Origin of the sequence: Texcoconibacillus texcoconensis, assembly GCF_014202575.1 — a bacterium.
Taxonomy (GTDB): Bacteria; Bacillota; Bacilli; order Bacillales; family Salisediminibacteriaceae; genus Texcoconibacillus; species Texcoconibacillus texcoconensis.
This window is the reverse complement of the sequence record NZ_JACHHB010000002.1, coordinates 1-191,123: the sequence shown is the minus strand read 5'-3', so window position 1 is coordinate 191,123 and position 191,123 is coordinate 1. Positions and strand designations below refer to the sequence as shown.

Annotated in this window: 167 protein-coding genes, 3 pseudogenes and 2 riboswitches; of the genes and pseudogenes, 117 read left to right on the top strand and 53 right to left on the bottom strand. The window is 39.6% G+C overall.

Features of this window, described 5'->3' with window-relative positions:
• The 13 genes from HNQ41_RS02950 to HNQ41_RS02890 form a co-directional block, all read left to right on the top strand.
• Positions 1 to 405 (top strand): hypothetical protein (locus HNQ41_RS02950; RefSeq protein ID WP_221301828.1); only part of this gene is annotated, 405 nt, incomplete at its 5' end.
• Positions 406 to 434: 29 nt separating this feature from the next.
• Positions 435 to 1,079 (top strand): hypothetical protein, encoded by a 645-nt coding sequence (locus HNQ41_RS02945; protein ID WP_184662929.1) that lies wholly within the window; start codon positions 435 to 437, stop codon positions 1,077 to 1,079.
• Between the two features lie 365 nt (positions 1,080 to 1,444).
• A complete protein-coding gene (locus HNQ41_RS02940; RefSeq protein ID WP_184662928.1) occupies positions 1,445 to 2,152 on the top strand; it encodes a Crp/Fnr family transcriptional regulator in 708 nt (235 codons plus the stop codon).
• A gap of 15 nt (positions 2,153 to 2,167) precedes the next feature.
• Positions 2,168 to 3,664 (top strand): YjjI family glycine radical enzyme, encoded by a 1,497-nt coding sequence (locus HNQ41_RS02935; RefSeq protein WP_184662927.1) that lies wholly within the window; start codon positions 2,168 to 2,170, stop codon positions 3,662 to 3,664.
• On the top strand, positions 3,661 to 4,503 hold the full coding sequence (locus tag HNQ41_RS02930) for a YjjW family glycine radical enzyme activase (protein WP_184662926.1): 843 nt from the start codon (positions 3,661 to 3,663) through the stop codon (positions 4,501 to 4,503). Before HNQ41_RS02935 ends, HNQ41_RS02930 begins: the two co-directional genes overlap by 4 nt.
• Before the next feature lie 151 nt (positions 4,504 to 4,654).
• A complete protein-coding gene (locus tag HNQ41_RS02925) occupies positions 4,655 to 5,602 on the top strand; it encodes a nucleoside hydrolase (protein ID WP_184662925.1) in 948 nt (315 codons plus the stop codon).
• A gap of 153 nt (positions 5,603 to 5,755) precedes the next feature.
• Positions 5,756 to 6,637 (top strand): ribokinase, encoded by an 882-nt coding sequence (gene rbsK, locus HNQ41_RS02920; RefSeq protein WP_184662924.1) that lies wholly within the window; start codon positions 5,756 to 5,758, stop codon positions 6,635 to 6,637.
• Between the two features lie 72 nt (positions 6,638 to 6,709).
• Positions 6,710 to 7,624 (top strand): ribonucleoside hydrolase RihC, encoded by a 915-nt coding sequence (rihC, locus tag HNQ41_RS02915; RefSeq protein WP_184662923.1) that lies wholly within the window; start codon positions 6,710 to 6,712, stop codon positions 7,622 to 7,624.
• A gap of 268 nt (positions 7,625 to 7,892) precedes the next feature.
• A complete protein-coding gene (locus tag HNQ41_RS02910) occupies positions 7,893 to 9,221 on the top strand; it encodes a hypothetical protein (RefSeq protein ID WP_184662922.1) in 1,329 nt (442 codons plus the stop codon).
• 372 nt (positions 9,222 to 9,593) lie between these two features.
• On the top strand, positions 9,594 to 10,319 hold the full coding sequence (locus HNQ41_RS02905; protein WP_184662921.1) for a hypothetical protein: 726 nt from the start codon (positions 9,594 to 9,596) through the stop codon (positions 10,317 to 10,319).
• A gap of 537 nt (positions 10,320 to 10,856) precedes the next feature.
• Entirely contained in the window at positions 10,857 to 11,456 is a 600-nt protein-coding gene (locus HNQ41_RS02900; protein WP_184662920.1) for a hypothetical protein, read from the top strand.
• Positions 11,457 to 11,525: 69 nt separating this feature from the next.
• The gene (locus HNQ41_RS02895; protein WP_184662919.1) at positions 11,526 to 12,623 is read left to right on the top strand and encodes a hypothetical protein; all 1,098 of its coding nucleotides are present in this window, start codon (positions 11,526 to 11,528) and stop codon (positions 12,621 to 12,623) included.
• 639 nt (positions 12,624 to 13,262) lie between these two features.
• A complete protein-coding gene (locus tag HNQ41_RS02890; RefSeq protein WP_184663086.1) occupies positions 13,263 to 16,418 on the top strand; it encodes a DUF3427 domain-containing protein in 3,156 nt (1,051 codons plus the stop codon).
• 69 nt (positions 16,419 to 16,487) lie between these two features.
• Here the strand turns inward: HNQ41_RS02890 and HNQ41_RS02885 are convergent, their stop codons facing one another.
• Positions 16,488 to 16,883: a (deoxy)nucleoside triphosphate pyrophosphohydrolase gene (locus HNQ41_RS02885; RefSeq protein ID WP_184662918.1), complete on the bottom strand. Its 396-nt coding sequence runs from the start codon at positions 16,881 to 16,883 to the stop codon at positions 16,488 to 16,490.
• Between the two features lie 98 nt (positions 16,884 to 16,981).
• A complete protein-coding gene (locus tag HNQ41_RS02880; RefSeq protein ID WP_184662917.1) occupies positions 16,982 to 18,967 on the bottom strand; it encodes a methyl-accepting chemotaxis protein in 1,986 nt (661 codons plus the stop codon).
• 568 nt (positions 18,968 to 19,535) lie between these two features.
• On the opposite strand from HNQ41_RS02880, the gene HNQ41_RS02875 reads away from it, so the two are divergent.
• The 6 genes from HNQ41_RS02875 (at position 19,536) to dptH (ending at position 32,422) form a co-directional block, all read left to right on the top strand.
• Positions 19,536 to 21,107: an McrB family protein gene (locus tag HNQ41_RS02875; protein WP_221301827.1), complete on the top strand. Its 1,572-nt coding sequence runs from the start codon at positions 19,536 to 19,538 to the stop codon at positions 21,105 to 21,107.
• Positions 21,108 to 21,110: 3 nt separating this feature from the next.
• Positions 21,111 to 22,319: an McrC family protein gene (locus HNQ41_RS02870; RefSeq protein ID WP_221301826.1), complete on the top strand. Its 1,209-nt coding sequence runs from the start codon at positions 21,111 to 21,113 to the stop codon at positions 22,317 to 22,319.
• A gap of 351 nt (positions 22,320 to 22,670) precedes the next feature.
• A complete protein-coding gene (locus tag HNQ41_RS02865; protein WP_184662916.1) occupies positions 22,671 to 23,840 on the top strand; it encodes an IS256 family transposase in 1,170 nt (389 codons plus the stop codon).
• A gap of 218 nt (positions 23,841 to 24,058) precedes the next feature.
• Positions 24,059 to 25,840: a DNA phosphorothioation-dependent restriction protein DptF gene (gene dptF / locus HNQ41_RS02860; protein WP_184662915.1), complete on the top strand. Its 1,782-nt coding sequence runs from the start codon at positions 24,059 to 24,061 to the stop codon at positions 25,838 to 25,840.
• Positions 25,840 to 27,258: a DNA phosphorothioation-dependent restriction protein DptG gene (gene dptG, locus HNQ41_RS02855; RefSeq protein ID WP_184662914.1), complete on the top strand. Its 1,419-nt coding sequence runs from the start codon at positions 25,840 to 25,842 to the stop codon at positions 27,256 to 27,258. Before dptF ends, dptG begins: the two co-directional genes overlap by 1 nt.
• On the top strand, positions 27,239 to 32,422 hold the full coding sequence (gene dptH, locus HNQ41_RS02850) for a DNA phosphorothioation-dependent restriction protein DptH (protein WP_184662913.1): 5,184 nt from the start codon (positions 27,239 to 27,241) through the stop codon (positions 32,420 to 32,422). The genes dptG and dptH overlap by 20 nt, the downstream gene beginning before the upstream one ends.
• Before the next feature lie 266 nt (positions 32,423 to 32,688).
• Here dptH and HNQ41_RS02845 read toward each other — a convergent pair whose 3' ends face one another.
• Genes HNQ41_RS02845 through dndB form a run of 5 tightly spaced genes read right to left on the bottom strand, consistent with a single transcriptional unit; the run spans position 32,689 to position 38,825 of the window.
• A complete protein-coding gene (locus HNQ41_RS02845) occupies positions 32,689 to 33,813 on the bottom strand; it encodes a cysteine desulfurase family protein (RefSeq protein WP_184662912.1) in 1,125 nt (374 codons plus the stop codon).
• A gap of 34 nt (positions 33,814 to 33,847) precedes the next feature.
• Complete coding sequence (gene dndE, locus HNQ41_RS02840; RefSeq protein ID WP_184662911.1) at positions 33,848 to 34,216, bottom strand: DNA sulfur modification protein DndE; 369 nt, start codon at positions 34,214 to 34,216, stop codon at positions 33,848 to 33,850.
• Complete coding sequence (gene dndD, locus HNQ41_RS02835) at positions 34,213 to 36,222, bottom strand: DNA sulfur modification protein DndD (protein WP_184662910.1); 2,010 nt, start codon at positions 36,220 to 36,222, stop codon at positions 34,213 to 34,215. The genes dndE and dndD overlap by 4 nt, the downstream gene beginning before the upstream one ends.
• 16 nt (positions 36,223 to 36,238) lie before the next feature.
• Positions 36,239 to 37,729, bottom strand: a complete 1,491-nt coding sequence (dndC, locus tag HNQ41_RS02830; RefSeq protein ID WP_184662909.1) for a DNA phosphorothioation system sulfurtransferase DndC — start codon at positions 37,727 to 37,729, stop codon at positions 36,239 to 36,241.
• Position 37,730: 1 nt separating this feature from the next.
• A complete protein-coding gene (gene dndB, locus HNQ41_RS02825) occupies positions 37,731 to 38,825 on the bottom strand; it encodes a DNA sulfur modification protein DndB (RefSeq protein ID WP_184662908.1) in 1,095 nt (364 codons plus the stop codon).
• Between the two features lie 497 nt (positions 38,826 to 39,322).
• Between dndB and HNQ41_RS02820 the strand changes: the two genes are divergently transcribed.
• On the top strand, positions 39,323 to 40,066 hold the full coding sequence (locus HNQ41_RS02820) for an HIRAN domain-containing protein (RefSeq protein WP_184662907.1): 744 nt from the start codon (positions 39,323 to 39,325) through the stop codon (positions 40,064 to 40,066).
• A 494-nt stretch (positions 40,067 to 40,560) separates the two neighbouring features.
• Here the strand turns inward: HNQ41_RS02820 and HNQ41_RS02815 are convergent, their stop codons facing one another.
• From HNQ41_RS02815 to HNQ41_RS02805, 3 genes are all read right to left on the bottom strand, one after another.
• Positions 40,561 to 41,046, bottom strand: a complete 486-nt coding sequence (locus tag HNQ41_RS02815; RefSeq protein ID WP_184662906.1) for a hypothetical protein — start codon at positions 41,044 to 41,046, stop codon at positions 40,561 to 40,563.
• A gap of 153 nt (positions 41,047 to 41,199) precedes the next feature.
• Positions 41,200 to 41,577, bottom strand: coding sequence for an aspartyl protease family protein (locus HNQ41_RS02810; protein WP_184662905.1), 378 nt, complete (start codon positions 41,575 to 41,577; stop codon positions 41,200 to 41,202).
• Positions 41,574 to 41,822, bottom strand: a complete 249-nt coding sequence (locus tag HNQ41_RS02805; protein WP_184662904.1) for a hypothetical protein — start codon at positions 41,820 to 41,822, stop codon at positions 41,574 to 41,576. Before HNQ41_RS02805 ends, HNQ41_RS02810 begins: the two co-directional genes overlap by 4 nt.
• Positions 41,823 to 42,050: 228 nt before the next feature.
• Here HNQ41_RS02805 and HNQ41_RS02800 point away from each other — a divergent pair, with 228 nt between their 5' ends.
• The 9 genes from HNQ41_RS02800 to HNQ41_RS02760 all read left to right on the top strand — a co-directional run bounded on the left by HNQ41_RS02800 (position 42,051) and on the right by HNQ41_RS02760 (position 47,435).
• Positions 42,051 to 42,890 (top strand): RpnC/YadD family protein, encoded by an 840-nt coding sequence (locus tag HNQ41_RS02800; RefSeq protein WP_184662903.1) that lies wholly within the window; start codon positions 42,051 to 42,053, stop codon positions 42,888 to 42,890.
• Positions 42,891 to 42,935: 45 nt separating this feature from the next.
• A complete protein-coding gene (locus HNQ41_RS02795; RefSeq protein WP_184662902.1) occupies positions 42,936 to 43,091 on the top strand; it encodes a hypothetical protein in 156 nt (51 codons plus the stop codon).
• Positions 43,081 to 43,305, top strand: coding sequence for an RpnC/YadD family protein (locus HNQ41_RS02790; RefSeq protein WP_184662901.1), 225 nt, complete (start codon positions 43,081 to 43,083; stop codon positions 43,303 to 43,305). Before HNQ41_RS02795 ends, HNQ41_RS02790 begins: the two co-directional genes overlap by 11 nt.
• Positions 43,295 to 43,528: a hypothetical protein gene (locus HNQ41_RS02785; RefSeq protein WP_184662900.1), complete on the top strand. Its 234-nt coding sequence runs from the start codon at positions 43,295 to 43,297 to the stop codon at positions 43,526 to 43,528. Before HNQ41_RS02790 ends, HNQ41_RS02785 begins: the two co-directional genes overlap by 11 nt.
• 501 nt (positions 43,529 to 44,029) lie before the next feature.
• Positions 44,030 to 44,911 (top strand): Abi family protein, encoded by an 882-nt coding sequence (locus HNQ41_RS02780; protein WP_184662899.1) that lies wholly within the window; start codon positions 44,030 to 44,032, stop codon positions 44,909 to 44,911.
• A gap of 261 nt (positions 44,912 to 45,172) precedes the next feature.
• Positions 45,173 to 45,448 (top strand): RpnC/YadD family protein, encoded by a 276-nt coding sequence (locus tag HNQ41_RS02775; RefSeq protein WP_184662898.1) that lies wholly within the window; start codon positions 45,173 to 45,175, stop codon positions 45,446 to 45,448.
• A gap of 45 nt (positions 45,449 to 45,493) precedes the next feature.
• A complete protein-coding gene (locus HNQ41_RS02770; protein ID WP_184662897.1) occupies positions 45,494 to 45,718 on the top strand; it encodes a hypothetical protein in 225 nt (74 codons plus the stop codon).
• 387 nt (positions 45,719 to 46,105) lie between these two features.
• Entirely contained in the window at positions 46,106 to 46,540 is a 435-nt protein-coding gene (locus HNQ41_RS16910) for an SEC-C metal-binding domain-containing protein (RefSeq protein ID WP_425506947.1), read from the top strand.
• A gap of 148 nt (positions 46,541 to 46,688) precedes the next feature.
• The gene (locus tag HNQ41_RS02760) at positions 46,689 to 47,435 is read left to right on the top strand and encodes an SDR family NAD(P)-dependent oxidoreductase (protein WP_184662896.1); all 747 of its coding nucleotides are present in this window, start codon (positions 46,689 to 46,691) and stop codon (positions 47,433 to 47,435) included.
• Between the two features lie 53 nt (positions 47,436 to 47,488).
• Here the strand turns inward: HNQ41_RS02760 and yidD are convergent, their stop codons facing one another.
• The gene (gene yidD, locus HNQ41_RS02755) at positions 47,489 to 47,707 is read right to left on the bottom strand and encodes a membrane protein insertion efficiency factor YidD (RefSeq protein ID WP_184662895.1); all 219 of its coding nucleotides are present in this window, start codon (positions 47,705 to 47,707) and stop codon (positions 47,489 to 47,491) included.
• Positions 47,700 to 47,978 carry a hypothetical protein gene (locus HNQ41_RS02750; RefSeq protein ID WP_184662894.1) on the bottom strand — a complete coding sequence of 93 codons (279 nt, stop codon included), beginning with the start codon at positions 47,976 to 47,978 and terminating at the stop codon, positions 47,700 to 47,702. Before HNQ41_RS02750 ends, yidD begins: the two co-directional genes overlap by 8 nt.
• A gap of 105 nt (positions 47,979 to 48,083) precedes the next feature.
• On the opposite strand from HNQ41_RS02750, the pseudogene HNQ41_RS16585 reads away from it, so the two are divergent.
• Positions 48,084 to 48,278 (top strand): annotated as a pseudogene (locus HNQ41_RS16585) (DUF4351 domain-containing protein); the annotation flags it as partial.
• Positions 48,279 to 48,426: 148 nt separating this feature from the next.
• Positions 48,427 to 48,624 (top strand): annotated as a pseudogene (locus HNQ41_RS02745) (SDR family oxidoreductase); the annotation flags it as partial.
• 288 nt (positions 48,625 to 48,912) lie between these two features.
• Here HNQ41_RS02745 and HNQ41_RS02740 read toward each other — a convergent pair.
• Complete coding sequence (locus HNQ41_RS02740) at positions 48,913 to 49,899, bottom strand: YheC/YheD family endospore coat-associated protein (RefSeq protein ID WP_184662893.1); 987 nt, start codon at positions 49,897 to 49,899, stop codon at positions 48,913 to 48,915.
• Between the two features lie 14 nt (positions 49,900 to 49,913).
• Entirely contained in the window at positions 49,914 to 50,042 is a 129-nt protein-coding gene (locus tag HNQ41_RS16740; protein WP_281393959.1) for a hypothetical protein, read from the bottom strand.
• A gap of 520 nt (positions 50,043 to 50,562) precedes the next feature.
• Here HNQ41_RS16740 and HNQ41_RS02735 point away from each other — a divergent pair.
• The 11 genes from HNQ41_RS02735 (at position 50,563) to sdhB (ending at position 63,323) form a co-directional block, all read left to right on the top strand.
• Positions 50,563 to 51,876, top strand: a complete 1,314-nt coding sequence (locus HNQ41_RS02735) for a 2-hydroxycarboxylate transporter family protein (protein ID WP_281393958.1) — start codon at positions 50,563 to 50,565, stop codon at positions 51,874 to 51,876.
• 323 nt (positions 51,877 to 52,199) lie between these two features.
• Entirely contained in the window at positions 52,200 to 53,804 is a 1,605-nt protein-coding gene (gene dcuS, locus HNQ41_RS02730) for a DcuS/MalK family sensor histidine kinase (protein WP_184662892.1), read from the top strand.
• Between the two features lie 5 nt (positions 53,805 to 53,809).
• On the top strand, positions 53,810 to 54,532 hold the full coding sequence (locus HNQ41_RS02725) for a response regulator (protein WP_184662891.1): 723 nt from the start codon (positions 53,810 to 53,812) through the stop codon (positions 54,530 to 54,532).
• An 844-nt stretch (positions 54,533 to 55,376) separates the two neighbouring features.
• The gene (locus HNQ41_RS16905; protein ID WP_425506946.1) at positions 55,377 to 55,520 is read left to right on the top strand and encodes a hypothetical protein; all 144 of its coding nucleotides are present in this window, start codon (positions 55,377 to 55,379) and stop codon (positions 55,518 to 55,520) included.
• A gap of 40 nt (positions 55,521 to 55,560) precedes the next feature.
• Entirely contained in the window at positions 55,561 to 55,845 is a 285-nt protein-coding gene (locus HNQ41_RS02720) for a nickel-dependent lactate racemase family protein (RefSeq protein ID WP_425506945.1), read from the top strand.
• A gap of 300 nt (positions 55,846 to 56,145) precedes the next feature.
• Positions 56,146 to 57,600, top strand: coding sequence for an anion permease (locus HNQ41_RS02715; RefSeq protein ID WP_184662889.1), 1,455 nt, complete (start codon positions 56,146 to 56,148; stop codon positions 57,598 to 57,600).
• A gap of 293 nt (positions 57,601 to 57,893) precedes the next feature.
• Entirely contained in the window at positions 57,894 to 58,766 is an 873-nt protein-coding gene (locus tag HNQ41_RS02710) for a fumarate hydratase (protein ID WP_184662888.1), read from the top strand.
• Positions 58,759 to 59,319 carry a Fe-S-containing hydro-lyase gene (locus HNQ41_RS02705; protein ID WP_184662887.1) on the top strand — a complete coding sequence of 187 codons (561 nt, stop codon included), beginning with the start codon at positions 58,759 to 58,761 and terminating at the stop codon, positions 59,317 to 59,319. The genes HNQ41_RS02710 and HNQ41_RS02705 overlap by 8 nt, the downstream gene beginning before the upstream one ends.
• Positions 59,320 to 60,157: 838 nt before the next feature.
• Complete coding sequence (locus tag HNQ41_RS02700; protein WP_221301825.1) at positions 60,158 to 60,772, top strand: succinate dehydrogenase/fumarate reductase transmembrane subunit; 615 nt, start codon at positions 60,158 to 60,160, stop codon at positions 60,770 to 60,772.
• Positions 60,773 to 60,801: 29 nt separating this feature from the next.
• The gene (gene sdhA / locus HNQ41_RS02695) at positions 60,802 to 62,565 is read left to right on the top strand and encodes a succinate dehydrogenase flavoprotein subunit (protein WP_184662885.1); all 1,764 of its coding nucleotides are present in this window, start codon (positions 60,802 to 60,804) and stop codon (positions 62,563 to 62,565) included.
• Positions 62,565 to 63,323 (top strand): succinate dehydrogenase iron-sulfur subunit, encoded by a 759-nt coding sequence (gene sdhB / locus HNQ41_RS02690; protein ID WP_184662884.1) that lies wholly within the window; start codon positions 62,565 to 62,567, stop codon positions 63,321 to 63,323. Before sdhA ends, sdhB begins: the two co-directional genes overlap by 1 nt.
• A gap of 139 nt (positions 63,324 to 63,462) precedes the next feature.
• On the opposite strand, the pseudogene HNQ41_RS02685 reads toward sdhB, so the two are convergent.
• The 3 genes and pseudogenes from HNQ41_RS02685 to bioD form a co-directional block, all read right to left on the bottom strand.
• A pseudogene (locus HNQ41_RS02685) lies at positions 63,463 to 63,870 on the bottom strand (IS3 family transposase); the annotation flags it as partial.
• A gap of 297 nt (positions 63,871 to 64,167) precedes the next feature.
• A complete protein-coding gene (bioA, locus tag HNQ41_RS02680; RefSeq protein WP_184662883.1) occupies positions 64,168 to 65,514 on the bottom strand; it encodes an adenosylmethionine--8-amino-7-oxononanoate transaminase in 1,347 nt (448 codons plus the stop codon).
• A gap of 12 nt (positions 65,515 to 65,526) precedes the next feature.
• Positions 65,527 to 66,225 (bottom strand): dethiobiotin synthase, encoded by a 699-nt coding sequence (bioD, locus tag HNQ41_RS02675; protein WP_184662882.1) that lies wholly within the window; start codon positions 66,223 to 66,225, stop codon positions 65,527 to 65,529.
• 135 nt (positions 66,226 to 66,360) lie between these two features.
• Between bioD and HNQ41_RS02670 the strand changes: the two genes are divergently transcribed.
• On the top strand, positions 66,361 to 66,954 hold the full coding sequence (locus HNQ41_RS02670; RefSeq protein WP_184662881.1) for a biotin transporter BioY: 594 nt from the start codon (positions 66,361 to 66,363) through the stop codon (positions 66,952 to 66,954).
• 216 nt (positions 66,955 to 67,170) lie between these two features.
• Here the strand turns inward: HNQ41_RS02670 and HNQ41_RS02665 are convergent, their stop codons facing one another.
• Positions 67,171 to 67,641: a hypothetical protein gene (locus HNQ41_RS02665; protein WP_184662880.1), complete on the bottom strand. Its 471-nt coding sequence runs from the start codon at positions 67,639 to 67,641 to the stop codon at positions 67,171 to 67,173.
• Between the two features lie 243 nt (positions 67,642 to 67,884).
• Between HNQ41_RS02665 and HNQ41_RS02660 the strand changes: the two genes are divergently transcribed.
• The gene (locus HNQ41_RS02660) at positions 67,885 to 68,436 is read left to right on the top strand and encodes a manganese efflux pump MntP (protein ID WP_184662879.1); all 552 of its coding nucleotides are present in this window, start codon (positions 67,885 to 67,887) and stop codon (positions 68,434 to 68,436) included.
• A 129-nt stretch (positions 68,437 to 68,565) separates the two neighbouring features.
• Here the strand turns inward: HNQ41_RS02660 and HNQ41_RS02655 are convergent, their stop codons facing one another.
• The gene (locus HNQ41_RS02655) at positions 68,566 to 70,575 is read right to left on the bottom strand and encodes a methyl-accepting chemotaxis protein (protein ID WP_184662878.1); all 2,010 of its coding nucleotides are present in this window, start codon (positions 70,573 to 70,575) and stop codon (positions 68,566 to 68,568) included.
• A gap of 502 nt (positions 70,576 to 71,077) precedes the next feature.
• Positions 71,078 to 71,163, top strand: a riboswitch (cyclic di-GMP riboswitch).
• A 75-nt stretch (positions 71,164 to 71,238) separates the two neighbouring features.
• On the opposite strand from HNQ41_RS02655, the gene HNQ41_RS02650 reads away from it, so the two are divergent.
• Both HNQ41_RS02650 and HNQ41_RS02645 read left to right on the top strand, forming a co-directional pair.
• Entirely contained in the window at positions 71,239 to 71,445 is a 207-nt protein-coding gene (locus HNQ41_RS02650; protein WP_184662877.1) for a hypothetical protein, read from the top strand.
• Positions 71,446 to 71,464: 19 nt separating this feature from the next.
• The gene (locus tag HNQ41_RS02645; protein WP_184662876.1) at positions 71,465 to 71,722 is read left to right on the top strand and encodes a hypothetical protein; all 258 of its coding nucleotides are present in this window, start codon (positions 71,465 to 71,467) and stop codon (positions 71,720 to 71,722) included.
• A gap of 266 nt (positions 71,723 to 71,988) precedes the next feature.
• Here the strand turns inward: HNQ41_RS02645 and HNQ41_RS02640 are convergent, their stop codons facing one another.
• From HNQ41_RS02640 to HNQ41_RS02610, 7 genes are all read right to left on the bottom strand, one after another.
• Positions 71,989 to 72,243, bottom strand: coding sequence for a hypothetical protein (locus HNQ41_RS02640; protein WP_184662875.1), 255 nt, complete (start codon positions 72,241 to 72,243; stop codon positions 71,989 to 71,991).
• A 122-nt stretch (positions 72,244 to 72,365) separates the two neighbouring features.
• A complete protein-coding gene (rbsB, locus tag HNQ41_RS02635; RefSeq protein WP_184662874.1) occupies positions 72,366 to 73,319 on the bottom strand; it encodes a ribose ABC transporter substrate-binding protein RbsB in 954 nt (317 codons plus the stop codon).
• Between the two features lie 16 nt (positions 73,320 to 73,335).
• Complete coding sequence (locus tag HNQ41_RS02630) at positions 73,336 to 74,262, bottom strand: ABC transporter permease subunit (protein WP_425506951.1); 927 nt, start codon at positions 74,260 to 74,262, stop codon at positions 73,336 to 73,338.
• The gene (locus HNQ41_RS02625; RefSeq protein WP_184662872.1) at positions 74,255 to 75,763 is read right to left on the bottom strand and encodes a sugar ABC transporter ATP-binding protein; all 1,509 of its coding nucleotides are present in this window, start codon (positions 75,761 to 75,763) and stop codon (positions 74,255 to 74,257) included. The genes HNQ41_RS02630 and HNQ41_RS02625 overlap by 8 nt, the downstream gene beginning before the upstream one ends.
• A gap of 26 nt (positions 75,764 to 75,789) precedes the next feature.
• A complete protein-coding gene (gene rbsD / locus HNQ41_RS02620; RefSeq protein ID WP_184662871.1) occupies positions 75,790 to 76,179 on the bottom strand; it encodes a D-ribose pyranase in 390 nt (129 codons plus the stop codon).
• Between the two features lie 15 nt (positions 76,180 to 76,194).
• Complete coding sequence (rbsK, locus tag HNQ41_RS02615) at positions 76,195 to 77,064, bottom strand: ribokinase (protein WP_184662870.1); 870 nt, start codon at positions 77,062 to 77,064, stop codon at positions 76,195 to 76,197.
• 11 nt (positions 77,065 to 77,075) lie between these two features.
• Positions 77,076 to 78,044 carry a LacI family DNA-binding transcriptional regulator gene (locus tag HNQ41_RS02610; protein WP_184662869.1) on the bottom strand — a complete coding sequence of 323 codons (969 nt, stop codon included), beginning with the start codon at positions 78,042 to 78,044 and terminating at the stop codon, positions 77,076 to 77,078.
• 229 nt (positions 78,045 to 78,273) lie between these two features.
• On the opposite strand from HNQ41_RS02610, the gene HNQ41_RS02605 reads away from it, so the two are divergent.
• A complete protein-coding gene (locus HNQ41_RS02605; RefSeq protein ID WP_184662868.1) occupies positions 78,274 to 78,819 on the top strand; it encodes a SurA N-terminal domain-containing protein in 546 nt (181 codons plus the stop codon).
• 253 nt (positions 78,820 to 79,072) lie between these two features.
• On the opposite strand, the gene HNQ41_RS02600 is transcribed toward HNQ41_RS02605, so the two are convergent.
• Positions 79,073 to 79,603, bottom strand: coding sequence for a methyltransferase family protein (locus tag HNQ41_RS02600; RefSeq protein WP_184662867.1), 531 nt, complete (start codon positions 79,601 to 79,603; stop codon positions 79,073 to 79,075).
• Positions 79,604 to 79,761: 158 nt separating this feature from the next.
• Here HNQ41_RS02600 and HNQ41_RS02595 point away from each other — a divergent pair, with 158 nt between their 5' ends.
• The 5 genes from HNQ41_RS02595 to HNQ41_RS02575 all read left to right on the top strand — a co-directional run bounded on the left by HNQ41_RS02595 (position 79,762) and on the right by HNQ41_RS02575 (position 82,988).
• Positions 79,762 to 80,370 (top strand): TetR/AcrR family transcriptional regulator, encoded by a 609-nt coding sequence (locus HNQ41_RS02595; protein WP_184662866.1) that lies wholly within the window; start codon positions 79,762 to 79,764, stop codon positions 80,368 to 80,370.
• Positions 80,371 to 80,509: 139 nt separating this feature from the next.
• Entirely contained in the window at positions 80,510 to 81,793 is a 1,284-nt protein-coding gene (locus tag HNQ41_RS02590; RefSeq protein WP_184662865.1) for a hypothetical protein, read from the top strand.
• Between the two features lie 177 nt (positions 81,794 to 81,970).
• Positions 81,971 to 82,126, top strand: a complete 156-nt coding sequence (locus HNQ41_RS02585) for a spore coat associated protein CotJA (RefSeq protein WP_184663082.1) — start codon at positions 81,971 to 81,973, stop codon at positions 82,124 to 82,126.
• A 5-nt stretch (positions 82,127 to 82,131) separates the two neighbouring features.
• Positions 82,132 to 82,398 carry a spore coat protein CotJB gene (locus HNQ41_RS02580; RefSeq protein WP_184662864.1) on the top strand — a complete coding sequence of 89 codons (267 nt, stop codon included), beginning with the start codon at positions 82,132 to 82,134 and terminating at the stop codon, positions 82,396 to 82,398.
• A gap of 20 nt (positions 82,399 to 82,418) precedes the next feature.
• Positions 82,419 to 82,988, top strand: a complete 570-nt coding sequence (locus HNQ41_RS02575) for a manganese catalase family protein (RefSeq protein ID WP_184662863.1) — start codon at positions 82,419 to 82,421, stop codon at positions 82,986 to 82,988.
• Between the two features lie 287 nt (positions 82,989 to 83,275).
• Here HNQ41_RS02575 and HNQ41_RS02570 read toward each other — a convergent pair whose 3' ends face one another.
• The 5 genes from HNQ41_RS02570 to HNQ41_RS02550 all read right to left on the bottom strand — a co-directional run bounded on the left by HNQ41_RS02570 (position 83,276) and on the right by HNQ41_RS02550 (position 87,215).
• Positions 83,276 to 84,937, bottom strand: coding sequence for a sodium:solute symporter family protein (locus tag HNQ41_RS02570; RefSeq protein WP_184662862.1), 1,662 nt, complete (start codon positions 84,935 to 84,937; stop codon positions 83,276 to 83,278).
• 118 nt (positions 84,938 to 85,055) lie between these two features.
• Positions 85,056 to 85,361, bottom strand: coding sequence for a DUF4212 domain-containing protein (locus HNQ41_RS02565; protein WP_184662861.1), 306 nt, complete (start codon positions 85,359 to 85,361; stop codon positions 85,056 to 85,058).
• Between the two features lie 189 nt (positions 85,362 to 85,550).
• Positions 85,551 to 85,829, bottom strand: a complete 279-nt coding sequence (locus HNQ41_RS02560) for a hypothetical protein (protein ID WP_184662860.1) — start codon at positions 85,827 to 85,829, stop codon at positions 85,551 to 85,553.
• A gap of 17 nt (positions 85,830 to 85,846) precedes the next feature.
• Positions 85,847 to 86,029 (bottom strand): hypothetical protein, encoded by a 183-nt coding sequence (locus HNQ41_RS02555; protein ID WP_184662859.1) that lies wholly within the window; start codon positions 86,027 to 86,029, stop codon positions 85,847 to 85,849.
• Between the two features lie 622 nt (positions 86,030 to 86,651).
• Positions 86,652 to 87,215 (bottom strand): FAD-dependent oxidoreductase, encoded by a 564-nt coding sequence (locus HNQ41_RS02550; protein ID WP_184662858.1) that lies wholly within the window; start codon positions 87,213 to 87,215, stop codon positions 86,652 to 86,654.
• A gap of 270 nt (positions 87,216 to 87,485) precedes the next feature.
• On the opposite strand from HNQ41_RS02550, the gene HNQ41_RS02545 reads away from it, so the two are divergent.
• From HNQ41_RS02545 to hcp, 7 genes are all read left to right on the top strand, one after another.
• The gene (locus HNQ41_RS02545; RefSeq protein ID WP_221301824.1) at positions 87,486 to 88,838 is read left to right on the top strand and encodes a sodium/glutamate symporter; all 1,353 of its coding nucleotides are present in this window, start codon (positions 87,486 to 87,488) and stop codon (positions 88,836 to 88,838) included.
• Between the two features lie 315 nt (positions 88,839 to 89,153).
• Complete coding sequence (locus HNQ41_RS02540) at positions 89,154 to 90,074, top strand: alpha/beta hydrolase (protein ID WP_246421462.1); 921 nt, start codon at positions 89,154 to 89,156, stop codon at positions 90,072 to 90,074.
• 12 nt (positions 90,075 to 90,086) lie between these two features.
• Positions 90,087 to 91,013: a DUF6282 family protein gene (locus tag HNQ41_RS02535; protein WP_184662857.1), complete on the top strand. Its 927-nt coding sequence runs from the start codon at positions 90,087 to 90,089 to the stop codon at positions 91,011 to 91,013.
• Positions 90,986 to 92,392: an FAD-binding oxidoreductase gene (locus HNQ41_RS02530; protein WP_184662856.1), complete on the top strand. Its 1,407-nt coding sequence runs from the start codon at positions 90,986 to 90,988 to the stop codon at positions 92,390 to 92,392. Before HNQ41_RS02535 ends, HNQ41_RS02530 begins: the two co-directional genes overlap by 28 nt.
• On the top strand, positions 92,385 to 93,689 hold the full coding sequence (locus tag HNQ41_RS02525) for a (Fe-S)-binding protein (protein ID WP_184662855.1): 1,305 nt from the start codon (positions 92,385 to 92,387) through the stop codon (positions 93,687 to 93,689). The genes HNQ41_RS02530 and HNQ41_RS02525 overlap by 8 nt, the downstream gene beginning before the upstream one ends.
• Before the next feature lie 224 nt (positions 93,690 to 93,913).
• The gene (locus HNQ41_RS02520) at positions 93,914 to 94,204 is read left to right on the top strand and encodes a DUF4870 domain-containing protein (RefSeq protein WP_184663079.1); all 291 of its coding nucleotides are present in this window, start codon (positions 93,914 to 93,916) and stop codon (positions 94,202 to 94,204) included.
• Between the two features lie 189 nt (positions 94,205 to 94,393).
• Positions 94,394 to 96,046: a hydroxylamine reductase gene (gene hcp, locus HNQ41_RS02515; RefSeq protein WP_184662854.1), complete on the top strand. Its 1,653-nt coding sequence runs from the start codon at positions 94,394 to 94,396 to the stop codon at positions 96,044 to 96,046.
• Between the two features lie 820 nt (positions 96,047 to 96,866).
• On the opposite strand, the gene HNQ41_RS02510 is transcribed toward hcp, so the two are convergent.
• Positions 96,867 to 98,378: a BCCT family transporter gene (locus HNQ41_RS02510; protein WP_184663078.1), complete on the bottom strand. Its 1,512-nt coding sequence runs from the start codon at positions 98,376 to 98,378 to the stop codon at positions 96,867 to 96,869.
• A 373-nt stretch (positions 98,379 to 98,751) separates the two neighbouring features.
• On the opposite strand from HNQ41_RS02510, the gene HNQ41_RS02505 reads away from it, so the two are divergent.
• Positions 98,752 to 100,350: a M20/M25/M40 family metallo-hydrolase gene (locus HNQ41_RS02505; protein ID WP_184662853.1), complete on the top strand. Its 1,599-nt coding sequence runs from the start codon at positions 98,752 to 98,754 to the stop codon at positions 100,348 to 100,350.
• Positions 100,351 to 100,902: 552 nt separating this feature from the next.
• On the opposite strand, the gene HNQ41_RS02500 is transcribed toward HNQ41_RS02505, so the two are convergent.
• Complete coding sequence (locus HNQ41_RS02500) at positions 100,903 to 103,038, bottom strand: BMQ_0737 family morphogenetic spore coat protein (RefSeq protein WP_184662852.1); 2,136 nt, start codon at positions 103,036 to 103,038, stop codon at positions 100,903 to 100,905.
• Between the two features lie 555 nt (positions 103,039 to 103,593).
• Here HNQ41_RS02500 and HNQ41_RS02495 point away from each other — a divergent pair.
• The 10 genes from HNQ41_RS02495 (at position 103,594) to HNQ41_RS02455 (ending at position 118,654) form a co-directional block, all read left to right on the top strand.
• The gene (locus HNQ41_RS02495) at positions 103,594 to 104,613 is read left to right on the top strand and encodes a Wadjet anti-phage system protein JetD domain-containing protein (protein ID WP_184662851.1); all 1,020 of its coding nucleotides are present in this window, start codon (positions 103,594 to 103,596) and stop codon (positions 104,611 to 104,613) included.
• Positions 104,598 to 106,115 (top strand): replicative DNA helicase, encoded by a 1,518-nt coding sequence (locus tag HNQ41_RS02490; RefSeq protein ID WP_184662850.1) that lies wholly within the window; start codon positions 104,598 to 104,600, stop codon positions 106,113 to 106,115. Before HNQ41_RS02495 ends, HNQ41_RS02490 begins: the two co-directional genes overlap by 16 nt.
• Entirely contained in the window at positions 106,105 to 106,839 is a 735-nt protein-coding gene (locus HNQ41_RS02485; protein WP_184662849.1) for a DUF6063 family protein, read from the top strand. Before HNQ41_RS02490 ends, HNQ41_RS02485 begins: the two co-directional genes overlap by 11 nt.
• Positions 106,839 to 111,308 (top strand): coiled-coil domain-containing protein, encoded by a 4,470-nt coding sequence (locus tag HNQ41_RS02480; protein ID WP_184662848.1) that lies wholly within the window; start codon positions 106,839 to 106,841, stop codon positions 111,306 to 111,308. Before HNQ41_RS02485 ends, HNQ41_RS02480 begins: the two co-directional genes overlap by 1 nt.
• A gap of 372 nt (positions 111,309 to 111,680) precedes the next feature.
• Positions 111,681 to 112,298 carry a hypothetical protein gene (locus HNQ41_RS02475; RefSeq protein ID WP_184662847.1) on the top strand — a complete coding sequence of 206 codons (618 nt, stop codon included), beginning with the start codon at positions 111,681 to 111,683 and terminating at the stop codon, positions 112,296 to 112,298.
• Positions 112,299 to 112,321: 23 nt separating this feature from the next.
• A complete protein-coding gene (locus tag HNQ41_RS02470; RefSeq protein ID WP_184662846.1) occupies positions 112,322 to 112,978 on the top strand; it encodes a hypothetical protein in 657 nt (218 codons plus the stop codon).
• A gap of 232 nt (positions 112,979 to 113,210) precedes the next feature.
• Positions 113,211 to 115,046 (top strand): UbiD family decarboxylase, encoded by a 1,836-nt coding sequence (locus HNQ41_RS02465; RefSeq protein ID WP_184662845.1) that lies wholly within the window; start codon positions 113,211 to 113,213, stop codon positions 115,044 to 115,046.
• 97 nt (positions 115,047 to 115,143) lie between these two features.
• Entirely contained in the window at positions 115,144 to 115,278 is a 135-nt protein-coding gene (locus HNQ41_RS16735; RefSeq protein WP_281393956.1) for a hypothetical protein, read from the top strand.
• Between the two features lie 171 nt (positions 115,279 to 115,449).
• Positions 115,450 to 116,454, top strand: a complete 1,005-nt coding sequence (locus HNQ41_RS02460) for a zinc-binding dehydrogenase (RefSeq protein ID WP_184662844.1) — start codon at positions 115,450 to 115,452, stop codon at positions 116,452 to 116,454.
• Positions 116,455 to 116,614: 160 nt separating this feature from the next.
• Positions 116,615 to 118,654, top strand: coding sequence for a methyl-accepting chemotaxis protein (locus HNQ41_RS02455; protein ID WP_184662843.1), 2,040 nt, complete (start codon positions 116,615 to 116,617; stop codon positions 118,652 to 118,654).
• A gap of 71 nt (positions 118,655 to 118,725) precedes the next feature.
• Here the strand turns inward: HNQ41_RS02455 and HNQ41_RS02450 are convergent, their stop codons facing one another.
• From HNQ41_RS02450 to HNQ41_RS02440, 3 genes are all read right to left on the bottom strand, one after another.
• Positions 118,726 to 120,252, bottom strand: coding sequence for a glycine betaine uptake BCCT transporter (locus HNQ41_RS02450; protein ID WP_425506950.1), 1,527 nt, complete (start codon positions 120,250 to 120,252; stop codon positions 118,726 to 118,728).
• 211 nt (positions 120,253 to 120,463) lie between these two features.
• A complete protein-coding gene (locus HNQ41_RS02445; RefSeq protein ID WP_184662841.1) occupies positions 120,464 to 120,871 on the bottom strand; it encodes a cupredoxin domain-containing protein in 408 nt (135 codons plus the stop codon).
• 187 nt (positions 120,872 to 121,058) lie between these two features.
• Complete coding sequence (locus HNQ41_RS02440; protein ID WP_184662840.1) at positions 121,059 to 122,720, bottom strand: glycoside hydrolase family 13 protein; 1,662 nt, start codon at positions 122,718 to 122,720, stop codon at positions 121,059 to 121,061.
• 970 nt (positions 122,721 to 123,690) lie between these two features.
• Between HNQ41_RS02440 and HNQ41_RS02435 the strand changes: the two genes are divergently transcribed.
• Positions 123,691 to 124,818: an SEC-C domain-containing protein gene (locus tag HNQ41_RS02435; RefSeq protein WP_184662839.1), complete on the top strand. Its 1,128-nt coding sequence runs from the start codon at positions 123,691 to 123,693 to the stop codon at positions 124,816 to 124,818.
• A 239-nt stretch (positions 124,819 to 125,057) separates the two neighbouring features.
• On the opposite strand, the gene HNQ41_RS02430 is transcribed toward HNQ41_RS02435, so the two are convergent.
• The 7 genes from HNQ41_RS02430 to HNQ41_RS02400 form a co-directional block, all read right to left on the bottom strand.
• Positions 125,058 to 126,143, bottom strand: a complete 1,086-nt coding sequence (locus tag HNQ41_RS02430) for a DUF871 domain-containing protein (RefSeq protein WP_184662838.1) — start codon at positions 126,141 to 126,143, stop codon at positions 125,058 to 125,060.
• An 81-nt stretch (positions 126,144 to 126,224) separates the two neighbouring features.
• A complete protein-coding gene (locus HNQ41_RS02425; protein ID WP_184662837.1) occupies positions 126,225 to 127,589 on the bottom strand; it encodes a PTS transporter subunit EIIC in 1,365 nt (454 codons plus the stop codon).
• Positions 127,590 to 127,618: 29 nt separating this feature from the next.
• The gene (gene murQ, locus HNQ41_RS02420; RefSeq protein ID WP_184662836.1) at positions 127,619 to 128,506 is read right to left on the bottom strand and encodes an N-acetylmuramic acid 6-phosphate etherase; all 888 of its coding nucleotides are present in this window, start codon (positions 128,504 to 128,506) and stop codon (positions 127,619 to 127,621) included.
• A 212-nt stretch (positions 128,507 to 128,718) separates the two neighbouring features.
• On the bottom strand, positions 128,719 to 129,573 hold the full coding sequence (locus tag HNQ41_RS02415) for a MurR/RpiR family transcriptional regulator (protein ID WP_184662835.1): 855 nt from the start codon (positions 129,571 to 129,573) through the stop codon (positions 128,719 to 128,721).
• 312 nt (positions 129,574 to 129,885) lie between these two features.
• The gene (ptsG, locus tag HNQ41_RS02410) at positions 129,886 to 131,871 is read right to left on the bottom strand and encodes a glucose-specific PTS transporter subunit IIBC (RefSeq protein WP_221301823.1); all 1,986 of its coding nucleotides are present in this window, start codon (positions 131,869 to 131,871) and stop codon (positions 129,886 to 129,888) included.
• Positions 131,872 to 131,938: 67 nt separating this feature from the next.
• Positions 131,939 to 132,829, bottom strand: a complete 891-nt coding sequence (locus HNQ41_RS02405; protein WP_184662834.1) for a dimethylarginine dimethylaminohydrolase family protein — start codon at positions 132,827 to 132,829, stop codon at positions 131,939 to 131,941.
• Between the two features lie 152 nt (positions 132,830 to 132,981).
• Positions 132,982 to 133,716 carry a sulfite exporter TauE/SafE family protein gene (locus HNQ41_RS02400; RefSeq protein ID WP_184662833.1) on the bottom strand — a complete coding sequence of 245 codons (735 nt, stop codon included), beginning with the start codon at positions 133,714 to 133,716 and terminating at the stop codon, positions 132,982 to 132,984.
• Positions 133,717 to 133,943: 227 nt separating this feature from the next.
• Here HNQ41_RS02400 and HNQ41_RS02395 point away from each other — a divergent pair, with 227 nt between their 5' ends.
• The 26 genes from HNQ41_RS02395 (at position 133,944) to HNQ41_RS02270 (ending at position 159,529) form a co-directional block, all read left to right on the top strand.
• On the top strand, positions 133,944 to 135,539 hold the full coding sequence (locus tag HNQ41_RS02395; protein WP_184662832.1) for an aspartate:alanine exchanger family transporter: 1,596 nt from the start codon (positions 133,944 to 133,946) through the stop codon (positions 135,537 to 135,539).
• 333 nt (positions 135,540 to 135,872) lie between these two features.
• A complete protein-coding gene (cysP, locus tag HNQ41_RS02390; RefSeq protein WP_184662831.1) occupies positions 135,873 to 136,955 on the top strand; it encodes a sulfate permease in 1,083 nt (360 codons plus the stop codon).
• Between the two features lie 3 nt (positions 136,956 to 136,958).
• The gene (locus HNQ41_RS02385; protein ID WP_184662830.1) at positions 136,959 to 137,687 is read left to right on the top strand and encodes a phosphoadenylyl-sulfate reductase; all 729 of its coding nucleotides are present in this window, start codon (positions 136,959 to 136,961) and stop codon (positions 137,685 to 137,687) included.
• Positions 137,688 to 137,783: 96 nt separating this feature from the next.
• Positions 137,784 to 138,923, top strand: coding sequence for a sulfate adenylyltransferase (sat, locus tag HNQ41_RS02380; protein WP_184662829.1), 1,140 nt, complete (start codon positions 137,784 to 137,786; stop codon positions 138,921 to 138,923).
• The gene (cysC, locus tag HNQ41_RS02375; RefSeq protein ID WP_343043313.1) at positions 138,920 to 139,531 is read left to right on the top strand and encodes an adenylyl-sulfate kinase; all 612 of its coding nucleotides are present in this window, start codon (positions 138,920 to 138,922) and stop codon (positions 139,529 to 139,531) included. Before sat ends, cysC begins: the two co-directional genes overlap by 4 nt.
• A 49-nt stretch (positions 139,532 to 139,580) precedes the next feature.
• Positions 139,581 to 141,203: a nitrite/sulfite reductase gene (locus HNQ41_RS02370; RefSeq protein ID WP_184662828.1), complete on the top strand. Its 1,623-nt coding sequence runs from the start codon at positions 139,581 to 139,583 to the stop codon at positions 141,201 to 141,203.
• A 34-nt stretch (positions 141,204 to 141,237) separates the two neighbouring features.
• Positions 141,238 to 141,441 (top strand): DUF3906 family protein, encoded by a 204-nt coding sequence (locus HNQ41_RS02365; RefSeq protein ID WP_184662827.1) that lies wholly within the window; start codon positions 141,238 to 141,240, stop codon positions 141,439 to 141,441.
• 61 nt (positions 141,442 to 141,502) lie between these two features.
• Positions 141,503 to 142,306: a uroporphyrinogen-III C-methyltransferase gene (gene cobA, locus HNQ41_RS02360; protein ID WP_184662826.1), complete on the top strand. Its 804-nt coding sequence runs from the start codon at positions 141,503 to 141,505 to the stop codon at positions 142,304 to 142,306.
• Positions 142,299 to 143,060: a sirohydrochlorin chelatase gene (locus HNQ41_RS02355; protein ID WP_184662825.1), complete on the top strand. Its 762-nt coding sequence runs from the start codon at positions 142,299 to 142,301 to the stop codon at positions 143,058 to 143,060. Before cobA ends, HNQ41_RS02355 begins: the two co-directional genes overlap by 8 nt.
• 101 nt (positions 143,061 to 143,161) lie before the next feature.
• Positions 143,162 to 144,112: a cysteine synthase A gene (cysK, locus tag HNQ41_RS02350; protein WP_184662824.1), complete on the top strand. Its 951-nt coding sequence runs from the start codon at positions 143,162 to 143,164 to the stop codon at positions 144,110 to 144,112.
• Between the two features lie 466 nt (positions 144,113 to 144,578).
• Positions 144,579 to 145,478 carry a glycine betaine ABC transporter substrate-binding protein gene (locus HNQ41_RS02345; RefSeq protein ID WP_184662823.1) on the top strand — a complete coding sequence of 300 codons (900 nt, stop codon included), beginning with the start codon at positions 144,579 to 144,581 and terminating at the stop codon, positions 145,476 to 145,478.
• 456 nt (positions 145,479 to 145,934) lie between these two features.
• On the top strand, positions 145,935 to 146,486 hold the full coding sequence (locus HNQ41_RS02340) for a TetR/AcrR family transcriptional regulator (RefSeq protein ID WP_184662822.1): 552 nt from the start codon (positions 145,935 to 145,937) through the stop codon (positions 146,484 to 146,486).
• A complete protein-coding gene (locus HNQ41_RS02335) occupies positions 146,483 to 147,364 on the top strand; it encodes a beta-keto acid cleavage family enzyme (RefSeq protein ID WP_184662821.1) in 882 nt (293 codons plus the stop codon). Before HNQ41_RS02340 ends, HNQ41_RS02335 begins: the two co-directional genes overlap by 4 nt.
• Positions 147,365 to 147,378: 14 nt before the next feature.
• Positions 147,379 to 148,350 carry an L-carnitine dehydrogenase gene (locus HNQ41_RS02330; protein WP_184662820.1) on the top strand — a complete coding sequence of 324 codons (972 nt, stop codon included), beginning with the start codon at positions 147,379 to 147,381 and terminating at the stop codon, positions 148,348 to 148,350.
• Positions 148,351 to 148,396: 46 nt separating this feature from the next.
• Positions 148,397 to 148,870 (top strand): thioesterase family protein, encoded by a 474-nt coding sequence (locus HNQ41_RS02325; protein ID WP_343043312.1) that lies wholly within the window; start codon positions 148,397 to 148,399, stop codon positions 148,868 to 148,870.
• A 45-nt stretch (positions 148,871 to 148,915) separates the two neighbouring features.
• Positions 148,916 to 150,127 (top strand): quaternary amine ABC transporter ATP-binding protein, encoded by a 1,212-nt coding sequence (locus tag HNQ41_RS02320; RefSeq protein WP_184662818.1) that lies wholly within the window; start codon positions 148,916 to 148,918, stop codon positions 150,125 to 150,127.
• Complete coding sequence (locus HNQ41_RS02315) at positions 150,124 to 150,954, top strand: ABC transporter permease (RefSeq protein WP_184662817.1); 831 nt, start codon at positions 150,124 to 150,126, stop codon at positions 150,952 to 150,954. Before HNQ41_RS02320 ends, HNQ41_RS02315 begins: the two co-directional genes overlap by 4 nt.
• Before the next feature lie 26 nt (positions 150,955 to 150,980).
• Positions 150,981 to 151,868 (top strand): glycine betaine ABC transporter substrate-binding protein, encoded by an 888-nt coding sequence (locus HNQ41_RS02310; protein WP_184662816.1) that lies wholly within the window; start codon positions 150,981 to 150,983, stop codon positions 151,866 to 151,868.
• Between the two features lie 441 nt (positions 151,869 to 152,309).
• Positions 152,310 to 152,861, top strand: coding sequence for a TetR/AcrR family transcriptional regulator (locus HNQ41_RS02305; protein ID WP_184662815.1), 552 nt, complete (start codon positions 152,310 to 152,312; stop codon positions 152,859 to 152,861).
• Positions 152,862 to 152,920: 59 nt separating this feature from the next.
• Positions 152,921 to 154,126, top strand: coding sequence for a quaternary amine ABC transporter ATP-binding protein (locus tag HNQ41_RS02300; protein ID WP_184662814.1), 1,206 nt, complete (start codon positions 152,921 to 152,923; stop codon positions 154,124 to 154,126).
• Positions 154,123 to 154,953 (top strand): ABC transporter permease, encoded by an 831-nt coding sequence (locus tag HNQ41_RS02295; RefSeq protein ID WP_184662813.1) that lies wholly within the window; start codon positions 154,123 to 154,125, stop codon positions 154,951 to 154,953. Before HNQ41_RS02300 ends, HNQ41_RS02295 begins: the two co-directional genes overlap by 4 nt.
• A gap of 26 nt (positions 154,954 to 154,979) precedes the next feature.
• Entirely contained in the window at positions 154,980 to 155,867 is an 888-nt protein-coding gene (locus HNQ41_RS02290) for a glycine betaine ABC transporter substrate-binding protein (protein ID WP_184662812.1), read from the top strand.
• 134 nt (positions 155,868 to 156,001) lie between these two features.
• A complete protein-coding gene (locus tag HNQ41_RS02285; RefSeq protein ID WP_184662811.1) occupies positions 156,002 to 156,889 on the top strand; it encodes a glycine betaine ABC transporter substrate-binding protein in 888 nt (295 codons plus the stop codon).
• A 451-nt stretch (positions 156,890 to 157,340) separates the two neighbouring features.
• Positions 157,341 to 158,117 carry a transporter substrate-binding domain-containing protein gene (locus HNQ41_RS02280; protein WP_184662810.1) on the top strand — a complete coding sequence of 259 codons (777 nt, stop codon included), beginning with the start codon at positions 157,341 to 157,343 and terminating at the stop codon, positions 158,115 to 158,117.
• Positions 158,118 to 158,148: 31 nt separating this feature from the next.
• On the top strand, positions 158,149 to 158,814 hold the full coding sequence (locus HNQ41_RS02275; protein ID WP_184662809.1) for an amino acid ABC transporter permease: 666 nt from the start codon (positions 158,149 to 158,151) through the stop codon (positions 158,812 to 158,814).
• Positions 158,807 to 159,529: an ATP-binding cassette domain-containing protein gene (locus HNQ41_RS02270; RefSeq protein WP_184662808.1), complete on the top strand. Its 723-nt coding sequence runs from the start codon at positions 158,807 to 158,809 to the stop codon at positions 159,527 to 159,529. The genes HNQ41_RS02275 and HNQ41_RS02270 overlap by 8 nt, the downstream gene beginning before the upstream one ends.
• Before the next feature lie 41 nt (positions 159,530 to 159,570).
• On the opposite strand, the gene HNQ41_RS02265 is transcribed toward HNQ41_RS02270, so the two are convergent.
• Entirely contained in the window at positions 159,571 to 160,485 is a 915-nt protein-coding gene (locus HNQ41_RS02265; protein ID WP_246421461.1) for a DMT family transporter, read from the bottom strand.
• A 180-nt stretch (positions 160,486 to 160,665) separates the two neighbouring features.
• Between HNQ41_RS02265 and HNQ41_RS02260 the strand changes: the two genes are divergently transcribed.
• Together HNQ41_RS02260 and HNQ41_RS02255 are read left to right on the top strand one after the other, a co-directional pair.
• Positions 160,666 to 161,256 (top strand): class I SAM-dependent methyltransferase, encoded by a 591-nt coding sequence (locus HNQ41_RS02260; protein WP_184662807.1) that lies wholly within the window; start codon positions 160,666 to 160,668, stop codon positions 161,254 to 161,256.
• 93 nt (positions 161,257 to 161,349) lie between these two features.
• On the top strand, positions 161,350 to 162,222 hold the full coding sequence (locus HNQ41_RS02255) for a gamma-glutamylcyclotransferase family protein (protein ID WP_184662806.1): 873 nt from the start codon (positions 161,350 to 161,352) through the stop codon (positions 162,220 to 162,222).
• Between the two features lie 208 nt (positions 162,223 to 162,430).
• On the opposite strand, the gene HNQ41_RS02250 is transcribed toward HNQ41_RS02255, so the two are convergent.
• Entirely contained in the window at positions 162,431 to 163,162 is a 732-nt protein-coding gene (locus HNQ41_RS02250; protein ID WP_184662805.1) for a MurR/RpiR family transcriptional regulator, read from the bottom strand.
• Positions 163,163 to 163,293: 131 nt separating this feature from the next.
• Here HNQ41_RS02250 and HNQ41_RS02245 point away from each other — a divergent pair, with 131 nt between their 5' ends.
• From HNQ41_RS02245 to HNQ41_RS02235, 3 genes are all read left to right on the top strand, one after another.
• On the top strand, positions 163,294 to 164,631 hold the full coding sequence (locus HNQ41_RS02245; RefSeq protein ID WP_184662804.1) for a 6-phospho-beta-glucosidase: 1,338 nt from the start codon (positions 163,294 to 163,296) through the stop codon (positions 164,629 to 164,631).
• 202 nt (positions 164,632 to 164,833) lie between these two features.
• Complete coding sequence (locus tag HNQ41_RS02240) at positions 164,834 to 165,604, top strand: SIMPL domain-containing protein (RefSeq protein ID WP_184662803.1); 771 nt, start codon at positions 164,834 to 164,836, stop codon at positions 165,602 to 165,604.
• Positions 165,605 to 165,810: 206 nt separating this feature from the next.
• On the top strand, positions 165,811 to 166,980 hold the full coding sequence (locus tag HNQ41_RS02235; RefSeq protein ID WP_184662802.1) for an MBL fold metallo-hydrolase: 1,170 nt from the start codon (positions 165,811 to 165,813) through the stop codon (positions 166,978 to 166,980).
• A gap of 294 nt (positions 166,981 to 167,274) precedes the next feature.
• On the opposite strand, the gene HNQ41_RS02230 is transcribed toward HNQ41_RS02235, so the two are convergent.
• A complete protein-coding gene (locus tag HNQ41_RS02230; RefSeq protein WP_184662801.1) occupies positions 167,275 to 167,871 on the bottom strand; it encodes a hypothetical protein in 597 nt (198 codons plus the stop codon).
• Positions 167,872 to 167,963: 92 nt separating this feature from the next.
• Entirely contained in the window at positions 167,964 to 168,839 is an 876-nt protein-coding gene (locus tag HNQ41_RS02225; protein ID WP_184662800.1) for a LysR family transcriptional regulator, read from the bottom strand.
• Between the two features lie 120 nt (positions 168,840 to 168,959).
• On the opposite strand from HNQ41_RS02225, the gene HNQ41_RS02220 reads away from it, so the two are divergent.
• The 7 genes from HNQ41_RS02220 to HNQ41_RS02190 all read left to right on the top strand — a co-directional run bounded on the left by HNQ41_RS02220 (position 168,960) and on the right by HNQ41_RS02190 (position 175,592).
• Positions 168,960 to 170,162 carry an MFS transporter gene (locus HNQ41_RS02220; protein WP_184662799.1) on the top strand — a complete coding sequence of 401 codons (1,203 nt, stop codon included), beginning with the start codon at positions 168,960 to 168,962 and terminating at the stop codon, positions 170,160 to 170,162.
• 405 nt (positions 170,163 to 170,567) lie between these two features.
• Positions 170,568 to 171,701: an MBL fold metallo-hydrolase gene (locus HNQ41_RS02215; protein ID WP_184662798.1), complete on the top strand. Its 1,134-nt coding sequence runs from the start codon at positions 170,568 to 170,570 to the stop codon at positions 171,699 to 171,701.
• A 108-nt stretch (positions 171,702 to 171,809) separates the two neighbouring features.
• On the top strand, positions 171,810 to 172,193 hold the full coding sequence (locus tag HNQ41_RS02210; RefSeq protein WP_184662797.1) for a DUF302 domain-containing protein: 384 nt from the start codon (positions 171,810 to 171,812) through the stop codon (positions 172,191 to 172,193).
• Positions 172,194 to 172,364: 171 nt separating this feature from the next.
• Complete coding sequence (locus HNQ41_RS02205) at positions 172,365 to 172,697, top strand: rhodanese-like domain-containing protein (protein ID WP_184662796.1); 333 nt, start codon at positions 172,365 to 172,367, stop codon at positions 172,695 to 172,697.
• 33 nt (positions 172,698 to 172,730) lie between these two features.
• Positions 172,731 to 173,093, top strand: coding sequence for a rhodanese-like domain-containing protein (locus HNQ41_RS02200; RefSeq protein ID WP_184662795.1), 363 nt, complete (start codon positions 172,731 to 172,733; stop codon positions 173,091 to 173,093).
• 177 nt (positions 173,094 to 173,270) lie between these two features.
• Positions 173,271 to 173,984, top strand: coding sequence for a hypothetical protein (locus HNQ41_RS02195; RefSeq protein WP_184662794.1), 714 nt, complete (start codon positions 173,271 to 173,273; stop codon positions 173,982 to 173,984).
• A gap of 135 nt (positions 173,985 to 174,119) precedes the next feature.
• The gene (locus tag HNQ41_RS02190) at positions 174,120 to 175,592 is read left to right on the top strand and encodes an amidase family protein (RefSeq protein WP_184662793.1); all 1,473 of its coding nucleotides are present in this window, start codon (positions 174,120 to 174,122) and stop codon (positions 175,590 to 175,592) included.
• Between the two features lie 167 nt (positions 175,593 to 175,759).
• Here HNQ41_RS02190 and HNQ41_RS02185 read toward each other — a convergent pair whose 3' ends face one another.
• The 3 genes from HNQ41_RS02185 to recQ form a co-directional block, all read right to left on the bottom strand.
• A complete protein-coding gene (locus HNQ41_RS02185) occupies positions 175,760 to 176,314 on the bottom strand; it encodes a glutathione peroxidase (RefSeq protein WP_184662792.1) in 555 nt (184 codons plus the stop codon).
• Between the two features lie 101 nt (positions 176,315 to 176,415).
• Positions 176,416 to 177,546, bottom strand: a complete 1,131-nt coding sequence (locus HNQ41_RS02180) for a glycosyltransferase family 2 protein (RefSeq protein ID WP_184662791.1) — start codon at positions 177,544 to 177,546, stop codon at positions 176,416 to 176,418.
• Between the two features lie 33 nt (positions 177,547 to 177,579).
• A complete protein-coding gene (gene recQ / locus HNQ41_RS02175) occupies positions 177,580 to 179,352 on the bottom strand; it encodes a DNA helicase RecQ (RefSeq protein ID WP_184662790.1) in 1,773 nt (590 codons plus the stop codon).
• Between the two features lie 229 nt (positions 179,353 to 179,581).
• Here recQ and HNQ41_RS02170 point away from each other — a divergent pair, with 229 nt between their 5' ends.
• The 3 genes from HNQ41_RS02170 to ytvI all read left to right on the top strand — a co-directional run bounded on the left by HNQ41_RS02170 (position 179,582) and on the right by ytvI (position 184,846).
• Positions 179,582 to 181,498, top strand: a complete 1,917-nt coding sequence (locus HNQ41_RS02170) for an ABC-F family ATP-binding cassette domain-containing protein (RefSeq protein ID WP_184662789.1) — start codon at positions 179,582 to 179,584, stop codon at positions 181,496 to 181,498.
• Between the two features lie 412 nt (positions 181,499 to 181,910).
• Positions 181,911 to 183,533: a glutathione ABC transporter substrate-binding protein gene (locus HNQ41_RS02165; RefSeq protein ID WP_184662788.1), complete on the top strand. Its 1,623-nt coding sequence runs from the start codon at positions 181,911 to 181,913 to the stop codon at positions 183,531 to 183,533.
• 206 nt (positions 183,534 to 183,739) lie between these two features.
• On the top strand, positions 183,740 to 184,846 hold the full coding sequence (gene ytvI / locus HNQ41_RS02160; RefSeq protein ID WP_184662787.1) for a sporulation integral membrane protein YtvI: 1,107 nt from the start codon (positions 183,740 to 183,742) through the stop codon (positions 184,844 to 184,846).
• A 125-nt stretch (positions 184,847 to 184,971) separates the two neighbouring features.
• On the opposite strand, the gene HNQ41_RS02155 is transcribed toward ytvI, so the two are convergent.
• Together HNQ41_RS02155 and HNQ41_RS02150 are read right to left on the bottom strand one after the other, a co-directional pair.
• The gene (locus HNQ41_RS02155) at positions 184,972 to 185,922 is read right to left on the bottom strand and encodes an ATP-grasp domain-containing protein (protein ID WP_184662786.1); all 951 of its coding nucleotides are present in this window, start codon (positions 185,920 to 185,922) and stop codon (positions 184,972 to 184,974) included.
• A 32-nt stretch (positions 185,923 to 185,954) separates the two neighbouring features.
• Positions 185,955 to 186,776 (bottom strand): DUF368 domain-containing protein, encoded by an 822-nt coding sequence (locus tag HNQ41_RS02150; protein WP_184662785.1) that lies wholly within the window; start codon positions 186,774 to 186,776, stop codon positions 185,955 to 185,957.
• A gap of 208 nt (positions 186,777 to 186,984) precedes the next feature.
• Positions 186,985 to 187,086, top strand: a riboswitch (TPP riboswitch).
• Positions 187,087 to 187,205: 119 nt separating this feature from the next.
• On the opposite strand from HNQ41_RS02150, the gene HNQ41_RS02145 reads away from it, so the two are divergent.
• The 5 genes from HNQ41_RS02145 to HNQ41_RS02125 are packed head-to-tail and all read left to right on the top strand — an operon-like array spanning position 187,206 to position 190,987.
• Positions 187,206 to 187,985, top strand: coding sequence for a thiazole synthase (locus HNQ41_RS02145; protein ID WP_184662784.1), 780 nt, complete (start codon positions 187,206 to 187,208; stop codon positions 187,983 to 187,985).
• 7 nt (positions 187,986 to 187,992) lie between these two features.
• Positions 187,993 to 189,096: a 2-iminoacetate synthase ThiH gene (gene thiH, locus HNQ41_RS02140; RefSeq protein ID WP_184662783.1), complete on the top strand. Its 1,104-nt coding sequence runs from the start codon at positions 187,993 to 187,995 to the stop codon at positions 189,094 to 189,096.
• A gap of 29 nt (positions 189,097 to 189,125) precedes the next feature.
• Positions 189,126 to 189,728, top strand: a complete 603-nt coding sequence (locus HNQ41_RS02135; protein WP_184662782.1) for a thiamine phosphate synthase — start codon at positions 189,126 to 189,128, stop codon at positions 189,726 to 189,728.
• On the top strand, positions 189,729 to 189,932 hold the full coding sequence (thiS, locus tag HNQ41_RS02130; RefSeq protein WP_184662781.1) for a sulfur carrier protein ThiS: 204 nt from the start codon (positions 189,729 to 189,731) through the stop codon (positions 189,930 to 189,932). It abuts the gene before it with no gap.
• Complete coding sequence (locus tag HNQ41_RS02125) at positions 189,932 to 190,987, top strand: MoeB/ThiF family adenylyltransferase (protein WP_184662780.1); 1,056 nt, start codon at positions 189,932 to 189,934, stop codon at positions 190,985 to 190,987. Before thiS ends, HNQ41_RS02125 begins: the two co-directional genes overlap by 1 nt.
• Positions 190,988 to 191,123: the final 136 nt, after the last annotated feature.

The window sequence follows — 191,123 nt, the reverse complement described above, 5'->3', positions numbered from 1 at the left end:
CCTGAAGGAAAAAATGCCGCACCTGAAGGAAAAACGGGTTCACCTGAAGGAAAAATTGACTTACATGAAGGGAAAACCGGTTCACCTGAAGGAAAAGTTACCGCACCAGAACGGAAAATCGGTTCGCCTGAAGGAAAAATGACTCACCTGAACGGAAAATCGGTTCACCTGAAGGAAAAAATGCCGCACCTGAAGGAAAAACGGGTTCACCTGAAGGAAAAATTGACTTACATGAAGGGAAAACCGGTTCACCTGAAGGAAAAAATGCCGCACCTGAAGGAAAAACCGGTTCACCTGAAGGAAAAAATGATTCACCTGCCCGAAAAACCTCCCCCCTCCCCCGCCGACAAATCTCAAAGCCGTGTGTATAGTGAAAATGAGGCTCATTCAAACAATGGAGCTTGATCCATAGAGAAATGAGGAGGATGATGACAATGACGATAAATGTTTGGCTGAAACAGGTGATGAAAAAGCAACAAAAGATGAATACACACCAACTATGGGAAAAGATGCAACAAGAAGAACCAACATTAGCGAAAAAAGTGAAAAAGCAATCTGGTAAGAGTTCTCCAATTGCTTATCTCGGCCGACATATTCTAAAACCACTTTCAGAGGAGCACTGGCTTACACGTGACGGTAAAGACTGGGTTATTTGTCTTCCAGAAAATCATTGCGCTTATTGCTTACGCTCGGTTGATGACGTGTATGTGATCGATGCAAATGATCATCTTTACTGCGGGCTCGATTGCTTAGATGACGATGAGGAAGCTGACCCAATCGAAGACGGCTACTGGGATGATTACGCCATGCTCGTAATGGATTTTGAACATTACTATCCCGAAGCACAAAGGTTGTTGAAAACAGCAGACTTCGAAGACGAAGAAGACCGTGCCCTCGCACGCGAACTGTACGATGATTTAGACGAGTACCTAGGATCCGGAGACTTCACGACGATCTATATGAACGGCGGCGACGACGGCCCACTAGCAGCTGAAATGTACCGCATGCTCATGTGCCTTGAAGAAGTGCATGAACAACTTCTCAAGACAATCTCCAAGGACTTCGAAAAACAAACCTAACTTTCACGATGCAGATTTCAAACCACTGCGAACACCTCTTAATACCCTCTTTATGAATAAGTGAAGTCTGGAAGAGGAAGGAAGTTTGAGAGGTTAGCAAGTGGTCTTTTTTGTTTTACCAGGTTTCCGTTTTCACTTTTCCATAAATTAATTTTCAGAAGCACATGAAGTATTCTTATGAAACGCAGTACGCGTAACATGCGGTCAAGTCAACGAGGGTGTGTCACTTTGTCACCAATAACACCTTGCAAATACACTTATGAAAGAAATGTGAAAAGCACTCTCATCTGCAAACATAAAAAGGACATATGTCCTTTTTATGAGCGCGTTCGGTCGATATAATGACACTAAAGGAGGAGGTCATTATGGAGGATATCATCGAAGCAATAAGTAAAGCACCCCAACCTCAACGCCAATACCTACAAACATTATTTGAGGATTACCCTTCAACGAGCCACTCCTTTCGTACTGAAGAAATGAAAACGGATACAAAGTTCATATCAGCAAATGACGCCTGCAATGAACTTTGGATTTTAATTGACGGACAAGTAAGAGCCATTGAAGAGCAAATTTCAGGTGATGTCTATGTATTTTCCGAGTTTCAAGCACCCGCCTTGTTTGGCGAAATGGAAGGGTTGGCGGGTAACACAACGTATAAAGCCACATTAGTCACTTCGACAGCGTGTCAGTTTATCGTCTTACCGATGGAGAACTATATCAACTGGATCAGAAATGACCCAGAGGCATTGTTTTTTCGAACACGTGAAATTATGAGCAGTATTTTGGAGCAGACGACAAATGAACGGACTTACTTGTTTCTAAACGCCGCCGATCGTCTCATGCTTTACATGACCAACTATTATCGAAAGCACGCAAAAGATAAAACGTGCACGATTCAGATCAAACGACAAGAAATTGCCGATCAGACCGGCTACAGCTTAAAAACCGTTAATCGATCCATCAAAAAGCTCTCAGACAACGGCCTGATTACAAACGATAGGGGGAAAATCGTCATTTCTGAGAGACAATACGAAAGACTAGTCGCATTAATAGAGGAAAAGTTTAGTCAATAAAAGGGGCGTGTAAGAATGAGTCAAGTTTTAGACATGGTGACTTCCCAAAAGCTTACTTATGAACAAAAGGTCATGTCACTTGCACATGCCGCAGAAGATACGCTGTCGGTTTTAAATATTCCAGAGAAAACGAGATATTATTTTGAGATCAATGCCATCGATGATTTGTATGAAGGAAGTGCACCTTATCGACCGCGCTATATCATGCCGGATTATGAGCACCTTCTCACAAACGGAAGTGAATTTTTACGGATTGAACCACCGGAAGATATAGATGAATTATTGAATTCTTTGATGATTTTCTATAAGCATGTTCCGTCGATCACAGGATTCCCTGTTTATCTAGGTAACATTGATAAACTCATTGAGCCATTTTTGGATGGCGTTAGCGATAAAAAGGCAAAGAAAAAACTTCGCCTTTTTCTCAATTATCTTGATCGCACGATTACGGATTCTTTCTGTCACGCCAATATTGGACCAGAAGCAACACGTGCAGGAAAGTTGATTCTCGAGTTGGAAAAGGAATTACAGAATGCGGTTCCGAATTTCACGCTTAAATATGACCCGGCTATTACACCCGATGACTATGCTGAATTAGCGGTTCACGCGAGCTTGTACTGTGCGAATCCTGCTTTTTGCAATCACCACATTCATCAGAAGACGTATCCGACTGATTACGGGATTTCAAGTTGCTACAATATTTTGCCAATCGGCGGTGGCGCCCATACGCTTTCTAGAATCACGCTTCCTGGACTTGCGAACGTTGCCACATCCACAGAGCAGTTTTTATACGAACTGCTTCCTGATTGTCTAGAGGCACTGGGCGGTTATATGAACGAACGGATCCGTTTTTTAGTCGAACAATCTGGCTTTTTTGAGTCGTCTTTCCTTGTGAAGGAAGGTTTCATCGACGCTAACAACTTTATCGGCATGTTAGGAATTACAGGATTGGCTGAGTGTACGAATATCCTGATGGGCGAAAATGAGAAACGTTATGGACACGATAGTGAGGCAGACGATCTCGCAGAGCAAATCATGAAGGTGATTTCAAACTTTGCGGCCCAGTTCCCAGCCAAATATTCTAATATTTCTGGTGGACAACTGATGCTCCATGCACAGGTTGGCATGGATTACGATATCGGCATCACTTCAGGCGTGCGCATCCCTGTCAGTGATGAACTGGAGAATATTTATGATCATCTAAGACATAGTGCCAGGTTCCATCGCGAAATTACGACAGGCTGTGGAGATATCTTCCCAATTGAAACGACCGGACGAAATAACCCTAGTGCGATTCTTGATATTGTAAAAGGGGCGTTTTCATTAGGTTCAAAATATATGAGTTTTTACGAAGAGAATAGTGATTTAGTGCGTATTACCGGTTATTTAGTTAAACGTAGCGAAATGGAAAAATACCGCGATGAGCAAGTCGTCCTGCAAAATACGACCCAGCTTGGCACGTCCAACTATGATCATAATCATCTTAAAGATAGAAAGGTGCGGGGAGTATGACGACGGCACCAATCAATAAGGTGATGCCTTTAAGCCTCGTAGACGGACCTGGGAACCGGTCGACGATTTTCTTTCAAGGATGTAACTTAGCATGTGCTTATTGCCATAATCCAGAAACGCAAAATCAATGCCATCACTGCGGAATATGTGTTAGTGGTTGTCCATCGGGGGCTCTGACGAAGGCTGATGGCCGTGTGAACTGGGATCCTGAAGTATGTGTGCAGTGCGATCAGTGTATTCACGTTTGTTCATCAAATGCTTCACCCAAAGTAAGACATCTAACCCCTGAAGAGATTTTCGAGGAGATTCAAAAGAACTTACCATTTATCCGAGGCATTACCGTGTCAGGTGGTGAAAGCACCCTTTATCCTCATTTTATAAAAGAACTGTTCACAATCGCACGAGCACACGGACTTACATGCTTAATTGACAGTAACGGTACCACAGACTTGACTAGCTACCCTGCTTTATTGGCATTATGCGAAGGGGTCATGCTCGATGTGAAAGCCTGGGATCAACAAACATACCAAAAAATCACAGGCGGACTTACGAACGCTGTCGTCAAAAAGAATCTACATCACCTTGCCTGTTGCAATAAATTGGAGGAAATCCGCATCGTCTGTTTACCAGGTGAGGTCGATGCGGAAGCTGTCATCAGTGGCATCGCTGAAACGATTGGCGAAAACGTAACTGACGTCAAGTTAAAGCTTATTACATTTAGGAGCAATGGTGTGAACGGACGTTTGCAAAACACCCCTTCTCCGGATGATACGTATATGCAACAATTGCTGCAGCAAGCCTACGAATTGGGCTTTGAGAAGGCTGTCATTGTTTCATAGTTTAGGTTAACGTCCGTTCATTGGCGAAATATTACTTTGGATTCATCGCGACGCAAGTTTCTCTACGTAAAATCAATACGACGTGCACGAATAAAAATGTAAACGCTTGATTCTCAGCAAGAAGCAACTCTGACTAAGGGAGGTAGAGGCAATGACGAAAAAAGTAATCTTAGACTGCGACCCAGGACATGATGACGCGATCTCAATCATCCTAGCTGCTTCGAATATCAGCGATTTAAAAATTGAGGCGATAACAACGGTTGCCGGTAATGTTGAAGTAGAAAAAAATACACAAAACACACTAAAAGTATGCGACATGATTGGCCTGACAGATGTCCCCGTCGCCCAAGGGGTAGAAAGACCGTTAGTAAAGGAAAGAGAAATTGCCGAAGAAATTCACGGGGATACAGGCTTGGATGGCCCGGATTTACCGGAAATTCCAACCAAGCAAGCGATTGATCAACACGGTGTTGACTTAATCATCGAAAAGGTATTAAACGCCGGTGATGACATCACATTAGTCCCGACCGGTCCACTTACAAACATTGCTTTAGCGATGATTAAAGAACCGAAAATCATTCCTAAGATCAAAGAAATTGTCCTGATGGGCGGAGGAACTTTCGGCAATTGGACACCGGCAGCAGAGTTTAACATCTACGTCGACGCCGAAGCCGCAAACGTCGTGTTCAATAGCGGTGTTCCGATTTCGATGTTTGCCTTAGACGTCACGCACCAAGCGATCGCAACAGATGAAATCATCGAGCAGCTATCGAATATCGACAATGCGACCGCTCATTTCGTTGTTGAGCTATTGGTGTTTTTTAAGAAAACGTACAAGGAAGTCTTCGGGTTCTCAGGTCCACCGATTCACGATGCCTGTACGGTTGCCTACTTACTCGATCCTTCGATTTTCAAATGTCAACATGTCCGTGTTGATGTTGAAACAAAGGGTGAGTTCTCATACGGAATGACCGTTGTAGATAAACTTAAGACAACGGGCAAGGACCCAAATGTCCACTTTGCCTACGAATTGAACTTTGATAAGTTTTGGGATCTCATGACAAAGGCGTTACAATCTTATCAAACACAACCTAACTAAAGGTTCGGCCCTTGTGATATAAGCGTGAAGGCTACAGAATAAAAACAGTAACATGTAGAAAACGAAAGTTTGTCCCCGACTAAGACCGATCGTTTTCTGAGGTGGACACATCCTAGAGAAACGAAAACTGACTAACTAAAGGAGGGAGAACGATTGAGCAAGCCGACAATGACAGTGATTGGGAGTATAAATACAGACATGGTAACCATCACCGATCATTTACCAAATCAAGGTGAAACGCTGGTCGGTAAGGAATTTCATATCAAACCAGGAGGAAAGGGTGCCAACCAAGCGATCGCCGCAGCACGATTAGGCGCCAACGTGAACATGATCGGCAAGGTAGGCCGAGATCAACATGGGGCAGACATGCTCGACGTGTTACAGAAAGAAAATATCGCAACAAGCATGGTGAAAAAGGACGATCAAGCTCCTACAGGTGTTGCAAACATTCTACTATCGGATCAAGATAACCGAATCATTATCGTTCCAGGTGCGAATAACGAAGTCACCCCAGATTATCTGAAATCATTCGAAAAGGTGATCCTTAAAAGTGACCTTGTGTTAATCCAATTTGAAATTCCTGCTGAGACGATCTTATATTGCCTTGATCTCTGTTATGAACATAACGTGCCCATTGTCGTCAATCCCGCACCATCAAAGGAACTCCCTGATGATTATTGGCTTAAAGCCACTTATATTACGCCAAACGAAACTGAGGCAGAACAACTATTCAATATCAGCACGGAAGATTCCCGCCTCAAAGACAAATTGATCGTTACAAAAGGCAAAGAGGGGGTTTCTTATCATGGAAACAATGAATCATTGCTCGTCCCTGCGTATTCGGTAACACCTGTAGATACAACAGGTGCAGGCGATACGTTTAACGGCGCCTTAAGTGTAGCTCTTTCTGAACAGCGACCTTTATCCGACGCAATTCATTTTGCCAATGCCGCCGCAGCCCTATCCATTCAAAAACTTGGTGCCCAGGGCGGAATGCCGACGAGGGCAGAAGTGAATGCCTTTCTTGAGCGATAGTTTTTGAATCAAAATACTTTAAAATCATAGAAATTCATTTATAAGCTTTTAAACTGAAAAGGAGAAAACATAATGACAAAAACACCGATTATTATTGATACGGACCCAGGAATTGATGACGCAGCGGCCATAACCGTTGCTTTGAATGACCCGAAGATCGATGTTCAGCTGATAACAACCATGGCTGGTAATGTACCGGTCGAAAAAACGACGAAAAACGCGCTAAACCTTGTAGAATTCTATAGAAAGGATGTTGAAGTCGCAAGAGGAGCCGCTCAACCCCTTCTTCGTAACTATGAAGATGCAAGTTATTATCACGGGGAATCAGGGATGGATGGATATGAATTTCCCCATCACGAAAGAAAAGAAAGCGACCTTCACGCAGTCCAAGCGATGAAAAAGGTGTTCGATAAAAGTGAGGAGCCAATAACGCTCGTAGCGATTGGCGCATTGACGAATGTCGCCCTTCTACTGATGGAATATCCTGAAGTGAAAAAGAAAATCAAAGAAATGGTGATCATGGGAGGTTCACTATCTTCTGGTAACGTGAACAGTGCAGCAGAGTTTAACATCTATGCCGACCCACATGCTGCAAAAATCGCCTTTCAATCAGAAATTCCGATTGTGATGGCTGGATTAGATGTCACATTGAAGGCCTTATTATATCCTACATCCTTCGAGCAATTACCGAGCCTTGGACGAACGGGGAACATGCTGCACGGGTTGTTTTACCATTACCGAGGCGGATCACCAGAAACAGGCTTACAGCTGCATGACGTTTGCACCTTGTTTTATATCCTTTATCCAGAGAAAGTAGAAACGAAAGACTTATTTGTAGAAGTAGCCACAGAAGGCCCAGCGATTGGAGCGACAATCGCAGACCTCCACCAAAGACAGCAAAATCAAACGAATACAAAAGTGTGCGTAGATATCGACGTCGACTTTTTTAACGAGTGGTTTTTAGATTCGATTAGAACAATCGGTTAAATCGGAAAACATTTAGACAAGCAATGCTAGTCGGTGTTCAAGACAGGGACACATCCTGTTCACCTCATAGTGGATGTGTCCTGTATAGAAACAAGCCCAGCAATGATCATGTTGACCTCACAGTCCCTACGCTCACCTCTTCCTTCACAAAACAAGTTAAATCCCAGAAATAAACGGGAATATGAAGATAAACGGCATAATAGGGAAGTTGCCCCCTATGAAACTTAAAGGAACCACCGAATGACCATAAACGTGAGGAGGAGAACAAATGAAAATGATCGCCCTCATAGCCATGTTTCTTGTCACCGCCTGTTCAGCCGCTAACCAATCGGTCAACAAGATCGAAGACCACCTACAAAAAGGAGACATCCAAGCCGCCGTCACAACCTACGAAGAAGCCACCAACAACGACGACTACGACGACGAAACCCAAGCAGACATCCAACAACAAACCGAGTCCACCGTCAAAAACTTCACCCAAGAACAAACAACCGCATTTAAAGAAGGCACCCTCACCCACGAAGATATCACAACAATATTAGACGACCTACACAACTTTGACACCCCAGCCATCCACACAATCATCGATGAAGAAAGAGACGAGGTCGAAACCTACCAAACCTCTATCGATCATTTCCACACCGCCAAAGACCACTCTAACCAAGGAAACTACCTCGACGCACTCGAACATTACGAACAAGTGACCGAAGAAACCGAAACCGAATACACCCAAGCACAAGAACAAATCGAAGCCACCAAAGAACACCTATACAACCAACAAACCACCCAAGCCAATGAATCCTACGAAAACCACCAATACCAAGAAGCCTACGAACACATCACCACCCTAGAAGACCACTTCCAAGGAGAAGCACAATACGAAGAACAAAAAGACCAATACCTTAACGCCATGATTGATGACGGTTTAGAACGAGCCGTAGAGCATACAGATAACGAAAGTTTCCGTGAAGCCATTCTTCTCTTAGAGGACTTGCAGGCCCACGGCGAACGAGAAGATGAAATCGCCGAACAATTAACAGAAACAGAAGCGGCTTACGAAGCATATCAAGATGATCGAAAAGACGAACTGTTGGCCCAAACGAATGAAGTGTATGACGACATGACCGGTGTGACATACATTGCACCACAAGGATACGCGGCACAATATATCGAGATTGACCGCTACGAAGTATCATTTTACCCACGAATTATTGAAATCGATGGAGACGCCCTTTTTGGCGTTGTGACAGGGTTTCATCAAGACAGTTGGCTATTCTATGAAAGCATCATGTTCAACGTCGACGGCGACCGCTTCGAATGGATGTTTAACTCATACGACCGCAACACCGATATCGGTCGTGGAATCTACGAGTGGTATGTTTTTGATGATATTGCTATGCCAGATTTACTGGAAGACGTCGAAAAAATCGCCAATGGTGAACAAGTCGACATTCGTTTCGTCGGAGAAGGGTTCCGAGACTACACGTTAACAGACGCAGAAAAAGAGCAGTTCACTTTGTTTTTGGAATTATACGAGTATTACGATGGTGGGAGAAGCGATGCGAGTTGGGGTGAAGGAGATTTGGATGCGTTGTGACAGTGTATTTATGTGAAGGTGAACAATTCCCTCTGCAACCAAGGTGTTTTAAGAGGGGATTGTTTTTAATAATATTGATTTGAAGTTATTGGAAGATTGTTAGATAATAAAGGGAGAGTATGTCGTGATGCAAGTGATGGATCGAGTTAGAAAGAGTCATTAGCGAGAGATATGGAAAATTAGAAACTATGGCTCTTAATGTTTTAGTAGAAAATCCTGTTGCTTGTTCTAGCATAAATATCCTTCTTTTTTTAAGTTTTTTCCGAATTAAATAATCCAGAATATATTCTTTAAAAAATGCAACCCATTGTTTTTTATTAGTAAAAGAGGAAATTGGAATCCCTTTTCGAATTCTTGTCAGGAGTTGATAAGATGACAAGTGCTTTTGAAAATTTTTTCAAGTATCAAAGGCAATTGAACGAGTTAACTAAATCACCAGCACAAGATATGATTGATCTTCATAAAGAATTAACTGCTTCTCCGATTCGAGACATAATCGATGAACATAATATATTATTCGAATCATCAGTTATTACAGGGCCAATGTGTCAAGATGTTATTGACAAACAAAACTATATTAACGAAGCACTAAAAAGCCCGACACAAGAAATATTTGAACATAGCCCGATTTTTAATGATTATTTAAACATTCACAAGAATATGCTAAGCATGCCTGAAAATATAGGTGTTAATTCTGTTGTAGATCCTTTTAGGGAACTACAAAGTTTTATAAACAATTTCGGAAGGTACGAAAGTCATGACGATTTAGAATCTTTCGTTGTTATTTCTGGGAATGAAGAAGATAAGTTCACCTTAGAGGAAATTGAAGGGTTCGTACAAGAGCGGGTTGAATTGGTAAAAAAAGAGGTTGGTAATGTTCCGAACATTGATAAAGTTTTAGAGGAGAACCAACGCCATAAAGAAATAATTATTTCTTGGCTTGAAGAAATAATGAAATCCATCAAAGAAAGTAAAGAAAAAGATGACCCTTCTGTATATAGAAAGACTATGGAGAATTTAAAACTCTTAAAAGAAGATGTTGGAGTTTTTTTTGATCTATACCTCTTAGGTCTAGTGATTTATATAATTTTTACATGAATGCTACTAAGGTATTGATTTTCTTCAAAATTTCCGGTTATTGGCTTTCTTTTTTCGAGTTTGATCTATATCTTTTATCTATTTTATGTTTTGTACTACCAGACGTTACAACGGTATAAGAGAACAAAGGCTGTACATTTACGACCATTTTGGCCATTTAGCTCCTTCAAATAATAAGGGGGATATCTGGGTTACTGATAAAAAAATAGGAGCTAGCTAGAGGGCTTTCAGCTAATAAACCACCTAATCCACACAGCGGTTTAGGGGCTTGTACCTCTTGTTAACTGATTTTTTCGTGAGGGTAAGCCAAACCTCATGTTTTTGATCTTTATATAGTTATATTTTAACTTTTAAAAGTCTAAATATTAAGAAAATAATTACTGATTGGTGAAAAGAATATAGAATGCAAATTGAAAATAATTAGTAAAGGGAGAATTAATGAATGAAATCGATAGAATATAAACGGAGATTCATTGGTTTAAAACAGGAACCTGTCTTAAATTATGTTGTAAGATTACCAGGAGGAGAAGTGGAGAAGTGGGTGAAGCAAAAACCCCTTTTTATTTATGTGATCTAATATTTCATGAGGATTTTACAGATTGTGAAGATCCTGTAACATGGTATGTATTAATGATTAACCGGTTAAGAGACTTTGCGGCAACAGCATCTATGAACCAAGAAAGAGTTTTGATATATGATGCTAAAGGGTTGGTTTATGATACTGCCACTCCATATAGTGATGAAGATAGAGATGATGATGAGCTGAGTATCGTGAATTATAATAATCCTAAAGTTATTGATGCTTATGACCCTTGGACAGCAATTGCAAGCTTAATAAAAGAAAGGTTCATTCATATATGGGGAAAATACCCTACATTTTCCGAGGAAAACAAAACTCATGGTTGCAAAAACTGCATCTTTAATACTCAGAAAAAAGGAGAGCCCTTTTGCATTGCATGGGATTATAAAAATGCTCAAAGGGAATGGGAAAAACCATGCTTTTGGTTAACCAATGGAGAAAAAATGAAAGCTCACCATTATGTTTATTCAGATGAAGTAATGCGGGATATGTCACATCGAGTAACCTATAGGTCGGTTAGTTTGAGAACTGATAAGTATAAGGGTTTGGAGAAGTAAATTTGTCGCTTTTTATGATCGTATTAGACTTTAATTCATATCACTTTGTTTAGGTTTGGGGGAGTAAAAATGGATGGTGTCATTTATTATCCAACAATAAATATTCCACAAGGTACATGGTTAAAAAGTGCACTTTTTTATTGGGATCGTATTCAAACAATTGCTCCTATAGAATATGTAGACAGGCCTGAAATGTTTAAGAAAAAATATATGAGAGATTTGATAGATTACGAATTGGTGACTCCGACAGCACCAGAATACTATATCATGAGCATGGATGGATTTGAGCAAAACTTTTTAAATTATGTTGAAAAACATATTGAACCAAAAAATTTTGAGGGACTAAGAAATTGGAAAGATAACAAAAATAGAAAAGGAAAGTTAACTCCATTTACTATACATAGTGGTAAGATAATGGATTTAGGAGCAGAATTAGAACATAGAGGTTACGTAAGAAGAATTGATGGTGGTTGGTATGAGGCACCTGATATTATTGCCAAACCATTTATGGCTTATTTAGCAAGTTGTTTGAGTGTTAAAAACGATTTGACGCCTTTTACTGATAATAAAAAACACCTGCATGATTTTTTAAAGAAAACATCCGAGAATAGGGTGAAAATTGATGGTCTTCAACATAATTCAATGCAAAGAGTAAATGTAACCAATAGTGATAGTTTGAGAACGAAAATTTTAAGTAATTTACTTGTTTTCCCTGATGGGAATATCACACCTGCCCAAATTAGGCGTTTTAAGGATAAGTATTATCATCAACTAAATAATTTGAAGTCTGAAGTAGAAAAATTTTTAATATCCATTCAGACTAAAAATGTAAGTAAGCAGGAAAAAGAAACGAAGGAGTTTATATATATAGCAACTGAAATGCGTGATGAAATTGCATCTAATATGAAATCTTTCAAGTGGGAGTACTTGAGGGTATCAAATTTATGGATGGTTGTTAAACCTAGTGTTGATTTTGCTTCTGATTTTGGAACTGATGATTACAATTCTGCATTGTTGGACTTTGCACAGGTAGTAAAAAGTGCGATGTCAGTTCACAATGGTATAGCAGAAGAAAGAAAAAACGAATTGTCCAAGCCTTTTGCTTATGCTGCTACATTTAATAAACATTTTTCACGATACAGCTTTCCTAGACAACGTATCTTTTAAAACAAGAAATGTAAACGCTCCATCATAAAAAGTAGGGTGACTGTTTCTAGAGAGAAATTGAGGCAAATACTTAAAGAAAATAGGCATTTTATAGTAAGTTATTTGTATGGAAAGGAGCTTTCACCATTGTTTCTCATTCTCAAGATGGACATTTTGTATCACGTGAATTCCCGTTAGTTTACGTGGATAAATCCAAAGCTACCTTTTACTATATATACTTGTTTTCACCCTTCTAGAAACACCGAAACTTGAAAAAAATCCTGAAGATTCAGCAGCTTTATTAGAAACAGTATGAAAAATATGGTTTTTAGCATTAGAAATACCTTTAACACCTACTAAAATACAAAGTGAAATGTTTAATGTATGGAAAGTTGATAGAGAAAAATAAATTAGAAGCACTAATCTCACAGGAAAGTCCATTTATTTGTATATTTACCGACACCCTCTGGTGATATAAGGGGGTTATCCTTGGAGATGAAAAAGTCTGTTCAACCGATTGGGTCATGGGTGACTGTGTAAAACTAAAACTATGCTAGAAAAAGTGTTTTGATAAAATGGAAGTTTTGACTGTTAAAGAATGAGAGTAAGCAACAGTTGAAATAAATTGAAGGGGTAGTTTCTGAAAAGGAGGGGATCTCCATTCCACATCAAGGTATTTATGAGGAAATTATTTCAAAGCAATTACATGATCAACTGGATTTACTGGATAATGAGAAGTTTGAAATAAATAAAGAGTCACTAGACGTTGAAGAAGCGAGAAAAATGTTGTCCTCTTACATATCGACTATTACTAGGAGAGCATTGAAATATGTGAGAGATCATGTAACAGATGATAAAGAAGCATTACTCGAACAAATTGAAACTTGTAATAGTATTATTGAAACATTGAGTAACCGCCTAAGTGATGAAGAGTTAAAAAGGTTACAAATTAAAGAAGAAGGAGAAGTGCTTACTTCTGTTTATTCTACGATTAATAGTGTACGAAGTGTGAGGAAAGAAAAAGAAGTTCGACCTGTCACATCAATTGCTGAAAGCTCACTGTTTACTGGGTCTAATTCTGAACCTGATATGCTTAGTGAACTGAAAAAGGAAATTTTATCAGCGGATGAAATCGGTTTTTTAGTTTCCTTCGTCAAATGGAGTGGCATTCGAATCATTATCGATGAGCTTAAATCGTTTGCTGAAAGCGGTGGGAAGTTACGGATTATTACTACTTCTTACATGGAAGCGACGGATTATAAGGCGATTATGGAATTGAGTAAGCTGCCAAATACAGAAATTAAAATTTCGTATGATGTGGATCGGACTCGTCTTCATGCAAAAGCCTATATGTTTAAACGTGCTACAGGTTTTACAACTGCATATATCGGATCTTCAAACTTATCCAATCCTGCGCTAACGTCGGGATTAGAATGGAATTTAAAAGTTACAGAAAAAGATTCGTTTGATATCATTCGACAGTTTGATGCAACTTTTGAAAGTTATTGGAACGACGGGGAATTCAAGAAGTTTAACAGCGAAATGGAAAAAGATCAAGAACGCTTAAAATTAGCACTAACCAAAAAAGAAAAGAAGGAGAATACTGACTTTCACTTTAGCTTTGACATTCAGCCTTATCATTATCAAAAAGAGATGTTAGAAAACTTGGAAGTCGAGCGTGAAGTGTTTGATAGACATAAGAATTTATTAGTTGCCGCTACAGGTGTCGGCAAGACGGTTATTTCTGCTTTTGATTATCGTAGGTTTATGAAAAAGAATGGAAATCGTGCAAAACTTTTATTTGTAGCTCATCGAGAAGAAATCTTAAAACAAAGTAGAGATACGTTTCGAGCGATCCTAAAAGATTTTAATTTTGGGGATTTACTAGTTGGTGGAAGTGAACCTAGCTCCTTGGATCATTTATTTGTTAGTATTCAAAGTTTTAATAGTATGAAATTGTACGAGAAAGTAACAAGTGATTTTTATGACTTTATTATTGTTGATGAATTTCATCATGCTGCGGCAAATTCCTATCAAAAATTACTGAACCATTTCCAACCGAAAGTGTTGTTGGGCTTAACTGCAACACCAGAGCGTATGGATGGCAAAGATGTTTTATCATATTTTGATGGGCGAATTGCTTCAGAAATGCGCTTAACAGAAGCAATAAATAAAAAACTGCTAAGTCCATTTCAGTATTTCTGTGTTAGTGATACGGTGGATTTATCAAAACTGAAGTGGCGAGGAAATGGGTATGACTTAAAAGAACTAGAGAATGTATATACTAATGACAAAATACGTAGTAATCAAATCGTGAATAGTTTGTACAAATATGTAACCGACATTGCCGAAGTAAAGGGGTTAGGATTTTGTGCTGGCGTTGAACATGCGAAGTATATGGCAAATTATTTTAATGAAAGAGGCATCCCATCAATTGCTTTACATGGTGAATCGGAAAAAGTGGAGAGAGAGTCAGCAAGAAATGACTTGGTAAACGGAGACATAACATTTATTTTTGTTGCAGACCTCTACAATGAAGGGGTCGATATTCCTGATGTAAATACGATTTTATTTTTGCGTCCAACAGAGAGTCTAACTGTGTTTTTACAGCAGTTGGGTAGAGGGTTACGCTTGGTGGAAGGAAAAGAATGTTTAACGGTTTTAGATTTTATAGGACAAGCCCATAAAAATTATAGTTTTGAGGAAAAATTCCGTGCATTGATAGGAAAAACTAAGTACTCTATTAAACATTATGTAGACAAAGGGTTCTCTAATTTACCAAAGGGAAGTTTCATTCAATTAGAGAAGCAAGCAAAGGAATATATTCTAAGCAATATAAAAGCAACGGATAACACGAAACGAAACTTGTTACAAAAATTAAAAGCATTCCATAGGAATAGTGATCAAGAATTAAACTTAGTAAACTTTCTAAATTATTATCAATTATCTCTTTATGATTTTTACGGGAAGAGCGGGAATCGATCTTTTCAACGAATGTTGGTTGAAGCGGAACTTGCTCCTGATTTTAAACTTGAAAAGGAAGTAGAGATTACGAAGCGATTACCGAAGTTATTTCATTTAAACTCAAAAAAATTACTTGAGTTTTTTATCGGGTATGTTCGTGGGAACCGAGAGATTACTAAAGATGACGAGAGACTAATGCGTAACATGCTCTATTATTCTTTTTACAGATATGAACCAGAAAAAGAAGGTTTCGGAAGTGTTGAAGAGGGATTAATGAGAATCTTAGAAAACGAGCAAATGCGATTTGAGATTGAGGGGATTTTGCAGTATAATCACCAATCAATTAAAACGCTGGAAATAGCACATGATTTTGATTTTAGTACGCCGTTAACGGTACATTCAACGTATTCTAAGGAACAAATTATGGCAGCGTTCGATTACTTTAATGAAGAGGAATGTCCAGCATTTAGAGAAGGTGTAAAACATTTTAAAGATAAGAAAATCGATACGTTTTTTATCACACTAAATAAATCCGAAAAGGACTTCTCGCCATCAACACGTTATGAAGATTATGCGATTAATGAGCGGTTATTTCATTGGCAATCACAAAGTACACTGACAGAATCAAGCCCAACTGCACAGCGGTACATTCACCATAAGGAAAATGACCACAAAATTGCACTTTTTGTTCGTGAATATAAAAAAGAAAATGGATATACTGCGCCATTTACTTTCTTGGGTACGTGTGAGTACGTAAGACATTATGGTGAAAAGCCGATAAGCTTTGAGTGGAAATTAAATGAAGAAATGCCACCGAGTCTATTACCGAAAGCAAACAAGAATATCATTTGATTGCTTAAGTCTGAGTCTTCTCATAAAAGCGGGAAGGCTCTTTTTTGGTACGCATATAGAGTTTAAGACTTATAGCTCATTCACCAATTGTTCCACTGCTGGAATATCAGCCGGTGCCCATTTCAATGAGTTGAGATTTTCTCTTTTTAACCAAATGAGTTTAGAATGCTCACTATTTACAGGGGTTCCTTCCACCACTTTACACTTTATGGCGATCAGGTTGATGATAAACGCCTCATATTCATGTACATTTTCATTGAATAATTCTTCCGTTTCAATTTTACAATGCATTTCCTCTTCAATTTCACGAGCTAAGGCTGCATAGATGTCTTCACCTTCTTCAACCTTACCACCTGGAAATTCCCACAAGTTAGGAAGAGACATTTCTGGCGATCGTAATGCACATAAAATTTCTTCGTTCTCATTTTCGATGATAGCTGCCACAACTTTCGCTGTTTTCTTCATATGTATTCCCTCCGTTCTTTTTAAGGTATATTAAAAATCAAGGCACTTTACAACTTTCTAGAAAGTGCCTTGATGTTTTGGGTTTTATGTTTCGATGGTTATTTGTGTAATTTAAATTGAGAAAGGGATTCATTAAGGTCTTCGGCATATTTTGCTAAGCCTTCTGCCATACTGTTAATTTCCTGCATGGAGACATTTTGTTCTTCCATTGTAGCTGATAGTTGTTCTGAGGCTGCGGAACTTTCTTCTGTAATACTTGCGATGTTCTCAATGGCTGATACACTTTCTGCTATACGCTCGGTAATTTGAGTGGCTGCTGATGAAACTTGACCAACTGTTTCTGTCATCTCTCTTACTACTTGGTCGATTTCTTTAAAAGAATCAACATTTTCATCAATGACTTTTCCGCCTGTTTGAACTTGATTTACGACTTCTTTCATTGATTGTCCTGATTGAGAGACCTCTGTTTGGATTGCGCTAATGATGGAAGAAATTTGGTCTATTTCATTACCGGTTTGCTCGGCTAATTTTCTTACTTCTTCAGCTACTACTGCGAATCCTTTTCCGTGTTCGCCTGCTCTTGCGGCTTCAATTGAAGCATTTAATGCTAGAAGGTTTGTTTGGTCAGAAATTCCTTCAATGACATTTAAAATGCTAGATATTTCTTTTGATTTTTCACTTAAAATCATGATCTCATTTGATGTTTCTGACACTTTAGACTCAATAAGGTTCATTTGCTCTTTGGCTTTACTAGAGCTTTCAATTCCTTTATTGCTTGTTTGTAATCCGTTAGTTGAATGATGATCTAACTGTTTTAAATTTGCATTTATATTCTGAATATCTTCATTTATTGTTTGTATAAATACTAAAGCATTATTTGTTTCTTCTGCTTGTGATGTAGCCCCTGTGGCTAATTCTTCTGTTGTTGAAGATACTTGCTCGATACTGTCTTTAATTTGGGTTGATGAAGAAGAAAGTTCTTCACTTGATGCTGCAGTCTGTTCTGAAATTGTATTGGCACTACCGATCAAATCTCGGATACTTTCTACCATTTTGTTTACAGATATGGCTAACGTTCCAATTTCATCTTTATTTTTAACAGTTAATGATGGAACGCTCAAGTCGCCATTTGCAATTTGTTCGAAATGGTTGGACATGTCTGTTAATGGCTTTAAAAAAGAACGTAACAGAATAATAATAAATCCAATGCCGATCATAGAAATGAATGTTCCTAATAAAAAGTTATTTAGGTTCTGTCTGTTGACTTGCGCGATTTGTTCTGTTTGGTCTTCTACTCGTTGTATATACCATTTGACATCTTCATTAAAATCTTTGAGAGGAATGATATTAACCTGGTGGGAGTCTATATTTTCACTGATCATTTTGTTCTGGTTGATATCTTCCATCATCGGATTTGTGATAGAGACAGGACTTTCTTCTTCGGTCCCTAGTAAATATCTTGCTTGATCATCCTCAATCCCATAAAAAAACCATTCTCCATCGTAGTTTGTTTTCAGTTGGTCTAATATGCCTTTGTGCAAACCTAATCCAATTTCAACTGTACCTATATGTGAGTTATCATGTGAGATAGGAATAACATGTCTAAATCCTGCTCCTGCTACGCCACCTTCTAGGGCTGTGATTACCTCTTCTCTTTGGTTGGCTTCCACAACAGTTTGGCGAAAGCTAGTCAAATCGTCCCCGTAGTCTTCAGGCTGATGCGCACGGAAGAAACTCGTTCCATTTGGTAAATGAAATTGGAACTGTTCAATTCCGTGATCGCTTAAATTTTCCATGATTGGAAGCGTTAAATCATTTAATCGATCTCTATCTCGATCTGCAAATGCATTGATAATGTCTTCGTTCTCTTCAATTGCAGCAATTCCTATTTCTATTTGCCTAAACTGGTTTGTAATCGTATTATTCACTGCATTAGAAATTAGGTCTGATTCTCGTTCTGCATTATGTTCTCTAAGTGATGACTGATCTGTAAATCCCTTGTACAAGAAAAAAATGACTAACAAAGCAACAATAAACAGCGTCACTGATGCTACTTTTGTTATAAGACTTTTGTTGCTAAACACAATACTTCCTCCTTTAAAGCACTCGGGTTTTTGAATTTAACTAAAAATAATAGCATTAATATCTTCTATTAAATCATCTATAACAAAACTATAGACCTAAAAATATATATCTTCTCTAATTCTTCACATTTATCGGACATATTTTGGTCACACGAATACGCCTTTGTCATGTATGATCAGTGTCTTGTAATGAGGGACGCACTTGTGATCTTGAAGCGGTATATTGCGAATGTTGTTGGTACGATGGCTGAAGAAAAAGAACGATGCGCCAACTCGCGGACGCAGTTCAGGAGCGTCGGCAAGAGGGGCTATCATTGGGCTGGAAGGGTTGTTTTACCAATAGTGTGTGAAGGACAGCGTGACATGTATGTTGCTTGATTAGAAGCGGAATTCCGTCTCTTCCCTTCCATTGGCAATCATGTCGCTTGAATAGTAAAATATTAGTAATATCAATGTTCGGGCAAGTAAATGAATAAAGTGAAATGCACTGTTTTTTTATAGTGTATTTGATCCATCATATAACGCATTAAAGGAGAAATATAAACATTAATATGTGGGGTGTGAAATCTTGAGTATAAGTGGCGACATTACACTTGAAAAACTGAAAACTGAGTTATATACGTTTTATGAAAAGCCGTTAAATCAACTCATTGTAAGAATTCGCCGATTTCGTGCAGAACAAATCCGTCAATTACTGTCTCGTCCGGAGAATGTTGATTTGGATACATTTAATAAAGAGATATGGTCGATTGGATATGGGATGATAAATAATAAAAGAGTTAATATTTTTGAAATGAGTGAAAAGGATACATCTAGTATTGAAGCGTTGAAGCAAGCTATAGAAAAGGGGGAATTTCAATACTATGGGAATTCAATATGGGGATCAGGGTCACGACAGTTTGGCCCTCAACTAACACATGAAACCGACCTAGACAAACAGGAACTGATTCATCATGCTATAAAAATATTGAATGATGAGAAAAAATCACCCATTGAAAAAGCGAGAGAAATATATCAGATTCGAGGTTTTGGATACAATACTGCAACAGGCCAAGTCATGGTTTTTCATCCTGATCAATTTGCACTCTATAATAAAGAGTCAAAAAGTGCGTTAAAAGGATTAGGTTATACATTTGAAAGTATTGACGAGTTTCAGCAGCAAATGACTGAACTATATACTGAACTGGGTGTTAAAGATTATCTTGAGCTAGATTTCTTTTTGTTCCAACTTAATCAAAATCAGTTGTCGAAGAGCATTCATGTTGAACCAACAGAAATACCTCAGGATCCGATAGAAAATACAGAGTTGAATCAAACCTATTCTATTTCTGATTTAAGTAATGATATTGGTGAATCGACAGAAGCCATCAATCGATGGATTCGTGCCATTGAAAGGAAAGGACAAGGCATATTATATGGCCCACCAGGAACAGGTAAAACATACATAGCAGAGTGGTTGGCTAAATATTTCATAGGTGGTGGCGAGGGCTTTTCTGATCTCGTGCAATTTCATCCTAGTTATGCTTATGAAGACTTTATTCAAGGTTTAAGACCTGTGACGAATGAAAATCAAGTACTTCAATATGATGTTGTTCCTGGTCGCTTTCTTGAATTTTGTGAAAAAGCTCGTACAAAAACTGGAGATTGTGTTTTGATTATCGATGAGATTAACCGTGCGAATCTATCTAGAGTGTTCGGGGAGTTGATGTATTTATTAGAATACAGAGACCGGAGTATTCCACTTGCCGGAGGAGGTAACTTCAGCATTCCAACAAATGTCAAGGTGATCGGAACGATGAACACCGCTGATCGTTCGATTGCGTTAATGGATAATGCTTTGCGTAGAAGGTTTGCTTTTATTTCCTTATATCCTAATTATGATATTTTACGTCAATACCACCAACAAACAGAAACCAATGTTGAGCCACTAATAGAAGTATTACACGACTTGAATGAACAAATTGGGGACCCTCATTATGAAATAGGTATATCTTTTTTCTTGATTGAAAACCTTCACCAACATTTGGGAGATATTTGGTGTATGGAAATTGAACCATATTTAGAAGAGTATTTTTTCGATCAGCCAAACAAAATTCAACAATTTCGTTGGCAAAGTGTGAACGAACGATTAAGGGTGTAATTCATGGAATGGCTAACGTTAAAAGAATATGAAGCACAGTTTTTTTCGATAAACACGATTACTACTGAAATGGGAGAACGGATTTGGGAGAATTACGGAAGTAAAGTAACGGTTGAATTTCCTTCGCCAAAGACTAATGAGCATTGGCTGTTAAAATCTCAAGGGTGGGTTGGATATATACCAATAAATCCAGATATGGGCCTATACCTTGCCCCAAAAGTTTCACTGTCAAATATTTTTCGTATGCTGGAATATGCTTATGAGTTAAAATCTTTTCAGTTTCTAGAAGGATGGATGGAGTGTGAGACGTTACAAGAATTCTATGATCGACTTGCCTATTTGTTAAGTCAGAAAATCCAACAAAGGTTAAAAAAAGGGATATATCATGAGTACCAACAGCAAGTAGATCGACTTCCTTATGTTCGTGGAAAATGGAATGTGCATGATATGTTAAGAAGGCCTTTGGATACAGGGGTGGTGTGTGAATTTGATGAGCATCTTTCAGATATAGAGGATAATCAAATCCTTTTATGGTCGTTGAAGAAGATACGTCAAAGTGAACTGTGTAGTGAACATGTCCAAAAGCATATTGGTAGAGCTTATCGTGCTCTACAAAGCCAAGTATCACTTGTTCCACTTGCTGCAAATAAATGTCGCAATCGTTCATATAACAGAATGAATGTAGACTATCAGCCATTACATGTCTTGTGTCAATTATTTTTGGAACATATGGGCCCACACCATCAAACTGGAGAACAGAGGATGCTTCCATTTATTGTGAATATGGCACAGTTGTTCGAACGTTTTGTTGCTCAATTCTTAAGTGAATATTTACCTGAAAAGTATGAATTGAAAGTGCAAGAACGTGTTCCAATAGGAGAACGAAGTTCATTGTATATGGACATTGATTTAGTCATTTATGATGTAGCAACAGGCGAAGTGAAGTGGGTCATAGACACGAAATACAAAACTGCAAAACTACCTAGTCAACAAGATATTTACCAAGCTGTTTCCTATGCCACTTCAAAGCATTGTGCAGAAGCAATTCTAGTTTATCCGACAAAACATATACAATCATTTGATGAACAAATCGGTGATATTAGAGTAAGAAGTGTATGTTTTGACTTAGAAGGTATTCTTGAGGAAACAGGTCAACAACTGTTAAGAATGATTTTCGACTCACACGAAAATGAACAACCTATGACGTTTTGAGAAAAGTGATGAATGAGCCGGGGGTCCGGGTTTGTAGATAAAAATGTCCAAAGTAAAATTTTGATGTTTAATATAGATATAAATGTTGTTGGCAGTTGGTGATGAGGCCATGACACTATATGCGGCGCGTGAAAAAACAAAGCTGAAAGAGTGTTGGTCTTTTTAAGAGTTAACTGTAGCTAAAACATTAATGTTTAGTTTGATTAAATACCAGCTAATAGTGAAATGAGGGAAGTGCAGTGTCAAAGTGGGATGACGTAAAATAGTTTGTGTAATAGATTGAGATAAAAAAAGAGGTAGGGTATCCTCAGAGTTAACGACCAAATCAACTTGAGAGGAGATGCCCTACCTATGAGTACAAGTATAGGACAAAAATCACTAGAAAATCAACTAGATGAAATGGTTCGTGAATTCGTTGAAGAAAAGTTAGAGCTTATCATGAAGGAAGAAATGGAGAATTTCTTCGAAAATGAACATCCTGAGCTAAAAAATGCGAAAAATGGTCATTACCAACGTCAGCTTGATACCAAATACGGACGCATTGATGATCTACAGGTTCCGCGAGATCGCGATAATCACTTTCAGACTGAGCTTTTTAACCCATATGAACGCCAACAAGCTTGGCTAGGCGAAACCATTATTCAAATGTATCAAAAAGGCATGAGCACTCGAGAAATCGGTCACTTTCTCGATCGTATCTTAGGTCATTCCTATTCTCCAGCAACGATTAGTAATATTACCGATCTTGTGGAGGAGGATATTGAAGCTTGGCAACAGAGAGAACTTCAAGCTCGGTATTCCGTCGTTTATCTAGACGGCACATACATTAAACTTCGACGCGATGATGTAGCCAATGAAGTCGTATACCTTGTTGTTGGTGTCACTGAAGATGGCTACCGTGAAATTCTCGGCTTCTATGTAGGTGGTCAAGAAAGCTCTTTGGGTTGGCGAAATATTCTGTTGGACCTCTACAATCGAGGTGTTCAGGAAATTCTGCTTGGCGTCTTTGATGGATTGCCAGGGCTAGAAGACGCAATGAAAGAAGTCTATCCAAAGGCGGATGTGCAGCGTTGCGTTGTACATAAAGTGAGAAACACCCTAAATAGTGCTCGGAAAAAAGACCAATCAGCATTAGCCGAGGATCTAAAGCCCATTTATGAAGCAAACACAAAAGATGAAGCTTATGAATGTTTTCAAACATTTCGTGAGAAATGGTATAAAAAATACCCAAAATCCGTTAAGTCATGGGAACAGGACCTTAATGTCCTTTTAACGTTTCTTGATTATCCTTCCTCTATTCAACCAATGATTTATACAACCAACATTATTGAACGGACAATAAAGGAAATTAAGAAGCGCACTAAAACAATGAATAGTTTGCCAACAGAAATGGCGGCAGAAAAAGTTGTCTATCTCCAGTCTGTTGAATATAACGAGAAGTGGACTCAGCGCAAACTGAGAGGGTTTAGCGCAGCTCATGCCGAGCTGCAAGACATGTTTAAAAGTCGCTATGGCAATTAAGCGCAGGGTTTGGAAAATTTTCACTTCGGAGCCCCTTGGGGCTCCGAAGTGCCACCCATTATTAAATGCCTGAGTGATACCCTATGAAAATTACACAAACTTATTGACGCTACCGTTTGATTAGGATACATTAGTTTAAATTTGGTAAAAATAATTATTAAATAATCGAAATGTGTTAAAATTTAGGTGTGAATTTTATTTGGGATTAGGTGATAGGTGTGTCAAATAATCAATCGTGTTTAATTTTAGAATTTAGTAGGTTTAAACAGTCATCCAAAGAAGCAGTTGAACATATTGAAAAATTTAATACGTTTAAGCAATATATGCATGTTCAACGGTCATTTGAAAAACAACTAATAGATATATTAAAGGATGTTCAACAATCGAAGCGTCCGCACCTCACTTTAGTTTGTGGGAGTGTGGGTGATGGTAAATCTCATTTGCTCTCACATATAAATTCGAATTATGCAGAGTTGTTCGATAATATGGATATACATAATGATGCAACGGAAAGCTTTTCGCCAACAAAAACTTCCGTTGATACATTGCGAGAGGAATTAGCTAGTTTTAGTGATCAAGCCCTTGATTCAAATGAAGGTAGTAAACATCTAATTGTTGCCATTAACTTAGGGACGTTAAGTAATTTTTTATACTCTGAATATGGTAATGAGTTCAAGCGGCTAAAGTCATTTGTAGAAGAAAGAAATATTATTGAAGATGAGCACTCCTCATATGACATAGATCCAGAGCTACCTTTTCGCTTTGTGAATTTAAGTGATTATCACTTATTTGAGTTAGCAGAAGGTGGTGTGAAATCGGATTTTCAAAAAAAAGTGTTTGAAAAAATAACCTCCGAAGATGAACGTAATCCATTCAATAAAGTATATCAATCAGCTTGTCAATCAACCTGCCCAATAAAGCAAAAATGTCCTGTGGTAAAAAATTATGAATTATTAAGAAGAGAGTCAGTACAAATGACGATTATCCAGCAGCTTTCGGAGTTGATGATAAAGTATAAAGTTATAGTTTCTCCTCGAGCATATCTGGATTTACTTTATCATGTACTAGTAGATGAAAGTTTTCAGCATTTAACAAATTTTTCGTCCATTGAATCAGCTATTAATAAAATGAATGATGAACAATATATCTTAGCCTTTTTGCCAAACCTATTTTATGAATTTAGCAAAAGGTCTGATCTGTTTTATGGTCTTAAATACATACAACCTGGTACAAATCGTAGCAGGGATATTGATAATTTAATTATTCGTTTTTTTAATACAGCAGATGTACAGAATATATTTCAGTCATATTTAAATAAAGAAATAATTCAAGAATTAAATATAGAAAATATTTTAAGAAAAGTAGATGGAGTAAATTCAAAGCTTAAGCAACTTTTATTTCAAACATTGCTAAGACTGAATAAGTTTACCACTGAATCACAAGAAAAAGCGATTGCCACTCATGATGAACTCTATAACCAATATATAAATATCCTTTTCAAATGGAATAGGAAAGACGTTAAAGGATTAAGGGAATTTTACAAAGAAACAATATCTGCAATATACAACTGGAATGGTAATACCGAAGAAGGAAAAATAAACTTATTGGTGGGACGTAATCAGCAAAAGTATATAGTTAGTCAACAATTAGTAATTGAGCCTTACGTTGAACATAATCAACTGATAGAAAAAAGTGAATTAACGCGCTTTTTAAATCATATGGTACTTTCATTTAATGTAAAAGACTCAAATAAAGTACATACTGTAGGGGTTGACTATAATTTGTTTAAGTTGATTAAACAAATGAAAGATGGGTATCGACCAAATAATCAAGATAAAAATAATTTTATAAACTTCGTTGATGTAGTTCAGGGGTTAATAAAAGATGGTTCTAGCACTAGCAGTTTAGAGGTTAAACAAAAAGTTGGTAACCATTTAAAGTCTTTTTCATTAACTTTAGATCAACAATTTGGATGTTATGAGTTTAAGGAGAATGAGTAATGAGCAGAGAAGTCAGGTTAAACATAGAAAGTTTAAAAAAGGAATACAAAGTCTCTCTAGATTTAGATAAACAGGTTCGTTTAACACATTCGTCTGGAAGTACAAAAAGTAAACTTAGGTTACTTCCGTATTCGACTTCGACTAAAGGAAACGAGTTAAAAGATGACCAAGCGATTGTGGGGAATTTAGTAAGAAATATAAGTGACTTAAATTATAAGGAGTTCAAAAAGGAAGAGTTGTTCGAGAATGTTAAAGAAAATGTTATTTCTGATCAAAAAGAAAAACTTGTTGACATTATAAAAGAATTTTTCTTTGATGATAATGGACAACTTGTTTTATCACACCCGATGTTTTTTAAATATTTAAATCAAGCTGGAAATAATGAAAAAAAAGTAGCAGAGTTTTTAGCGGGTGTTCTTGTGGATGAAAATATACAGGATAAGGTACTCGAATCGTTTGAAAAAAAGCCTAAACAAGTTTTACTTGCACTTCTATATGATAGTATGCCTGATTTAATGGCATCTAACAAAAGTAATAAGAGCAATTACTTTTGTATGAATTCACACATAAAAAATCTATTTACTGAAGACCTATTGTTTTTATTAGAAGATGAAAATTTATTAGTACGGTATTTTTATATGATGATTATATACTATTATTTCTTTTATACAACCCAGATTGTATTAGATTTAGATCGGATGTTTGACAACAAAACTGAAGCAATTTACCCAGTATACTTTAATGTTAATTGGGAAAAGAGGTCGAGTTCCCGTGATAGTTATAAGCAAGGATGGAAGATGATTCAATCGAAGTTGCCAAAATTATTCTCTCATATTAATTGTATAAATATGATTAATCACGTCGAAAATGACACTTATAAACAGTTGAATTATGATAGGTTAAAGGAGGTAGTAGGAAAATTATCTTCTAAAGATCATCTAGATTTAGCGAATGAATTTGAAAATTGGAAGAATGAATACGAAAATTGTTTAAATGATGTGAATTGGGAAGCGAAGAAACCCGTACCGCAAAATGCAGATGAAAATGTTGTTTTAAAAGAAGTAAGGTCACTGTTTCATAGTATCAATTATCAGTTCCAGCATTCCGGTAGAAAAAAGGCTTCTGTACAATATTATGATGGGATTTTTGCATTGGCCAAAGAACACTTTTTAAAACAAAGTGGGCCACTAGGCTATACACTAAACTTAACTCAAGAATATTTAATACTTTTAACAAAGTTATGTATTAAAGACCGAGAAAAAATTTTATTAAAGGAGTTATTTCAACAATTAGAACTTCGTGGTGTGTATTTTGATAGGACTTCCAAAAAACATGTGATTGAATTGTATGAAAGGTTAAATATCTTAGAGAAAAAATCTGATAGTGGTGATGCTCAATATGTCAAATATGTTTTATAAGTTTATTGCAGATCAAATCATTGATTACTTTACTGAATATGAAGTGCAAGCCGGTGATCGGTTTCACGTACAGTTTGAACATTTAAATGAAGTAGAGTCACTTGTTTTGGCCTTAGATGGATGTGCAAAGGACAGTGGTTTATATTTAGACTTTAAGTGGTCAAATCAAGGGGAATACGAAAGCTTTAGTTTAAAGTGCGGGGATTGCGAAGTTCTTATTGCTAGTACAATGGATGGAGTGACTGCAGATTTTCTAACTACATTGAGAAACAAAGTAGGGACAGATGATCCATTGTTTGAAAATAAAGCTATTCTATTTATACACCATACAACTTTAGATAGTATAATTGGCGGCACAGTAAATATGCAACAGAGTGGCATGCCTTTGTCATTTGATATTATTCAAAATCACATAGAAGAAAGGTTAAGAGTATCTGATCTTTCAAGTGAAACAAAGGTTGTGATTTCATTTGCGTTAGAGCAATTGAATGATCTTAATCAGGTTCATTCGATCTTTGATTATCAAGAGCTGTTAGAAGCTTTACATAAGGATATTTCCAAAAATGATTATAAAAAGTTAGGTCTTTTTTATGATACTGCATTGATGAGCTATGATGAAAAAACGCAGATAGAACGATTAAAAACAAATCAGGAGCTTTTCCAATTCGTTTTAGAGACTGAAAATTATGGAGACTTTACAAATGACCTCGAAAAGATGTTTGATGAAAACGGTGTAAATATTTTTTTAGAAAGTGACGATTGGAGATTACTGGAATTTAGTTTTGTACAAAAGTCCCACCAAAACAAGGAAGATATGACTCCCCCCTCCTACGTTGAAGATAATATCAAAGAAACAAACGAAGGTTTAATTTATTGGGAATGTGCTGAAGGAGATACAAAGGCTAAAAGTCGTAGGAGACACATCATTATTTTTAACCCTAGTCAAACACAAGATGTTTCCCTTGAATTTAAATTTGATCAGTACTTAAATAAATCAGGGTTAAGTAATATGGTTGGTGACGCAGCTAAGATTAATAGGAAAAAAATCAATTTTGTTCACAAATTTATACATTCTGAAGTGAATTTTCTACGATTTCGTTATAAGGAACAAGGAGCGATTTTTGATTTTAAAATAGCCATTGTGCCATTCGAAGAATCTTTTTTTGAATGTATAAAAACAACCTATTTTGTGTCATTTTTGAAAAAAAACGGTTTTATTGAAGTGGCTTCATCAAATGATTCATTAATCATAAATGAAGCTAAGGGTGATGAAATTCAAGAGATTCATCTAAGTGAAGACCGTGAACAAGCAAATGTTGAAAGTTCGGAAAAGATTAAATTTATAAAGGAAAACGAATACATTCAAAATCAAGGGGGAGAAGTTTATTTTGACCTCATAGTAAATGATATATGTATTCCACTTAAGTTTGTTGCTGAGCTTCTACCACTAAAGTATATTGATGGAATAATGATCTACAGGATGAAACGTAAAAAACAAAAAGATTTTATATTTACAAACGAAAATCGTGCTGTATTGGGTAATCAAGAGTTTATTATTAAGGATCATGATTTACTACAAAGTTTACGTTGGGAAAAAGCATTTATTGATCAAAATGCAATTGCTTTAATAGAAGCCGGTGGACAAATGAATCTAAGTCCATTGTCTATTCCGGCCAATGTTTCGCAAGCTTACTATGAATATTTAGATTATTTCCGGACCAGAGATATTTTACCAAGTATGGCACATTGGGATCAAACATTATGTGATTTGGCAAAAAATTATATAGAGGCTTACAAAGAGAGTGTGTTAAATATAGAAGAAGGGGCTACGTTAACCGAGATAGAAAAAAATTTATCTTTAATAGGGACTGTCAATACAACAGATGATATTAAGTCCTTGAAGTATTCCCCCCTTCACCCAGTGAATGTAATGTACCAATACTCATTGTTACAACAATCGAATAATAATGAAGACATCCCAGAAGAAATTTTAAAGCGACTAGATCCTAAGTATTTAACACCATATATCTTTTTTGAGAATGAAATTTATAAGCCAGTTGAACAAATACATTCACCTGAATGGACATATTTTAATCATTATAAAAAAGCACGATACCAATCATCAACAAGTTTTGTTTCTAAGGTAGTATCAGATAAGATTAAAGAGTTTACAAGGCACTACAAATATTTATTCCAAATGGTAGAAACTTCACCTATGAAAATTAGCCTAATTAACTTAGGAGATGCAAAAGAAGTTCTACAAGGAATTTTTGAATACTATAGAAGTCAAATTAACAACAAAGTGAATATTGATGATTTAATGCCTATTGAAATAACGATTTATCAAGACCAAAATACTTATTCAGCAATGGAGGAAATTTCGTTTTACAATAATGTGGAAGAAGTTGAAAGGCATTTTCATCTGAACTTAAATAATAAGCATTTGAGTAAATCTGATTTGCTAAATATAGTTCGAGAAAAAGTGAATTTTTACAAACGGAATATTACGGAGAATAGGTTAGAATATGCACATATTACTTTTTATGAGCTTGAACAATATGTTGATGAAACCACTGATCAGATGGACCGTTTAGAGACAGGTGCAACTTTAAATGGTTTATTTTCTTCTATTAATTCAACTTTTGTAGGTGATTCTTACCGAACAGGGTTTGGAACTAAATACACAAATGATAATTCATTAGTTTATTTTATGAAATTATATAATAGCCTTGCATTAGCATCAGGGAGACAAAATACGTTTGAATTCGGTAAAACAATTGTTACTGCGTTTTCTACTAAAGATATGGGGCAATTGAAAAAGATTTATGAAGCTTCACATTGGGTAACATTTATTGAACCCAAAGTGGATCTAAGTTTTTTTACAGAAAAGCATATTGAGGAAGACTTATTAATTCTTCATTATAGTGATCAATATAGCACTTCTAATCATTATGATGCTATTACTGTTACAGAAAAAACAAAACAATTTGAAGTAGTTATTGAAGAGTTTCTTTCAAAACATGTTACTGATATCTCGGAAGGTACTACAAACGAAATTATTAATTTATTTAATAGTTTAAATGGTGATTGGTTACTGAAAATGATTGGGCAAAATACACATTCTCCTAGAGAAAAAATGAGTATATTGTCTGCAGTTAAATTTAGTTTGGCATTCTTTGCTCACTCTGATATTGTTTGGGTACCATTATCATTAGAAGAAGTATTACGTGTATCAGGAGCAGTTGGACTAGAACAAAGAGGAGGTCTTTTTTCTGCCAAAAATCTTGGGTTAAGTGGCCCAAAAAGCGATGATATATTGTTAGTTGGTATTGATACTAGCAACGAAAAGCTGAAAGTATTTTTCTATCCTATAGAAGTGAAAATTGGCAATATAACTGGAAATGTTATAGGTAAAGCTAAAACTCAAGTTCAATCAACAGCTGAAACTATTTACCAACAATTAAACCAAAATTGTTTTCCGAGTAAAGTATATAGAGACTTTCTTATGCACTTAACAATAGTAAGTGCAAAAAAACTTAAGTTATATAATATTTGGGAAGATAATGATTGGGATGTTATTTTAAATGAATCTGTTCGCACAAAAATTTTTAATGATGATTACGAAATAAGTAAAGACCATAGTTTTATTATGGGAAGTAGTGGCATTATTATATTTGAAAAAGAAAATATTTTTCGTGATGTAAAAAAGGATGACGATGATATTCTACAGGTCTCTTTAACTGAGAAAGACGGTTATCAATATCTTGCATTGGCACAGAAATCATTATTTGAACGTCTGCATCAAAATGAGGATGACTTCCCAAAAGAAAAACTTTTTTGGTATCAATATAAGAAAAGTAATAACAATGTTAATAATGTTGCAAAAGATGGACTTGTGAATTACGAAACTCGAGAAAAAGATAATAAAAATCAAGGTCATCCCCATGAACCTGACTGTGAAGAGGTTCAATTTAAGGATTCTAAAGATAATGAACAGTCAATATCAGTTCAACAACCTAAAGAGCCTATGCATATTTTATTCGGACATAAAACTGACTCTAAAGACCCGTTGATTTGGTATCCAACGACAACGAGTAAAACAATGCATACAAACACAGGAATTATTGGAACAATGGGTACTGGAAAAACACAATTTACAAAGTCCTTGATTAAACAGTTACACGGTCAGGCTGTATATAATGTAAATGGGACAGAGTTAGGAATGCTGATCTTTGATTATAAAGGAGACTATATTAAGGATGACTTTGTGCAAGCAACAAATGCAACGGTTTATTATCCTTACCATTTACCTTTTAATCCATTAGCCCTTTATGAAGGACAAAGTTTCAAACCACTACTTCCAGTTCACACAGCAAGTACTATTAAAGAAACGATATCAACGGCATTTGGTTTAGGGGTGAAGCAGCAGCAAACTATTAATGATATTATTTTGGAATCGTATGAGGTTAGAGGAATAGACCGTGGGGACCCATCTACATGGAAAAAAACGCCTCCAACTTTTAAAGAAGTGTGTAACCGCTTCTTTAATCGAGAAGAAACAAAAGAAGACAGTTTATATGCAGCTCTAAAGCAAATAGATAACTTTCAATTATTTTCCGATCAAAATGATAAAACAATGCCTTTGTTTGAAATGATTGATGGTGTTACAGTTATTAACCTATCAGGATATGACCGTAGTATACAGAACTTAATTGTCGGCATGACGCTAGATAGTTTTTACTCTCAAATGGCAGCCAAAGGGCATAGTGAAATTCAAGGTGATTACCGTGAGTTAACGAAGATGATACTTGTAGATGAAGCGGATAACTTCATTAGCCAAGGGTTTAAATCATTGAAAAACATAATGAAAGAAGGTCGTGAATACGGGGTGGGAACTATTCTTTCAACACAGTTCTTGAGCCATTTTGCAACTAGTGACAGTGACTATGCTGATTATATATTAACTTGGATTGTTCACCGTGTACCGACAATTAAGAAAAAAGAAGTGCAAAATGTATTTAATCCAGAAACTCAAACTGAAACAGAACAATTAATGAATAAAATAAGGGAACTACAAAAACACAAAAGTATAGTTACAAATGTATCTAATAATAAATATGAACTAATGGAAGACATGGCATTTTGGAAATTGCTTGATCAATAAAATTTCGATGTTACTTTAGAGGTTTGACTGTGCATATGCAATCAAGTAAATTAACTAGTCGATTATTCGAAAAGGCATTGATGATAGTTCATCAATGCCTTTTACAGTTTGATTAACAATGGTGTAAGGAGTGCAATCATCTGAAAAACAGGTGCATATGGGGTGAGAGGTAATAAGGTAATTTAAATGTGTAAGAAATATACCATTAATAAATAAAGGCCAATCAAACCAATCTACACAAGCAGGTTAGTCTTTAACAATAAGTTTTATTTTAAAGATTTGAAGAAATCTAAATCATCTACATTAATGTATTTTGACATACTAATACGCACAGTTTGTTGTATTTCATTTTGAGTAAAACCAGCTGCACTTAACACATGACTTGGTTTACCCGAACTACATGCAGATCCTGTAGATAAAGCCATATGATTAGATAACTTTTTGAGAAGAAGTTCATTATTGACTCCTTTAAACTGTAAGCTTAAAAGGCCAGGAATTTTAAACTGTTGATCATTGTTGAAGGATATCTTGTCCTTAAATTGGTTAATCAGGATGTCGGTGAGTGATTTTTCTAATTGTTCAAGGTGTTCTTTTGTTGTAGAAAGGTTCAGGTGAGCCAGTTCTGCTGCTTTACCAAAACCAACAATATTATGAACAGCTAAGGTTCCGCTACGATACTCAAATTCTTGCCCCCCGCCATGGATTAGGGGGGTGATTTTTGTTTGTAGCGTTTCATTCTCTTTCCGAATAATACATGCGCCAATGCCTTTGGGTCCATGTATCTTATGGGATGAAAGTGATAAGAAACGAATACCAGGGTGTTCACTAATGTCTACATGGATTTTCCCAATCACTTGTGTTGCATCTGTGTGAAAGAATACATTGTTAATTGCACAATAATGTGCAATTTTTTCAATGTCATTTAATGAACCTAGTTCATTGTTTCCCCAAATAATACTAACTAATAAAGGGTGATAATTTTCAATGGCTTCTTTAACCTTATTTGGGTTAACTCGTCCGAATTTGTCAACATCCAAGTAGATAATATGAAATCCTTTTGACTCTAAATATTCACAAGTATCTATGATCGAGGGATGTTCTGTTTTAGTAGTGATGATGGTTTGGTTTTGATTCTCATAGTAGTCAGCAATACCTTTTAGAACCATGTTATTACTTTCTGTTGCACCACTTGTGAAGATGACTTCGTCAGGGTCACAACCTACTATTGCAGCTACTTGATTACGTGCTTGTTTAACAGCATTTTTTGAGTTTTCGGCAAGTGTGTAATATTTACTTGCAGGGTTGCCGTATTCTTCTTGTAAATACGGCAACATGGCGTCGAGTGCTTCAGGGGCAACTTTTGTTGTTGCGCTATTGTCCAAATAAAGCATGGTATACGCTCCTATAATATAGAATCTATTAGAATTATTCGCTTAGGATATACTTAAGAAATTTTTCGGAATTTCCAGCATACTGATATTCATTTGCCAAATACCTTATTCCACGTTCTAAATGTGCATTAAATAATCCAGGGAAATATTCATCGTCACTAATTTCACGTTGACAATGTTGAGCAATAAGAGCCTTGAAAACATAATCATATTTCCCTGTTAATGTGTTTCGATTAAATTCAATGCCATTTGTGTCCATCTCTTGGGTTGAGACAGGGTGTTCTTCTTTAAGAGATAAAGAAACGGCAAGGCGTGCTAAAATATTTGGCGTTAAATTCGTCGACGTATGAAGTTGTTTTAACTTTTCGGCGGTATATTGAGTTGTTTTTAATCGAAAATTCATGTCGCCATCTCCATTCCTGTCATATCAAAATATTGCCCTTGCATTACTTCTGCTTGTTTCTTCTCATTATTAAAAGTTAAAGTGTATTGTTTCGAAACGACAGGTTGTAACATTTTAAAGTGTTCAAGGTCAATTTCAGTATCAGTTGATAATATCATCACTTGTTCACCACAGGAAGGAATAAAGTGCTGAATCATTTTTTCTTTGTGTGTCTTATCAAGACGTCCTAATAACGTATCAAATATAAATGGAACACGGAACCCAGAACATTTAAACATAGCCCAGATAATTGAAAGCATGAGCAACTCTTTTTCACCTGCTGATAATCTTTCTTTTGAAATCGTTTCTCCGTCATTATCAAATAGTGTAACTTCCAATGTTTCTGCATCGATATGGAGAGATGATATATATTGCTCTTTTTGAAAAAGAGTTCGAATCATTTTACCGGCTTCGATGGAAACTTGTTTTAATTTTTTCTGAAGTTGTAACTGACGAAACTTTTTACTGACTTCCATAACATTAGAAGAGATCGCTAACGTACTTTCAGATTTGTGTGAAGCGGCTAACTTTTGTTTTACTTGAGCCAATTGACGATCAATTTCTAGAACTTCATCACTATATTGTTGGAGTTGTTCATGGTGTTCAGATAATATTTGTTTCTTTTGTTCAATTTGTTGATTAAGAGATTCAATTTGATCTAGTAATGATGAAAAGTCGTTAAATTGATCATTCTGTTCAATCTGTTTACGTAACTTTTGTGATTCGGTCAATAAAGTTTGGTTTTTATCAAGTAAATTCAAATAATACTTTGTATCTGTACCTTTAATATCGTTGACGACAGATTGAACTTGAGTTCTTTGTTCAAACGATGCACGGTGAATAATTTTTTCATCGGCTGGTTTTAAAAGGTTCATTATTTGATCGTGAATCATATTTTGCAATTCACTTTGGTCTTTGTGTTCAGTAGAAACGCCATGGGACTCTAATTCATCTAACACAATCTGTAGTTGAGAAGGAGGGAGTGTGCTCTTAATGTTGTCATAAGTCTCAATTGACTTTTCATTCTCCATCTGTTCGTTTACTTGATATAGAAGGTCTTTAACTAAATAGAATGGACTTAAGTTTGCAATAAAATCCTTTACTTCTTCAGTGTTAGATTCTCGAATGTGCTCGATTTCTTTTACGCGAGAGAGTAGTTGGTCTCGTTCGTCTTTTACTAGTCCCCCATGTATTTCAAAGTCCTTTTTTAGGTTGTCTCTTTCATGTTCTTTGGCTGAAATCGTTTCTTGTAGCTGTTCAATGGACGCTTCTGTTGTGCTGACTAATGTCTCGTATTCATTATGCTTCATTTCTAACTCATGTAATTCAGCTTCTTCTTTAGAGGTGTTTGTTTTTTCAAATTGTTGTTGTTTAAAATTATTTAAATCTAGTTCAAGGTTCTCGAATAAATCTAGATTAAATAAAATTTTACTAGAATGTTTTAAATAATCCGCAATTTTGCCATCAGAGACGATGCGAGAAATTTCTTCACCATCAAATAAACATAGCTCAAATAACTGTGGAGGCATTTCTTCTCTTAATTTAGATTGAAATAATTCTGTTTCACGTTCAGATAGGTGGATACCATTTTTAAGAATTTGGACGTATTCTTTAATTTTTTCATTTTTAACTGTCCATCTTCTAGTGAGTACATAATTGTAACGTTCATAATTCTCAACAGTATTAAAATCTAATATCATCTGGTAAGAGCTTTCTCCAGTTTGCATTGCTGCTTTATTCAAAAGGGATTGAATTCGTTGTAAATATTGATCATTTTCAGTTTTATAGCCATATGCTAACGGTCCGAATAAGACAATTCTGAAAGACTCTAAAAGTGTAGTTTTTCCTGCGCCATTTTTACCACCGATCAAAACAGTATTTTGTGTGGGAGAATGAGTTGAAAAATCAAATTGATGGTCACCGTAATAAGCACCTATATTTTTTAAAGTTAATGTATTAATTTTCATAATGGGGCTCCTTTAGTTACAGATGTAAATATTGTTGCTTAAGGATTTTTTCAAAATCATCATGGAGTCCTCGACGAATTTTGTAACCCGAATAACCTCTTTCAACAGAAATTAGTTTTTTCATTAGTGATAAACTGACGTTGTTTTCTTGGCATAAACGTTCTAGGTCAGTAATTTGCTCTTCTTCAAATAATGGGCGGTCATTGTATTCCCAATCGACGGAATCTCCAGAGAGTTCTTCAACGATTTTAGGTACTCGGTCTTCCCAATCCCCATCATTTAACCAGATTTTCCGAATCATTTTCAGTTCTTCCTCTGATATAAGTTCAAGAGATGGATCATGTAACTCACGTACTTTTTGTTGCGTTTCTAGTAATCGGCGCAGAATCATTTCCCGAGCATTTAAAGTAAAAGGTCCTAAACCTAATTGTTTGTAGTTTCCTTCTTCATCAATAACAATGAGGTTCAATTCCTTGACTTTCGCTAAGTCAATATTATTTTTCTTAATATAGTCACCTAGTTCAGATTCAGGAATTTTTTCACACTGATCAGGGTCAATATTTTCGAGGTTTGAGGTAAGGTAGACTTGCCCATTCATCCGGTGTTTTTGTCGATATTCTCTTACATCACGAATATCTGCGAGCCAATTTCTAAATTCTAGTAGTGGCCTCAGCCATTCTTCACCACTATTGATAAACCCACTAAGGGCTTTGTCCTCTGTTACGACGGTACAAGTCCAACAACCAAAGCGGCTATTACCACATGAACCAGCACTTTCTTTTACATCTTGGTCAACAACAAGCGGACACTCACTGTTAGAGTCTTGGTATAACTTAAGAAGTTCGTTGTTGTCATCTCCCCAAGGGCTTTTATAGGTCAATAAATATTCCCACACATCATCTAAAACAAAATCGCGTATAGGAGCATAAACATACGCATTAGGTAAACTCGAGTGACGCATAAGTAATTTACCTTCAGTTGTATGAGACTTCATGACACCAGCTCTCGTGCTACTTTCATTGTCTCTAATGCCTAAAATCATCACGACTTCTCCGAATTTCGATACTTTGTCCATAATGAATCTATTGGCTGGATCGATTTTCATTCGATCTGTACACCATCTGAATTTTTGCCTTGGTGATGGATAACCTTTACCGATAATAGAAGACCAGAATGTTTTATCAGTTTCTGGGCGAACTTTATGGGTTTCAATGGGTAAATCCTGTTCGAGAGCTTGATCTTGAATGCGTCCCAATGTTCTAGTAATGGAGGAAATAATCAAAGGTGTTTCAACGAGTGTGTCAGATGAAATCACATATACTTTTTTGTGTAATTGTGTTGGATCTAATTCTGATAAAGCATCAAATACTAATTGAGTCACAGTGGTTGAATCTTTTCCGCCACTATAACCTAAGACCCATGGACGGTCATCAGAAAGGTATACTTCCTTAATTTGTTGTTTTGCTTTTTCAAATTTATCATTCTGAGAAAAGATATTAATATCCATTTTATTCACCTGACTTTAGTTTTTCTTCTATTTCTAGCTCATTTTCCAATAATGGAAGGTTGAGTTTTTGTTTAATCAAATTTGCGGTGAGCTGGATCGTTTGTCCATTTTTGTTAATTCTTCCAGTTGATCCAAATGCTCGTCCCATCCAATCTTTCTTGTTGCTCCGGTTCCAGTCAATACTAGATAGTTGCTTAATATATGAATGCCAATCAGAAGGATGGTTTTGATATAAATAATTGCCTATAAGTCCAATGGCTTCTAAGAATACCCCGTGTCCTACAATGTAGGTAGAACGTAACTCAGAAGGTGAGATTTCCTTATTAAGGACACTTTTCCATTCGATAATAGAGTCACATAATATATGCCAAAATTCTTTTAAAAACGTCTTTTCTTGTTCGGAGATAAATTCACCTTTTTTCTTTTGTAATAAGCGACGGTTTGTATTAAAAATGTGGTTTAAGGCAAATAATCGAGGTGAATGCTTAGCTAAAGAAACTTTCTCTTTATCAGTATAACGTTCTAGGAGGGAGATATCAGCTATTATTTCTTTCGTGATCGTTGCCAATTCATCCCGATGATCATATAAAATTCCAAGAGACGAAGTCGTGTTGACCGCATGTCGGTTGAGGTCGGCAAAAATCTGCTGTGATTTCTCCAACCCAGTGTCGTGATAGAAAACAACGGAGATTGTTTCATCCCCTAATTCGGGAGAAATTTTTAGCGCTTCTTCGATAGCAGCCCTGCGGTGTTGTCCATCATTTATCAAGAATCTAGCTTCTAGTGATATAGATAATTGTCCTAAATCTTTGAAGTTAGCTTCTTCGGAATAAGGGTGAAATTCCATATCTCCATCAACTGAAGCAGTTAAAGAAGAAAATACGTAATCCTTGGAGTTTTCGAGCATATAGTTTGTGATTTCAGGAACGCGACTTTTGTTTAGAATTCGTTGTGAACGGTGTTCGGGCGGGATTTCTTCTTCATTAAATAAGAAGATCTTTGGGATTAATCTTAAAGGGCACATGACAACATAATACTCTCGACTAGCTTGCATCCCGCGGAGAGCAGGAAATGAATAGGAAAAACTAGCTTCCATGTGTAAACACCTCTTTTTACGTACGTAATATTTGTTATCTATATAATAAAAAAAACAATAATATAAAACAAGTAAAATGAATTAGAGATTAATAAAGAAAGTATGCATAACTAACATTTTAATTAGTGGGATAGTACTGTGTTATAGGTGGTATTGATTGAAGAATATTAAAGAGAGTTGGTGTGAAAGTTTGTTTCAGATTATTAAAGAGGTAAAATGTTGAATAGTGGAAGAATTATGAAGGATTCTTAACGAAGACTCTTAAAAAATTATAACTAAGGCCAATAAAATAAGCAATCATATTAAAGGTTAAGCAAGCAGAAATGAGCATGTTTATCAATTGATGATTTCTATGAGAGTCCGAAGCGAAAAGACATTAATATCTATTTAAACAATTGAATCCAAAATGCAAAATACTTAAGTTTAGCTGTTACAACGTTGTAAACGTGAAAAATAAGAAATAATACAATTTATTTAGAAAGGAAGTAAGAATATGAATGACGTCAAATTCACTGCTCGTTGTATGGAAAAATAAAAAGGATAGCCTTTCTTATCATATTGGTACGTTAAGTTATGGTAGCGAAAAGTATACTTTTGAATACACACACTATCAAGGTGGGCTGCGCAAGGTACGAGAAGCATTACGTAATGGTTATCATCTGCACCCAGCGTTTCCATATTTAGAAAAAACATATGAATCAGCTGATTTGTTCTCCGCGTTTGACCGAAGAATTCCGGATGAAAGTCGTATAGGTTATGAAGATATATTAATAGAACTAGGGTTATCAAATGAGGCAGATCGAATGGATTTGTTAAGTGAGACAAGAGGTCAGATATCAGCTGATAGTTATTCCTTTGAAGAACCTTTACGCTTAGAAGGAAATCAATTACATTCTCATTTTTATGTGAATGGCATGCGCCATCAAGGTTTACCTTCGAATTGGACTGAACTGGTAAGTGTGGGAGATGATGTGGAAACTGAATTAGAAGAAGATAACGTATATGACCCTTATGCAGTAAAAGTTAAGACAAATGAAGGGGTGCAGCTGGGATACGTTCCTAGCATCTATGCTCAAGCCGTCCATGCATTACTTAAAAGAAATGTTCCAGTTCATTTGAAAGTTAAACAAATTAAATCCCATCTAGCACCGCAATGGTGGTTACGGGTAGAATTAAATTGTCGTCTCGATATTAATGAAAGTGACGATTTATACCAGATGAATTTACAAGGTTTTGTTTAAAAATGAGTGCTTGAGTTCGCGTTCTTAAGGAACGCAATTGTTATCCTGAGGGAATAAAGAGGGACAGTCCCGCTTTTGCGCTTTAACTCAAGGAAGTGGGACTGTCCCTCTTTCATCCTGCAACGTAAGGGGGCGTTGTGCCGGGTTTGGTCATAAAAAAAAGACGCCTTCCCTAAGGGAGACGTCCTTTTGTCTAGTCGTTTGGATGAACTAAATTCCTAGTCGTAAACATGAAGACAAACGAGATTAAAAAAGAAATAAGCAGCGTTTTTAATGTTATGAACACCATACCCCATATAAAAATTTGCGTTTCCGTCATATAATAACCCGAACTATAAGGATGTTGTTCGTTATAGACAGTACCCGATAACGGAATCCAAATAACTATCCATATACCGATCATGATTATAAAAGAATAGAGAAAACATTTTTTGAACAGTTTACGATAAAGGTCGTTATGCGATACAAAAATCATAGTTACCCCACCCTTTATTTTAGTTATTTTCTTTCGGTTTCGTTCTTGTATGAATGAAGTAAGTTACGATAGAAGAAGCCAATACGACCCAAAACAATATTGTTAACGTTTGATACGTTTCAAAATACAGTTGCCAAAACGGTTGCTGATTTACTGATGCTCCTGCAGGGGAGTTTCCTCTCGAAAAATACGTCGCCCATATGTTAAACAATAATACCGCCACTATGACCGTCGGCGCAATCATGTAATGCGCCTTTCGTTTAAACTTCCTTATCAACACTTTTGCTACATACGAAAATAAAAGGATCGCAACAACAAGTGCCGGTATCGTTAGGAAACCTGTAAGTAAATAGGTGTTCGTAAATGAATCATGACCAAGATTCCAAGATTCCACGACCTTCCTATACTGAACGTTCATGACCAAATTGGTGTATAAGATCGAAACAATGACGCCTATAACCATTGCATAGTATGTTAGTCGTACATAATGAATGTTGAAAACCATGAGAAAACCCCTTTATTACTAATTTTCCACATATGAGATTTAATTTTCTACGTTTGCTTAAGATGTAAAAATAATCATTTCAACAACAAAAAGCCGCCTTTTAAGGCGACAGAAGTAAATTTATTAGAAGGAACACCTTAAGCCAAGTAAACCTTATTTATATAACTTAAGGCTTTGTAGGTCGATAATGAATTTTCCTTGTTTAAGTATATCCAAACCGATTAACCCATTTATCCCAAATTCATTATCAAGTGTGCCGAAATCAATATTAATGTTATCAAATTTAACTGAACCTAATTCGGCGCTTTCTAACTCTTTTCGAAAGGAATATTCTTCTCCGCCAACACCAACCATGGTTATTAATCGATCACCTGGTTCGAAGAAAACACCGATGTCATCAACCACATCTGAAGAAATCAATGAATGAGCTGCACCTGTATCAATAACCATTCGGTCAATGACTTTGGTCTTTCCTTGATAATGAATGGTTAACGAGGTTTGCAAAAGATCGTCAACAAAATCTATCTTCACGTTAGGATCCCTCGAAATGCTGCTCGTCGTCTAATCTCAATGATGATTTCTTCGTTTTTCGTATGGTAGACAAGTGTGCCTGGCTTTGCATGGAGTAATTCATATGTGGCTTCTTTGGCATCTGATATAGGCTTAATTAAAGCTACGTCCTCAACATACTTTTTATCGCCGACAATATGCGATTCTAAAATGTTTAGTAATACATATTGATCAGGATATATTTTTCGAACTTCTTCCCATTTCATCATGCCACCTCCATATGCTTGTTTACTTTATTTTACCATAAGTTAGCATGGTAATTTGGGTCATAGCCTTTCAAGGAGTAAAGAGGGACAGTCCCACTTTGACACTTTAATTTAGGGAAGTGGGACTGTCCCTCATTAGCGAAGGATAAGTACGTTTTTCTTTGAATTGTTCGTCGTTTCGTGTATACTTAAATCGAACGTAAGTTCCTATTTTAAGGAGGGGTTGCTATGGCTGTGGACCATGACCGTTTGTTTAAGGAGCTGCTAACAACGTATTTCGAGGAATTCATGCTTCTTTTCTTTCCAAATGCTTATGAAGAGATTGATTTTCAGAAATGCCGTTTTTTACCGGAAGAGGTTTACACCGATGTCACGGTGGGGGAAAAATACCGCGTCGATTTACTGGCCGAGACGAAATTGAAAGGGCAAGACAGCCTCATTATCATCCACGTTGAACCGCAAAGCTACGTACAAGAGCACTTTTCAGAACGAATGTTTATCTACTTTAGCCGCTTATACGAAACATACCGCCGAAACATTCTCCCGATTGCCATTTTTAGCTACGATACAATACGAGAAGAACCTGCCACTTTTGAAATGAAATTTCCTTTTACTGATGTTCTCCAATTTGACTTCCTTACGTTACAGCTGAAAAAGAAAAACTGGCGCGATTTCATTCGGTCAGATAATCCCGTTGCCGCTGCTTTACTTTCTAAAATGGGGTATACTAAAAGTGAGAAAATTGAAGTGAAAAAAGAGTTTTTACGTATGCTTGCAAGGATGAATGTTGATATGGCAAGGCAAACACTGCTTTCTGGATTTTTTGAAACCTATCTGAAACTCTCACCGGAAGAAGAAGAACAATTGATTAGCGAGGTGAAAAAAATGGATAATCAGGAAGGAGAGAAAGTGATGGAATTGATGGTGTCTTATGAACGAAGAGGAATAGTCAATGTCGCTAGGAACATGTTGAAAAAAGAAGCGGATGAAGACTTCATTGTCGAAGTGACGGGATTAAGTCATGAAGAAGTTCGTTCACTGAAAGAAGAGATAGATAGTGAAACATGAGCGTGGTTATACTGAATCATTCTTAAGCAGGAAGGAGAGAAAGTGATGGACTTGATGGTCTCTTATGAACGAAAGGGAATAGTCAATGTCGCTAAGAACATGTTGAAAATGGATATGGACGATGAAGTTATCGTTGAGGCAACTGGATTAAGTCATGAGGAAGTCCATTCACTGAAAGAAGAACTGGACGATGAAGTTTGATCGCATTTATACGGAATCAATTCTTAAACAGGAAGGAGAGAAAGTGATGGAATTGATGGTGTCTTATGAACGAAGAGGAATGGAAAAAGAAAAAGTCAATGTTGCTAAGAACATGCTGAAAATGGATATGGAAGATGAAGTCATCGTTGAGGCAACGGGGTTAAGTCATGAAGAAGTCCGTTCACTGAAAGAAGAACTGGAAGATGAAGCTTGATCGCATTTATACGGAATCAATTCTTAAACAGGAAGGAGAGAAAGTGATGGAATTGATGACTTCCTATGAGCGCAAAGGATACGAAATCGGAATAAAAAAAGCAAAAATCGAAGTTGCTAAGAACATGTTGAAAATGGATATAAATCAAGACTTTATCGTCGAAGTGACAGAATTAAGCCAATCAGAAGTTCGACAACTAAGAGAGGAGCAGGATCGCGATTAAGAAGTCGTTATTTCACCACCGACATACAAAAGAAATTCATCATTAACATCCCCAGACAGCGAAATGGTGCTAATCTGGGGATGTTTTTTTAGATTAAAGAGCGATAGTGCGACTTTTCTGAATTAAAGTAGGTTGTCCTCCTATGGGAGACAGGAGATTTTTCATGGTTTAAGGATGAAAAGGGGGCGTCCCCAATCAAGGTGAAGCAAAAGGTCCGTCCCTGTGGTTTCTCGCGCTTTGAACGACATATAGCGACGCATTCCCCTTCTATCTGAGATTTAGGAGGGATTAGTCGCTAGGTTTTTTATTCTCCTTTACACTGCAAGATATAGACCGTATTTAAGATAAGGGATGCTCCGTCTATAATCTTCGATTTAGAGGGAGAGGTTCACGCGATACTATACAAAACAAGGGGAAATAATGTATAATATCATTAACAGAACTCACCACGCCTCTTAGCAATGCGTACCAAGGTGAGTCTTTTTTTTAGGAGGGATTTTTGTGACGACAAATAAATCTCACATCAAGAATCCTACAACTATAGAAGAGCAAATAAAAATTTTTAAATCCCGTCATTTAATCATTAAAGATGAAGAAGCAGCCATTTCTTTTTTAAAACGTGTTAATTACTACCGATTATCTGCCTACGGATTAACTTTAAAAAGGTCAGACAACACAGAAAAATTTTTACCGGGCACTTCTTTTAGCCATTTGGTCTCGCTTTACCAATTTGACCGAAAGCTCCGTGAACTGTTGATCGGGAAATTAGAAGTTATTGAAATTGCTTTCCGTGCTCAAATCTCCTATCACCACGCCCATAAATACGGTTCCCTTGGATATAAAACTCCTTCTAACTTTTCCATATTAAAATACCATACAACCTTTTTAGAAAACCTAGATCGCTTGATCCATGAAAATAGACATGAGTTATTCGTACATCATCATCAATCCAAATATAATGGAGAGTTCCCTTTTTGGGTAGCTATTGAGGTTATTTCTTTTGGTAGTTTATCTAAGCTGTTTCGTAACTTGAAAAATATAGATAAATCAGCAATTGCCAAAGAGCATTATGACCGTATTCCTTACAAGTATATAGAGAGTTGGTTACATGCACTTTCTTATTTAAGAAATATATGTGCTCATCATGGAAGGCTATACGGTAAAAAATTGGTTATTAAACCGAGGTTATTTAATAATATCGATTCTTCTATTCGAAATTCCGACCTTTTTTCTGCAGTTTATATCCTCATCCATCTATTACCCCATAATGAAAAAGTTAGTTTTGTAATCGATTTGCGAGTGCTTATTGAGCAGTATTCAGACTATATACATTTACCCTCCTTAGGTTTTCCAGAAAAATGGGACAAGCTGCTTCGTCTATAAAAGACATTCTCCCAATTGCCATTTTTAGCTACGATACAATACGAGAAGAACCTGCCACTTTCGAAATGAAAATTCCCTTTTACTGATTTTCTCCAATTTGACTTCCTTACGCTACAGCTGAAAAAGAAAAACTGGCACGATTTCATTCGGTCAAATAATCCCGTTGCCGCTGCTTTGCTTTCTAAAGTGGGGTATACTAAAAGTGAGAAAATTGAAGTGAAAATGGAATTCTTGCGTATGCTGGCAAGGATGAACGTTGATATGGCAAGACAAACACTGCTTTCTGGATTTTTCGAAACCTATCTACAACTCTCACCGGAAGAAGAAGAACAATTGATTAGCGAGGTGAAAAAAATGGATAATCAGGAAGGAGAGAAAGTGATGGAATTGATGGTGTCTTATGAGCGAAAAGGAATAGTCAATGTCGCTAAGAACATGTTGAAAATGGATATGGAAGATGAAGTCATCGTTGAGGCAACGGGATTAAGTCATGAAGAAGTTCGTTCACTGAAAGAAGAACTGGACGAAGAAGTTTGATCGCATTAATACTGAACCACTTCTAAACAGAAAGGAGAAATAATTTTGGAAAAAGAGATGTCATATGAGCATATAGGATACAAAGCAGCTTACGAAAAAGCTTACGAAGAAGGATATAAAAAAGGGTACAAAATCGGAATAAAAAAGGCAAAAATCGAAGTTGCTAAGAACATGTTGAAAATGGATATCAACCAAGATTTCATCGTCGAAGTGACAGAATTAAGCCAATCAGAAGTTCGACAACTAAGAGAGGAGCAGGATCGCGATTAAGAAGTTGTTTTTTCACTACCGTCATACAAATGAAATTCGTCATTAACATCCCCAGACAGCTAAACGGTGCTGATCTGGGGATGTTTTTTATTTGTTAAAGAGGGACAGTCCCGCTTCTTTGAATTAAAGCATGAAGGTCAGGCGATGCTCAAGCTGTCCGTGCTTTACCTAAAAGAAATGTTCCAATTCAGTTGAAAGTGAAACTAATTCGATCACAGCTAGCTTCACAATGGTGGTTGCGGATACGATTAAATTGTCGTTTGATTCGTAATGAAAGTGACGATGTTTCTAAAATGAGTTTACAAGGGTTGGTTGTTAAACGTAGTATTTGTGAGTGAAGAAAAAGACCTCAGGAATCACGGATGTGTTGCAAAGGAGAGATGGAAAATGGTTAATAAAAAACTGCAGGAAAATATATTTAATGCTGTTGATGAACAATTGAGTAACGGGAATCCTATAGAAGTTGGCGAGACGTACAATCGGTTGCAAAGAGAAGGATATTCAAAGCTTGAGGCAAAAAAAATGATCGGCTCATGCCTGCTTACAGGTATCGCAAATGTGATGCAGGGGAAAGAAGTTTTTGATAATGACGCCTACATTGCAAAACTGAAGAAGCTGCCCGATTATTACTATGAATTAATGGAAGATACGGATGAGGATGAGAGTGACGTTTTATATGAGAATGATGACATTTATGTTAATGACGACGAGTTTTTGGCAGATAAGGTCAGACAGGAGCCTGTAAGAAGTGAAAAAATCGGCAGAAATGAGCCTTGTCTGTGCGGGAGCGGGAAGAAGTATAAAAAATGCTGCGGCGCATGACTCGATTCAGTACAGGAGATAGAAGTGCCAGAGGTTGCAAGTTTAATCCTAATGAACGTTAATACGTGAAAGAGGGACAGTCCCGCTTTCATAATTTAATACAATGAAGGGGGACTGTCCCCCTTTCGTCATTTAAAGGAGTGTGTTTATGCCGGATTTAAATGGTCAAGTCGTTCTTGTTACGGGGGCGAATCGGGGACAGGGAAGGGCGATTGTTGAACATATTGCTTCGTTAGGGGCGAAGGTGGGGGTAGGTGCCAGGAATTATCAGGATGCTGAAGAGGTGACAAAGGGGATTGGTGAGGGTCATGCTTTTCCGATTCAGTTGGATGTGACGAAAGAGTCGGAGTGGAAGTCGGCGGTTGATATGATCATCAATCAGTTTGGTAAGGTTGATGTGTTGGTGAATAATGCGGGGGTTTTGAAGCGGAAGCCGTTTACGGAGATCACGTTGGATGATTATGAGCAGTTAATTCATGTGAATCAATTGGGTGTGTTTATGGGGATGCAAGCGGTGATTCCGCAAATGGAAAGGCAGGAGAAGGGTTCTATTATCAATAATGTATCGATTTCTGCCTTTGCGCCGATTAGTAAGTCTTCTGCTTATGCTGCGACCAAGGCGTCTGTGGTGGCGATGTCAAAAGCGGCGGCTATTGAATTAGGTCCGAAAGGGATTCGGGTGAATATGGTTCATCCGGGTGGGGTCGAAACGGATATGGCTACAGAAGGGAAGGGGGTTCCGCCTTTCTACGATTCTGTACCTTTAAGGCGGATTGGGCAAGCGATTGAGATTGCTCGGGCTGTTGCGTTTCTTTCTTCTGATGAAAGTTCTTATTGCACGGGGACGGAGATCGTCGTTGATGGTGGTATGACGTTGGGTAGTGCGGATGAGTGAGACTGCGGGATGGAGGGAGCCCTCTGCTACGGAATGAGGGCAGGCCCCGCGGTTCAAGGGTAATCGATGCAGCTCTCTCTGTTATATGGGTTGCAGCGTTTTAGGCGGTTGATAGTTTTCTTGGCGCCTTTGAGGGGGCCGTATTTTTCAATGGATTGGATGGCATAGGTTGAGCAAGTGGGGTGGAACCTGCATTTGATTCGTTTTGGTTTGATGGGTGAGAGCCATCGTTGGTAGGTTTTAATCAAGAGAATGAGGGTGGACTTACACATCGTGTACCACCTTTTCTTTTGTTACTGCTTTAGATCTGCAATTTGGGCAGGTGTCTAAGTCTGTGATGTTGTTGTTCTTTTGTTTTTCTGGGATGAATAATGCTGGTAAACATCCGGTGCAGCACATCATATCTTTGCCGGTGTTGCTCATGTCGCTGCCGAGGTTTTGTAATTTTTCTCCGAAGTTTTTCTGCACTTCATCTTTTCCGTAATACCACACGTTTCCGCATGCTTGGCAAGTACATTTTGTTTCTTCGATTTTTTTACCCATTGTTGTGTCACGTTCCTTTCGTGGGGTGGTGTTAGCTTTTACATATGTTGTGCTTATTGGCGGTGAAATATAAGGGGTTTAAGTACAGGCATGGTCAAATATTAACTGAAAAAGAAAAACTGGCGCGATTTCATTCGGTCAGATCATCCTGTTGCCGCTGTTTTGCCTTCTAAAATGGGGGATACTAAAAGTGAGAAAATTGAAGTGAAAAAAGAATTCTTGCGTATGCTGGCAAGGGTGAACGTTGATATGGCAAGGCAAACACTGCTTTCTGGATTTTTCGAAACCTATCTGCAACTCTGGGGATGTTTTTTATTTGTTAAAGGGGGACAGTCCCGCTTCTCTAAATTAAAGCGCGAAAGTGGGACTGTCCCTCTCCGAAAATGTATATGGGTGATCGTGGGAAATCAGGATACAGGAAATGAAAACTTGGATGTTATCTGTTTCAGGTGGCATCGAAACGGATATGGCAACGGAAGGAAAGGGTGTCCCTGACTTTTACGAATCGGTACCCTTAAGGCGGATTGGACAACCGGTTGAAATTGCTCGGGGTGTGGCGTTTCTTGCTTCTGATGAAAGTTCCTATTGCACGGGTACAGAGCTCATCGTTGATGGAGGCATGACGTTGGGGAGCGCAGATGAGTGAGACGAGTAGGGGCAGACCACACTAGAGGAAGGAATGTGACCAGTGAAAGTGAAATGCTTTTACGCGATGAACAATGATAAGTTGATGAGAAAGTGAACGACTTAATCGGGAACAATTACATTGAAGTTGTGGACGTTAAATTTTCAAGTACGGTATTTTACTTCTCAGCGATGGTGATTTATCAGGAGAAATAACATTGTGTTGATACGAGTCTAATGGGTGCCTCCCTAAATGTGGTGACTGATTTTAACGCTCACTATAAAATGATCCTTTATTATGCCATAAATACTAGGTATAGGATAATGGATTGTAAAATGCTCGGTTAATGGTCTTTTCATCATAAACCCACATGGAATTTTTTCCTGGTTTGACGTTACATTCGATGAGCCATAACTGTTTTTGTTGATCGATGCCAATGTCAATGCCCATGCCCATTTCTCCGAAGGGTCCGTAACAGTCTTCGACGCGCTGATAAACGAGAAAAAGAAAGGTTTCCAAACGTTGTTTTAATTGATTGAATTGCTCGTTTGAATATCCCATATGATTTTTGAAAAAGTCTTCAAAACGATAAATGTTAGGGTTTGACTTCGTGTTTGTGATATGCGCGTTTTTTGAACCAACGCGAACAGAGTGAGCAACGAATTCTAAACTGCCTTTGCCGTTACGTTGTACGTCGCATCGTAAGTCCAAAGGGCGTTTTTGATATGTTAAAAGGTCGATTGCCTTTTGGACGATAAATGGTTTGTTTTGAAAGAAAGAACGGATGACTTTCATGAGGCGGTTTAGATTTTTAACTGTTTGTTTGTGTAGTTTAGTTTTTCGATAATATTTGTAAGTGTATCCTTTCTTTGTTTTGCTTACAGACATAACACCGACGCCATTATTTTGTTTTAACGATTTTAAATATACACGTGAAGTGGTTTTAAACATGTCCTTTAAGTCTTGTTTTGATTGGAATAATGTTGTATGAGGGAGATGAGGCTTTAATTCAGGGTATTGTTTCAGTTTGACATAGGAAAACCATTTATCATAAAAGTGTTGTGCATTGATTTTGGAGATATTCAATTGATCGAAAGTTTTTCTCACATTTTGTACACGTTTATTTCTTTTTAATTCTCCGCCCCTGCGGTTGTAATAGACATCAGGAAAAGGGAAAGAATCTTTTCTCCATTTTTTCTTTTTTGGATCATAGAACGTTCCAAAAACAATGTTGTTTTTCAGGTCGACATCTTTTTCTGAAAAGAAATACAAGTTTATTTTTGCAAATGTATTCATTTCTTGAAGCTTTCTTAGTTTTTTGCATCCGTTCCCCGAAAGTAACTGTCTGCCCCTTGGATTTTCGATTCCATAATTAAGCCGGCAATTTCCTCATGGTGTTTGTCCAATGTCTCCTTCAAAGCGCTCAATGATTCTCGCATGACCTCTTGTGGATCATCACTTGGATGGCGGTACGCATCTGGGAATGGGACTTTAAAGCTATTAAACATGAGAGGGTTGTAGATTTTGTGGAATAAATCTACTGCTCCGAGGCTGATAGCGCACCTTACTTCAAACGATTTCCTTATTTTTAAAGTATCCAAATGTAAGAAATAAATACACTTCACTTGATTAAAGAGGGACTGTCCCTCTTTAGCTACTATTTATTTTCGCTGCTTTTATTTAGTTTCAAAACCTTTTCTTATGTTTCAAAAACTTTCACCCAACTGCCAAATTCCTTAATATCTAATTACATCGATTGGGTAACATGTATGGTTTCAAACGATTTCGTTGTGAAAAGATGATCAAAATGATTATATATAAATGTGAAAGCACAGTTGCTGTTGTCACGGATCGGACACTTTTAGGTTTAGCGAAAGCATATTTCATAGTTCCAAACAGTTTCTTCCATAAAAAAGACAGATTTAAATGAAGAACAAATGATGAAAGGCAGGGATTAAATTGGCGAACACTGAAAGGGATTTTAAGAATAGAGTGGCCGTAGAGATCGTACATAATGACAAAAAACCAAAAATAATGGGAATACCGATATTTTGGTTTGCGATATTTCTTTTAATAACAATTGTGAGCGTTTATACAGGAACTCTTCCAACAGGGATGATAGGTAGTTTACTCGTTATGGTCGTGTTTGGTGAAGCGTTAGGTTGGATCGGGGATCGTCTACCTATTGTTAAAACATTCTTAGGTGGAGGAGCCATTGTTGCAATTTTTGGTTCCGCATACATGGTGTATAGTGGAATATTACCTGAATCTGTCGTTACGAGTGTAGATGAATTTATGACAGATGGTGGTTTTCTTGATTTTTATATTGCTGCTTTAATTACAGGTAGTATTTTAGGAATGAATTCGAAAGTTCTTATGAAGGTTGGCGTGCGTTATATCATACCAATCTTAGGTGCAGTATTTGGAGCGATGGCGATTGCTGCATTGATTGGTTTACTTATAGGATTTTCGATACAGGATGCTGTCTTAGTCATTGCACTTCCAATCTTGGGTGGTGGAATGGGGGCAGGTGCTGTACCAATGGCTCAAGTTTTTTCAGATTTCCTTGGCAACCCACCAAGTTATTATATCTCGATTCTTGTACCCGCTTTAGCGTTAGGTAATGTCTTTGCGATTGTCTTTGCTAGTCTATTGAACAATCTAGGTAATAAATTCCCTTCATTAACGGGAAATGGGAAGCTGATCCCAGGTTTTAAAATAGAAAAGGATAATTCAACATTCGACATTTCCAAAATGGGGATGGGATTACTAGCGGCATTAGTATTTTTTGCTTGTGGTCACATACTCGGAGCTATTATTCCACTTCATCCATATGCATTAATGATTATTTTAGTGGCCATTGCAAAACTTGCCAATATTATTCCTGACATCGTTGTTGAGGGAGCAAGTCAATGGTATCAGTTTGTAGCGAAAACATGGACACTAGCTTTACTGTTCGGAATTGGGGTAGCCTATACTGACTTAGAAGCTGTTCTTGCTGCTTTAACGTTACAATACATTTTACTTGTAGCTGGTGTTGTATTAGGTGCAGTGATTGGGGCAGGACTTCTTGGAAGATTCGTAGGTTTTTATCCAGTTGAATCTGCAATTTCTGCTGGATTATGTATGGCAAATATGGGGGGAACAGGCGATGTTGCCGTGTTATCCGCATCAAAGCGTATGGAATTAATGCCGTTTGCACAAATTGCTTCAAGATTAGGTGGCGCATTGATATTACTCTTAGCAGGGCTAATTATACCATTTTTTGTATAATTAGTAAGAGAATACAAAGTGGCGTTAAAGAGGGACAGTCCCACTTCTATGATTTAATTTGATGAAGTGGGACTGTCCCTCTTTACTGCAATACAGTGTCGACTGCGTGTCATAGTAAACGGAAGAAATTAAAAAAACGGTAATAATAGCCAATTTAATCTACAGTTAACAAATACATTACTAAATATTCATCTTTTATACATGGAAATGCCTAACCACAACAGATAGGATAAAAATAATTAGTTTTTGTTAAATTCGCCATACATTATTTATAGCTGTGATACGTCAGAGGTTACAATAAAGAGAACAAGGAGATATAACATATGAGATTAAAGAGACCAAATATATCCCTACAGAATAGAATCATTTTTCTTGTTTGTTCCGTTGCAGCTTTAATATTGTTAGTAACTAGCTATTTGTCTAGTACTAGCATTGAAGATACAACCCTTAGTATGGTAGAAGAAAAAACTAAAAGTATCTCAAGAATGGTTGCGCTTAATGAAGATGTGATCGGTGCATTAAATGGCGAAGTGGAACAAGAGACGCTTCAAAAGGAAATAGAAAAAATTAGAGAAACAACGGATGTATTATTTGTTGTAATTTTAAACATGGATCGAGAAAGGCTCACACACCCTAACCCACAAGAAGTTGGTAAGAAATTTGTTGGAGATGATGAAGGTCCTGTTTTTGTGAAAGGTAATGAATATACTTCAATCAGCGAAGGAACTTTAGGTTATTCATTTCGGTATTTCACACCTGTTTATGATGATAATGATTCGCAAATAGGTGTCGTGACGGTTGGGGTGCATTTAGATAAAGTCGAAAATGCGGTATCTTCGAATCAAGATCATATCATTATAGGAACAATTTTAAGTTCAATTATTGGAATAAGCGCCTCCATATTTTTGTCCACTATGATTAAAGGTACCTTATTCGAAATGGAGCCTTGGCAAATTTCTAAAGTACTAGAAGAGAGAAGTGCGATGCTAAAATATGCCAAAGAAGGAGTAATAGCTGTTGACACTAACTGCATGATTACCTTTATAAACAATGAAGGAATTAACTATATTAAAAAAATAGGTCATGATCATGACAATTTAAATGGAAAAAATATTGAGGAAGTTATTCCTAATTCTCAATTATCGAAAGTGTTGCAAACAGGAAAAAGTGAAGTTGATAAAGAGCTTACTTATAATGATACAACGATCGTTACGAACCGAGTGCCCATTTATGTTGGTAATAAGATAGTGGGTGCAATAGCGACATTCAGAGACAAAACTGAAGTAAAACATTTAGCTGAGAACCTTACAGGTGTAAAACAATATGCAGAAGCATTACGGGCACAAACCCATGAATTTATGAATAGAATGCATGTAATTTTAGGAATGGTAGAATTAAAATCTTATGATAAATTAGCACAATATATTAAATATTCTTCGTCTAATTCTCAAAATGAAACAGATTTTATCATTAAGCATATTAAGGATCCTGTTCTTGCTGGCTTTATTCTGGGGAAACGTAGTTACGCTAGAGAGTCGGGCGTTGAGTTAGAATTTTCAGACGACTGCTATGTTCCCGAACCAAACGACCCTGAATTAACTCATGACCTGGTAACTATTATCGGTAACTTAATTGATAATTCAATAGATGCGGTACAAGAATGTAGTAAAAAAAGAGTTTCAGTAGATATAAGGTACCAAGAAGAATTTATATATATAAAAGTATCAGATACTGGTAGTGGCATGTCAGAGAGGGAGATCGAACTATCAACGAAAGAAAAGCACTCTACAAAAGGGGAAGATCGTGGGTGGGGGTTATATCTTATTTCAAAAATAATTGAAGATAGAAAAGGCGATATTTCCTTCCATTCGATTGTTAACTCAGGCACAGATATTTCCTTGAAATTACCGTATGAAAGTAAGGAGTGAGGTAAATGATAAATGTTTTAATTGTTGAAGACGATCCAATGGTAGCCGAATTAAATAGCCAATATTTGGAGAAGGTTGAAGGGTATCATTTAACTTCGGTAGCTCATGAAGTAAGTTCGGCATTACAAATATTAAAAGAGGAAAACATTGATTTAATTTTACTTGATATATATTTGCCTAATAAAAATGGTTGGGAAGTATTATCTAGTATAAGAAGTGCGGAACGGGAAGTAGATATTATTATTATATCAGCAGCTTCGGATAATGAGAGCATAAAAAAAGCCCTACGTTTTGGTGTAGTTGATTACTTAATAAAGCCTTTTGAATTTGAAAGGTTTAATTCAGCTTTAGAAAATTATAAACAAGAACAATTATATATATATAGTAAGCAAGTATTAAAACAAGATGATATAGATTCGAACTTTTTTCAAAAATCGGAATCAGAAACTTTTAACGAAAAGCTCCCAAAAGGTCTTACAAAAAATACATTGAAGTTAGTGTGGGGATATATGGAGGAAATGGAGGGCGTCCATTTCTCTTCTGAGGAATTAGCAAATGAAATTGGTTTATCTAGGGTTTCCATAAGAAAATACTTGAAATTTTTAGCTGATTTAGAAGTGATTGAGGAAAATGTTATTTATGGAACGATTGGGAGACCTGTAAGCAAATATAAGATCGTGAATAGAGATAAAAAAAGTTTAAGAAAATATTTAAATGTTGCTCAATAACTGATATACCATACCACACTCATAGAATTGGAAATAGGCAAGTTCGAGTCCTTGTCAACTAATGAACCATTCGTTCTTTAGGTTGTTGAAAGAAAGTAAGGGGGTCCTTTAGTTTTTTAGCAACAGAAATTTTATGTGGCCATCACTTTGTATATAGAATAACATGCAGTGTTATCCACACTCAAATTGTAACGGTCTGTGAAAATATTATATTCTCATCACAGACCGTTACAATTTGAGTCTCTAAAGAAAGGTCATGACTGGACTCCCTTCCTAAAATAAGAAATTTTCGCCTCTGTTATATGATTATTTATCGTTTAAGTAATTATGTACAATTCCATTTTTTCCTTCGCTAAAATGCTCACCATTGCCCTTCCATCTATATTTCAAACCATTTTCACTCGACAACTATAATCTATAATCCTTCTTTTACCTTATGTGATAGTAAAATGCCCTTATTTTCAGACGCTATATATTGACTCTTTTGTATATACAGTAAACCTGGGTGGTATGTCCATATTCGAATCACAAAACGACCATAACTGTGGCATATCTCATGAATGATCGTCCCTTTTGTAATTAATGAAAGCGAAGTATCTCCTAAATCATTTTCTTTAATTTAATTACAGTTAATTAACTTTCAATAACTACTCATAATCAAAAGATTAAGATACATTTGAGTCAACAAAAAATTGATTGATCAATCAATGGAAAATTTTCTGTTTTTTTGTGATTGACGTAACAAAATATTCAATGAATAAAGGAGGAAATTATCAAAGCAGTTGCGGGACATTATATAGAATCTCATATATAAGGAACGAAACATGCCCAAGATGAATAACAAGTGAAGGTGGATCATGCAGCAGATTTAGTTATTGCTGGCTCGGGTGGCTATCCTAAGGATCTAAACTTATACCAAGCTCAAAAGGCTCTTCTTCATTCTACACTTGCAGTGAAAGAAAGGGGGGACGATTATCTTAGCGGCTGAGTGTCGAGAAGGGGTAGGCTCTGATAAATTTAAAAATACGATGCTAATTGGAGAAACACCTCAAGAAATGGTAAATGAATTCGAAAAACTAGAGTTCTTTGATGGCGGACACAAAGCGTATTTATGGAGTAAGTCATTATTAAAGGCAAGGGTTATCTTAGTCTCGGAAGGTATAAGTGATGGAGAAGCGCAAATTATGAAAGTCGAAAAAGCCTCGACATTAGAAGAAGCGTTAGAAATGTATAAAACAGCTTTTCCTAAAAATCCAGTTGTTTTATTTATTCCGAAAGGGTCTTCCACGATCCCATTAATGAGTGAAAATTAAAGTTGCTAATGTATCTCAATTATTTTAAGTTGATGCAAGCTTTTTACTAGGGAAGGTATTTAATTTTTTTGGCATATTTGTGAATTGCTGAACATTTTGTGAACACACAGAACTAAAAGTTCTAAATTGACGATTAAATTAACCTTACTAAGTTATCTGAATATAGAGAGGAGGGGTTCTCATTTTTTGAAAAAATCGTCTTTAGGAATCATTCAATATTTTTGAGTGACAGATTTTATAAAAGCTTCGGGAAAAGAAATAGTTAATAATTATTCATTAATAAAAATTGAGGTGTAATTTATGAGTAATAAGAAAAATGATTCTACGACACCTGAAAACCAGCAAAATGACAATACTCAAATAAGAAATTTGATCATTACGTTTGCAGTCGGTTTAATTCTATGGTTTATTCCAACCCCTGCAGGGTTAGAAAGTGAAGCTTGGCAATTATTTGCGATATTCGTAGCTACAATTATTGGTTTTATTTTAAAGCCTTTGCCGATGGGTGCTATAGCGATTATTGCGATTACGATGACAGCAATTACAAATACACTTTCGATTGAAGAATCGTTAAGTGGGTTTGGTAATACGACGATATGGTTGATTGTGAGTGCGTTCTTTATAGCAAGAGGTTTTATCAAAACTGGTTTAGGCGTTCGTATTTCTTATTTCTTTGTTAAGAAATTCGGTAAGAAAACACTAGGATTATCTTACGCTCTGTTAGTAAGTGATTTAATACTAGCTCCCGCAACACCGAGTAATACAGCTCGTACAGGGGGCATTCTGTTTCCGATCATCAAATCATTATGTATCACATACGATTCGGATCCAGCAAAAGGAACAGAAAACAAAATTGGAAACTTTTTAATGAAAACGGCATTCCAAGGAAACTTAGTTACTTCCGCAATGTTTATGACATCAATGGCTGCCAACCCATTAATCGTTTCAATTGCTTATGATGTTGCTGGTCTTGAACTTACTTGGACGACTTGGGCAGTAGCAGCAATTGTTCCAGGTCTTGTCAGCTTAGCTGTTATACCATTTGTCATTTACAAAATCACAAACCCTGTCGTAAAAGAAACACCAGGTGCTTCAGAGTGGGCAGGTAAAAAGCTTAGTGAACTAGGCCCTATACAAAAAAGTGAAAAGTATATGATGTCAGTATTTTTCTTAATTCTTATCATGTGGATTTTCGGTAGTGATTTTGATATTAGTGCAACTACGACGGCTTTTGTTGGTCTCTCCGTTCTATTAATCACAAAAGTTCTTACTTTCGAAGATATTAAAAGTGAGAAAGGTGCATGGGATACATTATGCTGGTTTGCTGCATTAGTCATGATGGCCAGCTACTTAAACGAATTAGGCATGGTCGGCTGGTTTACTGAAATCATGGAAGGGTCTGTAGCTGGAATGAACTGGATTACTGCAGTTTTAGTTATGGCTATTGCTTACTATTATTCTCACTATTTCTTTGCAAGTATGACAGCACATATAAGCGCAATGTATGGAGCATTTTTAGCGGTAATGATGACAGTTGGAGCTCCGGGCTACTTATCAGCGTTAATTTTAGCTTTCTTTAGTAGTTTAATGGCTTCAACAACACACTATGGTACTGGGCCAGCACCTATCTATTATGGTTCAGGATACTTGTCACAAAATAAATGGTGGGGAATAGGTTTTGTCATCTCTCTTGTTCACATCATCATTTGGGTCGTTATAGGTGGACTATGGTGGAAGTTCCTCGGCTATTGGTAAAATTAAGCTATTTTTACTCACCTCTTGGTGATATTTGCTAAAACGTTTTAAAGAGAGCTATTTCTTTTAACTGAATGTATGGTGCGGGCATGGTTAATGAGGGAGGTCAGATTGCTTGAGAAATTTTCCAGACTCTTATCTCTTCATTCATGCCTAGCACCATCAAATACACAATTAATAACTAGAAGAGAAGGGTTTTATCAACATCTTACTCGAATTGAAAAAAACCTTTTATTCATACAAAGGTAAGCGAACTTCAAAAATGCTTGATGACTAAACGGAGGTGTTTTTAAGTGAAACAAGTAACGACAGAAAAAATTACAGAAGCAGTTAGAGAATTATGTATTGATGCAGCGAATGATTTACCACATGAAGTTGAAGGTTTAATTCAACAAGCTGCAAAAGAGGAAGAATCAGAGTTTGGAAAGTACAGCTTAGAAAAAATCGAGAAAAATATTAAAGTTGCTCGAGATGAGAATGTACCGATGTGTCAAGACACAGGGGTAGCGGTCGTTTTTGTTGAAGTTGGACAAGATGTACACATTGTTGGTGGTGCATTAACAGATGCGATCAATGAAGGTGTGAGACAAGGTTATACAGATGGATATTTAAGAAAATCAGTCGTAAAAGATCCTGTATTTGAAAGAGTAAATACAGGTGATAATACACCAGCATTGATTCATACAGACATTGTTCCTGGTGACAATGTAAAGATTCAAATACTACCAAAAGGTGCTGGTAGTGAAAATATGGGATTCTTAAAAATGTTAAAGCCTGCTGACGGCCTTGAAGGGATAAAAGGATTTGTAGTTGATTCTCTAGCTAAAGCAGGTGGAAACCCTTGTCCACCAGTTATTGTGGGTGTTGGTATTGGAGGAACGATGGATAAGTCCGCTTTCTTATCGAAGAAGGCATTATCTAGAACTGCAGGAGAACCACATCCGGATCCAAGATATAGACAGTTAGAAGAAGAATTACTTGAGGAAATTAACAAGCTTGGTATTGGCCCACAAGGGTTTGGAGGGAAAGTAACAGCATTGGCAGTGCATATTGAAGCATATCCAACACACATAGCAACATTACCTGTATCTGTTAATTTGAATTGTCATGCAGCACGACATAAAGAAATAACACTAACTGGTGAAGGAGGTACTATCAATGTCTAATGTTAAATCTATTACTTTACCTTTAACAAAAGAAAAATTAAAAGATTTAAAATGTGGTGATCGCGTCTCTTTATCTGGTGTGATTTACACTGCGCGGGATGCTGCTCATAAAAACATTGTGACAGATCTAGTTGAAGGTAATGAACCACCAATTAGTTTAGAGAATCAAATTGTTTATTATGCAGGTCCAACACCGCCTAAGCCTGGAAAAGTTATTGGTTCATGTGGTCCAACGACTAGTAGTCGAATGGATTCATATTCACCAAGGCTAATCGAAAAAGGGCTAACTGGGATGATTGGTAAAGGGCCACGTAGTAAGGAAGTTATTGATGCAATGGTAGAACATAGCGCAGTTTATTTCGCGGCAATTGGTGGTGCAGCAGCTTTAATTGCAGATTCAGTTAAAAGTGCAGAAGTTGTCGCTTATGATGATCTAGGGCCTGAAGCGATTCGAAAATTAGAAGTAGAAGATTATCCGTGTATTGTTGCTATAGATAGCGAAGGAAATAACCTTTATGAGCTAGGTGTAGAACAATATAAGGTAGTAGATTGAGTCTAATTAATGTTGTAACAGGTTGATACATTTTAAAACTGCCTTGCTAATTGGTAGTTAAAGTAACTGTAAAATCATCATGCGAATTTGAAAAACAAATGAAAAGTTCTTTCCGTTTGGGTTGTACGAGAGTGCCTAAGGTAGATGAAGACGATCATTGAACACCAAACCTTATCATGTAATATTTACGAACACTGCTGAATAGAAATTCTGCGTAAAGACATTCCTCCTCTTAAAATTACACGATAAAAAAGGGTTTAACCAATGAACAATCTTCTAACCTTAGGCGTTTTTGATTTGATGAAAGGGTCTAGGGATTTCAGTGCAAGCCAGAAAAGAAAGGGAAAATGAAGAGGGAAAACTGTGATCTTCACTGAGTTATTAGTAATTTCTGGTTTACTTTACTTCATTTATGAGATCTATCATTTTGTCAGTGCCCTGGTTGCAAGAATAACCATTAATACTCAGTTTTCCTCGAATTACCCTTTTGTAACTAATGAAAGCGAAAGGATACTAGAATCAATTTCTTTAATTAATTTACACTTAATTAATTTTCAATAACTGTTCAGAACCAATAGATTGAGATAAATTTAAATCAAGAAATGATTGGTCAATCAAATTTTTTTACTCTGATTTGTGATTGGATTCACAAAATGTACAAAAAATAAAGGAGATGATTTATAAGAAAAGTATATAAAGGGATGGTTAGAAAAGAATCACGAAATAAAGAGGTCATCAAGTTATTGAAAGAAAACAAAGTACTATAACAGGAAACAAATAAGGAGAACGGTGAGAATCAACTAATAAATTTATTTGCTAGTTAATAGAAGATGAGGTGATGATTGTGAAACAAGACCGAACATATTTCTGGAGAAAGGTGCACTCTTTGTCAGGATTAATCCCAATTGGTGTTTTTTTAATCATTCATTTAAGTGTTAATTTTACTGCCATCTTAGGAGAGGAAGCTTATAATGAAGCGGCTGCTTTTATGGGGAGTTTACCTTTCAATACCATTCTAGCAATATTTGTGATTTATATACCGATTTTATTTCATGGAATATATGGCATTTTTATAAGTCGTGAAGCAAAAAATAATATTTCGTCTTATCGTTATGAAAGAAATTGGTATTTCTATTTACAAAGATTATCTGGAATTATTGCGCTATTGTTCATCATATGGCATGTGGCGACAACGAGGGTTCCTGCGACTTTTGGTGCAGAAGTTAATTTCGATATGATAGCCAACCTTGTTAAAAATCCAATTTATTTGGTGTTTTTTATTGTAGGTACGTTAATGACAATTTTCCACTTTGCTAATGGTGTACGAACAATGCTAATAACTTGGGGAATTACAGTAAGTGAAAAATCACAAAGATTAGGTAAGTTTATAGCGGTGACCTTATTTATATTATTATCTGCAATTGGTATCGTAGCAATCTTTGCATTTGTCTAAAAAGAAATTCTTTAGAAGGAGGATATCAAATGGCGCAACAGAAAATTGTCGTTGTAGGTGGCGGATTAGCGGGCCTAATGGCAACAATTAAAGTAGTTGAAATGGGAATGGATGTGGATCTATTATCCCTTGTACCAGTGAAAAGGTCCCATTCTGCTTGTGCACAAGGCGGAATCAATGGAGCTTTAAATACAAAAGGTGAAGATGATTCGCCGGAACGACATTTCCAAGATACGATCTATGGTGGAGACTTTCTTGCCAATCAAAAACAAGTTTGGGGAATGTGTGAAACTGCTCCGCACATTATCAATATGTTTGATCGTATGGGTGTTATGTTTAACCGGACGCCGGAAGGTCTTTTAGATTTAAGAAGGTTTGGTGGAACACAGCATCGTAGAACTGCATTTTCAGGTGCAACAACAGGTCAGCAACTTCTTTATGCTCTAGATGAGCAAGTGAGGAAATATGAAGCAGAAGGTAAAGTTCAGAAATTTGAAGGGTGGGACTTCGTATCTGCCATTTTAGATGAAGATGGTGTGTGTCGTGGAGTTACAGGGCAAGAGCTTCTTTCCATGAATATGCGTGCGTTTAAAGGAGACGCTGTGATCATGGCAAGTGGTGGTCCTGGTATGATATTTGGAAGGTCCACTAATTCATTAATTAATACTGGAGCAGCTGTTGGTAAACTATATCGTCAAGGTGCATCTTATGCAAATGGTGAATTTATTCAAATTCATCCAACAGCCGTTCCAGGAGATGACAAATTGCGTCTTATGAGTGAATCAGCTCGTGGTGAAGGGGCAAGAGTATGGACATATAAGGACGGCAAACCTTGGTATTTTTTAGAAGAAAAATATCCGGCATTCGGAAATCTTGTTCCACGAGATATAGCCACCCGTGAAATATTTGATGTATGTGTTAATCAGAAATTAGGTGTTAACAATGAAAATATGGTGTATTTAGATGTTTCGCATATTGACACCGACTATTTAAATGTAAGATTAGGTGGAATTTTAGAAATCTATCAGAAGTTCATGGGAGATGACCCAAGAAAAGTACCAATGAAGATTTTCCCAGGAGTTCATTATTCTATGGGTGGAATCTGGGTTGATAATCAGCAACACACATCGATCCCAGGTTTATTTGCCGCAGGTGAATGTGATTATTCTCAACACGGGGCTAATCGTCTAGGAGCTAACTCATTACTTTCTGCTGTCTATGGTGGAATGGTAGCTGGACCTGAAGCTGTACGGTATGCAAAAGGATTAACAGAATCGACCAATGGATTATCAGAAAAGATCTTTGACGACCAGTTAAAGGTTGATGAAGAGGAGATTTCCGGGATTCTCAGTATGAATGGAGAGGAAAATGCATATAAACTCCATCAGGAAATGGGTCAAGTTATGACGGAGAATGTTACGGTTGTCCGTGAAAATAACAATCTAAAGCGAACGGATGAAGTTCTCAATGATTTCATGGAACGATACAAACAAATTAATATTCAGGATTCTTTGAAGTGGCACAATCATGCGGTTTCGTTTGTTCGAGGGTTAGAAGGTATGATGGATCTTGCAAAGGCTATTACCCAAGGTGCTTATTTAAGGAACGAAAGTCGCGGAGCTCATTATAAGCCTGAATTTCCGGACCGTAACGATGAAGATTGGTTAAAAACAACAATGGCAAGCTTTGATGCAAGTTCTAGAGAGCCTCAATTTTCATATGAAGATGTAGATACATCTATGATTACACCACGTAAACGGGATTATACGGGTGGAAAGGCAGGTGCTAAGTAATGACTGAAAATGGAAAGACAGTGCACCTTATTATTAAACGACAGGACGGACCTAATTCAGAATCTTATGTAGAAGAGTTTGAGGTTAATTACCGTCCTAGTATGAACATTGTATCAGCACTAATGGAAATTCGTAAAAACCCAGTTAATAAAAAAGGTGTAGAAACTTTACCAGTTCAATGGGAGTCAATTTGTTTAGAAGAAGTTTGTGGTGCTTGTTCTTTGCTTGTGAATGGAGAACCTCGGCAAGCATGTTCAACATTGGTTGATCAACTCGAACAACCTATTCATTTAGCTCCTTTAAATACATTTGAAGTTGAAAGAGATTTGATTGTTGATCGTAAAAGGATGTTCGAGGCACTAATGAAAGTTAAGGCTTGGGTTGAAATTGACGGGACCCAGGATCTTGGTCCAGGCCCTAGATTGAATGAAAGAGAAAGACAGTTTGCCTATGAACTCAGTAAATGTATGACCTGTGGTCTTTGTTTTGAAGCTTGTCCTAACGTAAATGATAAATCAACGTTCATGGGCCCTGCCCCAATAGCTCAAGTTAAACTTTTTAACACTCATTCTACAGGAAAAATGCAGGAACCTATGAGGTTAGATGAAATAATGAAAGAAGGAGGAATTACTTCTTGTGGGAATTCAGGAAATTGTGTTGAAGTTTGCCCGAAAGAAGTTCCTTTGACAAAAACTTTAGGGTACTTAAATCGTGATACGACACTCTATTCATTTAAACGTTTCTTCTACGATGGATAAGTTGAATCATTATATTGTTTTAGTCTATCTTTTTAGATTAAGAGGGCGTTATAGAAATAAATTTGAGAAATAGAAATAACGAAAAAAAGGACGGCTTTATAAACTGGTACCCGTGTCAAGGACACGATAAAAAAAGAGATTAAGCTACTTGAAGATGATTCCTATATTGGATAGGGGTCATCTTTTTTAAGTTCCATTGATATCAATAATTGTTATAGTAAACCATATAGTGATTTATTTTTGACTTTAATTCTTTTAGAGTTCTGACTGATTGGTAGTCGACTTCATCTTTTAAATGACCAAAGAAAGATTCTTGCGGTGCATTATCCCAACAGTTCCCTCTCCGAGACATGGATTGACCTAAACCGTATTTTTTTAATAACTTTTGATATCTTGGGCTCGTGTAATGGCTTCCCTGATCTGAATGGATAAAGGCATCCTTATGTAGTGTAACTTTTTTGTTGTTCATTAATTTATGGATTGTACTGGTTGCGATGTCTAACGTGATACGATCAGAAACATGATAAGCTAGAATTTCATTTCTTGAAGCTTTCTTAGTTTTTTGCATCCGTTCCCCGAAAGTAACTGTTTGATTTCTTTTTTTCTTACATGCACACCAGTGTAAGGTTTGCGTTTTGTTGATGCTTCCATGTTATCACCTGAATCTGTCAGTTTGTTCTAGTATATGGATGAAAAAATGAGCAAGAAACGGCAGACAGTTAAATCCTGCAAATCTGTGTTAAAGAGGGACAGTCCCGCTTTAGTGCTTTAACTCACGTAAGAGGGACAGTCCCACTTCACAGTCCCACTTCAACGCTTTAACTCGCGTAAGTGGGACTGTCCCTCAGTCTGTGATTGTTTCTTCTATTGATTTTTCGATAATGCCAACCATTGCTTTTAGGTCTGATTCTTCTGCGGCTAATGGTGGCATAAAGATGACCGTATCACCGAGGGGGCGTGTCAACATTCCGTTTTTTCTCATGGTTAAAGTGGTATGGTAAGCCATTCTTTCTTCAAATGGAAAAGGTTCTTTTGTTATTTTGTCTTTAGAGAGTTCGATTCCGCACATGAGTCCTAACTGACGTACATCGCCAACACCTGCTTGTTCAGCTACGGGCTTCAATGCTTCCTGAACAACACTTGCTTTTTGTTCTACGCTCGCTACAATATTTTCTTTTTCGAAAAGGTCAAGATTGGCTAATGCAGCGGCGCAGCCCAACTGGTTTCCTGTATAAGAATGCCCATGAAAAAGGGTTTTTAGCTTTGTGTAATCGTCATAAAAGGCTTGGTGTACTTCCTCGGATGTGATTGTAGCGGCAATCGGTAAATACCCGCCTGTGATTCCTTTTGCCACGGTCATGATATCTGGGCGGATTTCTTCATGCTCGACGGCAAACATCTTTCCTGTTCTCCCGAAGCCTGTGGCTACTTCATCTACAATAAGCAGTATTCCGTAAGTACGACATAGATTTTCTACCTCTTTAAAAAATCCATCAGTCATAATTTTCATTCCGCCTGCCCCTTGGATTTTCGACTCCATAATTAAGCCGGCAATTTCCTCATGGTGTTTGTCCAATGTCTCCTTCAAAGCACTTAATGATTCTCGCATGACCTCTTGTGGATCATCACTTGGATGGCGGTACGTATCCGGGAATGGGACTTTAAAGCTATTAAACATGAGAGGGTTGTAGATTTTGTGGAATAAATCTACTGCTCCGACGCTGATCGCGCCCACCGTATCTCCATGATAGCCGTCTGAAAACGTAACAAATTTTGTTTTTTTCTCATTGCCGTTGTTATACCAATATTGGAAAGCCATTTTCAGTGCGATTTCAATCGCTTCGGCTCCGCTGTCTGAGTAAAATACTCGCTGTAAGTTAGGCGGTGAAATCTGGATAAGTCGCTCTGCCAAAAGGGTTGCAGGGACGTTTGTAGCTCCTAGCAATGTAGAATGAGCAATACGATCAAGCTGCTCTTTTACTGCATCATCAATTTCTTGTTTTCTGTGACCATGTACGTTTACCCACAAAGAAGAATAGCCATCATAATATTCTTTCCCGTAAATATCTTTTAGTTTGATCCCTTCGCCTTCTTCAATGATAAGTGGATCCTTTTCGTAGTCTTTCATTTGCGTAAAAGGAAGCCATAAGTATTCTTTACTTAATTCCATTACTTTGTTTGCATCAGTCATGATTTTTCACCTCTACAAATGGTTTTGAAGTTTGTCGATATTCAAATGAGCCGTTAGTTCCAGGGCAATGTTTTCATCAGCAAGTTTTTCGTCTATGTTTTTGACATCGGGTATACACCCTAGCACTGGCATTCTTTCTTCAATAAATCGAATGTTTTCTTCTTCTATGTCAGTTCGTTGGCGAGAAACCTTTGAAAAAATGACACCAGCAACTTCTAGTCCTTTACTCTGTGCGTAATAAAAAGTTTGCAGCGTGTGATTAATCGTTCCGAGGTTTGGCCTGGAGACAATTACGATGGGCACGTCTAACAGTTTGGCAAGGTCAGCCATATCGGCTGATTCATTAATAGGAACGGCAAGGCCCCCAGCCCCTTCGATGAGAATGGATTCATAATTTTGGGACAATTCAACGTAAGTTTTCTTTATCGTTTCGATATCAATATGAGTGTTTGCCATCCTACCGGCCAGGTGAGGAGAGCAAGCAGGTTCAAAGAGATAATGAGTCGCTTTTTCTCTAGCGATCATTTTGATTTTTTGGTAAAACGCAACATCTGGCGCAATCAAGGTGTTCCCCTCTTTATACGCCCCTGTTTGGATCGGTTTAAAGGGGCGAACACATATGCCTTTGTCGATAAAAGATTTGAAAAGAAGACTCGTGACAACCGTTTTGCCTACTTCAGTATCTGTGCCAGTAATAAATAAATGGTTCAATTCATCACCCGCTTTCCGTTTCGGATCAATGTAAACTATTGTTTAATATAAGTTAACATTATCTTTGTTATCTATCAACAAATGTAAGAATATTTGTTACAATCATTGTTAACTTGATGGTGAAAATTGTTTACAATGGGAGGGGTAATCGTGAATAAACAACCTTGGCGTCCGATTGATATGACGCTTGCTGCTATGTTTGCAGCGCTTATGGCCATAGGAGCGAACGTTTCCGCTTACTTAACAATTGGCGGAGTTCCTATTACTTTTCAATTGTTATTTGCCATTCTTGCAGGGGTATTGCTAGGAAGTAGGCTTGGTGCAGCTAGCATGACTTTGTACATGCTTATTGGTTTGGTTGGCATGCCCGTTTTTGCTCAATTTAAAGGAGGTATCGGGCATGTAATCAGCCCTACATTTGGCTTTGTCGTTTCTTTTATAGCCGTTGCCTATGCTGTGGGGAAAGTGGTTGAAAGAAAGAGCGATCCAACCATTCGTACATACCTTTTCGCAGGCGCATGCGGGTTGTTCTTGAACTACCTGATCGGAGCTCATTACATGTATGCCGCATATACGCTTTGGTTTGAAGCTCCTGGAGGTTTTAATTACCTTCTTACCTGGTCATGGATGGCCGCCTATTTGCCAATTGATACAGGCGTCGTTGTAGCGGCGGCCCTTATCGCTCCGAAAGTTAAGAAAGTAGTTTTGGAAGCAAGACCAGCGGTGTAAAGCGTGAAAGAGGGACAGTCCCACTTCCTTGAATTAAAGTGCGAAAGTGGGACTGTCCCGGTACCTTGAATGAACGTTTCGTTCAGGGGAACTGTTTTATCAATGGTTCTAATCATACTCGAACTAGTAATGTGGAAATGGTCAAGGGTGTTATGACCCAAAGTGAATTAATGGAAATATTTCCTTGATAAAATCGCTTTTGGAACACTGCAATTCTTATGGATACTTCATTTTTACTTTTTCAAACAAATACTGTACGCCATACAATAGATAAGCTTTGTAGTGAATATAAATAAAGAATTGAAAATAATTGATTCGCTTTAAACGAACAATTTTAATGAGTTTTAGAAAAGGCATGACACAAAACGCAAAAATTCCATTAACAAGAGCATTTAGTAATGCAAATTTTTTAAAGTTTCCGTATGAATATTTTAGTATCCACATTGAAAGGGGCATGTAAGGACCGATATCAAAGGGGAGCTCATCCTTCATTAATGATTTTGGTTTGTCATAAAATGTCCACCAATTCTGCTTGTGAGCATAGAAATGATTGATGATTTCAAACACACCTATAACAGAACTTGCTAAAAAATATCTTTTGAAATGGCGTTTACCTATAAATATCATTGATAACCACGGGATTATTATTATAGTTAGATTAAATATCACGTGCCGTCTTGATGGCATTGTAAATCCTCCTTACATTAAACGATTTCCTTATTTTTAAAGTATCCAAATGTAAGAAATAAATACACTTCACTTGATTAAAGAGGGACAGTCCCACTTCTTCACTTTAATTCGATGAAGTGGGACTGTCCCTCTTCAAGGTGTTAAAATGGAGATAATAAAATCTCAATTTGTCCAATGGTTATTGTTTCACGAACGCTGAAATAATTGTTTAACAAGTCGAAGATTTAGGGTGTGATTTCTTTGCTATGGCAGCTTATTTTGTTAGCGATCGCTTCAAATATTGATGATTTGGCTGCAGGTGTCGCTCTAGGTTTGAAAGGGCGTATTCCGTGGCGGGTCATTTGGGTCATCGCCGTGTTATCTGGATTGACGATGTCTTTAGGTATTATCATAGGAACCCAAGCGACTGGCTTTTTACCAGGGATCATCCCGATTTATTTTGGGACAGCTGTTTTTGCAGGAATTGGCTGCTGGTTCATCTGGCAAGGGCTTAAAAAAGGTGATCATGAAGAGGGAGAACAGGAAGTTTCATTTGGTTGGAAAGCTTCGATCATCTTAGGCTTGGCACTAGGTGTTGATTCATTTGCCGCTGGGTTTTCAGGAGGGCTTACAGGCTACCCAATTATACTTACAGGTTTTTTAGCGTTTTCAACAAGCTTGCTATTTATATGGGTTGGTTCACGGTTTGGCAATTTGATCAGTATCCGACTGATTAAAGACAAGGTCGATTACATTTCCGGGGGGCTGTTTATCCTTTTATCAATATTGATTTTCTTTTTGGAGCTGTCATAGTGAGTGTGGTTATAAAATGTTTTGATCGAAATCAACTTGGTGTCATCATGGTGAAACGAAGTATAATTAAGAAAACCCCATTGATGTATTCACCTTTTTATACATCATTTGGGGTTTTCTGTTGGCTATTTAGGTTTTAAATACTTTGATCATTTCATTTAATTTATGACTCGATTCATTCAAAGATTCAGCAGAACTTGAGATCGATGAAATGGCTTTAATTTGTTCATCCGATGATGCAGAAATTTCTTCTGTTGAGGCTGCCGATTCTTCCGCAACAGCGGAAATGTTTTGTAAAGATCCAACAACATCATCTTTAGACTGATTCATGTTGTTGATTTCATAGCTAATATTATCAATAGATAATGCAATTTTATTTAATACATCGTTAATTGAATTGAAGACTTGTTCTGTGTCGAAAGCCACCTGCAATTGGTCACTTGAAATTTTAGTCGAACGTTCCATTTCTTTATGGACATTCGTTGTTTCTTCTTGTATACCTACGATCGTTTGGCGAACTTGTTGTGTCGCATCTGATGATTGCTCGGCTAATTTTCGAACTTCATCAGCGACAACAGCAAATCCTTTCCCGTGTTCACCCGCTCGAGCAGCTTCAATGGAAGCGTTCAATGCTAGTAAGTTGGTTTGTTCAGAAATACTATTGATCGTTTCGATAATGCTTTCAATTTCTTTCATTTTAGATACTAAATGAGACATGACATTGTTTACTGATTGAATCACTTCGTTAGATTCGTTTGTTTTCGCCTGTAAGGTCTCAATTTGTGTAACCCCTTGTTGACTGGATTCATTTGCTTCGTTCGATAAGTTATTCATTTTGTTGTTTTTCTCGTTTACGGCCTCAATTTGATGAGATAATGTCATCGATTTTTTGTTTGCTTCTTCAATTTCAGAAGCTTGCTGACTTGCACCGTCAGCAATTTCAGCGATGGCCTTTCCTACTTCTTCGCCAGAGGCTGTTGTTTCTTCTGACATCGCACTTAAGTTCTCAGATGCTTGCGAAACGTCTGAAATAGCTTCATCAACAGAAGAAATGAGCTTCTTCATATTATTGACCATTTCATTAAAATGGGTGGCAAGCTCGCCAATTTCATCTTTAGAGTGAGATTGAACGTGAACGGTCAAATCACCGTCAGCAACTTTATTTACTTCGTCTTTTAACCGGGTTAAAGGTTTTGTCATACTTTGAGACAAGAAGTATACAAAGATTAATGCAATGATAAGCCCAATTATAGATATAATGACCGTAATGTTTAGCAATTGGTTAGCCTCTTCAAGTAAATGTTCCTCTAAATAAACGGTTCCGACTTTCCAACCTGTTTCGTCGATGGTTTCATATGCTAGAAAATGATCATCACCGTCGTATGTATAACCAAAATATCCTTGATCTTCGGTTTCATAGATCGATTCGATAAAATCTTGTTCTATTAAGTTGTTTCCTCTTTCAGTTGGATGAACCAATGCCATCCCTTGATGATCAAGTAAAAAAGGATACCCTTCATAACCAACGATGGTTTCACTAATAATATTCTCAAGAGATTCTAAGCTTAAGTCATTGGCGACAACACCCAATAGCTCGTCAGTTTCGGGATCATTAATCGCTTTTGAGATGGTTAAAACATATTCCTCAGTTGTTTCGTCAATATAGGGCTCAGTAAAAATCACTTCATCAGGATTATCAGTCGCTTCTTCGTACCACGGACGAGTTGTCGGGTCGAAATCGGAAGATAAATCTACACTAGGAACTGTGTACATCGTTTGGTCCGCAGAAGCGATATAAGAAAGTGTCACATTCGGATAAGATTGCAAATATTTCTCAAAGTCATTTTCTATGATTGATGCTAGATCAGAGGGATCCTCAAAAGTCGTTAAATTTTCGTCTTTTAAAAGTTCGATAATTAAATCATTGCTACTGTACCTATCTATATTTTGTTTGAATTGGTCTAAGTACAAATTGGTAACCGTCTCCATTTCCTGAACTGTTGCATTGGCTTGTTCTTGAGCATTTTCTTCAATAGCGTTTTTTGTTAAAAAGAAGGAAATACTAGAAATTGAAATTAAAATGAGCAAAATAAGTACGGTAAAAGATATAATCATTTTTGTTCTAATTTTTCGGAACATTTTTATCCCCCTTAGTTCTATTGGCAAAGCACTTGATAATCTTATCATATTATGTCGAAAAATAAAGTTTAGTTTCAATAATTAGAAAACTATAGAGGATATTTATTTATCAACACGAACCAATTTCATAATGAAGGGTTTTAACAAACATCACGAATTTAATCAATTATCACGAAGGTCAACGTTCGTTTTGAAACTGATTGAAACGAAAGGCGGCGACAAAGGATAAGCGCAGTCTGAAGATCCAATTCAGCAACGGTTTGTGGAGCTGAATTTAGCTGAAGACAAGCCCTTGGGAAAGCGTCCGCCTGCAGTGAAAATCACAATCCATGTTCGGAAATGATCTTTACATCATCTATTATGAAATTCATTCAACGCGTATCACCAAATTTTGGTAGTTTATCATAACGCTATAAAGTATAAAAAAATTCACTGATACCCTTAACTTCACTTCAGACTGAACCGATATAATAAAAAAATGTTTTTATATAAAAAGTTTATGAAATGAAAAAGGCAAAGCTATAGAAATGTAGTGGCGCAAAGCTATAGGGGCTAAAGCGAGGGATGCAATGCCAGCCAGTTACCGTTCAGGATCGCGTACTAACACATCCTGTTTTGGGGTGTGTTTTTTTCTGAAATTTCTTAAGGTTATGAGGGAGAAGAATGAAGAAAATCAAAGTAGATTACTATGAATGCGCAGCGATAAAACTTGTATATCGCCCGAACTGCAAAGTTTGTGATAAAAAATTTTACCACCAAGAAATTTGTTATCGAATTCCGATTCATGATCCATTCATTGTTTGTAGCCGTTGCAGTGAAAGTTTCAATATGAAAGAAGTGCGCGTTTATTGGAATCAAGAAAAAGGGTAAATAAATAGGAGTGAAAGCCTTGTATAAAGTAGAACCTAACTTAAAAGAAATGTTAAATTTACCTGTCCGGACGACGGAAGATTTAAGGGCAAGGTACGACAACTTACGTGATGAATTACAATTTGCTAGAAGTGCCTTTGAGTTTGAAAAAGCATCAGAGGTGAAGCTAGAGATGGTCTATATCATAGAGGAATTGAAAAATAGAAAGCACCTAGCGCAAGGTGATGATGAAACCTCTGCCTCTAATATGAAAACAGGTACTGCTGAGAGCAGCTAAGCTTACCCTAAGTTCAAATCGACCTCAATCTTCCCGATGTTGAAACAGTCCCTATAGAAAGTTTTTATTGTATACCCATTCGACATCTGACATGTTGAATAACTTCCCTCGCGGTTAACGGTTTTGATAAGGTAGCAAAGTTGCTTATGTTATAAACGGGATTTCGTTTCCAATCACTCCACCTTCACGTTCACTTCATGCCGCGCATTGTAGCCATACCCTTTTCGGTTCCACGTCGCCTCTTTGGGCTGAATACGCCCCACGAATCAGACGCCACACTCTAAAACACCCTTTAGCGATTTTACAGGCAGTGCGTTGATTTCTTGAAATGAAAGAAGTTGAGGGTGCTCAACCGTCCCTCCGATCGGCAGCCAGAAGAAGGAAGACGAAAAAGTTGGGTACGAAAAATGATTACGCCTGTAAAATAAGTGATCCGGAACGAAAACTGTACGTAAAAATCGAATCGGTGTTTCTTGGTTTTCAGGGTGTAGACTTTTCGTCGTTAAATAGGGTCTGTTCATAATGCTCCTTTCGTGTTTCAAATCGAATGTTTTTCACGTGATGTGTATGCATTTGCTGCTTTGTCTTATGAGATTATACAAAAAACGGCTCGAGAATAGATCTCGAGCCTGTTGTTTGTGCTTTATTCTGTTACGAGTTCAAGTTCAACTGGAATGAAGTCTTCTGCTGATTCACCTTCTAAAATATCTAACCCAGCACTAACAGCTTCTTGGCCAATTAAATCAGGTTGTTGTGCAACTGTTCCGGCTAATCGACCTTCTTCAACGGCTTCTAAAGCGTCGTCTGTAGCATCAAACCCAATGATTGTCAGGTCATCATGGCCACTAGCTTCTGCAGCTTCTAAAGCACCTAAAGCCATTTCATCGTTATGAGCAAAAACGCCTTCGATATCAGGGTTACCTTGTAGGATATTTTCCATAACGGATAGTCCTTCAGCACGATCGAAATCAGCAGGCTGAGAGGTGACCACATCTAATTGATCTTCAGCAATGTTGTTAAAACCTTCTCCGCGTTCTCTTGCTGCCGATGAACCAGGAATCCCTTCAATTTCGGAGACTTCAGCACCTTCACCGACAAGGTCGACCAATAATTCTCCAGCCATTTCTCCACCTTCTACGTTATCAGAAGCAATGTGAGAAACGACCTCGCCGCCTTCTGCACCACGGTCGACAGTAACAACTGGAATATCTTCGCTATTTGCTAATTCGATCGCACCAACAACAGCATCTGAATCAGTAGGGTTAATAAGCAACAGGTCAATCCCTTGTTGCATAAGGTCTTCAACATCGTTTGCTTGCGTTGCAGAGTCATCTTGAGCGTCAACTGTGACTAAATCGACACCTAACTCTTCAGCGTGCTCTGCAGCACTTTCTTCCAGCGATACGAAAAATGGATTATTCAGTGTTGAGATTGAGAAACCGATTGTGTAGTCACCATCTTCTTCTACAGCTTCAGTGTCACCATTTCCTTCTGCAGGTTCAGTGTCCTCCTCTTGATCGACCGGTGATTCTGTTGAACAAGCCATGGCAATTGAGCCCGCCATCATCAAAACAGTACCTAACCAAATTTTTTTCATTTTCTCTCTCCCCTTTTTACGCATTTTTTTTGCGGTCTATAAGTACCGCTAACAAAATCACACTACCTTTAACGACTTGCTGAACAAATGAACTGACGCCTAATAAATTGAGTCCATTGTTCAAAGTACCTATGATCAAGGCACCGATTAAAGTGCCGACGATCCAACCTCGACCACCAGTTAAACTCGTTCCACCAATGACGACTGCTGCAATGGCATCAAGTTCATACATTTGACCTGCAGTAGGCTGAGCAGAGTTTAATCGGGATGTTAAGATCATCCCAGCCAAAGCAGCAAGAAAACCGGTTAATGAGTAAACATAAATTTTGATCCGATCGACTTTGATTCCAGATAATAATGCAACTTCTTCATTACCGCCTACAGCGTAAACACGTCGACCAAATGTCGTCTTTTTCAATATCAAATATAAAATGACGAAAGCGATCATCATCGTAATCGCTGGAACAGGAAGTCCTAAAAGATATCCTCTACCAAATAATTCGAACGCAGCTGAATCTCCAAGCCCAGATACAGGGCGCCCATCGGTTAATAATAATGTCAAGCCACGGTAAATCGTCATTGTGGCAAGCGTTGCAATAAAAGGGGCAACTTTCCCTTTCGCGATAAACACACCGTTCATCGCACCTAGAATTGCGCCAGTAAGAAGCCCAATGAGCACGGCTAAAACCGGATCGACGCCAGACGCCATTAGTGATGCACCAACAGCAGAAGAGAGGGCTAACGTTGAGCCAACGGATAAATCGATCCCTCCTGTTAAAATGACAAAGGTCATACCGAAGGCAATCAACGCATTAATCGATACTTGTCGTAATAAATTCAATAAGTTCGTTAATGATAGAAAGCTAGGGTTGATGAGGGTGATAATGATCATGATTAATAACAACCCGATAAATGGACCTAGCTTGAATAAAACGTTAGACATTTGCTTGTTGTTTCCCAATTGTCTCCCCTCCCATCGCATAGTGCATGATCCGTTCTTCTGTAAGTTCAGAACGTTCAAGAATTGTCATCATTTTTCCTTCGAACATGACACCAACTCTTGAACTCAATCCGATAACTTCAGGTAATTCTGAGGAAATCATGATAATCGTAACGCCTTCCTTCGCTAATTCATTCATAATTTGATAGATTTCTTTTTTAGCACCAACATCCACACCTCTAGTTGGTTCATCAAGAATAAGTATTTTTGGTTGTTGGTAAATCCATTTAGCAATCACCACTTTTTGTTGATTTCCTCCACTTAATGACTTCGCTGCTTGATTGGGTCCAGATGTTTTCACATCCAGCTTTTTGATTAATGTTTCATAAAGAGCTAATTCTTTTTGCGAAGAAATCCAAGTGGATGTGGATATTTCATCTAAATTGGTAAGGTTCAAGTTATCTTTGATGGAAAAGTCAACAATCAACCCTTTGGTTTTACGGTCTTCTGAAATCATTCCAATTTTGTGGTACATGGATTCTGTCGGTGATTTCAAGTTAACGAGCTGACCGTCCAAATAAATGTCGCCTTCATCTTTTTTACGATAACCAAACAACGTTTCTACCACTTCAGAACGGCCAGCCCCCATTAATCCCGCAATACCAAAAATTTCGCCTTCACGTACAGAAAAGGAGACGTCTTCAAAGAATGGTCGCTTTGTTAACCCTTTGACCGTTAGTTTTTCTTCACCGGGGCTAGAAGTTAATTCAGGAAATTGATCTCCTAGTTCTCGGCCCACCATCATTTGGATAATTTCATCAATGTTTGATTCAGATGACTTTTTTGTCCCTACGTAATTCCCGTCACGCAACACAGTGATGCGATCGCAAATCGAAAAAATTTCTTCCATACGATGAGAGATATATACAAATGCAACACCTTGCTGCTGTAATTCTCGAATGATTTCAAACAAAGTGTCGATTTCTCTATCAGTTAAAGCGGCTGTTGGCTCATCCATAATAATACAATCAGCATTGGTTTCTAAAGCTTTGGCGATTTCGATAATTTGTTGTTGTCCGACGGAAAGTGACCCTGCTCTTGTAGTCGGTTTGACATTTAACCCTAAATGGCTCATCACTTCTGCAGTGCGCCGGTTCATTTCTTTTGTGTTAAGCCACCCTGCTTTGCCGACGGTCAATTCTTTTCCAAGATAAAAGTTTTCTGCTACAGACAGTTCAGGAAGGATGTTCAGTTCTTGGTGGATGACTGCAATCCCGTCTTGTTCAGCTTCTTGGGGGTTTTTATAAGCGACTTCATGATCGTTTACTTTGATTTGTCCAGCGTCTTTCTTATGAATGCCCGTTAGAATTTTAATTAGCGTGGATTTACCGGCGCCGTTTTCTCCCATTAAGGCATGAATTTCCCCCGGTTGTATTGAAAATTGAACTTCCTTTAAAACTTGCACGTTACCAAAGGATTTATCAATACCACTCATTTCGATCATATTGAAAACCTCTCTTTTTTCAGAGATTAGAAGATGACACCGGCTTGCAAAATGATATTAGCAAAGGGTGTATTTTCACCTGTACGAATAATTGCTTTCACTTGTTTGGTTTTCTCTTTCAATAAATCGTGGCTTATTTTTTCAATCGGTATGTTTTGTTTGGTCATTTCAAGGTATGTTGAATTGTTGTGCGTCAACATTTCTTCTGCAAGGTATAATTGCTCGACTTCCATTTCATCTAACAAGGTGTGAAATACATCGATAAAAGAAGGGGTACCTTGTTCTAAACTGAGATCGATACATAAAACATGATCAGGAATTGGTAATCCGCAATCTGCTATGGCAATTTGGTCTGTATGACCTAATTTGGCTAAAATGGACGCGATGTCTCGATTCAAAATGCCTCGCTTTTGCATGATATCTCCTTCTTTCTATGAATGTCCGATTTCTTCTTTCAAAGGCATACCACCTTGCGCACCATACCTTGTTACAGATATTGAAGCAGCTTTATTTGCATATCCAATGGCATCCTCTAATGTTTTGCCTTCTGCAATAGAAACGGCGAGTGCTCCGTTAAAAGTATCGCCAGCGCCTGTTGTATCAACGACAGTTTTATTTTCTGTAGGAACTACTATTTCTTTTTCATCTGTCCAATAACTAGCACCTTGTTTTCCTCTCGTTATGATCATCTTTTGTTTCCAATTGTGGTAGTCGCTTTCGGAAAAAAGCGCTTCTTTTTCACTTTCATTTGGTGTGATCCAGGTTGCCATATCCCAGTGATGTGCAGATAAATGCAAGGCTGGGGCAGGATTGACGATAATAGGAACCTGCCATATATGGCATCGTTCAATAACATATTCGACCGTTTCTCTCGGAATTTCCATTTGAACTAAAACGATATCACTGTGTTGGATGACATCTTGATTTTTATCAATGGTCTCCTTAGTAACGTTCGCATTGGCGCCAGGTGTTACAATAATTCGATTATCTCCATCGGATAATAAAATCGTTGCCACTCCTGTTGGTGTATCTGTAACCGGTTTCACATTGGGTAAATGAATACGCTCTTTTTTTAAGTTCTCTAAAAGTTCGTGACCGAAAATATCATCACCCACTGAACAAATGAAGTTAACTTCTGCACCAAGTCTTGCGGCAGCAACGGCTTGATTTGCACCTTTACCGCCTGGAAATGTATCAAATCCGTTTCCTAAAATGGTTTCTCCTTGATTAGGCATTCGTTTAGTGGATGTGACAAGATCCATATTGGCACTTCCAATGACTGTGACCTTTGGGCTCTCCACTTTACCACCTCCTAGGTTGTGTGACGAACAACTAACGATGTTGGGAATTCATGATAGTATGTATCAATAGCTTTCTGTTCAATCTGGTCAATGAGTAACTGTGTTGCTTTTTCTCCCATTTTGTATATAGACTGTTGAATCGTTGTTAATGAAGGAACAAGCATTGTTCCTAAAGGAATGCCGTCGAAACCGACAATTTTTACATCTTGTGGTACTTGTTTATTTAATTTAAATAACGCATGCATTGCTCCGGCTGCGGTTACATCACTACTAGCAAATATCCCGTCAATTTCAGGGTGGGATTGAAATAATTCTAATGTTTTTTCTTCTGCTAATTCGATTGAAAATTGTGTATCTGCAGTAACATAACCAATTCCTTCTTTTTCGGCGATTTCGATAAATCCATTGTAACGATCATCGGCAGGGCGTACCCCTACAGGGCCCCTTAAATGCGCGATATATTTGCAATCTCGCTCTATTAAATGTTGAGTCGCTTCCATTGCTCCTTTTTTATTCTCAGAAACAACAGTAGGAATACGTTCTGAAATAATACGGTCTAAAGCAACTAATGGAATATCAAATTCATCATACTTTGTAGAGTCCATATTACTCGTTGTTAAAATCATGCCATCGACGTATTTTTGTTTTAGTGCCTCAAAATATGTTTTTTCTTTCTCCATTTCTTCATCTGTATTACAAAACACAACAGTATAACCATAAGACATGGCTACGTCTTCAACGGCCCTTGCAAGCTCTGGAAAGAAGGGGTTTGTAATATCAGGCATTAATAATCCGATCATATTTGATGTTTTATGGTACAACGACCTCGCAACAGAGTTCGGGCGATAATCCAATTCTTTAATCGCTTTAAGGACGGCTTCTTCAGCAGTTTTACTAATGTACCCTTTGTTATTAAGAACTCTAGAAACAGTCGCAACCGAAACATTTGCATAATTTGCTACATCTTTAATGGTTGTCATCATTACACCTCATCTGTAACCGGTTACACCCTAAATTGTATACGCTTACATTATTCTGTGTCAATAACTGTTATATGCATTACTGCATTTTTAACTTTCACATTATATTTATTGAGATAATGCCTTGTCTTATGAAGATCGAATCACGTTTGCTATAATCTTCCTTGGAAAGAAAATGGTGAACGTTCATGTTTGAAAGGAAATGTCAGCTCGAAGAAGGGGGATGAAAATGAAGATCACATTCTGGTTGTTTGGTGCTATTTTATTAGCATCTTGTACAGGACCAAGTTATGAAACGGATGACACTGTCGCGTTTTTAGATAATGAAGAGATCACGGTTGAAGATGTGATGGTTCAGTATTCGATTGAAGAAGGCGGAGAAGATGTCATCGAAGGGTTTTTAAAGCAAGAAGTCGTCGTTCAAGAGGCGAAGGACATGGGAATCACGGTTTCGGATGAAGAGATTGAGGAAAGTAAGCAAGCGATGATGCCGGGATCAGAAGTGAGTGAAAGGTACGAAGCACTTGAAGATCAAAGTGATCAAACGTTTTACGAGCGCCAAGCCTCTGCGTTGGACATGGTACCTGAGGAATATTTTGAAGTTTGGGAAGACAAGACTTACACATCACAAGCCTATATGGATAAGTATATTAGTGAAACGTTCGATGAGCCTGCCTCTGAAGAAGATGCAGAAGCGTTTGCTGACGATGTTAATGACCATATCGATGCGTTGTTTGAAGAATACCAAGAGGATGGGCGTTTGGTTGTGGAGTGATGAAGGGGTTCTGTTTGGGCATGCGGACATGAGGTGCGTTATTTGTGACAAAAAGCGTGAATTTGAGGGTGTCGCGGACACTCATTCGGTTATTCGATAAAACACAGCAAAACCGCATGAATTTTAACTAATAGCGGGACATGTGTCCTCGAACTACCTGAAAATGCAGGTGTTTTATGAAATAACCGATCATATGCCCGCACACTAAATGCCCCAAAAAGCTCTAAGTTTTTGCACAACAATGTGTTAAACGTTATTTTTCCTCGGTTTGCCATGGTTTTCGCCTCGGTATGAGCCGCGGTACGTTTTGTTTATATTCCGCATAATCTTCCCCAAATTTCTTCTCGAGATGAGGTTCTTCTTTCACAATAAAGTACGTGTAATTTACCACCGTAAAATAAACGAACCAAATGAGTAAAGCCCATGAGCCAAAAATGATCACTTCACCGAGTAAAATAAAGGAGACGCCACTGATCATTGGGTTGCGGGTGTATTGATAAGGTCCGCTCACAACTAATTTTTGCGGTGGGTTCCATGGTGCTAGAGTTCCTTTTCCTCTTGTGGCAAACTGGCGCACGGTTAATACGACGAGCATCAGTCCGAAAAGAAGGAGGAGGCTTCCTAGGGAAATCACGCCAACTGATATCGGCATGTCCAGTCCCCAGCTTACTTCGTTGCTAAAGAAAAATAATAATAGTGCAGGGATCACCACTGTGACGTTAAAAGGTAAAAAGAGTATAGCGACTACATGTGAAAATAATGAAGCTTGTTTTTTGTTTCCCATCAGATACTTCTCTCCTTTTCTAGAAAATCAACACGGTGTTGATTACCTCGTTACATCCCATTATAATAGACCCTCAAACGAATACAATCATCAAACATTTTTATTGTGTTGATAACTGAACACTTGATTGAAAAGTGTCTATAAAAGGAGGCTTTTTTATGGGGGATACGGAAGACCGTCGCGTTTTACGAACGAAAAAACGGATTCGCGATACCTTTGCAGAACTCATTGAGGAAAAAGGGCTCGATCGCGTGACCGTCAAAGACTTGACGGAGCAGGCGGATATTAACCGAGGCACATTCTACTTACATTTCCATGATAAATACGACCTTCTAGAGCAAAGTGAAGCAGAAATTCTTAACGGAATCAAGCAGATTGCGAAGGAACTCGATGATGTTGATATGAATAATTGGAAAAAAGAGAACGGCCCTCATCCTGCTGCAGAAAAATATTTTACTTACCTCAAAGAGCACGCCCTTTTTGTGAGGGCTGTATTAGGTCCGAAAGGTGATCCAGGTTTTCAAAGGAAAATGAAAACGTTGATTGCCGATGGGATCAAAAAGAAGTTCGCGGGTAAGGAACGAAAATCACAGCCTTTTCCAGCGGATTATTTGATTGCTTATCTTGTTTCAGCCCACCTTGGGGTCGTTCAGCATTGGATTGAAAATGGCCTGCAAGAGTCACCTGAAGAGATGGCGAAAATCATATCTAGTATGAATTATGATGGTCCATTAGTAGCGAGTGGTTTAAAGAAAGATTCATCGTAACTTTTAACGAAAAGTTGCGGTGAATTTTTTTATGACTGATTTTCGTTCAATCTTAGCGTCCAATCCGGTACTTCAAGACATAAATAACAACTGTGTGATCATAATAAAAGAAAGTCTAGAAGTGAATTGGGTGTAAAACATGGCAGTTAGTCAGTCTAATCAAAGTAATTTTCGCTATCAAAAAGGGCTTGTTACCCCGGCCAATACGAACGTTGTTCAATATCGGAACCCAACGGTTGTCATGTGGTGGTCTGCTGCCATTCCAGGGTACGGACATGTCATGTTAAGTAAATATATTAAAGGATTTTTGCTCATTTTATGGGAGTTCACAGTCAACCTCAATGCGAAAGTGAATACGGCGATTTTATATACATTTCTCGGCCGATTTGATGAAGCGGTGGAAGTAGTTGATCTAAATTGGTTACTTCTCTATATTCCTGTCTACATTTATAGTATGTGGGATAGTCGACGAATGACGATTGACCTCAATAAATATGCTCTTTTAGCTGATATGACTTGGGCGTCTTCTGATATTGATCCTGTTTCTTTTTCTGAACTAGAAAGCAATTATTTAGATAAGAGAAAGCCATGGTTAGCGGTATTTTGGTCTTTGATCACCCCTGGTTTAGGCCACCTTTACGTTAACCGACTACCATCAGGTTTCTATATTTTAGTTTGGATGATGGTTGTTTTGTATTTTTCAAATACGTTGCCGGCGGTTCATTATACATTCTCGGGTGACTTTCAATTAGCCCAAGAAGTGATTAATCCACAATGGTTGATATTTTTACCGTCCATGTACTGTTTTGCGCCATATGATGCGTATTTACAGTGCGATAGCTACAATAAAATGATGGCGAAACAGCAGAGTGCTTATTTAATGAAAGAATATCAAGATCCAGCTTTTAAACAGAAAAGCAGTTTGTTTTCAGAAGGAAGTGGTGTCATGAATGTTGTCGCATCTTTTGATCATTCGGTTTATTTAGAGATGGCGATCAAGGAGCTTGAAAAGCATGGGGTTGCCAAACAGGACATATTTACGGTTCCACTAACACAAAAAATTAAACCGAAGAAAAATAGTGAAATCATCAGAAGCTCAGGTTTTTCCCTTTTAGATATCACGTTTGCTTTTGGAACGGCCTTTTCTTTATTTGGCGTCATTTATGGGTTTGTACTTGGAGGAGGACCGATTATGTGGGGGTTAATTGGACTTTTCTTCGGTTGGGGGTTCGGTTTTGTCCTTGATCTACTGATGCGAAAAAAGCAATATAAGATGAAAAAGAAAAAAGGCGAGGGCGGTGAAGTCATGCTTGTTGTTCACTGCGACAAGCAACTCGTCACTTTAGTAAAGGAAATTTTATTTGATCACTATACATTAGGTTTACAAGTCGTGGATGAAGAGTTTAAAGATGGGGTTTATTAGCAGGTGGGATATTTATCTCACCTGTTTTATTATTGGGGGTTTTTAGTCGGCATTGGACAATTGTCGTTGTACATACGATGTAATGTTCAGAGTAATGAAAGGAGGATTTCTTTGGATTCTTTTACTGTGCGGAAGCATTATTACCCGTATGTGAGTCCGTTTGACCCTTGTCGGCCGATGCAAGTGAAGCAGTACGTGACCCCGCCAAATTTGTATATAAATTATCAACCTCCGAACTTGCCACAGTTTACGCCGCGTGAAGCGCTACGTGCAGGGACGTTATGGAAAGCTTTTTATGATCCGTACGTAAGTCCTTATAAGCAAAGGGAGTGATGGGGATGGCGCAAAAGCAACTGCCAAAGGAATTTTACAAAAGTATGGAGGAGTTGCAGGCTGTTGATTTTGTGATTTTGGAATTAACGCTATATTTGGATACACATCCGAATGATGAACAAGCGATTCAGCAGTTCAATCATATGACGCAAGTGAAGCAACATCTGATGTATCAAGTTGAGCAATATTATGGTCCACTGCAACAATTCGGGAATAGTTACAGCGGGAGTCCGTGGAACTGGAAAGATGCACCGTGGCCGTGGCAAATATAATAAGAGGGGCGTAGATACGGTTGTGGATTTATGAAAAGAAGTTACAATATCCAGTCAAAGTCAGTCAGTGTAACCCTATGCTTGCGAAATTTTTGATCGAACAATATGGGGGCGCAGACGGTGAGCTAGCTGCGGCCCTTCGTTACTTAAATCAAAGGTATACGTTACCTGATAAAGTGATCGGCCTATTAACAGACATAGGGACGGAAGAGTTTGCCCATTTAGAGATGATTGCAACGATGATTTACAAGTTAACAAAGGATGCCACGCCTGAGCAGTTGAAAGAAGCAGGTATTGGCGATCATTATGCGAGTCATGATAAAGCTTTATTTTATCATGATGCATCAGGTGTTCCGTGGTCGGCATCTTATATTCAAGCAAAAGGGGACCCCATCGCTGATTTGTATGAAGATATTGCCGCAGAAGAGAAGGCGCGTGCAACATACCAATGGATTATCGACATGTCCGATGACCCGGATATCAATGATAGTCTAGCATTCTTAAGGGAGCGGGAGATTGTTCACGCACAAAGGTTTAAAGAAGCAGTCGAAATGTTGAAGGAAGATCAAGGCAAACAGAAGTATTTTTAGAAGTTCGTTGAGTGTGGAGAGAGTGGCATGTATAGCTATAGGAAATGAACTGTCCTTAAAAGCCGGAGCAACTGGCCTGGGGGGCAGTTTTTTTTATATCTATCTAACTTTGCGCGAAACCACTAACAAAAAATTGGTCAGAAAACCAGAGGATTAATGGACGAAAATGGAGAATCTATGGACAAAAACCAGGAATCTATGCACAAAAACCAAAATCCCATGCACAAATCAGTCCCTTTCACCTACAAAAAAAAGGCTGCGACTAAATCGCAGCCTCGTGTCACTTTCTATTTTTCAGAACTATCGTCGATCCATACTTCGCCATCTTTATATGTCATTTGTTCTGGATAACGAAGGTTAATGGCTTCCTCTTTCAAATGTTGCGGAGGTTCCTCTGTTAGTTTAGAAACCAAGACAACAAGAATGAAGTTCACGGTCACCCCGAAGAGTCCAGCACCTGTATCTTCAATGCCAAAGAGTATGAATCCATTCATCGCTAAGAAGATATAGCTAAGAGTGGTGAGCAATCCACCGAGCATACCTGCAATGGCCCCTTTTGCATTCATCCTTGACCACCACACACCGAGGAACAGGACTGGGAAGAACGTTCCACCAGCGATTGCAAAGGCCCACGCGACGATTTGCGTAATAACACCAGGTGGATCTAGTGCTAATAGACCAGCAACAATGGTGGCTGTAAAAATGGCAATCCGACCAGTTTTTAAACGCTTTCGGTCAGAAGCTTTCGGGTTAATAAGACGATAATAAATATCGTGCGCGAACGAAGATGAAACCGTGATCAACAACCCACCGGCTGTCGATAATGCAGCGGCCATCGCACCTGCAGCAATCAGCCCGATTACAAAGGTACCTAGGTTTGCAATTTCGGGTGTCGCCATCACAACAATATCGGGATCAATCACGAGATCCTGCCATGTTAACACGCCTTGCTGACCAGAAGCCGCCACTTCTAATAGTCCTGTATTGACCCAAGGTTCCGTCCATCCTGGTAACTCATCCAACGGCTCACCGACTACGTCATTCATAATCGTAAAGCGAGAGAATGCTGCATAAGCTGGAGCTGATAAATAGAGAATCCCGATAAATAATAGAGCCCATGCACCACTCCAACGAGCTGCTTTCATCGTCGACACAGTATAGAAACGTACGATGACGTGTGGAAGTGCAGCTGTACCAACCATTAACGTAAAGAGTAAAGCAATAAACTGTGCTCGACTACCTTCATCAAATGGAGCGAAATATTCAGTTAAGCCAATTTCACGATCAATGGCCCCTAGTTCATCGACGACGCTACCGTATGTAAGCCAAGGTAGCGGATTTCCAGAAACTTGTAATGAAATAAACACAATCGGAATGATGTAAGCAGTAATGAGTATGAGATACTGCGCTACCTGCGTCCATGTAACACCTTTCATACCACCGAGTGTTGCATAAATCGCAATGATAAATACACCAATTAAAACCCCAACCCAAGATGGAATACTAAGCAAACGACCGATAACAACACCTGATCCAGATAGTTGCCCGATTAAGTAGGTGAAACTAATAATAATCGTTGCTAACGCTGCGATTAAGCGCGCAAAATTATTATCAAATCGATCACCGATAAATTCTGGTACCGTAAACCGGCCATATTTTCGTAGCTGCGGGGCTAAAAGAAAGGTGAGAAGTAAATAGCCACCTGTCCAGCCCATGATATAAGCTAATCCGTCGTAGCCCATCAGCATAACTGTACCGGCCATACCGATAAATGACGCCGCACTCATCCAGTCTCCGCCGATCGCCATCCCGTTCCACATAGGAGGTATGCCACGACTAGCTACATAAAAGTCAGAAGTTGCTTTCGCCCTGTGATAGAATGAAATACCAATATATATGGCAAAAGTTACAAGTATCAGTGACAATGAGACGAGAGTTTGTTGATCCATATAATACCTCCTTGTATTCTCTTAATATCAATGAAAGTACGATGATATTTTTTAAACGTTTCTAAGTAGCAGAGACTAGACCTACATTACATATACATATTGATAACTTTTTTATTTCTTAGTGTTCGTGACCTCCACCGCTAATTTGTTCATTTCTGGACTCATTGACGCCGAATTTTTTATCGATCCAATCGTTCACAAATGCTTTTATAAAGAGAAGAACAATAAATGTTGCCACTGCACCTTGGGCAGCCATGTAATAGTGCGCCGGCATATCCATCATGTAAAGGCCACTTTCGTAAATCGGTTGTGCAAAAAATACGACACCAAATGAGACGCTAAATCCAATCGCTAACAAAAATACAATCAACTTCACCCTCGCTTTAAAATAACGATCCGCTACTTCCTTCTCGACTTTTCTCATCAAAAAACCTCCTTCAATAAAGTTTGATTTACTATTCATCTTGTTACATCCATCGAATGTCCACGGATATAACAAGTTGATCAAAACTTAAAAGCGGACAAGGGAGAAATCGCTTTCAACAATGTGTGGAAAATATAGACTCTGAAACAATACGTTACATTTAATGAGAATCACTTTCCGCAAAGTCAATTAACCACTCGCACTTACTACAGAAGTGTGACGACACGCCCGACAGATAACCAGCGGTGCTTTTCGTTTGGCAACCATGATATTCATCCAAATGAGCGCAGGAATAAACAGCAAAAATAGTAAATGAAATAAAACGCCGATTGCTAATGTTATGAGTAGTGGCCATATAGCAGTCATGATTATATAACGCCATTTTGAGATCACGATCACCTGTTCACTTTCACAGGAGGAACAGTGAATTTCTCTACCTGTACGTTGTTTAGTTCTAGCTGAAGCCATGGACATTCCACCTCCTCTTATTGCAGGCTAAAGATAAAACGTACAGTATCCCAAAATGGCATTGGTACCAATGCAATCTGAATGACTAAATAAATCCCCATAGCAAAAAACGGTAAGGTCAATAAGATCGGCTTTTTATATTTAATTGTCAGTACCACCGTTGCTATAGCAAATACCCAAAAAACAATAAGTGTGCCCATGAAGAATCCTCCTTTTTCCTTGCTACATAAATTCTTTAGTTATTACTTAAATGAAAGGATGTACGTTTGGCTTAAGAAAACCGAATGGTGTTAGATAACAGAGCCCCTTCATTGACATAACCTCTTCGCTACATTGTGCAAAAAGACCCTGGCCACAAAACGTGCAGTGGTCGATAGCTTCATTGATATGAGTTTAAAAACCCTGACAAACCAATGTTCAAAATATTCAGTTTATTCAGTTGGCAGCTTTCTTTACATTTGAGGAGCGGACTTGGTTATAGTGTTATCATACAGCGGTTGTTCCACTTTTATTCGTAATATTCAGAAAAATTATAAAATTTTTTCTGTGATTTTGTAACTCTCTAAAATGATCTTTGATTCTCACGAAAGAACTGAAGCGTCTATCTTTTTCTGGTTTTAACTGCTTTTTTATGAACGAAAACGGCGATTTATGAATGAAAAAGAGGAATTTATGAATGAAAGGAGAGGAGTTACGAACGAAAGGAGAGGAGTTACGAACGAAAATGACGAGTTTACGAACGAAATAGAAGCATTTATGAACGAATCAGGACCATTAACCTACATAAAAAAAGGCTGCGTCGAAATCGCAGCCTCATCAAACTTACTTAAGGATATCATGGTCAACATAACGCTCGCCATTTAACTCACTAACGATATTGATGGCAACTTTTCCAGCGTCACCAGCTGTGATGATCGTATGCATCGAGACACCTGCCACAGTACCAGCAGCCCAAATGCCATCGACATTGGTTTTACCTTGCTCATCCACTTTGATAATTTTCTTGATACGCGGTTCAGTACCATCAACTGTTGTAATACCACTGTCTTCTGCTAGTTGAACAGTCATGCCAGTTGCAAGAACCACATGCTTTGCTTCATATGTGTTACCTGCTTCCGTTTTAACAATATGTTTACCGTTTTCTGATTGAATTGCAGTCGCCGTATCTTCAACCCACTCAGTGCCAAACTTCGTCGCTTGCTTCTTCCCAACTTCAACAAGGTCAGGACCTGAAATACCATCAACACCATAATGGTTGTCCATCCACGCTTTCTTCGTCACACCTTTGTCATTGTCGAGAACGAGTGTACCTTTGCCAGCCTTACTAGTAAAAAGTGCAGCACTTCCCCCAGCAGGCCCCCCACCAATAACAATTACATCATACATATTAACCCCTCCATCATAGAAAATAATGCCTTTATTACTTCTATCATAAGCGAATGTCGATTTTTCTGTAAAAGAAAATGCTTCACAGTAAAACCTCACCCTTTTTCTGTAAAACGTGCATTTTACGTTTGTTACAAAAATCGCACGTTTTCAATGTCCGACGACAAATTGTTTGTCCATTCGACATCCTTGTGCTATTTTTAAAAAGCTGTCATATTTTTTGCTTTTATCGTCCATGTTAATAAATGGTTATTTGTAGGAGGGATTTTATTGGAGATTTCAATCTGGGATCTAGTCATTGACCTTGGGTTAATTTCGATTCTATTACTTATTGGTGTCGTATTAAGAGCAAAAATTACTGTATTACAAAAGTTATTTTTACCGGCGAGTGTTATTGCCGGATTGCTTGGTTTGTTGTTTGGTCCAAATGGGTTAGGCATCATGCCGTTTTCTAATTTAATCTCTGACTACCCGACAGTTTTAATTGCTGTTGTATTTGGCTCGATTCCCATTGGTGCTGCTCGTGTTAATTGGAAGAAGACATTTGGGCGCGTGCGTAACATGTGGATTTATTCGATGCTCCTGACAGCGATCATGTGGGGCGGTGGTGTTTTCTTTACCTTTGTTTTATTAAATCAAGTGTGGGACTTGCCGTCTGGATTTGGTCTCATGTTAGGCGCTGGTTTCTTAGGTGGTCATGGTACTGCAGCTGCAGTTGGTGAGATTTTTGCCAACAATGGCTGGGAAGATGGGACAATGCTAGGGTACACAGCAGCTACTGTAGGAATTTTGTCGTCTGTTATCGTCGGATTACTGATTATTAAACGAAGTGCGAAGAAAAAACAGACGAGCTTTATTTCTGATTTTGATGAATTACCGGATGAACTTCGTACAGGTCTTGTGAAAAGTGGAAAGCGTGAATCATCGGGTGAAGATACAGTATCAGCGAACACGGTTGATCCGTTGTTTTTCCACTTTACGATTTTAGCAGCGGTTGTACTCGCTAGTTACTGGCTACAGGGCTGGATAGGACAATTCTTTGATAATGTCAGCATTCCACTACTGAGTGTCGCCTTTATTGTCGGTTTATTGTTTCAAATTGGTTTACGCGCAACTCATGCGGATGAATATGTGGACAAACGCGTGATTAACCGTTTAAGTGGATCTGCGACAGATCTGATTGTGATATTCGGGATTGCCTCCATTAACTTAGCAATTGTTGCAGACTACGCTGTTCCATTAATATTTTTGTTTATTTTTGGGTTGTTTTGGGCGTACGGAATCTTTCACTTCATTTCTCCACGGGTGTTTCACCAAAATTGGTTTGAAAATGGCATCTTTGGTTGGGGATGGAGTACAGGAACGGTAGCGATGGGTATCGCTTTACTTCGTATTGTTGACCCTAAGTTGAGAAGCACGACGCTCAATGATTATGCATTAGGTTACATAGGGATGGTACCATTCGAAGTACTGATTATTACATTCGGTCCGATCCTTATCGTATCAGGTCTAGATTGGCTGTTCTTTGTGATTCTTTTCTCAGTAGCAGCTGTTTTGTTAGCGGTTGCGCAAAAGAGTGGATGGCTTGTTTCAGGCGAGCAAGTAAAAGAGAGAAGAGGATAAAAATTTTTGTTGAGCCCCCTTTCGAAGGAATTTTCGAAAGGGGGTTTTTAAATGAGCGAAAAAGAGGGTAAATGTACTGTGAATCATATGATGGTTAAAGATGTGGTGTTGAATATATTTTTACGAGAGTCAAGTTTCCTTTCGTAGCCACTGCAGCATAATATATAGATGACAAAGGAATGGAGAGCTATGTTCAATGATGCGTAGCTTTCATGTAATCCGAAACTTACACGCCCAAGGTCGTTTCGATTGTCACAAATGAAAAATTCCTTTGGATGAATCGAGCTGACATTTCATCTATTGGGAGGGCGGCAAATGATGGTTGAAAAGCAAGTGAGTTTTTATAGTGAAGGTTATCGGTTGAGTGGTACGTTTTATTATCCGGATAATCTTCAAAAGGGGGATGTGCGACCTGCGATTATTCCGGCTTCTGGGTATCAGGGGGTTAATAAGTTTTACCCGAGGTTATTCGCGAAGTATTTAACAAAAAAAGGTTATATTTGTCTTGGTTTTGATTATCGGGGGTTTGCTGATAGTGAAGGGGAAAAAGGGCGCGTACATGTTCGAGACCAAGTAGAAGATATTCAACATGCGTTGACTTTTCTCCAGCTGCAAAAGAATGTGGACGTTGAGCGTATCGGTTTGATTGGTTGGGGAATGGGGGCTTCAAATGTCATTGAAGTTGCGGCGAAAAATAAAAACGTGGCGGCTGTTGCGGCTTTGAATGGTTTTTATGATGGGAAGCGTTGGCTGAAGTCTGTCCATGCTTATAAAGATTGGATTGATATTGTCGAGACGTTAGAAGAAGATCGAATATTACGGGTGACAAAAGGCAAATCGGCGCTAGCGGATCCGTTCATCCATTATCCTTTAGACCCAGCGACGGCTGATTATGTTCAAAAGGAGCTAGCGCATGTGGAGGGGTTTGGCGAGCAAACGAGGTTATCATTTACGGACTCGATTATCGACATGAATGTTGAGAGTGTCGTTGCGAATGTTTCACCAGCTCCGTTGTTTATTGGACATGGTGTGAACAACATTTTGCATCCATATGACGAAGCGTGTCATTTGGAACGAGCAGCTGCAGAGCCGAGAACATTTTATCAAATTCGAGGAAAGCATAATGATTTCATGTATGAGGGTCATCCAGAGTTTCATAGGTTAGTGGAAGCATTGCATCAATTTTTCACGCGCAGTTTTAAAGCTGGAAAACTTTCGACACAGTCGTTTGGCTAGGAGGAAAGCGACATGGCGAGGAAATTTCACCCTCTTTTAAAAGATGCAATTGAGTTACACGTTCATAGCTCACCGAGTGTATTTCCGCGTAGGCAAACGGATTGGGAATTGGTCGCAGATGTCTGGCAAGCAGGAATGGCTGGGGTCGTGATCAAAGCGCATGAAGGGCAGACATATGACCGTGCTGCGTTAATTCGGGAGCAATATCCGAACCTACATGTTTACGGTGGGCTCGTCTGTAATGTTTACAGTGGTGGGTTGTCGCCTGATGCCGTTGATATGGCGATTCGTTGTGGTGCCAAGGTAGTTTGGATGCCGACGATTTCTGCTAAGCAACATGCGGCGTATTTCCGTCAACATCGACAAGAACGTTTTTTTAATAGTGAAAAACATCTAGATATGACTGCACCATCGTTAACGATCTTTAATGATCGTGGTGTGCTAAGGGATGAAGTTTATGAAATGCTCTCACTCATTGCTGAAGCAGATATTGTTTTGGCAACGGGGCACTTGTCTCCAAAAGAAGTAGATGTCTTGAGTGAAGAAGCTTTCCAAATCGGTGTGAAAAAGGTTCTCGTTCAACACGCTGATTTAGGGATTGCGAAAATCCCACTTGATCTTCAAGAAACGTTGGCGAACAGAGGGTGTATGATCGAAAAATGTTATCTCGCGTGTGGTCCAGATTTTAATGATCTTTCTATAGAAGAGATGGCAGCTTCAATTCAGCGTTTGGGTGCTGCGTCTTGTGTACTTGTTACCGATTACGGCCAAGCACACAACATCCCACCGGTTGAAGGGCTCAGTGAGTTCATTGAGTGTTTGCTTAAACAAAGGGTAAGCGAAGAACAAATTACGCAAATGGTTCAAGTCAATCCAAAACAGTTGTTGAACATTAAAAGGAGGGACGGTTCATGTCGAGAAATTGGCAAGAAGCAGTAAAAGAAGTCATAGATGAATCAAGGGTTTTGACAGACATTTCCGATCTGTATAGTTATAGTTTTGATGCATCATTTGGCACATTTGTTCCTGAAGCCGTCATTCAAGTGAAAGCTAGAGAAGAAGTCGTTTCTGTTGTGAAAATTGCCAATGAGTATAAAGTGCCCGTATACCCACGTGGGCAGGCAACATCTTTAAGTGGCGGGTCGTTACCTGTTCATGGTGGAATGGTTTTGGATGTGACGTTGTGGACAGATACCCTCGAGGTTTATCATGATGATTTAGTCGTTGTCGCATCGCCTGGCGTTTTGACAGCTGATATCAATCAAGCAGCGGAGGAACATGGGTTGTTTTACCCTCCGGACCCGAGCAGTGCGCATGTGTCAACGATTGCAGGCAACCTCGCCGAAAACTCTGGTGGTCCACGAGGATTAAAGTATGGTGTGACAAAGGATTATGTGATTGGTCTAGAAGTCGTCACGCCAGAAGGCAAGGTGATGAATACCGGTGGGAGAACGATTAAAAATGTGACGGGCTATGATTTAACGAAATTGATTGTTGGATCTGAAGGGACGCTAGGGATCATAACGAAAGTGACGTTAAAATTGTTGCCAAAGCCTCAAGCGACAAAAACGATGATGGCCGTGTTCGATGATATTGCCGAAGCTGGGGCAGCGATATCGCAGACGCTTACTTCAGGGATCTTACCTTCTAAGATGGAGTTAATGGATCAAAATTGTGCGATAAGTGTGGAAAACTTTCAGCCGTTTGGATTACCGACGGATGCGGAGGCGATTATTCTTATTGAATTAGACGGTCATCCTGATGTGTTAGAAAAGGAAATACAAAGCGTCGACGAGATTGTAAGAGGCGTTGGCGCTCGTTATACCGTTCTCGCAGAAACGAACAAAGAAGCAGCGAACCTGTGGAAAGCGCGCAAGATGGTCTCCCCTGCGATTGCGGCTGTGAAACCGACGAAGGTATCTGAAGACGCGACGGTTCCGCGAAGTAAAATTCCAGAGATGATACATCGTCTTAATGATATCAAAGAGAAATATGAGATTGAGCTCGTTGTATTTGGTCATGCAGGGGATGGTAACTTACATCCGAATATCATGTGCGACAAACGGGATCAAGAAGAAATGATGCGCGTTGAAGAAGCGGTTGGGGAGATTTTTCAAGCGGCGATCGAATTAGGGGGTACATTATCTGGGGAACACGGCATCGGCACATTAAAAGCGCCATTTATGGAAGATGAAGTTGGCGAACTAGGAATTGAGATGCTCAAGAAGATCAAGGACAGTTGGGACCCTAATAACATTATGAATCCAGGAAAAATCTTTGCTGAACCTGGGCAAAAGTTGGTGTTACGAGATGAGTAACAACAACATTCGTCACCGAGAGAAAATCAACTATGATAAAACGTTTGATTGTGTTCAATGCGGCTATTGCTTGCCAGCTTGCCCAACGTATCAAACGATGGAAAAAGAAACCCACTCTCCGCGAGGTCGTATTAACCTCGTGAAAATGTATGCAGAAGGAAAAATAAGTGCCGAAGATTTACAAGAGCCGATTGAAAAGTGTCTAGGCTGTCAAGCTTGTACAACCATATGTCCGACGAATGTCGAGTATGGACGAATCCTTGAAGGAGCGAAGACCGTACTGGAAGAAGAATTACCGAAAACGAAAAAACAGAACGTCGTTGAGAATGTCATCTTTAACAAATTATTTCCTTCAGCAAAGTGGATGGATTGGATCGGTGATGCGTCGTGGTTTTATCAATCAAGTGGGATGCAAATACTCGCTCAAAAACTGAACCTCACGTCCGTTGCGCCACTAAACTTAGATCAGTTTGAGCAAGTGCTACCAGATCTTCCTTCCCCGGTTGAGAGACGGAAGCGGGAAAATCATCAAAAGCCTGCGGGAGTTGTAAAAGCGAAAGTGGCATTTTTTACGGGTTGTATTATGGATAGTATCTTTTTTAAAACGAACAAAAACAGCGTTGATTTATTAGTTGAATCTGGTGCGGAAGTCATTTTACCTAAAGCGCAAACATGTTGTGGTGCTTTGCACGCTCACTCTGGAAAAATCGGGGACGCAAAGGAATTGGCGAAACGAAATATTGAAACATTTGAGCAAGAGGGCGTTGATTATATTGTTAATAATGCTGGAGGATGTGGCGCTCATTTGATTGAGTATCATCATTTATTTGATGATGAGCCTGAGTGGCAAGAAAGGGCGCAAGCGTTTGTGGAAAAAGTGAGAGACATTAGCCAAGTTCTTGTTGAGTTAGATGGGCTTCAGTTCACGAATGAAGTGAATGAAGTGATTACTTATCAACCCTCTTGTCACATGACGAATGTGCAAAAGGTGATCGACCCACCTTATCGTTTACTTAAGAAACTTCCTGGGGTGACGTTCAATGAGTTAGAGGATCCGAACTTTTGCTGTGGATCAGCCGGTATTTATAATATCTTAAACTATGAGGATTCGATGGATGTCCTTGAGGTAAAAATGGATGATGTGCGCCAAGTCAAACCAAAACTCGTTGTCACCACGAACCCTGGTTGTTTATTACAAATGAACTTAGGGATTAAAAAGGATGGCATGGAGGATCGGATGCGGGCAGTTCACCTTGTGGATTTATTAGTGGAAGCGGGGGCTCAAGGCCGTTTATAAACGAAAGTCAGGCATTTTATGAGCGGATTTCTTTTGGTTAAGAAAACAAATGTAGGAACTTATTCCAGCTATGTTTACTATACTAAAGAATGTAGTATTGATAGTTGAAAATGAACACCGAAATTAAAGTGGTGATATGAGAATGGGAATCTTGTAAAATGGAAAGACTGATCGTTCAAAAAAGGGGGTGAAGTTTAAAAGTGAAGGATGAACATTTGCTTGCGATGTTGATTTACTTGTTAAGTTTTTTTACTACGATTATTGGTCCTTTAATTATTTGGCTTTTGAAGAAGGATGAATCGGAATTAATTGATCACCATGGGCGTGAGTATTTTAATTTTACCATTTCATTTATGGTGTATATGGTTGTTGCAATTATTTTAACAATGGTGTTGGTTGGGATCTTTTTGGCGTTTATTATTCCGGTTATTGGATTTATTATTACGATTGTTGGTGCAGTGAAGGCATATCATGGGGAGTATTATCGGTTGCCGTTGATTTTTCGGATTTTGTAAAAAGTGTTTAACATAAAGAAGAACAGCTGGCCGGATGGTGGGTCAGCTGTTTTTTGTGTTTTTGACAGAAACGTGACGTTTTATCGGCGATTGTTTCGTTGTGATTCAAATCACTACATAGATGTTATAAATCATGTAATCTAGCATTGTAATCAGACGATGAACTTTGCTAGGGGAGGTTTTTATCATATGAGTATGTTTTGTCATCAGTGTCAAGAAGCGATGAAGAACATTGGATGTAACATGGATGTTGGGGTTTGTGGTAAAACGAGTGAAGTAGCGAACCTACAAGATTTGTTAATTTATACGTTAAAAGGGGTTGCTGAGTTTAACCAGCAAGCAAGAATGATTGGAATGAATCGTCCAGAGACGGATCGTTTAATTATGGACGGATTGTTCTCGACAATTACGAACGCGAACTTCGACGACGAGTCAATTTCTAAGCGTATCGATGCTGCTATAGAAACACGTGAAGCGATCAAGAGTGCTTTAGAAGAAAAAGATGCACTCGCAGAAAAGGAATATCAAGACTATGCAACTTGGACGGCTGAGCGTCATGAATATGAAGCGAAGTCCGAAGAAGCGCCAGTCGGTATTTTAGGTACAGAAAATGAAGACGTGCGTAGTTTGCGTTCTTTAGTACTATTTGGCCTTAAAGGAATGGCTGCTTACGCAGAGCATGCTGACAACTTAGGGTACCAAAATGAAGAGATCTTTGACTTTGTCGAAAAAGCATTGGTCGCAACGGAAGATGATTCACTAAGTGCTGATGACCTCGTTGCATTAGTAATGGAAACTGGTAAGTATGGTGTAGATGTAATGGCGTTATTAGATGAAGCGAATACATCTTCTTACGGAAACCCAGAAATGACAGAAGTTGAGATTGGCGTTCGCAACAATCCAGCGATTCTAGTTAGTGGTCATGACTTGAAAGACTTCGAAGAGTTACTTGAACAAACAGCAGGTACAGGTGTAGACATTTATACACACTCTGAGATGTTGCCAGCGAACTACTACCCAGCGTTTAAAAAGTATGACCACTTCGTTGGTAACTACGGAAACGCTTGGTGGCAACAGAAGAAAGAATTCGAAAGTTTCAACGGGCCAGTTCTATTTACAACAAACTGTATCGTACCACCGAAAGCGAGCTACCAAGACCGTATCTACACAACAGGTGCGACAGGTTACCCTGGATTTAAGCATATCGAACCACGTGAAGAAGGTGGCAAGAAAGACTTCTCAGAAATCATTGAGCACGCGAAGCAATTGCCAGCACCAACTCAAATCGAAGAAGGAACGATCGTCGGCGGATTTGCTCACAACCAAGTGACGCAACTTGCAGACAAAATCGTTGACGCAGTGAAATCAGGCTCGATCAGTAAGTTCTTCGTGATGGCAGGTTGCGACGGCCGAATGAAGTCCCGCGAATATTACACAGATTTCGCACAAACACTACCAGAAGATACAGTCATCCTAACAGCAGGTTGTGCGAAGTACCGTTACAACAAGCTACCACTTAATGATATCGGTGGTATTCCACGCGTACTTGACGCAGGGCAGTGTAACGACTCTTACTCCTTAGCTGTTGTTGCGATGAAACTAAAAGAAATCTTTGAACTTAACGATATTAACGAACTACCTATCGAATACAACATTGCTTGGTATGAACAAAAAGCTGTTATCGTATTGTTAGCACTTCTACACCTCGGCGTAAAAGACATTAAGCTTGGTCCAACACTACCAGCTTTCCTTTCACCGAATGTTGCAAACGTGCTTGTTGAAAAGTTCGGCATCAGCGGCATTAATGAAGTAGAAACAGACATGGAAACAATGATGGCGTAAATCATTGTGCAAATGAAATAACAAAGAAGCCGGAGCACCAATAGGAAGGTAACTTTTCCTATTGGTTGCCTTTTGCATAAAAAAACGAGAACCTCTAGCATGTGCTAAAGGTTCTCGTTTTGTTAACACCCTAGGGGACCCAACCAACCCACATCACTTTTAAAACTTGTTGCGGTTAATTTGATATCGTTGTTTTAACGATTATCACTTATTAGGGCTTGTGATGTGTGTTTGTTCCGTTTGTTTCGCAGGAAACGTAGACAGGTTATTTTCGTGTCATTAATGACTTGCAAGATAACCTTATCATTTGTTTTGTCGTTTCAGGCTCATGTTTGTGATTAGCTATTTACGTTTTACACATTTTGAAAACTAATCTTCATTCCATAAGCCAAGACTTTCAACCTTACTACAGATTGCTCTGTACACTTCATTGGTTTGCGCTTATTTAAAACGGAACCAACTTGGATGGTTGAGTCTCCTATGGTGTTAACGAAATGTTTTTATCTTTTCTTTAATTGTATTATAACATAGCGTTCGGATGAATTGTGTGAACATTTTGTTAATTTTAACTTTGTACTTAAGTTTTGTTAAAAAATATCTTGAGAATGCGCGGAGAAGTGTTATATCCCCATCTGAACCTAGTTCGTTTTTTCTATACGAATCGAGAGCAAGTGGAGGTGGTTGGGTTCCTTTCATCTGTGTTGCTCAGTTTTTCTTGTGATGCTGTGCAGTATTAAAGGGTAGGTGCTACTTCGGTAGCACCTACCCTTTACTTCAATAAAGAAAAGCTAGGAGAATCATCTCCTAGCTTCATTTGTGTTTATTGTTTTTTTGGTTCTGGTTTAGGGATTAAGCCTTGATCGTAGGCCATTGTTTTGGCTACTTTCGGTGCGAGCCAGAGTGTTGGCAATAAGATTAAGGACACTGGAACAGCGCTAAAGACGATAAATGATTGTAGTGCGCTGATGCTACTTTCTCCGAGGAAGAGAAGAACTGACGCGACTGCGCCCATAAGTACTGCCCAAAATACACGTAAACCTTTTGCTGGATTTCCGCCACCAGTTACGGCCATGGAAATTGTATAGGACATTGAGTCACTTGTTGTCGCTACGAAAATAATTGTAACGAGAAGGAAACCTACAGCAAGTGCTGTTCCGAATGGCATTTGTTCAATGATCGCCATCATTGCAGCGGGCATTCCACCTTCAGTTAACGGGTCGGAAACGGATCCGGCATTTTGCAGTTCGTAGAAAATACCTGATCCACCGACAACAGTGAACCAAAAGTTTGTCACAATCGGAGCGATGACCGCAACAGCTACAACAAGCTGGCGAATCGTTCTTCCGCGGGAAATTCTACTGATAAAGATGGCCATCATCGGACCGTAGCCGATAAACCAACCCCAGAAGAAAATCGTCCAGAACGATAACCATGCAGCGTCTCCACGATATAAACTCACCATTAGAAAGTCTCTCGTGTAAACACCGAAGCCACCGATAAAGGAATCGATAATAAATGCACCAGGACCGAGTAAAAGAACCAGTACGATGAGAATGAGTGTAAAGATCACGTTATAACGGCTCAATATTTGGATTCCCCGGTGAACACCTGTAACTGCGGAAATTGAAGCAATGGCAACCAAGCTTAAAACAACGATAATTTGTGTTGTAAAAGTGTTCGGAATACCAAACAATGCATCTAAACCGTAAGCGGCTTGAAGGCCTAAGAAACCGATTGGACCAATTGTACCTGCCGCAACGGCGATGATTGAAAATGCATCGACCAACGTACCAAGGACACTATTTTTCATAATCTTCTCTCCGAAAATCGGATAGAGAAGGGTACGTGGTTTCATTGGCATACCTTTATTGTAATGTCCATACATAAGGACAATTGCACTTAATGTACCTAAAATCGCCCAAGCGAGAAAGCCCCAGTCTAAAAATGATTGGACTAACGCAGGGATAACAGCATCCGCCGTTCCACTGACATCGTCATACATCGGGGGTGTTGTAAGGAAGTGGTTCATTGGCTCAGCAGCTGCCCAAAAAACGCCTCCTCCTGCTAATAATGTACACATAATGATGGAAATCCATTTGAATGTACTGAATTCCGGTTGATCATCTTCAGTATTTCCGAGTTTTACATGACCGTATCTCGAGAAACCTATAATTAAAGCAATGATAAAAGTTAGTAACATGAAAACTTGCCAAAAGGCACCGAAATAATCCGCAGAAAACTGAAATGACGTGTTTACCATGTCAGTGACAAATGATGCATTGATTAAAGACATGATGACAAACGCAATTAACAATCCTCCACTTATGGCCATAACGGGCCAATCAATCTTATGATTTTGATTCAAAGTTTAGCCTCCTATCGAATGTGAGTGATTTGTTTATTAACCTTCCCAAATCACACAAGATGTAATTATAACAAAAACAATATATATCGCAATAAAAATATTTTGGTTAGAACTTATTTGTCGTCTAATTACGGTATTAATGTGTGTAATTTTCACTCATATTATCCTTTTTTTTTGCCAACTTGTGAGAAGTAGTGTATTGATACTGATGGAAAGCGAAGTTAGGATATTGTAAATGTCTCTTCTTCTTCCAAAAGGGTTTGAATATTGATTTGACATAGGTGGGGATCGAGTTTATATTTGTCTGAAAATTCAATAACGACAAGTTGGAGGGAGTTTGGTGAAGAAGAGGTTATGGGAAACGTCTGAGGAGATGCGTGAGTTGGTGTGTGAGTTAGTTGGTTGGGAGAGTGTTACGTTGTCTGATGGGGAGAGGGTGTTTCCTTATAAGTTGCGGGGGAAGTTGTTGGGTTTGGATTATTTTAATAAACGTCCAGAAGCGGTGTCGCTGCATGGTGTTGATGAGGGGCGCTCGTTTTTAACGGCGGTATATGAGCATGATGATGCGAAAAAGACGGTTGTGTTAATGAGTCACTTTGATACGGTGCAGACGGATGAGTATGGTGGCTTGGAGCCGTTGGCTACTCAACCTGATCGTTTGACGGAGGCGTTGGGCGACAGAAAGGACGTGTTGCCGAAAGCGGCGCGGGCTGATCTCGAATCTAGGGCGTATTTGTTTGGGCGTGGGACGATGGATATGAAAGGCGGGCTTGCTTTACATATGTCGTTGTTAGAGAAGGCAAGTGTTGAGGGCTGGCCGATCAATCTTGTGTTACTTACTGTCCCTGATGAGGAAGTGAATTCAGCGGGGATGCGTGCTGCTACGAGGGAGCTGGTCCGGTTACGGAAAAAGCATCGTTTTGATTACTCGCTATTTTTAAATAGTGAGCCGTCATTTGCTCAAGGTCCAGGTGATGAGACGCACTACTTTTATACAGGTACGATGGGTAAAATGATGCCGGCGGCGCTGATTTACGGAAAAGAAACGCATGTTGGCGAACCGCTCAGGGGGATGACGGCGAATTACATTGCTTCTTTTTTGACGCAGCGGATCGAGTGGAACGATCGGTTTCGAGAAACGATCGGCAAGCAATCGACGCCGCTTCCAGTTTCTCTTTCGCAAAAGGACTTGAAGTTTCATTATTCGACGCAAACGCCATACAGAGCTACTGCACTATACAACGTATTTATAATGAAGAAAAATGCGTCTGATGTTCTCGATTTATTTGTCGATGAGGCGGAAAAAGCAGCGAAAGAGTGTAATACTCGCTATAAATCGTTGTGTGAGCGGGAACAGGTTGCTGGAGTTGGAGATGTGCAAGTTTTACGTTACGAAAAGCTTTTACGTCATGCGCAGGGGAAGTTTGGCAAGAAAAAGGTTGATGCGTGGGTAACTGAGGTGACGGAGCGAGAAGATTTCGACGATCGGGACAAGTCACTTGCGGTTGCAGATAAACTGATGACCGAGTGTTCAGAGCTTGCGCCAGCGATTGTCGTGCTATTTGCACCTCCATATTATCCGGCAGTGAATACGTCTGACGATCCGAAGCTGTTGGAGTGGTTGAAACAAGTGAAAGATGAAGCAGGTCACCGTGGTGTTGATCTAGCACAGACTGATTATTTTAATGGTATCTGTGATTTGAGTTACGTGAATGGTCACGATGGTGAGAGTGAGATGCAGGCGTATAAAGAGAATACACCTGTTTGGGGGCGCACATATGAAATTCCGTTTGATATGATGGCAAAATTGCAGGCGCCTGTCTTGAATCTTGGTCCATTTGGCAAAGATGCTCATCAACGGACTGAACGCCTTCATATGGATAATGCGTTTGTCCACACACGAGCGATGTTGGAGCGGCTCTTAAGAAGTATGTTTTAATTCATATATTCATTGAAAGGAGGACAACCGTCCTCCTTTTTTAGTCGTTCACTTTGTTGTTGATTTCGTTAATCCGAACCCATCTTTAAATAGGATGAAAACAAAAAGATGTTTTCTTAAAGAATGTTTCTCCTGATTTGACGATCGGGGCGTCAAATTGCGGTAAATTGAACGACATATAGCGACGCATTCCCCTTCTATAATCTGAGGTTTAGAGGGAGAGGTTCACTGCGTCGGGAAGGTCTAAGCATATGAATTTTTCTTGAACATTTCAATATTATAGGGCTGTCCAGTTTAATTTTTGTATAATGAAAGAGAGGGATGGATTTTTAACGAATGAAATGAAAACCCTTACAAAGTGGTGGGAGGAGTGGGCGATTTGAATGGTCTCAGATTGCGATTAATGTATTTTATGTCCGTGCCACTGATTTACATCTTAGGTGTTCTAATCATTACGTTTTTGGTTTCTTCTCTTGAATGATTGTGTACGATGGAGGCACCGCTGACGGTGTCTCTTTATATATGAAAAAAGGGGGCAAAACGCCCCTAGCATTAAAAAAACGCCCACTCGAGTCTCCGTTCCTCAGCACGCCAAACTTTTTCGACTTCTACCTCACGAACGATCCAGTCGTACACTTTCGTTGTGCGGATCGCATGAGGTTCGCGTAATTCCACTTCCATGTCAGTAACCGCTAGAGTTTCATCGGACTCTTCAAACTCCTTACGCGGCGAGCAGAACTTTCCGTTCACTTCCACGACCGCCTCGTATTCTGCCTGAACACTTAAGCAAAAGTGAACATTTAAGTGTAGTCCATGGAATATCGGCTTTCCATCTACATCATTTTTGCAAATCAGTGTCGGCTCACATTCAAACGTCGTGAGGCGACAATGAATGTCCGTCCCTTTAGGGGCGCATAAAATAAAGGTTTGCAGTTTTGAAAATGGTAATGGTTTTGTCACCATTCTTCCTTCGGCACTTTCAACGGTGACGACGACCCACCCCCGAATTTGAGCGTGAACTTTTTGTAAAGTGGCTTCTTCGTCACCTACGATAACTGAGATGTTTTCGCGCCGGAGAATGTTGCAGGTAATCGCTTGAGGATCATTTTTTTTGACAATTTCACCGTGTTCGTTTGTTAAATGGCAACGTACGAATGGCTGCGTGAACATACATGGGTTTAGGTTGATATCGGTTGTGTTTGTGTCGTTTTCGTCTGTTGGCCATGGATATGTTGTTTTTGAGGTATCTTCACCCGGTTCTAATGTTGGTAAATGGTATTCCTCATTTGAATCAGGGTGTGTGACGGTGTCGGTTGTTTCGTTGTCTTCTGTGATCGGTTTGGTCGTTGTGGTGTTATTTTCTGTTAGATTTTCTTGCAACGCGAAGTTCACAATCGGGGTGATGCCTGATTTAATTTCTACTGCTCTTGTTGCTTGTTGGTAATTTGGGTTGTCGGCGACGATATGGTATTGTCCAGCGCTCACTCCTTCGATTAAATATTCTCCATCTCCATTACATTTAAGGGTACGGATCAAAATTTGTGTTTTGTCGTCAAAAAGGTGAATAACCGTGTTCGCTAACGGTTCACTGTTCGAAGCGGAAGTCACCATACCTGAAACGACAGCTTCACGTTCTTCTAAATCAAAGTTAATTGTAGCTGTTTCATGGGCCTCGATGGTTACTGGTGCTGTATCGGATCCGTAATGGAGGTCGGATACGATGATGTAATAGGTATCTGCGCTAAGTCCGTTGAGGGTGTAGTTTCCATTTGTATCTGTGATGGTCGTCCTGACGATCGGCCCAGCTGGTGATGGGTGCCGGACGATGACCATGGCTCCTTGAATGATTTTTTGTGTGTTGGCGTCTCGCACTGTGCCGTTTATTGTGGATGGTTTTTTTGTCAGTGAGAAGTGGGTGGTTGTTTGTTGATTGTCGTTGATCGTGATCATTTCTGTTTGACTGGTATATTTAGCTTTGGTGGCGACGATTGTGTATTGACCAGGTGAAAGGTTGATGTCGTATGTGCCAGCGGAATCTGTGACTCTTTCAATAAGGACGCCTGTATCATCTAAAATTTTCACGGTGGCTCCGTTCATGGGCTCAGAGGTTTCCTCATTTTTGATAACGCCGGTAAGTGATCCGGTTGATTTTGATAAGTGAACGGTTAATGAGCGATGATCGTTCGCTGATAAAATGATGGTTTGTGAAAGTATACCGAAATCATCTGTGCGAGCGGTGAATGTAAGTGTTGTGCCTGGTAGGCCATGGATTGAAAAAGATCCTTGTTCGTCGGTGTGATCAAATCCAAGGATGAATCCGCTCATATCGCGAATCACGACTGTCGCATCTGGAAGGGGTTGCTCGTTTTCTTCATTGAGGACATACCCTGTTAATGTCGCGGGATTTGCTTGTAACGTGATCGTGATGTCTTTCGTTTGATTTTCTTCGATTTGTACGGCGACATTTTCGGTGACGAATCCTTCTTTGCTTACTGAAACGAAATAAATGCCCACTGTCATGTTTGCAAATTGAAAAGTTCCTTCGTGATCTGTGAGGGTCGTTTTTAGTAAACGATATTCTTCATCATATAGAAGCACATAGGTGTTATCCCCTGTGATTGACGCTTCGTTTGTATCAATGATGTTTCCAATCATGTCTCCAACAGAGCGATCACTTTGCAAAGTCACGTAAAACTTCACCTCCATATCTGGGTCATGGCATATAGTTTAGGGTATTCGCTGGGATGAGCAGTGTTCACAAAGGTTGTGAAGAAGAACGCCTAATTGTTGGGGCGAATGATAATTTCGATGAGTCGAGATAGATGAGCGGTTTATGAGTGAAACTTTAGACATTATGAATCAATTTCATATACGGATCATAAAAGGTGGCTGAAACGAAAGACGGTGACTCCCAGAGGATCAAGCGCAGTCTGAAGATCCACTTATGCGAGGCAAGGCCATCGCATAAGTTAGCTGAAGACAAGTCCTCGGGAAAGCGTCCGTCTGAAGTGGAGGCCCCATTCATTATTTGGATTTCAATATCTTATTTTGAATGAGGACATTCATTCTTTATGAGTGAGTCGGGACTAAATGCCTACCTAAGTGAGTCGTGAAACGAACGCGCACCTTAGACGAATCATTCAAAGTGTCTATGATATAATGAAAATACGTTGTCTAGATAAGAATCAATGTGTCGATACTAGAAAATGGTCGATAGACTGTTAAATAATAGGTGTGATTTTGATGAAAGAGCAACTCATTGAACAACTGAAAAATCGTCGTAAAAAGAAGCTGACGTTAAATGAGTTAGAACAAATGATGCCGTCACATATGACATATGAAGCGTTCGCTGAGCTGGTTGTATCACTGCAACAAGAAGAAAAACTCATTCCGGTTAAAGCGAGTGGGGAAAATGGTCGTAAACCGTCGCTTCCTTATGCGTTTAAAATCAATCACACAGCGCTCAATCAATCGTTTCGTGAGCAATTGGAAGATGCACTGATTTCATTTCACCCGAACATTCCGATTGATAAATATTTTCGTCTTGGTGAAAAAGCTTGGAATCAAGACTTCCCTTATCTACAGCAGATTGACCGTTACTTAAAAACGAATGGTTTGCCTGAACGAGATGCTTCGCTTCCTCAACGTTCGTATGATATTACGGGGGATGAGAAGTGGCTCGAGCGCGGGGGTATCCGTTTGCTACAGAAGCTGAACTTATTGGATGTGATGAAACTAGAAGCGAACCCAGACCCGCTAATGGTCTCTGTGGATATAAAGAAAGGTGACCGTGGTGAGCACGTTCATCTGATCGTTGAAAATAAGACGACGTATCATCATTTAAAACGGGCGTTACCAGATACGCCGTTTACGAGTCTTGTATATGGTGCGGGGTGGCGTGTTGTGGCGAATATTGATGCGCTTCCGAGTCAACTTCATGCGGAAGAGGCGATGCACATTTACTATTATTTTGGTGATTTGGATGAAGAAGGGATTCATATTTGGTCGGCGGTAAATGAGCGCTGTGGGGCGATTCCGGCTGTGCCGTTTTATGAGGCGCTTCTTTCTACACCTCCATACAGTGGCAAGAATCAGCAAAGAAATGAGTCAGAAACGATTGTGCGGTTTTCGGCTTCTTTTTCGGAATTATCTCAAGAAAAACTACGTCTAATCCTCAATAATGATCAATACATACCCCAAGAAGCATTACAAGAATCAACGTTACAACAGATTTGGAGGGACGCGGAGTGGATGAGCTCGTAAGTTCAGTGATTCGCGGTTATGGTGAGCGGATCCATCGGGTTCGTTTGATGCAGCCGCTTTATGATTTAAAACAATTGAAGCGTAAAGATGAGAACGGACGCGTGATTGATTACTTTACTCTAGGAATGCTTGCGCTATTATATTTTTTCAATGAAAAATTGAATCGCAATTATAAAACAGGAGTTCGTGAGTTAGCGGCGTTTTATAAACGTACACTTCACGAGTCTTGGCAATTGAGTGATGAAGCTTATGAATCGTACGCGCGCGTCGTCGTGGAAACGTTCCGTCCACCAGGTGGGAAGGGTTATGTGACGACGTATGATGATGTGGAGGCGGGTGAAGAGAGAACGCTCCAATATAAATTTTTGAAAGCGGACAAGCATGATATTGAAACGTACAGTCAGTATTATACGCTTGATGAACATGGGCTTGAGCTCGTGTTTGCGACGAAAGAGTTTTACGGTGAGTTTCAATTGTCGATCAATCAATTGCTTTTACGTCGACAGTTGGAAAAAGGTGAGTTTGCCAATGCGCTTAGGCAGATTGACGAAATGCGCTTGAATGTTGAAGAGTTACAAGGGCGTTTGCAGAAAGTAAAACACGAAGTGCAACGTAATATTATTTCCGAGGAAACGTTTTCGCGTTATGAATCGATGATTAACGACATTCATGAACGTTTGAAGCGGGAAGACGAAGAGTTTCAAGAGTTGCAGCAATTCGTTCGTGAAACGAGGCAGCACTTTGATTATAAAAAACAGACTGAGCGCGATGAGAAGGCGTATCGGATGATGATTCGGATCGATAAGGAGCTCGGTGATGTTCACTACGAGCATAGTATGTTGTTAAAACGGAGCATCGAGTTAAATTACACCGTTTTACAATCGGCGAAAGAGGCGATTTATCAAGTTGGTGTTGAGTCGTTTAATTTTGCGCAAGATTTAACGGCGCGGGTGTTTGCCTCCCCGTTGCCTGTGTCTTCGGCGCGTGTGCTGATGAATCCGACACTGTCGTTAGAGAAAACGGAAGGGTGGTCACCGCTCGCTGTTTTTGAGCGGCAACGGCTCGTGAATCAATCAGGGGAAGAAAAGGAAGAAGCGTCCTTTCTTGGTGTTTCGGAAGAAGGCAAGGAAGAACAATTTCGTGAAACACAACAAGAAAATTTTGCGCGCATCATGGCTTTTATTGTTTCGGTGATGAAAGGTGACGAGATGACGGTGCAAGAGATCATCGTTGCCATGCGTGAGGCAAGTCTCGGCGATTGGCTTACGCACCGTTCGTTTTATGATTTTTGGCTCATTTTACATCAACGCTCTCCCCTTGATGTATCGGAGTTAAAGGGAAGTGAAGAAGAAGGCGATTTATTTGAAAGGGCTGTTGCGACGTTGGACCTTGATGTACAAAAAGTCATTTGTAATGAGACGAACGAGGTCCTTCATATTGAAGGTCATTATATGAGCGATTTTCAGTTACGTTTTGTTCGGGAGGAATTCGATGCGATATGATCAGGAGCAAGTCACACAAGCATTTGCGATTTTTTCACGTTTGGCCGCTCATGGCGAGACGCATGAAGATGATTTACGGACCTATTTTGGTGATGATGCTGTGCGCGGAGTGCTCGACCTTTTTGCGCAGCAAGTGGAGTGTGTCATTATAACGGCTGGGGAAAAGATGTATTTGGTACCGAAAGCGACGACGTCGATGTATCACGTAAAAAATGACACGTTAAAGAAACGATACTTGAAAGCGAGCGCGAAAAATGAAGACCTTTATTTTATGTATTTTGCGGTTATCGTGTTGTTCGGGATGTTTTACGACAGTTATCAAACGATGGAACCGACGCTTGAATATACGTCTTTGAGTGAGTGGCTCGACCAGCTCAATGAACGGTTTGACGTCATTCGTGGTCACGATGAAGAGACGCTCGCTCGTGCGGAGGAAGATCATGAGTACAACTGGCGTTTGCTTCTAGAAAAATGGGACCAACTTGATGACTTGAAAGAAACGGTGAAAAAGCAGGACCGTCGTACGCAAAGTCGACTCGGTTTTTTAAATGGGGTAAAGCAGTTTCTCGAGGACCAAGGACTTGTTGATGATATTGGAAATCACGAATTAACGTTGACAGAAAAAGCGAAAGTGATCGTGCAAAAATATTATATGGACCTTGAACATAATCGCGGGATCCTTGAATTTATGTATCAATGGGAAGAAGCGGAGGTGAATGAATAATGCCATCGATTTCAAAAATTCGTTTTACGAATGTCGTCTATGAAGGTGGCGACAAGCGCTACAACGATGATCTTTTCCGTTTTGACGGTCACAATGGTGTGCTCATTTTAGAAAATGGCGGCGGGAAAACGGTGTTTATTCAAACGGCGATTCAGGCGATTTTGCCAAACTTCGAGGTGGCGGGCCGAAAAGTAAAAGACACGTTGCAACTACAAGGCAGTCCCGCTCACATTGCGATCGAGTGGATTTTGTCCGATCACCCACGGCGCTATGCGGTCACAGCGGTGACGCTTTATATGCAGGATGATGAGATCAAGCGCTACCGCTATGCGTACGAGTATGAAGAAGGGGACGCCCACGCCATTGAGCACTTGCCGTTTGCTCGTGAGGCATCAAGTGGTGGAGAACGTCCTGCTAGTACTGGTGAAATGGCGGATTATTATCACGATATGAAATCAAGGTATATGACGGCGGATACGTTTTCGACGGATAAAGCCTTTCACGAGCACCTCGGAAGTGCGTATCAAATCGTCGCTCGTGAATGGGAGAAAATCGCAGATATTAATGCGTCTGAAGGGGATGTCGAACAGTTTTTCAAAAAGTGTGAAACGACGCAACAACTCGTCGACCGCCTCTTAATTCCAACGGTGGAACAAGCGTTATCTGGAGATGGTTCGAAAGACTTTGCGGATATGCTTGAAGGCCAACGCGGTTATTTTAAAGAATACAATCAACTTCAAGAAAAAGTGAAGCAAACAAAGCTGATTCAAAAAGAGATCGAACAGCTCGTGAAAACGTATGAACACCGCCATGAAGCAGAAAAACAGTTAACGAAAGTGAAAGAAAAAGCAAAAGCATATCACCATGCGTTAACACAAGAAAAAGCGGAGCTCGAAGGAAAGTTGCAAGACGCCGAACGTAAACGAAAAGAACATCAAACCGAGACGGATCGTTTGAAGAGAAGGGAACATGCATTAGAAGTGGCCGTGAAAGAACAGTCTTTCCAAGAAGTCGAAGAACGTTTGCAAGCGGAACGACGAGCATATGACCGGATCGCTCAAGAATACGAAACGACCGAGAATCGCTATCAGCAATTAAGGCTCGCTCAAGTTCAACGCGATATGAAAGAAAATGAAGGCGTGCTTCATGAACTTCAAGTGCAATACGATCAACTAGAAAAAGATGAGACGATTGAGGCATTGCAATCTGAACTAGATGAAGTCAAGCAATACTTGCGCGGTTTGTATGAGCGGGAAAAGAAGGACGTTGATGAGAAGCGGCAGCAATTAACGTCACAACGTGAAGCGAAACAAGATGAAGAAACGGATATCGAAGGAAAAATTGAAGCTTTCCGTCAAGGAGAAGCGAAATGGGCTCGTGAAGTGACCGCTAAAGAAACGAAAATCTCTGATCGCAAAGAGCGCTTAGCTACCATCGAAAATGAATTGCAAGTTGAAGGAGAAAAAGCGCTCACCGAAAAAGAAACGGAATTAAACAAGCGCATTGAAGATTTACAACAAGCAATTCATGACCGTTATCAAACGATTCGAGAATATGAAAACAAGAAAGACAGATACGAACAAGATTTACAGGCATATCGTGAAGAAGAGCGTGAACTAAACCAAACATCTGCATCCTTACACGAAAAGAAAGCGGGATGGGATGAGGAAATGCAGCGGGTGCGCGCAAACATCCTATCACTTTTCCCGGACCTTTCAAACGTGCAAAGTTTGTATCGTCAAGAGTTGGAAATCTTAAATCGCCTTGAGGAGAAAGTGGAAAGTGTGCGTAACGAACGAGAAGCGTTGTTAACAGAAGAACGACGCGTGTTCCGTTGGGTGGATGATTATCGTGACAATGACATTTTTACTGCTGACCCGCAACTCTTTGCCTGGGTGAAGAGTTGGCAAGATCAATTTCATTATTTAGAGATCGGTACCTCTTGGATGAAAGATAAACTGGAACGTTTACAAGAAAAAGGTGATATCGAGGGTCAGTCCGTCGATTGGTCAGCGTGGACGAATGTGCTCGTCGTTTCCGATGACACGGAAGTTCATACCCTTTACAAAAAGCTCGAACAGAAAAAGGACGAAAATTATTATCCAGTAATCATTTATGCGCTTTCTGAAGCACGTACAAGGTTGAACACCCTTACCGGTAGCGGTGAACAAGGGCGTGCGCAGTCGTCTTCCTTGAAAGTTGTACCAGCTTATTGGGAAGACAATGTCGACCGAGAACATTTCAAGCACTGGAAACAAGCCAACGAGGCGAGGAGCCAACAAGTGCGTGACTATCGTGATGAGAAAGATAACGAAGTGACAACCTGGTCGCAAGCCCTTGAAAATGTTCGTCACTTTTTTAATCAGCATCCTCATGATGAGTACGAAAGTCTCCAACAAGAAGTGAGCGAATGTGATGAAAAATTAACGCAAACCCGCGATGCGATTAAACGTTGTGATGATGCGCGGATCGATTTGGAGAAAAAGCTTGAAACAGAGAAACAACAACAGCAAGAAGCAGAAAGTGCGAAGCCGGTTTTTGAACAACGGTTGCACCTTTGTAAAGAGGGGCAAAAGCTAGCGAAAAGCTTGCGGCAAGGCCGAATTGATAAGCAACAAGCTGAAGAGAAGCACCAACATAATGAGATCGCCCGCAAAGAGGCGGAAAAAGAGTTAACGAGCATTCGCGAAGTCATTTCAGACTTAAAAGAGGAAGCGATTGAAGTCGAGTCGCAATGGAAGAATTGGGCTGCGAATCCTGTATTTGAGGACTTAGGGGACGTGTCTCCTCGAACGACAAATGAAGGATTACAAGCACTGGCGTCCAGAAAAGAGGCGCTGACCCGACGTTTGAATGACGAGCAGCAAGACCGTGAAGTGTTACAAGTTCAAATCCAAGAAGCGCTCAAAAAACGCGACGATTTACACGCACGTCTAGCTGAAGTTGAAGCTGAAGCAGGTGACAACCTCGAACGTTTGCTGGAGTTCCCGATATACGGCGATGACGAATTAAGTCGCCTTCGCGAAAAAAGGATTGAACTGGCAGATGCAAAGGAAACCCAAGCGGAGAACGTATCACCTGTTAAATCGGAATATGAAAAGAAACAAGCCTTATTTCTGGACGAACGTGAACGTTTCCAAAAAGCGTATCCCGATGTTGAACTTGCGTCGTTTTCGTTGCCGCTTGATGAGGAGAAAGAGCGACTTGAGCGTGTGCGGGCGTCGTTAGCTGAGCAGGAGCGGGCGTTACAAAAGGCGGAGAAGCAGCTGCGGGAACAAGAGGAGAGTGTGACCACAGCGATCCATGACCTGGATATTGCGAATGCGGCATACGGGTTTATGGAAAGTGCGATCGAAGCGGCGCCACTTTCGGATCGTGAGCAAAATGAGATTGCTTATCAGAAACAGCGTGTGATTGAGGAGCGGAAGCAGCAATTGCAGCAGAGTCAGGATGTATTTGCAAAGCGAGCGCAGGCGGTTGTTGATGCGAAGGAAGATTACCGCCAGTTTTGTGATCGAACGATTAGTGATCCACGCTTGTTGCATCAAGCGAAGGAAGGGATTCGCGTACATGAGACATACGCTGATATTCGCGAGTGGTACGAGCGCATTCGTCATCAGACGGAGCGGATCATTCAAACCTCGGAAGCGAGTTTGCGTCACTACCATGAAGATTACGAGGAGTTTATCAAGCGACTGCACGCCTATCTCGTTGACATTCGCGCCGAATTGTTGCTTATTCCTAACAAAACGAAAGTACGCGTCGGTGAACAGACGAAAGCTGTTTATCAATTCACGGTGCCTGAATGGAATGAGCAAGATGGGAAACAATCCCTCCGTGAGCAGATCAATTGGATGATCAACGAGTTAGACAGTGATAAGTACAAGGATGAAAGCGGCAAAGAAGACCCGAGCCTCATCCGCAAAGCGATCGAGCAAAAAGTGCAAGTTAAGCAGTTGTTGCGCGTTGTGATGGGCAATGACACAGTGAAAGTGAAATGCCGAAAAGTGAGTAATGACGGGCGTTTAAGCAACGCACCGAAATCTTGGGAAGAATCGAATCGCTGGAGCGGCGGCGAAAAGTGGAGCAAAAACATGACCTTATTTTTAGGATTGCTTAATTACTTGGCTGAAAAGCAAGATCAAGTGCAACAGCGACGCGGCAAACGCAACCGCTCAGTGATTGTCGACAACCCGTTCGGTCAAGCATCGAGCAGTCACGTATTAGAGCCCGTCTTCTTTATCGCCGAACAACTCGGTTTTCAAATCATCGCCGTCACCGCCCACGCCGAAGGGAAATTCGTCCGTGACTACTTCCCAGTGATCTACAGCATGAAACTCGGCCAAGCCGAAGACGGCGTGCGAGCCGTCATGCAAAAAACAAAAGACATCAAAAAAGCTTACTTCCAAGAAGAAGACCCCGATGCCCTAATTCGTTTAGGAGAAGAAGAGCAGTTGCGGTTACTGTGACCAGTTTTTTTCTCACGAGCACCCTGACGTTGTTGTCGGGGTGTTTTTTTTGTTGGGGGTGCGTGCGTCGAGGTGGCGGCGGGGATCATGCACAAAAATGGAGGGGTTATACACAAAACTTGGGGTTTCATGCACAAAAATCGAGGAGGCATGCACAAAAACTTTGGGTTTCATGCACAAAAATCGAGGAGGCATGCACAAAAACTGAGGTTTTATGAACGAAACCTGACTGTTTGCGAACGAAAATCGACCTTCCGTGAACGAATGATGACTAAAGACCTATTCTCCAAAAAACGATCATCCAGCAAAATGGAAGTTAGTAAAAATGTATGTTAGAAAGGGAGTTTTCCCTTATTTAGAGGAGGTGTAGGTTTGCAAATTTGTCCGTCTTGTAACAGTGATAAATTAGTTGAGGAAAGTTCGATGGTTGTGCGAATTGTTTTATGTGTATTTCTTATTTTTATCATTCCTTTTCCGTACAATTTATTATTGGCTTTTATCCCGTTCGTCTTTCCTTATAAATATCAATGTGATGTTTGTGGGCTGCAACATGAAAAAGATGAGCTTGTAAATATAGATTGGCGTGAAAAGGAAGAGATGTATCAAACGCATCAATGGTTAGAAGAACAACTTACACCTCACCTAAACATGTGGATTGAAGATGACAACGAGAATGTATACAAAGTGGTGAAAGGGAATGGTCAATTTCTATTAATAGGTTGGGCCGAAGAAAGGTTGGAAGTCTATCGGATTTACAATATTGCATCGGATACTGAGCCTGTGACGTTGCATGCCACATCGAATGTGAGTCACTCTTTCAGGGTGAACGACTACAGCCCTAACCCTGAACGGACGGAATTTGGAGAAAGGGTTTTAACAACAGAGGAATTCAATGTGTTTAAAGAGGGAGATCAGAGAATGAAGCAATGGTTACAAGAAAACGAGCAATTGGCAGGTCAGTTAAAAATAGAATTTGAGAAAGAGGAGTAGACATAAGCAAAGGTTGTGATCGTTTGAGCGAAATAGAAGAAATCTCATTTCCTGAACCGAGTTTTCAAGTTTTTGAGTTTGTTAGGTTCAGTTTTGGTGCGCAATTGTCGATGGCGGTGCTTTTTCTCGTTCTGTTTATGAGTGCGGTGTTTATGATTTTCTTATCACTTAGATCGCCTTCAATGAGAAGGAAAGCGCTCCTTCTTGCAGTCCCTTTTTTGATCGTTTCATCTTTTCCGTTTACTGCACTTATGCAAGGGTATATGGGCTTTGTGGACGTACAACACGCTGAAGATGTTCAAAATATGCGTGAGAATTGGTTGGAGGCGGAAGTGTTGCCTGTATTAAAAGATCAAGATCGAAAACAGTACGAGGTGATGAACACGACGTACGTGAATCCTTGGATCAATGAAAACGGCTTGTACTGGATCGATGATAATTCAAAGACGAATGATTTATGTATACATGGTGCTGTGCTTGAACTAGAAAGTGAAGATGGTGAACGTTTTAATGCGACAGGACCGCTTGAAATCGTCAGTAGTGAAGATGCAGAAGGTTCTTTTTTGACAGCTTATTATATAGAAAATGGGATTGACGAAATCCTGCATGAAGGGCTATACCAAGGGAAATTGACAGTACCATCATCAATTTTTGAGAACTTGAGGCTTGATGATTGCTAGTTTAATATCGTGATCTCTGTTTTTAGTTAAGGGAAAAGAGGTGCTAAGAGAACCTTGCGGGGTTCTTTTTTTGTTATGATCTTCCTTGAAACAAGCTATCCTCTCACCGAAAAGTGACTATTTTTCGACGTCTTTCGCTAAACTTGGTCGCTGCTAGGTAAAAATGATAATATAAATAGTATAGAAAACGACAAGCATTTCACGAAACTATAAAAATAGGAGTTAGTGATATATGTACCGTAACTTAGAAGAATGTATCCTTGATTTAGAAAAGAACGGTCATTTGGTTCGCATCAAAGAAGAAGTTGACCCGTACCTCGAGATGGCTGCGATACACTTGAAAGTATACGAGGCTGGGGGACCAGCCTTGTTATTTGAAAATGTCAAAGGCTCGAAATTCCGCGCCGTGTCTAATTTATTCGGCACGCTCGACAGAAGTAAATTTATGTTTCGCGATACGATCGAAGAAACGCAAAATGTTATCACTTTGCGTGACGACCCGATGAGTGCATTAAAGCATCCTTTTAAAAATGTTGGTGCAGGGATGGCTGCATATAAAGCCCTTCCGAAGAAAAAGGCGAAAGGCGGGCCTGTCACCGCACAAGAAGTTAATATTTCTGATCTTCCGCAAATTCACCATTGGCCAGGTGATGGTGGCGCTTTTGTTACGTTACCACAAGTTTATACAGAAGATCCTGAAAATCCAGGAATCATGAACTCCAACTTAGGGATGTACCGTGCGCAGATGAGTGGAAATGATTATGAGAGTGATAAAGAAATTGGCCTCCATTATCAAATCCAACGTGGCATTGGCATTCACCAACAAAAAGCAAACGAACTCGGTCAACCGTTAAAAGTGAGTATATTCATCGGTGGCCCACCAGCGCATACGTTGGCAGCGGTGATGCCACTTCCTGATGGTATAAGTGAAATGACGTTTGCTGGTATGCTTTCAGGTCGTCGTGTTCTGTATAGTTATGATGAAGAGGGTCATGCCATTAGTCATGATGCTGATTTTGTCATTACAGGTGAAGTTCATCCAGGAGAGACGAAGCCAGAAGGCCCGTTTGGTGACCATTTAGGTTATTACAGTTTAGTGCATGAGTTCCCGTTAATGAAAATTAATAAAGTGTACGCCAAGGAAAACGCGATTTGGCCGTTTACCGTTGTCGGACGTCCACCACAAGAGGATACCGCGTTTGGCGACTTGATTCACGAATTAACAGGGGAAGCGATTAAAGGGGAGATCCCAGGCGTCAAACAAGTTCATGCCGTTGACGCTGCAGGCGTTCACCCACTCCTGTTTGCGATTGGTAGCGAGCGGTACACGCCTTATGAAGACGTACAGGAGCCTCTAGAGCTACTCACAATTGCCAACCGTGTGTTGGGGACAGGCCAGTTGAGTCTTGCCAAGTATTTATTTATTACCGCAGAAAAGGAACGAGAACTGGACTCACGTGATGAAATTGATTTCTTAACTTATATATTAGAACGTATTGATCTCAGACGCGACATTCACTTCCAAACGAAGACGACGATTGATACGCTTGATTACACGGGCACAGGCTTGAATAAAGGGAGTAAGGTGATCTTTGCGGCTTATGGCGATAAAAAGCGTGATTTATGTAAGGAGGTGCCCGAACCGTTGCAAGGCTTGCGTGATTTCACGAATCCGCGGATGGTGATGCCAGGTGTGGTTGCGGTACAGGGTCCAGCTTTTGCAAGTTATGAAGAGGCGCAAAAGCAACTGGCAGATTTTGAAGCTGCGGTTAAGGAAAAAGGCGAGCTTGAGAACTGTCCAATGATTATCTTATGTGATGACAGTACATTCATGAGTGAGACACTTAGTAACTTTTTATGGGCGACTTTTACAAGAAGTAACCCTTCTCATGATATTTACGGTATCAATAGTTACTATGAATTTAAACATTGGAGTTGTGACAACGTGATTATTGATGCGCGTACGAAACCGCATCACGCGCCGACGCTTACACCAGACAGTGACGTAGAGAAAAACATCGAACGTTTCTTTAAAAAGGGTGCGAGTTTAGAAGGAATTTTAGATTAAGTGAATTGTACATGATGTCCCTTCCCTTCCGCACACGTCCGAACGCGGTGTAAGTATGTCACATAGACATACTAGTAAGGGAAGGGGGCGTTTTGAAATGAAACAATTTCTCTTCATCGTCCTCGCATTGTTTCTCATCGTATTTGCGTTGCAATTTGTCGCAGCATTACTACCGATTCTTGTCGTATTTCTGCTTATATATTTGCTCTTTCGCGCATTTTACAGCGGATAACTGACATGACCTCGGCATTTGTCGAGGTTTTATTTTTTAAGAAAGAAATGAAGTTTTTCTGTCTGAAAAAAACTTTCCATGATTTAGGTGATGGAATGTTAGAATGTTAAAGAGAATCTTTTTCGGTTACATTTTCGTTTATATTATTCTAGAGAAAGAGGTGTTTACATAATGAAGGCAGTTAAGATTTATGAAAAGGGTGGCCTAGAGCAGTTGGTTGTTGATGAGGTTGCTAAACCAGAAGTACGAGCAGGAGAAGTACTCGTGCGTGTCAATGTGGCAGCGATGAACAGACGCGATGTGTTCGTTCGTAAAGGACAATACCCAGGTGTGAAATTCCCAGCGATTCCTGGTGCAGACGGTGCTGGTGAAGTTGTGGAAGTTGGAGAAGGTGTTTCAAATGTTGAAGTTGGTCATGAAGTTGTCATCAATCCAGCCTTGAATTGGGGAGACAACCCACGCGTTTTCGGGCCTGACTTTTCCATTTTAGGGGTGCCTGTTGACGGAACGCATGCGGAATATGTTCGCGTACCAGCAGAAAATGTGACTTCCAAGCCTGCATATTTAGAATGGGATGAAGCTGCGGCGTTACCATTAGGTGGTACGACGGCTTATCGAGCGTTGTTTACCCGTGGTGAGTTGCAAGCGGGAGAAACGGTTGTCATTCCTGGTATCGGCGGAGGTGTCGCGACGTTCCTTTTGCAAATGGCAACAGCAGCAGGGGCGAATGTGTATGTAACCTCAAGCGATGATGCAAAGATTGAAAAGGCGAAGCAGCTCGGTGCCGTTGACGGTGTCAATTATCGTACGGAAGAGGATTGGCGCAAGCAATTGAAGAAGATGACCGGCGGAGCGGACTTGATCGTTGATACGATCGGGGGCGACGTATTTAATGAGTTGGTGAATCTAGCTAACTCAGGGAGTCGGATTGTCACTTTCGGTGCAACAGCAGGTCCTGTGAACAATTTGATGATGCCATTAGTGTTTTTAAAGCAACTAGACATTAAAGGAACTTCGATGGGAACGCCTGAAGAATTTGCTGCAATGCTTTCGTTTTACGAAAAACATGAGATTCACCCTGTGATCGATACGTCATTTTCTCTTGATCAAATTCGTGAAGCACACGAATATATGGAAAAAGGCCAACAGTTTGGAAAAATCACTTTGAAGTGCTAAAGCACTCTTGAGGGACAGTCCCGCTTTACTTCGGTAAAGCGGGACTGTCCCTCTTTCGATTTTGACCGAAATCTCCTTTTATGTTTAAATAGAATTTAAGTTTGTTAAAAATATATTTAACAAACTTAAATTCTTGAGAAGGTTCAAAGGGGTTTCGAACATGTTTAAGAACCGTAGTATTCAATGGAAGATTATGAGTTTTATTCCGATGGCATTAGTTGCACTTATTTTATTATCTTTTTTTAGTTATTCATTTTCGAAGGCGGAGTTGGAGACACAAATATCAGAAAAGATGGGTCATATCAATGCTGAAGTGATCAATGATATCGACGCTCAATTCCTAGCCCATCAGAGAATAGGTGAGTCAATCGCTGCAATGGTTGAGGCACGTGGAAATGCGTTAACAGCAGAGGACTATACGGAGACATTAAAACGATCTGTTGAACTAAATGAGGATACGTTTGGCACGGGCGTGTGGTTTGAGCCTTATACTTTTGCTGAAGATGTGGAATATTTTGGTCCTTATGCCTATGAAGAAGATGGGGAGGTTTTGTTGACAGATGAATATGAGACATCAGATTATGATTTTCCAAGTCACGACTGGTATCAGGTCGGTGAGGAATCCTCTGATGTTGCATGGACGGAACCTTATTATGATGAAACGTTAGATATTACGATGGTGACGACATCGATTCCATTTAAGGATGAAAATGGTCAGTTCGGTGGCGTTGTCACAGCAGATATAGATATTACAAACATTCAACATCTCATCAGCGACATTGAAACAGTTGACCAAGGTTGGGCATTTATGGTCGGTGAAGATGGTGAGTTCATCTCGCACCCTGATGGTGAGAAAGTTATGCAAAAAAATATCGCTGAAGATCACCAATTGAGCGAGTGGAGTGAAGACCTTCTACATAACGAGTATGGAACGATCGTTGCTTCTTTAGATGATGGAGACGCAGAGGTATTTTATCAGGAAGTTCCTAGAACGGGATGGACGATTGGATTAGTTGTTCCAGAAGATGAAGCGTATGCGCCTCTCAATGGATTATTGTCTCAGATCATTGTTGTGAGCGGAGGAATTGTGGCGCTCCTTGTAGTAATTGGCATCCTTCTTTCGAGGAGGTTAATTCGCCCGATTGTTAAGTTGAATGAAGAAGTGAATAAAGTGGCAGATGGTGATTTGTCCGTTCGTATTGTGAATGAATCGAATGATGAAATTGGGCAATTAACGAAGAATTTTAATGATATGACTGAAAACATGCGTCAACTTATCGAGGCCGTACAACGTTCAGTAAATACAGTATCACAGTCGTCGGAAAATTTAAGTGCTGTCGTGGATGAAACGACAGCTTCAAGTGAGGAAGTAAGTCGAGCTGTTGATGAAATTGCCGATGGTGCAAGTCATTCTGCATCATACGCAGAGGAAACAAATCAACAAACGGTCACTTTATCTGAACAGATTGAGCGTTTACTAGAGCAAGCGAATCGTATTAATGGAAACGCTCGTGAAGCGAAGGTGCAAAATCAACATGGTATAGAGCAAATTGAATTATTGAGAAATCATTCTACGCATGCCGACTCGGTGATTGCATCTGTTCAACAAGTGATCCAAGGTTTATCTCATAAAGTTAAAGAAATAGAAAGTATTATTACTACAATTACAGGTATTTCTGAACAGACGAACTTATTAGCATTGAATGCATCTATTGAAGCAGCGCGAGCCGGTGAACACGGGAAAGGTTTTGCTGTAGTTGCTGATGAAGTGCGAAAGTTAGCGGAAGAAACGTCACGAGCAACCGACCATGTCAAGGAAACATTGAAAGGGATCGAAGCTGAATCGGAACAAGCCGTTCGAGAAATGAAAATAACAAGTGAAATTTCTGGTGAACAAAACCAAGTTGTTGAAGATACAGAAAGTGTATTCAAAACAATTTTTAACACTATTGATGGAATAACAGTAGCGATGACAGATATGACAGATCGTATAAGCGAAATGAATGAATACAAAGAAAAAGTTGTTGGAGCGATTCAAAACATTTCGTCAGTGGCACAAGAAAGTTCGGCAGCGAGCGAAGAAGTAAGCGCATCAACAGAAGAACAGACAAAGGCTATGCAATCAATTACGACATCAGCTGAAGAATTAAAAGAGTCAAGTGAACAATTAGCATCTATGATGAATCGATTTAAAACATAAACGTAAAAGTGCTGTGCCAACAGGTGATTTCCCTGATATTTGGCACAGCGTTTTTTGTTTCATGAAAGGTTCTAGCGATATGCTTTTTTCGGTTTCTTCTTTTTAATCCGCCCAATACCAAGTGTCTTTGCATCTGTAGATAAAGCTTTAAGGAAACTTAAAGTCATTAAAGCCATTATGATGGAAAAGGGTAAGGCTGCGACAATCATCGTATTTTCTAGCGCTTGTAAGCCACCTGAGTATAGGAGCACTAATGATGTTGCTGATAACATGACGCCCCAAGTTAATTTAATACTTTTTCCAGGTGATTGCGATCCATTAGTTGTCATCATGCCTAAAACGAACGTCCCAGAGTCGGCAGACGTAATAAAGAAAGTTCCGATAAGGATTAAGGCAACGATCGATGCTAAAAATCCAAGTGGAAATTGGGCAAATACTCCGAATAACGATTCTTCAGCCGCTAAAGTGGAAATTTCAGCAATTCCTTTGTGTTCAGTCATAATCGCCGTACCACCAAATGTTGAGAACCAAAAGAACCCAACGATGGAAGGAACAAATAACACAGCAAAAACAAACTCTCGAATCGATCGACCTTTAGACACTCGTGCAATGAAAATCCCGACAAACGGTGACCATGCGATCCACCAAGCCCAGTAGAAGATCGTCCAGCTATCGATCCAGCCTCTAATATCTTCATCAAACGGTGCTAAGCGAAAGCTCATTGCAGGTAGGTTATGGATGTAAGTTCCAATTGAATGAGTGAAGATATCTAAAATAAACACTGTAGGACCGACAGTGAACAAAATGATCAGTAGAATACCTGCGAGAAACATGTTAGTGTTACTTAAAATTTTGATCCCTTTACTGAGTCCTGTCCACGCTGAAATCATAAATAAGACAGTGACAATAGTTATAATAAGAAACTGAATAAAAATATTGACAGGGATATCAAATAAAAATGATAAACCACCATTAATTTGTACAGCACCAAAACCAAGTGTGGTTGCGACACCAACGACTGTTGCAAGCACGGAAAGTATATCGACGATATTACCGAGCGGGCCGTCCATTCTATCTCCAAGCAGTGGTTTTAATGTTACACTGATTAATCCTCGTTCTCCGTGTCGGAAAGTGAAATAGGCAAGCACGAGTCCGATAATACCGTATATAGCCCATGCATGGATTCCCCAGTGGAAAAACGTAAAGCGCATTGCATCTGTAATTCCTTGTTCTGTTCCCTCTTGCCCTGTTGGTGAGCTAACAGCATAGTGACTAATCGGCTCAGCTGTTCCCCAAAAGACGAGACCGATACCCATACCCGCACTAAAGAGCATGGAAATCCAAGTTGGGCGAGAAAATTCTGGGCGGTCATCTTGCCCGCCTAGACGGATCCGACCGACTGGGCTAATAAGTAATAACAAACAAACGATTGTAATAATTGTGACCAAAATAAGATAGTACCATCCAAAAGATGTCGATATAAACGCTTGCATATCTGTTGTTATTTGTTCGACAGTATCTGGTGCAATCACCCCAATAACCACAAGGAAAGCGAGGATGACAACAGAAGTATAAAAAACAGTTGTTCCTTTCATGATGGTTTCTCCTTTCGTATCGTTAATCCAATGGTTTCATTCGATATTTAAACGAAACGCGCAATGATTTAGCTAAAAGTTAGTTTGTCCGAAACGATCGTTTGCATACACACGATAGAGGGACCATCCTATTTCAGAAATGAAAGAGAATGGTCCCTCTTAAAACAAAAAAGATCAGCTTGTGTAAACAAGCCGATCTTTTTAAAGTTATATATTATTCAACAACGAGTGTTGATACCATGTCGTCGTGACCTTCACCACATGGAATGCTACAAACGATTTCGTATTCACCAGCTTCAAGTTCAGCTGTTTGTGAGCCATCACCTTCGATGTCGATGTCAGTTCCTTCAATAACAATACCGTGGTGGCCTTCTTCGTTGATGAGGTTAACAGTTACTTCGCCTTCTTCAACAGTGTATGTTTCTTGATCGAAGTCCCAGTCTGTTGCTACGATATCGATTTCAGAAGCAGCAGCCTCTTCTTCACTGTTTTCTGCTTCTTCTTCTTCAGCAACAGCTTCATCGTTGTCGGCACCGTTTTCTTCTTCAGCAGGTTCTTCTCCTCCGCAAGCTGCGAGTACAAGCATGGAACCGAAAATGACAGATGAAAATAATTTTTTCATTTCAATATCCCCCTTTTGATATGTAAAAATATTCGTGAAGGGTTACTTGACCGTAAACCGTAACCGAACACTAACAATAAAATTACCACTTTTACACGTTAAAAATAAGGGAAAAAAGACTCATTTGAAAAAAATTCTAGCGTTTTGTGATAAAGAAGGTGTTCAAGATTGATTTGAATTGTAAATGTTATTGTAAGTAGACCCTTGTTTCGTACGGACGTAATGTGAATGTTGTTATTTGCTTATGGTTTGTGATATCCATGTTTGTTAAAATGATGTCTTCACTTGATAGAGGTGTGGATTCTTCTATCCAAGTCGCTTCTTTATCTGTAAGGTTAGAGATGACGATGGCTACTTGATTATTTAACGTTCGTTTGTAAGCGAAAATTTGCTTATCATTAGGCATCAGGAGATCGTAGCTTCCGTACGTAAAGATGTCGTGTTCTTTTTTTAATTGGATTAACTGCTTATAAAATTGTAGGATTGAATTAGGGTCATCAAGTTGTTGTTTTACATTGACTTTCTTGTAATTAGGGTTGACGTTGATCCACGGTGTATCATTTGTAAATCCGCCGTTTTCTTCGTCGGACCATTGCATTGGTGTACGGCTGTTATCGCGTGATGTGAAGCCAAGGTTGTTCATGATCTCCTCTTCGGAAGCGCCTTCTTCCTTTTTCTCTTTGTAAAGGTTTAGGGCAGCTACGTCACGGTAGTCTTCAATAGATGAAAAGTAGCTGTTTGTCATGCCAATTTCTTGGCCTTGGTAAATGAAAGGGGTACCTCTCATTAAGAAATACATCGCAGCGAGGGCTGTTGCTGATTCTCTCCAGTATTTTTGGTCATTTCCCCAAGTGGAAACAGAACGTGCTTTGTCGTGATTTTCAATAAATAACGCGTTCCATCCATCTTGTTCAAGTGCCTTTTGCCAGCGTGTTAATGCTTTCTTTAGTGCGACAACATCGAGTTTTGATGTCGCTTCATAATCCCACAAATCTAGATGCTCGAATTGAAAGATCATATCCATCTTCCCTTGTTCACCTGCCCAAAGGTGTGCTTCATACACGCTCACACCGTTCGCTTCACCGACGGTCATGGCCTCTGGGTAGTTGGAATAAGTCTCATCTTTAAACTCTTGGAGCCATTCGTGAATCCCTTCTTGGTTCATGTGCATGTCAAAGGAAGAAACGTATTTTTTTCCTTTTGGGTTCGGCATGTCAGGAAAACCTGGACGTTTTTTTATGTGGCTAATTGCATCGATACGGAAACCGTCAACGCCTTTTTCGAGCCACCAGTTGACCATATCATACAATGCGTGACGGACATCAGCGTTTTCCCAATTTAAATCAGGCTGACGTCGAGAGAAAACGTGCAGAAAATATTGATCGGTTTTTTCGTCATATTCCCACGCAGATCCACCGAAGATGCTCTCCCAGTTATTCGGTTCTGCGCCGTTTTTGCCATCGCGCCAAATGTACCAGTCACGTTTTGGGTTGTCCTTTGAGGATCGTGATTCGATAAACCATGGATGTTCATCACTCGTATGGTTTAATACAAGGTCGATGATCAGTCTCATACCGCGTTGGTGCATTTTGTCTAATAGTTCATCAAAATCTTCCATCGTCCCGAAATCTTCAAGGATATCTTGATAGTCGGAAATATCATAACCATTATCGTCCAATGGAGATTTATACATTGGGCATATCCAGACAAAATCTATGCCTAAGTCTTCTAAGTAGTCAAGGCGGTCAATGACCCCACGTAAGTCACCGATTCCATCGCCATTAGAATCTTGAAAACTGCGCGGGTAAATTTGATAACCAACAGCTTCTTTCCACCAAACTTTTTCCATATTATTCACCTCTTTGTAGTAGTCACCATCAAATATTGAATTCGATTTCAATACTCAATGGTCTGAAATGACAAGGATTATTTTTCTAATAGGCTGTTTTCGTAACATTTGTTGTTTTTTGATAAACTCGGAGGGGTGCTATCAGTTTTGCCTCTCGACGAAGTGATTTGATTTTTCTTAGGCATAAATCCATTTCACATAACACCGAAAATTGCACCTGTAATTCAGCGGAAATGAGAATAAAGGCAAGTAAGGATGCAAGCACAAGCACTCCTGCACGTTACTCGTCGCTGTTCCCAATTGCAATAGCCAAAATACTGTGTAAGAAAGTGATCGAGGATCACCGAACCAAGCAATGTCCTTCATTACAAAGCAATCGTTTGCACGGGATAGTCAGTCTGTGAATATATCCTTAAGTAATCTTTAGTCAAACAGCTGACATAAAATAAGACGACAATCTTTTCTGAATTTTTTGTGGATCTAAATAAGAAAACAGGAAGTATATATATCATGTTATTTCATCTCGAGCTTCCCTTTCTTATTTGTTAATAGTGAGATAATGAACGGAAAATTGCGCAAACGTTTTCGCATTCTTGTTGACAGTTTCTATTTTAACGAATTGTGATGAAAACGGCAACATTTTTATCGCTTTCATTTGTTGATGTAGCATTATATGGAGGATGAAAAATAAAGGGAAATGTGTGAAAGAAATGCAAACATCTTCATTGGTGGAAGAAAGGACTTATGTGAGAGCGAGAAAAATATAAAAAAGTCGACGCTATTTTTATTGAAAAACTCGAGAACGACGAATTATAATAAAAAGTTGGGTTTACAACGAGCATATACGATGAAAAATACTTAAAAAGGTCGAAAAAACTTGTTCGAATATGTAAATTATTAGGGGATTTTTACGATAGGGCAAACGGGATGTATAATGTTAAAAAATCAAGAATACAAATAGGAGGTCGCTATGTCAGTAGGGAGAAATGAGCTTTGCCCTTGTGGGAGTCAAAAGAAGTATAAAAAATGTTGTTTGAGCGGAGAAATGGTATCGATTGAAAAACTCGTAAGACAAGAATTGAAGAAATTTATTTATCGAATGAATGAGAGCGTCTCGGATTTATTGATGAAAGATTATAATGAATTGTCTGCTTTTGAACGAAAGTTGCGAAAGTCAGAAGAATACCCACTATCGTCAGAAGAAAAGATCCATTTGTATAATTTATGGTACGCGATCTTCGAGTATCCGTCGTTTTTGGAAAATTATATCCGTGATGCGCAGAATCACTCGAAGCGAGTCAGAACGATTGATGCTTTAGAGAAAATGTCTACAGAACAAACGGTTGTGTTTGGCACGGTTGTTGAATATGGGCGGGACTCATTTTCCATTCAGCGTTGGTTAACAGGTGAGCGTGTAACTCTTTATTCATTAAACGATCAGTTACCTTCAGTGCACAAAGGCGATACGTTATTTACACTGGCTTTAGGATATAAAGACGGTTATCTTGCCCTTCCTAGACCCATTGTAACCCCGTTTCTCCATCGGCCTGAAGCTCGCATTGGAAAGATGTATCAAAATAGTGGGCATAAGTCTGTTGAGACATTTTACGAACAAGAATTATTCGACATCCTTGGTGTATTAATTGATGATGAACGTTTTGATGATGAAAGAGATGAGGTTAGTGAAAGTAACGAAAAAGAAGCGATGTCAGTCCAAAATGCGGTAAATCAGTACGATTGGGCGACTGATACATATGCAGAAAGTGCAAATATGTTGGCTTCATTTATCGAATCATTCTCGAAAAAAGACCAAGAAAAACTTGCTGTGATGATCGATTTGCTTCATAAATATTATGAACAAAGAGCGCCACGCGTAAGGAAGGCAGCTGTTTATAGTGCTGCAATGGTTGAGTGGTTCAAGTCTGTATGTAAAGATGGTTTGTTAAACGAAACGCAACAAAAACTAGCAAAGCACTTTTCCGTTTCGCCAAATAGTATTTCTCGAGTGGCACATGACATGAATGAGGTGCTAGATCCGAAATGGCAAAATCCAGTTGATGATGAACTTGATTCGGTTTCAAAGACTCGAGCTTTATGAGTAGTTGGTTTAGAGTGGACAAGCTTTTCTGAAAAGCATGGTGCTTTATTGGAGTGAAGGGTAGGTGCTACCGAGGTAGCACCTACCCTTTGACACTGTATAACAGCAAAGCGAAATCGAGTGTAAAAAAGAGGATTTTGGACGAGAAAACGAAGATTTTCCAAGAAAAACGAGAGAAATGGATGAAAATCACGAGTTTTCTTTACCGAACTAAAGGGTAGGTGCTACCGAAGTAGCACCTACCCTTTAGTTTGGTAAAATTTCAATTGGAATTGTTCTCCGGGAGCGGTGAGGTTTAATAACGGTAAATCTTCTTCTGATATGTGCCCTACGGTGTTTACGGCGGCGCTTTTCGGGAGGGTTCGTTTCGTGATCTGTAACTCGCCTTGGTAGCGGCCGTAATGTTTGTTGTCGATCGTGATTGTACCGAGTGGTCGGTCTTTGCAGACGTTTGGTTCTATGATGAGAGCCCCTTTTTGTGCATAATGACGAGATGTCTCCGATCGCACAACGTCTCGTGCTCGATCTAATCGTTGGCGGTGGACTTGTTGAACAAGCGATCTGACGGTTTCATCGTCTTCTTGTTTGACCCATTGCGATGAAAGCGTCACGATGCCATCGTCTAAAGCCTCAAATGCATAGATATTTTTTTCCGAAAGATCAGGGTCACCAATCGAGACTTTATCGACGCCGAGGTTCCGCCATAATTCCATAGCAGCTGTAAAAGGGGAAGCACCTCGGTGTTTTTCTAGAGTTGGCAATCCCATTTCTAATGGACCGCGTTTTTGTCGGTCGCCAGCGACAAAGGCCATCGTTGTTAGTCCATATTTTTTAAATAATTGATTTTGATTGACTAAATCTGCATCATCGATACCGGTTTCTGGTCGGGGGTAAAAATTGTGCCACGCTTCGGTTTGTTGAGTATTGAGTCCGACGTCGACTAATTGTTGTAACATTTCTTCGGTTAGTGTGCTCGCGTTTAACGCGATCGTCATTTTATGTGATAAGTTAGCAATCGTTTTAATGTCTATTCCGTAATCTGCACGGAGACCCGTAATCCCCCAATCTAATAAACCTTCAGCGTTTTCAAACGAGAACCCTAAGTGGGATAAAGATGAAGGAGAGATATCTGCAATGAGTTCAACTTCTTGCATTCTTGCGATATGACCTAGGTTTTTCAAGGCTTCAACGTACAAACTAGGGTCGTCTTCGGGGATGTGTAATGATGTGAAGATTGATGTGAAGCCATGAGTGGTCATTTTTTTGATATAAGCTTCTTGGTCTTCTTTTGGTTGTTGGTTTAGGTAGATAGAGAATCCTCTCATTTTATTACCTCCGTTTACGGGAAGAAGCTGTATCTTAGGTTGCGATACAGCTTCCGCCTATTAATGATGGTACGATCGTCTTTACTTCAAGTTTTCGGCCATTTCTTCTTTGTAGCCGAACCAGTAGGTGAATAAGAAACCAAATACATAAGACAAGATGAGTCCAATGAAGTAACTAAAGTATTGGCCATCAGCGATGAGTGGGATGAGTGAAAGGCCTGATACGCCAATTCCGATCGCTGCAGTGGACATGATTGCTTGAAATGCACCGCCGACAGCTGCGCCGAGGCAAGCGGTGATGAATGGACGACCGAGTGGGAGGGTAACCCCGTACAATAATGGTTCGCCAATTCCTAAAAATCCAACAGGAAGTGCACCTTTAACGGTGTTTTTCAAACGTTGATTTTTTGTTTTCATAAAGACTGCCATTGCAGCACCAACTTGACCGCCACCTGCCATAGCTAAAATTGCCAGTAGTGGTGTTGCACCAATGCTGTCAATGAAATCGAGGTGAATAGGTGTTAAACCGTGGTGCATACCAACCATTACGAGCGGTAAAAATGTTCCGGCGAGAATAGCACCTGCAAATGCACCACCGACATCTAAAACACCATGGATTCCTGCTGTAATAATTTCGGAAACAAAGGTGCCGATTGGTTGTAGGACAACAATTGTTGCAACACCGACGATTAAAACACTGAGAAAAGGTGTAACAATAATATCTAAAGCACTAGGTACGAATTTGCGAGCGAATTGTTCAAAAATGGCCATAACCCAAGCAGCTAAGATGACGGCAAACAAACCACCTTGACCTGGGACGAGTTGTTCACCGAAAAGGGTAATACTTTCGAGTTGAGGATTGATAATCAGAATCCCGGCAATCGCCCCTAATGCGGGGGTCCCGCCAAATTCTTTTGCAGTGTTCCAACCAACGAGAATCCCAAGGTAAGTGAAGATACCGCCGCCGATTACGAGTAAAATTTGGAGCCAAGAAGCTACATCAGGGTCGACACCTGCATTTTGCGCAAAGTTGGCCGCTCCATTAATTAAACCAGATGCAATAAGTGCAGGAATAAGTGGGATGAAAATATTACCTATACGCTTTAAAAAGTTGCGGATCGGTGTATCATTTTTCTTTTTAATAGACGATTTCACATCTTCAGCAGTGTGATTGTCTTCCTTTACTTCTCCGATCTTAAGACCAGTTTCTTTTGCTAGATGTGTTGCTACTTTATTAGATGTGCCAGGTCCAACGATGATTTGCAAAGTCTCGTCTTCCACGACACCCATGACGTTCTCAACGTTACGCAAAGCCTCAATGTCTACTTTCTCGTAATCTTTAAATGTTAAGCGAAGGCGTGTCATACAATGAGAGATGGATGAAAGGTTTTCAGCTCCGCCTAAATGGGGCAAAATTCCTTGCATAATCGCTTCTTCTTTCTTCATTTTCGTAACCCCCTTACTTTAATAAGAATTTATGAAATTGCGCCTTTGACGAATCCATTTGCCTTGTCTAAGCGCTTGATCGCCTCTTCATAACTCACCTCAGCTAGAATCATGACGATCGCGGCTTTGACGTGTTGATTGGCTTTTTCAAACGTGTCGGCCGCCGTCTTTTCATCGACACCAGTTGCTTCGATAATCATTTGCTTTGAGCGTGCGATGAGTTTTTCGTTCGTTGGTTTTACGTCGACCATTAAGTTTTGATATGCTTTTCCGACTCCTACCATCGCAGCGGTTGAGATCATGTTTAGCACAAGTTTTTGGGCGGTACCAGCTTTCAAACGGGTGGATCCTGTTAACACTTCACTACCTGTGTGAATTTCAATTGGGTAATCAGCGTATTGGCTGATTTTAGAGTTAGGGTTACAGGCGATGCTTCCCGTTTTTCCTCCAATAGACTGGGCATATTGTAAAGCGCCAATAACATAAGGTGTACGTCCACTGGCAGCAAGGCCAATGACGACATCGTTTTTATTGAGTTTTAACGATACCATGTCTTCTTTACCTGCGTCGGTGGAATCTTCGGCACCTTCAATTGCTTGAGTAAACGCATCCTCACCGCCTGCAATGATCCCAACAACAACGGATGGATCCGTTCCAAATGTTGGCGGACATTCAGCAGCATCGAGAACGCCAAGGCGGCCACTCGTTCCAGCGCCGAGGTAGATGATGCGTCCGTCGTTCCTAACAGCATTGATCGCTTCTTGGACGAGAGGTTCAATCGACGGCAGAGAGTATGCGATCGCCTCGGGAACTGTTTTGTCCTCTTCATTCATGACCCGAAGTACCTCCATCGTCGTCATTTCATCTAATTGCGTCGTGCGGTTATTTCGTTCTTCAGTTGCTAACTTATTAAGCATGAGCACTCCTCATTTCTTTGTTGTTACATTGAATCCGCTTACATTGTTTATTATATGACATGGTGAAATAAAAAATCAACTAAAAATAAATAATAATTGAAATTTAATTTCAGTTTGTGGAAATAGACTTCAAGGACTATCGAGAAATTTGAGGTGAAAAAATTTAATGAAAAGAAGTGAACTTGGTCGTTCACTTCTATTTTCCTTAAGCATTATTCTCTTCGTTCTTCGGTTTTTTTACGTGACTCGACAAACGATTCGACGAGGTCTTCGCCAATTTCATGGAATATACTCACGTATAATGCATCAATGATATTAAGTTGGCTTGTCCGAGAGGCGATACTTCCGATACGTTGCTCCAGTTCGATGTCTGGAATGCACAAGGCAATGTCAGAGAGTTTATAAAGTGGTGAATTGTCGAGCGTTGTTATAGCAATGACCGTTAAGTTTCTCTCTTTCGCATAAGATGCAAGCTGGATGACTTCTTTTGTGCGTCCAGATGTGCTGAAGCAAATTACGACGCCGGTTTGATCCATCATCGTGATAAATGGAATCATATAGTGATAGTCAGCAGAGGCGACGGCATGAAAACCAAGGCGCATCAACTTATAATGACCATCAAAGGCGGGAGGGAAAGACCCCCCAACACCATAGAGTCCGACCTTGGATGCATTCATAATCACTTCTATCGCACGCTCGAATTCATGATGACTTAACGTTTTTGTCGTCATATCGAGGGACATGCGATTTAACGAGGTTACTTTTTGAAACAAACTATGTGGAGTGTCATGCGTTTGCAAAAGTGATGCACTATTGATTGTCGCTTCACTGTGGGTGAGTTCTTGCGCTAATGCCACTTTTAACATTCTGAAGCTATCGAGTCCGATTCTTTTACAAAAACGGATGATGCTTGCTTCACTGGCGTTCGCCTGTTCGGCCAATTGTTTGGTCGTCATCGTTGGGACGAAATCTCCGTGTTCAAGGATGTACTCAGCAATTTTTCGTTCTGCACTCGTGAATGATGAGAGCTGTGCTTGAATTTTCGACAAAATCACGCGATCGTTCATGTTGTGCCACTCCATTTCGACGCTAGGTTTCATGAAAAGGTGTACATTTATAATAACATAAACTTTATCACAGTGAAGGGTAGGTGCTACCGAGGTAGCACCTACCCTTTGACACTGTATAACAGCAAAGCGAAATCGAGTGTAAAAAAGAGGATTTTGGACGAAAAAACGAAGATTTTCCAAGAAAAACGAGTGAAATAGATGAAAAATCACGATTTCCCTTTAGTCGAGTAAAGAGTAGGTGCTACTTCAGTAGCACCTACCACACCTACCCTTCACTCTTTTAAAGCGGTAACGCCGGTCTTACGTAGATCACTTCTCTTCTTTCTCAATAGTAACCAAGTTTTCGTCACCCGTTGATACAGTACCTTCTTTTTGTAACTGGACGGATTGACCTTCATCCAAATTTGTGAACACAATCGGTGTGATAATCGAAGGAACCTTGTCGCGAATCTCATCAATATCTACTTTTAACAACTCCTGACCTTTTTCCACACGGTCACCTTCTTTAATAAACGCTTCAAAACCTTCTCCTTTTAGATCGACTGTATCGATACCAAAGTGAATAAGGATTTCGTGACCGCTATCAGCTTCGATTCCAATTGCGTGCTTTGTTGGAAAGACATTGATGATCTTACCGTCAACCGGAGATTTCACGAGCCCTTTTTCCGGATCAATCGCAAATCCATCACCCATCATTTTTTGTGAAAACACTTGATCGGGAACTTCAGTAATAGACATGATATTCCCTTCAAGTGGTGAAACAAGGTCTAATGGCTGTTTGTCTTTTACTTGTGCAGATTCTTCCTTGTTTTTAGATTCATCCACTTCGACCTTGCCATCATCGACTTCTTTTCCATTCATAATATCTCGAATTTGTCCTTTTAACGTATCAGACTTAGTTCCGAAGATGGCTTGTACGTTATTTCCGACTTCCATGACACCGGAGGCACCTAGTTGTTTTAATTTCCCTTTGTCGACATCACCTTTATCTTTGACAGATACGCGCAGTCGTGTGATACAGGCGTCTAATGCGGTGATGTTATCCTTTCCACCTAACGCGTGAAGAACGCTTGTTGCTAACCCAGCTTCTGGCTTCCCTTTAGCCCCTTCATCTCCTTGGTTGTCCAATTCATCGTCTTCATCTTCTCGGCCAGGGGTAGCTAAGTCGAATTTGCGAATCGCAAAGCGGAAACCAAAATAGTACAAGAAAGCAAATACGACACCTGCCGGGATGATCATCCACGCATTTGTTGAAAGCGGCCAATACAAGACGTAGTCAATAAAACCACCTGAGAATGTAAACCCAGCTTTAACACCGAGTAGATCCATGGCCACAAAAGAGAGTCCTGCAAAAATACAGTGGATTAAGAAAAGAATCGGCGCGACGAATAAAAATGCAAATTCAATCGGTTCGGTAATTCCCGTTAAAAAGCTCGTTAAAGCGGCAGATGCCATGATCCCTGCAACGGCTTTTTTCCGTTCAGGACGAGCTTCGTGATAAATTGCAAGTGCTGCAGCAGGTAAACCAAAGAGCATAAAAGGGAATAAACCTGCCATAAATGTCCCGGCTTCCGGGTCGCCAGCAAAATATCGGTTCATATCTCCTCGGACGATATTTCCTGCTGCATCTGTGAACTGACCAAATTCAAACCAGAATGGTTGATAAAAAATGTGGTGTAAACCAAATGGAATTAAAATTCGTTGTCCAAACCCAAATACAAATGCTGCAATCGTCGTACCTGTCTCTGTTGCAAGAATGGATAATGTATCAATACCTGATTGGATCGGTGGCCAAACAAAAATCATGATCAAACCAAGTAAAACCGATGTTGCGGCAGTAATAATCGGTACGAAACGTTTTCCGGCAAAGAAACCGAGAAACTGTGGTAACTCGATATTATAAAAACGTTTATATAGGAAGGCGGCAACAAGACCAATAATAATACCGCCAAATACCCCCATATCTAATGTATCCATACCTAAAACATTAGCTGTTTCTACGCCCATGTTTTCTGCCATAACACCTACTGTCTGTGTCATAACGAGAAAGCCGATGACCGCTGCTAAACCAGCAACACCATCACCATCAGCTAAACCAATAGCCACACCGACGGCGAAAATTAACGGTAAGTTTCCGAAAATAATGTCACCAGCTTGCGACATGACAGCAATGTCCAGGACGTTTTCGTGTCCGATCCCAAGCAACAACCCAGCTGCTGGTAATACGGAAACGGGTGTCATTAGTGCTCGACCGACCCGTTGCAATAGACCGAATCCCTTTTTGAATATATTCATTGTCATCCTCCTTCTTTGGTGCGTTGAAGTGTTAAACGGTAGGTGCTACCGAAGTAGCACCTACCCTTCAGTGGACTAAAGTATCATCTGCCGGACTGTTTTCGCGCAGTATTGGCAATGTACAACAACGAAAAGAGCCGCCAGACTTAATGATCTCGCTAATATCGACTTCGATAACCTCGAACCCACGGTTGCGGAGTTCTGTGTTAACCTGTTGATTTCCTGGAAGACTGAATACTTTACCCTCACCAATGGAAAATACATTTGGACCTAACGAAAACTGCTCGTCCTCCGTCACTTCAATGCAGTTATACCGCGACCGCAGCCACTTTTCTGTTTCAGGCTCGATCACTCCTGGGTAAATCAAAGCATCGTCAGGTGACAAAATGTTAAAAACGCAATCTAAATGAAGGTATTTTTCATCAAACGGAACCGCGACGATCTCGTATTGTGGTAATAATCGCTTCAAGAGGTTGATCGCCGATTCGCTCGTTCGACTACTAATCCCAATATAAACCGTTTGTTTATCGATCAGCACATCGCCACCTTCAATTTGATCGCCAGCGATGTTGAAATAAGAAAGCAAATCGCCTTCCAACCACGTACGAAACATATTCTCTTCACCTTGTCGAATACCATGCGCCATATCAGAGACAAACACCGTGTACCCAAGCGTAAAACCGATATCACGCGTGAACACTTGCTCAGGATAAGTACGCAGCGGTGTTAATAACACAACATCGACACCATGCTCTTTTAAAACCTGCACAAAGTAATCGTGCTGTTGAACCGCTTTATTAATATCAATACCTTCCGCTTCATACTTTTCTTGTGTTACATTTATCGCCTCACGAATCTCCATATTGGTTGGCGTACATAAAACGACTTGACGCAATTTATCATACTCAGTCGCGCAATAAGATCGCGCAGCTTCCAACGAATCAGCACCACTACTCATCTCTCGTCCGACTCCTTCCATATTTATTTATTTTTAACATGTCCTTTGAGAAGAAAAGATATGCTGAAAGATTTGCGAAGCTTTCCTTTTATACAAGAAAAAGTGCTAAACCTTTGTGTGGAGGTTTAGCACTTAAATAAGTTTTTGGATATTTAGCCGAACAATATAAGATTGATCGCAGCAACCGCCACGACCGTAGCGGCGAGCTTTTTAATATTTTCTTGCGATAAATGTTTAAACCAACGCATGCCAAGTCGTGAACCAATTAACACAGCAAAAATCCCAATAAGGAAGTAATTTAAAAATTCACTGGAGAAATCGCCATTTACGCCGTGTGTGATAATCGTAATTAAGTTCGTAAACACAAATGTCGCTTGTAAGTTGGCGGTGTACGCGTATTTATCGTCACTAAAAAACAATAAGAAATAAAAAACGAAAAAAGGTCCGCCGACAGCAAAAATACCGCCGATAAAGCCACCGAAGAAACCGAGCACAATCGGTAACCAGGCGCGCTCCATCCAAGGTGCAGGTGTCGGTCGCTTGCTACGAAATAAATAAATAACAACGGCAATTAAAAAGACACCGAGGATCGTTTCGAGAATTTCCCAATCACCATAATTGTGCAAAATGAAAAAAGCGCCAATTCGTCCGACAAAAGCAGCGCTTAAAAGGATGATCAGTTTACGGAATTGGATATGAGGGATCACTTTAAAAATAATACTGATTGAAGTAATTAATGCTAATGAAATCACGAGTAAGGTACTTTCTTTCACCGTAAATAAAAACGGTAAAAAACTCATCGCGAACAAACCGAATCCGAAGCCGCTAGCACCTTGAATAAAACTTCCGATTAGTAAAATGGCTAAAATAAATAAAAGTTCTGTCATGTGAATCTGTCGCCTTTCTGTCTGTTTCTTCTTATTTTACATGAAATCGTGCGCAAATGGTGGAAAGAGATTTTAAGACGCAGTTTGTAAATTAACATTTTTGTGAAAATAGAGAAAAAAGGATTTCAGTGACATGAAAAAGCGTTATAATACGTGGATAGAGTAAAATCGACAGAATTCGATATTGGCGATTTGGACATTTTTTAACAGCGAAGGGGAGACCACAGATGGATGTGCTAGCGTTGTTAGACGACCCACTAATTTTAATTTTTGTTATTTTATTTTTAGGATCACTTTTAGGACAGTGGTCTATAAAAGGTGTCAGTTTAGGGTTATCGGGCGTCTTACTTGTTGCGATGTTTTTTGGTCATTTTGGTTACGGAATATCACCACTCATTCAAAATTTTGGGCTCAGTTTATTTATTGTATCTGTTGGGCTACAGGCGGGGCCTCGTTTTTTTCGAATGATGAAAAGTAGTGGCATTGTTTTTGGTATTCTTGCCACTTGTATTGTCGTAGTTGCTGTCATTACAACGGTGATTGTATCTTATTTATTAGATTTATCCGCGCCACTTAGCATTGGCTTAATGACAGGGGCGTTGACAAGTACGCCGGGTTTAGCAACAGGATTAGAAGCAACAAATGATCCGATTGTTTCTGTCGGTTATGGGATCGCTTATCCGTTTGGGGTGATCGCGGTTGTTTTGTTTGTGCAATTATTTCCGAAGATTTTAAAAGTCGATGTAGAAAAAGATGTAGATCGAAAAGTACGACCTGGTGGCAAACGTGGGGCTCCACAGTCGATGACGATCAAAGTAGAGAGTGATGCTGTTCATAAAAAAACGTTGAAGGAGTTACGACTAGATCGCAATAATTCGGTTGTGATCAGTCGGGTTGTTCGTGGGGAGAGGACCTTTATTGGTCGAAATGATACGGTTGTCTTGAAAGGTGATTTATTAATTGCGGTTGGTTATTTAGGGGATTTAAGACAATTAAGAGATCGTATCGGCTCCCAAGTTAAAGGTGAAGTTGATTATACGGATCACTTATTATTGAAACGGATTACCGTTGAGTCTCAAGAACTTGTCGGAAAGAGCTTGCGCGAATTGAATTTACGGGCTACGTATGGTGTGACAGTCACGCGTATTGAACGTGGGGGATTTGAATTTAATCAGAGTGCCACATGGCGATTAGAAGAAGGGGACATCCTTACCGTGGTTGGTTCTGAAGACCACATACAGGAAATCGAAAAGTTATTCGGAAAACATGAACATGAAGAAACAAACGTTCATATCATGTCACTCAGTTTAATTTTACTTGTCGGGATGTTTATTGGCATGATTCCGATCTCTATTCCTGGTTTTGGCACAATGACGCTCGGTGTGGCGGGTGGTCCGTTATTTGTTTCGATTCTTATCGGTCATTTCGGTCGCTTAGGGCCTATTAGAGCGCGTTTTTATCAACCTGCGACACGTGTCATTCGCGATATCGGCCTCGTTCTTTTTTTAGCAGGTGCTGGTACAACTGCTGGCGAAGGGCTTGTCACCGTTGTGATGGAAGAAGGGATCCGACTCGTGATCGGAGGCGCAGTTATTACAATTTTGCCGATATTCCTTGGCTTCTTCATTGCAGTGAAAATCTTTCATTTAAGCATTCTTCATTCATTAGGGGCATTATGTGGCGGATTAACGAGTACACCAGGTTTAGGTGCAGTTAATTCAATCACTGAGCGAGATGATCCAGCAATTGCTTATGCAGCAGCTTATCCATTTGCACTTATTTTGGTCGCCATCGCGGCGCAAATTTTAGCTGTCATTTTATAGTAAAATGCTGTTGACAAATACAGGGTAAAGATATAAAATTTACCTAAATTATAGGAATTATAAGAATTTAATGGGTTTTCTTTATCGCGAGAAAAGTTAGTAAATGACTTGTTGTACATTTCGTCAGACTGTCGGTATAAGCGATAGCTGGCGTAAAAGATAAGAGGGGGGGATGTCTCGACCAATCGAGCGTCTTGACCCCTTATCGATACAATTTTAAAATGATTTGATTTTTTTTACACCTCAATCCTGACTAAATAGGTAAGAATTATATGATTGGTGTAATTTTAAGGCGGTATCGTACCACTAAAAGGAAAAGAAGGTGTGTGATAAATGATTTTAACTTATGTCGTCATCATTATTGCTTTGTTTTTTGCGATGAATATTGGTGCAAGTGGTGCAGCCGCGACGATGGGGCCAGCTTATGGAAGTGGGGCTGTGCCGAGGAAAAGAATCGCATTATGGTTAGTAGCCATCGGTGCATTTCTCGGAGCAATTATAGGTAGCCATGAAGTTGTCACAATGGTTGGTGAAGGGATTATCCCAGCTCAATCATTAACGGTAGAAATTGCCTTTGTGATTTTACTGTCTTCAACATTGACGTTGTTTTTGGCAAACATTCTCGGTATTCCTTTATCTACAAGTGAGGTCACGATCGGTTCGATTGTCGGAGTTGGGGTCGCCTTTCAGACTCTTTATGTTCAAAATATTTTAATTATTGTTTCTCTTTGGGTCATCATTCCGATCGTCGCATTTACGATCGCTTGGATCTTCGGTAAGTTGATTAATTACTTTCAAACGCGAAAAGGCGGTCGTGAGCCTATAGGGAAAAAGAAAAAATGGCTTGTTTTTCTTCTCATCGCTGTTGGCGTTTTTGAAGCCTTTGCAGCTGGTATGAACAATGTAGCCAATGCGATTGGACCGGTTATTGGTGCAGGGTTGTTGGATGAGACAACAGGAATATGGTTAGGTGGTGCATTTCTAGCACTCGGTGCTTTGTTTCTAGGAGGCAAAGTTTTAGAGACGAACGGAAAAAAGATCACCTCACTTTCCGTCGTACAAGGAATTACGGTTTCAGGAACAGGGGGAACCCTTGTCACGATCGCATCATTGTTTGGTATTCCGGTTCCGTTAACACAAGTGACAACATCTGCGATTGTAGGGATTGGAACAGCGGATAATGGATTTCAATTATGGCACCAAACGGTGATTAAAAAAATTGTGAAAGTATGGGTCGTCTCCCCAGTGTTTGCGCTTGTTTTTTCATATTCGATGGTCCATGTGATTTTGCTTCCAAATCCATATGTGATATTGATCGTCATTAGTATTTTGGTAGCCACACTTGGATCAGTAAGTTTATACAAATCGATCAATGAAGAGAAGCGGTCCATCCATGATCAAGGAGGAGGCATTTAAGAAATGGGAGGTTCTATTGAAAGCTGGTCGTATCACGCCTTAAAAGATGAAGATTACCGACAACAAAACGAGTTACTTGAAAAAAAAGATGCATTAGACGTTTTAAAGTGGGCGTATGAAACCTTTGATGATGAACTTCTTTATGCTTGTAGTTTTGGAGCTGAAGGAATCGTTTTGATCGATCTCATTAGTAAAGTGAAGCCTGATGCACATATTGCATTTCTTGATACACATCTTCATTTTACAGAAACGTATTCATTGATTAATGAAATACGTGAAAAGTATCCGCGTTTAACGATTGAAATGGTCGAACCCGAGTTATCTTTACAAGAACAAGCCGACCAATACGGGGAGGCACTTTGGGGGAAAAATCCAGACCGTTGTTGTGGGATTCGAAAGAAACAACCATTAGAACGAGGGATTTCAAAGTATCAAGCTTGGTTATCTGGTTTGCGGCGTGAACAATCGCCAACGCGCGCCAATATAAATTATATCAATCGTGATGACACGTTTAAATCAATCAAAGTTTGTCCGTTGATTCATTGGACGTGGGACGATGTATGGCAGTACATTGAAACGTTTGATTTACCATACAACCCTTTGCATGATCAAGGGTACCCGAGTATTGGTTGTACAAAGTGTACACAACCAGTAAAAGAAGGGGAAGATTTACGAGCAGGAAGATGGTCAGGGAGTGGTAAGACGGAATGTGGGTTGCATTTAAACTCGTAAACGATGACTTATTCTTTCATTTAGAAAATGAACCATTCAAGGTTTCATGACAAAGGTTGATAGATATTCATCAAAAAACTTAAAGGAGTGAAGATTATGAAACTAGGTCAACCACACGGAGGAGAATTAATCAATCGAATAGATGAAAGTGTAGATACCACATCGCTTAAACAAACCGTAGAACTTGATACGATTGCTTTGTCGGATTTGGAATTGATTGCAAATGGAGCATATAGTCCGCTAACTGGGTTTCTTGGTTCGAAAGATTACGATCGCGTCGTTTCCGATCTTAGATTAGCTGATGGAACAGTGTGGAGTATTCCGGTCACATTACCAGTATCACAGGAAACAGCAGCTTCTTTAACGGTGGGGGAACGAGTCCGTTTAGATTATCAAGGTTCAACATACGGTGTGATCGAGCTTGAAGAAATCTATGAACCAGATAAACAACATGAGGCGCAAAATGTTTATCAAACGACAGAAGAAAAACACCCAGGGGTGAAAAACTTATACAACCGTGGTGCTGTTTACTTAGCAGGGCCAATTACTTTAGTGAAAGTACCAGAAAAGACACGTTTTGAATTGTTTTATTTGTCACCAGAAGAGACGCGCCGAACATTTGCAGATAAAGATTGGAAGACAGTTGTCGGCTTTCAAACCAGAAATCCCGTCCACCGCGCTCATGAATACATCCAAAAGTCCGCTTTAGAAAGTGTAGACGGATTGTTTTTTAATCCGCTCGTCGGTGAAACGAAAAGTGATGACATTCCAGCTGACGTACGAATGGAAAGTTATCAAGTGCTTCTTAAAAATTATTATCCAGAGGACCACGTATTTTTAGCGGTTTTTCCTGCCTCGATGAGATATGCAGGGCCTCGTGAGGCGATTTTCCATGCACTCGTTCGAAAAAATTACGGTTGCACGCATTTTATCGTCGGGCGTGACCATGCAGGTGTCGGTGATTATTATGGAACATACGATGCACAACGGATTTTTGATCGCTTTACTGAAGAGGAACTTGGTATTCGTCCGCTATTCTTTGAACATAGTTTCTTTTGCAAAAAGTGTGACAGTATGGCATCAACGAAAACGTGCCCGCATGGAAAAGAAGACCACGTTCACTTATCTGGCACCCAAGTTAGAAAAATGCTAAGTAATGGTGAAGCGCCTTCTGCACAGTTTAGTCGACCAGAAGTGGCGGAAGTATTGATTCGTGGAATGAAGGTGAGCGTGTGACTCAACAAAAACAAAAGTCGACAAATGTTTATTGGCATGAGGCATCGATTCAAAAGGAAGACCGACAGAACTTAAATGAACACCGAAGTGGGGTTTTATGGTTTACAGGGTTGTCAGGGTCAGGGAAGTCGACCCTTGCGACCGCAGTTGAAAAAGCTTTACATAAGCGCGCAGTCAGAACTTATGTACTCGATGGCGATAATGTGAGGCATGGATTAAATGGAGACTTAGGGTTTTCCCCTGAGGATCGAACGGAAAATATTCGTCGGATTGGGGAAGTAGCAAAGCTGTTTGTCGATTCAGGTGTGCTTGTATTAAGTGCGTTTATTTCACCTTATCGTGAAGATCGCAAGCAAGTTGAAGACTTACTGCAAGCAGATGAATGGTATGAAATCTATGTAAAATGTTCACTCGATGAATGTGAAAAGCGTGATCCGAAAGGGTTATACAAAAAAGCGCGCAGTGGAGAAATTAGTCGTTTTACAGGTGTTAGCGCTCCGTATGAAGAGCCGGAAAACCCTCAGCTAACGGTTGAAACAGATCGTTATTTTATAGAAGAATGTGTTGATCAAATATTAGATCATTTGCGAAGTGAAGCAATGATTTAGATCAAATGATCTCGTCGATTCAAAATACTAAGCTCAAGGAGGAAACGGCGTGGCTTATACAAAGCATTGGGCAAATCAAGAAAAATTGAGCAAAGAAGAAAAGGCAAAACTTGAGAAAGATGGACTCGACATCCTCGATGATATCCCTTATTACGCGCGTAACGGTTTCGACTCAATTCCGAAAGAAGAGTGGTCATTTTTCAAATGGGCTGGGCTTTATTTACAAAAGCCAAAAGAAGATGGCTACTTCATGATGAGGGTCAATATCCCGAGTGGGGTCATGACGAACGAGCAACTCAAGACGTTAGCGGGAATTGCCAAAGATTACGGTCGTGATGTACTCGATATTACAACACGTCAAGCTGTTCAATTTCACTGGCTTCAGATTGAACAAATTCCTGATATTTTTGATCGATTAGAGAAGGTAGGTTTGTCTTCAGTCGGAGCTTGTGGAGATATTATGAGGACGATTGTCGGAAATCCATTGGCAGGAATTGACCCGAATGAATTGCTAGATACGCGTGAGATCGTCAATGACGTCTATCACTATTTTCAAAGAAATCGAGATTTTTCAAACTTACCGCGTAAATATAAAATTTCTATTTCTGCAAACGTAGATAATGCGCAAAACGCAGAAATTAACTGTCTATCATTTGTTCCTGCAGTAAAAGTGATCGATGGAAAAGAAGTTTCAGGATTCCACGTATATGTTGGTGGAGGTTTGGCTGCAAAACCTCATCTAGCAAAGCCGCTGAATGTTTTTGTCCGACCAGAACAAGTTAAGGACGTGACAATCGCGGTGACGACGATTTTCCGTGATTATGGTTATCGTGAAAAACGAACACGAGCGCGTCTGAAGTTTTTAATGGCAGACTGGGGACCTGAAAAATTTACTGAAAAATTGTCTGAGTATATCGAGCTTCCAGAAAAAGGAGAAGAACGCCTGACAGGGTGGAATGCTGGTTATTTCTACGGTGTGCACGAACAAAAACAAGAAGGGCTTCGTTATGTTGGTGTTAATGTACCGGTAGGGCGTTTGCATACAGAAGAACTTTATGAGTTGGTGCGGATTTCTGATCAGTACGGAAATGGTGAAGTAAGAACGAGTAATTCACAAAACATTGTGATCCCAAACATTCCTGAAGATCAAGTAGAAGCAATGTTAAATGAAAAGTTGTTTGAACACTTGCTTCCGGAACCGAAGTCCTTCATGGGGTATGCAGTGTCTTGTACAGGGATTGAATATTGTAATTTAGCTCTTGTTGAAACGAAGGAACGTATGAAGAATGTTGCAGATCATTTAGATGAGGCGTTATCATTAGAAGTTCCGATTCGCCTTCATATGGTAGGGTGTCCAAATGCTTGTGGGCAAAGGCAAATTGCCGATATTGGATTACAAGGGATAAAAATGAAAAATAAAGATAAAAAAATGGTTGAGGCGTTTGAAATATATGTTGGTGGAACGTTATCGGAATCAGCTCAGTTTAACGAAAAGTTAAAAGGGAAAATCGAAGCTGGTCAGTTAGACGGTGTTCTCGTTCAATTTTTACAAGTATTTAAGCAGGAAAAATACCGCGGGGAAACCTTCCATTCATATTATCAAAGAGTAGGGTTGCCTCATTTACAAGAAACGCTTGATGAAATTTTAGCAAACAACGTGGCGGTCAATTAAGATCATTGTTCCATGGAAAGTGAGGAGAGAGGACATGGCGCTTTATCGTTTCAATGCCGTACTTGATGAGGAAAAGTCTGTTCATATCGTGGTCAGTGCTGAAGCTGAGTCTGAAGCATTTCATTTGGCTGAAAAGGAAATTGAAAGATCGTTTTTAAAAATGCCTGAAATTCATGAAATCATGTTATTAGAAAAAAAGTTGTCTACAAAAGGTGGCTTCGTTTTGCAGGAAATCTAAGGTTAGAGGGAGAAAAAGAAAAACACATCGCGACAACAAGGGAAGAGAGAGGAGCATAGCGATGAAACAAAAAAGCGGCAAAGTATTTTTTGTTGGTGCAGGTCCAGGAGACCCACGACTGATCACGGTAAAAGGGGCAGATGTCTTAAAAGGCGCAGATGTGATTATCTATGACAGACTCGTTAATGATGAGTTGTTACGCTATGCCAAGGACGGAGCAGAATTGATTTATTGTGGGAAAGATCCAAATGCCCCTTCTATTTCTCAAGAAGAGATACATCATCTTTTTATCTCACAAGCGCAAAAAGGTAAAGTCGTTGTACGTCTAAAAGGTGGTGATCCAGCGGTTTTTGGTCGTGTAGGTGAAGAAGCAACGTCTTGTATAGATTACGATATCCCCTATGAAATCGTCCCTGGAGTGACTGCTGGGGTAGCGGCACCTGCCTATGCCGGAATACCTCTTACTCATCGGGATCTAGGTTCATCCTTTGCTGTTGTGACAGGGCAACAAAGAAGTGATGGAAAAAAATCATCCGTTCAATGGGAAAAGTTAGCGACAAGTGTTGATACGCTCGTTTTCTATATGGGAATGAAAAATATCTCCTACATTCAAGAACAACTGATTAAGCACGGGCGTTCACTTACAACACCAGTGGCCGTCATTCAATGGGGAACTTATCAAAAACAAGAAACGATCGTTGCACCTCTCCATGAAATTACAACCCGTGTGGAAGAAGCGGGTTTTGCTTCTCCATCGATTATTGTTGTTGGTGATGTTGTCAATCTTCATGAAAGTTTGTCGTGGTTTGAAAATAATCCAGGTGTTGGAAAAGAAGCAGAAAGGGTTCAGGTTGTATATGCATAATAAAGAAAGCGATCAGCATATTGGCGTATTGGTGATCGCGCACGGTTCAAAAAACAAACAATGGGTGCAACGAATTAAAGATGCGGTCTCAAAAGTAGAGGCGGATTGTCCGTTAACGGTGGCATATTTAGAATTCGTCGAAGGGGAAACCATTGCAGATGGTGTGCGTTGGTTAGAGCGTCAATCAGTACAAAAAATCATTGTGATTCCGCTTTTTGTATGTTCCGGTAGCTCTCATCTTGAGGAAATTCAGTATGCTTTAGGAATAAAATCTGACTTATCCTCCCCGACAGATATAGAACGAATTGATACTCATGCAGAAATCATTTGGCGACCGGCAATGGATGATCATCCATTGATTGTTGAGATTATCAAAAAGCGCGTTCAACAGTTATCGACTGATCCAGAAAATGAAGTGTTGTTACTTGTTGCTCATGGAAGCAAAGAACGTCGCTTAGCAAGCATATGGGAACGTAAGATTGAGAGTATTGAACAAACGTTAAATGAATCGATGCCTTTTTCAAAAGTGTCTCACGCGATGCTTTTACCAGATCGAGACATGTTAAATGAAAAAGCGCAAGCGGTAGAAAATCGCAAACGTTTGATTGTCATCCCGTTGTTTTTAAGTGAAGGGTATTTCACCTTAAACGTGATTCCAAAACAAATGGAAGGATTGGCGTATGCGTGGGATGGGAAGACCTATTTACCTCATGATCTTGTCAGTCGTTGGATCGAAAGTCAGATTCAAGTTTGACAAACTGTAAACAAGTTCGTTTGAAAAACGTACTGACGTAATGTTTTCTGACTTTTAGATAGATAAAACAAATTTATTACAATAAAAGGAGTGTTTTCTTTATGACAGATGTACTACAGGGGCCAAAAATTGCAAAAAACTTAACGGAACTCATTGGTCGAACGCCTCTTTTACGTTTGAATGCAATTAGTGATGAAACAGGTGCAGAAGTGCTTGGTAAGTTGGAGTACTTTAATCCGCATGGAAGTGTAAAGGATCGAATTGGTAATGCGATGATTGAAGCAGCAGAAACGCAAGGACTCATTACAAAGGATACGGTCATTATCGAACCGACAAGTGGAAATACAGGTATCGCTTTAGCATTTGTTTGCGCAGCCAAAGGGTACACACTTAAGCTTGTGATGCCAGATACGATGAGCATTGAGCGTCGCCAGTTATTAAAGGCACTAGGTGCAGATTTAGTACTGACAGAAGGACCAAAGGGCATGAAAGGTGCTATTGCTAAAGCGAATGAACTTGCAGAAGAGACACCGAATTCCTTTGTACCGCAACAGTTTAATAACCCTGCTAACCCAGAAATTCATACGAAAACGACAGCAGAAGAAATCTGGGCAGATACAGAAGGTGAAGTGGATATTCTCGTAAGTGGTATCGGTACAGGTGGGACAATTACAGGTGTGTCCGAAGTGATTAAAGAGAGAAAACCGGCATTTAAAGCCGTAGCAGTTGAACCTAAAGATTCTCCTGTATTAAGTGGAGGTCAAGGTGGACCGCATAAAATTCAAGGAATCGGTGCTGGTTTTGTACCAGAGGTGTTAAATACGGATGCTTTTGATGAAGTGGTCACGATTGCGAATGAAGAGGCGTTTGATGCATCTCGAGCGGTTGGAAAAAGCGAAGGACTCTTAGTTGGAATTTCTGCAGGTGCTGTCATCCGTGCTGCGCAGGATATTGCTAAGCGAGAAGAAAACAAAGGAAAAACGATCGTTGTCATCCTTCCTGATCATGGTGAACGTTATTTATCAACGCCTTTGTTTAAAGAGGAAGAATAATAGATCTTCAAATCGTTCATCAAAATGTGGTGAAACTTATGTAGAAGAAGTCGCTTTGCAGTGGAATTAAAGTATTATTTTAGGTAAAAAAATTGAAAAGTTCATAGAATCATAGAAGTTGCAGGGTTCACCGATTAGTGGTGGCTCTGCATTTTTTATTTAAAGGATCAAATGAAACGGAATCAATTGAATGAATTTCATAATAGGTGATGAAAAGATCATTTCGAACATGGATTGTGATTTTCACTGCAGGCGGACGCTTTCCCAAGGGTTATGAAATTGGTTCAATTATGAAAAAAATGTCCTCATTATTCAAAAAAGCGCAAAAAAGCTTAAAAATAAATCTAGCAATAAACGAGCTCTTTTTCCCTACCATTATAACGTTGATATAGGTCCGTTTGATCGTTTCGTAAAAAGGAAATCAATGACATAATATTGTCGTGAATTTTAGGAGGAGTGAGAAAAATTGAATTTGATTGCATTGAAGCAAAGGACGAAAACTGTACTGTCATTAACAGCTTTAACAGGTGTAGTAATGTTAAGTGCTTGTGGTGCAGAGGAAGGTAGCGGTGAGGAAGGAACAAGTGATTCTGAAGAAAAACCGACGATCACTTTAGGAGAGGTCCCTTATGACCAAGCATTGCCGCTATTAGCGATTATTGAGTCGATCGCAGAAGAACTCGGCTATCCGACAGAAATCATGGAAGGTGATGTCGGCGTCATGTATACAGGGATAGCTCGTGGGGATGTTGACGTTTATGCAGATATGTGGTTACCAACCCTCCACGCAAGTTACTTAGATCAATATGAAGATTCGATCGAACTTCTCGGTACCTTGTATGAAAATGCTGATACAGGTTGGGCAGTGCCTGAATACATGGAGGATATTAATAGTATCGAAGATTTAAAAGGTAACGAAGACATGTTTGATTATGAAGTTGTTGGGATTGAACCGGGTGCTGGAATGATGCCTGTGTCCGAAGAAGTGATTGAGGAGTATGATTTAGACTTAGAATTGGTTTCAGCAAGTACAGAAGCGATGCTTGCAGAAGTTAGTCGTCTGACCGCAAATGAAGAGCCGGTTGTTTTCCTTGCTTGGCGTCCACACTCGATGTTCCAACTTTTCGATATTAAAATGTTAGATGATCCTAATGACATCTGGGAAAAAGATGATGTTGTAACAGGTGTTGGTGCGGATTTTGAAGAGAAAGCTCCAGACCTTCACGGGTTCCTTGAAGATTTTGAAATAAGTATTGAAGACGTTGAAGAAATGATGGTAAGTATGGAAGATGAGGAATTAGACGATTTAGCGGATGAATGGATTGAAGACAATCGTGAAGATGTTGATGAATGGCTAGAATCGTAAACGACGATTTCAGGAACAAATAAATAGAATAAATCTACTAAAACGAGTCTTTTGATTTAAGGCTCGTTTTTTTATGCCTTAATAAATGTAAAATAAAGTATTTTTATTGAATTTACTTACAAACCATTTGAGTTATTCATTCTGGGAATCGATAAAAAATAGTGTTTTATATGTGTAAAAATTTATTAACAAACCTCTGTAAAAAAAGTGTTAAATGTCGGAAAAGGGATAAAATTCCACCCGTTTCATCGTTGTTGGCTCGGGAAGAATGTCGAAACAAACCTGTGTGTAAAAAAATTTTAACGCGTCATGACGGTTTTCGTCGAATTGTCAGAAAATTTAATTGGAGGTTCATTTGCTCAAAAAGCTATGCTACATTCATAAATGTCAAACAAACAGTCCAGACGGTACAGTTAAAAATTGCTGAGGTTCCATTTGCAAGAAGGGGGGTTCTGTTTGAAAAAGAGATCCCGGGAAACTGACATTTTGGAAGCTGCTTCCCGAATTGTACAACATAAAGGTGTCTTTTCTTTGACACTTGAAGCAACAGCGAAGGAAGCTGGCATTAGTAAAGGTGGTCTTCTTTACCACTTCCCAACAAAAGAAGTGCTCGTTGAAGGAATGGTTGATCATTTAATTGATTCATATAAAAAAGGTATTACTGAACTGATGGAACAAGATGAGATGGAAACAGGGAAATGGACGCGTTCGATCATTAAAGAAACGTATAGTCAAACTTATGATAACGAAGATATGAACGCGGGATTATTAGCTGCATTGGCGATGAATCCTGAATTGCTCAATAATGTGCGGAATCGATATAAAGAGTGGCAAGAGCAACTCGATATTGATGGCATTGATACGACGAAAGCGACAATACTTCGCTTAGCCATCGACGGCCTTTGGTTAACCGAATTATTAGGACTTGTTTCTTTAGAAGAGAAAACACGACGAGAAGTTCGAGAAGCATTAATTGAACAAACGAAATATGAGGAGGGCTATTTATGAGAAAGAAACTTGTATTAACCGCAGCGGTAACAGGAGCTGGAGATACCCATAAAAAGAACCCAAACGTACCTGTTACACCGAAAGAAATTGCAGAATCTGCGATCGCATCAGCGAAGGCAGGGGCATCGGTTGCCCATATTCACGCACGGGACCCGAAAACTGGAGGGATCACGCACGATGTTGAGATTTACCGTGAAATCGTAGAAAGAATTCGTGAAGCAGACACCGATGTTGTCATTAACATTACATCAGGTGGCGGTGGAGATTTCGTCCCATCGAAACAAACACCATCTGCTGGCGGTGAAGGAACGGATATTCAAACAGCCGAAGAGCGCCACCGACCTGTCGGAGAACTTCTACCAGAAATGTGCACGTTAGATTGTGGGAGCTTAAACTTTGCAGATCAAATTTATATGAGTCCGACAGAGTGGCTTCGTGAACAAGCAAAGCTTGTACAGCAAAGTGGTGTAAAACCTGAATTAGAATGTTTTGATACAGGCCATATTCGTTTTGCGAAACAACTGATCGATGAAGGACTTGTCGATATGGATCCGATCTTTCAGTTTTGCCTAGGGATTCCTTGGGGAGCAGAAGCAGATGCAGAGACGATGGTTTATATGCAAAATCGTCTACCAGAAAACGCGCATTGGTCGGCATTTGGAATCGGGCGTCAACAATTACCAATCGCAGCGCAGTCGGCTTTAATGGGCGGAAATGTCCGCGTTGGTTTAGAAGATAATATTTACTTGAAGAAAGGTGTCCCAGCTACAAACGAGCAACTTGTTGACAAAATGGTCGGAATATTGGCAATACAAGGGCAAGAACCAATGACACCTCAAGAAACGAGAAACTATTTAGGGCTTAGAGGCTCCAACTAAAGGGGAGGAACATCATGACAAAAACAAATAACAAACAAATCGCAGTCGTCGGCACAGGCGTAATTGGTGTTGGCTGGATCGTTCGCTTTTTAGCACATGGGTATGACGTTGTTGCAACCGACCCAGCAGAAGGAGCAGAACAAAAGTTAAGAGAAGGCGTAGCGCATGCTTGGCCTTACATGGAACGAATGGGACTAGCAGAAGGAGCTTCTCAAGACCGTCTACGTTTTGAAGCGGACCTAAAGGAAGCTGTACGAGATGCGGTATTTGTGCAAGAAAATGTACCAGAGCGTGAAGGTTTAAAACGACAAGTTCTTGCAGACATTGATGCAAGTACAGACCGAGAAACGGTGATTGCGTCAAGCACATCAGGCATTACACCAAGTACTTTGCAACAAGATTGTGCGCATCCTGAGCGAATCATTGTTGGTCACCCATTCAATCCTGTTTATCTATTACCACTTGTCGAAATTGTCGGTGGTGAGCACACGAGTCAGGAAATGATTGATAAAGCAAGTGACATTTACAAAGCGATTGCAATGAAGCCTCTTGTGATCCAGAAGGAAGTAGAAGGACATGTTGCGGACCGTTTGATGGAAGCTTTATGGCGTGAAGCGCTTCACATCGTTAATGACGGGGTGGCTACAACAGAAGAAGTCGATGCGGCGATCACGTATGGTGCAGGTTTGCGCTGGGCACAAATGGGGCCTTTCTTAACATTCCATCTCGCTGGTGGAGACGAAGGGATGAAACACATGCTCAAACAGTTCGGACCAGCCTTGAAGCTTCCTTGGACAAAGCTCGAAGCACCTGAGCTGACTGATGAACTGAAAGATAAAGTGATTGAAGGAACTGAACAAAGTGCAGGAAATAAACCAGTTCAGGAATTAGAAAAGCAACGTAATGAGTTTTTAGTTCGTTTGCTTGATCTTGTTGAAGAATATTGGCCTGAACCACAAACGATTTTACAAAATGAGCAAAAATAACCTCTCATTCAATTTGAGGCAAACATGATAAGGGAGGAATGAGATGATGAATGTTCAAAATGAAGCGATCTTAACAAAACGAGTCCATTCAGGGTGGGTCGACTATAACGGACACATGAACGACGCGGCTTATGCCCAAGTTTTCAGTCATGCTGTGGATGCATTGATGGATACGGTCGGTTTGGATGAAGCGGGAAGGTCGCACTTTCAATATACAATTTTCACGCTAGAAACGCACCTTTGCTACTTGAAGGAAGTTCATTTAGACGATTCGGTTCAAGTTGATCTCCGTATTTTAGATTATGACGCAAAAAGGTTACACGTCTTTTTTGAAATGAAAGATAGCCATGGCGACCTCGTTGCAACGAGTGAACAAATGTTGTTGGGAATGGATACAAATGAACAGCGTCCGAGTTCCTTTCCTGAACAAGTAGAAAGTAAAGTGAAAATATTTTTTGAACAGCGTAATGATGAAGAAAAACCAAAACAAGTAGGGCGAACGATTGGTATACGTCGCTAATGATTCAACAACTAGATAATGAAGACATTCAAAGGAGAATGATTCATGAACAATAAAATTGAAGTCGAACATTTGACGAAAATCTTCGGTTCAAAACCAGAAGAAGGGCTAAAACAGCTGGAAGAAGGCAAATCGAAAGACGAGATTCTTGAAAACACTGGCATGACTGTTGGTGTAAAAGAGGCTTCGTTTTCAGTAAAAGAAGGTGAAATCTTTGTCATTATGGGACTGTCTGGAAGTGGGAAATCAACGTTAATTCGCTTAGTGAACCGTTTGATTGATCCGACTGCAGGCCGTGTCATGATTGACGGAGAGGACCTTACAACGATGGATAATCAAACACTTCTTGAAACAAGGCGTGCGAAACTGGGCATGGTGTTTCAAAAGTTTGGATTGTTTCCGTTTCGTACAATTCTTAACAATGTGGAATACGGCTTGGAAATTCAAGGGGTTCCAAAAGAGGAGCGCGAACAAGAAGCGCGTAAAGCAATCGATGATGTCGGTCTAAAAGGGTATGAAAAGCAATATCCGAGTCAGTTGAGTGGTGGGATGCAACAACGTGTTGGTCTTGCGCGTGCGTTAGCTAACGATACAGATATTTTGTTAATGGATGAAGCATTCAGCGCATTGGACCCGCTTATTCGTCAAGAAATGCAAGATGAACTCATCGATTTACAGGAGAAATTGAATAAGACTGTTCTCTTTATCACACATGACTTGGATGAAGCTTTGAAACTAGGAGATCGAATTGCGATTATGAAAGATGGAGAGATTGTACAAGTCGGCACAGCAGAAGAGATTTTGGACAATCCGGCAAACGATTATGTTTCCAGCTTCGTAAAAGATGTCGATCGCTCGAAAGTGCTAGAAGCTTCGAACGTGATGAAAATACCAGAGGTAACGGCATCCTTTAGAGATGGACCACGTATGGCGATTCGAAAAATGAAAGAATCGAATATGTCGAGCATTTTCGTAACGGGTAAAAACAAACATTTAATGGGACTACTCACGATTGATGATGCTATTCATGTTCATCAAAACAACGAATCAATGGAAACTGTATTAAAAAATGATTTTCCAAGAACGGCACCAGATACACAGCTTAAAGATTTAATAGCAGTAGCTAGTGATGCAAAGTATCCGATCACGGTCGTTGAAGATGGAAAACTACTAGGATTGATATCACGTGCTTCGATCTTGTCAGGGTTAGTCTTTGGTCAAGAACAAGAAACGGAGCATGAGGAGGTTCATGCATGAGTGACTTTTATTTTCCGTTAGAAGAATGGACCAATTCATTTGTTAATGAATGGTTATTACCCACTATGGGAGATTTCTTTGATCAAGTTAGTGATATATTAGGTTTGTTTGTCGATGGTGTGACAGATGGACTGATCTTTATTCCAACAATTATTTTAACGCTCATCGTAGCGGGATTATCACTATGGCTATCAGGTAAAGGATTGGCGGTTTTTACGATTATTGGCGCGATTTATCTCGTATCCGTTGACCTGTGGCCAGAAGCGATGCAAACGATGGCGATTGTCATTGTTGCGACACTCCTTTCAATTATTATAGGTGTACCTATTGGAATATTAAGTTCTAAAAATGAAACGATCTATAAAATCGTCCGCCCGGTCTTAGACTTTATGCAGACGTTACCTAGTTTTGTATATTTAATCCCAGCGATTCTATTATTCGGACTCGGTGGTGTACCGGCTGTTATGTCAACATTCATTTTTGCGACACCACCAGCTGTTCGTATGACAAACTTAGGGATTCGTCAAGTGCCTGAAGACATGGTAGAAGCATCGAGGGCATTTGGGTCAACACCTTGGCAATTGTTATTTAAAGTAGAACTACCGATGGCCCTGCAAACGATTATGGCAGGAATTAATCAAACGATCATGCTGGCATTATCGATGGCAGTTATCGCATCAATGATCGGCGCACCAGGTCTTGGGTCGGTCGTATTATCAGGGATTTCCAACGTGAATGTCGGTTTAGGATTAACAGGTGGACTAGGAATTGTTGTTCTAGCCATTATTGTAGACCGCCTAACGCAAGGAATTGGAGAGAAACTATAAAACTCATAATAAGGAGATTTGTTGAAATGAATAAAAAAATGTTAGGTTTAAGTGTATTTGCAACATTAAGTGTAGGTGTACTTGCAGCTTGTGGAGGAGAAGCAGAAACGAGTGAAGGAAATCCGAGCGAAGAAGAAGGCGTAAGTGGAACGATTGAATTTGGTGTTACACCTTGGACAAGTACGGTTCCTCCAACAGAGGTAGCAGGTCTTATTTTAGAAGAAATGGGTTACGAAGTAGAGCAAACGCAAGCGGATGCTGGTGCTGTTTATACTGGTTTATCTCGAGGCGATTTAGATGTATATATGGATGGTTGGTTTCCTATGCATGATAACTATTTAGATGAATTTGGAGATTCTCTTGATGAAACAGCAGTAAGTTATACGGATGCGGAAACTGGTTGGACTGTGCCGACATACGTAGAAGAGATTAATCACCTTGATGACATTAAAGGGAACGAAGATCTGTTTGATGGACAAATGTTTGGCATTGAAGAAGGTGCGACTGCGACGGAAAACACACGTACTTTGATTGAAGAAGAAGAATTGGATATCGAGCAAGTTGTGTCTAGTGAAGGCGGAATGCTTTCTGAAGCAGCTCGTAAGATTCCAAACGAAGAACCGATTGTCTTTTTCGGTTGGCGTCCACACACAATGTTTAATAACTATGACTTAAAAGTGCTTGAAGGACAGGAAGAATACCATGAGCCATCTGATGTAAAAGTCATCACAAATGGTGATTTGGCTGAAGAAAAACCAGAAGCATACGCGTTTTTAAGCAATTGGAGCATGTCCATTGATGACATTGAAGCGATGATCGTGGAAATTGAGGAAGAAGGACGAGATGAACGAGAAGTTGCTCAAGACTGGATCGATGATAACCAAGACATTGTTGGTGATTGGTTGAATCAATAAATATTTATAACCGTGCAAAAAACGAGCCTAATAATAGGCTCGTTTTTTTCTTGGCTCTTTTCTACAAGATTGCCACTATTTGGAGGCGTTTTCATCAATCGTATGTTTGAAGTAAAAAGATAAAGGTATGAAACAAAGGATCGTCAATATGTTGTAAAAATTTATTAACAGCTCACTGGAATAAAACAAGAATATTCATAGATGGAATTGGTTTCCAGGTGTTTACTGACTGTTATTATAGCAATTTTTCGTAAAGGTGTGCGCTGTAAAGAATTTTTAACGTGTCATGGCAGTCTTGCGAAGTCTGTCAAAAAGTTCTTATTCATGTTCATTTGTTCGACAGATTGTGCTACATTCATGAACGTGGACGAAAACAATGCACAGTCCAGACGGTCTAATTGGATGTGAGAATAAATCCAAATATGAGGGAAGGGGTTCTGAATGACAAAGAGATCCCGAGAAACGGAGATTATAGAAGCGGCCTCCCGCATTGTTCAACAAAAAGGTGTCTTCTCCTTAACACTTGAAGCCGTTGCGAAAGAAGCTGGTGTAAGTAAAGGTGGTTTACTTTATCATTTTCCAACAAAGGAAGCACTCGTGGAAGGGATGGTTAATCATTTAATTTCTTCTTATAAAAAGGGAATTACTGAACAGATGGAACAAGACGATGTGGAAATCGGGAAATGGACACGCTCAATTATTAAAGAGACGTATCGACAAACGTATCATAATGAAGATATGAATACAGGGCTGTTGGCGGCATTGGCGATCAACCCGGCATTATTAGATACCGTTCGTGATCGCTATCAAGAGTGGCAAGAGCAGCTTGATAGCGATGGGATTGATCCAGTAAAAGCGTTGATTCTGCGATTATCTATGGATGGACTTTGGTTAACAGAGTTATTGGGACTTGTCTCATTTGATGAAAAAACTCGTGAAGAAGTCAAAGAAACTTTAGTTGAACAGACGAAATATAAGGATGGTTATCAGTGATAAAAGGCTCGCAAGTAAAGAAAACGAAAAAGATGAAGACATTCAAAGGAGAATGATTCATGGACAACAAAATTGAAGTAGAACAATTGACGAAAATCTTCGGCTCAAAACCAGAGGAAGGGATACAACAGTTAAAGGAAGGAAAGTCCAAAGACGAAATACTAGAAAACACAGGCATGACTGTCGGTGTAAAAGAAGCTTCCTTTTCAGTTAAACCAGGTGAAACCTTTGTGATTATGGGCTTATCGGGAAGTGGGAAATCAACGTTAATTCGCTTAATTAATAGATTGATCGACCCTACAGCTGGACACGTTAAGATCGATGGAGAGGATCTAACGACAATGAATACGCAAACGCTCCTTGAAACGAGACGTGAAAAGCTAGGAATGGTATTCCAAAAATTTGGATTATTCCCATTTCGGACGATTCTAAAAAATGTTGAATATGGGTTAGAGATTCAAGGTGTTGATAAAGAGAAAAGAGAAAAACAAGCACTTAAAGCGATTGAAGACGTTGGGCTTAAAGGTTACGAACAACAATTACCTAAACAATTAAGTGGAGGTATGCAACAAAGAGTTGGTCTAGCCCGTGCATTAGCTAATGATACGGATATCTTATTAATGGATGAAGCATTTAGTGCCCTTGATCCTCTCATTCGCCAAGAAATGCAAGATGAACTCATAGAATTACAAGAAAAGTTGAATAAGACTGTTTTGTTTATTACGCACGATTTAGATGAAGCATTGAAACTAGGAGATCGGATTGCAATTATGAAAGACGGAGAAATTGTCCAAATTGGAACAGCAGAAGAGATTTTAGACAATCCAGCAAACGATTATGTTTCAAGTTTCGTAAAAGACGTAGATCGCTCAAAAGTTCTTGAAGCAGAACATGTAATGAAAAAACCAGAGGTGACATCATCATTTCGTGATGGTCCGAAAATGGCTGTTAAAAAGATGGAAGAAGCGAACATGTCTAGTATTTTTGTGACAGATAAAAATAAACAACTAAAAGGCCTGCTTACAATCGATGATGCCATCTATATACACAAAAACAATGAATCTATGGAAACGGTATTGAAAAATGATTTTCCAAAGACGGCACCTAATACACCACTCAGAGATTTGATTAGCATTGCTAGTGATGCAAAGTATCCGATCACAGTGGTTAAGGACGGAGAACTATTGGGAATCATTTCGCGGGCATCGATATTGTCAGGGTTAGTATTTGGACAACAAGAGCATGCTGAGGAGGTTCATGCATGAGTGATTTTTATTTTCCGTTAGAAGAATGGACCAATTCATTTGTTAATGATTGGTTGTTACCTACTATGGGTGATTTCTTTAATCAAGTTAGTGATATTTTAGGTTGGTTCGTAGATGGCGTAACAGATGGGTTAATATCCATTCCTGTCTTTTTACTGGTTGCGATCGTTACAGCTTTAGCGTTGTGGTTATCTGGACGTGGTTTGGCGATATTTACAATTATCGGAAGTGTCTATCTCGTTTCCGTTGACCTGTGGCCAGAAGCGATGCAAACGATGGCAATTGTCATTGTCGCTACGCTCCTTTCAATTATCATTGGCGTGCCAATTGGGATTTTAAGTTCAAAAAGCGATACGATCTATCGAATTGTTCGTCCAATTTTAGATTTTATGCAAACATTACCGAGTTTCGTTTATTTAATTCCTGCGATTCTTTTATTTGGACTTGGTGGAGTACCTGCAGTCATGTCGACATTTATATTTGCGACACCACCAGCGGTTCGTATGACAAACCTCGGAATCCGTCAAGTACCCGAAGATATCGTAGAAGCATCGAGAGCATTTGGATCAACAACATGGCAGCTGTTATTTAAAGTAGAATTACCGATGGCCCTGCAAACGATTATGGCAGGAATTAACCAAACGATTATGCTCGCATTATCGATGGCAGTTATCGCATCAATGATCGGCGCACCAGGTCTTGGGTCGGTCGTATTATCAGGAATTTCCAACGTGAATGTCGGTTTAGGATTAACAGGTGGTTTAGGAATTGTTGTTCTAGCGATTATTGTAGACCGCCTAACACAAGGGCTTGGAGAAAAATTATAAAATTATGATTAAGGGGGATTTTTAAAATGAAAAAAATGAAGTTAAGTTTTAGTCTATTAGCAATGGTAAGTGTTTCTGCTTTGGCAGCTTGTGGAGGAGAAGCGGAAACGAGTGGAGAAGGTGCAAGTGGCGAAGAAGGGGTGAGTGGAACGATCGAATTTGGTGTCACACCTTGGACGAGTACGGTTCCGCCAACAGAAGTGGCAGGAATTATTTTAGAAGACATGGGTTATGAAGTTGAGCATACACAAGCGGATGTGGGTGCTGTTTTCACAGGACTATCCCGTGGTGATTTAGATGTGTTTATGGATGCTTGGTTCCCGATGCACGGGAACTATATAGATGAGTTTGGAGACGATCTTGATGAAGTGGCAATTAGTTATACTGATGCTGAGTCAGGTTGGACAGTACCAACGTATGTAGAAGATGTCAACGATATTGAGGACATCCATGGTAATGAAGATCTCTTCGATGGAGAAATGTACGGCATTGAAGAAGGGGCTTCGGGAACAGAAATTTCATATGAGTTGATCGAAGGAGAAGGGTTCGATATGGAGCAAATTGTCTCTAGTGAAGGTGGGATGCTTTCAGAAGCCGCACGAAAGATTCCAAACGAAGAACCAATTGTATTTTACGGTTGGCGCCCACACTCTAAGTTTAACAATTATGATTTAAAAGTTCTTGAAGGCCAAGAAGAATACTTTGAGCCATCAGATGTTAAAGTTATCGCAAACGATAATCTCGCAGAAGAAAAGCCAGAAGCTTATGAGTTTTTGAGTAACTGGTACATTCCTCTTGAAGATGTAGAAGCAATGATTGTCGAAATTGAAGATGAAGATCGAGATGCTCGTGAAGTGGCTCAAGATTGGATCGATGAAAACGAAGATATCGTTAATGAATGGCTTGAACAGTAAAAATAGAACTTTGCTTAGTTTTTTTACAGTAGTATAACCATTAATCAAACAGTCTACTTGAAGTGAAAAGATAGAGGTCAAAGTTGTTTTCGATGTCGGTTTATCACTGAAAAAATTATAAAGGAGAGTATGATATGAAGAAATTCACATTAAGTGCATTTGCAGTTTTCAGTGTAGGTGTTGGTGCAGCTTGTGGCGGAGAGGCAGAAACGACAAGTGGAGACAGTGAGACTAACGGTGGAGAAGAAGTAAGCGGAACGATTGAATTTGGTGTCGCACCTTGGACAAGTACAGTTCCACCCACTGAAGTAGCAGCTGTTGTTTTAGAGGATATGGGTTATGAAACTGAACAAACAGAAGCCGACGTAGGTGCTGTCTATACAGGTCTTTCCCGTGGTGACCTCGACGTGTTTATGGACGCTTGGTTCCCAATGCACAACAGTTATATGGATGAGTACTCTGATACAATTGAAGAAACAGCATTAAGTTATACCGATGCTTCACAAGGTTGGACCGTTCCAACATATGTTGAGGAGATCGATTCGCTTGAAGATATTCATGGAAATGAAGATTTGTTTAATGGAGAAATGTACGGAATTGAAGAAGGTGCAGAAGTAACTGAAATTTCTCGTGACCTTATTGATGGGGAAGGATTCGACATGGAACAAGTCGTCTCCAGTGAAGGTGGCATGTTATCAGAAGTAACGCGTCATATAGCAAATGAAGAGCCAATCGTGTTTTACGGATGGCGCCCACATTCAATGTTTAATAATTTCGACTTGAAAGTGCTTGAAGATCAAGCGGAATACTTTGAAATTGCAGACGTTAAGGTCGTTTCCAATAAAGATTTCGCTGAGGAAAAGCCAGAAGCTTATGAGTTTTTAAGTAATTGGTATATGCCGCTTGAAGATGTAGAAGCGATGATTGTAGAAATCGAGAATGAAGACCGTGACCCACGTGAAGTTGCAGAAGAATGGGTTGATGAAAACGAAGGTATCGTTAATGAATGGCTTGGTCAATAATGAAATTTGCCTGCTTCGACTGTCAATTGGCAGTTGGAGCAGGTTTTTTCAATGAACGGATGATGAAGCAATACAACTTGTCTGGTCATTGAAGGAGAATAACATAAGCGAGAAAGATAAAGTGTATCGCCTTTTTTATACGTAAAAATGTATGGTGTATACATGGGTGGTTTAATAAACATTGTTAAGTAGAAGTTTTATTTAACGATGTGATGATTAAATTTTTAAAATTAAGATGGATAATTACACTGGTGTAATGGGGTTGAGTAATTTTTAATGAAAGTGTGCTCAATCTCTTTTTTTGTGATTGAAAAATCGCCAAAAATATTTAAAAAAAACAAAATAAGTATCAATATACTTGTCAATTTATAATGAGCATGCTAAAATGCAATGCATAAGAATTAATATGAATGTATATTAATAAAAATACAAAAATCAGGGGGAGAAACGAATGAAAGGAAAAACAATTTTACTTACAGCATTACTTGGAGGAACGGTAGCTACATTAGCCGCATGTGGAGATGATGAAAATACATTAGTGATGGGGACATCAGCAGATTACCCACCATTTCAATACATTGAAACAGCAGAAAGTGACGAAATTATTGGCTTTGATATTGATTTAGCCAACGCAATAACTGAAGAGCTCGGCTATGATTTAGTAATTGAAGACATTGAATTTAATGGCTTAATCCCAGCTCTTAACGCAGATCAAGTTGACTTTGTTCAAGCAGGAATGAGACCAACGGAGGAGCGTCGTGAAAATGCCGACTTCTCGGAGATTTATTTCAAATCCCATCATACGATTATTACACATGAAGAGAGTGGCATAGAAACTGCCGATGATCTCGAAGGGAAAACGTTAGGTGTTCAACTTGGTTCGATCCAGGAAGGTCAGGCTGATGAATTAGCAGAAGAAGTGGAAGATCTTGAGGTTGAAACACGTAACCGTATCCCTGAACTCGTTCAAGAAATTCATACAGACCGTTTTGACGCTGCAATTATTGCAGACACGGTAGCAGATAACTATATTGAGGGAAGCGAAGAGCTTGTAGGGTTCTCATTACCAAACCAAGCAGAAGAAGATGGAAATGCGATCGCATTTAATAAAGACAGTGAATTAACGGAACAATTTAATGAAGTAATCATCGATATGCAAGAAAGTGGCGAACTTGATGAGTTAATTCATAAATGGTTCGATGAAAAAGAAATTGTCGAAGAAGGATAATGGGTAGTAAAAGAGAGGATTGAAAAACACCATGGGTCTCGATTTAGATTTTACGCAGTTTTTCCCTTCGATCCCCTATATTATAGATGGGATTTGGGTCACGCTGAGCATTGTTGCAGTTGCGGCATTGCTTGGGCTAAGCTTAGGAATTATATTAAGCTTATTGAAAATCGGAAACATTAAAATTCTCCGTTGGTTAGCGGATGCATATACGTCGATCTTTCGCGGTACGCCTCTCGTTTTGCAATTGATGATTGTTTACTACGGGCTACCACAGATGCTCGGCGTCGATATCCCGGCATATATGGCTGCTGTTATTGCTTTTGGATTGAATTCAAGTGCTTATGTTTCGGAGATTATCCGTGCTGGAATACAAGCAGTTGATAAAGGACAAAAAGAAGCAGCTGAAGCGCTTGGGATTTCTTATAAACCGATGATGAAAGATATCATTCTTCCTCAAGCGATGAAAAATATTTTACCTGCGTTAATGAATGAATGGATTACATTAACGAAAGAATCCGCAATTGTGACGGTCATTGGTGTAATGGATATTATGCGTCGTGCGTATGTTGTAGGCGGCGAGAAATTCGCTTTCTTCGAGCCGTTAATCATCGCAGGTGTCATCTATTACCTTATGGTGATGGTCTTAACCCTTCTTGGTAAAGCGTTGGAGAGGAGAATGAAGAGAAGTGATTAATGTAGAGAACCTCCATAAAACATTTGGCGAATTAGAAGTTTTAAAGGATATTTCAACGACGATTGATGCTGGAGAAGTCGTTACGATTGTCGGTCCATCAGGTTCAGGAAAATCAACGTTTTTACGTTGTATGAATCAATTAGAAGAGCCGACAAAAGGAAAGATTTTGGTCGATGGAGCGGACATTACGGATCCTTCTACAAATATCAATGAAGTTCGTGAAAATATCGGAATGGTGTTTCAGCACTTTCATTTATTTCCGCACTTAAGTGTGTTGAATAACTTGACGTATGCACCGATCAATGTAAAAGGCGTGGCGAAAAAAGATGCCGAAGAGCTTGCGCACAAGTTGTTGAAACAAGTTGGATTGGCGGATAAAGCCAATGAATACCCTAATCGTTTATCTGGCGGACAAAAGCAACGTGTTGCGATTGCCCGTGCGCTTGCAATGGAACCGAAGGCGATGCTTTTTGATGAGCCGACTTCAGCACTGGACCCAGAAATGGTGAAAGAAGTGTTGCAAGTCATGAAGTCACTCACTGAGACAGGGATGACGATGGCAGTTGTCACGCACGAGATGAATTTTGCCCGTGAAGTTGCAGACCGAGTGTTATTCTTAGACGAAGGGAAACTAGTGGAAGATGCACCACCGAGCGAGTTTTTCACTGCACCGAAAACAGAACGAGCGAAAGATTTTCTTGATAAAATGTTATAACTAAAAAATGCGCTAAGCCGGTCTGTGGTTTAGCGCATTTTTTACCCTGTTGACGTTTGGGTGGATTTTTCGTTTACGACTTTTGCTTCTTTTTTCGTTTCAATTGTTAGAAAGACGGATGTGATGACGAGAATCATCCCGAGCACTTGCCAGACTTCCATCGAATCTCCAAAAATGAGGACACCCACAGAAATGGCCACAACAGGTTCAATCGTTGATAAAATGGATGCACGGCTAGATTCAATCCTTGCGAGTCCATATGTATAAAAAATGTAACCTAGAACAGTAGCTATAATTGCAAGACCAATGGCTAAAAGCCAAACTTCAGGCTTGGCAAATACAGCTTGTTTTTCCCACAGTTGGCTTGTTGGTAATAAAAATAGCGCACCGAAAATCATAGAGTATGCGGTAATGGTAAGTGGGTTGTAGTACGGGCTGACAAACTTCCCGAAGATGCTGTAGAGCGCATAAAAAAATCCAGATGCGACACCTGTGATCAGCAAGCTCATCGAGATGGAAGATGTTCCAAATGGTAAAAAACCAACGACGAAGCTACAACCGACAACGGTCATGACGAGTGCGCTTAGCTTTTTAGTCGTCAACGCTTCTTGAAAGATCAATCGAGATAAGATCGTGACAAAAACAGGCCCAGTATAAAGAAGAGTAACAGCTAATGATAATGAAGCACCTTCCATGACAGTGAAGTATGCCCAATTGAAAAAGCTAATACTTATAATCCCTGTACCGATGAAAAAAGGGATGTGTTTAAGTTGGATGACGAGAAGTCGGCGACTAAAGATTAAGAGAAATAATACCGTTAAGACAGCTGAAACGAAAAGGCGAATACCGACAACTTCCCAAGGGGTAAATCCATATGAATAGAGACCTTGCACGAATATACCGATTAATCCCCAAAGTGCAGCACCTAAGATTGTTGAGAAATAAGCGAGTCTCATGGAAATTCCCCTCCTTTGATATTTAATCAGTGACATATAATAAACCTATTATAACAATGAAAATAACAGTATCAAGGCTTTGAAAACGGAATGACTTTCTAAAAATAAGTATATCATTTTGTTAAATGTGCAGTTAGCGATTATGATGTAAGTAAATATATGGATGAGGAGAGTTGGAATATGTCGATGTGGGATGAACGTTTTCGTAAACAAGAATATCAATATGGAACAGAACCGAACGTTTTCATTGAACAAAAAGCGTCAGAATTACAAGGAGAAAGCGTATTAGCTGTTGCGGAAGGTGAAGGGAGAAACGCTGTATTTTTAGCAAAGCAAGGTTTTGACGTCACGGCTTGGGATGCTTCCATTGAAGGGTTGAAAAAGACCGAAACATTAGCAGAAAAAAATGGTGTTAACGTCAAAACAGAACAAGTGGACTTGGGAAATGTCATGTGGCCACAAGAGCAATATGATCACGTTGTCATGGTATTCGGTCATTTTGATGAAGATGTTCAAGCCTCGGTGTTAAAAGGTATTAAACAGGCTATTAAGCCAGGCGGAAGCTTTTTGTGCGAAGTATATTCGAAAACGCAACGAAATTATGGAACAGGTGGTCCAAAACGTGAAGAATTACTTTACGATCCGCAACTGTTTCTAACAACATTTGCTGATTGGCATATTCCTTATTTTTTTATTGGCGATGTAGAACGGTATGAAGGGCATTTACATCAAGGGAAAAGCCATGTCATTCAAATTTTGACTAGAAAATGAAGGGAGCTCTAAATAGGGCTTCCTCTTTTGTTTAAATTTATATGGATTGAGAACAATAAGCTTAGGTTGAAATTGAAAAAGGAGCGAGGTTTAATGACGAAATTATTCGTATATGGCACTTTATTACCGAATCAGCCGAACGAACATTACTTAGAAGAAGCCACTCTCCTTCATGAACAAGCGCGAATTAAAGGAGAAATGTTTGATACGGACTTAATTTATCCAACGCTTGTCATGAGTGGTACTTCACATGTATATGGTCATGTCTATGACGTTCCCGAACGCTTATGGGGACCGATCGATGAATTAGAAGGTTATACAGAAGAGGAAGAAGACCGTATGTATGATCGATCGATTGAAACAGTTGAAACCGATCAAGGAAACATCGAAGCTTACGTTTATCATGTCCGTGACCGAGAAAGGTTTGAAGAAACGTATCCAATTGCAAGCGGTGACTGGAAGGTGTATAAGTTTCAAGAGGATAAACCAGATCACTTTTATTTTTTCGCTTATGGTTCAGCAATGGACGATGAACGGTTTAAAAAAGCGGGGGTTGAATCGTATTTCCAAGACGTACAAACTGTCGGTACGTTAAAAGGGTACGAGATGCGTTACAAGGTGCATGCAAATGATGGCGGCCGTGCTGATATTATTGAGACAAACAATGATGAAGATCGTGTTGAAGGAATCGTTTATCAATGCCCGATTGATGCGCTTGACTATTTGTATAACCGAGAAGGGGTAGAAAGTGGCATTTACCGTCCAGCCTTGGTTGATGTCGTTGGAGAAAATGGCGAAACACTGAAAGACGTGATCACATTTATCGTTGTCAATAAAGAAGAAGAAATCGCGCCACCTGATCATTACGCAGAAGAAATTTTGCGTGGAGCTAAGGGGCGCGTTAGTGAGAAGTATTATGAGAAGTTATCAAAACAAATTGAGACATTACAACAAAACAAAAAGTAATGTTTAATAGATGCTAAAACCCACAGGATATCAATTCCTGTGGGTTTTTGTGCTCGTTTATATTTTGGAACAGTGTGTTCCGATTATGGAACATGTGCTTCCCGTGTGAGCGTTTTCCTCATGGGGTGAAAAGCCTTTACCTTTGATTATAAAAACGGTAAAAAAGAGGTATGGAATCAACGAGTACGCGTGTCATAGCTGTGAGTCATCATTCGGTATGCATTGATGAATACGTCTCTTTTGCTAAACGCTCTAACAAATAGACAACAGGCAGTTGGCTTGTAATATTTGCTTTTTCTACAAATTCCATATTTGAATAGTAAGCGAGGTTATAATCGGACATTTTAGCGAGCCTGCAGCTTTTACTGTTTGTAATGCTAATTAAGGTGCTTCCTTCTTCTCGAAGACGCCGACTCTGTTCGATCGTCTGTTCTGATTCACCTGAGACAGATAAAATGATTGAGACGCTACTTTTCATATATTGGCCAAAAATAGGGAAATAAGGATCTTTGATGTGCAAAGAGAACTTTTTCAAACTGGAAAAATAGCGAGATCCATATTCTGCTAAGATGCCAGAACTCCCGTTACCTAAAAAGATCACATGTTCTGTTTGAGCAATCACTGAAGCAATTTGTTTTATTTGTCGCTCATAATCGATTTGTAAAGTTTGATCTATAAATTCACGAAAAGCGTGCTCTGGGCTTGTTAAAGATAACGGTTGCTCTTGTGTGATATGCATTTTTAGTTTCGTTTTAAATTCAGAAAATCCGTCACAATCGACTTTTCGACAGAAACGGAGAATGGTTGTCGGTGATACGTGTGTTTCGTTGGCTAGATCACGGATGCGCATGTAAATCACTTTCTCCGCATGTGACGTGACATATTGATAAAGTGTGTAGTCGAGGTCAGAAAATGATTCCATTTGTTCATTTGTCACCATTGGATGTTCACCCTTTTCAACTAGAGGACTGAATATATGTTATGTGCTTAAAAGAAACAAGCTATTTCTATTATACAAGAAAAGTAGTTTTGTGTATTCAAAGGAAGTTAATCAAAGAGGAGGAATGAATCATGACTGAGAAAAAAGGGATCAAAATAGTAACGATTGGTGGAGGATCAAGTTATACACCTGAGCTAATTGAAGGTTTTATTAAGCGCTATGACTCTCTTCCAATTTCAGAGCTTTGGCTCGTCGACATTCCAGAAGGGGAAGATAAGTTAAATACGGTTGGTGCGCTCGCGCAAAGAATGGTTGAGGAAGCGGGCGTTCCAATGAAGATTCACTTAACACTCGATCGTAAGGAAGCATTAAAAGGAGCCGACTTTGTAACAACACAATTTCGCGTAGGTCTCTTAGATGCGCGTGCTAAAGATGAACGAATTCCTCTAAAATATAACGTGATTGGTCAAGAAACAAATGGGCCAGGTGGATTATTCAAAGGTTTACGTACGATACCAGTTATTTTAGACATTGTTCAAGATATGGAAGAGCTTTGTCCGAATGCTTGGTTAATTAACTTTACTAATCCTGCCGGTATGGTAACAGAAGCTATTTACCGTCATTCAAACTGGAGAAAAGTTGTCGGTTTGTGTAATGTGCCCGTAGGCATGAAAATGGGTGTCGCGCAAATGTTAGACGTTGATGCAGATCGCGTTCACATTGACTTTGCAGGGTTGAATCATATGGTTTATGGTCTAAATATTTACCTTGATGGGGAAAACGTTACAGAAACAGTCATTAAGAAGTTAACATCAGGAGAAGCTTCCATGACGATGAGTAATATCATGGATCTCGGTTGGCAGCCTGAGTTTCTTCAAAGTCTAGGTGTTTTACCATGCCCTTATCATCGTTATTACTATCAAACGGGACGAATGCTTGAAAAAGAGTTAGAGGAAGCTGCAGATAAAGGGACACGTGCTGAAGTTGTGCAAGCATTGGAAAATGACCTATTTGAGCTATATAAAGATGAAAATCTACGTGGAAAACCTGAACAGCTTGAAAAGAGAGGCGGGGCTTACTATAGTGATGCGGCGTGTAATTTAATCGATTCACTATATAATGACCGTAAAGATATTCAACCAGTGAATACGATGAATAACGGCGCGATTGCAAGTATTCCGAATGATTCAGCAGTTGAAGTCAATTGTGTGATTACAAAAGATGGTCCCAAACCGCTAGCGGTAGGAGATTTACCAGTAGCTACTCGTGGTTTAGTACAAGAGATCAAATCATTTGAACGTGTTGCTTCAGAAGCAGCTGTCACAGGGGACTACAAAACAGGGTTGTTAGCAATGACGATCAATCCGCTTGTTCCATCGGATCATGTGGCTAAAGAAATATTTGATGAAATGCTTGAAGCGCATAAAGACTACTTGCCACAATTTCGTCATTTAGAAGTCACCCAGTAAAAGCTAAAACAAGAAGAGCTGTGCCAACATTGATTTTCTCAATCATTGGCACAGCTTTTTAGATGTGGACTCTTCCTCGTGCGTTATGATTCCTTGTAACTTATATATTTCATTCACGACTCATTAATTGGAAGGTATTGTTACGCTGTTCTTTAGTGTGCTATGAGGGGAATAGAAGAATTGAAGGAGGAATGATTTAACGATGAATAAGAAAAGTGTATGGAAAATTGGAGGATTAACGGCATTACTAGTAGGTGCTGGTTTTATGTACCAAACAACATTTAGTCATGAGGCGGAACAGGAAAACCCTGTCCACGCGAGTGACGAGTATCAGGAAGGGACGCTCGTCGTTAGTGGAGAAGGGACTGTCACGATGGAACCAGATTTGGCGTTTGTCCAATTTGGCGTAGAAGAAACGCATGACTCAGCTGACAAGGCACAAGAAGCTGTGAGTGAGAGAATCAATACAGTGCGTGATCGCCTTAGTAATCTAGGCATAGAAGAGGATCAGTTAGAAACAGTTCGTTTCAATGTGCACCCTTACCAACCTAGAACTGGACAAGGTGAGGAAAGTGAAGAGCAGTTCCGTGCACAACATATTCTCGAAGTCGAATATCAAGATATCGAAAATGTCGGTGTGTTGTTAGATGAAGTGGCTGATGCTGGTGCTAACCGTATTGAGCGTACGCAATTTACATTAGAGGATGAATCGGAAGCAGAGCAACAAGCAATAAAAAAGGCGATTGATCATACAAAGCCAAAAGCAGCGGCAATGGCTGAAAGTGCAGGAAAACAGCAAGGAGAAGTCTTGCACATTACTGACCGTGATGCGAGAATCGACATTCCTGTTCAAAATCATGGGCAAGAGGAAATGGCCTATGATGATGCAGGAACTGACCGTTCAACGGTTATAGATGCAGGTGAAATCGAAGTTGTTCAGCATGTTGATGTTGTGTATGAACTAACGAACTAATCATCATATGAATCGTAGAAAAACTGCTGTGTCTAGGGAGGTTTACTCTCATGGCACAGCAGTTTTTTTAGACAACTTCGGTGGCAGGTTCTGGTGTTGTCTCTTTTATTGATTTTGATTTTTGTTTTTTAGATGAACGTACAGTTGAACGAAAGTTTGTTATGATAGGGAAGCAAAAAGCATTTGAAAGAGAAGGGGTAATCATTATGGTTGGAAAGTTAAAAGTAATTGGATGTTGTTTAACATTACCAATTATTTCATCTTTGGGAGCGTGTACAGGAGACGGTGATGCGCAAAGTGAAGAAGTGGAAACTGGAGAGGCACATTTTACGTTTCTCGATGTTGAACAAGGGGATAGTACGTTAATTCAAGACGAGGATACAACGATTATGGTGGATACAGGAAGACATGATAACGACGTAATCTTTGATCATATCGAAAATTATGATGTTGAAAACATCGATTTACTCATTTTAACCCATCCACATGCTGACCATATAGGCAATGCAGATGAGATTATCGCCCAATTAGATGTTGAAGAAGTTTGGATGAGTGGTGATGAACATACAACGCAAACTTATGAACGGGTGATTGATGCGACAATCAATAGCGATAGTAGCTATGAAGAGCCACGAAGAGGAGAAACCTATGGAGTCGGTGCTTTTACGATTGAAATGCTTCACCCTGAATCATTAACAGGCGATCTTCATGAAGGTTCTTTATCGTTTCATATTTATTATGATGACTTCAATGTATTGTTTACGGGAGATGCAGAAAAAGAAAGTGAAATTGAAATGTTGGAAGCAGGGCTTGATCTTCAGGCTGATGTTTTTCAACTTGGTCATCACGGATCGTCGACTTCGAACACTAAAACCTTTTTGGAAGCTGTTGAACCATCGGTAGGCATTTATTCAGCAGCTGAAGATAATAGATACGGGCATCCTCATGATGAAGTTGTTGAGCGTTTTGCTGATATGGATATTGAATTATATGGAACAGACGAAAACGGTACGATTCAAGTTGTCGCAAACGATGGGGATTATACAATAAACACCGAAACAGAAGATGATTCTTTGACATTGGATACTGAATCGACATCATCAAATACAGAAGATCAGGACACATATGAAGCGCCAGATCGCGAAGAAGAACAACGAGATGTGGGAAGTTGTTCTAGTGAACAGGTTGCAATTAATAGCGCTTCTTATGATGAATTAAAAGAGATCACTCATATCGGTTCAGAACGAGCAGAAGAGATCGAAGAACTAAGAGAACAACAAACTTTTTCTGATTATGAATCTTTAACGAGCATCGATGGGATTGGAGATGCTCGAGCTGACGAGATGGAAGATAATGAAGAAATTTGTTTTTCATAAAGAAGTAGTTTTGACGTTTCCTGCAAAGCCCGTAAGCTGTTTGAGTGCTTTAAGCCAGGGATGACGTTCAATGTTCCTCTATCAGAAAGGGTCAGGTGCCACGGTAGAGGTACATTGGTTTTAGAGCACGGTCATCAGTTAACGTGTGAAGAAATTGATGACGCTGCAATGTGGTATGAAAACACAATCGTTGGTAGAGAAAAATCGTTTCTGTTCATGGTGAGGAAGGTGTGTGATAGGTTCCGAAGCCGCACAACTCTTCCTCCCACCACCATACGATCTCTTTACGAGACATTAACTTTTTCTATAACTGTCTTGTATTTCGAGAAAAATCTCCTCTATTTTTTCCTCGAGTTCACGATTGGTAAGGTTAGAGCCTATCTCCTCAATATTTACGTTATAAAATGTATCTTTGTATTCGGTCATGAATTGGACCATTCCGCCAGATAAGTCTTCATTATAAGAGAAATATAAGGTGCTCTCACCAACATCAATACTAGGCCAAGAATTCAACGTAGCAGAATCATCGTAAGAATAAACGTCTTCCCTTAACCCAATCGGTCTAGGGGATTGTCTGATGCCCAGATTAACCGTATCGCGCTCATAAGGTCCATAAATGGTACGGTAGTCATATTTTTCTTGGTCTTCTTCATCTACATCTAGTAAAGCACGTTCCGCAGAGTCATCAGAAACAGTATAGGCTATGGATAACTCTTGCGCGTCACCATCCCTTGGTGAAACGCGAACTTCACTGATGTCTAATTCATCAAATTGAGGAAAACTATAAGGGAACTGGACCTCTTCATCGATTTTTGCAGCGGTTTCATCATCATTTGCAGAACACGCTACAGTAAACAGCAAAGGAATGAAGAGTATAAATAAAAAGCGCATGAAAGGATAACCTCCTGTAAATCTAAAGTATGTATCTCAAGTCAGTATGACTGATGGTAACAAGCATAACAATAGTTTTATTATGAGTCGACTTAAAGGTGTGTCTGTTCCATGAGAAAGTCGATAAATACTTGGTTGGCCTTTGATAAGTACGCATTCTTCTTCCAAGCTAGCGCTAACGTCAAGTAATAAGGAGGATCTATCGACACAGGAACCAGGTCCTCGTCTTCTTCAATCACCATTTTTAAAAATAATGTAACCCCTAGCCCTCGACGCGTGAGAGACTTTGTTAAAGAGATTTGATTGGTTTCAAAAGTGATATTTGGTGTAAGTCCCGTCCTTTTACTTACTTCGGTAATAATGTCTCTTTGGAAATAGCCTTCTTTAAAGAGAACGAGCGGTTCTTGCGCTAATTGTTCATAGGATATGAAAGGTTGATGAGCTAATGGATGTTCTTTTGGGAGGCAAACAACCATCTCTTCTTCTAAAAATGGTACGGTTTCAAGGTTATTATTTGTGTCATCTAAGACGACAGCACCCATATCAATTTTTCCTTGCTCAATCATCGCTTGAATTTGTTTGGTTCCGGCTTCGAATATAGATATGTCGATATGGGGGTAGATGCGTTTAAAATCAACGATGATTTTTGGGAAGAAATAAGACCCAGCCATGGATGGGAGTCCGATATTCACAACACCTTTTTCAAGTCCACGTAATTCTGCCATTTCTAGTTTTGCATTGTTCACTTGTGAAAGAATCGCTTTTGCGTGCTTGAGAAAAACGTCACCCTCATCTGTTAGGGTGATTTTTTTATCAGAGCGGTGAAATAATTGTAAACCTAACTCTTTTTCAAGGCTTTTGATCCCTTTACTGATCGCTGGTTGTGCGAAGAGAAGTTGTTCGGCGGCTTTTGTGAAACTTTTTTGTTTAGTGATTTCAAGAAAGTATTCTAATTGTCTCATTTCCATAATGAAAGGCTCCTCATAACTAAAAGTTATCAGTTTGATAAAAATAATATATTTAATTTATCCTCCATTCTGATGATATCATAAGTGTACAAAAAATTCAGAAATGAAGGAATGATATGTTTGATAGAGCTGAAAACAAAAGCGTTTTGGAGAGCAACGATAGCGTTAGGGATTGCTTCCTTTTTTATTTTTGCAAATATTTATTTTCCGCAACCTTTATTACCTGTATTTACGGATGAGTTCGATGTTTCTCCCGTAGTCTCGAGCTTGTCGATTTCACTTGCGCTTTTTACATTAGGGGTTTGTTTTTTTATTTATAGTGCGTTGTCTGATGCTATCGGCAGGAAAAAAATTATGATGGTTACGATGGGCTTAGGAACAATAACGACGTTTGCGATCGCTTTTTCACCAAACTATGAAACGCTCATCGTATTGCGTGTGTTGCAAGCGGCTTTTCTTGCGGGGATACCGACGATTGCGATGGCGTATATAGGAGAAGAATTTTCAGTAAGAGCACTCACTTTAGCGATCGGGATCCATATTAGTGCAAATACAGTCGGGGGAATGTCTGGCCGGCTCGTCAGTGGATTTGTCAATGACTTGGTTGATTGGCGTTTTGCGTTTATTGTTATGGGGGTCATTAGCTTAGTTTGCTTAATCGTGTTTGCTTTTCTATTACCTACTTCAAGGCAGTTTCAGGCACAACCGTTTCATTTAAAAGGGGCAATCAATGGATATAAAGAGCATTTGAAAAATCCAACGCTCCTATATGCCTATGCGATTGGTGGTTTACACTTTTTTATTTTCGTCGGTCTTTTCAATTTTGTCACGTATTTATTGAGTGATGAACCGTTTTATTTATCGACAACCATATTAGGATTGATTTTTCTGACTTATATTGCTGGGACGATTAGTTCGACATTAGCTGGAAAAGTATCAGCGCGGATAAAGTCTTCTACATGTGTAGCGATAGGGATTGTGATCATGGTTGTAGCGATGATGTTAACGCTTGTGGAAAGTGTGCTCGTTATCTTTGTTGGTTTGTTATTACTTTGTTTCGGATTTTTCTTTGCGCATTCTGTGGCAAGTTCGTGGGTGAGTCGACGTGCAGAGTTTGCGAAAGCGAGTGCTTCAGGCTTGTATTTAACATCCTATTACTTTGGAGGAAGTCTCGGTAGCGTTTATTTAGGCTTCTTTTGGAATGGGTGGCATTGGCCTGGTGTTGTTGTCGGGGCACTGCTCGTCTTAGTCGTTACAACGTCTTGTATGTTAGGCATGAAAAGAATTGAAAAAGCGGAAAATAAAGAGGCGTTGAGTGCATGAGGAAATTGAGATAACTAAATGATTAAAAATCTCAATAGAAGATTTAGAAGCTTAGAAGAAGTTGTTCTTCTAAGCTTTTTTCCTTCATACCTGAATCAATTTCAAAATGAAGTTTTATGGGCAATAAAACGAATAATTTCTATATAAATTTCTATTTAATATACGGATAATGAAAAGTGGCTGAAACGTAAGACGGCGACTCGCAGAGGATCAAGAACAGTCTGAAGATCCACTTTTGCGAGGGGTGACCGAGCAAAAGTTAGCTGAAGACAAGCCCTCGGGAAAGCGCCCATCTGAAGTGAAGGCCACATTATACAACCATTCGTTTATTAAGCACCTTCGTTTGAATAGTACTAGTAAGTCAAAATGAAGGGACAATAAAACGTAAACAAGGAGGGATATGCGATGAAATCAAAACAAGTGCCAACAATTTCTGTAAAGGATTTAGTGAAGAAAATCATTAATAAGAAGCAAGTGTTTATATTGGATGTTCGTGAAAGGGAGGCATTTGATGATTGGAAAGTGGAAGGGGGGAATGTCCATATTATTAACTATCCATTTGATGAACTCGAGCGTAATCCAAAAAATCTTGCTGATGGGTTACCAAAGGGTGAACGGCTTTATGTTATTTGCGCTAAAGGTGGCTCATCTCAGAAAGCGGCGGAATATTTAATGAAGGAAGGTATAGATGATGTTGCTTCCGTCTCTGGTGGGATGGAAGCTTGGAGTGAACATTTAGAACCAATCAAGGTTCATGAGTGGGATACTGGAGATGCGATTTATCAGTTTGTAAGGGTTGGAAAAGGGTGCTTATCTTATATGATCGTATCTGAGGGACAAGCAATATTGATCGATACGAATCGAATGATCACTCCTTACCGTGAATTTATCGACTGGATGGAAGTGGCGCTAACTTATGTACTAGATACACACCTTCATGCAGACCATATCTCCGGTGGAAGACGATTGGCTAAAGAATACGGAGCCCAGTATTATTTACCTGAAAAAGATGCTGAAGAAGTCATGTATAAATATGAACCACTTCATGATGGAGACGTGCTGACGGTTGGTAAACGGTCTCTTAAAGTGTTAGCTTCCCCAGGACATACAATCGGCAGTATGTCATTTGTGTTGGATGATCAATTTTTGTTTACAGGGGATATTTTATTTATTGATTCAATTGGACGTCCTGATCTAGCTGGAAAAGCAAAAGATTGGGTTGCAGATTTGCGAGAAACATTGTATAGACGTTATCGACAATTATCAAGCGAGTTAGTCGTTCTGCCGGCACATTTTATGATTCATGAAGAGATGAACAAAAATGGTAGTGTCTCGGAAAAGCTGGGTGTTTTATATGAAAAGAATCATGGTTTGAATATTGAAGAAGAGTCATCATTCCGACAGGCTGTGACGGATAATCTGCCTCCGCAGCCGAATGCTCACCAAAAGATTCGACAGACAAATATGGGAAAGCAAGTTCCAGACGAGGGAGAGGCGCGCGAAATGGAGATTGGGCCAAACCGCTGTGCGATTCAGTAATAGATGGTGAGTTTGATTTGTGTGTCGATGCCTTGATTTTTTGAATTGTAGTATATATATTACTAATGTAGGTATAGGGGTAAGTGTATTAAATGTAGGAGGGCGATTATGTTTCATTATACGGTTGAAACGACAAATGACATTCAAGAAACGATTGAATCTCTAAAAGTAAATCTTCAGGAAGAGAAATTTGGCGTACTTTGGGAACTTAGTATTACAGATAAACTGCAGGAAAAAGGTGTTGACTTCGACAAACCTTACTATGTATTTGAAGTATGTAATCCTCATGAGGCAAAAAAGTTATTATCTGCGAGTGAATTAGCGGGCTATTTCTTACCTTGTAAGGTTGTCGTGTATGAAGAAGGTGGGAAGACGAAGATAGGGTTGCCGAAGCCGACTACTTTGTTTCCATTGGTTGAAAATGATGAGGTAAAAGAAGCGGCTGAAGACATTGAAAAGCGGTTAATCGACTGTTTAGAAAAAAGCACATAAGACAAATGCGAATGAATCATGGTGAGAGGAAGGGGCAGATGTTCGCTTCTTTTTCATCATGATTTTTTCCGAAATATACCATCATCATTCCAAAACAAAATACTTTCTTTTATACCAATGGGGGTATATAATTGTTTTGTCAAGATTAGGGGAAGTAGGTGATGGTATATGTTGGTTGCGGTGGTAATGATGTTTTTATTAGTTAGTTATGTTATTTATCAACATTATGTTCCAGTAAAGGTAAAACAACAATCATTATCTTTAAGTAATGATGATGAGGCTGTTATACTCGATTTACGCTCGTATCAAGATGCGGCTAAGGAGCCGTTTGAAGATGCGTGTAATATTCCCTATCCATATATTAAACGCCATTATCATCAATTACCGTCTCGTCATTTATACGTTATAGCTCCAGATTGGGTTTCTAAAAATGTAAGTATTCGTTTTTTGAAGCGAAAAGGGCTTAACGTGAAAGGGTATTCGATTATGAATGATTTTTCTTAAGTGCTAAATGAATTTCAATAGGAGGTATGAGAAGTGGACTGGATTACAGTACTAATCATCGTCGTAGCAATTATCATAATGATTCAACGACTTAAACCAGCTGGAGGGGTGGAGCACATCTCTACGGATGAATTAAAGCAGAAATTGAAGAAAAAAGACGTTCAGCTCATTGATGTTCGAACACCGATTGAATTTACCGGAGATGGGATCAAAACGTCTAAAAATATACCTGTCCATAAAATCAAAAAGCAGCACAATGAACTGGATAAAGATAAAGAAGTGATCGTGATTTGTCAAAGTGGTGTGAGGAGCAACAAAGCTAGTCGCAAGTTAAAAAAATTAGGGTTTAAAAAGGTAAAAAATGTAAAGGGCGGAATGTCCGCTTTTACGTCGTAATGAATGAAAGTGAGGATCGATTATTTCGGTCACTCACTTTTTGTTTTGCGTAAACATCATTATTAATAATATGAATAACCCGAATTATTGATCGCCATACTAAAATTAACTGAAACGTCATCGTCGTTAACACGTCAAAACAAGTGCAAGAACATATACAACTTAGAGGTGATGGAAATGAAAAAATGGTTATTTATGTTAAGCGCATCTAGTTTATTATTTACAGCTGCATGTGGAGGGGGAGATACAGACATCGAAGACCCTGAAGATGGAGAGAATGGAGATGAAATCGAAGAAGAACTTGAAGAGGATATGAATGGTGAGGAAGATGACGGTGTTGAGGAAGAAGACGAAGAGGTTGAAGGTGAACAATCATTCGCTGAATTGATTGAAGAATATGATGTCTTCTCTGACTTTGATACAGATGGGCCAGCTACAGGCCTTGGTATGGGAATGGACGTTCAGTTAGAGGAAGAAGATGAAGTATTAACAAGAAGTCATACGGGCCATGCATTTGGTTTTTATGAAGTCATGGAAGTTCGAGAAGAGGACCAAGAAGTTGTTGTAACCCACAGATTAACGGAAGAACACCTTGAGCAGTATGAAGAAGTAAGTAATCTTCTTGAAGAAGATGCTGACGAAGCGTTGGAATTTGTGAAAGAAGAAGGGGAGGAAGCGGAAGAATTGTTCTTTGCTAGCGAACTCCCACCTGAAACGACGACTGAAGAGTGGAATGATGAAGAATGGACAGCGATTGAAGTGGAAGTTGCCGATGGTGACGAAATCTACGTTTTCGCTGAAGGAAAAGGGTTGATCAAAGTTCATTATCAATCCGATGAAGTAATTGAAAACTTCGGTGAACAAACAGCTGTACGTGTAGAAGAAGAATAATGTTGTCTTTCCTGAGCATGGGCGCCTTCGTCTCATGACTCAGGAATTTTTTGTGAGAAATATTTTGTTCTGAGAGGAAAAAACGTTTAAAATCCAAAGAAAAGAAAGCAAATTTTCATGAAGGAGCGTTTACGTTTGGAAAATCCGAAACTAAATCATTTGAGTGAAACGTGGTTACTGGAAGCGACCATGAACGATATGCAAATGAAAATGACAGAAGGTGAACTAACCGCGAAAGAAATCGTACTCATGTATTTACACCGCATTGCAATGGTCGATAAACAGGGACCGCAGCTAAATAGTGTTCTCGAAGTGAATCCAGACGCGATATATATCGCAGAAAAGTTGGATCGTGAAAGGGAGGAGCAAGGTGAGCGTGGTCCGTTACACGGAATCCCTGTTTTGATTAAAGATAATATTGATACTGGGGACAAGATGCATACAAGTGCAGGTTCATTAGCGATTGCTGACCACTATGCGAGTGACGATGCATTTCTCGTTCAAAAGTTACGAGAAGCGGGCGCAGTTATTTTAGGGAAGACAAATTTAACGGAATGGGCAAACTTTATGACAAACGGGATGCCACCTGGATATAGTTCGAGAGGTGGACAAGTTCTTAATCCATATGGTCCTGGTGTGTTTCCGGTAGGAGGTTCTAGTTCTGGATCTGGTGCAGCAGTGGCGGCAAATTTAGCAGCTATTAGTGTTGGGACGGAAACGTCAGGGTCAATTTTAAGTCCAGCGAGTCAAAATAGCCTTGTAGGGATTAAGCCAACTGTTGGCATGGTTAGTCGACGTGGCATCATTCCTATTTCCCATACGCAAGATACAGCTGGGCCAATCGCACGAACAGTTACTGATGCTGTCAAACTCTTATCTGTAATGACAGAGAAAGATGATGATGACCCGGTGACATCAACGCAGCCTTCTAATCAACCTGATGATTGGCAAACGGCTTTAGATACTTCAGCATTAAAAGGTGCTCGGATTGGTATTGTTCGTGAAGGGATTTTTGATGTTTTAGATGAAGAGAAAAAAAACGTTGCGAATAGAGCAATTACTCAGCTTGAAGCATTAGGGGCAACGGTGATTGATGAAGTCGTGATTCCTTCTGCAAAAGCGAAGTGGAACGTCGATGTACTTATTCATGAATTTAAAAATGGCTTAAATGATTATTTACGAAATGTGAATTCAAAAACTGGGGTTTCCTCACTTACAGAACTTATCACGTATAATCATGAGAATAGAGACAAGATGTTGCGCTACGGTCAATCTTTACTTTTATCTGCGGAAAAAATATCAGGAACTTTAACTGATCCCGCTTATTTACAAAGTCTGGAACACGATCAATACTATGCTTCTGCAGGTGGGATCGATGCCGCTTTAAAAGGTCATAACCTCAATGCTCTCTTGTTCGTAAATAACTTAGGAGCGATGATCCCTGCAAAAGCCGGTTATCCGTCTGTCACTGTCCCGACAGGCTATACAGAGCAAGGCGAACCAGTTGGGATTACGTTTACAGGAACGGCCTATAGTGAACCAATGCTTATAGGTTTAGCATATAGTTTCGAGCAAGGAACGAAAGTAAGAAGAGGGCCAAAGTTGTAAATGCATTTGCTTAACATCGTCTGTTTGACAAGGATAAAGCTAGCAGTGTAGATCAGATCAACTGAAATTTGGAATAGATAAATGTTAAATGAAAGATAAGATAATAAAAGGGCAGTCCAATTGTGATGGACATGCCCTTTAGTCATTTCATGAACTGCTAGTTAGCGTTAAGAGAATTTCGTGATCATTTGTACATCTTTTTCCATATCAACAGGTTCAACATACGGCTCATAACGGCGAATGACTTCCCCTTTATTGTTGACGAGGAATTTTGTGAAATTCCATTTGATATAATCACCAATGGACCATTCAGGGATCTTATCATCGATGACCGCTTTCAAAAGTTTCGCATTAAAATTGCTTTCGTCGAACCCTTTGAAAGGTGCTTGTTTTGATAAATAAGTGAAAAGTGGATGAGCGTTCTCGCCATTCACGTTAATTTTACTAAATACGGGAAACTGTACACCGTAGTTCATTTGGCAAAAAGCGAGCGCTTCCTCATTACTCCCAGGTTCTTGTTCATCGAATTGGTTACATGGGAAACCAAGAATTTGGAACTTTGACTCATCGAACTGTTCTTGAAGCTTTTGTAGCCCATCAAACTGTGGTGTGAAGTTACACTTACTTGCAGTATTGACGATTAGTAAAGTTTTTCCTTCATATTCTGAAAGAGAAACTTTTTCCCCTGTAGGTGTTTCAAAAACAAAATCATAAATTGACATACTAGATTTCCTCCCCAAACTTAAAGCTTTCGATACAACTTTTTAATTGTAATGAGTTTGGGGTATAGAGGCAATGAAAAAGTTGCCATGAAAGGCAAATGTCAATCTTTGTTCATATGTTTTCGTAATTCATCAAGTTGATAGGTGGTTCCACGCCATGTCACGCCCCCTGAAGATAACGTTTTTAATGTCGATCGCCAAAGGGTATACAAAAAGATGATGGCGTGAAGCGGAATATACCATACGTACCGCCAAGGATGATGAAAGACGCGTGTATTCATGTAGTAAAACAACATATAAAGGACGATTGTTGCAAGTAATAAAAGCGATGCATGATGATGCCAAAAGATGATCAAAGCAACAAACGGGAAAATATGAAAAAAGATGAGCGCCAGTGAGGAAAACACGACCATTGATAGACGATAATTCAAAAAAGCAAATAGATTTTTTTCTAAACCTTTTATCATCTGAGGAAGGGAAGCGTACCATTGAATATATACCCAGCCGTATCCTAACGCTAATTGTTGTTTAAAACCTTCATCAACGACACGTTTTCCGAGTTTTAAATCGTCATCAGGGCGCAGGCGAATGGTATCGTGTCCCCCGATATCATCGTATACGCTTTTGGAAATCAAGTTGTAGGCACCAATGCCAACGTGGCGGATGGCCGTGAAATTGATGATCCCTAGAATGCTCCAGTACGTAAAGAAAGCGCGGAATGCTTTACTTCCGCCTTTATTTTCAGGGAGCATCGGCAAGTGATCGACCTCTTCACGTTTGGCATAATCGACCGATGATGCAATCGTATTTGGTGCTAACTGAACGTCAGCATCGATAAAGAGAAGCCATTCTCCGTTTGCTTGCTTTGCTCCTTGCGCAAGTGCATGGTTTTTACCGAGCCAACCACTTGGTAGTTCATGAATATGAATAGGATGGATATTTTCGTATCTTGTAGCGTATTCATCAATGATTTCTCCTGTCAGGTCTTCGGAGCGGTCATTGACAAGAATGATTTCAGCATCAATATCTTGTTGTCGAGTGAGTGATTCGATACATGCTCCAATGTCTTTCTCTTCGTTTCTAGCGGCAACAATCACCGAAACGGTAACGTCTTGCTGACTGAACGCGTGCTTGTCAGGTAAAACGGTGATACGCTGTATGCCGCGATACCAAAGATGAAGAAGGGGAAGAACCAATATGAAATTTAACAACGCAAAAATAAAGTAGAGCAACAGGTTTCCACCTTTCTATCAGCAGATAAAGGATTAAGCCCCGTCTTTAAATTGTCGAATCCGTTGTAAGAAAGGCTCACCGTACGCGTCAAATTTATGTTGACCAATACCTTTAATCGTCAGCATTTCTGACTTTGTCTCTGGAAGGTACGTACATAAATCATTTAACGTTTTATCAGAGAACACCATATAAGGGGCGACTTCAGCTTCATCGGCTAGTTTTTTGCGAAGCGTTCGGAGCGCTTCAAATAACGGATGGTAAGTAGCAATTTGTTTGGCTTTCTTTGCTCGTTTCTTCCGTATCGTCGTTTCTCCTTTTAAAACGGGCAGCGCTTTTTCTTGTAACGTGAGTACAGGGTAAGTCCCTTCACTTGCTTTGATATATTGTTCGGCGATGAAATAATCAATCAATTGACTAATGTCGTTAACGGTCCGTGTTCTCATTAAACCGTAAGTTGATAACTGATCGAGTCGTTTAACCCTGATTTTTTGATTGGATGAGCCACTGAGCACTTGAGCGACGAGCGTTTTTCCGTATTGTTCTTTCATACGTTTAATACATGAGAACACCATTTGCGCATCTTTTGTTACATCTTCGGTTTCTCGTTCGTCTGTACAGTTTGTACAGCGCTGGCAATCGTGCTCATCTGAATCGCCAAAATAAGAAAGGATATAGCTTTGCAAACATTCCTCTGTGTGGCAGTAATTCACCATTTGTTGTAATTTTTGATACTCTTTTTGTTTTCGTTCCTCTTCCATTTCCGATTGTTCAATTAAAAAGTGCTGGATGTGAATATCTTGTGTTGAGTACAGTAAAATGCACTCACTTTTTTCACCATCACGACCCGCTCGTCCAGCTTCTTGATAGTACGTTTCAATGTTTCTAGGAATTTGATAATGAATGACATATCTCACGTTCGATTTATTAATTCCCATACCGAATGCAGTTGTAGCCACCATGATCGGTGTTTTATCATAAACAAAATCTTCTTGCGCGGCTGCTCGTTCAATACTTGTTAATCCGCCGTGATATTTCCCAACTGAAATGCCTTTCTCATCAAGCTTTTCATATAAACGTTCAACTTCTTTTCTCGTCGTTGCATAAATAATGCCAGATTGATCCTTGTTTTTCTCAATATAGTCTAGTAAATAAGCTTCTTTATCTTGGCCTTTTAAAACGTGAAATGAGAGGTTCTCTCGTGCGAAACCGGTTTGAATATGATTCTCTCTTGGAATATTTAAAGAAGAACAGACATCTTCTGTAACCTGTGGTGTCGCAGTAGCAGTTAAAGCGAGAACGACAGGGGGAGATGATAGCTGTTCAATAAAATGTGGAATCGTTAAATAACTCGGGCGAAAATCGTGTCCCCATTGTGAAAGGCAGTGTGCTTCATCAATGGCAACTAAGGAAACAGATAAATGGTTAAGTGCGCGCATAAACATTTGTGATTCAAAACGTTCAGGAGCAATGTAAACGAGTTTAATGTCACCATTTCGGATCGCACGTAACCGTTGTTGTACCTCATCGAATTCTAGTGCGCTATTAATATACGTTGCCGGAATGCCGACCTCATTTAATTCATCGACTTGGTCTTTCATCAGTGAAATAAGTGGTGAAATGACAATCGTAATACCAGGAAACATGAGTGCGGGAATTTGGTAACAAATCGATTTCCCACCGCCAGTAGGCATAATGCCCATCGCATGTTCACGTTGTAAAATTCGTTCGATGACTTCTTCTTGTCCTTTGCGAAACGAGTCATAACCGTAATGATTTTGCAAAATTGTTCGTGCCTTTTCAAGCATGCATAAAAGCCTCCTGTATCGTTAGCATACTTTGATACCTAATTTCGTTCTGTATAGCTTCGCTTATTATAACATTCGAAACACAAAAGCGTGATGGTGAAATAAAGAATTGATGGAAGAAAGGGTTCCTAAAGTTGTATGTTGAGGTTGATGAAATTGTTTCATATGGCATATCGCGTTACAATACTAATAGAGATTGATACTAATGAACGGGGAAGGGAAACGGAAAATGACGATTTTAACAGTGGAGCATTTATCAAAAACGTACGGAGATAAAGTGTTATTTAATGATATTGGTTTTACCATTCAAGAAAATGAACGGATTGGCTTAATTGGTGTAAATGGAACGGGCAAATCTACATTATTAAAAGTGTTAGCAGGAACGGAAAGTCGTGAAGGAGCGACACTTACACATGCTAATGATTTTCGCGTTGATTACTTGCCACAGCATCCAGAGTTATCAGGAAGCCAAAGTGTACTCGATCACGTTTATGAAGGGGACGCACCGATCATGAAAGTGATGCGCGAATATGAACGCGCGTTAAAAGCGCTTGAAAAAGATCCTAACAACGAAGCACGTCAAACAGCATTTACAAACGTTCAGCAAAAAATGAATGAATTAGATGCTTGGGAGGCAAGTACTGTTGCCAAGACGGTTCTTACGAAGTTGGGGATTGAAGATATGGATGCAAAGCTTGATTCGTTATCTGGAGGGCAACAAAAGCGTGTCGCAATGGCTCGGGCTCTTTTACAGCCAGCTGACTTATTGCTTTTAGACGAACCGACGAACCACTTAGATCATGAAACGATCGAATGGTTAGAAAAATATTTGTCCACATACCAAGGTTCGTTAATATTAATTACCCATGATCGTTACTTTTTAAATCGTGTAACGAATCGTATTTATGAATTAGACAATGGTAATCTTTATACGTATGACGGAAACTATGAAACCTTTTTGCAGAAAAAAGCGGAACGAGAAGCACAAGAGGTGCGAGCAGAAGAAAAGCGTCAAAATTTGCTTCGAACTGAATTGGAATGGTTACGAAGGGACCCGAAAGCTAGAGGAACGAAGCAAAAAGCGAGAGTTCAACGTGCTGAGGAACTAAAATCGCAAAAAGGACCAAGAGAAAAACAGTCCATTGATGTCGCGGTAGGTGGATCGAACCGACTTGGAAAACAAGTGATTGAGGTAGAAGATGTAAGTCACACGTATGATCACGAACCAATTATTAAAGATTTTAGTTACTTGATCACACCGAACGAACGTCTCGGTCTTGTTGGGCCAAATGGCAGTGGAAAGTCGACATTTTTAAACATTTTAGCAGGGTATCTTTCACCAGAAGAAGGTGCTGTCCATATTGGGCAAACGGTGAAAATTGGCTATTATACGCAGCAATATGAAGATATGGATATCGATTTACGTGTTGTGGAATTTATAAAGGAAGTTGCGGAAGTCGTTTATACAATTGATGGTCAGGAAGTGACCGCTGAACAAATGCTTGAGCGATTTTTGTTTCCAAGACCGATGCAGTGGACGTATATCCGGAGGCTTTCTGGTGGTGAACGGCGCCGTCTTTATCTACTGAAAATCCTCATGGAAGAGCCGAACGTTTTGTTATTAGACGAACCAACCAACGACCTAGATACACAAACGCTTCGTGTATTAGAAGACTACTTAGCTTCATTTCCAGGTGTCGTTATCACTGCCTCTCACGACCGATATTTCCTTGATCGAGCGACGGATCGCTTACTCGTTTTTGAAGGAGAAGGAGAGGTCCGACGCTTTGAAGGTTCATATAGTGAATGGCTAGAAAAAAAGCAGCAAGAGCAACAACAACAAAAGTTAAGTCGTGACGAACAAACGAGTGAACCAAAAAAACAACAAACAGAACGACCGCCAAAAAAGAAAAAATTATCATACCGTGAACAGAAAGAATGGAATGAAATTGAGGATCGAATTAGTGACTTAGAAGAAAAGCAGGAAGAAATAGAAAAAGAGCTTGCTGAAGCTGGAAGTAATTATGACAAAATTCAAGATTTGTATGAACAAAAAACTGCAGTTGATAACGAATTAGATGATGCTTTAGAACGTTGGACAATTCTATCGGAGAAACTTGAAGAAATCGAAAATCAAAATGAGTAAGTCAGCGTAAACAAAGTTTAAAAATGTTCATTTTTCCCCCTCGCAACTTGAGTTGCGAGGGGGTGTTTTTTAATTGATGACTTTGATAATTAGAATGATTAGAGAGAGATTCTAATCGTTCTTTTTGGTGTACCAGGCATGCACAAAATTGAAGTGGGCGTATCCTCTCCTAAATTGATAAAATGAAGCATTTAATAATTTATCAATATAACAATGGTTATTATAATGGTATATATTTTTTAATAGAGTTCGACGTTAAGTGATTGTTAAATGAGGATTGTTAACGCTTACATATATTCAAATTAGTGACAAAATATAAAATTTTCAGAAAACCTATTTACAAAAGAATTCGAATATAGTATTTTTTTATATAATCAATTTTTTCAGAAAATTTATTCAATGGGGGTTAATTATGTTTAAAAGTAAATATTTAAAAGCAGGCGTGTTCTCAACGGCATTCGCTCTAACATTAGCAGGTTGTGCAAGTGAACCAGATTCAGAAGAAGCAAGCACTGACATTGATGATACAGATGCAGGTGAAGAGGCTGCGGGTGATGATGTATCAGCGGGTGACAACGACCTTGTTATTGGGGTAAGTTCTGATGCTACGTCAATGGACCCTCATACTTCGAGTGATGTACCATCTGGTAATGCGCAAACGAACATTTATGATACATTGGTGAAATATGACACGAATATGGAATTAGAGCCTTTACTAGCAAAAGAATGGGAACCAGTGGAGGATGATGTTTGGGAATTTAAACTACGCGAAGATGTTTATTTCCATGATGGAACAGAGTTTAATGCAGAAGTCGTTGAAGCAAATATTGAAAGAATTTTATCTGAAGAGACGGCTTCTCCACGTGCAATTTTAGTAGAAATTATCGAAGACATTGAGATTGTTGATGATCATACAATTCAATTTATCACAGAGGATCCGTTTGCTCCTCTACCAGCCCATATGGCTCACTATGCGATTAGTATCATCAGTCAAGATGTTATTGATGAAGATAATGCCCGCGTTGAAGAGGGTGGCCAGCCTGGTGATTACGTGAACGAAAATCCTGTTGGAACGGGTTTCTTCAAATTTGATTATTGGGATCATGGAGATAAAGTAGTTCTTAAAAACAATGAAGATTACTGGGGCGAAAATGCGAAAGTAGATTCGGTGACACTTCAAGTGATTCCTGAAGACTTAACGCGTGTTGGAGAATTAGAAACGGGAGGAGCTCATATTATTGACCCTGTGGATACAAGTGATATGACTCGCGTAGAAAGCGCAGATGGTGCGAACGTGTATGAGCGTAACGCCGCCAGCATTACTTACTTAGGATATAATATGGAGAAAGAACCATTTGATGATGCCAGAGTACGTAGAGCAATTTCTAAAACACTGAATAAAGAAGCGATGCTTGAAGGCATTTTAGATGGAACAGGTGCAACAGCCTTTGGTCCTGTAGATGAAACAAACTTTGGGTATAGTGAAGATGTGAACCAGCTAGATCGCGATCCAGAAAAAGCAAAGGAATTGTTAGCTGAAGCTGGCTACGAAGATGGATTCGAAACAACAATTTGGACGAATGATACTCGGGAGCGAATGGATATTGCCGAGCTGACACAAGCAGGGTTGGCTGAAATTGGTGTTGATGCAGAAATTGAAGTGCTTGAGTGGGGGGCTTACCTTGATGCTACATCTGCTGGAGAGCATGATATGTTCATCCTAGGGCTTTCTCTTGGTACTGGTGATGCGGATTACCCAATGCATATGCTTTTCCACTCTGATAGTGTTGGAGAGGGTAATCGTGTGATGATGGATGACCCAGAATTTGATGAAATGCTTTACCAAGCACGAATCCAACAAGATGAAGATGCTCGTTTAGCGTTATATGAAGATGCGACAGAATACTTGATTGAAGAAGCTCCAATGTCCTTCCTTTATCATCCTTCTCATGTGATGGGATATAGAGATGAAATTGAAGGATTTTGGTCAGATGCTTCAGGTCTTTACCAATTACAAGATGTAGAAATTAATTAAATGAGTATGAATGAGGGTGCCGTTTTGGCGCTCTCTTTTATGTTTGATAGGAAGTAAACTGAGGTATTTTTCATACGGAAATAGTATTTTATGAAGTTTTTGGTTAAAATATACAGTGTGGGTACTAGACAAATAATGTGTACTTATCTTAAATTGAGGGTAATTAAAAGAAAGAGTGAAATTTACTAGGAAGGATGGTGCCTTTTATGACAAAGGCACAAGCGTGGATGACAGTTCGTGCAGCGGCGGTTGCTGTTATAGCATTCGCTTTGTTTTGGTTCATAGGATTTTTATTTTCAATGACGTACCCTTTTATTATTGCATCATTGCTCGTTTGGATGCTGATGCCACTCATCAAGGGCTTCAGATATACGTTGAAACTACCTAATGGTATAGCTGTGTTTTTAGCTATTCTCATTGGAATTGGGACATTGGGTGGGGTTATTACAGGGCTTGTTTTTTTAATTATTTATGCGGTGGATTGGTTTTCTGATCAATTACCAATGTGGTTTGAATCGGCTTCGCGTAATATTCAGCAATTTTTTAATGAGACGATCTTTCCATTTTGGGAAAATGTCACAATCGTGATGGCCTCATTAAACCCAGACCAACGAGGGTTGATTCAAGAAGGAGTTGCTCAACTTGGCTCAACACTTGGTTCGGTTGTTGGGCAGTTTGGCGATAGCTTAACGCAGGTTGCTGCTGCTGTACCGACATTTCTTGTTGCTTTTTTCTTTGTTTTGTTGGGTGTTTACTTCATAGGCAAGGATTGGAGAAATATGGGGTCGGCGATACGTGACTCGATTCCACCAGGGGTATTGAAGAAAATGTTAGCCTTTGGAAGGACCTTTCGCTACCGAGTCTTTGGTTTTATGCGCGCGCAGCTCATTTTGATGGCCATGGTTTCATTTATTGTGTTTATTGGTTTGTCAATTTTACGGATAGAAAATGCTGCAACCTTTGCAATCATTGTAGGTGTTGCGGAGATATTGCCTTATTTAGGATCGGGCACGATACTCATTCCATGGTTTATTTATCAATTCATTTCTGGAGAGTTAACGCTAGGAATCGGATTAGCTGTTTTGTATGCTGTGACTGTCATTGCAAGACAAAGCCTAGAACCGAAAGTGTTATCAACAAGTATGAATTTGCATCCATTAGGTGTTATTATATCCATGTTTGCAGGGTTGCAGTTATTCGGGTTTGTCGGCTTGTTCGTAGGACCATTTTTATTGGTTGTCATTGTGATATTAAATGATATTGGTGTAGGCGAGGATATTAAATCGTTTATCCGATACGGATTTAAACCTTAAAGGGTCTGACACACTGAAACATGAGTGTCAGACCCTTTTTTAACATCATTCAACAACTTTCTAGTTTGTTAAGGCGTTTTCAAGGTTAGCTACTTTTGGTGACTAGTATCGTTGATTCACTCGAGCTAACGACTGATTCCTAAAGTTAGTTTTTGCTGCAAATATTTTGCCACTTCGAGCATACCATATATACCTGCTCTAGCTTCAGCATCAGAATTATAATTGGTATTCGTATTGATATCATACGTGTAGGTATAGCCATTACTGTCTTGAATAAATTCAATGCCCGCAATACCAATGTTATTGCTTTTTAGCATTTGCTCGTATTTTGAGATGAGTGTTGGATCAATGCCATCAACGATTTCAAATCCAGGCTTTGGTTCACCTTGGTTGCTTGAGTCTGATGGACAAAATTGATCGCTAATTTGGCAAGCATCTGCAGGGCATAATTCAAATCCATTGGACGTGTCGACTTTTACAGCATATAGAAAAGAACCGCCAACAAATTCACAACGTGTGATACTTGAATCAGGAGAAGAAATGTATTGTTGTAGGAGTGTTATGCCATCAACGGGTTCCTCAAATGCTTCACTATGAATATATGATTCAAGCGCGTTCTTTGATTGAAAGAGCTGTACACCTAATCCTTTTCCAGCGCGGTTATGTTTCGTAATAAACGGTTGGTCTGCAAACTGGTCCGCAGCGTTTACAATTTGTTCTTTTCCTGAAGCGATGATCGTTTTTGGGGTGATGATACCATGTTTCTCTAATTCCATATATTGTGCTGCTTTGCTAACTTCGAGCTGCATTGCTCTTGTCCCGTTTATCACAGTACGGTCGTGACGCTCGAGCCATTCAAGAATAGCGTTTGTTAATTCAGGTGCGAAACGGTGGCCTCGTGTATGGGAAGAAGCACTCATTCGATTATAGAACACACCTTTAGGAGGAAGGTTACTTAAGTCAATGCTTCCTTCACTTAAATGCCAACATTCGTATGGGACATTGAGTGCGTCCATCTGTTTTGTGAGGTGCTGTGTCCAATCATCATTTTCGTGTAGAATATATACCTTTGTCATAAGTCATCCTCCGTTTCAAAGTAATGTACATTTTATTGATCGTGTTCTAGTCGTCCAAGGAGCAATGCACAATAAGCGCCAACAAAAAATGTAACAATGCTTACGATCAATAGCCCGAAGTCATCAGATATACCAGGGAAGATGACGAAAATTGATCCGATGATAAAGCCGGTCATCGTAGCGTAAGTAGCAGTTGTAAAACGAGCGAGTAAGAAGTGGATGATTTTACTTGTCACGAGAACCCCGATACCAATACCAGCTGCAACAATGACTAACACTTCAAGTTGAAAAGAAGAAAGTGATGCGATAATTAATTCATATGTTCCGAAAAGTAAAAACACGAACGATCCGCTGACACCCGGCAAGATCATCGCAGAACTTGCGACCCAGCCTGAGAAAAACAGGCGAATATAGTCAGCGGTGACGAGTGAATCTGTGGAGCGCGCCATTTGATTGTCATCGATAAACATGGTCAAGCTGATCAAGGTTGCTGCAATGATCAGTAATAAATAATGTCTTGATGAGAATGTGCGTCGATAATCGATCGTTTTTAACAAGAATGGGATAATCCCGATAATTAATCCGAGAAAGAAAAAGTAAGTCGGTTGGGGATAATAGCTTAAAAGCCAGTCCATGACATTACTGATACTAACGAGTGCTAGTGCGACGCCAAATCCAAGTGGAATAAGAAATGTTACGTGTTTCTTCCATTCCTTACTGAATAGTCCATTAATAGCGGCAATTAAACGTTGATAAATTCCAAGAACCATAGCGATTGTACCACCGCTAACGCCAGGAATGAGGTCACTTGTCCCCATCATAAATCCGCGATAAATATTCTTCCATTCTATCATTTGTTGGTAGCTCCTTTAATATTCATTGTTTCGTTGAAAGTTCATAATAAGAAGTATACGTGATGGAACGTTTCCTTACAAACGTTGCTAGTAGAAAAAGTATCGACAACTTTCAAGTAAATGCGCAAATTACTTTGCAAATACTTGAATTTTTTCATTTTCAAAAATAGGAAAGTTTGCTAAACTGCTAGTAAGAATAAAATACTTAATTGTTAGCTAGGGGTGCCTTTTAAAAGGCTGAGAGGATAAAATCCGACCCTTTGAACCTGAATTGGTTAATACCAACGGAGGGAAGCTTGTAGACGTTTTATACAACGGTTTATAAAAAGAAACGTTTATCAAGCTCACCTTCTAGGGTGGGCTTTTTTGTTGTAGTCATTCAAAAAGCATGACCTTTAGCTTTTCAATGGGGAAATGGAGGAATTAGAAATGCATGATCCATTAAAGATTGCAGGTGTGGAGTTATCTAATCGTTTGTTTGTAGGAACAGGGAAGTTTGGAGATCACAGTGAAATGAAAGCGGCGATTGAAAGGTCTGGATCGGAAGTAGTTACGGTTGCATTACGTCGCGTTGATGTAGATAGCGGTGAAGAAAACATCATTGAAGACATTCCGAATTCGGTACAATTAATGCCAAATACATCGGGGGCACGAACAGCTGAAGAAGCGGTGAGAATTGCTCGTCTAGCTAAAGCGAGTGGCCTTGGAAATTGGATTAAAATTGAAGTCATTTCTGATCAAAAATATTTACTTCCAGATAATGAAGAGACGATTCGTGCAACAGAGATCCTTGTCAATGAAGGCTTTGTCGTTTTACCGTACATGAGCCCAGATTTAATGGCAGCAAAGCGGATGGAAGAAGCGGGCGCAGCAGCTGTCATGCCACTTGGAGCGCCGATCGGTTCTAATAAAGGTATTCGAATGAAAGATATGGTGCAAATTTTAATAGATGAAATTAATGTACCAATTGTCGTTGATGCGGGAATTGGTAAACCGTCAGAGGCGGCAGAAGCGATGGAAATGGGCGCGGACGCTGTCCTGGTGAATACAGCGATTGCAACGGCTAAACAACCAGTAAAAATGGCTGAAGCCTTTGATTTGGCCGTGAAAGCGGGACGACAAGCGTATTTATCAGGGCTAGGTCCAACACGGGTGACAGCCGAGGCATCTTCTCCGTTAACAGGATTTTTAAACTCAACGAAAGGGTGAGAGCTGAATGAGTTTTTATGATCAATATGTCAAATTACGCGATATTTCTTACGATGAAAATTTTGCGAATGTGACTGACCAAGATGTAGAAAGAGCACTTCAAAAAGAACATTTAAATGAGCGTGACTATTTTGCTTTGCTATCACCAGCAGCTGAAAAATATTTAGAGCCAATGGCGCAAAAAGCGCATCAGCTAACGAAGCAACACTTTGGTAAAACGATGCAACTGTACCTTCCTTTATATCTATCAGACTACTGTGTAAACATTTGTAAATATTGTAGTTTTAGTCTCGACAATGATTTCCCACGTCGACGCTTGACAATGGATGAAGTTGAAAGGGAAGCGCAAGTGATTTCAGACATGGGCATTAAGCATATTCTTTTACTGTCAGGTGAATCGCACACGCATTCTTCAATTGAGTACTTAAAAGAGTGTCTAAAGGTGCTTAAAAAACACTTTTCTTCGATTGGTTTAGAAATTCAGCCGCTCGATCGCGATGAATATGAGGAGTTAGTTGCGCATGGTATTGACGGACTCACTGTGTATCAGGAAGTTTATAATGAAGAGATTTATAAAGACATCCATGTAAAAGGGCCGAAGAAGAATTACCGCTACCGACTTGATACTGCAGAACGAGGGTGTCAAGCAGGCATGAACGCTGTAAATATCGGTGCACTGTTAGGTCTTGACGACTGGAGAAAAGAAAGTTTCATTACTGGTATGCATGCATCTTACTTACAAAATAAATATTTAGAAGCGGATGTGGGCGTTTCTTTTCCAAGAATTCGGCCACATGCAGGGAGTTATCAGCCAAAAGTAGATGTGCAGGATCACAACCTAGTGCAAGCGATGCTCGCTTTACGGTTGTTTTTACCACGGGCTGCAGTTAACGTATCTACCCGTGAATCGCCAACATTGCGCGATCACCTCATTCCACTTGGTGTGACGAAGATGTCTGCTGCTTCATCGACAGAGGTAGGAGGTTACTCTGAGCCGAACGAGACACAAAGTCAATTTGAAATCTCTGATGAAAGATCGGTTGCAGAAATGAAAGAAGTGTTAAAACAGAAAGGGTATCAGCCTGTCGTTAAAGACTGGCAAATGGTCTAGTTTCCTGAAACTAGAAAGGAAGTTTTGAGATGAAACAACCGATGATACAAGTGATCTCTAATGGCCAAATGTCATTGAAACGTTTTTCGGAGATTGCAAGTACGATCGAGCCGTATGTAGATGTCTTTCATTTACGTGAAAAAGCACGAACGGCACGTGAGTTGTCAAGTGGTATTAGTGAATTGAAGAAAAATGGGATTTCATTAGAAAAGATGCGAATCAATGATAGGGTGGATGTTGCTAAAGCTTGTCACGTTTCAAGCGTGCAATTGGCTTACCATAGCTTAACGCCTTTACAAGTAAAGGAAGCATTTCCTGATCTCTATGTTTCAAAATCTGTCCATTCTGTAGAAGAAGCAATAGAGGCTGAAAATGAGGGCGTAGATGAACTTTTATTTGGGCACATTTTCTCAACACAATCGAAACCAGGTAAAGAGCCAAGAGGGCTTGAAGGATTGCAAGCGATCTCCTCAAAAGTGAGTGTCCCGGTCATTGCTATCGGTGGTATTACACCTCATAATTGCTCAGACGTCATTGAAGCGGGGGCAAGTGGGATTGCCCTCATGTCTGGTATTTTAAATGCTGAAGATCCCTTGTCAGCAGTGCTAGATTATCGAGAAAGGGTGAATTAAATGATCTTACATGTTAATGGGAAAGAAAAAACGTTACCTGATCAAATTCAGTCTGTAGACGATGTATTACACCATTACAGCCTTGATCAAAAAGCTGTAATTGTTGAGTTAAATGAAGAAATTGTCGAGCGCGCTTCTCTCAAAGAACAATCGATTAAAGACGGTGACCGCATCGAAATCGTTCAGTTTGTGGGAGGCGGATGATGGGCTTGAAAGAGGAGAACCGTGAGAACGAACAGCTTTCGGAGCGTTATTCTCGTCAGCAACTTTTTACAGGGATAGGTGAAGATGGGCAACAAAAACTGTTATCTTCCCATGTTTTGATTATCGGAATCGGTGCATTAGGAGCAGCGAACGCTGAAAATCTGGCGAGGGCAGGTGTTGGCACGTTAACGCTTGTTGATCGCGATTATGTAGAGATGAGCAATTTACAAAGACAGTCGCTGTATCGTGAAAGTGATGCGAGGGATCGTTTACCGAAAGCCGTTGCCGCGAAAGAACGATTACTAGAAGTCAATGAGGGTGTCGTCGTTCATGCACATGTAGCCGATGTCTCTAGAGAAGAATTAGAAGATCTTATTCAAGGTGTAGATCTTGTCATTGATGGGACTGATAACTTTGATACCCGCTTACTCATCAATGATATGGCACAAAAATATCAAGTCCCTTGGCTATATGGAGCATGTGTCGGAAGTTACGGGATCAGTTATACGATTCGACCACGGGTTACACCATGTTTACATTGTTTGTTAGAAACTGTACCGCTCGGTGGAGCAACGTGTGATACAGCTGGTATCATTGCCCCTGCTGTACAAATGGTTGTTGCTTATCAAACGACAGAAGCGATGAAGATTTTGGTTGGCGCGGATGATGTATTGCGTAAAGAGCTCGTGTCTTTTGACTTGTGGAAAAATGAACAGACGCAAATATCTGTTGATCGTTTGAGGCGAAAAGGTTGTTTATCTTGTGGGAGTGAGCCAACGTTTCCGTTTTTAACGACGGAAGAACAGACGAAAACGGCGGTATTATGTGGACGGAATACGGTGCAAATTCGTCCGCCAAAACGTGGGGAACGAGATTTTGATGCATTGATAGAAGGACTTCAAAAGCAACCAGGTTATATGGAAGAAAACCCCTATTTAATTTCTTATGCTGAAGATGATTATCGCCTTGTGTTTTTTAGAGATGGCCGTGTGCTCGTTCATGGCACAAATGATGTTGCACGAGCAAAAACGCTATATCATCGCTTTTTAGGATAGTGAAATGAACTCGGTTAAAAATGAGATGTAAGGAAAGGATAAAGGGGCTGTCCCAAAAGTCGGTAAAATAACCGACTTTTGAGGACGCCCCTCTTTTTATGGAAGACAATATAATCCCGCTCGAATCCGTTACAGG

Coding starts and splice junctions, on each gene's coding strand:
- HNQ41_RS02945 (WP_184662929.1), top strand. CDS start 435: ATGACGATAAATGTTTGGCTGAAACAGGTGATGAAAAAGCAACAAAAG.
- HNQ41_RS02940 (WP_184662928.1), top strand. CDS start 1,445: ATGGAGGATATCATCGAAGCAATAAGTAAAGCACCCCAACCTCAACGC.
- HNQ41_RS02935 (WP_184662927.1), top strand. CDS start 2,168: ATGAGTCAAGTTTTAGACATGGTGACTTCCCAAAAGCTTACTTATGAA.
- HNQ41_RS02930 (WP_184662926.1), top strand. CDS start 3,661: ATGACGACGGCACCAATCAATAAGGTGATGCCTTTAAGCCTCGTAGAC.
- HNQ41_RS02925 (WP_184662925.1), top strand. CDS start 4,655: ATGACGAAAAAAGTAATCTTAGACTGCGACCCAGGACATGATGACGCG.
- rihC (WP_184662923.1), top strand. CDS start 6,710: ATGACAAAAACACCGATTATTATTGATACGGACCCAGGAATTGATGAC.
- HNQ41_RS02910 (WP_184662922.1), top strand. CDS start 7,893: ATGAAAATGATCGCCCTCATAGCCATGTTTCTTGTCACCGCCTGTTCA.
- HNQ41_RS02905 (WP_184662921.1), top strand. CDS start 9,594: ATGACAAGTGCTTTTGAAAATTTTTTCAAGTATCAAAGGCAATTGAAC.
- HNQ41_RS02895 (WP_184662919.1), top strand. CDS start 11,526: ATGGATGGTGTCATTTATTATCCAACAATAAATATTCCACAAGGTACA.
- HNQ41_RS02885 (WP_184662918.1), bottom strand. CDS start 16,883: ATGAAGAAAACAGCGAAAGTTGTGGCAGCTATCATCGAAAATGAGAAC.
- HNQ41_RS02870 (WP_221301826.1), top strand. CDS start 21,111: ATGGAATGGCTAACGTTAAAAGAATATGAAGCACAGTTTTTTTCGATA.
- HNQ41_RS02865 (WP_184662916.1), top strand. CDS start 22,671: ATGAGTACAAGTATAGGACAAAAATCACTAGAAAATCAACTAGATGAA.
- dptG (WP_184662914.1), top strand. CDS start 25,840: ATGAGCAGAGAAGTCAGGTTAAACATAGAAAGTTTAAAAAAGGAATAC.
- dptH (WP_184662913.1), top strand. CDS start 27,239: ATGTCAAATATGTTTTATAAGTTTATTGCAGATCAAATCATTGATTAC.
- HNQ41_RS02845 (WP_184662912.1), bottom strand. CDS start 33,813: ATGCTTTATTTGGACAATAGCGCAACAACAAAAGTTGCCCCTGAAGCA.
- dndE (WP_184662911.1), bottom strand. CDS start 34,216: ATGAATTTTCGATTAAAAACAACTCAATATACCGCCGAAAAGTTAAAA.
- dndD (WP_184662910.1), bottom strand. CDS start 36,222: ATGAAAATTAATACATTAACTTTAAAAAATATAGGTGCTTATTACGGT.
- dndC (WP_184662909.1), bottom strand. CDS start 37,729: ATGGATATTAATATCTTTTCTCAGAATGATAAATTTGAAAAAGCAAAA.
- dndB (WP_184662908.1), bottom strand. CDS start 38,825: ATGGAAGCTAGTTTTTCCTATTCATTTCCTGCTCTCCGCGGGATGCAA.
- HNQ41_RS02820 (WP_184662907.1), top strand. CDS start 39,323: ATGACGTCAAATTCACTGCTCGTTGTATGGAAAAATAAAAAGGATAGC.
- HNQ41_RS02815 (WP_184662906.1), bottom strand. CDS start 41,046: ATGGTTTTCAACATTCATTATGTACGACTAACATACTATGCAATGGTT.
- HNQ41_RS02805 (WP_184662904.1), bottom strand. CDS start 41,822: ATGAAATGGGAAGAAGTTCGAAAAATATATCCTGATCAATATGTATTA.
- HNQ41_RS02800 (WP_184662903.1), top strand. CDS start 42,051: ATGGCTGTGGACCATGACCGTTTGTTTAAGGAGCTGCTAACAACGTAT.
- HNQ41_RS02795 (WP_184662902.1), top strand. CDS start 42,936: ATGGACTTGATGGTCTCTTATGAACGAAAGGGAATAGTCAATGTCGCT.
- HNQ41_RS02790 (WP_184662901.1), top strand. CDS start 43,081: ATGAAGTTTGATCGCATTTATACGGAATCAATTCTTAAACAGGAAGGA.
- HNQ41_RS02785 (WP_184662900.1), top strand. CDS start 43,295: ATGAAGCTTGATCGCATTTATACGGAATCAATTCTTAAACAGGAAGGA.
- HNQ41_RS02775 (WP_184662898.1), top strand. CDS start 45,173: ATGGCAAGACAAACACTGCTTTCTGGATTTTTCGAAACCTATCTACAA.
- HNQ41_RS16910 (WP_425506947.1), top strand. CDS start 46,106: ATGGTTAATAAAAAACTGCAGGAAAATATATTTAATGCTGTTGATGAA.
- HNQ41_RS02760 (WP_184662896.1), top strand. CDS start 46,689: ATGCCGGATTTAAATGGTCAAGTCGTTCTTGTTACGGGGGCGAATCGG.
- yidD (WP_184662895.1), bottom strand. CDS start 47,707: ATGTGTAAGTCCACCCTCATTCTCTTGATTAAAACCTACCAACGATGG.
- HNQ41_RS02750 (WP_184662894.1), bottom strand. CDS start 47,978: ATGGGTAAAAAAATCGAAGAAACAAAATGTACTTGCCAAGCATGCGGA.
- HNQ41_RS02740 (WP_184662893.1), bottom strand. CDS start 49,899: ATGAATACATTTGCAAAAATAAACTTGTATTTCTTTTCAGAAAAAGAT.
- HNQ41_RS16740 (WP_281393959.1), bottom strand. CDS start 50,042: ATGCGAGAATCATTGAGCGCTTTGAAGGAGACATTGGACAAACACCAT.
- dcuS (WP_184662892.1), top strand. CDS start 52,200: ATGAGATTAAAGAGACCAAATATATCCCTACAGAATAGAATCATTTTT.
- HNQ41_RS02725 (WP_184662891.1), top strand. CDS start 53,810: ATGATAAATGTTTTAATTGTTGAAGACGATCCAATGGTAGCCGAATTA.
- HNQ41_RS02720 (WP_425506945.1), top strand. CDS start 55,561: ATGCTAATTGGAGAAACACCTCAAGAAATGGTAAATGAATTCGAAAAA.
- HNQ41_RS02715 (WP_184662889.1), top strand. CDS start 56,146: ATGAGTAATAAGAAAAATGATTCTACGACACCTGAAAACCAGCAAAAT.
- HNQ41_RS02705 (WP_184662887.1), top strand. CDS start 58,759: ATGTCTAATGTTAAATCTATTACTTTACCTTTAACAAAAGAAAAATTA.
- HNQ41_RS02700 (WP_221301825.1), top strand. CDS start 60,158: ATGATTGTGAAACAAGACCGAACATATTTCTGGAGAAAGGTGCACTCT.
- sdhA (WP_184662885.1), top strand. CDS start 60,802: ATGGCGCAACAGAAAATTGTCGTTGTAGGTGGCGGATTAGCGGGCCTA.
- sdhB (WP_184662884.1), top strand. CDS start 62,565: ATGACTGAAAATGGAAAGACAGTGCACCTTATTATTAAACGACAGGAC.
- bioA (WP_184662883.1), bottom strand. CDS start 65,514: ATGACTGATGCAAACAAAGTAATGGAATTAAGTAAAGAATACTTATGG.
- HNQ41_RS02670 (WP_184662881.1), top strand. CDS start 66,361: ATGGGAGGGGTAATCGTGAATAAACAACCTTGGCGTCCGATTGATATG.
- HNQ41_RS02665 (WP_184662880.1), bottom strand. CDS start 67,641: ATGCCATCAAGACGGCACGTGATATTTAATCTAACTATAATAATAATC.
- HNQ41_RS02655 (WP_184662878.1), bottom strand. CDS start 70,575: ATGTTCCGAAAAATTAGAACAAAAATGATTATATCTTTTACCGTACTT.
- HNQ41_RS02650 (WP_184662877.1), top strand. CDS start 71,239: ATGAAGAAAATCAAAGTAGATTACTATGAATGCGCAGCGATAAAACTT.
- HNQ41_RS02640 (WP_184662875.1), bottom strand. CDS start 72,243: ATGAACAGACCCTATTTAACGACGAAAAGTCTACACCCTGAAAACCAA.
- rbsB (WP_184662874.1), bottom strand. CDS start 73,319: ATGAAAAAAATTTGGTTAGGTACTGTTTTGATGATGGCGGGCTCAATT.
- HNQ41_RS02630 (WP_425506951.1), bottom strand. CDS start 74,262: ATGTCTAACGTTTTATTCAAGCTAGGTCCATTTATCGGGTTGTTATTA.
- HNQ41_RS02625 (WP_184662872.1), bottom strand. CDS start 75,763: ATGATCGAAATGAGTGGTATTGATAAATCCTTTGGTAACGTGCAAGTT.
- rbsD (WP_184662871.1), bottom strand. CDS start 76,179: ATGCAAAAGCGAGGCATTTTGAATCGAGACATCGCGTCCATTTTAGCC.
- HNQ41_RS02610 (WP_184662869.1), bottom strand. CDS start 78,044: ATGACAACCATTAAAGATGTAGCAAATTATGCAAATGTTTCGGTTGCG.
- HNQ41_RS02605 (WP_184662868.1), top strand. CDS start 78,274: ATGAAGATCACATTCTGGTTGTTTGGTGCTATTTTATTAGCATCTTGT.
- HNQ41_RS02600 (WP_184662867.1), bottom strand. CDS start 79,603: ATGGGAAACAAAAAACAAGCTTCATTATTTTCACATGTAGTCGCTATA.
- HNQ41_RS02595 (WP_184662866.1), top strand. CDS start 79,762: ATGGGGGATACGGAAGACCGTCGCGTTTTACGAACGAAAAAACGGATT.
- HNQ41_RS02590 (WP_184662865.1), top strand. CDS start 80,510: ATGGCAGTTAGTCAGTCTAATCAAAGTAATTTTCGCTATCAAAAAGGG.
- HNQ41_RS02585 (WP_184663082.1), top strand. CDS start 81,971: ATGCAAGTGAAGCAGTACGTGACCCCGCCAAATTTGTATATAAATTAT.
- HNQ41_RS02580 (WP_184662864.1), top strand. CDS start 82,132: ATGGCGCAAAAGCAACTGCCAAAGGAATTTTACAAAAGTATGGAGGAG.
- HNQ41_RS02570 (WP_184662862.1), bottom strand. CDS start 84,937: ATGGATCAACAAACTCTCGTCTCATTGTCACTGATACTTGTAACTTTT.
- HNQ41_RS02565 (WP_184662861.1), bottom strand. CDS start 85,361: ATGAGAAAAGTCGAGAAGGAAGTAGCGGATCGTTATTTTAAAGCGAGG.
- HNQ41_RS02560 (WP_184662860.1), bottom strand. CDS start 85,829: ATGGCTTCAGCTAGAACTAAACAACGTACAGGTAGAGAAATTCACTGT.
- HNQ41_RS02555 (WP_184662859.1), bottom strand. CDS start 86,029: ATGGGCACACTTATTGTTTTTTGGGTATTTGCTATAGCAACGGTGGTA.
- HNQ41_RS02550 (WP_184662858.1), bottom strand. CDS start 87,215: ATGTATGATGTAATTGTTATTGGTGGGGGGCCTGCTGGGGGAAGTGCT.
- HNQ41_RS02540 (WP_246421462.1), top strand. CDS start 89,154: ATGATGGTTGAAAAGCAAGTGAGTTTTTATAGTGAAGGTTATCGGTTG.
- HNQ41_RS02535 (WP_184662857.1), top strand. CDS start 90,087: ATGGCGAGGAAATTTCACCCTCTTTTAAAAGATGCAATTGAGTTACAC.
- HNQ41_RS02530 (WP_184662856.1), top strand. CDS start 90,986: ATGTCGAGAAATTGGCAAGAAGCAGTAAAAGAAGTCATAGATGAATCA.
- HNQ41_RS02525 (WP_184662855.1), top strand. CDS start 92,385: ATGAGTAACAACAACATTCGTCACCGAGAGAAAATCAACTATGATAAA.
- HNQ41_RS02520 (WP_184663079.1), top strand. CDS start 93,914: ATGTTGATTTACTTGTTAAGTTTTTTTACTACGATTATTGGTCCTTTA.
- hcp (WP_184662854.1), top strand. CDS start 94,394: ATGAGTATGTTTTGTCATCAGTGTCAAGAAGCGATGAAGAACATTGGA.
- HNQ41_RS02510 (WP_184663078.1), bottom strand. CDS start 98,378: ATGGCCATAAGTGGAGGATTGTTAATTGCGTTTGTCATCATGTCTTTA.
- HNQ41_RS02495 (WP_184662851.1), top strand. CDS start 103,594: ATGAAAGAGCAACTCATTGAACAACTGAAAAATCGTCGTAAAAAGAAG.
- HNQ41_RS02485 (WP_184662849.1), top strand. CDS start 106,105: ATGCGATATGATCAGGAGCAAGTCACACAAGCATTTGCGATTTTTTCA.
- HNQ41_RS02480 (WP_184662848.1), top strand. CDS start 106,839: ATGCCATCGATTTCAAAAATTCGTTTTACGAATGTCGTCTATGAAGGT.
- HNQ41_RS02465 (WP_184662845.1), top strand. CDS start 113,211: ATGTACCGTAACTTAGAAGAATGTATCCTTGATTTAGAAAAGAACGGT.
- HNQ41_RS16735 (WP_281393956.1), top strand. CDS start 115,144: ATGAAACAATTTCTCTTCATCGTCCTCGCATTGTTTCTCATCGTATTT.
- HNQ41_RS02460 (WP_184662844.1), top strand. CDS start 115,450: ATGAAGGCAGTTAAGATTTATGAAAAGGGTGGCCTAGAGCAGTTGGTT.
- HNQ41_RS02455 (WP_184662843.1), top strand. CDS start 116,615: ATGTTTAAGAACCGTAGTATTCAATGGAAGATTATGAGTTTTATTCCG.
- HNQ41_RS02445 (WP_184662841.1), bottom strand. CDS start 120,871: ATGAAAAAATTATTTTCATCTGTCATTTTCGGTTCCATGCTTGTACTC.
- HNQ41_RS02440 (WP_184662840.1), bottom strand. CDS start 122,720: ATGGAAAAAGTTTGGTGGAAAGAAGCTGTTGGTTATCAAATTTACCCG.
- HNQ41_RS02435 (WP_184662839.1), top strand. CDS start 123,691: ATGTCAGTAGGGAGAAATGAGCTTTGCCCTTGTGGGAGTCAAAAGAAG.
- HNQ41_RS02430 (WP_184662838.1), bottom strand. CDS start 126,143: ATGAGAGGATTCTCTATCTACCTAAACCAACAACCAAAAGAAGACCAA.
- HNQ41_RS02425 (WP_184662837.1), bottom strand. CDS start 127,589: ATGAAGAAAGAAGAAGCGATTATGCAAGGAATTTTGCCCCATTTAGGC.
- murQ (WP_184662836.1), bottom strand. CDS start 128,506: ATGCTTAATAAGTTAGCAACTGAAGAACGAAATAACCGCACGACGCAA.
- HNQ41_RS02415 (WP_184662835.1), bottom strand. CDS start 129,573: ATGAACGATCGCGTGATTTTGTCGAAAATTCAAGCACAGCTCTCATCA.
- ptsG (WP_221301823.1), bottom strand. CDS start 131,871: ATGAATATATTCAAAAAGGGATTCGGTCTATTGCAACGGGTCGGTCGA.
- HNQ41_RS02405 (WP_184662834.1), bottom strand. CDS start 132,829: ATGAGTAGTGGTGCTGATTCGTTGGAAGCTGCGCGATCTTATTGCGCG.
- HNQ41_RS02400 (WP_184662833.1), bottom strand. CDS start 133,716: ATGACAGAACTTTTATTTATTTTAGCCATTTTACTAATCGGAAGTTTT.
- HNQ41_RS02395 (WP_184662832.1), top strand. CDS start 133,944: ATGGATGTGCTAGCGTTGTTAGACGACCCACTAATTTTAATTTTTGTT.
- cysP (WP_184662831.1), top strand. CDS start 135,873: ATGATTTTAACTTATGTCGTCATCATTATTGCTTTGTTTTTTGCGATG.
- HNQ41_RS02385 (WP_184662830.1), top strand. CDS start 136,959: ATGGGAGGTTCTATTGAAAGCTGGTCGTATCACGCCTTAAAAGATGAA.
- sat (WP_184662829.1), top strand. CDS start 137,784: ATGAAACTAGGTCAACCACACGGAGGAGAATTAATCAATCGAATAGAT.
- HNQ41_RS02365 (WP_184662827.1), top strand. CDS start 141,238: ATGGCGCTTTATCGTTTCAATGCCGTACTTGATGAGGAAAAGTCTGTT.
- cobA (WP_184662826.1), top strand. CDS start 141,503: ATGAAACAAAAAAGCGGCAAAGTATTTTTTGTTGGTGCAGGTCCAGGA.
- HNQ41_RS02355 (WP_184662825.1), top strand. CDS start 142,299: ATGCATAATAAAGAAAGCGATCAGCATATTGGCGTATTGGTGATCGCG.
- cysK (WP_184662824.1), top strand. CDS start 143,162: ATGACAGATGTACTACAGGGGCCAAAAATTGCAAAAAACTTAACGGAA.
- HNQ41_RS02335 (WP_184662821.1), top strand. CDS start 146,483: ATGAGAAAGAAACTTGTATTAACCGCAGCGGTAACAGGAGCTGGAGAT.
- HNQ41_RS02330 (WP_184662820.1), top strand. CDS start 147,379: ATGACAAAAACAAATAACAAACAAATCGCAGTCGTCGGCACAGGCGTA.
- HNQ41_RS02325 (WP_343043312.1), top strand. CDS start 148,397: ATGAATGTTCAAAATGAAGCGATCTTAACAAAACGAGTCCATTCAGGG.
- HNQ41_RS02320 (WP_184662818.1), top strand. CDS start 148,916: ATGAACAATAAAATTGAAGTCGAACATTTGACGAAAATCTTCGGTTCA.
- HNQ41_RS02315 (WP_184662817.1), top strand. CDS start 150,124: ATGAGTGACTTTTATTTTCCGTTAGAAGAATGGACCAATTCATTTGTT.
- HNQ41_RS02310 (WP_184662816.1), top strand. CDS start 150,981: ATGAATAAAAAAATGTTAGGTTTAAGTGTATTTGCAACATTAAGTGTA.
- HNQ41_RS02305 (WP_184662815.1), top strand. CDS start 152,310: ATGACAAAGAGATCCCGAGAAACGGAGATTATAGAAGCGGCCTCCCGC.
- HNQ41_RS02300 (WP_184662814.1), top strand. CDS start 152,921: ATGGACAACAAAATTGAAGTAGAACAATTGACGAAAATCTTCGGCTCA.
- HNQ41_RS02295 (WP_184662813.1), top strand. CDS start 154,123: ATGAGTGATTTTTATTTTCCGTTAGAAGAATGGACCAATTCATTTGTT.
- HNQ41_RS02290 (WP_184662812.1), top strand. CDS start 154,980: ATGAAAAAAATGAAGTTAAGTTTTAGTCTATTAGCAATGGTAAGTGTT.
- HNQ41_RS02285 (WP_184662811.1), top strand. CDS start 156,002: ATGAAGAAATTCACATTAAGTGCATTTGCAGTTTTCAGTGTAGGTGTT.
- HNQ41_RS02280 (WP_184662810.1), top strand. CDS start 157,341: ATGAAAGGAAAAACAATTTTACTTACAGCATTACTTGGAGGAACGGTA.
- HNQ41_RS02275 (WP_184662809.1), top strand. CDS start 158,149: ATGGGTCTCGATTTAGATTTTACGCAGTTTTTCCCTTCGATCCCCTAT.
- HNQ41_RS02265 (WP_246421461.1), bottom strand. CDS start 160,485: ATGAGACTCGCTTATTTCTCAACAATCTTAGGTGCTGCACTTTGGGGA.
- HNQ41_RS02260 (WP_184662807.1), top strand. CDS start 160,666: ATGTCGATGTGGGATGAACGTTTTCGTAAACAAGAATATCAATATGGA.
- HNQ41_RS02255 (WP_184662806.1), top strand. CDS start 161,350: ATGACGAAATTATTCGTATATGGCACTTTATTACCGAATCAGCCGAAC.
- HNQ41_RS02250 (WP_184662805.1), bottom strand. CDS start 163,162: ATGGTGACAAATGAACAAATGGAATCATTTTCTGACCTCGACTACACA.
- HNQ41_RS02245 (WP_184662804.1), top strand. CDS start 163,294: ATGACTGAGAAAAAAGGGATCAAAATAGTAACGATTGGTGGAGGATCA.
- HNQ41_RS02240 (WP_184662803.1), top strand. CDS start 164,834: ATGAATAAGAAAAGTGTATGGAAAATTGGAGGATTAACGGCATTACTA.
- HNQ41_RS02235 (WP_184662802.1), top strand. CDS start 165,811: ATGGTTGGAAAGTTAAAAGTAATTGGATGTTGTTTAACATTACCAATT.
- HNQ41_RS02230 (WP_184662801.1), bottom strand. CDS start 167,871: ATGCGCTTTTTATTTATACTCTTCATTCCTTTGCTGTTTACTGTAGCG.
- HNQ41_RS02225 (WP_184662800.1), bottom strand. CDS start 168,839: ATGGAAATGAGACAATTAGAATACTTTCTTGAAATCACTAAACAAAAA.
- HNQ41_RS02215 (WP_184662798.1), top strand. CDS start 170,568: ATGAAATCAAAACAAGTGCCAACAATTTCTGTAAAGGATTTAGTGAAG.
- HNQ41_RS02210 (WP_184662797.1), top strand. CDS start 171,810: ATGTTTCATTATACGGTTGAAACGACAAATGACATTCAAGAAACGATT.
- HNQ41_RS02195 (WP_184662794.1), top strand. CDS start 173,271: ATGAAAAAATGGTTATTTATGTTAAGCGCATCTAGTTTATTATTTACA.
- HNQ41_RS02185 (WP_184662792.1), bottom strand. CDS start 176,314: ATGTCAATTTATGATTTTGTTTTTGAAACACCTACAGGGGAAAAAGTT.
- recQ (WP_184662790.1), bottom strand. CDS start 179,352: ATGCTTGAAAAGGCACGAACAATTTTGCAAAATCATTACGGTTATGAC.
- HNQ41_RS02170 (WP_184662789.1), top strand. CDS start 179,582: ATGACGATTTTAACAGTGGAGCATTTATCAAAAACGTACGGAGATAAA.
- HNQ41_RS02165 (WP_184662788.1), top strand. CDS start 181,911: ATGTTTAAAAGTAAATATTTAAAAGCAGGCGTGTTCTCAACGGCATTC.
- ytvI (WP_184662787.1), top strand. CDS start 183,740: ATGACAAAGGCACAAGCGTGGATGACAGTTCGTGCAGCGGCGGTTGCT.
- HNQ41_RS02155 (WP_184662786.1), bottom strand. CDS start 185,922: ATGACAAAGGTATATATTCTACACGAAAATGATGATTGGACACAGCAC.
- HNQ41_RS02150 (WP_184662785.1), bottom strand. CDS start 186,776: ATGATAGAATGGAAGAATATTTATCGCGGATTTATGATGGGGACAAGT.
- HNQ41_RS02145 (WP_184662784.1), top strand. CDS start 187,206: ATGCATGATCCATTAAAGATTGCAGGTGTGGAGTTATCTAATCGTTTG.
- thiH (WP_184662783.1), top strand. CDS start 187,993: ATGAGTTTTTATGATCAATATGTCAAATTACGCGATATTTCTTACGAT.
- HNQ41_RS02135 (WP_184662782.1), top strand. CDS start 189,126: ATGAAACAACCGATGATACAAGTGATCTCTAATGGCCAAATGTCATTG.
- thiS (WP_184662781.1), top strand. CDS start 189,729: ATGATCTTACATGTTAATGGGAAAGAAAAAACGTTACCTGATCAAATT.
- HNQ41_RS02125 (WP_184662780.1), top strand. CDS start 189,932: ATGGGCTTGAAAGAGGAGAACCGTGAGAACGAACAGCTTTCGGAGCGT.